The following is a 230,686-nucleotide window of genomic DNA, read 5'->3' on the forward strand; positions in this document are numbered from 1 at the left end:
GGCGGAATGGGTGGCGCTGCTCCCCGATCTTACCCCTTCGACCCGCTCGGTGCTGCGCAACCGCCGCGACCTGCCTGCCGAAGTGGAGCGGGCGCTGGCAAGCTTCGGTCCCGCCGACATGGTGTTGACCGACCAGAGCGCCGCGGATGCGAGCACCGCGCAGCCGGCGACCGCACTCGAGGCGCCAGCACAGCTTCCGGAGGCGGAACTGGCGCCCCTGCGGATGGCCGAGCCGGTTGAAGCTCCCATCGCCACCGTTCCGGAACCCGTGGTCGAGGCCCCGGCGGCAGTACCGGAAGGTCCGTTCCGCATCGCCGACGTCGTGGCGCGGATCAATGCCTACCAGCGCCAGGCCGACAGCAAGCCGCGTCGTCCGGCCGCGGTTCCGGGCATCGTCACCAGCTTCCGGTTCGAAACCGACAGCCGCGGCGTGCTCTCCCGCGTCGATGGCGTGGAGCGGGGGCCGCTGCTCGGCCTTTCGCTCGCCGGCGCCGGCGAAACCGGATTGGCGCAGATCGATGGCGTGCCCGGCGGTGCCCTTCGCCGTCGCGCGGCCTTTTCCAGCGCGCGGCTCCGGGTAGGCGGCAGCAGCGACGCGGCAGGCGACTGGCGCATCTCCGGCGTGCCGAGCTTTGATCCCGCATCGGGCCGGTTCATCGGCTACCGGGGCTCGGCACGGCGCCCGCGTTCGGACGAACGGGCGGAGCCCGCACCGACGCCCGCGCCTTCGACCGCCGACTCGCTCCGGCAGCTGGTGCACGAACTGCGCACCCCGGCGGGCGCGATCTCCAGCTTTGCCGAGATGATCGAGGCGCAGATGCTGGGCCCGGTCCCGCCCGTCTATCGCGGGCAAGCCGGCGTGATCCGCCAGCAGGCGCGGGATCTTCTCGGCGTCATCGACGATCTCGATCTCGCCGCCCGAATCGAAGAGGACGCCCTCGATCTGCGCCCCGGCACGGTGCCGCTCGCGCCGCTGCTTGCGGAGATCGCCGGCGAGCTGGCGCCGCTTGCGGAGCTGCGCGGCGCCTCCCTGTTGGTGGAGGGCATCGACACCGTCGTGCGCGGCGACCGTCGCGCGGTGGAGCGACTGCTGTCCCGGCTGCTGGCGACCTTGGTCTCGGCAGCACGATCCGGGGAGACGATCCGCGTGGAGACGCTTGCCGGCCCCGGCGAGGCGCCGGTGCTCGCCTTCGCCCGGCCCGCTGCACTGGACGCCTATCCCGGCGACGCGCTGCTTGCGATCGACGACGAGGGCGAGGATGCCGCCCTGCTGGGCACTGGGTTCGCGATGCGCCTCGTCCGCAACCTGGCCAAGGAGCTTGGCGGCGCGCTGTTGTTCGAGCCCGGTCAATTGATCCTGCGACTGCCGTCCGCGGACACCATCCCGCTGGGGCAGGCGCACGGCGGCTGATCGTGGAGGCGCCGATGGTCTTCCATCCGCCGGCGCCCGCTTCCGAGGCGCTGGTCCGGTGGCCGGATGCCTTCGGAACCCGCTTCACCCTTTTCGTCGATATCGAAGAGGAGTTCGACTGGTCTGCCGGGTTCCGCCGCGAGGGCTTCACCACCGGGGCCATGGCTGCGGTGCCCGAGGCGCACCGCCGCTTCTCCGAGCGGGGCATCGGTGTCGTCTATCTGGTGGACTATCCCATCGCGCGCGATCCAGCGGCAGTTGCGCTTCTGCAAGAGCCGCTCGCCGATGGCCGCTCGGAAATCGGTGCGCAGCTGCATCCCTGGGTGACGCCGCCGTTCGAGGAAAGGGTTAGCGTTTCCAACAGCTTCGCCGGCAATCTTGCGGAAGCGGTGGAGGCCGCCAAGCTCGACCGGCTGGGTCATACCATCAGCCGGGCATTCGGTCGACTGCCGCGCGCCTATCGCGCCGGGCGATATGGCCTAGGTCCGCATACGCTCCGTCTCCTTGCCGCCCGCGGCTATCGCGTGGACACGTCGATGCGCGCGAGGTTCGACTATTCCCGGGAAGGCGGCCCCAACTACAGCGACATCGGCAACGCGGCCTTCCGCACCGGCCCGCACGAGACGCTTCTCGAACTGCCGTTCACGACCGTGTTTACCGGCCGCGCACGCGGACGGGGGGGCGCCCTCCACAAGCGGCTCTCGTGGCTTCCCAAGGGCGGGGCACTCGCCGCGAAGCTGGGTCTCCTGAACCGTGTTCCGCTGACGCCGGAAGGGGTGTCCCGATCGGAGGCGTTGGAAGCAATCCGGGTTTCGGTGGGAGAGGGGCTGCGACTCCTGAACTTCGCCTTTCACTCGCCCTCGCTGGCGCCGGGGAACACCCCGTACGTCCGTGACGCGGCCGATCTCCAGCGCTTCTGGGCATGGTGGGAAGGCGTCCTGGACCTGCTCGATCGCTTGGGTGTCCGCCCCGCCACGCTCGACGAGGTGCTGCAGGCTGCATAGCCCGCTTGCAGGAAAGCCCCGGCCTCCGCTATCGCAGCCCCGCTGGGGGCCTGTAGCTCAATGGTTAGAGCTGGCCGCTCATAACGGCTAGGTTGCGGGTTCGAGTCCTGCCGGGCCCACCAGCGCCTCTCCCAGTGAACGGGACCCTCGATCCCAACGGCTCGACCAGGCTTGCCAGCGGCCCGTGGCCCGGGCCTGCGGCCGGGGCGGAACGCTGCGCTTCGGCCGCCGTTTGGAGGACGAGGAGATCGCCCATGAACGACACCGGACCCTTCGACCGGGATCACCCGCATGTAGATCCGCAGCGGACCGAGCCCAAGAACGCCTTTGATCGCAGCGACGGCGCTTCGGGGCAGGAGTACACGCCCGAGCGAGCGCTGGCGGAATATGGCGACAGTCCCGTTGCGCCCGTCCACCAGAGCGGCCTGCCGCAGGGCGACGCCGTTGCGCCCGAGGGGCAAGACCTCCCGCCCGACAATGGCAGCCGGGCCTGGATCAACCAGAAGACGGGCGAGGTGCACGGCAGCGGCGCAGGCGCTGGCGGCGGCAATCCGGGCGAGGACTATGACAGCGACCGCCAGGGCGGCTCCGGCTATCCGCTGACCGGATCCGAACAGGACGGGAAGGGGCAGGCTCCGGGCTGAGCCGACCAAGCCGGGTAAGATCGAGGCACAGCCCGCGCTCGAGCGTGCAGTCGACCAATGGCGCAGACATGGTCGGGGAGACAGGATTCGAACCTGCGACATCCTGCTCCCAAAGCAGGCGCGCTACCAGACTGCGCCACTCCCCGACGCCGGCTTGCCCTTAGGCTTACCCCCCGCACCGGGGCAAGCGGCAATATCGCTCGCGGCAAGATAAGGCAGAACGGGGCAAGACTGCGCGCTAGGAATCCCGGAATAGTCCCGCAGGGAACGAGACGCTCGCCGGAGGTTCGCCACCTTCCCCCGGACCAGGAGTAGCCGCAGCCCAGCGGGAGCGTGCATCCGTGACGGGCAGGCGCGCTGCCCCTCTCTCGCGCAGGCAAAAGAAAAGGGCGCCCCGTTGCCGGGACGCCCCTTCTAACCGGTCCGTCCGGATGAACCGGACGGGCGTCGGATCACATGGCGTTGGTTTCGCCCGCGTCCTCGACGTTGTCGGCTGCCTCGTGCAGGTTGTCAGCCTGGTTCTCGAGAGCGGCTTCCGAACCCTCGGTGGTGGCGTTGTCGGCCATGTCTTCCATGTTGTCGGCCATCATCTCGAGGTTGTCCGCCTGCGCGTCAGCCGCGTTTTCAGCCGGAGTGTTCGAACCGCAGGCCGTGAGCGACAGCAGGCCGGCGGCAGCAGCGACAAGAACGATCTTCTTCATTCGGGTGCTCCCAAGCAATCCAAAGTTCGCGGCCGGCCCGTCGCCGTCGCGAGGCTGCCGCAATAACGTTCGCGTCTGCGGCGTCAATCCCGCAAATTCATCCGCGTGTCATCATCGCGGCATTGTTGTGGCACTCAGTGGCCCGCAGCAGGGCGCGTGACTGCCCCGATTTCCTCCGGCGCATCCGCCACCACGGCCAGCATCGCCGTCCATGCAGCGACATTCTGCTGCAACTGCGCACGATCGATCTTGTCGAGCGTGTCGTCGGGCGTGTGGTGATAGTCGAAGTAGCGGGTGCCGTCCTGGCTGAGGTCCACGGCGGCAACGCCCTGGGCGAGCGTCGGCGCGATGTCGGTGCCGTCGCCGGCCACCGCATTGCCGCGGGTGATGCCGAGCGGCGCGAGTGCTGTCTGCAGCCGGTCGGCGACCGCGGTTGCGCTGGCAGGAAGGGCGGTGTCGAACTTCCACACCCTGTCGGCGCCGAAGTCCGATTCGGCTGCCAGCGCGTGCCGTTCGCCCGCGTGCGCCTTTGCATAGGCGATGCCGCCGAAGCCGCCGACTTCTTCCGCACCGAACCACACCACCCGGATCGTGCGCCGCGGCCGGCCGGCCGCCATGATGCGCTTGGCGGCGGCAGCCGTGATCGCGACGCCGCTCGCGTCGTCGATTGCGCCGGTGCCCAGGTCCCAGCTGTCGAGATGGCCGCCGATCAGGACCACGCCCGCCTTCGGGTCTCGGCCGGGTACCTCGGCGATGACGTTGCCGGACTCGCGCGTGCCGATCTGCCGCGGGGTGAGCAGCAGCTTCACGCGCACGGGCTTGCCGCGTTCGAGCACGCGCTCCAGCTGCTCCGCATCCGGAAGCGAGAGCGCGGCGGCCGGGATCGGCGCCACGCCTTCGGGGAAGTTGGTGACGCCGGTGTGCGGGTTGCGGTGATAGTCGGTGCCGATCGAGCGGATCAGGATCGCGGCCGCGCCCTTGCGGGAAGCGATCGCCGGGCCCGCGCGGCGGACCTGGCCGAACGGGCCGTAGCTCGATCCGTCCTGCGCCGCGTGCATCGCATGGCTGACGAAGACGATCTTCCCCGTGACGCTTGCGGCGGGTGCTGCTTCCAGGTCGGCGAGGGTCGGGAAATAGACCACTTCCCCTTCCACGCCGTCCGCCGGGGTCGCGCCCGAGTTGCCGAGGGCGGCGAGGTGGAGCTGCTGGGGGAAGGGGGCGACGATTGACGCCTTCTCCTCGCCGCGTACCCAGACCGGCATCTGATAGGGTTCGATGCGGACGTTGCTGAAGCCCAGCGCCTTGAGCTTGGCTACCGCCCAGGTGCGCGCCCGGGCTTCGTCGTCGGTGCCGGCGAGGCGCGGCCCGATCTCGGTGGTGAGCCCTTCGGTGATGTCCCAGGCGATCTCGTCCTTCAGCGCGGCGTCGCGCAGCTTCGCGACCTGGGCGGGGGACATCTGCGCCATCGCAGGCAGCGGCAGGGCGAGGGCGGCGAGCAGAAGGGCAGGCTTGAGCGGCATGGGCGTTCCGTCATGGGAGTGGCACGGGAAGCGGACGCCCCCCGCGGCCATGATGCGGCGCAGCCCGTTCGGGCGCAAGTCGCCCGCCCCCGCGTTGCCAATCGCGCCTCGCATCGCTATGTCCCGGTGCGAAAATCCCAGACCTGTAGACCCGCTTTTTTGGAGACCCCTGTGGCCGCCCAATACGCCTTCGTCATGAAGGACATGACGAAAACCTTCCCCGGCGCCCAGAAGCCGGTGCTGTCCAACATCAACCTGCAGTTTTACCAGGGCGCCAAGATCGGCATCGTTGGCCCGAACGGCGCCGGCAAGTCGACGCTGATGAAGATCATGGCCGGCGTCGACAAGGACTTCACCGGCGAAGCCTGGCCCGGCGAGAACATCACCGTCGGCTATCTGGAGCAGGAGCCCCAGCTCGATCCGAGCAAGACGGTGCTGGAGAACGTCAAGGACGGTGCGCGCGAAGTGGCCGACATGGTCGATCGCTTCAACGCGATCTCGGCCGAGATGGGCGACCCGAAGGACGACACCGACTTCGATGCCCTGATGGAAGAGATGGGCACGCTCCAGGAGAAGATCGACGCCGTCGACGGCTGGACGCTCGACAACCAGCTCGAGGTGGCGATGGAGGCCCTGCGCTGCCCGCCCTCCGATTGGCCGGTCGAGAACCTGTCCGGCGGTGAAAAGCGACGCATCGCGCTCACCCGCCTGCTGATCCAAAAGCCGTCGATCCTGCTGCTCGACGAGCCGACCAACCACCTCGACGCCGAAAGCGTCAAGTGGCTGGAAAACCACCTGAAGGAATATGCCGGCGCGGTGCTGATGATCACCCATGACCGCTACTTCCTGGACAACGTGGTCGGCTGGATCCTCGAAATCGACCGCGGCAAGTACTTCCCGTACGAGGGCAACTACTCGACCTACCTGGAGAAGAAGGCCAAGCGCCTGGAGCAGGAGGACCGTGAGGCGTCCGGTCGCCAGAAGGCGATCCAGGACGAGCTCGCCTGGATCCGGCAGGGCGCCAAGGGCCGCCAGACCAAGTCCAAGGCGCGTATCGCCAAGTTCGACCAGCTGGTCGCCAGCCAGGAAAGCCGCAAGCCGACCGGCGCCCAGATCGTCATCCAGGTGCCCGAGCGGCTGGGCGGCAAGGTGATCGAAGCCAAGGGCCTGACCAAGGCCTATGGCGACAAGCTGCTGTTCGAGAACCTGGACTTCTCGCTTCCCCCCGGCGGCATCGTCGGCGTGATCGGCCCGAACGGCGCCGGCAAGTCGACGCTGTTCAAGCTGCTGACCGGGCAGGAACAGCCGGATTCGGGCGAGATCGACATCGGCACCACCGTGCGCCTTGGCTATGTCGACCAAAGCCGCGATCACCTCGACCAGAAGAAGAACGTCTGGGAGGAGATCTCGGACGGGCTCGACTATGTGAAGGTCAACGGCCACGACATGTCCACGCGTGCCTATGTCGGCGCGTTCAACTTTAAGGGCCAGGACCAGCAGAAGAACGTCGGCAAGCTGTCGGGCGGTGAGCGCAACCGAGTCCACATCGCCAAGATGCTGAAGAAGGGCGGCAACGTGCTGCTGCTCGACGAACCGACCAACGACCTCGACGTGGAAACGCTGGGCGCGCTGGAAGAGGCGATCGAGAACTTCGCGGGCTGTGCCGTGGTCATCAGCCACGACCGCTTCTTCCTCGATCGTCTCGCGACCCACATCCTGGCGTTCGAGGGCAACAGTCACGTCGAATGGTTCGAAGGCAACTTCGAGGCCTATGAGGAAGACAAGCGCCGCCGCCTGGGCGATGCGGCCGATCGTCCGACCAGCCTGGCCTACAAGAAGCTGACGCGCTGATCGCGTCCTTCTGAACATTCGGGAGGGGCGGGCGGCCAGGTGCCACCCGCCCCTTTTGCTTGCCTGGCGGGCGCGGGCAGCGGGTCCCAAAGCCGGCGATCAGACGTTAGGGTGGCCTATGCGTTCGATTCTTGGCCTCGCTCTTGCCGCCCCGCTGTTCTTCCTCGCCACTCCCGCACTGCCGCAGGCGAAGCCGGCGCCGGGCACTATCCGCGTACGACTGGTGACTTCGGCCGGGCCGATCGTGCTCGCGCTGGACGGAAAACGCGCGCCGAAGACCACCGCAAACTTCCTGAAGTACGTCGACGATGGCCGGCTCGACGGCACCAAATTCTACCGTTCCGCGCCCCGCAAGAGCGATCCGAAGCACGGCTTCATCCAGGGCGGGGTGGGGACCGACGCGCGGCGGACCTTGAGCCCGGTCGTGCTGGAGCCCACCGACAAGACCGGCATCCGGCATCTCGACGGTGTCGTGTCGATGGCGCACGCCGCCGACCGGAATTCCGCCACGGGTAATTTCTCGATCATGGTGGGGCCGAACCCGTCGCTAGACGCACGCGGCAGCTATCGCGGCTATGCAGCTTTCGGCCGCGTGGTGAGCGGCATGGACATCGTCCGCAAGATTCTGGCGCTACCGACCTGCTGCGGACGCGAGGCGATGAAGGGGCAGATGATCGTCAAGCCCGTGCAGATCCTGCGAGCCCAGCGCCTCGACGGGGTTCCCAAGCCCACGGGGTTGAGCAAGCCCTGGCTGCTCAACATCCGCCGCTAGTCACCTGAATCTAAAGTTCGCCGCATAACGTACGGTCTGCGGCTTGGCAGAAGCGCTTTACGGAGGCGAGTATCTCGTCGGCGGACTTGGTCCATCGGTAGGGCTTCGGGTTCTCGTTGTGGCGCTCGATGAAGGCACGGATGTCCTGCTCGAGCTGATTGGTGGAGGTATGGACGCCGCGGCGCAGTTGCTTGCGGGTAAGTTCGGCAAACCAGCGCTCGACCTGGTTGATCCACGAAGCCGAAGTCGGCGTGAAATGCACATGATAGTGCGGCCTGCGGGCGAGCCAGGCCCGGACGAGCGCGGTTTTGTGGGTCGCGTAATTGTCCATGATGATGTGGACATCGAGATCGGGCGGCACCTGGGCGTCGATCTGCTTAAGGAAGTCCAGAAACTCGGCGGCGCGATGACGCTTGTAGCATTTGCCGATCACGAACCCCGAAGCGATGTCGAGCGCTGCGAACAGCGAGGTCGTGCCGTGACGGACGTAACTGTGAGTGCGCCGCTCGGGTACTCCTGGCATCATCGGCAGGACCGGCTGCTCTCGATCGAGCGCCTGGATCTGGCTCTTCTCGTCGACGCTGAGCACCAACGCGCGGTTAGGCGGGGAGAGATAGAGCCCGACAATGTCGCGGACCTTTTCCACGAACAGGGGATCGCTCGACAGCTTGAACGTCTCCGACCGATGCGGTTGCAGCCCAAAGGCCGACCAGATGCGCCGGATCGTCGTGTGGGAGAAGCCGGTCGCACCCGCCATCGAGCGTATCGACCAGTGGGTCGCGTCAGTTGGCGTGGAGCGGAGTGTGCGCTCGATCACGGCAGCAACCTGATCATCGTCGATCGTTCTCGGTCGTCCGGGCCGAGCCTCGTCCATCAGTCCCTCAACTCGGTCCTTCAGGAAGCGCCGTCGCCACTTACCGACTGTGTGCTCGTGCACGCCCAACTCAGCAGCGACAACCTTGCTCTGAATACCGTCCGCACAGCGAAGGATAATACGGCACCGCTCCGACATCGAGCGAGACACCCGCCGCCGGCGAACCTGCCGCTCCAGATAGTCCCGCTCCTCCGCCTCCAACACCAGAGGCATCGTCGGTCGGCCGCCCGCGTTCGCCATGCCAAGCTCCTCATCAGCGGAGCCAGCATACAATGCGACTTACTTCAGTTCCAGGTGACTAGAGCCGGTCAGGCAAAGCTGAGGCGGAGTTCGCTGCGCGGAAGCGTCGGGAAGCGGTCGTGGGGGATGGTCAGGTCCTGCGGCGGCAGACGGTACTCGGCGGCGAGGAGAAGCGGCACCAGCCGCCGTAGCAGCGCTAGGGTGATCCACTCGCCGGGGCAGCGGTGATCGTCCGCATGAGCGCCCGCGCCTTGCGGGATCAGGGCAAAGGCGCCGGGCTCGCGATCGAGGAAGCGTTCCGGACGGAACGCCTCCGGCGCCTCCCACAGCCGGGGATCGTGGTTGGTGGCGTGCAGCCCCAGCATCACCCAGTCGCCTTGGCCGAACTCGTGTTCGCGGAACCGGAAGGGCGTCCGGACGCGGCCGCCGATGACAGGGAAGAAGGGGTAGAAGCGCCGCACCTCCTGCGCGAATGCCTGAAGCCGCGCGGGCTCCCGATCTGCCACAAAGGCTGCCGCGCCGGGCTCCTGGTGGAGCGCCAGGGTGGCGAAGCAGAGGAAGCGCGCCACGGCGACCGTCGGCCGCACGATGTTGAGCAGTTCGACGCCCGCGGTGCGCAGGTCCAGCAGTCCGCCGTCGAGATCGCGAAAGCCGGCAAGGCGCGCGATCGGCGTGTCCTCTCCCACCGTCCGCGTGCCGTCGCGCACCTGCGTCACGACCGCACGCGCCCAGCGCTCGGCACGGCGGCGCAGCGCCAGGCCGCGCCACGCGCGCGTACCGACGCTGCCGGCACCGTCGATCATCGCCAGCATCTCGTGGGTGCGGCGGTCCAGCGCATCCCCTTCCAGCGGAACGCCCAGCCAGTCACAGGCGGCGCCGCACAGCAGGCGTCCGAACGCCTCGTGCATCCGCACCTCCTCCTGGTTGCGCCACTGCGGGAGTTCGGCATGCCAGCGGCGCTCGAACGCGTCCGCCAGCGCCTCGGCCGGATCACCGACCATCATCGACAGGAACAGCTGCTTGCGATGGCGGTGGGCCGCGCCGTCCAGGGTCTGGACGCTGCCCTTGTCCTGCAGCTGCCGCAGCGTCGTCTGCGGCATGGCACCGGCGCGGGTGAAGCTTTCCCCGTCGTAGAAGCGGCGCGCCGCCTCTTCGCCCATCATGCACACGACCGGGCGGAGCAGGATACGCGCGCGGAACACATCGGTCCCGAGCGCGCGACAGCGATTGCCGATCCAATCATATCCTTCGGAAAAGAACGCGCGGGTGCTGTCGAGCGAAGGGTCGTGGGGAAGCTGCATCCCGACAGAAGCGCCGGAGCCGCCGGAGCGTTCCCGGCTCAGCGCACCCGCTTCACGAACACGCCATTGTCCCGCCGCTCGACTTGGAAGTTCGGCACCTGCTCGATCAGGTCGGACAGGCGCGCAAAGCCGTAGTTGCGCGTATCGAAGCTGGAGCGGTTTCCGGCGCGCTGCCCCACTTCCGAAAGGCTGGCGAACTTCTGCGCGTCCTGCCGGGATTGGGCATAGGCATCCAGCAGCAGCTTCACGAGTGCGGCATCGACCTTGCGCTTCTGGTTTGCGGCCGCGGGCTCGGTGGCCGGCGGCTTTACTGCCGCGGTGCTGCTGGCCGCTGCCGGTTTGGCCGCGGTCCGCGTTCGCCCGATCGCGGGTGGCAGGATCAGTTCGGGCTCGGGCTCCGCCTCGCTCTGGAGTGCGCGGGCGCGCGACACGTCGATGAAGCGGGTGCAGGATTCGCGGAATCCCTCGGGCGTGCGGTCGGTGCCGAAGCCATACACCGGCACCCCCTCCTGGCGGATACGCTGGGCCAGCGGCATGAAGTCGCTGTCGGAAGACATAATGCCAAAGCCCGTGATGCGCCCGCGGAACAGCAGGTCCATCGCGTCGATCGTCATCTTCATGTCGGTCGCGTTCTTGCCCTTCGTGACGTCGAACTGCTGGAAGGGTTCGATGCCATAGCGCAGGGTCAGGTCGGCCCAGCCCTTCAGCGCGGGCTTGCGCCAGTTGCCGTAGATGCGCCGGACGTTGACCGTACCCAGCTCCGCCAGGATCGTGAGCACATAGTCCAGCGAGGCATGGGACGCGTTGTCCGCGTCGATCAGCAGCGCGACGTTGCCCGTAGGGGCGGTCGGGTGGGGCGGGGAGCGATCCATGGCCAATCCCTAGAGCAGCCGGCGGCGGTTGGCGATGCGGCGACCGAAAACGGGCCCCCGCCGATGGCGAGGGCCCGTCCGCGCGACGAATTCGCTAACGGAGTAATTCGTGAGGTTCAGGCGTCGGGCGCACGCTGGTTGCGACGCGCCTGGTCGTTATGGATCGCATCGTCCTTCTTGGGGCGGGTGATCGCCTCGGGATCGAGCGCCTCGGCCACCTCGTTCTGGCTCGCCACTTCGCGCTGCAGGTTGCCGCCGGCGCTACTTGCGGTGGCGGGCGTGTCTTCGGCCTGGGCCGCGTCGATCACGGCGTGGTCGTCGTGGATGCGGGCACTCTCGGTGCGCGGGTTTTCCATGGTTGCTCTCCTTCGCCGCTATCAATCGACGAAGGGGCAGGGGCGTTCCGTCAGCCCGCCGGATAGGCGATGGCGATCACCTCATATTCGCGCTCGCCGGCCGGCAGCATCACGCGGCGCAGGTCGCCCACCCCGGCGCCGCGCAAGGCCCGGGCGAGGGGGGCGTTCCAGCCGATCCGGCCGCTGCCCGCTTCCGCCTCGTCGTCGCCGACCAGGGTCAGCACGCGCTGGTTGTCGTCCTCGTCCGCGATGGTGAGCGTCGCGCCGAACCAGGCGCGGCTGCGGTCCGGCTGCTGCGCGGGGTCGACGACCTTCGCCGCCTTCATCCGCTTGGCCAGCCAGCCGAGCCGCCGATCGATCTCGCGCAATCGCTTGCGGCCATAGATATAGTCGCCGTTCTCCGACCGGTCGCCGTTGCCGGCGGCCCAGGAGATGGTCTCCACCAGCTTGGGCCGCTCGGTCGCGAACAGCGCGTCATATTCCGCCTTCAGCGCGGCATAGCCGGCCGGCGTGATGTAGTTTGGGCGATCCATCGGAAAGGAACTCAACCGGGCCGGTTCTTGCCCAGGTACCACGACAGGTTCGCCGGCCCGCGCGAGCGGGCGTGCTGCGGGTTCAGCAGGTCATAGACGACCGCATTCTCCAGCACGCGCTGCACATAGTTGCGGGTCTCGGTATAGGGGATCGATTCCACCCAATCGAGCGTGTCCACGGCACCCGTACGCGGATCGCCAAAGGCGCCGAGCCACTTGTTCACGTTGCCCGGCCCGGCATTGTACGCCGCCACCGCCAGCGGATAGCTGCCGCCGTAATAGTCGAGCATTCGCTGGAAATAGCTCGACCCCAGCTGGATGTTGTAGCCGGTGTCGCTGGTCAGCGAGCCGCTGTCGTAGCTCAGCCCCAGCTTGCTCGCCGCCTCGCGGGCGGTGCCCGGCATCAGCTGCATCAGCCCGCGCGCGCCGGCATGGCTTACCGCGGCGCGATCGAACTGGCTCTCCTGCCGCGCGATCGCGTGGATCATCGTGAAGTTGCTCTGCTGCGTCGCAGGCACCGGCACGGACGGATAGCCTGCCACCGTATAGTCGCTGTGGCCGTTCATCAGCGCGCTGCGCCCGACCATCACGCCCAGGTCCGGCCGGCCGATCTTCTTGGAAAGCTCGGCCGCGAGCGCATGATCGGTGTCGCTGGTCGCGGCATTGGCGATCTGGCGCACGAACAGCGTCTGGTCCTGGTACGCGCCGGTGCGGCCGAGATACTGCACCGCCTGCACCACTTCGCGGCCATAGAATGCCTGGCGCGTCGCCGGATCCGGGGCAACCGCTGCCGTCGCGGAGGGCGCCCGCAAGGGCCGGCCCAGCCGCTCGAGCGCAAGCTGGCCATAATAGACGTCGGACAGGGCCGCCGCGCTTTCGTACCAGCGGTTCGCGGTCGCCGTGTCACCCGCGGCTTCGGCTGCACGTGCCGCCCAGTAGAAGCCCTTGGCGCGCGTGGTGGGCGTACGCGATCCGTTGCCGTAGCGGCTGAACATGCCGACGGCGTCTGCCGGGCGGCCGAGGCTCTTGAGCGCGAGCCGTCCGGCAAGCCAGGCGAGGCTCGTATAGTCGTCGCGCTCGCCATAGGGTTTGTCCGACACGTCGGTACCGGCCGGATAGGCGTCGTCGATCTGGCGCGCGATGTCGAACGCCACCGCATATTGCCGGTCGTTCGCCGCGCCGCTCGCGTTCGCGAGCAGCACTTCGTACCATTTCTCCACATTGCCCGGCAGCGCGGATAGCGTGCGCGGCTGGGCCAGATAGGCGCGCGCGGCGGGGCTTTGCCCGGAATTGCGCAGCCAGGTCGCGCGATCCGCGATGAAGCCCGGATCGTTGCGATCGGCGCCCACCACCATGCCGCCCAGCATCGACGCGTCTGGCGCGTTCGTGCGGAAGGCGAGGCGGGCGCGGAACAGCGCCTGCTTGGCGGGCGAGACATAGGGCAGTTCGCGTGCGGCCACGGTGGTCGAATTCGCCCACAGCAGCCGGTCCACGCGCGCCTCGCGATCGGCCGGCGTCAGTGCGCTGGAGAAGCCGCTGATCAGGCGCGCTTCGTCGGAGGGCCGCAGGACGCCGCTGCGCCAGGCAGCACGTGCCGCCTCCCGTGCTGCGTCGGCGCGGCCCATCGCCATCAGCGCCTCGGCATTGCGGAGGCGACCGGCCGCGGTCAGCGGCGGAAACCGCTCGAAGAAGCGCACCGTGATCGACGGATCGCCCGCACCCGGCGCGGTTTCTGCTGCCGCGCGACGGCTCGTCTCGCCCGGCCAGCCCGGATGGGCGAGCAGGAAGCGCGCATAGTCGGTGAAGGGGAGGTTGTCCGACTGCTGCAGCCGCTTCCACTCGGCGAGCGGCGCCGCGATCGGATCGCTCGGCACCACCGGCTGCACCATCTGCGGGCTCGCCGGATACTGGCCGGGAAGCTGCTGCGGCACGGGCAGGGCCTGGCCGTAGAGGAACGAGGCGGCATGATGCTGGAGGGGGTCGGAGGCGACCGACGCGCCGGTCACGCCCGCCGCGAGCAACCCGCCCTTCAACATGTTCGAAAGCAAGGGGGTGAGCATGCTGGACATGATATGGAAGCCGGCCCTATGTCGCCAGCCAATTCTTCCCTTTTGTTGCTTGGAGCGTCCCTGCCCATGTTCTCCGGCTCGATCCCGGCCCTGGTCACCCCGTTCACGGACGGCGCGTTCGACGAGGCCGCCTTCCGCGCGCACATCGACTGGCAGATCGAGAGCGGCTCCACCGCCCTGGTGCCCTGCGGCACGACGGGGGAGGCGGCGACGATGACGATCGCGGAGCACAATCACGTGGTGCGCGTCTGCATCGATCAGGCCGCGTGCCGCGTGCCGGTGATCGCCGGTTGCGGATCGAACGACACGTCGGTGGCGCTGGAGCATGTGCGGGCGGCGAAGGGTGCGGGCGCGGCTGCGGCGCTGCTCGTGCCTCCCTATTACAATCGCCCCAACCAGGAGGGCGTGTTCCGCCATTTCGAGGTGCTGGCGCGCGACGGCGGGCTGCCGATCGTCCTCTACAATGTGCCGGGCCGCACCGTGACCGACATTGCCGTCGAGACGATGGCGCGAATCGTGACGGCCTTCCCGGATGTCGTCGTCGGGCTCAAGGATGCCACCGGCGCCATCCAGCGCGTCTCGGCGCAGCGTGCCGCCTGCGGCGCCGACTTCTGCCAGCTGTCGGGCAATGACGACATGGCGCTGGCGTTCATGGCGATGGGCGGACGCGGCTGCATCTCGGTCACCGCGAACGTGGCGCCGGCGTTGTGTGCGGAGTTCCAGGACGCGTGCCTGGCAGGGGATTATGGCCGTGCGCTCACGCTCCAGGACCAGCTCTATCCGCTGCACGCGGCGCTGTTCAGCGACGCGTCCCCGGGCCCGGTCAAGTACGCGCTCAATCGCCTGCGCCCCGGTTTCTCTGCCGAGATGCGCCTGCCGATGACGCCACCGTCCGAAGCGAGCCGCAAGGCGGTCGACGCGGCATTGGCGCACGCCGGGCTCATTCAATAACGTCAGGGGGCGGCACGACCCCGCTTCCGGATGCGCCGCCCGTAAGCTACTGTCACCAGCGGGAAAGACGGTCATGAGGACGTCTTCCCTTGGGGGGCTGTGGTGATGCTCAGAATGCAGCGCGCGACGGCCTATGCGGGGCGCATCGAAGCAGGTGAGCCCTTCGACACGCTCGACGACTGCGAAGACGCAATCCTGATCACCGAGGCGGCGCTTGCAGTGCCCGGCCCCCGCATCGTCTACGTCAATGCCGCGCTGGAGCGGCTGTGCGGCTATTCGCGCGAGGAGCTGCTGGGGAACACGCCCCGCTTGCTGCAGGGCTATGACACGGATCGGGAGGAACTGGCGCGGCTCCGGCGCGAGCTTGAGAGCCGGGGCCAGGCCGAAGGCGAAATCATGAACTATGACAAACGCCGCCAGGAGTATGTGCTCGGATGGACGATCGTACCCATCCGTGACGCCGCGGGAGCGGTGCGCGCCTGGCTATCGCTCCAGATCGACGTGCTTCGGGAGAGTGCGGGCATGCGGGCGCAAAGAACCGAAGCCTGAGCGGGCAGCCTATTCCGCCGCCTCGTCCACCCGCGGCGGCACCACTTCGATGCGGTCGCGGCCCAGCCGCTTGGCGCGGAACAGGGCCCGGTCCGCCTCTCCGATCAGTGTGTCCGTCGATCGCTCGTCGGCAGCGTTCCAGACGTCGATGCCGAACGACATGGTCACCGGCCCGAGCCGTTGCCCGCGGAATTCGATCGTCATCTCGCGCACGGCGCGTCGAAGCTCGTCCACGCGCCGGCAGATCAACTCCAGCGAGGCACCCGGGGCGATGACGGTGAACTCCTCGCCGCCATAGCGGCACACGATGTCGCCATGCCGGAAATGCGCCTGGATCTGACCGGCAACCTCGCGGAGCAGCGCATCGCCTGCCTCGTGGCCGTGGGTGTCGTTGAAGCGCTTGAAGTGATCGACGTCCGCCATGACGACCGCCAGCGGCGCGCCGGTCCGCTGGGCGCGCGCCGCCTCGATCTGCATCGCCTCTTCCAGGTACCGCCGGTTGAACAGGCGGGTGAGGGGGTCGCGGATAGATTGTTCGCGAAGGCGCGCACGCAGGTTCTCGTTCACCAGCGCGAGCGCCACATTCTCCATCAGCAGTTCGAGGCGGAAGCGGTCCTCCGGACTCGACAGCCCCTCCACGTAGATCAGGCCCAGGACCTCGCCGCCCGCAATGACCGGTTCGCACATCCGTTCGACGGGAACGCTTCCGCTGGCGTGCACACAGACGATGTCGGCTCCCGGCCGCGCAACCTCGTGCGACTGGCCGCGCCGCAGCGCCCAGCATTGGTCCGGCAGGAAGGTCTCCGGGTTCGCGTAGGGCTCACCCCAGGTCGAGATGCGGATGAGCAGGTTGTGCGAATGGTTGAGGACGTAGAGCGCGCCGGCCAGGTCCGGCAGGACCTGCGGCAGGAAACAGTCGAGCACGGTCGTGAGCTCGCCCTCGTCGCGGATCGCCTGCAGCCTCCGGGCCATCCCGCTCAGGAGCTCGATCGACTTCTGTCGCGTCTCCAGGGCCCGGCTTCGCTGGACCAGCTCGGCATTGGCACGGGCGAGCTGTGCCTCCGCCATGTTGGATTGCTCGATGGCGCTCGCCAGTTGCTCCGCCATGACATTGTGGGCGCGGGCGAGTTCGCGGAATTCGACACCGCCTGCCACTTTCGCGCGGGCATCCCGGTCCCCGCCACCGAAGCGGTTGACCGCATCGAGCAGGTTCTCGAGCGGCCGGGTCATCCCCGTGCGGATCTGCCAGCCCAGCAGCAGGATCAACAGCGCGAGCAGGGGGCAGCCGACGAACAGGAGCACGCGGACGAGTTCGTAGCTCTGGTTCGCCGCTTCCGTCCGCTGGAGGAGAAGGCGCCGCTCGTCGTCCCGCATGGCCATGGTGATGGCGTTGATCTGCTGCATCAGCGATCGGCCGCGCTCGCGCGAGACGGGGTTCGCCGCCTGCGTCGCCCCAACCCGCCGGCCGCGCTGCACCGCCCGCGTCATGACCAGGGCCTTGTCGGTCGCGAGGCTTCGCAACGCCTCGGCCCGCTGCAACTGCTGTGGATTGTCTTGAACGAGCTCGATCACGCTCTCGCGAAGCGTGGCTGCACGGGCGATGTTCTCATCGAAGTTCGCGAGGTACGAAGCATCATCGGCCAACAGATAGCCGCGAAGTCCGGATTCGGCCTGGCCGAGGTTGGCTTGCAGCGAATTCAGGCTGATGATGACCCGTTGCGAGTGCCCGACCCAGTCGAAGGCGGCGCGGGATTGGTAGCTGCTGTGAAGGAGAAGCCCGCCGAGCGACAGGGTGGCGATGGCGCAAAGGGCCATTACCGCATAGATGCGGGCGCTGAGGGAGGCGAGGATCTTCACGCGCGCACTCCGCTCGGTTGCAGCGGGTGTCGCTGCCGCATCCATTCCTCAAACCGGGGCGCTGGCATCGGACGGCCGAACAGATAGCCCTGGCCACTCCGGCAACCGCTGGTACGCACCAGCTCCCATTGCGCCTCGTTCTCGATGCCCTCGGCCAGCACGTCGAGGCCGAGCCCGGCGCCAAGCGTCGCGATGGCTGCCACGATCAGGGCGTCCGGCCCGTCCGCCGTGATGTCCTTCACGAAGCTGCGATCCACCTTCAGCCGGTTCAATGGGCAGGCCTTGAGCATGCTCAGTGCCGCATAGCCGGTGCCGAAATCATCGAACGCGACGCGGACCCCCTGCGCGTGCAACGCCATCAGCGCCTCGAGCGTGGCTGCGTCGTGGCGAAGCATGACCTTTTCGGTCACCTCCAGTTCCAGCGCGGTCGGGGCCAGTCCGGTCCGGTTGAGGATCGCGCGGACCTCGCCTGCCAGATCGCGACCGCGGAATTGAGCCTCGAACAGGTTGACGCTCATCCGAAACCGCGGCTCGCGCCGCCGCCACCCGACGGCCTGGGAGCAGGCGGTCTCCAGCACCCAGGTGCCGACATCCGCCGCCAGCGGCCCGTGCTCGATCTGGTCCAGGAACTCGCCCGGCACCAGCAATCCGCGCTCCGGGTGGTTCCAGCGGATCAGGGCCTCGGCACCGATGAGGCTTCCGTCCGCGAGATCCACCTGGGGCTGGTAGAACAGCTCGAACTCCCCCCGGGCCAGTGCCTGGGCCAGTGCCTCTCCGGCATCGCCTTCGTCCAGGGGCTCGTGCTTGAGGGCCTCTCCATAGACGCGCCGCGTCCGTTTTCCGTCCCGGCGGGCGTCCTGGAGCGCGGCGCCGGCGGCTGCCATCAGACATTCGGCGTTGTCGGCATGCTTGGGATAGCAGGCGATACCCACCTGGGCGCGGAGGCGGAGGCCCTGCTTGCCGATCTCGAACGGCGCGATCAACGATCCCAGGATGCGGTCCGCGACGACCAGCGCGGCGGAACGCGGCTCGCCCGGCTGCATCGGGCGCAGGACCGCAAACTCCTCTTCGTCCAGCCGCGTGACCGTGTCCCCTGGTGACACGCTGTCGAGGAGGCGGCGCGCAACCTTCTGCAGGGCGATGTCGCGGCTTCCCGGCGATGCCGTGGGCTCCAGCTGACGGAGCCCTGCCACGCCGACGCGTAGCAGATGGATCTGCTCGCCTCGCTCGAGGAATTCGGTGATCCGCTCCACCAGCACGGTTCGGGTCGGCAGGCCCGTAATGGGGTCCTGGTTCGAAGCATGCACGGCGAGGTCGTCGCTGCGCCGGCGCGACCCGATGTCCCGCACCACGACGTCGTATCCGGCGGCGCTTCCGCTGGAGGAGCTTGCGTGCACCAGCACCTCGACCGGGAACAACGCCCCGTTAGACCGCCGGGCATCCAGGTCCGTGGGCGTGTCGAGCAGCGATGCCAATCCCGCCCCGTCGCGGAGGGAGGGGAGGAAATCGACCAGCTGGGATCCTGTCGCTTCGGACGCGGCGACACCGAACAAGCGCGCTGCCGCCTCGTTCCAGAAGGTTACCCGGCCGCGTGCATCGGTACAGGCGACGGCCTCCGAAGAAGCGGCGGCGGCAGGACGAAAACGGGCCGGACCAGCGGCGCGCGCATGCGCCAGCCGCAGTTCCTCCATCCTCTCGGCGGCTCGAAGTCCCAACGCCCGCAGCGCCTGGCGATCCCGTGCCGAAAAGCCGCCGCGCGGACGCTGGTCGATCACGCACAAGGTGCCGACGATGTGGCCCGACGGGGCGCGAAGGGGGGCGCCTGCATAGAAGCGGACATAGGGTGGGCCGACCACGAGCGGGTTGTCGGTGAAGCGCGGGTCGAGCTTTGCATCGAGCACCACCAGCAGGTCGTCGCTTTCCAGTGCGTGCGAGCAGAAGGAAACGTCGCGCGGAGTGCCGCCCTGCTCCAGGCCCAGGCGGGCCACGAACAACTGGTCCGCTTCCCGCACCAGCGTGACAAGTGCGACGGGAGCCTCGAAGCGGCGCGCTGCTGCGCCTGCGATCTCCTGAAGGCGCGGATCCGCCTTTGGATCGCTCAGGCCATATTCTGCAACCGCAGCCAGCCGGGCGCCTTCGTCTGCACTAATCTTCGCTCGTCTCACACGCACACCTCACCAGGTGGCTGCGTCGTTAAACCGGAATAGTTAAAAACTGAGAACACCGTTCTAAAATGGGTCGACAGCACCCGGGTTCCTTCTGGCCCAAGTCCACACGGAGCCTCTACGGTGAAGAAATCGATCTGCCAGTGGCGAAACGGGGGCGCCGCCGCTATGCAATATGCTTCGTTAACTATCTTGCCGTAGGTGTCGAGCTGAACAAGGGGACAGCCATGCGGCAGGACGCGAAAACGCTGCTCGATCGTCTCGATCGGCATTATCTCGAATATCAGGACTTCACGGCGGTCGCCGAGGAGATCGAGCTGTGGCCGCTGTTTCAGACGCTGCTTCGCGATCCGCGGATCGTGGGAAACCGCGAGCAATCCGTGGCGGCGTCGGGCTCTGCTGCTGCGGATGGCACGCTGCCGCCCGCTCAGGAGGCGGCACCTGCCGCGCCCCGGTCTCCCTCCGCAGAGGCGGAAGCCCGCCCGACCGCCGGCCTGTTCGGCCGGTATGGGCGCGCCGCCGCACCTGCCCCCATGGTTCCCGAGCCGGCCCGTGAGCCGGATCTCCGCAACTTCCTCCATGATCTCGGGAAAGGCCGCGCATGACCATGATCCTGATGCGCTCGCCCAAGGGCGGCGTGGGCACCACCTTCCTGACCGCCCGGCTGGCGATCGCGCTTGCGGGGCGGGGGCATGACGTTTCTGCGGTGGACTGCACCACCCAGGAGGCGCTCAAGCTTTATTTCGGCCTGTCGCCCGCCCAGACGCTGGAGATGCTGGATGCCGAGGCGACGCCCGACGCGATTGCCGGCGTTGAGCTGTTCCAGGCCTATCCCGAGCAGAACGTGGAGCAAGTGGCGGACCAGCTGCTCGCCCGCTGCGCGAAGGGGAAGGTCTGCCTCGTGGACCTCGGTACGACGGGCGCGCAGCTGCGCGACCGTCTGCTGCCGCATGCCGCGCTGGAGATCTGCACGCTGGCGCCTTCACCGCTGGCGCTCGCTTCGCTGACGAAGGTCGATGCCCTGACCTCGGTTCTGTCGCTCACGCGCACGGCCTTCGTCCTCAACCAGATGGACGACCGCCGCCGCCTGTCGAACGACATCCACAAGCTGGTGCGCACGCTGCTGGGGGACCAGCTGCTCGGCACGGTGCGCCGCGATGAGGCGGTGATGGAGGCGCTGGCCGCCATGAAGCCGCTCGCCACCTTCGCCCCGGCCAGCGCGGCCCTGACGGATGTCGAACGGCTGACGGAGACGGTGATCGCACGCTGCGGCCTCACGCCGGCCGGACGCTTGCAGGACGCCGCCGCATGAGCCAAGGGGCGGCGATGACGGAGCCCGCCTCGCCGATGTCGCGCGTGGCGCGCGTGCTGATCGCGATACCCGTCCTGATGGCGGTCGTCGCGGTGCTTCTGATTCCGCTCGATTTCCGCACCCAATGGATCTTCGCGGGCACCACCATCATCGGCGCGCTGCTGATCGGGCGGAACAAGTCCCGTCGTGGCACCCTTGCGATCGCCGCGCTCTCGTTGCTGATGTCGACGCGCTACCTGATCTGGCGGACGACGACGACGCTGGAGTTCGACTCCATCCCCGAAATGCTGCTGGGCACCGGCCTCTACCTGGCCGAGCTCTATGCCTGGGTGATCCTGGTGCTCGGCTTCCTGCAGACCAGCTGGCCGCTTGACCGCCCGGTGATCGAGATCGAGGGGACGCCCGACACCTGGCCGATGGTCGATCTCTACATCCCGACCTACAACGAGAGCCTCGAGATCGTCCGCAACACCGCGTACGCGGCGATGGACATGGACTATCCGCGGGAACGCTTTCGCGTGTTCATCCTGGATGACGGGCGTCGCCCGGAGTTCCGGGCGATGGCCCGCCAGGTCGGCTGCGGCTATCTGACCCGCACGGACAATCTCCACGCCAAGGCGGGCAACATGAACGCCGCGCTCCGCAAGACGGAGGGCGAGCTGATCGCGATCTTCGACTGCGACCATGTGCCGACCCGCGCCTTTCTCCAGCTGACGGTCGGCTGGTTCCAGAAGGATCCGAAGCTGGCGTTGCTGCAGACGCCGCACCACTTCTATTCGCCCGATCCCGTGCAGCGGAACCTGGCGGGGGCAGGCGACATGCCGGGGGAGGGCGACCTCTTCTACGGCGCTGTCCAGCGCGGCAACGATCTTTGGAACGCGACCTTCTTTTGCGGCTCGTGCGCGATCATCCGCCGCGAGGCGCTGATGCAGACCAACGGCTTCGCCGGCGAGACGGTGACCGAGGATGCGCATACCGCGCTCAAGCTGCAGCGCATGGGCTGGAACACCGCCTACATCGCCGCGCGCCTGTCGGCCGGCCTGGCGACCGAGCGCCTGGTGCTGCACATCGGCCAGCGCATCCGCTGGGCGCGCGGCATGACGCAGATCATGCGCATCGACAATCCGCTGCTCGGGCGCGGCCTGAACTGGCAGCAGCGGCTTTGCTACGTCAACGCGATGCTGCACTTCCAGTTTCCGTTGCCGCGGATCGTGTTCCTGACGTCTCCGCTCGCCTATCTGCTTGCCGGCGCGAACATCATCCACGCCTCGGCCGGGCTGATCTTCGCCTATGCAGCACCGCACCTGTTCCTGGCGATGCAGTCGAGCGAACGCATCCAGGGCGGCGAGCGCCGTCCGTTCTGGGGCGAGATCTACGAGACGCTGCTCGCCTTCCACCTCGTCAAGCCGACGGTCTACACGCTGTTCCGCCCGCACGAGGGCAAGTTCAACGTGACGGACAAGGGCAGTCTGCTCGACCGGACCTATTTCGACTTCGCGACGGTCAAGCCGCACCTGATCACGATTGGCCTGCTGCTGTTCGGCATCGCCTTCGGCTTTGCGCGGCGGCTTCTGTTCCCCGGCGAGTTCGATGTGCAGCTCGACACGCTGTTCCTCAACACGGCCTGGGCGATGTTCAGCGTGATCATCCTGCTGGCGGCCGTGTCGGTGGCACGCGAGCGGCGCCAGACGCGCCAGCATATCCGCTTGCCGGTGAAGCTGCCGGTGACCGTGTACCTCGACGATGGCTATGTGCTCGACGGGACTACCAAGGACGTGTCGCTGGGCGGCCTGTCGCTCACGCTGCCCGAAGGCGTGACGCTGACGGGACGTACCGTGACCGACGTTGCCCTGCCGATGGGAGACGACATGCTGACACTGCCGGTGGAGACGATGCGAAGCCGTGGATCGAACGCCTTTCTCCGTTTCCCCGAGTTGTCGCCCGACCGGGTCCGCCTGCTGGTTCGGTCGGTGATGGGCCGCGCCGACGCCTGGCAGCCCGCGGGGCCGCACCCGACCGTTTCGGGCTTCCGTTCGCTCGCGCACATCATGGCGATCGGCATCGGCACGCTCGGCAACATCTTCCGCCGGGAGCCCAAGAACGTCGCGGCCGGCACCCCCGCGCCGATCAAGGCCGCTGCGGCCCTGGCACTCACCGTCTTCGGCGCGGCGATGCTGCGTCCCGACGTTGCCCACGCACAGGTGGCGCCGGAGACCGCTGGCGCCGCGGTCGCTCCGGCTGCCGATGGGACCGGTCGCCAGATCCGCCTGACGCTGCGCGACCTGCAGCAGCGCCAGCCGATCCGTCTGGGCAGCACCCATGGTGAGATCGGCATCCCGTTCGGCGTGCGCTCCGATGCGGTCGTCACTTCTGCGACGATGACGCTGACCTTCGCCTATTCGCCCGCGCTGCTCGGCGACCTCAGCCAGATGGTGGTGCTGGTCAATGGCGAGACGGTTCGCACCATTCCGCTGGTGCGGGAGACGGCAGGCGGCACCCAGCTGACCTTCCCGGTCGATCCGGCGCTGTTCCTGCCGGGGGACAATCGCCTGAACCTGCGGTTCCTGGGTCACTACGCCCGCGATTGCGAGGACCCGTTCCACAGCTCGCTTTGGGCGAACATCAGCAACACGCGCACCTATCTGGACCTTTCCGTCCAGCCGCTGCCGCTCAACCCCAATCTCTCCCGCTGGCCGGCGCCGTTCGTCGATCGCGCCGATCCGCGCGCGCTCAACCTGCCGTTCGTGTTCCTGAGCACGCCGACGGCCGGTGAACTGGAGGCCGCGTCCGCGCTCGCCTCCTGGTTCGGCAGCCTGGCGAGCTACCGCGGCTTCTCCTTCCCGCCGCGCTACAACCAGCTGCCGCGCGGCAACGCGGTGCTGTTCCTGACCAACGCGCGCCGGATGGGCAACTTCGGCGGCAACATCCAGGGGCCGTCCGCCTCCGTCGTCCGCAATCCGGCCGATCCCTCCGGCACGCTGCTGCTGGTGATGGGCCGCGACGACCGCGAGCTGAAGCAGGCGGCGGCGGCGCTGGCGCTCAGCCGCGGGCTCGCGGGTGGAACGAGCGCGTCCTTCGCGGGCGTCCGTATCCCGTCGATGCCGCGCTACAGCGCGCCGCGCTGGCTGCGCACGGATCGTCCGGTGGAACTCGGCGAGTTCACCCAGGCCTATGCGCTGCAGGGGCAGGGGCTGCCGCCCGGACCGCTCACGACGTCGTTCCGCGTCGCGCCCGATCTCTTCTTCTGGCCGCGTCAGGGTGGCGACCTGCGCCTGCACTACCGCTACCCGGGGGCGCCCTGGCTCGACCGGCGTGCCTCGCGGCTCGATATCTCGATCAACAACCAATATCTCGGCACGGAGCCGTTGCGTGGCGCGTCCTGGTGGCGGCGGTTGATGGGTGACGATGCGGCGGAGTCCTACACGTCCACCGCAGACATCGTGCTGCCCGACTACAACCTGTTCGGCCAGAACCAGCTGATCCTGGACTATAACCTGATCGTTGCCGACAAGAAGCGGTGCGAAGGCACGCTTCCGGACAATGTGCGGGTCAGCATCCTGCCGGACAGCACGATCGACCTTGGCCACGCCTATCACGCCATCCGCATGCCGGACCTCGCGACCTTCGCGGGCGCGGGCTATCCGTTCACCATCCGACCGGACCTGGGCGAGACGGTGGTCATGGTGGGTCCCAACCCGGCACCTGCGACGGTGGAAGCGCTGCTGGCGGTGATGGGTCGCCTGGGCGATTCCACCGGCGCCGCCGCGACCCAGGTGACGGTGGTGACCGACGGTTCGGCCGATCGCGCGACGGGCAAGAACGTGCTCATCGTCGGCGACATGAAGCTCGCAGCCGGCTCGCTCTTCGCGGACGCGCCCGTCCACTATGAGAACGGCCGCCTGCAGGTGCGCAAGCGGAACCCGATCATGCGCGCGGTCCAGTTCGTCTCCCCCGACAGCCGCGATGCGGAGGAAACGGTGGGAGAGGCGCTCTACAGCAGCGACAACTTCAGCGGCATCGTGAGCTTCCAGTCGCCGTTCGACAGCGACCGCACCGTGGTGGCGCTGCTGGCGACCGATCCGCTGAACCTGCCCCAGATGGTCGCGGGCCTGGCCGACGTGAAGATCAATGCGGCGGTCCAGGGCGATCTCTCGATCTTCACGGGCGACGACATGGCCAGCTTCGCGGTCGGCGATCGCTACTGGGTCGGTGCGCTGCCGCTCTGGATGAAGGCAGCCTATTGGACCAGCCAGCGTCCCTGGCTACTGGCGCTTTCCGGCATCCTGGCGGCGATCCTGTTGTCCTGGCCTGCCTATTTCCTGCTCAAGCGACAGGAGCGCAAGCGGCTCCAAGCGGTGGAAAAGTAATGCGAACCCGATCCTTGCAGTGGCTGCTGAGCGGCGCCGTCATCGTCACGATGGCTCCTCCCGTGGCGGCACAGGCGCAGGCGGATGCCGTGCCGGCACTGCTGCGCCAGGCGAAATACTGGGAAGGCCGCGGCCGCCGCGACTTGGCCGTCCAGGCGTACCGTCGCGTCCTCGCGATCGACCCCAACAATGCCACGGCAAAGCGCGGCATGGCGGGTCCGGCGTCGACGCCTGCGCCCGCACCGGCGCCGGCCAAGCCGGCTGCCGCCCGTCCGCAGCCCAAGCCCCAGCAGCCCGCGGCGCGGCCCGCACCTGCCGCTCCGGCTCCCGCGGCTCCTGCGGCGCCCCGCCGCCAGGCAGCGCCCGCGCCCTCCCGCGATCCCGGCGGCGATGCTCGCGCGGCCGGGTTCACCGCGCTCGACGACGGCAACCTCGAGCGCGCGGAAACGCTGTTCCGCAGCGCGCTCAAGCGCTCGCCGAACGATGGCGACGCGCTGGGTGGCCTCGGCCTGGTCGAGCTCCGGCGCGAACGCTTTGCGGAGGCGCGCGACCTGCTACAGCGCGCCTCGCGCCGCGGCACCGGCAACCGCTGGGCGGAGGCACTCCAGTCGGCGAGCTTCTTTGCGGATCTGCGTGCGGCGCAGGCCGACTTCGATGCGGGCCGCGTCGCAGAGGCGCAGGCAACGGCCGAGCGCCTGTCGCGCAGCGACAATCCCGCCGCGCAGACCGCAACGGAACTGCTTGCCCGCATCTACCAACAGCAGGGTCGCTATGCGGACGCCGCCAATCTCTACACCCAGGCCGCCCGCGCGAGCGGGGGCGCCCAGGTGGGTGCATTGCGGGTAAGCGCCATTCGTGCGCAGGCACAGGCGGAGGTGGCCGCCGGCCGTCCGGGTCAGGCGCAGCAGCTCTACGACCGCGCCATCTCGCTCGACCCGAACGACCCCTGGCTGCGCTACGACTATGCCCGGTTCCTGCGCGACCAGCGCCGGCCGATGGATGCGACCACGATCATCAGCCCGCTTGCGCAGTCGGCCGCGCCGGAGTCGCTCTATGCCGCGGCGCTATTCGCGCAGCAGTCCGGCCAGCTTGGCGCGGCCGAAACGCTGATGGCGCGCATCCCGGAAGGGTCGCGTACCGAGGAGATGAACGGCTTCGTGCTCGGCCTGCGCGCCGAAGCCGCCGTCACGCGCGCCCGGGCGTTGGGTGCGCAGGGGCAGCAGCAGGCCGCGCTGCAGTCGCTCCGCCAGATCGCCGACACGCCCAACCTGCCGGCGGCACAGACCGCGACCATCGCGACCGCGTTGTTCGAGCTTGGCGACACCCAGACCGCCTCCGTACTGGCGCAGCGTGCCGCCGGCATGCCCGTGGCCTCTGCCGAGGCCTATGATCCGATCGTCCGGGTCCTGGCCGCCACCGGCCAGGACATGGCGGCCGAGGAAGCGCTCTCGCGTGCGACCCAGCTCGCCGGCGGCACGGCGCAGGGGATGCAAACCGTGGCGACGCTGCGCTCCGCGGTGGCCGTCGCACGCGCCGACCGCCTGCGTCTCGCGGGCCAATATGCCCCGGCCTTCGACGTCCTGCAGCAGGCATGGGCCGCGACGCCCGGCGACACCGACGTGCTCGCCTCCCTGGGGCGGCTCTACCAGACCGGGGGGCTCAACGCTCAGGCGGCGCAGACCTATCGCATGATCCTGGCCAAGGACCCGAACAACCGGGACGCGCTGATCGGCTTTGCCGAGACCGCGTCGTCGGCCGGCGAGCACGGCGCCGCGCGCGAGGCGGCCCGGCAGGCGATCCGCGTCGCGCCCAGCGACTATCGCACCTATCTGGCGGCAGCGCGAATCGAGCAGGCCCGCGGAGACGACGGCGCCGCGCGGAAGTATCTCCAGCAGGCGCGCACCCTCTATGTGGGGCAGGCGGGCGCCGGCGGCGCCAACCCTTTCGCCGGCAATCCGTTCGCGCAGATGGCGCAGCCGGCGGTTGCGACCAATCCCTTTGCCCCCGTCGCCTCCGGCAGCAATCCGTTCGCCTTCGGCGCCGGCGGCGTACAGACCGCGTCTGCGGCGCCGATGGGGCTCGCGCCCGTCGGCGGGGCGCCCGTGTCGCCCTTCGCCACCTCGCCGCGGTCGGACGGCTACGCCGCCCCGTATCCGGCGGGCGGCGCTGCGGCGGCACCACAGGGCTGGATGCCCGGCGCTCCCGGTTCCCCCGGCTCGGCACCCCAGATGGCGGCGCAAGGCGGTGATCCGGTGCTCCAGGGGATCGAAGCCGACATGCGTCGGCTCGCCGCCAGCAGCGCACCGCGCGCGGACGTTACCACCGGCTTCCGCGACCGCTCGGGTGAAACCGGACTCAGCTCGCTCAAGGAGCTGAGCGGCACTGCCAAGCTGTCGACCGGCTTCGCCGGCGGGCGCGTCGGCGTACAGGCGCAGGCGGTCGTCCTCGACGCCGGTCGTCCCACCGGCTCCGGGCTCGCCCGCTTCGGACGCAACGGCACGGCCGAAGCGCAGGGCATCGTCGCCCAGCAGCCGTCGCAACTCACGCAGGCAGCGACCCAGCACGACGCGGGCGTCGCGGTTGCCGCCACCTATGAGGGCGATCTGGTGCAGGCAGACGTGGGCACCACCCCCCTTGGCTTCGCCAAGCATCATGTGGCGGGTGGGGTCGCGCTGACGCCGCGCTTCTCCGCCGAGGCGAGCGGCCGCGTCTGGGGCGAGCGGCGGCCGGTGACCGACAGCATCGTGTCCTATGCCGGCACGATCGATCCCGTGACGGGGGATTTCTGGGGCGCCGTGATGCGCACCGGGGGCGGTGCTTCGCTGTCCTGGGATCGCGACGGCACCGGCGCCTACGTCGACGGGGCCTGGCATCATTATGACGGCACCGAGGTTCGCGACAACCACTCGATCCAGTTCAACGCGGGCGGCTACACCCGCGCCTATCGCAATTCGCGCTCGTCGCTGACGATCGGGATCAATGCCAATTACCAGGCGTTCGGGAACAATCAGAACTACTTCAGCTATGGGCACGGCGGCTACTTCAGCCCGCAGAGCTTCTTCAGCGTGAGCTTCCCGGTGCGCTTCGCGATGAACACGAACGGCTTCGAGATCAGCGCCAACGCGGCGCCCGGCTATCAGAGCTACGAACAGGACGCGGCGCCGCTGTATCCGACCGATCCGGGCGCGCAGACGGTCCTGGACCAGCTGAAGGCCCAGAATACCGACGTCCGCGCGAGCTACGACAGCCTCAGCGATACCGGCTTCGGCCTCGCCGCAGGGGCGTCGGTCTACTACGGGCTCGCCGGCAGCACCCGCGTGGGTGGTGACATCAATGTTAACACTTTTGGCCAATACAACGAAGTGCGTACCTCGGTAGGTATCAAACAGACGTTGGGAGGCGACAAGTGAGCAAGCCGATGCTGATGCCTTGGCGGCTTGATCCGTCAGAAACCGGGCTTCAGCCGCCGGTCATGCTCGCGTGCCACATGGTGGACGAGGCGTGGGAGGTAGCGGAGCCCGAGCAGGCGCAGGCGTTCTTCCGTGCCATCGGCGCCCGCATCGCGCGTGCCTATCCGCTCGGCGAGGCGCAGTCCAACGACGAGATCTTTGCTGCCATGAACGCCTTCTGGGCCGAAAGCGGTTGGGGCCGGGTGGTGCTGCGCTTTGCCGAAGGGGGGCTGCAGATCCTCCATTCGGAGTTGCCGCCGGCGCCGCACGGCATGGATGACGGCCGCTGGCACGACACCGCGGTGGCCGTGCTCGCCGGCATCTACGACCATTGGCTCGGCCAGCTCGGCGGCAGCGCGAGCATCCGCACGCGCGTCCTCGGTTCCAGCGAACGGAGCGTGGAATTCTTCTATGGTGCTTGATCGACGCGCGCTGCTGCTCGGAGCCGGCAGCAGCTTCGTTGTCGCATGCTCCGGGCGCGCGGCGGACAATGGCCACGACACCGCCGGCAACGCAGCGGCACCGCGTAAGGTCTCGCCGGTGACAGGCGGCAACCCTGCCCTGATCCCGTCCCTCTGGACCGGCTTCAAGGGCAGCTTCGTGCAGCCGGACGGCCGCGTGATCGATACCGGCAACAACGGCGTCAGCCACACGGAAGGGCAGGGCTATGCGCTCGTCCTTTCCGCCACGGCAGGCGACCGCGACGCGTTCGACCGTATCCTCGCCTGGACGGAAAAGACGCTGACGCGCAGCAGCGACCCGCTCTATTCCTGGCGCTACGACCCCAATGCCGCCCAGCCCGTGGGCGATCCGAACAACGCCACCGACGGCGACATGCTGATCGCCTGGGGGCTGATGATCGGTGCAGACCGTTGGCGCGAGCGTTTCTTGGCGGAGCGGGCCGCGGCCATCCGCAACGCGCTGCACGACACCATGCTGCGGCAGGTCGGGAACGACCTCTTCTTGGTTCCTGGCGGCACCGGGTTCGAGCAGCAGGGCCGGTTGACGCTCAATCCTTCCTATTACGTGTGGCCCGCGCTCGAACGGTTCCGGGCGGCCGACGGCGACAAGAAGTGGGATGCCGTCATCAAGGGCGGGGAGGCGCTGATCGCCCGCGCGCGCTTCGGCCAGCATGCACTGCCCACCGACTGGGTGGACGTGACGCCGGACGGCAGCATGTCGCCGGCTGCGGGGCGTGATCCGCGCTTCGGCTTCGACGCGGTGCGCGTGCCGCTCTACCTCGCAATGGCGGGTCGCGGTGCCAAGGCGGACGCGACCGCGCGCTTCTGGCGCGGCTATGGCGCCGGGCCAATTCCCGCGTGGATCGATGTCCGCACCGGGCAGACCGCCCCCTTCGCCCTATCGAGCGGCGCGATGGTGGGCGTACGCCGCCTGCTCGGCCAGCCGCTGCCAGCGCCGACCCCGCAGGCCGATTACTACGCCAGCGTCCTGCAGGCACTCGCCTATCTCTGAGCCGTAGTACCTGCCGTCGTTCAGGACTTAGACCGGAACGACGGCGGTACGCTGCGCATGCTGATGCCCCTGCCGTAATCCCGAGTGGGCGCCAGCTTTTCCGTCCAGCAGAAAAGCTACGTTGGGATGTCTCCTGGCGAACCCCAGATCGGGTTCATGACCCAGGTTTCTGCAAGCGGCAGCGCGTACCGCTTCCCTTCGTTCGGCGTTCAAGTTCTCCTCGGCATGGTGGCGGGCGTTTTGCTCGGCTTGCTCGCACGCTCGATTCCGGGCGGGGACGCCAATTGGCTCGCGCAGACGCTGCACACGGTGGGGCAGAGTTTCGTCCAGCTCCTAAAGGCGCTGGTGCCGCCGCTGGTGTTCACCGCCATCGTCGGCTCGATCGCCGCGCTTCGCGAGCTGCGCAACGCCGCCCGGCTGGTGGTAGAGACGCTGGTCTGGTTCGCGATCACCGCGGGCATCGCGGTGACGATCGGGATCGTGCTGGGCATCGTGATCCAGCCGGGTCTCCATGCGGGCGTGGATCAGGCAGCGGCCGCGGTGCCGGCGACCACCGGCAGCTGGGTCGATTTCCTGAAGGGGCTGATCCCTGCGAACTTCCTCGGCATCGGCGCCACCACCACGCAGGCGGACGCGAAGCTTTCGACCACCCTGTCGTTCAACGTCCTGCAGATCATCGTCGCGGCGATCGCAGTGGGTGCGGCGGCAGTCCGGATCGGTGCGGCGGGCGAGCCGTTCCTGGCGTTCAACGCATCGGCGCTCCAGATCTTTCGGCGGCTGCTGCGCTGGGTGATCGCGCTGACGCCGATCGGCACCGCCGCGCTCATCGGCGATGCCGCGGTCCGCTACGGCTGGGGCACGCTGTCGAGCCTTGGGTCCTTCGCCGGTGCGATCTACCTCGGCCTCGCGCTCGTCCTGCTCGTGGTCTACCCGCTGCTGCTGGCGGCGCACGGGCTCAGCCCGCTGCGGTTCTTCGCGTCGGCCTGGCCGGCGATCCAGCTCGGCTTCGTCTCGCGCTCATCGGTGGGCACGCTGCCCCTGACCGAGGAAGTGACGGAGCGGTCGCTCGGCGTGCCGCGCGCCTACACGTCCTTCGCCGTCCCGCTTGCCGCGACGACCAAGATGGACGGGTGCGCGGCCATCTACCCGGCCGTCTCGGCAATTTTCGTCGCGCAATTCTTCGGCGTACCGCTCCACCTGGCGGACTATCTCCTGATCGTCTTCGTCTCGGTGCTCGGCTCTGCCGCCACGGCCGGCATGACGGGCGCGACCGTCATGCTGACGCTCACGCTCTCCACCCTTGGGCTGCCGCTCGATGGCGTGGGACTGCTGCTCGCGATCGATCCGATCCTGGACATGGGGCGCACCGCGGTGAATGTCGCCGGGCAGGCGCTGGTGCCGACGATCGTCGCCAAGCGCGCCGGCATGCTCGACCTGGCACGCTACCATGCCGGCGGCGCTGCGGACCTCCAGCGACAGGCGCTTTCCGCCTGACGGGCACATCGTTGGCCGCACGGCAAGGCCGTTCGGGCGCAGCTTGATTGTCTAGCTACATAGTAGGATTATCTTCGAACTCGCTGGCGGGCGTGATAGTCAAAGGGTTCTTCTCGGAACCAGGAGAAGCACGATGGCGAGTTCCTCTTCGAACGAAGCACTGCATCCGACGATCTTGACGGTGCCGGGCCTGAACGGATCGGGTCCCTCCCACTGGCAGACGCTGTGGGAGCGGCGCCGCCCCGATACGGTGCGCGTCGATCTCGGCATGTGGCACACCCCGCATCGCAACAGCTGGGTCACCAAGCTGGACCAGGCGATCCGCCGGGCGGAGGCGCCGGTGGTGCTGGCCGCGCACAGCCTGGGCTGCATTGCGGTCGCCTGGTGGGCGGAGCTTTCGCCGCAGTTGCCAGACGGGCCCGTCGTCGGCGCGCTGCTGGTGGCACCTGCGGACGTCGATCGGCCGGAGGCGCCTGCCGAGGTGAAGGGCTTTGCCACGACGCCGCGCCTGCGGCTGCCGTTTCCCTCGATCGTGGTCGCTTCCCGGGACGATCCATGGATCACCCTGGAGCGTGCGCGCGGCCTTGCCGCGGACTGGGGCAGCGAGTTCATCGATGCCGGAGAGCGCGGCCACCTGAACGCCGACAGCGGCCTGGGCGACTGGCGCGCCGGACAGGAACTGCTCGACGGCGTCCTCCTCGAAAGCTTCGAAGCGGGCGGGCACGGCACCGCCCCGACGGAAGCACGCAGCCTGGTCGCACGCGAGGTACGGCGCCGCGCGGGCTCCGGCGGCTTCGAGGCACACGGGGCGTGAGCTCGGCGTCAGGGAAATAATCAAGGCGGCGAGGGATCGCGACCGCCGCATAAAACAGGGAAGGGAGCTGCCTATGACCAGTCTGGCGATGTGGCGAGAGGATCTCTCCGTTATCACGCTTTCGGACCCGCAAGACCCGCTGCCTGCCTAGCGGAAGCTGGGATGGCCGGCCGAAGGGGCGCGGCATCTGAGCGGGGGCTTCGCGACACGGTCCGACCGGGCACGCTGGGCGGCCAAGCTGGACCGCGCCGTCACCGAGTCGGACCGGTCGGTGCTGCTGATCGCCAGCGGCCTCAGCTGCTTCGCCGTCGGCTGGTGGGCGAAACTGTCGCCCACCAACTATGCCGCCCGAGTGGCGGGCGCGCTGCTGTTCGCGCCGGGCGAAGCGCGGGAGGACCTGCGTGGCCGCTTCGCCGCGCCCCGGATCGCGATGCCCTTCTCCTCGCTGGTGATCGACGACGCAATCGACGAGAAGGATGCGGAGCTGCAGCGCATCGCTTCCGACTGGGGCAGCGGGCTCGTGCGCACCCGGGAACGGAGCGCACCCGCCGGCGGCTCCTGGCAGCAGGCACAACGCCTGTTCCGGCGTTTCACCACTGCGGTGGTCGAGCACGACGTGCAGCGCGCGCGGGCACTTCGCGGGCTCGGCGCGGGCGCGTAAACGGCCGGCATCCGCTTCCCAGTCTCTCCGGTAGCGCCTAGGATCTCCGAACCCGGCGGCTGGAGACCGGGACAGCGGAGGAGATGCCGATGCAATGGATGCTGCTCGCGGTGCAGGCGGCGACGCTGGGCGCCACCAACTATGCCGTGGACGCCCCGATGGCACCGCCCGCGGCCCCGGCCAGTTTCGCAGACGAATTCGCGGCCAAGAAGGTGGACCAAAGCATCTGGCGGTTCGACACCTCCCGCAACGCCGCCGGCTGGTACAACAACGAAAAGCAATATTACGCGGCCGACCGCCCGGAAAACACCCGCATCGAAGACGGCGTGCTCGTGATCGAGGCGCGGCGGGAGCCGCTCTCAAAGGCGACGTTCCCCGATTGGGGAGGACAGGCGTACAGCTCCGCCAAGCTGGTGACCCGCCAGACGCTCGGCTACGGCTTCTACGAGGTGCGTGCCAAGCTCCCCTGCGGCCGCGGCGCCTGGCCCGCAATCTGGATGGTTCCGGAGGATGCCTCCTGGCCCGCCGGTGGCGAGATCGACATCATGGAGATGGTCGGCTGGGACCCCAACGTCATCCATGCGACCCTGCACAGCGGCGCCTTCAACCATCGGCTCGGCACGCAGCGCGGCGCGCAGAAACGGGTCGCGACGGCCTGCACCGCCTTTCACAACTATCAGCTCGACTGGAGGCCAGACTCGATCACCATCGGCGTCGACGGCCGCGCCTATATGCGGGTTGCGAACGACCAGTCGGGCGGGGCAGCGGCATGGCCGTTCACCAGGCCCTATCCGCTGATCCTGAACCTTGCCGTAGGCGGCGACTGGGGCGGGGCGAAGGGCATCGACGACCGCAGCTTCCCGCAGCGCATGGCCGTCGACTATGTCCGCTACTGGAAGCACGGCAACTGATCGCACGGCGGCTGGACAGCGGCAGGACGGCGCCGCTATCGGCCCGGCGATGGGTATCATCGCAACGATCATGAACACGACCACCGGCCAGCCGATCCAGCGGATGAGCTTCGGCCGCATGCCAAAGCCATGGGCTTCCTTCACGCTGGAGACGGGCGAGCTCGTCACTGCGGACCGCGTCGAGGTGGGCAAGCCCGCGCCGGGCAAGGTCGTCGTGCCCGTCTCCGTCTGGGTTACGCCGAAGAAGTCCGGCTGAACGGCCGCGAGCGATACTGTACCCCGGCGAAGGCCGGGGCCCAGTCGGGCAGGCTTCTGAAAGGGGGCGCGACCCAACCTAGACCATCGCACCTGTGCCCCGGCCTTCGCCGGGGTACCAAGAAGAGTGAAGAGCGTTTACTTCGCCGCGTACCGGTCGGTCGCGCGGACGAGCTGGTCCAGGATCCCCGGCTCGCTCCACGCGTGCCCCGCTCCCTCGACCAGCCGGAAGTAGGCCTCCGGCCACGCCTGGTGCAGCGCCCAGGCGGTGCGCGGCGGGCAGACGATGTCGTAGCGCCCGTGCACGATCGTGCCCTGAATGCCGCGGAGCCGGTGCGCGTCCCGGATCAGCTGGTTCGGCTCCAGCCATCCGTGGTGCACGAAATAATGGTTCTCGATCCGCGCAAAGGCGAGGGCGAAGTGCGGGTCTTCAAACCCGGCGCTGAGGTCCGGGTCGGGTAGCAGCGTGATCGTCCGCCCTTCCCACAGGCTCCACGCCTTGGCCGCCTCGATCTGCGCCTCCGCATCGTCGCCCACCAGCCGCCGGCGGTACGCGCCCCGCGTGTCCCCGCGCTCGGCTTCCGGGATCGGCGCCTGGAACGCCTCCCAATAGTCCGGGAACACCTCCGACGCGCCGAACTGGTAGTACCAGTGCAGTTCGCGCTCGGTCAGCGTGAAGATGCCGCGCAGCACCAGCTCGCTCACCCGCTCCGGGTGTGTCTCGGCATAGGCAAGCGACAGGGTAGAGCCCCAGGAGCCGCCGAACACCAGCCAGCGCTCCACGCCGAAATGGCGGCGCAGCCGTTCGATGTCGGCGACCAGATGCCAGGTGGTGTTCGCCTCCAGCGACGCGTGGGGGGTGGAGCGTCCGCAGCCGCGCTGGTCGAACAGCAGCACGTCGTAGCGCGCCGGATCGAAAAGGCGCCGTACATCGGCGGAAATGCCGCCGCCGGGCCCGCCGTGCAGGAACACGGCGGGCTTCGCACCCGGCGTGCCGCACCGTTCGTAATAGATGCTGTGCCCGTCGCCGGCGTCGAGCATGCCCGTCTCGTAGGGTTCGATCGGCGGGTAGAGGCTGCGCAGCGGTTCGGTCATGCCCCGTTCTTGCAGTTGCGCGGCCGCGCCGTCCAGCGGCGTGCACATCGCACCGTCGAGTACCTTCCCTCGCGCGATGCGAGCGCCTATGTCCGGCCTCCCATGGCCCGACCCAGACCCGCCACCTTCGACAAGCGCAAGACCGTCGCCGAGAACCGGCGCGCACGCTTCGACTATTTCATCGAGACCACCTACGAGGCTGGCATCGCGCTCACCGGCACCGAGGTGAAGTCGCTGCGCTTCGGCGAGGGCTCGATCGCCGAAAGCTATGCCGAGGTGAAGGACGAGGAGGTCTGGCTGATCAACGCCAACATCCCCGAGTTCAGCCACGGCAACCGCTTCAACCATGAGCCGAAGCGCCCCCGCAAGCTGCTGCTCAACATGCGTGAGATCAACAAGATGCACGGCGCCGTCGCGCGCGAGGGCATGACGCTGGTCCCGCTGTCGATCTACTTCAACAGTCGCGGCCGCGCGAAGGTGGAGCTGGCGCTCGCCAAGGGCAAGAAGGCGCACGACAAGCGCGACACCATCAAGGAACGCGACTGGAAGCGCGAGCAGCAGCGCCTGCTGCGCGATCGCGGCTGACGCGCTTGCACGACAAGCAGCTCGGCGTCCGCATCCTGCGGTGGGCGGCGGCGAACATGCCGACGCGCGAGAGCATGGGCGAGAACCGCTGGCTCCGCCCGGTGGCCCATCGCGTGCTTGCCCCGGAGCTGTGGCGGTTCACCCGGCGTTCGGTGCCGCGCGGCGTCGCGCTCGGGATGGTGACCGGCATTCTGATCCCGATGGGCCAGATCCCGGCCTCCGCCGTGTTGGCGCTGCCGCTGCGGGCGAACATTCCGGCCGCGGCGCTCACCACCTTCTTCACCAATCCGATCACGACGCCGCCGCTGTGGGTGGCGGCCTATTGGGTCGGGGCCTGGCTGCTGCGGTTCGATGCGAAGGTGCCCGGGCAACCGCTTGCCACCCATGCGCAGGTCAATGTCGGCTGGCTCGACTGGTTGCTGGTCGATGCGGGCCCAGCGACGCTCGTCGGCCTGCTGTTCTTCTCCTTGCTGGGTGCGCTGGTCGGCTATTTCGGCAGCGCGTTCGGGTGGCGCTTGTGGATCGGGCGAAAGTGGCGCCGCCGCCATCGCCGCTCCGCACGGCACGAGGATACGTCTTTGAATTGACGGGCGATCCCCGCCCACTAAGACAGCCGCATTCCACCCAGTGTGAAGGACACATCATGCGGCGTTCGCTTCTGTTATCCTCTCTGCTTGCCGGCTCCGCGTTGCTCGGCGCGTGCGCCACGACCGGTGCCGCCGACCCCGCCGCCGTCGCCGAGCAGACGCAGGTCGTCGGCCAGGCTGCGACCGGGCCGGTCAGCGCCGCCAGCACAGGCAAGCCGCAGATCGGCACCTTCGGCTTCGACGAAGCCGGCATGGACCGCACGATCGCACCAGGGGACGACTTCTACGGCTTCGCGAACGGCACCTGGGAAAAGACCACGCCGATCCCTGCCGACAAGTCGAACTTCGGCATGTTCACGGTGTTGGAGGACCTGTCGCGCAGCCGCACCCGCGAGATCCTGGACGGCGTGCGCACCGACGCGAACTCCAAGATCGGCGTCGCCTATGCGACCTACCTCGATCAGGCGTCGATCGACGCCAAGGGTCTCGCCCCGATTCAGCCCTGGCTCGGCAAGATCAAGGCACTGTCCGGCAAGGCCGGCTATGCAGCGCTCGCGGCTGAGGCTTCGGTCAACGGTATCGAGGGACCGTTCGGCGGCTATGTCGGCCCGGACGACAAGCACCCGGACGTCTATGCGCTGAACCTCAGCCAGTCGGGCCTGGGCCTGCCGGACCGCGACTATTACCTCTCCACCGACGCCAAGATGGTCGAGACGCGCAACGCCTATGTCGCGCACGTCGCCAAGATGTTCACCCTGGCCGGTGAGCCCAATGCGCAGGCGCGCGCCGCCGCGATTCTCGCTTACGAGACCAGCATCGCCAAGGCGCACTGGACCCGCGTCGAAAGCCGCAACGCCGACAAGACCTACAACAAGCTGACGCTGGCGCAGCTTCAGAAGCAGGGGCCCGGATTCGACTTTCCGACCTATTTCAAGGGCATGGGGGCGACTGTTGACACGGTGATCGTGGCGCAGCCGAGCGCGGTGGCAGGCATCGCCAAGGCGATTGCTGCAGCTCCGGTCTCGGTCCTCAAGGACCAGATGCTGGTGCGCTCGCTCGATCAATATGCCGGAGTCCTGCCGAAGGCGTTCGACCAGGAGAGCTTCGCCTTCTACGGCACCACGCTGTCGGGCACGCCGGAGCAGCAGCAGCGCTGGGAACGCGCGGTTGACTTCACCAGCGACGCACTTGGGGACGAGGTCAGCCAGGTCTACGTCGCCAAGTATTTCCCGCCCGAGACCAAGGCCGCGGCCGATGCGCTGGTGCGCAACGTCACCGAGGCGATGGGCCGCCGGATCGACCAGCTCGAATGGATGGCGCCCGAGACGAAGCAGAAGGCGCGCGCCAAGCTCGCGGCCTTCACGCCCAAGATCGGCTATCCGGACAAGTGGAAGGATTATTCCAACCTCCAGATCCGCGCCGGTGATGCGCTCGGCAATGCGATCCGCGCCGCCAACTGGGCACATGCCGACAACTTCTCCAAGCTGGGTCGCCCGATCCAGAAGTGGGAGTGGTACATGACCCCGATGACGGTGAACGCCTATGCGAACCCCGTCATGAACGAGATCGTGTTCCCGGCCGCGATCCTGCAGCCGCCGTTCTTCGATCCCAATGCCGATCCGGCGGTGAACTATGGCGGCATCGGCGCCGTCATCGGCCACGAGATCAGCCATCACTTCGACGATCAGGGCCGCAAGTATGACGCGAACGGCAGCCTCACCGACTGGTGGACGCCGGAGGACGTGACGCGGTTCGAACAACGCACTGCAGCGCTCGTCCGCCAGTATGACGCCTATGAGCCGCTGCCGGGCCTGCACGTGAAGGGCGCGCTGACGCTGGGCGAGAACATCGCCGACCTCGCCGGCCTCACCGTCGCGTGGGACGCCTATCAGCACGCGCTGGGCGGCAAGCCTGCCGGCGTGGTGGACGGCTACACCGGCGAGCAGCGCTTCTACCTTGGCTGGGCGCAGGTGTGGCGGCGCAGCTACCGTGAGGCGAACCTTCGCCAGCGGCTGCTGACCGACCCGCACTCGCCGTCGCAGCAGCGCGCCTGGGTCGTGCGCAACCTCGATCCCTGGTATGAAGGCTTCAAGCCGGCACCCGGCAGCAAGCTGTACCTGGCACCGGACGCGCGCGTCCGCATCTGGTAATCCCGCCCCGGCGCGCGCCACGTCACCCGTGGCGCGCGCCGGCCTGCGGCCAGCCCGCTTGACGGTGCCTGGAAGGGCGCCCAACACGCCGCGATGGCACGCGTTTCCACCGCCACCGACGGCCCGGCCAAGGTCGACCGTCTCCCGTTCTTCGTTGCGCTCGGCATCGGCCTCGTCGCGGCGCTCCTCGTCCTCAAGATGGTCGGGGAGCCCGTGCTTGCGGCCGGCTTCCTTGCGGCAGCGCTGATCGTTCCGGCGGCGGTGTTCGCCTGGTACCGGTTCTCCAGTGTGCCCCCGGTCGAGGCACCGCCTGCTGACTGGGCGCTTGCGCACGCCCTTGCCGAAGCGAGCGAGGAGGCGCTCGCCGTCACCGATCGCGCAGGGCAGCTGGTATGCGCGAATGGGCGCTATGCCGAGCGGTTCGGCGGCTATCCGACCCCGCCAGGACTGCCGCTGGAGGAAGAGGGGGCGGCGCAGCTTGCAGCCGCCGGACGCGCCGCGTGGCGCGACGGTCGTGCCTCCGCGTGGATCCGCGCGGACGGCAATGTACTGGAAGCTCGCGATCGAGCGCGTCGGCGACGGGACACTGGTGTGGCGCTTTTTCGGTGGCGGCCGCGCGACCGCTTCCATCGAGGCGGAGCAGTGGCTGTCGGGCCCGCATGGTGATCGGCTGGGCGGGGCGGGCATCATGGCCGCACTGCTTGGCTCCGACGGTCGTATCCGTTCCGCCAACCGCGTCTTGCGCGCCCGCGCCCTCGGGCATGAAGAGGGCTCGATCGTCGGCCGCGACTTCGCCCGTTTCCTCACCACGGACGGTGAGGGGCGCATCCGTTTCGAACGCGAGGGCGCAGGCGGCAACCCGTTGCGGCTGCTCCAGGTGCCGTTCCTCCCCGACGAAGGGGCGCCGATGCTCGTCGTGCTGCTCGACGAGGAGGCGGCCGAGGCTGCCGCGCCGATCTCCGGCGGGGCGGCGGGGCATGTCCGCGCGCTGGTCTCGCTGCTTCCGGTCGGCATGGCGCTGGTCGATCGCGACGGGCGCTTCCTGCACATGAACCACGCTTTTGCGCGCGCGACCGGCGTCAATACCAACGCGCCGCCGCTCTACCCGGGCGATCTCGTGGTGCGGGAGGACAAGGGCGCGCTTGCCGATGCGATCCGCCGTTTTGCGGGCGGGGCGCAGCACGCCTCGGACATGGCGGTCCGGCTGATCAGCCACCCCGACGAGCCGATCGCGCTCACCATCGGGGGCGGGCGCGGCCTGGGCGACGCTGCGGTGTTGCTGACCCTCAAGGATACCGGCGAGGAATCGCGCCTGAAGCGCCAGGTCGCCCAGGCGACCAAGATGCAGGCGGTGGGCCAGCTGGCCGGCGGTGTCGCCCATGATTTCAACAACATATTGACCGCTATTATCGGTCATTGTGACCTGATGCTGATGCGCCATACCCCCGGCGACAGCGACTATGACGACATCCAGCAGATCCGCGCCAACTCCAATCGCGCGGCAAGCCTGACCCGCCAACTGCTCGCCTTCTCGCGCCAGCAGACGCTCCGGCCGCAGGTGCTGCAGCTTCCCGACGTGATCTCCGAAGTGTCGAACCTGTTGAAGCGCCTGCTGGGAGAGGCGGTCGAGCTGGTGGTGCGGCACGGTCGCAACCTCGGTCCCGTGCGCGCGGACCCGGGTCAGCTCGAGCAGGTGGTGGTGAACTTGGCGGTCAACGCCCGCGACGCCATGGTCGCCAAGAACCCCAACGGCCGCGGCCGCCTCGTGATCGAGACCCTGGCGATCGGCGCGGCCGAGGTGCGGGCGATGGAGAACGAGGTGCTTCCGGTCGGCGACTATACCGCCGTGCGCATCACCGATACGGGGACCGGCATCGCGCCGGACGTGCTGCCCAAGATCTTCGAACCTTTCTTCACCACCAAGGAGGTGGGCAAGGGCACCGGCCTCGGCCTTTCGACGGTCTATGGCATCATCAAGCAGTCGGGTGGCTACATCTTTGCCGAGTCGCAGGTCGGGCAGGGGACGTCCTTTACGATCTTTCTTCCCGTCCACTCGGCGCCTGCCATCGCCGCCCTGCCGCCGCCGGTGCAGCCGCGCCGTGAGCGACCCAGCGACATCTGGGGTACCGGCACGATCCTGCTGGTGGAGGATGAGGACATGGTCCGCTCGGTCGCCGAGCGCGCGCTGACGCGCCAGGGCTACAAGGTGCTGACGGCGGAGAATGGCGAAGCCGCGCTCGAGCTCCTGGCCGACCGGCCGCAGATCGACTTGCTCGTGTCCGACGTGGTGATGCCGGCGATGGACGGTCCGACCATGGCCCGGCACGTGCGGCGCATCTATCCCGACCTGCCGATCCTCTTCATGTCGGGCTATGCCGAGGAGCAGCTTCGCCGATCGATCGATCTCGGCAACGTCGCCTTTCTGCCGAAACCCTTCTCCGTTCAGCAGCTTGGCGAAGCTGCTCGTGACGTTCTGGCAACGAAATGAGGCTTGGCGTTCGTGCCGCCATCTGCTTAGACGCGCGGGCATGACAGCTCCCCAGCGTATCCTCATCGTCGAGGACGAGCCCCTGATCGCGATGATGCTCGAGGATTTCCTCGACATCCTCGGCAAGTCCGTCGCCGGCACCGCCGATTGCGTCAGCGATGCGCTGTCCCGGATCGAGGAGGGCGGCATCGATGCCGCGATCCTCGACGTCAATCTGCGCGGCGGTGAGAAGAGCTGGCCGATCGCGGACGCGCTCGCCGCTGCCGGCATCCCGTTCGTGCTTGCCACCGGCGGGTCCGGCGACGCGGTGGAGCCCACGCACCGCGACCGCCCGGTGTTGCCCAAGCCGTTCACCATGGACGGCGTGGAGAAGGCGCTTACCGAGCTCGGCTAAGCGCCGTTCTGTTTTTCCAGTTGTTGTACGTCCGGAGCGCTCCATCCACGGGCGTGACGCGGTGCGTCCGTCTCATGTGGTTCGCCTCTTGTTCTCACGGAACAAATGGAATACATGGCGAACAACGCGTTGAACGGCTCGCGCGGTTGCTCTAGCGATGGAGGCCACGAATGGCGGCAAACCTCAAGGTGATCGACAGCAAGATGGCAGCGACCAACGACAAGGCTGCGGGCGAGCGGCAGAAGGCGCTCGACGCAGCGCTCGCGCAGATCGACCGCGCGTTCGGCAAGGGTTCGGCGATGAAGCTGGGCCAGAAGGAAGCCATGCAGGTCGAGGCGATCTCGACCGGTTCGCTCGGCCTCGACATCGCGCTTGGCGTCGGCGGCCTGCCGCGCGGCCGTGTGATCGAGGTCTATGGTCCGGAAAGCTCGGGCAAGACCACGCTCGCGCTCCACGTGATTGCAGAGGCGCAGAAGAACGGCGGCACCGCCGCGTTCGTCGACGCCGAGCATGCGCTTGATCCCGTCTATGCCAAGAAGCTGGGCGTCAACATCGACGAACTGATCGTCTCGCAGCCGGATACCGGCGAGCAGGCGCTGGAGATCACCGACACGCTGGTGCGGTCGAACGCGATCGACGTGCTGGTGGTGGACTCGGTGGCGGCACTGGTGCCGCGCGCGGAGATCGAGGGCGAGATGGGCGACAGCCACGTCGGCCTCCAGGCCCGCCTGATGTCGCAGTCGTTGCGCAAGCTGACCGGCTCGATCAGCCGCTCGCGCTGCATGGTGATCTTCATCAACCAGCTGCGCATGAAGATCGGCGTGATGTACGGCAATCCGGAGACGACGACGGGCGGCAATGCGCTCAAGTTCTACGCGTCGGTCCGCCTGGACATCCGCCGCACCGGCCAGATCAAGGACCGCGAGGACATCATCGGCAACTCGACGCGGGTGAAGGTCGTCAAGAACAAGGTCGCCCCGCCGTTCAAGCAGGTCGAGTTCGACATCATGTACGGTGAGGGTATCTCCAAGATCGGCGAGATCCTCGACCTGGGCGTGAAGGCCGGATTGGTGGAAAAGGCCGGCGCCTGGTTCAGCTACGACTCGGTCCGCATCGGGCAGGGGCGCGAGAACGCCAAGACCTTCCTCAAGGAGAATGACGAACTCCGCGACCGCCTGGAGCGCGCGATCCGTGCGCGTACGGAAAAGGTCGCCGAGGAAATGATGACCGGCCCCGATGCCGAGGACGACGGCGACGATCTCTGATCGCCCGCTGATGCCCTGAGAAGAGGCCCGCTGGCTCCCGCCGGTGGGCCTTTTTTATGGCGGCACTCGGCCGCGGCCAGGATCTTCTCGTTGCCGGATGCTCGAGGGGCTCCCCTGCCAGCGTGACTTCACGCCGAAGTAGGAGAGTTCACCTACTTCGTACCCCCGCGGAGGCGGGGGCCGAGCTGCGATGGCTGCCGAACGTCGGCGTAGCCCTTCGCCTCACGGCGCCAGGTTGCGCGCGCCGTACCGCACGGACCACCGCGAGCCGCCGCATCGAACGCCCGACGCCGCCCGCCCTCCAAACTCCAGACGCGCCGCGACTTCCCTCGTGCAAGCGGCCCGGCAGAGCAGGGCGCTCGCTGCGTCAGTCGCTCATCTTGACCGGCTGGATCAGCCCCGACGCATCATAGCGGATCGGCTGGATCGCGACCCGGCGTTCCCCGGCATAGGGGCCATCGCCGGTTTGCCCTTCCCAACGGTGGTAGACGATTAGCCACTCGCCCGTTTTCGGATCCCGCACGAAACTGTGGTGCCCGGGGCCCTTGTACTTGGCATCGGCCGTCAGGATCGCGCCGCGATACTGCCACGGCCCGATCGGCGAGGATGCCGTCGCGTAATGGACGGAATAGTCCGAGCGGTTCCACCGGCCGTGGCTGTACGAAAGATAGTAGATGCCGTTCCGCTCGTGCACGAAGGCGCCCTCGGTGAAGTGCGGCGGCTGCTCGACCGGCACCTCGCGTGCGATCGTCACCATGTTCGGGGCTAGCTCGAACACCCGCAGCTTCGCACCGGCACTTCCCCCTGCATAGAGCAGCCGGCGTCCGGATTTCGGGTCGATGAACACGGTGGGGTCGATCGCCTCGAAGCCGTCGCCGCCCGTCAGCAGCGGCTTGCCGCTGTCAGTGCAGGGGCCGGCAGGGCTGGAGCAGACGGCCACGCCCAGTCGGCTCGGCGTCGGGTTCTGCGGGCCGATCGAATAGTAGAAATAGTAGCGGCCGCGATCGAGGACCATGTCGGGCGCCCAGAGGTAGTGCACCGGCGCGCCGTCCGCCTCGGTCCAGCGAATGTCCCTCAGCCGCAGCAGCGGGTCCTTCTTCCAGTTCCGCCGGTCCGTCGTGGACCAGGCCTGGAGGCCGTCCCCGCCAGTGGGATAGATCCACATCTTGCCTTCGGCCACCATGGCCGAGGGGTCGGCCCCCGCAAAGACCGACGGAACGTCCTGCGCCACACCCGCCGTGGCTGAGAGGAGCAGGGCGATCGCGGCGCCTGCAAGCGCGCTACGACAGTGGTGGGAAAGCATCCTGTACGTCATCCGCCCACTCTGCCGATGCAGCTGCTGGAAGCGCAAGGGTGTCCGAGACCACTGCCAGCCTCAGTTCGGCCCTTGCCCGGGCTCGCCTGCGGAAAGCGATGGCGCCTGCGGCGGCACGGGGCTGCTCGCCGCCTCGACCGCTTCGTCGTACCAGCCCGCCAAGTCGACCTTCATCTGGTGCAGCGCTTCCGGGTTCACATAGGTCATGTGCCCGGCGGGATAGTAGCGGAACGAGAGGTTCCCCTGCTGCGACCGCTCCAGCATCATGTGCCCCAGGTCGTTTTCGGTCCCGAAGAACGGCGTTGCCATGTCGTAGTACCCGTTCAGCGACAGCACTTTCAGATACGGGTTCGCGCGCATCGCCGCGCCCAGGTCCAGCGCCGTGTTGGGGTTGTTCTGCGCGCCAAAGCCGCGTCCCGGGGCCTTGTGCTGCCAGTTCCACGTCCAGCCGGCGGCCTCTCGGGCGCTCAGCCGGTAGGGCATCTCCGTCTTGTAGCCGAGCGTATGGGTCACGTAATCGTGGAAGGTCGCGATGAACGCGCCGCTGATCGCGTCCGATGAGGCATCGGTTTCCGGCCGTTCGCCGGCCGCGTCCGGATCAATCCCGGTGTAGCGGGAGTCGAACCGGCCGATGGTCTGCCGCCGGTCGCGCAGCAACTCCTTCTGGAAGCGCGCGAGGTCGACGCGGAGGTTTGCCTGCTTGATGAACGCTGGCGAGAGTCCGATCAGCTGGCTCATCTGCTCGGCGATCGCGTCTTCTTCCGCGGGCGAGATGGTCTGCCCCTTGGCCAGCGCCGCGGCATAGGGTCCGACCGCAAAGGCGCGTGCCTGGGCGACGGCCGTTGCCACGTCGGCAGGCGGGTTGGGCAGCTTGCGGTGGTACCAGGCGGTCGCTGCAAAGCTCGGAAGATAGTTCAGGTACAGCTGGTCGAGTCCCGGCTGGCGATAGCCGTAGTTCATGATCGAGGAGAGCAGCACCACGCCGTTCAGCGCCATGCCCCGATCCTGGAGTTGATAGGCGAGCGCCCCCGATCGCAACGTGCCGTAGCTTTCGCCGAACAGGAACTTGGGGCTGTTCCAGCGTCCGTTCTTCGTCACATAGCGCAGGATCGCCTTGGCGAACACGTCGGCATCCTCGTCGACACCGTAGAAAGCCTCGGGCTTCGCATCGCCGAGCGGCCGGGAATAGCCCGCGCCGATCGCGTCCAGAAACACCATGTCCGTCTTGTCGAGCAGCGTCTCGCCATTGGGCCCGAAATCATAAGGCGCCGGCTTGATGAACTCCGGGTTGGTGGTCTTCAGGCGAACGGGGGCGAAGGAGCCCATGTGCAGCCAGAAGGTCGGGCTGCCGGGGCCGCCGTTGTAGAAGAAGGTGATCGGGCGTCTGGTGCCGGGCTTGGTCCCGTCGAGCGTGTAGGCGGTGTAGAACATGCTGGCTGTCGGCTTGCCCTCGATGTCGCGCACGGTGAGCGTACCGGCGGTCGCCGTATAACCGAGCGACCGGCCGCCGACCGTCACCCGGCCCTTGGATCGTGCTTCCTGCTCCTCGACTGGTGGAATGGCCCAGCCTGCCTCGGCCTGCTCCTTCATCTTGTCCTTGTGATCCTCGGCCCCCGCGCGCCCGCGCTCCACTTTGGGCTCTGCAGCCCCCTGGGCAGTCGCTGCGGCGGAAGAGCAAAGCAGCAGGGCGACGAGAAACCTGACACCGATCGACATTCACAAACCCCCAGAAGAAAACATGAATTCGGCACCGGCGCCCAGCCGCCCACACGAGGCTGGCCGCGCCATCGGCAGGGTCAGTTCACCCGCCGTACCCGCATGGCAGGCTGACCCGCCACATTCGCCAGATAGCTGCCCATTGCCGCCCGGCGGATTGCGATCGCCATTCCCGGCTTCGGATCGCGCGCCAGGATGCGTCCGTCGATCTGCTGCCACCGCGCGCCATCGGCGAGCACCATGACCCACTTCCCATCCGGCGTCGTGCTGACGCCTTTGATGCTGGTGTCGATGCGGGCAGGCGGAGGGGGCGCTTGTTCCTGCTCGCGCACCGCGATCGCCGGGGCGGGAGCGCTGCGCCCGAATTGCGCCGCCTGCGCCTCCGCGATCCGGGTCCGGGTCGCCACCACCAGACCCCCCTTGTTCAGCAGCACCTCCACCTCTGCGGTGCGGGCGTCGAGGCAGCGCAGTCGCGCCGCCGCGTCGGTAATCGTGCGGCATTGGAGCAGGGCCTGCAGGGGGTCGACCCGACCCGGGTCGGCCTCGCGGGCGAAGGCAGCGGGAGAGGCGAGCACAAGTCCCAGCCCGAACGCCATTCCCAAAGCCGTATGTGCGGAAACCATGACCTAGATCCCTCGACGCGCGCCGAGGGCGACGCGCTGTTCCTGAACGTTGCATTTATGCGACAGTGTCGCGCCATTTTCTTTCATCGTGAAAGCAGTCTTGCAACTATTTTTGTGCAGTGCATCGTAAGCGGACGAACAAAAGTTCGAGAGGCATGATCCTGAAAGATTCGAGCCCGTCTGGCTCGGGGGCAACAGAAGGGGAACTGCATGAATCGCAATCGTGGACGCCGCCTGGCGCTGCGCGCCGGCGCCGCACCTTTGGTATTGATCGCCGCTACACTCGGCTTTCCTGCTTTCGCGCAGGATGCGCCTCAGGAAAGCACCTCAACCTCCCAGAATGTCGGCATCAGCGCCGTTCCAACCGGCAGCGGCGAGCCGAACCAGAGTCTTGACGAAAACCAGGGCACGATCGTTGTTACGGGATCGCGTATTGCACGTCGCGATCTGACTTCCGACAGCCCACTGGCAGTCGTTTCCCAGGAAGAATTCAAGCTTTCCGGCGCAGTGAACGTAGAAAGCGTCTTGAACACGTTGCCCCAGGTCATTCCGGGATCGACCGGATTCTCGAACAATCCAGGTGGCGGCGTCGCGACGCTTAACCTTCGCGGCTTGGGCAGTAACCGAAATCTGGTGCTCGTCAACGGCCGCCGCTACATGTTCTACGATACCTCGCAGGTCGTCGATCTCAACACGATCCCCGCATTCCTGATCGACGGCGTCGACGTCGTGACCGGCGGCGCCTCCGCCGTCTATGGTTCGGACGCGATCGCGGGCGTGGTGAACTTCCGCCTGCGCAACGACATCAACGGCGTCGAGGCAGGCAGCCAATACAGCATTACCGAGGAAGGCGACGGCCAGCGCTGGGATACCTATCTCGCGATGGGCACCGACTTTGACGAAGGTCGCGGCCACATCACCGCTTATGGCGAATATTATCAGCGCAAGGCGATCTTCCAGGGCGCCCGCGACTTCTCGGCCGTGGCGTTGGGCGACAGCGGCACCAGCCTGGTCCCGCTAGGCAGTTCCTCGGTACCGAACGGCCGATTTTACGTGAATCCATCGACGGTGTGCGTCGGCAGCGAGGACCCCAACTGCGTCGGCGGCACCAGCTTCACGCGCGGTGCCGGCTCGCTCTCGGCGAACAGCACGCTTGGCCAATATTACACTGGCCCCAATACGTCGCGCCCGTTCACGACCAACGACTATTACAACTATGCGCCGGACAACTACCTCCAGGTTCCGCAGGAGCGCTGGATGCTGGGGGCGTACGCCAACTACGAGGTGAACGACTGGTTCAATCCGTACATGGAGCTGTCGTTCGTCAACAACCGCGTCGCAAACGAATTGGCGGCGAGCCCGATCAGCGGCACCTTCAACATTGCCGTCGACAACCCGTTCCTGTCGGCGGCCGACGCAGCATCGCTCGCGGCGATCGACGCACAGGAGGCAGCAATCGACGCGGCGCTGATCGCGGCGGGCGGGGCAGGCCGCTACAACAATCCCGGTGTGGTTGGCGTGGGCCTTGCGTCGCGTACCAATGCGGTGTCCTCGCGTCAGGCGCTCGACGAGCGCAACGCGTTTCGGGTGCTGATCGGCAGCACCGGCGCGATCACCAGCGGCATCAAATATGACGCCTATTACAGCTATGCCCGTACCCGAAACTCGAACATCCAGTACGGCAACATCTCGCGTTCGGCATTCGCGGCCGAGCTGCTGGCAAACCGCCTGAACATCTTCGGCCCGAACCTGCTATCGGCCGAGGAAGTGGCGGCGATCTCGATCACCACGCAGAACACCGACATCTCCGAGCTTCAGGTCGCGCAGGCCTCGATCTCGGGCTCGCTGTTCGACTTCGGCCTGGGCGGCGGTTCGGTCGGCTTCGCGCTGGGCGGCGAGTATCGCTCGGTCGAAAGCCAGTTCATCCCGGACCAGGCGCTGTCGTCAGGGGACGTCGTCGGCTTCAACGGCGGCGATCCGACCGCGGGCGGCTACAACGTCAAGGAAGTGTTCGGCGAGCTCAGCGTGCCGCTGCTCGGCGGCCTGCCGTTTGCCGAGAAGCTCGAGCTGAACGGTGCGTTCCGCTATTCGGACTACTCGCTTGGCGGCGTCGGCGGCGTGTGGACCTACACCGGCGGTGCGCAATGGGCTCCGGTCCGCGACATCACCTTCCGTGCGCAATATTCGCGTGCGGTGCGCGCGCCGAACGTGTCCGAGCTGTTCGGTGGCCAATCCAATGGCTTCCCGGGCGCCACCGATCCGTGTGCGACCGCAGGAGCACAGAACGACGCGGCACTTGTCGCGATCTGCACCGCCACCGGCGTGCCGGCCAGCGCAATCGGTTCGGGTGCGTCGCTGCAGCCGAACCCGCAGATCGAAGGCCTGTTCGGCGGCAATCCGGACCTTCAGGAAGAAGTCACCGACACCTACACCGCTGGTGTGGTGCTCGCGCCGAGCTTCCTGCCCGGTCTTCACGTCACTGCCGATTATTTCAACATTAAGGTGGACAACGTCATCACCTCGCTGGGCGGTGGCGTCGGCGGCATTCTGAACCTTTGCTATAACGTCTTCCAGGACGTCAACAGCATCTACTGCCAGGCGATCTCGCGCAACGACGACGGCACCATCCAGAATCCGACCTTCGTCACGGCCGTCAACGCCAACGCGGCGAGCCTGAAGACCTCGGGTGTCGACCTTTCGGTCGACTACACTCAGACGCTCGGCTTCGGGATGTTCGGGGCGGAGAGCAAGCTCAACGCCTTCTTCCAGGGCACCTGGACGGAGAAGTATGAGTTCGCGCCTGTCGCCGGCCAGCAGGCATACACCTGCGCGGGCTATTTCGGCGTCAACTACTGCAGCGACCCCCAGGGGAACCCGCAGTCGAAGTACAAGTGGACGTCGCGCCTGTCGCTGATCGACGGCCCGGTGACGGCCAGCCTTCGCTGGCGCCATCTGTCGAGCGTCAAGGCAGATTCGCTCGTCAACGGCGATCCCGTGAGCGCGTCCGAGCTGGCGGTGCCGAAGCTCAAGGCCAAGGACTATCTCGACCTGGCCTTCTCGATTGACCTGACCGACACCTACAACTTCAGCTTTGGTGTCAACAACATCGGCAATGTGAAGCCGCAGCTGATCGGCAGCGATCAGCAGCAGGCGAACACCTATCCCGGCGTCTATGACGTGCTGGGTCGCGACTTCTACGCGGCGGTTCGCTTCCGCTTCTGACGCGGTCGCGCAATGGAGCAGAAAAGGTGTGGCCCGGGGGAAACCCCGGGCCATTTCCTTGTCCGGCCTAGAAGAACACGTCGAAGGCTACGGTCAGCCGCTCTCCGCTGGAAAACGGCCGGGTGCCGTGGAACAGATAGCTCGGGAATAGCACCAGTTGCCCCGGCTGCGGCTCGAACTCGGCGAGCGGCCCCAGCAGAAGGTTCGCCCCGTCCGGCGGGCGCCCGATCTCCAGCCACCCCTCGCGTGCGGCGCGATCGAGATCCCCCGGGACGCTCACATACAAGGCGGAGCTCAGCACGCCGCGCGGATGGATGTGGCTGACGTGAAAGCCCGCACCGCGCAATCGTACCGACCAGGATCCCGCCAAACGGGGAGGAGCCTCCCGCTGGCGGAGCAGCGGATGGCGCGGATCTGCCGGGGGAAGGGCGGCCATGTGGCTCGTGATCGCCTCCAGCAACAGCGCCTTCAGCCGGCGTAGCTGCGGCTCGGTCCGGGCAAGCAGGCGCCCGCGTGTCTGGGTCCCGCCGCGCAGCGACTGCCCCACCGGGTGCGCCCGGCTTCGATGCAGGTCCCGCAACAGGTCCGCTATTTGTGCCAGCTCGACCGCCTCGATGGCGAGTTGCCTGGGTGCATAGAGGCCGGGCTGCCCGCTCAGCCACTGGTGCCGCGGATCGTCGAGCAGCCGCCATGCGAGGTCGAGGAAGGCCCAGCCTGCCACGCTTCCGGCATCCGCCGCGACATGTCGCTCCAGCAGCCGGGCGGCGAACTGCGCGTCTCCCTGCGCCAATGCGCATCGCGCGCGCGGCATCAGCGTCTCTTCGGCGTCCGGCAGAGCATCAAGCACACGGTGCGCCCGATCCAGATCGCGCGCCTCGATCGCCAGATCGGCTTCCTCCAGCAGCCATTCCGCACGCTGCCCAAGCGTGCTTCGCGCCGCCTCCAGAGCTGCCAGCCCTTCCGCGTGCCGGCCCGCGCGATGCAGCAGGCGCCAGCGGGACTGGTGCAGCGCGACGCTCTGCGGAACCCGCGCGAGCGCCGCCTCGTGGCTCTCGGTCAGGCGATCGGCGAGCCCGGCTTCGGAACGCATGCGGGCAAGCTCCTCATGCGCTTCCACCCACTCCGGCACCCGGATCACTGCATCCTCCAGCAACGCCATCCCGCCCGGATCGCCGTCCGCCTCTAGGGCATTGGCCAGTCCCAGCAGCACGTCCGGCCCGGCCGCACCCGCCGCCGCGCAGTGACGAAACCGCGCCGCCGCATCCGCCTCCCCGCGTTCCAGGGCGACACGCGCGCGCCCTCGCAGGGCGGTCGGCCGCGCCGGCTCGAGCGACAGCGCCTGGTCGAATGCCGCCGCGGCTTCGTCGAGCCGGTCTTGGTCGCGAAGGACAGCGCCGCGAATACTGTGCGCGTTCGCCGCCCGCGGATCCAGGGCCAGCGCCGCATCCACATCGGCCAGCGCTTCGACCAGCTGCTTGCGTTGCTGCCGAAGCACCGCGCGGTTCACCAGCGCGTCGATGCGCGCCTTTCCCGAGCCCGCTGCCGCGACCGAATAATGCCGAAGCGCCGCCTCTACATCGCCCGTGTGCGCACAGAAGTTCGCGTAATTGTTGTTGATCTGCCCGTCCTGCGGCGCGCGCGCCAGCGCTTTCCGAAAGAGTTCGCCGGCGTCCGCAAGGCGCTCTTGCCGCCGCGCGACCAGGGCCATCAGATGAAAGGCTGCCGCCGGTGCGCTCTCCTGCGCGATCACCGGTTCCAGTTCCGCGCGCGCGCCGTTCAGATCGCCCGTCCGAAATGCCGATTCAGCGCGCGCAAGTCGCTGGAGAAATCTGCTGTCCATGGCGCATGGTTTAAGCTTTGCTCCCGCCTGTCCAGCAGGACTTCGCATGCGGACGGGCACAAGCGCTTGAATGTTCGGCTCCGACCACGGAAGGTGGCGGCATGCCCAATGAGCCCCTGCCGCTGTTCGACCTCAATCCCGCGCAAGATGTCGCGGCGCTTGCACGGGAGTTTGCCGGAACCGGCCGCCTGCAGGTGCGCGACCTGCTCACCCCTCGCTCGGCCGATGTGCTCGCCGACGTGATCCAGCGGCAGACGCCGTACGGTCTGGCCTATCGGGAGCCGGGATCGTCGCCGAAGTCGGTCCGCGCGGATGCGGTGCGTGCCATGCCACGGACCGAGCACGGGCGCCTCTGGCAATCGATCGGCACCGGGGTGGGGCAGGGGGACTATGGCTTCATCTACGGCCAGTATCCGATGCTGGACGCCTATCTGGGCAAGTGGGCGCCGGGACATCCGCTGGAACTGGTCCTCGAATATATCAACACGCCCGAATTCCTCGGCTTCGTGCGGGCGATCACCGGCATGCCGTCGCTCATCAAGGCGGATGCGCAGGCGACGCTCTTCGCGCCCAACAACTTCCTCGCGATGCACGACGACCGCGGCACCGGCGAGGAGGGGCGGCAGGTCGCCTATGTCCTCAGCCTCGCCCGGGAATGGCGCCCCGACTGGGGCGGCTATCTGCTGTTCTACGACGATGACGACGACGTGATCGCGGGCATGAAACCCCGCTTCAACTGCCTGAACCTCTTCCGCGTACCGCAGCGGCACAACGTCAGCTACGTGCCTCCCTTCGCCCCGGTCGGCCGCTATGCGATCACCGGCTGGTTCCGGGATCGGTGAGCGTGCTCGACGGGCTCCAGCTCAACCCCGCGATCGACTGGCCCGCGCTCGCGGCAGAGTTTGCCGCGCGGGGGCGCATCCGCATCCACGGCTTCCTCGCCGATCCGGTGCCAGCGCTGCTCCATGCAGAGTTGCGCCGGCGCGAGGACTGGCGCCAGCTGGTCAACAGCGGCGACAAGCTGTTCGAGCTCGATCGCGCCACCCGCGCCGCCATGTCTGCCGAGCAGACGCAGGCACTGGAGGCGGCGGTACAGGCCGGCGCCCGGTCCGGCTTCCAGTACCGCTACGAGACGCTTCGCCTGACCGATGGCGATGGCGGCGGCAGCCCGGGCGATCCGGATCTTTCCGCCTTCACCCGCTGGATGTCGGGCGGGGCCGCGCGGGACCGTCTTCGCCAGCTCACCGGCGTGGAGGCAATCGACTTCGCGGACGGGCAGGCGACCGCCTATGCGCCTGGAGATTTCCTGACCGGACATACCGACGAGGTCCCCGGCAAGCACCGTCATGCAGCCTATGTCTTCGGCCTGACGCCCCAATGGCGGACGGAGTGGGGCGGGCTGCTGCTCTTTCACGAGGAACGCGGCGCGGTCAGCGGCATGTCTCCGGGGTTCAACACGCTGGATGTCTTCGCCGTCCCCCAGCTTCACAGCGTCTCCCGCGTCGCGCCGGAGGCTGCGTACCGCCGCTATGCGATCACCGGCTGGCTGCGTTCCCGTCCGCCGCGCGCCTGACGTTCGTCCACTCCAGAAATCCGGGGAAGCTCCTCCATGCGCCTTCTTGCCTCTGCCGTGCTGCTGTCGCTCGTTCCGCTCGCCCCGACCCCGGCGCTCGCCCAGGCGAGCGTGCGCGCCGGCGCTGCCGACGCACGACTGCGGGCGCTCTATGAAAAGGAGTGGGCATGGCGGCAGAACGAGTTCGCCCGCGTCGCCGAGGACGACAGCTGGAGCGCGAGCGGCGATCATCTGCCGCATGTCGATGCCGCCACCCAGCAACGCCGGCTCACCTACTGGCAGGGGATCGCCCGAGAACTCGATGCGATTCCCGCCGCGGAGCTCTCGCCGGAGGAGCGGATCAACGCTGCCGTCTTCCGCACGACGCTGGAGGCGAACATCGCCAACCAGAAGTTCCGCAGCTGGGAAATGCCGCTCAACGCGGACAGCAATTTCTGGTCCGGCCTAGCAGCGCGCCAGCCCTATGCCCGTGCTGAGCAGTACCGGCGCTATCTCGGGCGCATGCGGGACATTCCACGCTACTTCGACGAGCAGGTCGCCAACATGCGGGCCGGCCTGAAGCGCGGCTTCAGCGTGCCGCGAGTGACGCTCGCCGGCCGCGATTTCTCGATCGCCGCCTATGCGGTGGCAGAGGTGGAGAAGAACCCCTTTTATGCGCCGTTCGCGACGATGCCGTCGAGCATCCCGGCGGCCGAGCAGGCAAAGCTGCGCGAAGAAGCGCGCGCGCTGATCGCCGGCCAGGTGGCGCCCGCCTATGCTCAACTGCTGCGCTTCTTCCGAAGCGAGTATCTGCCCAAAACCCGCACCACGCTGGCGGCAGAGGCGATGCCGGACGGCAAGGCCTTCTACCAGGCGCAGATCCGTGAATATACGACATTGGGCCTCACTGCCGAGCAAATCCACGCGTTGGGCCTGAAGGAAGTCGCGCGGATCAGCGCGGAGATGGAGAAGACCAAGGCGGCGGCCGGCTTCCAGGGCAGCATGGCCGAATTCCTGAAGTTCCTGCGCACCGATCCCCAGTTCTACGCACGCACGCCGGACGAGCTGCTGGGCGTTTCCGCCTATGCCGCGAAGCGGGTCGACGGCCAGCTGAAGAACACCATCGGCCGCTTGCCGCGCTACCGCTTCACCATCGTGCCGGTGCCGGACGCGATCGCGCCCTTCTACACCGCTGGCCGCGGCGGGCTGGAGGCGTGTTCGATGAACACCTACGACCTGCCGTCGCGCCCGCTCTACCAGATCCCGGCGCTGACGCTGCACGAATGCAACCCCGGGCACAGCCTGCAGGCGGCGATCTCGCTGGAGGGGCCGGACCGCCCCGCCTTTCGCCGCCAGACCTATTTCTCCGGCTATGGTGAAGGCTGGGGGCTCTACACCGAATGGCTCGGCACCGTCATGGGCATCTACCGCACGCCTTATGAGGATTTCGGCCGGCTTTCCTACGAGATGTGGCGCGCGTGCCGCCTGGTGATCGATACCGGCGTCCACCACCAGGGCTGGAGCCGTGAGCAGGCGATCGGCTACCTCGCGCAGCATACTGCCCTGTCGCAGCACGAGATCGAGACCGAGGTCGATCGCTACATCAGCTGGCCGGGCCAGGCGCTCGCCTACAAGCTTGGCGAGATGACGCTGCGCCGCAAGCGCGCCGACGCCGAGCGGCAGCTCGGCACCGCGTTCGACCAGCGCTGGTTCCACGACGTGGTGCTGGGGCTCGGCTCGGTGCCGCTGCCGGTGCTGGAGCAGGAGATCGACCGCTGGATCCAGAGTGGCGGCAAGAACCCGAACGCGCCCGCCGCCTAGCCCGCCAGGGCCTCCCGCTCGGTAGCGAGGTGAGCGAGGAACTGGTCGGTGCACGCCGACCATCCGTAGCGCCTGCCTTCGGATGCGCAGGCGTCGCGGTCTGCGGTGAGCGCGATGCGGATCGCGCGTGCCAGGTCCGGGTCCACTGCGCCGATCCGCCGGCCGCCCAGACCGCTGCCGTCCGGCCCCAGGATGTCGATCGGCCCTTCGACCGGGAAGGCGGCAACCGGCGTGCCGCAGGCCAGCGCCTCGATCATCACGAGGCCGAAGGTGTCGGTGCGGCTGGGGAAGACCAGCACGTCGGCCGCACGATAGGCCTCCGCAAGCGCCGCCCCGTGCAGCGTGCCGAGGAAGCGCGCTTCCGGATACCGCGTCGCCAGCATCGGCCGCGCCGGTCCGTCGCCGACCACCAGCTTGGTTCCCGGAAGGTCGAGCGCCAGGAAAGCCTCCAGGTTCTTCTCCACCGCGACGCGCCCGACATGCAGCATCACGGGTCCGGTCGTGCGGCGCAGCGCCGATCGGGGAGCGCCAGGGCGGAAGATCGCCGGGTCCACGCCGCGGGACCACGGCTTGGTATGGCGAATCCCCTGCGCCGCGAGCCGCGCGGACACGGACGGGGTGGCGGTCAGCACGGCGCTGGAGGGCTGGTGGAACCGCCGGAATGCGGGCCAGAAGCACCGCGCCGGCAGATGTGTCCGCAGCGCCAGATAGTCGGGGAAGTTGGTGTGGAACGAGGTGGTGAAGCGCTGGCCGCGATCGAGGCACCAGCGCCGCGCCGCCCAGCCGAGCGGCCCCTCGGTCGCGATGTGCACCGCCTGCGGGCGGAACTGCTCCAGCCGGTGCGCCACTGCCCAGGACTGGCCGAATGCCAGGCGGATCTCGCGATAGCCGGGGCACGCCCAGGTGACGAACCCGTCCGGGGTCACGGTCTCCACGGTATGACCGCGTCGGCGCAATTCGTCGATTGTGGCGGTAAGGGTGCGGACGACGCCGTTCACCTGCGGGGCCCACGCGTCGGTGACGATCGCGATCCTCATGCCGGGACCGCCAGGCCGGCGCGCGCCGCGGCAGCGACTGCCGCCTCGGCATGCCAGTCGATCAACTCCATGCGGCCGTCGGCGTGCTCCACCAGCGCGGTGCAGCTCTCCACCCAGTCGCCGTCGTTGTAATAGGTCACGTCGCCAATCCGACGGATCTCCGCGATGTGAATATGCCCGCAAACCACCCCGTCGACGCCGCGTTCGGCGGCGGCATGGGCGACCGTCTCCTCGAAGCGGGAGATGAAGCTCACAGCGTTCTTCACCCGGTTCTTGGCGTAGGCGGAGAGCGACCAATAGGGCAGGCCCATCCGCCTGCGGCCCGCGTTCCACAGCCGGTTCGCCTTCAGCAGCAGCGTGTAGGCATGGTCCCCCAGGAAGGCGAGCCAGCGCGCGTAGAGCACCACGCCATCGAACTGGTCACCGTGCAGCACCAGCAGGCGGCGGCCATCGGCGGTGGTGTGGATGTCCTCGTCCAGCAGTTCGACACCGCCGAACTCCAGCCCGACATAGTCGCGGAAAGCCTCGTCGTGGTTGCCCGGCAGGTAGACGACGCGCGTGCCGCGCCGGGCGAACTTCAGGATGGTGCGGACCACGTCATTGTGGCTGGCCGGCCAGTACCAGCCTTTGCGGATCTGCCAGCCGTCGACGATGTCGCCGACCAGGTAGAGCGTCTCGCACTCGACGGAGCGCAGGAACTCCACCAGCGCGCGTGCGCTGCTGCCGGGCGTGCCCAGATGGACGTCGGACACGAACACCGTCCGGAACGCCCGCCGTGGCGCCTCGGGCGTGTAGGACTCGGGTTCGGCGATCCATGCGGGAAGGGTCTTGAGGGCGGGGGCGAGTGCGGTGCGCGGCATGTGCGAACTCCCATCGTCGGGCCGAGGGGAGCTTTAGGGCAGACAGGCTACAGGCGCTTTGCAATCGGGTGACGCCGCTGTCATCGCCCGGTCACCTGCGTGTCACGGATGAAGTCAGCGCACGTGCCGCCGGGCCTGGATGCGAAAGGCGAGGTGCAGGACCGCGGCGGTCGCGCCCAACGTGCAGGCTCCCAGCCAGACGATCAGGCCATAGCCCCAGCCGAAAGCCAGTACCGCCAGTGCGGTGCCGAGCGCGATCCCGGCCCAGCCGGCGATCCGCAGGCGCCGGCTCGCTTGGCGCGGCAGCATGCGATGGAGCAGGGGGCCCTGGTGGCGCGGGAGGCCGTGCATCAGGGCGCTGAAGCTCAGCGCCGCGACCAGGAGGAGCAACAGGTGGATCATGCGAGTGCGAGCTCCTTTGCACGCGGCGCGCGAACACCGGTCGCCTTGGACGTGCTGCGGTGGACCTTGCGCGCGCTCCACCCGAGCGCCGCTGCGATGGCGAGCATCACCAGGTCGAAGCTCGGGAACAGCCAGTCGCCGGCGGCGATGCTCGCGATCGGATTGCGCGACGTGGTGACGGCGTTGACCACCGGAATGGCGGCATAGAGCACCGCACCGGCCGTCAGCACCTCTACCCAGGCGCGGCGGGCGGGGCGGGCGATCGCCCACACGAGCGACGCGCCCCAGACGATGAACATGCTGTGGATCTCCCACTCCGCGCGGCCATCCATCTGCACCGGCAGCAGGCGGTTCGCGAGGAAATAGGCCGCGATGCCCGCCATCAGCCCGCCGATCGTCGCGATGTTGAGGCGCTCCACGAGACGGAAGCCGAAATGCGGTCGGGCAGGGTCGGGCAGCTTCGCACGACGCTTCACCGTCCACAGCACCAGGCCGCTGCCGACCATGATCGTACCGCCAACGCCGGAGAGGAAGTAGAACCAGCGGAGGCCGATGTCGGCGAAGCGGCCGGCGTGAAGGCCGACCATCACGCTCTCGGTCGCCGCCGCGCCGCCCTGGTCCGGGCTCGCCGACACCAGCGTGCCGGTTTCGCCCGAAAAGGTGAGGGAGGGCCCGCGCGTGCCGATGCCGCTTCCCATCGCCCGGACCAGCGTCACGGTCGCGGTGGTGTCGCCCGGGTTGGCGACGGTGACCACGCCCACATCGGCGCCGTTCCAGCGGCGCTGCGCCTCCGCGAACATCGGCGCGATCGGTGCCATGGGCGCGGCGATTCCCGAGCGCTCGACCGGTGGGGCCTCTCCCCGCAACTGCTGATAGTAGCCGGTCGGCTCCGCATAGTTCGCGGCAATGCCCCAGGGCATGTACAGGACGGCGAGCGTCACCAGCCCGGTATAGGTGATCATCAGGTGGAACGGCAGCGCCATCACCGCCGTGACGTTGTGCGCGTCGAGCCAGCTGCGCTGCCCCTTGCCGAACCGCAGCAGGAAGAAATCGACGAAGATCTTCTTGTGGGTGATGATTCCCGAAAGAATGGCGACCAGCATGAACATCGCGGCGATGCCCACTAGGTAGCGCGCCCACAGCACCGGCATGTAGTGAAGGTCGAAGTGGAAGCGGTAGAGGAAGAAGCCGCCCCGCGTCTCGCGTGCGGCAACCTTGTTGCCCTCACCGTCGAGCACCGCCTGCGTGTCGCCGCGTCCGCGCCCGCCGCGCCCGCCGCGCTTGCCCGGCGCGCCCGCTTTTTCGCCGGGGACCCAGAACACCGTGGTCTCGGCACCGCGTGCGCTCGGGAGCGTGATGTACCAACTGCGCGCATCACCGGCATGCTCGCCCAACCAGCGCACCGCGCCCTGGGCGGATTGCACGGTGGATGGATGGCCACTCACCTCCGGCCGCATCCAGCGCGTGATCTCGTCCTGGAAATAGGCGGCCGTTCCCGTCGCGAACACCGCGAACAACAGCCAGCCGAACAGCAGCCCGGTCCAGGTGTGCAGCCAGGCCATGCACTGGCGGAACCCGTCCTTCACAGCCGGCCTCCCGACGCCAGCGAGAGCCAGAGCCCGCCTCCCAGCAGGACGGCGGCGGCGATTAGCCCCGCCCAGAGCTTCCAGGGAGAACGAATGGCAAAGGCGGTGAGCGCGATGACCGGAAAGATCACGAACGCCAGCAGCGTCGAGGCCATGGTCGCCTGCGCCGGCGCGATCGGCCAGGTCCGCGCGAGCAACCCCGTGGCCAGCGAGGTCACGACATAATTGCCCAGTGTCGCCGCCACGATGCGGGCGCTGAGCGCCAGCGACTGGCGGTGACCACCGTTGTGCTTGGCAGCGGCCGCGCTCACCGGCCGCTGTCCGGACCGAGGACGCTAGGGAATGCCGCCGCGAACGGGACAGGACGTACAGCCTGAAGGCAGCCGAAGGACACGATCACGGTAATTCCCCACTCCGCTATTGCGTGTGGTTCTCAATAAAGCGCCCGTCACAACTGTAAAGGCTCCGTGCGAGCCATTCGCAAGAATCCTTCGATACCGAGTGCCACCAGCATGGTGAGCCCCGTCAGCGGAAAGAGGATGCCGGCTACCGTCATCATGACGAGAAGCGCCCGGGCCGCGCGGCGGTCCGGGTGGCGGGGCGGGGCGGCAAGCGTTCCGGGCGCGCGCCGCTTCCACCACAGGATCGCGCCGGTGATCGACAGCAGCACCACGGCGATGCATCCGAACAGCATCAGCAGCCGGTTCGGCTCGCCATATTCCTCTCCCTTGTGCGTGGCGATGCCCCACTCGACGAGCTTTGCGCCTGCGCCGAAGCCGGGAAAGCGCGCGTCCTGCAGCACGCGGCCGCTGCCTGCGTCCAGATAGAGCGCGCGCCCGTCCTCCGCCCGGCGGATCGTCCGGGAGAAGAGATAGGGCTCACCCGGCGCTGCGGGCAGGCTCAGCACCCACGGCGCCGTCATGCCATGGCGGGCCGCCAGCGCCACCGCCCGGTCGATACCGATGTCGCCGTGGCTGCCATCTGGCATCGGCGCCTCCTGAAGCGACCAGGGCAGGGCCTCGGCCACGTCATGGCCCGCATGGGCGCCGTGGCCCGGCATCACGCTTGCCTGTGGCGGCTCGGGGCGGCCGAGCCCCTGGCTGGCGATCGTGCCGCGCAGCGCATTGCCCCAGGTGCCGGTCCACGGCATGCCGGTGATCGCCAGGAACAGCACCACTGCGCCAGCGACGATGCCGATCGCGGCGTGGAGATCGCGCCAGAACAGGCGTCCTGCCGGTGTCCCGCGCACGCGCAGGGCGGGGCTGCCGCCGCGCGGCCACCACAGGTACACGCCCGTCACCACCAGCAGGATCGCCCAGCCGCCCACCGCTTCGATCAGCGCGTTTCCGATGGGGCCGGTGAGGATCAGGCTGTGGAGATCGCGCACCGTCTGCAACGCGCCGCCCTTGCGCGTCAGCCCCAGCACGGTTCCGCGATAGGGATCCACCCACGCGGTCCGCTGCCTCCCCTCGGGCGTGGTCACCAGCATCCGCCAAGTTTCGGCCGGGCTGGCGGGCCGATCCACCTCCGCCACGACCCCGCCGGTTTCACGGCGCACCCGCTCCACGATGGTGCCAAGCGGAAGCGGCGCAGCCATGGGCTGCACCGTCACCAGATCGGGGTAGATCAGCCGCTCCAGCTCGGGCTTGTACAGGTACAAGGCGCCGGTGATCGCGAGCCAGCTGAGGAAGGGCAGCACCAGCAGCCCGGCATAGAAATGCCAGCGCCACACTGCGCGGTAGAGGCCGCCGGTCGCGGCTGCGGACGTCGCCACGCGCACCTCCCTCAGAACCGCAGCCGCACCGCGCCGTACAGCGCGCGCGGGTCCGCAGGGGCGTTGAGCAGCTGGGTGCCGTCCCACCACACATATTCATAGTGCTCGTTGCCCAGGTTCTTCACCTGTGCCGAAAGCTCGACCTGCGGCGTCACTTCGAACGCGACCTCGCCCGACACCACCACATAGGCGCCGTACCGGCCGCGATCGTTGTTGGCGGTAAGCTCGTACGAGGACTGGCCGTTGCCCCACAGCGAAAGGCGCCAGCGTGCGGCCGGGACGAGGTCCAACCCGCCCGAGAACAGGTTCTGCGGGACATGGTCGATCCAGTTCCCGGCCTGCGCCGGGGTGGCGGGATCGGGCGTCCGGATGCGGGCATGCTGATAGGAATAAGCGCCCCACAGGCTCACCCCGGGCACCGGGTTCAGGTTCAGCTGCACGTCGATCCCTTGCCGGCGCGTCTCGCCCAGATTGTCGAAGTCGCCGTTGGGATCGTTCAGCCGGCGCTTGATCTCGCCGGTCGCGGTCTGCCGCCACAGGGCGACGCGCCCCTCCAGCCAGCTGCCGCGGGCATATTTCACCCCCGCCTCCCAGCCGGTGTTGATCGAAGGGGCGAGATCGGTCGTCCGCGGCGGCACCTTATAGGCGCCCGATCCCGCGCCGATCTGGAAGGTGCGGCCATAGTTGGCATAGGCGGTCAGCCCGGCGAGCGGCGTCACGGCGACGCTGACCTTGGGCTGGCTGATGGTGCCATAGTCGTTGACGGGATAACGGGCGCCGGCGAGGCCGTCCTCAAGCGCGCCCGACACCCGATCCATCCGCCAGCCGGGCGTGATCTTCAGCCAAGCGGTTGGCTCGATCACTGCCTGGACATAGCCGCCATAGACGGTGAGGTCGAACGCCTGGTCCCGGGTCTGCCGCGTCGCGACCCGGCGCTCGGTCAGCCAGCGGCGGCTCTCGTTGTCCTGCACCTGCACGTCGCCGCCCGCTTCGATCTGGAGCCGATGCAGGAACGCCACCTGGGGACGATAGTGCAGCGTGAGCAGCCCGCCATATTGCGTCTCCGCCGTCAGCCGTCGCTGCTGCGGCACGCTGGCGGAAAAGCGTACGTAGCGGTCGTCGAACTGGGTGGTGACATAGGCCTTGGCAGTGAGGCTCAGCTCCGACGCGACATCCGCGTTGAGATGCAGGCTATACTCCCCCAGCCGCCGCTTGCCGCCGTCCGTCTCGGAGATCGCGTAGGAGGTGGAGCGGTTCTCGGCATTGTCCCTGCTCGTCAGGTAACCGGGCTCCTGCGCCTTCGCCGTGGAATAGCGCGCGATCGCGCCAATCCGCGCGTCGCCCAGATCGTAGAACCACTTGCCCGCCAGGTTCGCCCGGCGCAGGTCGGCATGCTCGCGAAAGCCGTCGGTCTGGCGATATCCGACGAAGTAGTTCTGGCTGAAGCCGCCGCGCTCGATGCCGGCGGAGACCTGACCTTCATAGGTCCCGAACGCCCCCGCCAGCGCCCGTGCGTCCAGGTAGGTGCCGCCGATCCGGGTCAGGATGTTGGCGTTGCCCGCGATGTTGTGGAGCCCATAACGCGGATCCGCAGTGCCGCGGACCAGTTCCACCGCGGCGATGTCCAGCGGCATCACCATGTCGATGAACACCATGCCGCCGTCGTTGGCGTTGCTGGGGATGCCGTCGATCAGCAGCTTGACCGCGTTGATCTCCCCCTCGCCATTGAAGCCGCGGATCGAGAAGCGGCCGGAGGTATTGCCCTGGTTGAAGTCGGTGAGCGTCACGCCGGGCAGGCGCGCGAACAGCTCCCATGTATTGTCCACGCTCTGGCGCTGGGCGAGATCGCCGCCCAGCACGTCGACGGAGGTGAGCACCTCGTCCCCGGAGCGGGGGAGGCGGGTGCCGGTGACGACGACGGATCCCACCGTCAGGCTGGTGTCGGCGACGGGCGAGACGGAGCGCTCCCGCGGGACGTCGCCGTCGCTCGATTGCGCCGCCGCGGGAGAGGCCGCGACGACGAACGCCGCGCATGCGGCGGTTCGAAACAAGGTCATGCAAATATCCTGATCCGGCGACCCCTTGGGGACGCCCTTGACGTGATGAGCGGATCAGGCGGTGGTGGGGGGGCCCCGCAGCGGCGGACGCAGGAACGGGCTCGCCGCGACGGGCACCCGCACGGGCAGCCGGAAGCCGGCCGCCAGGATGAAGAACAGCGCGATCGCCAGCAGCAGCGGATCGGTCGCGGCAAGCGCCGCCGTCGCGACCCCCGCGAACGCGCAAGGGGGCTGCTCCTTGACATCGTGCTGCTGGCCGTGTTGCTCCCCGCTGCCCGTCGTCGCGTGGCTGTCGTGGGCGCCATGGCCCGCCCCGTGCGCGGCCGCCGCGGGCAGGACCGCGCCATAGCCTGAGCACATCGCAAAGGTCGGAAGGCCGGCCGGGGAGGCCACCAGCATGTAGCCTGTCGGGATCAGCAGCCGCATCAACAGCGCCGCCGCGATCAGCCAGGCGGCCGACCGGCGATGGGCCAGGAGGTGGCGGCGAAGCGCGGTCACAGATCCGCTGTACCGGGAGGGTGCAGGCAAGTCACGCGCCGGGCTCTGCACCGGCCGCAGGGCCGCCGCATTGACCTGCCCCCAGGCTTGCGCGACGAGCGCGCGCAGAGTGGTGCCACGAAAGGATCATCCGTGCTCCGTAACGACACAGCCCCTGGGGAAGTTCAATCGCGCGCGTCGCGCCCGGGCGATCGCGGCTGGGTGGCGGACGCCATCGCCCGGCTGACGGCGGAGCAGCGACGTTCCGCGGACACGCACCTGATCGAAGTGCCGCTTTCGGCGGCGGCCGGCGGCGTGCGCCTGTACCTGAAGGACGAGTCGAGCCACCCGACCGGCAGCCTCAAGCACCGGCTCGCCCGCTCGCTGTTCCTCCACGCGCTGTGCAACGGCTGGATCGATGCGGGTACTACGGTGGTCGAGGCATCGTCAGGATCGACGGCGGTATCGGAAGCCTATTTCGCCCGATTGCTCGGGCTGCCGTTCGTGGCCGTGCTGCCGCACTCGACCTCGCCCGAGAAGATCGCGGCGATCGAGCATCTGGGCGGCCGCTGCCACAAGGTCGCCGACCCGCGCACCGTCTATGCCGAGGCGGAGCGGATCGCTGCCGAGACCGGCGGCCACTATCTCGACCAGTTCACCTATGCCGAGCGTGCGACCGACTGGCGGGGCAACAACAACATTGCCGAGTCGATCTTCGCACAGATGGCGCTGGAGGCGCATCCGATCCCTTCCTGGATCGTGTGCGGAGCTGGCACCGGCGGCACCTCCGCCACCATCGGCCGCTACCTGCGCTACCGCGGCCACGCGACCCGGCTGTGCGTCGCCGATCCGGAGGGTTCCGTCTTCCACCGCTACTTCGCCGATCGCAGCGTCACCGCTTGGGACGGGCCGATGACGCTGGTGGAGGGGATTGGCCGCCCACGGGTCGAGCCGTCGTTCGTGCCGAACGTCATCGACCGGATGATCGCCGTGCCCGACGCCGCAAGCTTCGGCGCCGCCCGCCAGCTCTCGGCCGTGCTCGGTCGGCGCTGCGGCCCGTCCACCGGCACCAACCTCATAGCCTGCCTGAAGCTGATCGAGGAGATGGCCGCGCGCGGGGAGCAGGGTTCCATCGTGACGCTGCTCTGCGATCCCGGCGAGCGCTACGCCTCCACCTGCTTCTCCGACGAATGGATGGCGAGCCGCGGCCTCGTCTGTCCCGACCAGGCGGCGCGGATTGCGCGCATGGTCGGGCAGGGCGAGCGTCAGGCCGGCGTTTGAGATTCCAAAACGCAGCGAAATTAAAGCGTTCGGCTGCATATTTCCGTGCTCCTGCGAAGGCAGGAGCCTAGGGTGCCGAGCAACACGCTCCGTTTTGCTTGGCCAAGTATCCCCGCCGGGGCGGGGATACAGAGTCAGCAGGCCGCTTCACCGGTCCGCGAAGTCACTTCCCCAGCGTCCGCCGGATCGCCTCCAGCGCCACCGGCCGCATTGCCGCATAGCCGGCTGGCGTCGGGTGCACTCCGTCGTTAGCGAACCCCGGCTTCATCGCGCCCTCGGCCGTTGCGAGCGCCGGGTGGTAATCGACATAGGTGAAGCCTTCGGCTGCCGCATAGCGCTTCAGCCATGCATTCATCTCCGCGATCTGCGGCGCCGGCCGCTTGTCGGGGCTCCATGGGAACGCGGCGGCAGGGGGGATCGAGGCCAGGATCACCTTGATGCCGTTGGCCCGCGCCAGTTCGGCCATGCCCTGGATGTTGCCCTGGACCATCGCCATGGTCGCGGCTCCGGTGTTGCCGGCGATGTCGTTGGTGCCGGCCATGATGTGCACCGCCTTGGGCTTCAGCGCGATCACATCCTCACGAAAGCGCACCAGCATCTGTGGCGTGGTCTGCCCCCCGATGCCGCGGTCGATGCGGCCCTCCTTGAAGAAATCGGGATCGCCCTTGATCCAGCCGTCGGTGATGCTGTCGCCCATGAAGACGACGCTGACCGGCTGCCCGCGGACCGCAGCATTGTCGCGGTGGTAGCGGCACAGCTGCGCCCAGTCCCGCGTTACCTGGTGCAGCTTGCGCATGTCGCGCCCCTCGGGATCGGTCTCCTCGGCACGGCTGGGGCAGGGGTCCGCGACAATCCCCACGGGATCGCCGGCATGGGGATCGCCGGGAAGCTTCACCTGGGCAGAGGCAGGTGCCGCCAGGAGAAGCGGCACCAAGAACAGACGGACAGCATGGTTCATCACGGGTCTCCGCAAGGATCAGTTCGGGCAGACGGCGCCGGCGGGGTCGGTCACCAGCCGGAGGTCGGCGACCGCGAAGCGCAGCGGCGCACTGCTGGTGACGGAGAAGACCTCGCCCACCTTGGCCACATTAGCCCCCTTGTCGCGGAAGCATTTGAGCGGCACCCGCACCGTCCGCCAGTCGGCGCCTGCCGCGCCGAACAGGGTGCGTGCGTCGATGCGGACGGCGCCGAAGCCTAGCGTCACCGGGCTCTTCGCCGGTGCTGCGACGCGATAGGTCACCTGCAGCAGCAGGTCGGCGTTGGTCTCGCGCGTCAGGTCGATCTCCGGCCCGGTGATCCGCACGGCCCCAGCCCCGTTCCAGCTGAACTGGCGCGCGCCTTCCTGGGTCTGCGGCCCGTCGACCGCCGCGACGGTCACGCCTGCATCGGCTGCCAGCTTGAACGGGGCAGGCACCTGGCCGCGCGCGAAGTAGAGGCTGGTGTTCCCGAGGCTTGCGTCCACGCCCGCGACTTCCGCCAGCCGCGGGACGGTTCCGCCGCGCGCGTAGGACAGGCCATAGCCGAACGGGAATAGCGGGTCATAGCCGGGGGCACCCTTGTTGAGGGTGAACTGCCCCGCGGTCTTCGGCCAGCTGAAGGCGAGCTTGCCTGCAAAGTCGCGGCGCGGCCGCCCGTCGCGGTCGCCCACCAGCACGTCGGCCACGCCTGCGCCCTCGGTGCCGGGGAACCAGGCGGCGACGAACGCATCCGACTGGTTGATCTCCGGATTGACCCACATCGGACGGCCGGAGAGAAAGACGGACACGGTCGGCACGCCCGCAGCCTTCAGCTTCTTCAGCAGGTCGAGCGCCTGCTTGTCGCCCGGCTGGAACTCCAGCGTGCGAACGTCGCCCCGCATCTCCGCATAGGGCATCTCGCCGAACACCACGATCGCGACGTCCGGCTTCTTCGTGAAGCTGCCGTTGGCGCTCAGCGTTGCGGTGCCGCCGCCGGCCTTCACCGCCTGGGCGATGCCGGCATAGATCGACTGGCCGTTCGGGAAGTCCGCATTGGTGTTGCCGTCGCCCTGCCAGCTCAGCGTCCAGCCGCCCGACTGGCGGCCGATGTCGTCGGCGGCGTCGCCTGCGACCAGGATGTTCGCGCTCGCCTTGATCGGCAGCACGCCGGTGTTCTTCAGCAGCACCAGGCTCTTGGCCACGGCCTCGCGGGCAACCGCCCGGTGCTCTGCCGATCCCAACACGTCGGCCCGCGTTTCATAGGGGCGCGCAGGATCGAACAGGCCCAGCTTCGCCTTCACCCGCAGGATGCGGCGCACGGCATCGTCGATGCGCGCCATCGGGATGCGGCCGTCCTTTGCCGCCGCGACGGTGGTCTCGAACAAGCCCTTCCAGCTGTCCGGCGCCATCGCCATGTCGAGCCCGGCGTTGAAGGTCGCCGGGCAGTCGGCGTTGGTGCAGCCCGGGATCTGGCCATGGCCGTTCCAGTCGCCGACGACGAAGCCGTCGAAGCTCATCCGGCCCTTCAGCACGTCCGTCAGCAGCGACTTGTTGCCGTGCATCTTGGCGCCGTTCCAGCTGCTGAACGAAGCCATCACCGTCATGGTGCCGGCGTTCACCGCCGCCGGGTAGCCGGCGTTGTGGATCCGGATCAGCGTGTCCTCATCGACCCGGGTGTCCCCCTGATCGATGCCGTCCTTGGTGCCGCCGTCACCCAGGAAATGCTTCACGCTCGCGGAGACATGGCCCTGCTGGATCAGCCCCTTGCCGCCGCCCGTCGCCTTCCCGCGCCCCTGCAACCCCTCGATCATCGCCCCGGCGTAGGAGCGGACCACGGCGGGATCCTCCGAATAGCCTTCGAACGCACGGCCCCAGCGATCGTCCTGCGGCACCGCCAGCGTCGGCCCGAACGCCCAGTCGAAGCCGGCGGCTGCCGTCTCGGCCGCCGTCGCCGCGCCGATCCGCCGGATCAGGTCAGGATCGCGCATCGCGCCCAGCGCGCTGTTGTGGGGAAAGATCGTCGCGCCCACGACATTATTGTTGCCGTGCACCGCGTCGATGCCGAACATCAGCGGGATCGGCACATGGCCGGGGCGCTTCTCCAGCGCGACCTTGTTGAACGCCTGGCTGGTCGCGACCCACTGCGCTGCCGGCGAGCGATCGGGGGCCCCCAGAGGCGGCGAGCTGCCGCCGGCCAGGATGCTCCCCAGCGGGTAGCGGCGCAGGTCCTCCGGCGTGATCGCGCTGGTATCGGCCTGGATCATCTGGCCGACCTTCTCCTCCAGCGACATGGAAGCCATCAGGTGGGTGACGAACGCTTCGGTGGACGGATCGACGAGGTCGGGGCTCTTGGCGGCGGGCCAGCGATCCGGGTGGGCGGTGCTCGCCTGCGGCCCGGGAGCGGGCTGGTTCGCCTGCTGTGCCGCCAGTGGAGTCGAGATGATCGCCGCACCGGCGAGCAGTCCACGCAGCGTCGAGACCCTGTTCATTTGCCTCTCCCTCCCTGTTGCCGTCTTCGGCACACCGGCGCGTTCTGTCCCGCTATTTGGGCTTAAAGTGCGCCATCTGAAAATCTTTGCGTTCAAGGCCCTTTGCGGGCTTGGCGGCGGCTGCCGCAGATGCTTCATCAGCCGCAACATGCCAGAGAGCAACAGGAAACCCAGGGCGCGGAGCGCTCGCCAGAGCGGTGCGCCGACGATTTCGGACGTCGCGGCGCGCGCCGGGGTTTCCACCATGACGGTATCGCGCGTCATCAACGGCGAAGGAAGTGTCCGGGACACCACTCGGGAGACGGTGGTTCAGGCGATCTCCGACCTGAACTATGCGCCCAACCGGGCGGCGCGCAGCCTGGCGGGGGCCGCGCAGCTTCGGATGGCGTTGCTCTACAGCAATCCCAGCGCGGCTTATCTCAGCGAGTTCCTGGTGGGGAGCCTCGACCAGGCCGGGCGCAGCGACATCCAGCTGGTGGTGGAGAAATGCGAAGGCGACGGCGACGAGCGCCGCGTCGTGCAGCGGCTCGTCGCTGGCATCGACGGCATCATCCTGCCCCCTCCGCTGTGCGATTCGCGCCCGGTGCTGGATTATCTGGCGGAAGAGGGCATCCCGACCGTGGTCGTGGCGACCGGCAAACCGCCGGAGGATGCCACTGCGGTCTCGATCGACGACCGCGCCGCCGCGCATGCGATGACGCGGCACCTGCTGTCGCTCGGCCATGCCCGCATCGGCTTCATCATCGGCAATCCGAACCAAACTGCCAGCGCCCTGCGGCTGGAGGGGTATCGCGCCGCGCTGGCGGAAGCGGGCATCCCGCACGATCCGGCACTCGAGGTGGCGGCGCTCTTCACCTACCGGTCCGGCCTCGACGCGGCCGAGATCCTGCTCGACCTGCAGGCCAGGCCGACGGCGATCTTCGCGAGCAACGACGACATGGCCGCAGCCACGGTCGCCGTGGCGCACCGCCGCGGGCTGGACGTGCCGGGTGACCTGACGGTCTGCGGGTTCGATGACAGTGCGCTTGCGACCACGATCTGGCCGGAGCTCACCACGATCCATCAGCCGATCGCCGACATGTCGCGCGCCGCAGTGGATCTGCTCGCCGAGCGAATCCGCGCTCGCCGCGCAGGAAACGAGGAACCGGCTCGCCGCCTCGTCCTCGACTACACTCTGATCCGGCGCCAGTCCGACGCCTCGCCCCGCAAGCGGCCGCGCGTCATGGTGCGCGCCGAGCGATAGCAAAAGGGGCCCGGACGCTTCGCATCCAGGCCCCCTCCGTTCCACCTGCTTGATGACGCGTCAGCGCCAGCCGGCATCGATGAAATAGTCATGGCCCGTGCACATCCGGGCGTCGTCGGACGCCAGGAACAGCACCAGGGCTGCCACGTCCGCGGGCTGGATGCGGCCGTTCAGGCACTGGCCCGCAATGATCTCGGCCTCGCCCTCGGGGGTGTACCAGCGCTCCTGCCGGGGCGTCTGGACGTTGCCGGGAACGATGGTGTTCACGCGGATGTTCTCACGACCCAGGTCACGGGCCAGGCTGCGCGTCAGCCCCTCGATCGCTGCCTTGGAGGTCTGGTAGAGTACCAGTTCGGGCAGCGCGAGGTGCCAGCTGATCGAACCGAAGTTCAGGATCACGCCGCCGCCGTTCTGCTTCATCGCCGGGGCCACCGCCTGCGCGGCGAAGAACTGGTGGCGCAGGTTCACCGCCAGCCGCTCGTCCCAATATTCCGGGGTGACCTGCTCCACCGTATGACGATCGTCATTGCCGGCATTGTTGATCAGGATGTCGACGCCCCCGAGCTCGGCTTCCATTTCCGCAAAGCAGGCGCGCAGCGCCGCGATATCGGTCAGGTCGCAGCGGAAGAAGCGCGGGGCATGCTCCGCGTCCTGAGAAAGGCGCGCGACCAGCTGCTGGCTCGCTTCCTGGGCGATGTCGACGAAGGCGACGCGTGCACCCTGGGCCACGAATGCTTCAATCAGCCCTTCGCCGATCCCCGAGCCGCCCCCGGTGACGATCACCCGCTTGTTCTTCAGGCTCGGGTAGATCGCCCGCCGTTCGGCCGTACTCGTTTGCTGCAACACGGAAATCCTTTTCAACTGATGTTCTGGCGGCGCTCAGCGGGCGAGCAGGCCGCGCTGCGCCAGGTTCTGCATCAGGGCACCGATGCCCTGGCTCCACGGCGCTGCCGCCTTGGAGGTGGTGACAGTGTTCACCAGCGCGCCCAGCCGGGCGCTCGCGATCGTCACCTGGTCGCCGACCTTGTGGGTGAAGCCCCGGCCCGGCGCGTCCCGGTCCTGTGTGGGCGCGAACAGCGTCCCCAGGAACAGCACCAGGCCGTCCGGATACTGGTGCTCGCTCATCGCCTGGGCGAGCAGCGTCTCGGGGTCGCGGCTGATCTCGCGCATCGTGCTGTAGCCGTCGAGCGTGTAGCCGTCGGTGCCCTCGATCCGCAGCGTCACTTCGGCCACGCGCACGTCGTCGATGCCGAAGCCGCCGTCGAACAGCCGGATGAACGGCCCGAGCGAGCAGGACGCATTGTTGTCCTTGGCCTTGCCGAGCAGCAGGGCCGATCGGCCCTCGAAATCGCGCAGGTTGACGTCGTTGCCGAGCGTCGCGCCGACGGCACGGCCGTTCGCGTCGGCCAGCAGCACGACCTCGGGCTCCGGGTTGTTCCAGGTCGAATCGGAACGGACGCCGACCTCGGCGCCCCAGCCGACGGTGGAAAGCACCGGCGCCTTTGTGAAGATCTCGGCATCCGGGCCGATCGCGACCTCCAGATACTGGGACCAGAGGCCGTCGGCGATCAGCGCATCCTTCAGCGCCGCAGCCTCGACCGAACCGGGCACTACCGAGCGGATGCTGCCGCCCAGCGCACTTTCCAGGCGCGTGCGAACTTCGGCGGCGCGCTCATGATCGCCCCGCGCCCCTTCTTCGATCACCCGCTCCAGCGCGGAAACCGCAAAGGTCACGCCCGCGGCCTTCACGCACTGCAGGTCGATGGGGCTCAGCAGCCGCACCGCGGCGTCGGCATCGGGCGAGAGGCCCAGCGTCTCCAGGTCGCCGATCGCCTCGCCGCCGGTTGCGTCCCTCACGCCCTGCGCAACCAGTGCGGACACGGTGGGAGCCACGCGCGCCATGTCGTGGACGATGCCGTTCTTGATTAGAACTGGGGAGGGGCCGTCGCCGCGATCGATGCGGCCAAGCAAGGTGGCGCTGCGCCAGTCAGCCGGCAGCGCGCCGAGAATCGAGTGCTGAGTTTCTGTCATGTCCTCTCCGTCCCTGTTAGCGGTATCGTTCACGGCGAAGCGGTCCGTCAAGTGAGCGATGGTGCCGATGCGTCATCCTCCGGCCCGGGCGCTCTGCCATATCCGCAGTTCGCCCCCTTGCGGGGCTTTCGTCGATGGCCCAGCTTTGCGCGATGAAATGGAAGCGTCTGCTGCCGTTGCTTCAGGGCGAGTTGGTCTATCCCGGGCGGGTGTCGCACCTCGTCCAGGCGCCCGACGCGAAACGGGAAACCGTTCGGATCGCGTCCGGCCTCCTGTCGGGCGTCGCGGCGGCGCACGGCCGGGCGTTCCTCGGCATTCCCTATGCGGCGCCGCCGGTGGGCGCGCTTCGCTGGCGTGCACCGCAGCCCATCGAGCCGTGGCAGGGTGAGCGGGATGCGACCCAAACCGGCTCGCCCGCGGTCCAGAGCGTCGGCCAGGGCCGGTTCGCGCCCGTCGCAGGCAGCGAGGACTGCCTGTATCTGAACGTCTATACACCGCCGGGAATGGCCCCGATCGGGGGCTGGCCGGTGATGGTGTTCCTTCACGGGGGCGCCTTTTCGCTCGGCGCCGCAGACAATTACGACCCCAGCCTGCTTGCGACGGAGCAGCAGGTGGTGGTGGTCGCGCCCAACTACCGGATGGGCGCCTTCGGCTTTCTCGCGCATCCCGCACTTGCTGCCGAGCAGCCGGACGGCGGCTCTGCCAACTTCGGACTGCTCGATCAGCAGGCGGCCCTTCGCTGGGTTCGCGACAACGTAGCCGCCTTCGGGGGAAACTCGGGAGAGGTGACGCTGTTCGGCGAATCCGCCGGGGCCTGGGGCACCTCCTACCAGATGCTTTCCCCGGGAGCTGCGGGGCTGTTCCACCGCGCCATCCTGCAAAGCGGCGTGGCGGTGGACCCGCTCTCCACCGTGGCAGCCGCAGAGGCCCAGGCGGACGGCGAGGTTTTCGCAGAGCGGCTCGACGCCGCAGGCCGGTATGCGCTGGACCGGCTGCGGGCGCTGCCTGCCGCCGACATCGCGCGCGCGGCCCCCATCCGGCGCGGCATCCTCGGCCCGGGGAGCTGGGGTCCGGTCTGGGGCGACGCGGTGATCCCCGAGGAGCCCGCGCGCGCCTTCGCGGAGGGGCGCTACCGGCCGGTTCCGGTGATCGTCGGCACCAACAGCGACGAGGGGCGGGTGTTCGGCCTCGGCATCCTCAGTCGCGCGGATTTCGAGGCGCGCGTGCGCGCGGACTGGGGCAGGGACGCCGATGCCGTGCTCGCCCGCTATCCGGCCGAGACTCGCAGCGAGGCGCAGCTTGCCTTCGCTTCCCTGATTACCGACGCACGTTTTGCGCATCCGGCGGATCGCATGCGACGGCTGCTTGCCGGCCGCGCGCCCGTCTACGGCTATCGGTTCGACGACGTCGAGGCGCCGTTCACCATCCCGCATCCCTGGGCGCCGATGCCGATGCGCGCCTATCATGCAGGCGAGATCGCCTATGTGTTCGGCACCCGCTGGGTACTCGCCAATCCCGCGCGCTTCACCCCTGCACAGGCCCGGCTTGCGCGGCGGATGCGCGATCTATGGGGCGCGTTCGCACGGGGCGAGGCACTGCCCGACTGGCCGCAGTTCACCCGCGCCGAGCCGGTCGTGCGCGTGTTCTCCCCGGACGGGGATCGCACGGAGACTGACTTCGCCACACGCTACCGCTGCGACTTTTGGGAGGCCCGCCTAGGCTGAGGTGGGCGCCATCACCCGGATCACGCCTGCGGCGATGCGGGCGGTCACCGGCGTCTTCGCCAGCACCTCGCCGTCGATCGAGATCGGCAACGGCGGATCGGTCGCGATCCGCAGTTCGCGGGCGTGGAAGGTGACGGTGTCATCGCGGCGGGAGTCGAGTCCCAGCACGGTCGCGCCCCAGTTGCGGAGCAGCCCGCGGCGCCCGTTGCGGGCCACCGCCTGGACGATGATCTCCCCGCTGTCGAGCCGCGCCTCCTCGATCAGCTCGACGCCGCCGTGAAACCGGCCGTTGGAGATGCGGACCTCCGTCGCCGACAGCCGCTTGGCATCCGCACCCTCGCCGATCACCAGTTCGAACGGGCGGAAGCGGACGAATTGCAACGTCGCCCAGGCGAGATAGCCGGCACGACCGAACCAGCGCTTGAGCTTGTGGGGGATGGTGCTGGCGATCTGGGGCGAGATGCCGATCGCCGCGCAATTGGCGAAATAATCGCCGTCGATCATTCCCAGGTCGATCCGGCGCGGCGTGCCGTTTCGCAGCACCTCCACCGCGCCTTCGATCTCGAGCGGAATACCCAGGGTGCGCGCGAAGCTGTTGGCGGTGCCGAGCGGCAGTACGCCCAGGATCGTGTCCGTGCCCACCAGATGGTCCACCAGGCTGCTGATCGTGCCGTCGCCGCCGCCCAGGATCAGCAGGTCCGGCTTTCGTGCCATCGCCTGGTCCACCGTCTCGTGCAGCCGCTTGGGATCCTCGACGGGATGCGGCGCCACTTCGAAGGGCAGGCCGGACAGGGCGGCACATGCCTGGTCGAATTGATCCTGCCCGGTGCGGGACTGCGTATTGACGACCAGCGCGGCCGAGCGGATCTTGTCCATGCACCCTCAACGCGCAAAGGGGCCGCCGGATGCACGCGGGGTTGCGTGGCCTGCGCTTGCGCACCGCCGGAGCTTGGCCCACACAGCGGGGCATGTCTATCGCCTCGTATCCCGCCCTTCGCCTTCGTCGTACCCGCGCCGCCGACTGGAGTCGCCGGCTGCATGCCGAAACGGTGCTGACGCCTGCCGACCTGATCTGGCCGCTGTTCATCACGGAAGGGGAAGGCGAGGAGCCGGTTGCCGCATTGCCCGGCGTGTCGCGCTGGTCGATGGCCGGGCTGGTCGAGCGGGCTCGCGAAGCGCGCGACCTCGGCATCCCCTGCCTCGCGCTGTTCCCGAACACGCCCGCCCATTTGCGCACCGATCTGGGCGAGGAATCCTATAACGCGAACAACCTGATGTGCCGCGCGATCGCGACCATCAAGGATGCGGTGCCCGAAGTCGGGCTGCTGACCGACGTCGCGCTCGACCCCTATACGACCCATGGCCATGACGGCCTGGTGGACGATCGCGGCTATGTGATGAACGATGCGACCGCCGAACAGCTGGTCCGCCAGGCACTGGCGCAGGCACGCGCCGGGGCGGACATCATCGCGCCCTCCGACATGATGGACGGCCGGATCGGCCTGATCCGCGAAGCGCTCGAGGGGGATGGCCACCACAACGTCCAGATCATGGCCTATGCCGCCAAATACGCCAGCGGCTTCTACGGGCCGTTCCGCGATGCGGTCGGCTCGCGCGGGCTGCTGAAGGGTGACAAGAAGACCTACCAGATGGACCCCGCCAACGCCGAAGAGGCCCTGCGGGAGGTTTCGCTGGATCTTTCCGAGGGTGCCGACAGCGTCATGGTGAAGCCGGGGCTGCCGTATCTCGACATCATCGTCCGCGTGAAGAGCAGCTTCGAAGTGCCTGTTTTCGCGTATCAAGTCTCGGGAGAATACGCGATGATCGAGGCAGCTGCCGCGGTTGGCGCGGGGGACCGCGACGCCCTGGTGCTGGAAACGCTGATGGCGTTCAAGCGCGCGGGCTGCACCGGCGTGCTGACCTATCATGCGGCGCATGCTGCCCGGTTGCTCGGCGCGTGATCTGAACCGCGTGCGTCTGCGTACCCGACGAGCCGTGACCGGCATGGACCTGTTGCGGAGGGGGCGGCGGTGACCCAGCCGGCGTTTCCGCGCCCCGGGCCTGCGCGCGCGCTCTTCGCGCTGACGATCCTGACGGGATCGTTCCTGCTGTTCCTGGTCCAGCCGATGGTCGCGCGCATGGCACTGCCGCGGCTTGGCGGCGCTCCGGCCGTCTGGAACTCGGCGATGCTGGTCTACCAGGCGCTGCTGCTTGGCGGCTACGCCTACGCGCACTGGCTGGCGCATCGCCGGCCCCGTACGCAGGCGCTGACCCACCTCTCGGTTCTGGCTCTCGCCGCCTTGTGGCTTCCGATCGGCCTATCGGCGATGCGCCTGCGGGCCGGCGCGGAGCCGGGGCTGTGGGTGCCGTGGCTGCTCGGCGCCTCGATCGGCCCGCTGTTCTTCGCGGTTTCGGCTCAGGCTCCGCTGATGCAGCGCTGGTACTCGACGGCAACCGGCGGGCGGGACCCCTATGCGCTCTACGCAGCCTCCAACGTGGGCAGCTTCGCCGGGTTGCTCGCCTATCCGCTGCTGGTCGAGCCCAAGCTGGCACTGGCCGGTCAGAGCTGGCTCTGGACGGGTGGCTACCTCTTCCTGGTCCTGCTAGTGCTCGCCTGCGCGCTGCTGCTGCCCCGCAGCGGCCCCGCTGCGCACCGCCCGCCGCTGACCAGCCCGGCCCCGACGCGAGGGCGCCTGTGGTGGTGGATCGCGCTCGCGTTCGTGCCCTCGGGGCTGATGATCGAGACGTCGAGCTATCTCACCACCGACATCGTCGCGGTGCCGCTGCTCTGGGTGCTGCCGCTCGGCCTCTACCTCCTGAGCTTCACCGTCGCCTTTGCTGCGCGGCGTGGCCTCGCCAATTTCCTCACCCGCTACGCACCAGTGGCGGTGCTGGTGTTCGGCACCATGGTGATCGCCGGCCACCACGGAAACGCGGCGGCCAACGCCGCCGTCGCGCTGCTGCTGCTGTTCGTGGTGTCGGTCGCCCTTCACAGCTGCATGTACGAGAATCGGCCCGCGCCGGAGCGGCTCACCGGCTTCTATCTCGCCATGTCCGTTGGCGGCGCGCTCGGCGGCGTGTTCGCCGGGCTGGTCGCACCCGTGCTGTTCGACTGGACCTATGAGTTCCCGCTGCTGATCCTGGCAGCGGGCGTGCTGGTGCCCCAGCACTTCCTGTTGCCGATCACCGCGCAGCTTTGGGGGGAAGGGCGTGCCCGGCGGCGGATCATCGCTGCCGCAATGCTGGCTGTGACCGCGTTCGCCGTCTGGCTCGGCCTCGACCATCAAGCCGGCTTGTCGGGCGGGGCTCGCCAGGGGGTCGTGTTCGTGGCGCTCGCCCTGCTCGGGCTGTTCGCGATCGGGGTGCGGCCGGTATTCGCTGGCGTGCTCGCCGGCGCGCTGTTCCTGTTCGGCGTCTACGACGCGCTGCGGCTCTCGGCGGTTCCGGGCGCTCGCACGCGGAGCTACTTCGGCGTCTACACCATCACCGAACGTCCCGAGGCGCGCGATCTCGCGCACGGCACGACCCTCCACGGCGTGCAGTTGCTCGGCAGCGAGGCGCGGCTGCGCCAGCCGACCACCTATTACGTCCCCGGCTCAGGCGTGGGGCAAGCGATGCGTGCGCTCCCGACGCTGTTCGGAAGCCATGCGCGCGTGGGCGTCGTCGGCCTCGGAACCGGCACGCTCGCCTGTTACGCGCGACCGGGCCAGCGCTGGCGCTTCTATGAGATCGACCCGGCGGTGGTGCGGATTGCCAGCGATCCGCGCCGCTTCAGCTTCCTCGACCGCTGCCTGCCCGGCGCCGACATCAAGCTCGGCGACGCGCGGCTCTCGCTCGCGGACGAGCGGAGCAGCGATCTCGACCTGCTGGTGCTCGATGCCTTCACCTCCGACGCGGTGCCGCTGCACCTCATGACGCGCGAGGCGTTCGAAACCTATGCCCGCGTGCTCGCGCCCGGCGGGCTGCTGCTGCTGCACACCTCCAACCGCTATCTCGCAATGGAACAGGTGGTTGCCGCGACCGTCGCTGGCACCGGCTGGAAGGCGGCTGCCTTCGACTATTTTCCGACGGACGACGAGGCAGGGCAGGAGGCGACCGCGTCGGAGTGGATCGTACTCGGCCGCGGCGACAGCTTCGGCCGCCTCGTGCGCTCGGATGCCGGGTGGCGTGCCCTCCGCCGCGAACCGGGCCTCGCGCCCTGGACCGACGACTATGCGTCGATCGTGCCGGTGCTGCGCGGCGTCACGATCGACGCGAACTAGTCTGGATCAGGCGAGCAGCGCCTCGATCGTGCGGACCCTCTGCACCTGCGCATCGGCGCGCTCGCGGCCGCTCTTCAACGCCGCGTCGAGGGCAGGATAGGCGGGCTCGCCCGCGGCGGCGCGATCGATCGCCAGCCGCTCCAGCTCCGCGATCGGCTGCTGGATCTCGCTGCGGGCGACGTCCACTTCCGCCAGCGCCGTCTGCGCGTCGAGCCAGCGCTCGCTGCCCTGCGCCGCGCCCCTTGCGGCACGCGCCAGCTGCTCGGCACGATCGGCTGCCTTGCGGAAGGCGGCGTCGGCCGCATCGACCGCGGAAGTCAGCTTCGCGATCTGTGCGTCCAGCGCGGGATCGGCGGTCGCGACCGGCACCGGACGCTCCGGCTCGGCGTCGCTTCGCTGCTCGATCGCGCGGGGCAGCAGCGAAGGGAATTCGCCGCGTTCCTTGGCGCAACCGGAGGCGAGGAGAAGGACGACGAGCGGAAGGACGGGGCTGCGCATGACGCGGGTCTAGGTCGTGCAGAAAAACTGCGCAACGGGCTTGCGTCCCCCAAAAGCCGCGCCTATTAGGCCACCTCCACCGGGCGCCCGTAGCTCAGCTGGATAGAGCATCAGACTACGAATCTGAGGGTCGGACGTTCGAATCGTTCCGGGCGCGCCAGTGGTTTCAATGACTTACCCCCTTCGTCTTGCAAGAGGCGGAGGGGGTAGTCGTTTCAGCCGAATGCCGAGCAATCTCCGAGCAATCCCGCTGTCGGGCGATTATCAATCTCCGGAGCTCGCTGCTCGAACGTCGCACGGCTGCGACTTGGGTACATTAGAACCTAGTCACCTGAATCTAAAGTTCGCCGCATAACGTACGGTCTGCGGCTTGGCAGAAGCGCTTTACGGAGGCGAGTATCTCGTCGGCGGACTTGGTCCATCGGTAGGGCTTCGGGTTCTCGTTGTGGCGCTCGATGAAGGCACGGATGTCCTGCTCGAGCTGATTGGTGGAGGTATGGACGCCGCGGCGCAGTTGCTTGCGGGTAAGTTCGGCAAACCAGCGCTCGACCTGGTTGATCCACGAAGCCGAAGTCGGCGTGAAATGCACATGATAGTGCGGCCTGCGGGCGAGCCAGGCCCGGACGAGCGCGGTTTTGTGGGTCGCGTAATTGTCCATGATGATGTGGACATCGAGATCGGGCGGCACCTGGGCGTCGATCTGCTTAAGGAAGTCCAGAAACTCGGCGGCGCGATGACGCTTGTAGCATTTGCCGATCACGAACCCCGAAGCGATGTCGAGCGCTGCGAACAGCGAGGTCGTGCCGTGACGGACGTAACTGTGAGTGCGCCGCTCGGGTACTCCTGGCATCATCGGCAGGACCGGCTGCTCTCGATCGAGCGCCTGGATCTGGCTCTTCTCGTCGACGCTGAGCACCAACGCGCGGTTAGGCGGGGAGAGATAGAGCCCGACAATGTCGCGGACCTTTTCCACGAACAGGGGATCGCTCGACAGCTTGAACGTCTCCGACCGATGCGGTTGCAGCCCAAAGGCCGACCAGATGCGCCGGATCGTCGTGTGGGAGAAGCCGGTCGCACCCGCCATCGAGCGTATCGACCAGTGGGTCGCGTCAGTTGGCGTGGAGCGGAGTGTGCGCTCGATCACGGCAGCAACCTGATCATCGTCGATCGTTCTCGGTCGTCCGGGCCGAGCCTCGTCCATCAGTCCCTCAACTCGGTCCTTCAGGAAGCGCCGTCGCCACTTACCGACTGTGTGCTCGTGCACGCCCAACTCAGCAGCGACAACCTTGCTCTGAATACCGTCCGCACAGCGAAGGATAATACGGCACCGCTCCGACATCGAGCGAGACACCCGCCGCCGGCGAACCTGCCGCTCCAGATAGTCCCGCTCCTCCGCCTCCAACACCAGAGGCATCGTCGGTCGGCCGCCCGCGTTCGCCATGCCAAGCTCCTCATCAGCGGAGCCAGCATACAATGCGACTTACTTCAGTTCCAGGTGACTAGATCGGGGCAGCCGTCCACTCCCCTTCATAGACGCAGGGCGACGCAGGCGCTGCGCCACGCCCTTGTAGGCAACCGGCCGCCGCAGCTTCTCAGGGATGAGCTGACGACGGCGAAGGACGAAGCGTGGCCGGAGACGATGTTGAGTCGCTGGGCCGGTCGGCAGGGAAAATCCGCCCTTTGGTCCAGCACATCGACGACTGCGAGCAGATCGTTGAGGTCGTCCGGCACCAGTCAATCGGTCCACGCGCTTCAAGGCTTGCCCGAGGATCTCGAGGTCGCGCCGGGTGAGCAGGCCCGACGATCGCCCCCCCTGGGCGCTGCTCAGCATCGGGGGATTTAGGTCGCCGTGAAGGAATGGAAGGCTTGCGCAAGATCCGCCGGCTGAACGGGCTTGGACAGCACGATGCCGGGTGGTGCGCACGGCTCGCACTGGTCTGGCGTGCCGGTGACGAAGATCACCCCGATCTCACCTAGTTCTTCAAGGATCCGGCTGACGGCGTGCGGACCGGTGCCTTGTGTCAGCATCACGTCGGATGTGATGACCGCGGGCGAGTGTGCCCGTGCGGCTGCGACGGCCTCTTCCTCCGAACTGGCGAAGTCGAACGACGTGGCGCCCTCGTCCTCCAGCAGCGTCTGCAGATACGTGGCGATCAACGGTTCGTCTTCGATGATGAGGACGTGGCACATACGCCTGAAACTCCGGTCACTGCTGGCACATGGTAACCGCGGTGACGCCATACGGGTCCGCCGACGCCTTGAAATCGGTGCGGATTTTCTCCGCAGAAGGTGTCGGTCGGCCGCCGTGGTCAGGAGCCATCGGGCACCAGGAGATTGCCGCCGGACGCATCCTTCTGCGTCACGTCCTCGCGAGGCACGTAGTTGATCACCCACTGTGGCTTGCCTTCGGGTGAAAGCTCGATGTCCGGGACGCCGATCGGGTCGTTTCCGGTCTCGACCCAGCCTGCTCCGAGGCAACGGTCGCAGGTGGCGCGCTTGCAGCGGAAGCTGACGAGATCGATCTCCGTGTTCCACTCGCCATGACCGAGGCAGATCGGACAGCGGGCGTCGAGCATGCCGTTGCGCGGTTTGAGCGGGATGATGTCGAAGGCGTGCGGACTGTCCGGACCGTCGCACACGACGATGTTGCTGGCGTGGGGCACCGTCTCGTCAACGCTCCGGCTCGACGCCGGGTCCCGGTGGCAGGCGACCCAGTCCCCAAGCTGCTGCCGTTCATGTCGGCTGACCCGTCTGCAAGCCGGCGATCCCGCCGGCAATCGTCGCCCGCCCGAACCTTCGGTATGGAGGGGCCCCTCATCCGGTCTCAAGTAGCCGGTTGAGGACGGATGACGTCGCAGGCCGAGCCCCGCTCATTTTCTGCGTCTACTCCTCGGCCGCGTCGGCCGCGTCGAAGGGCGCATCGATCCGGAACACCACTCCGTCAGGGGCGTAGCTGATCGCGGTCTCTCCCCGAAAGTAGGACCGGAGCGATCGCTCGATCATGACGGAGCCGAAGCCGCGTTTGGAAGGCACCGCGACGGGAGGGCCGCCGACCTCCCGCCAGACAAGGTGAAATCGCTGTTCGCCTGGGACAGCCCTCACTTCAAGCGACCAGTTGAGATGGACCAAACCCGTGTCGTTCGAGAGCGCGCCGTATTTGGTGGCGTTGGTCATCAGCTCATGGAGAACCAGCGTGAGCCCCAAGGCCACCTGCGGGTTGAAGCGGACTTCCGGACCATGGATCCGGACGCGATCGGCAAGGCCGGCATGGTTGGCGAGGGTCTCTCGTGCAAGCATGTGCAGGTCCGCCGAGCGCCACTCGGTGGCAGTCAGCATGTCCGTCGCCCGCGCGAGCGCCGCCAGCCGGAAGCTCAGTGCCTCGCCGGCGGCTTTGATGTCCGACGACTGGCGGAGCGTCTGCCCGGCGACCGCCTGCACGATCGCAAGCTGGTTCTTCAGCCGGTGGCCGAGCTCCTGGTTGACGAGCTGTAGTTGCTGCTCGTGTTCGGCCAGATCCGCATTCGCCGTCGCGAGGCTGGCGTTCGCTTCCGCAAGCTCGGCCGTCAGGCGCCCGGACCGCTGGAACGCCGCCCGCAGTTCCGCCGCCACCAGCGTGACGCCGATCATCACCGCCCCGTAGAGCAGCGTGGCGATCCATTGCGTGCCGGTCAGCAGCCAGGGAATGGATGCATCGACCAATGTCATGCCCGCTAGAAGGGCCGACAGGCCGGCCGCGTAGAGCCCGATTTTCCTTCCCATGAGCAGGGCGAGGAGCAGCACCACGGGAATGAAAAGCAGGTAGGGCAGCAAGCTGGTGACGAACAGCACGCGCAGCAGCGCCGTGCCGATCAGCAGCAGCGTGGTGACCGCATACCGCGCGGGCGCGGACGGCTGACGAAGAAGCGACCAGGTGAGAAGCCTGTCGAACGTCGGAGAACTCTGAAGCCTGTCCATCGCGCCACAAGGAGGAAGCGAGCCCCCCTTTGGCCCGAGCAGAACTTCCATAGCAGTGAGCAGCTGCGAAAGCGATGTTGTTCGATGAGTGTTCCGGCCGGAGCAGGGGCGCACGCGATCGCCGCAGACTCCTGCTTTGCCAGGCTCGCGTTTTTAGAAGCAAGCGTGTGGGGCGCCAAGCTGTTGAAGATTGCACAGAATTGAACGTAGCGCATAGGTAAGTGTTTGAGCCTTTGCCTTTGATCAACTCCTGACGATCTGGAGACGCCGTGAGACTATCCCGCGATGCCACGCCTGGCGAGGATGGCGGACCGGCTTCTGATCTGGAGGAGGCGCGGCTTGCAGAAGTGGCGGCCTACTGCCCGACCATGGGGCTTCCGGATGCCGAGTTCGACCATGTCGTGGAACTCGCGGTCGCCCTTTTCGGCGTCTCCGGCGCGATGATCTCCTTCGTGGAACGCAATGAGCAGTTCTTCGCGGCGCGGCGAGGCGTGGACGCGGCGCGGACTCCCCGAAGCCAGTCGTTCTGCGCGCATGCCTTGGACCGGATCTCACCGCTGGTCGTCGAGGATGCACTGCTTGATCCGCGCTTCGCGGACAATCCTCTGGTCCACGGCCCGCCGCACATCCGCTTCTATGCCGGCGCGCCTCTGCGGGTTTCCAGCGGCGCTGCGCTCGGCACGCTGTGCCTGATCAACACGGAGCCGCAAGGATTCGACGCGCATCAGCGCAGGCTTCTGGAAAGCCTGGCCGGAATTGTCGTGGATCGGCTGGAGCTCCGGCGAAGTCGGCACAATTCGGATACCAGCAGGCGGCATCTTGCCAAACTGGCCCACACCGATGCCCTGACAGGGCTGCCGAACCGGATGCGCTTCCACGAGCGTGCGCGCCAGGTGCTTTCCGAGCGTGGAGCGGGCGCGCTGCTGCTGTTCGACCTCGACGGCTTCAAGGACGTGAACGACGTCTTCGGACATGCGACCGGCGACCGCCTCCTCGCAGCCGTTGGCGAGCGCCTAAGCGGCCTCATCGAGGACGATCACCTGCTTGCCCGCCTGGGAGGGGACGAGTTCGTGATCCTGCTCGGCGGAGGCGGAGATGCCCGGCAGGCCTATCGGGTGGCGGAAAGCCTGAGATTGAGCTTCCAGCAGGGGTTCGTCGTGGACGGTCAGAACCTGCAGCTCGAGACCTGCATCGGCGTGGCGATGGCGCCGCATCACGGGGAGACCATCGAGACGCTGATGCGCCATGCCGATCTCGCCCTCTACCGTGCCAAGGCCGAAGGAGGCGGTGCGGTCGGATACTTCGAGCCGCATGTGCGCCACAAGGTGGAGGCGCGCAGGTCGCTCCAGTCGGAACTGACGTTGGCGTTCGAACGCAACGAGTTCGAGCTACACTATCAGCCGCAGGTGCGCCTGTCGGACCGGAAGGTCGTGGGAGCCGAGGCGCTGCTGCGGTGGCGTCATCCCGAGCGCGGACTCCTGCCGCCGGGTGTGTTCCTGGACACGCTCGAGACCATGCCGCTCTCGGCGCGTGTCGGCGACTGGGTGCTGCGGACAGCCATCGGGCAGGCGGCGCACTGGCTGAGCGCAGGAGCGCGGCTGCGGGTTGCCGCAAACCTGTCGCCGGCGCAGTTCCTGACCGGCTCGCTTCCGGACACCGTCGCTGCCGAGCTGGCGCGCCACAAGCTGCCTGCCAGTCTGCTCGAGCTGGAGATGACCGAGCGGATTGCGGTCAAGAACACCGCGGCAGTAGCCTCCATGCTGTCGGGCGTGCGGGGGCTGGGCGTCGGCGTGGCCCTGGACGACTTCGGCACCGGCTTCGCGTCTCTCAGCCTGCTCAAGGACCTGCCGGTCAGTCGTCTGAAGATCGACAGGAGCTTCACCAAGGATGCGGTGGCTGGGGGCCAGGACGCGGCACTCATCGAGGCCGTCCTCCAGCTAAGCCGAGCGTTCGACCTCGACGTGGTGGCGGAAGGCATCGAAACCGCCGAGCAGGCGCAGCTCCTGACGGACGCACGTTGCTCGGAAGGCCAGGGCTACTTCTTCGGACGCCCCATGCCGGCGAACGATCTGCTTGCGCTGATCGGCGGCGGTCGCGCCTGAGCCGATCGCGGGTCTGCAACGGAGGGCGCTGTGTTCGCCGCTCCGTCTCAACGGGGTGGACGAGCACGATCGGGCAGCGTTGACGGCGCCATCATGATCATACGCTTGGACCTGTTCGAAGCGATCGCGCGTGATCTGCTGGTCAAGTTCGCACGGGCGGCGCGACGAGATGGCGTGCCGCCTGCAGGATGGTGCGACTATGTCGCCACGATCGAGGTGTGCGACGCGCCGGTCGCCGACCCGCTGTCCGGGGGATTAGCAGCTGAAGCATCTTCTCCCTTCGGCGTCCTGACCTCATCGCCGCTGCGGCACATGTTGAAGCCGGCCGGCCTCAAGACCAGCGGCGTTCGTGTCGCGCGCTTGGGGGGGTGACATCCACGTCACCCCCGGGTGACGCCAGTGTCACCCGTAACAGAACACATATACTCTAATGATTTGCGGCCGGAGTGATCTCGGGGCAGCTTCAGTACACCGCATGGTCCAGGGCAACCGCCGCCGATGCGCCAAGGCTGTTCCGTTGATGGGGACCGGACGCGGGTTCGCCATGAGGCTGGACCTGCGGCTGCATCAATGTTGCGGTTGTCGCGCACGGTGAAGTACTGGGTCGCGCTGGATGGGACGCCTGCTCGTGCGACACGATCGCGGCTGCTTTTGCAAGCGCCTGTCGAGTGGTCGAGCGATAGCGACCAAGATCCTATCGGATCCGGCTGCGCACGTGATCAAGGAAGCTCTCCCAGAGATATTCGGCAGCCCCTCCGGATCCATCACGTTTCTGGTTGAGCTCGTCGACCGAGCGTTGGCGGCAGTGAATGCGAGGCCGGTCTTGGTCTCCGTCAGGGACAGCCATTCGTTCATGGAGTTCCGCGTGCTCGCGGCGCCATCATAGCTGAGACAGAGGGCGTCCTGGAAGAAGTCGCCGCCATGCCAAATTCCGACCTGGCCCACCCGTTTACCCTCGAGGTAGACGCTGGCCGCGAACGACCGGCTGTCGATGCGCTCGAAGTCCGTCTCGATGCGGGGATCGGACGACTTCAGCTCGGCGAGTCGGGCTTCGAAGAGTGCGGCCGTGGCTGAGAAACCGGAACGAATGAAGCGGTCCCGATCAAGATCGGTGGGCTTCGTCCGGAGCTGCAGCAGTCCGCCCGTGGTGCGGGACGGCGTCATCGGCGGACTGAAGGCCGCGGCTCCTTCCGCTTGCGGGGCAGAAGGGCGTTCAGCCCGACCTCCCGCCGCAGGATTCCGGAGCATGTCCCGGATCGCACCCGCCGCATTGTCGAAGGCCGCATCCCGGTCGAGCCAGCTCGTCACCGGAAGGCCGTCCTTGGGCAGGGCGACGAAGTGCGACAGCGTCTGCCCCTCTCCCACGGGCACACCCTTCCACTGGCACGGACGCAGGATGACCGCGACCACGCGCGCGGTACCGGCTCGCTGCCGCGCGAAGGCGCGCATCATCTCCTGCTCGTAGCAGTATTCCGAGTGGATGAAGTCCGACGAGACGAGCAGGAGCACAAGGTCGGATGCCGCCAGCGCGGCCTGCACGGTAGGATCGAGGTGCTCCCCGGGACGAAGCATCGCGTCCTGCCAGACGTCGATCAGGCCCTCGCGCCGAAGCGGTGCCAGATGCCGCACGAACTGGTCCTTCAACTCCGTGTCGGCGTGCGTGTATGAGATGAAACCCGTGGTCATGTGCTCGGCGTAACCTCGCGCCATGTCGAAATCCATGGCACATCTGGTTCGTTTTTTGCGTCCGATCGTCTGGACTTGCGCCGGACTGCTCCGCAGGATGCCATCAGGGGGAGAGTTCGATGGCCACCAATTCCATTCCGCAACCTGACGTCGAGACCACGTCGGTGTTTCAGAGCAACCTGCCGATCGCGGAGAAGCTCGACCGTGCGCGGATGGAGCTTCTCGACCTGTCCGCCCGCAACCGGCTGCTCAACATGCCGCGCTCGTCAAAGGGTGCACGGTCGATCGAGATTGTCGACGAGCGGAGTTCCGAGGTGTTCCGCCTCTTGGTGCGCGAAGGCAAGGTATTCACCTTCGTCGCCGGCAAGGCGGCCAGAAAGGGCGATGAACTCGAGACTCCCGATGTCGAGGCGGACGAGATCGTCGATCTCGCTCAGCCAGAGGACGACGTTGAGGACGATCGCGGCGTGTTCACTCGACATGCCGACACCCGGCTCCAGACCCGCTTGACGCCGAAGGGGCTACAGAAGCGCCTGCTCGAGCTCTATTTCGACGCACGCACGCTGGAGGAGGAGCAGGGCGTCAACATCCTGTACCTGACCTTGGGATCCCTGAGATGGATCGATCCCTCGAACGCGGCGAACGTCCGCTTCGCACCGCTGCTGCTCATACCCGTCTCGCTTGAACGCGGAAACGCTGGCGAGAAGTTCAAGCTGCGTGCACGACCCGAGGAATTTGCCTCCAACCTGTCGCTCGAGGCCTACCTCGACCGCGTTCACGGCATCCGTCTGCCGGCATTCGAGGCGAACGAGGGCCTGGATCCCATCGGCTACATGGACGAGGTCGCCGATGCCGTCGCGGCGAAATCCGACTGGACGGTGCAGCACGACGACATCGCGCTCGGGTTCTTCTCGTTTGCCAAGTTCCTGATGTACCGTGATCTCGACCCGGCGAACTGGCCGCAGGAGATGCGCATCAGCGAACGTCCGTTGATACGCGGACTGCTCGCAGACGGGTTCGACAGCGCCGAGGGAATGATCCCCGAGGATGCCAGGATTGATCCCTTCATTCCGCCAGCCGATATGCTGCACATCGTCGACAGCGACAGCAGCCAGGCGCTCGCGGTGCACGAGGTCCGTCGCGGGCGCGACATGGTGATCCAGGGTCCCCCCGGTACCGGCAAGAGCCAGACGATCGCGAACATCGTCGCCGCGGCGGTCGCCGACGGCAGGACGGTTCTCTTCGTCGCCGAGAAGATGGCGGCGCTCGAGGTCGTCAAGCGGCGGCTCGACGCCACGGGCGTGGGAGACGCATGTCTCGAACTGCACAGCAACAAGGCGAACAAGCGCGCTCTGCTCGACGAATTGCGCCGGACGTGGGAGCTCGGTGCGCCCAAGGGCGGCGACCCCGGGACCCTGCACGCGCGGTTGACCGAGGCGCGTGACCGCCTGAACGATCACGCCGTGCGGATGCACCGACCGCACCCCGACAACGGACTTACGCCGTATCAGGTCATCGGGCAGCTGGTCAGGCTCCGTCTCGATGGCGAACAGCCGAACGACGTCGCGCTGGAAGCGCCCGCGTCATGGTCCATGGATGCGTATGCGGAGCGGCACGCCGTCCTCTCCGAGCTCGTCGACAGGGTCGCAGCGATCGGGCGTCCGGACGATCATGTCTGGCGGGGCGTTAGGCTAGCGGGCGTCACTCCGATGGAGACCGAGCGCTTCCTCGCCCGCTTCGCGGCGTTGGCGCCGCGGCTGGACCGCCTGGAGGCCGATGCGACGGCGCTCGCCACCATGATGGAGCAGGAGCCGCCGACCGGTTCTGCCGCCATCGGCGACCTGATCCGGCTGGCTGCACGCCTGGAGGGAGCACCTACGCTCGCGCCCAATGCCCTCGGAACGACGGCGTGGGACGAGCGCTTTGCCGAGATCGTCTCGCTTCTCCACGAAGGTGAACGGCATGCGCTGCTGAGGGAGAAGCTGGCGCCGCACTTCGTCGACGCGGCATGGAAGACCGACGTGGAGGGTCAACGCGGTATGCTGGCGCGGCTGCCCACGTCCTTCTCGCCCGACGCCTTCCGGCGCCTTTCCGAACTGTCGGACAGGCTTCCCCGCTTGCGGGATGAGGCCGAGGGGCTCGCGCGGTCCATGGGGCGCGAGCCGCCGGGCACCTTCGTGGATGTCCGGCGCCTCCTGGCCATCGGCGAGCGGGTAGTGGCGGCTCCGGACGCCAGCCCAGAAGCCTTCGCGGCCGATCTATGGGACAGCGGGGTGGAGCGGGCCGCCGATCTGACGCAGACCGTCGAGCGTCTCGAAGGCGCTCGTGCGGTGATCGGGACGGGATTGTCCGACGCAGCCTGGTCGATGGATCTCGCGGCTACGCGTGCGACGCTCGCCTCCCACGGCACCGGCGTGTTCAGGTTCCTGAGCGGGGAGTGGCGCAAGGCGAACCGCCTCGTACGGACCGTCCTTTCAGACCCGAGCCAGCCGCTCGATTCGACGCTCGCCCAGCTCGACGCCCTCGCTCAGGGGCAGGCCGCCAAGCGCGTCATCGAGAACGACGAGGCCTTTGGACGTAGCGCGTTCGGTGGCGACTGGCGTGGCGACCGCAGTTCGTCGACGTCGCTCACTGCACTTGTCGAATGGATGCGGTCGCTGAAGGGGTTGGGTGCGGAACCGCGCATCGTAGCCGCCAACCGTCCGGATCGGGACGTGATCTCGGCCCGAATGATCCGCGTCGACGCGCTGCTGAATGAGGTTTCGCCGCTCGTCGAGCTCCTGTGGGACGAGCTTCCGTCCCGCGACCTGCTGTTCGGAGATGCACCCACGGCTATGCGCGCCGACACGTCGCCTCTGATCGATGTGATCGCGGACTTTCACCACGCAGATCGCGCGACGGCCGCCATCGCTGCCGAGGTCCCTGCGGATCTGTCGATCCGCCTGGCGGCGTTGCGCGACCTCGCGGAGGGCCAGCGACTGGCGACGGTGCTGTCGGTAGGCGCACCCTTGGGGGCCGAGGCCTTCGGCGGAGAGTGGCTTGGCGAGGCGTCGGACTGGGCGGCGCTTCGCACCGTTTCGACATGGATCGACGACAATCGCGACATTCGTCTGCTTGCCTCGCGGGTAGCGGATCGCACGACGTTGGCACGGGATGCCGGGGTCCTCGCACGAGACGACGCGGCCTCTGCGACCGATCTCGAACGCCTCTTGGGCGAACTTCGAATGGACGTGTCCGTCGGACTCGGGATGCCGGATGCGCGGGCCGCTTCCTTTACGTTGCTGCGTGAGCGCATCGGTGAGTGGTCGACGGGCGGTGAGCAGTTGTCGAATTGGGTCGCATACCGCGATCGCGCCGATCGGGCCCGTGCGCTGGGCTGCGGCGACGTCGTCGCCCGGCTGGAGGACGGCCGGCTCGGGACGGCTGCGGTCATCCCTGCGTTCGAGATGGCCTACTTCGAGGCCGTGCATGCGGATCTGGTCCGGCGGGACCCGGAACTCGGTCGCTTCGATGGTACGCTCCACGGTCGGCTCGCGCGCGAGTTCGCGGACCTCGACCGGCAGCGCATCGCGTCCGCCAGCGTCGAGGTGGTGCGCGCGCACCACGGTCGCGTCCCGTCGCGCGATGGCGGTGCCGTGGGGCCGCTCGGCACGTTGCGTGCCGAGATGCAGAAGAAGCGCGGGCACATGCCGATCCGCAGGCTGATGGAGAAGGCGGGACCCGCGGTGCAGGCCCTCAAGCCCGTCTTCATGATGAGCCCGCTGTCGGTGGCGCAGTTCCTGGCACCGGGCGCCTTCGAATTCGATCTGCTTGTCATGGACGAGGCGAGCCAGATCCAGCCGGTCGATGCGCTTGGCGCCGTCGCTCGCGCCAAGCAGGTGGTCGTGGTCGGCGATCCGAAGCAGCTGCCGCCTACCGCCTTCTTCTCGAAGATGACCGGGAACGGCGACGAGACGGACGACGACGATGGCGGCCGGGTGGGCGACATCGAGAGCATCCTCGGCCTGTTCACGGCCCGTGGCCTGCCGATGCGGATGCTGCGCTGGCATTACCGAAGCCGCCACCAGTCGCTGATCGCGGTCAGCAACCGGCAGTTCTACGAGAGCAAGCTCTTCATCGTCCCAAGCCCCTATACCGCGGAGGCGGGCATGGGCCTGCGCTTCCACCACATCCCGCATGGTCTGTTCGACGCAGGTGGCACCCGCACGAACCAGGTCGAGGCGAGGATCGTGGCCCAGGCCATCGTCGCGCATGCCCGCGAGCATCCGGAGCTGTCGCTCGGAGTCGCTGCATTCTCGGCGGCGCAGCGGCGCGCCATCCTGGATCAGCTGGAGGTGCTGCGCCGGGCGTTGCCGCCCGAGACCGAAGCGTTCTTCCAAGCGCATCATGCCGAGCCGTTCTTCGTCAAGAACCTGGAGAACGTGCAGGGCGACGAGCGGGACGTCATCCTCATCTCGGTGGGCTACGGGCCGACTACGCCGGGCGGACGGGTGCCGATGCGCTTTGGGCCGCTGGGATCGGAGGGGGGCGAACGCCGCCTGAACGTCCTGATCAGCCGCGCCAAGCAGCGGTGCGAGGTCTTTGCTTCGATGACCGACGAGGACATCGATCCGGACTTCGCTCAGACCCGCAAGGGCGTCTTCGCCTTCCGCCTCTTCCTGCACTTCGCCCGCACCGGCCGGATGACGATGGCCGAGAGCACGGGTCGCGACCACGACAGCGTGTTCGAGGAGCAGGTCGCAAAGGCGCTGCAGTCACGCGGCTACCAGGTTCACAGGCAGGTGGGCCTCGCCGGATTCTTCATCGATCTCGCCGTCGCGGACGCCGAGCGGCCGGGCAGGTATCTGCTCGGCATCGAATGCGACGGCGCGTCCTATCACGACGCCCGATCCGCGCGCGATCGCGATCGGCTTCGGCAGTCCGTGCTGGAGAGCCATGGCTGGACCATCCATCGCGTCTGGAGCACCGATTGGTTCCAGCGGCCGAACGAGCAGCTCGACCTGATCGTCGCCCGGATCGAAGCGGCCAAGGCGGAGCAGGATGCAGAGGCGAGCAAGCGCGACTTCCGGGCGGTGCCGCTGGAGATCCTCAGCGTCGAACGTGAGGATGGGACAGAGATCGGACTCGCCCGCGCGGACGAACCCGCGGGTTTCGCGCACTCGAACTTGTACGTGGAGGCGGTGCTGACCAGACCTCCCCATGCGGTGATGGAACTGCACGACGTGCCGACCGGGACGTTGGCAGCGCTGGTAGAGGAGGCGGTGCGCATCGAAGGACCAGTCCATATCGACGAGGTCGTGGAGCGCATCCGCTCGGCATGGGGCCTGAAGCGTGCGGGTGGCCGCATCCAGCAGGCGATCGCCGCTGCGGTACAAGCGGCGGTCGGAGCAGGTCGTGTGGAGCGTACAGGCTCGTTCCTATCCTTCGCCGGCGGCGCTGTGATCGTCCGTGAAAGGCGCGCGGCGGTCTCGTCGACGCTGCGTCGGGCCGATCGACTTCCGCCGGCGGAGATCGCGGTTGCGATCGTCGAAGTCGTGCGGGTCAACCTGGGCGCGACCCGCGATCAGATCCTGCAAGCGGTATCGAGGGCGTTCGGCATCAAAGCCACCAGTTCGGCGGTTCGCGGAGTTATCGAAGGCGAGATCGCCCGTGCTTCGTCGAGTGGTGAGCTTGTCATGCAGGGTGGGATGTTCGTCCTGGGACAGCAGGCGAACACACCTTCGTCAGCAAGCTGATCAAGGCGGCCTCCACGATCGTGACGTCGGTGAACACCTGCATTGGACCGTGAGTGCGAGTGCGTCGCTCCGCTCCGAGATTAGTAGTGGGCCCTCCCGTGGGCGGAGGATACCGGCCGGACAAGGCGGGAAGGTGAGCAGCGGCCCAGCGTCAGGCACGATCGCACTATCCGGCCGGACCGATCAGGGAATCGCGGAGTTGCACCATCTCTTCAAAGTAGCGGTCTCCTCCGGCGAAGTGCTCGGCGAAGGTGTCCCGAGGTTTGGGCGCGGGCTGCACCGGAGCGGGTTCGGGCGGGGTCCAGCCGGGCGGCGGGGGCGGTGGCGGCGGCGGTCCGAAGCACTCATACACTGTATGCCGATCTCTCGCGGCACGATCGGCGACGGCCTTCTCGTAGTCTTGCTTCAGCGGCGTGCCGTGCAGAGACCGGGCGAAGGCGCGGTCTCGATCGCCGCGGGCGGTGACATAGGCCTGCACTTCATCAGGTGCGCAGTGCGGGACGACGAACAACTGATATTCGTCTACCGCCTTGCGGAAGGCTGCACGTCCTTCCGACGATAAGGGCTGCCGCGCCGCTGCTTGCTGCGAAAGAAGCAGACATACTAACGCTGCCGTGACGCGAACTCTCATTCTGACCTCGTCCTTCGAAGGGACCACTTCGCCGCGGTGCGGCAAATGCGGTAATCGGCCCCACCGATTCGTGCCAAATCCGATGCGGCTGTCCGGACGCGATGCTGCCGTGGAAGACTACGACGCGTCCAGCGATGTCGCCGCTACGATCGTACGAAATTCGCCGACGATATCGGGATGTCGCGATTCTAAGTAGGCAGCGACATTGCCGTTGTCGATCAGCCGTCCGAGGTAGCGTGAGGCAAGGACGAGCTGCAGCACGTCGTCACCGAACGTCGCTTCGATACCGCGATAGTCCTGGCTCAGCTTCTCGAGTTCACGTTCCATTCTGGCCATCTGCTCGGTCGTGACGCCGGCTATGACCTTGGGCCGGTCGGGCTTGACCAGATCGTCCTGCCGGGTCGCTGCGAGTATTGCCTTGGCGTAGCTGAGGGTGAAGTTGTTCATTGACGCCATCAGCTCGGCCGTCTCCACCTGCCGATAGTCCTTCATTCGGCGCAAGGTATCGAAAATCTGTGGATTCACCGATCGGTCCTTGAGTATCTCGACCGCATCGGCAGCTATTCCATCCAGCATGTTGCGCCGACTGTGAAGGGCGGTGACAAACCAGGCCACAGGACCGCCGGCGCAGTGCCGTCGGGGGCGGAGTAAAATCCGGCCAGTTGGTAAGCTGCTCCCTTTGCGGAGCGGCGGGGATGTTTGTCGTGGAGAGCTACGCAGCGGTCAGACGGTTTGTATTTGTCGAGGGGCATAGTCGCCGGGAAGCGGCGGAGGTGTTCGGGCTGAACCGGGATACGGTACGCAAGATGTGCCTGTATTCGGCGCCTCCTGGATACCGCCGGACGAAACCTCCGACCAAGCCGAAGCTCGGGACGCTGCTACCGGTTATCGACGCAATCCTGGCAGCCGACCGCGAGGCGCCGGGCAAGCAGCAGCACACGGCCAAGCGGATCTTTGAGCGGCTGCGCGACGAGCATGGCTATACGGGCGGCTACACGATGGTGAAGGACCATGTGCGGCTGTGCAGGGCCCGCGGGCGCGAGACCTTCGTGCCGCTGGCGCACCCGCCGGGGCATGCACAGGTCGACTTTGGCGAGGCGGTCGCGGTCGTCGGCGGGGAGCGGATGAAGATCCACTATTTCTGCATGTCGCTGCCGCAGTCGGATGCCTGCTTCTTCAAGGCGTATCCGCGCGAGACGACCGAGGCGTTTCTTGACGGGCACGTGTCGGCATTCGCGTTCTTCGGGGGCGTGCCGCTGTCCATCCTCTACGACAACACAACCATCGCCGTGGCAAAGATCTGCGGCGATGGAACGCGCGAGCGCACACGCGCCTTCACCGAGTTGGTCAGCCACTACCTGTTTCAGGACCGTTTTGCGCGTCCAGCGCGAGGCAACGACAAAGGCAAGGTCGAGGGGCTGGTGAAGTTTGCGCGCAACAACTTCATGGTGCCCGTGCCGGTCGCTGCCAATTTCGATGTCCTGAACGCCAGGTTCGAGGAGTCCTGCCGTACGCGCCAGGGCGAGCATGCCGGTCAGCACGCGCAGACCATTGCCGAGCGGCTGGCGGCAGACGTATCGGCATTGCGCACGCTGCCGTCCGTACCACTGGAGCCATGCGAGAAACGCGCGGCGCGCGTGTCGTCGACCGCGATGGTGCGCTACCGGACCAACGACTATTCGGTGCCGACCGCGTACGGCTACCGCGACGTGATGGTGAAGGGGTTCGTCGACGAGGTCGTCATCATATGCGCGGGCGAAGAGATTGCCCGGCACGCGCGTTGCTACGACGAAGGCGTATTCGTCTCCAACCCACTGCACTATCTCGCGCTCATCGAGACCAAGCCCGGTGCGCTCGACCAGGCGGCAGCCCTTCAGGACTGGAACCTGCCGGACATCTTCCAGCATCTGCGCCACCTGCTCGAGGCCCGGATGGGCAACAAGGGTAAACGCGAGTTCATCCAGGTGCTGCGGCTGCTCGAGGCGATGCCGCTTCCCATCGTCACGGATGCCGTGACCGAGGCAGTCCAGTTGGGCGCACCTGGTTTTGACGCGGTAAAACTCATCGCGCTGGCGCGTATCGAGCGCCGTCCGCCGCGCCTGGATTTAGCGGCGTATCCGCACGTGCCCAAGATGGACGTCAAAACGACGTGCGCGGCCGACTATGCGGTGCTGGCAGCATGACGGACAAGGACGCCATGCCGGTGGGCACGACCGCAGGTACGCCACAGGTGCTGCTCGCCCATCATCTCAAACAACTCAAACTGCCAACCGTTCTGCGCGAGTACGAAAAGGTCGCGCGCGAATGCGCGCAAGGCGGGGTCGACCACACGCGCTACCTGTTGCGGCTTATCGAGTTGGAGCTCATCGACCGCGAGCGCCGGACCATCGAGCGACGGATCCGCGCAGCCCGTTTCCCGGCTGTGAAGAGCTTCGACACCTTCGAGTTCACCGCCATCCCCAGCCTGAACAAGATGATGGTGGTCGAGCTCGCACGGTGCGAATATATCCTGCGCCGCGAGAACGTCATTGCGCTCGGCAACAGCGGGACAGGCAAGACGCATGTAGCCCTCGCGCTCGGCCTGGCGGCTTGCCAGAAGGGCTTCACAGTCGCCTTCACTACCGCGGCCTCGCTGGTGAACCAGTTGATGGAGGCGCGAGACGAGCGACGGCTGCTCAAGCTCCAACGCGAGATGGCGGCCGTGAAGCTGCTCGTCGTCGATGAACTCGGCTACGTCCCGTTGTCCCCGACCGGCGCCGAACTGCTCTTCGAGGTGCTGTCGCAGCGCTACGAGCGCGGCTCGACCATCATCACCTCCAACCTGCCGTTCGAGGACTGGACGCAGGTGCTCGCCTCCGAGCGGCTGACCGGCGCACTGCTCGACCGGCTCACCCACCATGCCACCATCCTGACCATGAACGGCGACAGCTATCGCCTCAAGCAGTCCACCGGACGCAAACGTCGCGGGGCGGAGCAAAACCAGGCCAGTGCCCTGTCCGACCCGGACACCGGTGAGATATTATCTTCCTGACCATCAGGCCGAGGACGGCAACGATATGAAAAGGGCCCCGATCGGGGCCCTTTTCATATCGTCAGCGCGCGCCTCAAGTGGCCTGCTTTTACTCCGCCCCGCTGGCCTGGTTTTGCTCCGCCGTTGACACACTCACGCCGATTCGGTCGCGTGATGGCCAAAAGAGGCAGCGCGTGACACCGATCAGGCGCACGCGCTGCTCCTTTTCCCCAGCCCGTTGGCGCGGAGGCCGCCGTGACGATCAGCGGGTGCACATCGGCGCAAGCGCAACCAAGTTCGCGTTATGAGGATCAATTCGGCTCGCTGGACCGGGTGTCTGCGATCTGCTGCGAGGGATCGACTTGCATGCCGTCCGCAGTACGATCCGGTCGAGGCGGATAGGAAGGGGGCGGAGTTGCATGCAGGACGGAAGCGCGATCTTCGTGGATTTCGACAACGTGTTCTCCGCGTTGTGGGCCATCGACGGTGGCTTGGCCATACGCTTCGCTACAGACCCCGCGAACTGGCTGAAGGGCCTGGCGGAGACGGATCGGGGTGAGGAAGGACGCCGATGGCTCGTGGCACGCTGCTACATGAATCCGTCGGGTTGGGTCAGTGCGCCGGGAGAGCAGAACGATCGGATCTGGTTCTACAGGTTCCGGGCCGATTTCGTGAAGGCGGGCTTCGAAGTGCTGGACTGCCCGACGCTGACGCGCGGCGCGAAGAACGCGGCAGACATCCGCATCGTCATCGACGCGCTGGATCTCCTCGACCATCGCACCCGCTTCGGGGAGTTCGTGTTCGTTTCCGGCGATTCCGACTTCACGCCGTTGCTGTATCGGCTGCGCTCCGAGGATCGCAGGACGATGATCGTCGCGCCGGGCCGCCTCTCATCCGCTTACGCAGCCGTCGCCGATCAGGCCTTGGGGTTCGACAGGATTGGCACCCTGCTCGGCGGTACGGGGTGCGAACTGCCCGATGCTACGTACGTCGGGCCGGCAGAGGTGGAGACGGACGCCTCTGCCGACGAGCAGGCCTTCGCGGCGCTGGTACGTCGCCGCTACGAGGAGGCGCGTGCGCCGCTGAACCTTTCCACTCTTTCCAGCGAGGTGGTTCGCGGCCTACCGGGCGCGAAGTCCAGCGACTGGTTCGGCAACGGCACTTTCCGGAAGGCGCTCGACCGCTTGTCCCTGCCGAACGTGCGCTTTGCACAGCACCATCTGTGGGATGAACGCAGGCACCAACCACCCACCCTGCCATCGGTCGTCGACGCGGCCGATCCGGCAACGAATGGCACGTGAAGCCGATGTCCTTGGATCGCTTCTCGCACATCAAGGATCCGGGTCCGTCCCGGCGAGGCCGCAGATCAGGATTCAGGCTTGGGCCGACGCAGCCGTGGCATGAGGAACATGGATGGTTGTGGCGTCAATGCGAACTCGTCATGCCACTCGAACGAGGAAGCGCTGACTCGATCGGTCGGAACCAGGATGCCGCTCGAATCCTTGCGCCGTCCTCGGATCGTCAGTTCACCGCTGTCTCGCAGCAATGCCAAGCGATCGTCGAGCATGCTGGTGACGATCGGCGTATCGTTCGCTTGCCCGACGAACAGATCACGTCTGGTGACGGATCGACCATCCGCTGTGAGGGCGTGGATGAGACGGGGGATCTGCTCGAGCAGTCTGCCTTCCGACCTCTTCTTGGCGTCGTCGTCGAACACGTAGGCGAACTCACCTTGCCGTACGTCCACGAGCGGATCGTATCCGAGCGCGTTCAGCGCTGGGCCGCCGAAATGCTCCATCGTGTTCTGCTCCGCCCAGTAGACCTTGCCCATCTCCTCGCGTGCCGTGTGGTGCTTGGACAGATGCAGCAGCCAATAGTCACGGTGGGATTCGGGAGGGTGGATGTAGAACGGCGAGTAGAAGGCTGCACCGGTGTGGGCTTGGATGTGGCGGTACAGCGTGTTCTGGATGAGACTCTTCCATCCCGGCTTGCCGCGGTCCCGGATCATCTCCTGCACGTCGCCGCGCCCGAGCTCGATCGCTGCCAGTGCGCGGACGGACGACTTCTCGTGCATCAGGTTGATGAGGGCGTCCACCATGAAGGTCAGTATCACTTCAGGGTTGGCGAGTTCTCCCATGATCGGCCTGATGGTGGCGAGCTTGACCGCGCTCCAGCCGTACTGATCGACGAAGAAGAGGGAGCGGTGCGAGGTACCCCGCCGCCGAATGCGCTCTATGACATCGGGAGCGGCATTCTCGAACGTACCGCTGAAGAGGATGATGTCCTTGCCGATGCGGTCGCCGTACCCTCTCTGCTTCAGCAGCTCCTCCAGGAAGGCAAGGTGATCCGGATCCTGATCGATGAAGACGAAGTCGCACTTGATGGTGAAGCCCTTGGCCCGCGCCTCGGCGAGCTTCGCCTGGGCGTTGTCGACGACGGCGAGCATGCGCAGCGGAGAGCCGTCCGCCTCCACACCGTCGAGATTGTAGAGGCCCCCGCCACAGAAGCCGTCGACGATCGTGAGCGTCAGGTTGGTCTGCGAATGATGGCGGGTGAGCGTGTCGATGTAGCGACCAAGATAGCGTTCGTAGATGTTGTGCTTGGCGACGCTGTGTCGCCCGAGATCGGGCAATGGGTGCCCCGCACGCCAGTGGTACTGCGCATTCTGTTCGTCCCCGCTCTTCCTGCGGGGGCGGGCGACTTCACCCAGGTCTAGAAACGGGAGTGAGGGCGGCAGCGGAACTGACAACTTGTTGTTCTCCGGCGGCCCGACGCTTCGCCCGGGTCCGGAACAGAATGAAAACCATCGGGCGTCCTTTGTCCAGTACCCTGCCGGTCGCCGTGCATTCGAGGCTTCCGACCGACTTGCTTGTTGCGTCGCGACTCGGCATATGCCATCGTTCCCGCAATGTTCCGTGGAGGATGTTGTGGCGGACGGCAGTGCAATCGAATGGACGGATGCGACGTGGAATCCCGTGACGGGTTGCACGAAGATCACGTCCGGTTGCGACAACTGCTACGCCGCCCGCTTCTCTGAGCGGTTCAGGGGAGTCCCCGGTCACCCGTTCGAAAGCGGTTTCGACCTGACGCTTCGTCCCGAGCGGCTTCGGCAGCCGCTGTCTTGGCGACGGCCGCGCATGATCTTCGTGAATTCCATGAGCGACCTCTTCCACAAGGAGGTTCCCGTCGCCTTCGTGAACCAGGTGTTCGATACGATGGAGCAGGCGGATTGGCACGTGTTCCAGGTGCTGACCAAACGCAGTTCCCTGATGCGCGACTACCTTCAGCAGCGGTATGCCGATCGTTCGCCGCCGGCGAACGTGTGGCTCGGCGTGTCGGTCGAGGCGGCAGCGGCGAAGTCCAGGATCGAACATCTGCGACAGGCGCCCGCGGCCGTGCGCTTCCTGTCGATCGAGCCGCTCATCGCGCAAGTCGGCGCGATGGACCTGACCGGCATCCACTGGGTCATTGCGGGCGGTGAGAGCGGTCCTGGCGCCCGTCCGATGCACATCGATTGGGCACGCGAGGTGAGGAACGAGTGCTCGCGGCAGGGCGTCGCGTTCTTCTTCAAGCAATGGGGGGGCCTGCGGCCAAAGACGGGTGGTCGCGAGCTGGACGGCAGAGAGTGGAACGAGATGCCGCGGCGGACTGCCGCCTGAAACGCGCCTGACTGCTCGATAGTGCTCACACTGTGCCGATGACGCACGATGCTGACGCCGGACCGGGGAGGAACTTCTCCTGGTCGTCCAGCGCGCCTGAACACGTCGCTTGTTGACTTGCTTCATGCCCGCTCGAGTTCGACGGCGGTTGCGGGTTGATGCCGATCCGACATAGAACAAACCGAGAAAACGGTTGCTTGGAGAGTCGTAACGTGTCCATCGCCCTTACTGCGTCGTCCAGACGCTACCTCGCCGCTCTGGCTGATGAACTCGACATCAGTGATACCCGCTACGAGCAGGCCGAGCAGAGCTACATGTCGCTTGGACGATGGCTGAACCGCCCGGACTCGACGATAAGCCACTACGATCCGGTGGTGTACGTGCAGGGGTCGTTCGGACTGGGTACGGTGATCAAGCCGCTGAGCGACGCGGAGGAGTACGACGTCGATTCCGTATGTGAACTAAAGCTACTGGCGAAGACGCAGAAGACGCAGCAGCAGCTGAAGACGATGCTCGGCGTGGAGATCGAGGCCTATCGACGGTCGAAGGGCATGCTGAAGCCGCTGCACGAGGGCCGGCGTTGCTGGACCCTCAATTATGCCGACGGTGCACAATTCCACATGGACGTCGTGCCGGCACTCCCGAACGGCACTTCCGCCAGGAAACTTCTCGAGGCTTATCGACTCGAAACCCGATGGACGGGAACCGCGATCGGCATCACCGACAACGAGCGGCACGACTACCGTCACATCACCGAGGACTGGCCGCGATCAAACCCCAAAGGGTATCTGGAATGGTTCAGGTCACGGATTATCGTGGTGCTGAACGAGCGGAAGCGGGTTCTCGCGAAATCCTTGAACGCCAGCGTTGAGAAGATCCCGGACTACAAGGTTCGCACTCCCCTCCAGGCTTCGATCATGATCCTGAAGAGGCATCGCGACATCATGTTCGAGAATGATGGGATCAACTGCTGCCCAATCTCGATCATCATCACGACCCTGGCGGCTCATGCCTATGGTGGACAGGAGGACGTCGGCGACGCCCTGCTGGCCATTCTGACCGGCATGGAGGCGTACATCCTGCGCGATCGGAACGGGCGGGCGCTGATCCCGAACCCGACCGATCCGATGGAGAACTTCGCGGACAAATGGGCGGAGCATCCAGAGCGTGAACGCGCATTCTTCAAGTGGCTTCGTCAGGCCCAAGCTGATTATGCCCGAGTGGCGGGGCTGGAGAGCGGCGCCCTGATCACGGAAACCCTTTCGCCGCAGATGGGTACCGCGCTGGCGAAGCGGGCTGAGACCCGGTTCCGCGGGGGATCGAGTTCGCTCCTGAGAGGCGCCACGGCAGCGGCTGCAAGTTCGTCGCCGTCCTTCGGCTCCGTTCCTCGGATACCAAGCAAGCCGAAGGGCTTCGCGTGATCTGGTGGCTCTCGCAGCCGAGCCGTGCTCGCAGCGAGCGACTTGCGATCGCCGAGTTGGAGGAGCGCTACGGTTGGCTGTCGGGGGTGAAGTGGGAAGTCAGAGAGGAGGCGCGCCTCGCAGCAGACTTCGAGATCGAACATCTCGGACAAGCGGTTGCCATGACGATCACCTTTCCCAGCTTCTTCCCCGACGTTCCGCCTCAGGTACGCCCGCGTGAGGAGATCTGGCTTTCGGGCCATCAGTATGGCGTCGGCGGCGAGCTCTGCCTGGAATACCGTCCGGATAATTGGGAACCCACGTACACCGGCGCGATGATGATCGAGAGCGCTCACCGGCTGTTGATCGGTGAGACGCCTTCAGAGGGCGTTGTGGCGGAAGTGGATACGGCCCACCGGGTCACGACCGCGCAGGAGATACGCAACGCCAAGTACCGGTTTATGCTGCCCGCCGCAGCCCGCGACGGGCTGAACGGTCTGCCCTTGTTCGCTCCGGTCCCATTCGAAATGTCGGAGCGCTACGAGGCCGGACATTGGCTCGCCGTGCCTCGCCGTTTCGGCGAGGAGAAGGCGCCACTCTGGTCATGCGATTCCGACACTCCCAGGAACCGTCGGCGCATGGGTTTCGCGTTCAGGCTTCCGGATGGCTTCCGAGACACGATCCGGTCGAGCTATGATTTCCTGGAGGCGCTTGGGAGCGTCGCAGGGTACGAAGCGCTTGCGGCGATATTAGCATCGTCGCCAGAGGAGGCGGCCTTCCTCATCGAATGCGGCGGTGACGTGCACGTCATGTCGTTGGCGCCGGGCGACGGGAAGCGGCCCATGTACCAATACCGTCTGGTCAATCTTCCTGATGCGGAGCGAAGGCTGGCGAACGAGTACCACCGTTTGGCCGGAGCATCCGTCGCGATAGTCGGTTGCGGTTCGGTGGGTTCCAAGATCGGCGCTTCGCTGGCACGCGCCGGCGTCGGCCGCTTCGTACTCGTCGACGGGGACATCCTGTATCCGGGCAATCTGGTCCGCAACGATCTGGACTGGGGGTCGGTCGGCCTCAACAAGCCGGATGCTGTTTCCAAGAGGATCCGGGACATCAGGCCTTCAACCGTCGTGGAGACGCGGCGTGTCCTGCTGGGAGGGCAGGAGAGTTCTGCCGCCACCGACGCCGCTCTGGTAGCCGTCGGCAAGTGCGACGTGATCATCGACGCGACGGCCGAAGGGCAGATCTTCAATCTCTGTGGCGCAGTCGCTCGGAACGAACGGAAGATCATGGTCTGGGGAGAAGTCTTCGCCGGCGGGATCGGCGGATTGGTAATGCGGCTGCGTCCCGACGTTGACCCGGTGCCGCATGCAGCGCGCCGGCAGATCATGGATTGGTGCACGGATCACGGCCGGCCGCCGCCGCAAGGCGATCAAGTCCAGTATGGACTGGCGTTGAACGAAGGCTCTTCGCCGTTGATCGCGGACGATGCCGATGTAGGCCTCGTGGCCGGTCACATGGCGCGCTACGCCATCGACTCGCTGTTGCGCCCCGAGAGCGTGTTCCCGCAGTCTGCGTACGCCATCGGTTTTCAGCGCGATTGGATCTTCGATGGCCCCTTCGACACGTGGCCGATCGAGTTACGTCCTGAGGGATGCTGGGGTCCTCAGAAGGACGACGACCTAAGCGGCGAACTGGCAGCCTTGGCAGCGGAGTTGTTTCCCGATGCTCAGACCGACCGGGCGGCATGAGGCTGTTCCTGCGTGAGGAAGTTCGACGGGGGCTGCATCGCGCGGTGAGCGCGGCTGGTCGCCTCGAGATCGGCGGAGTCCTCATGGCCGAGCAGATCGCTCCAGGATCCTTCCACGTCGTGGAGTTCACCACGGACGGGCGCACGGGCAGTTCGGCGCATTTCGTCCGCTCGGTTGATAATCATCGGGCGGCGCTGAAGGACTTCTTCCAGCGGACGGCATCCGATTTCGGACGCTTCAACTATCTCGGCGAGTGGCACTCGCATCCGAACCACCAACCGGTTCCGAGCACTGAGGATGTGTTCTCGATGGAGAGCTTGGTCTCCGGCGAACGCGACATCCCATTCGCGGTCCTGCTGATCGTTCAAGCCGGACGCCGGACGCTCGCCTGCACCGCGACCCTCTTCGAAAGGGACGGAGAACCTCGCCCGGTCGCAATATCTGACGTGCCCTTCACCGCGACAGGAGAGTAGCAATGTCGAAGACGAGCATACCACCCAGGATCGCTGCCGCGCTCTGGGCGCGCGCCGGCGGCAGATGCGAGTATCGCGGATGCAACGAGGATCTCGTCGGCGACCTGATCTCGAACAAGAGGAACGCCCTGTTCGGCTTCATCGCCCACATCGTTGCCGACAGCCGCGATGGCCCCAGAGGTGATCCCGTCCTGTCACCGAAGCTGGCGAAGGACATCGCCAACCTGATGCTGCTGTGCGGTAAGCACCACAAGATCGTCGATGTGGATGGCGTGGACGAACACCCGGTCGATGTCCTGTTGGCGATGAAGGATGCCCACGAGACCCGTATCGCTATCAACACCGGAATCGCAGAGGAGTACGGGTCCCATGTGCTCCGTTTCGGGGCGACTATCGGGAATCACGAGGCGCTGGTCTCCACCCAGGCGATCTTCGCGGCGATGCCTCCAGACCGTCATCCCGCGTCGAGCCAGACCATCGATCTGGAGATGCTCAACCAGGCGTTCAGGGATGACGAACCAGAGTATTGGGAACTGCAGCGCCGCAATCTGGACCGATTGTTCGCCGAGAAGGTCGGCGGCAGGATCGAGCGTCAGGAAATCAGGCATCTGAGCGTCTTCGCGCTCGCACCCCAGCCTCTCTTGATTGAGCTGGGGCGCCTGTTGAACGAGATCGTGCCTATCACCGTCCATAACCGGCATCGCGAACCCGCCACATGGAACTGGCAGCGTGATCGCCCACCTCTCGAGTACATTGTCTCCCGACCCCCGAAGGGCGCGTGCGGGAAGGTTGCCTTGAAACTGGCCGTGAGCGCCACGGTAAATGACGATCGATTGAAGAGCGTATTGGGAGAAGACGCGGCGATCTGGTCCGTCACGATCGCCACGCCTGGCAACGATGTCGTGCGTCGGCCCGAGGATCTGTCGGCATTCAGGACGACTCTTCGTTTGCTCTACGACGAGGTCAAGGCAAGGCACGGTGAGAGTGCCGTCATCAACGTTTTTCCGGCTCTACCTGCATCGCTAGCGGTAGAGACAGGGCGTGTATGGATGCCAAAGGCGGATCTCCCGCTGCTGATTCACGATCAGCAGCGGGAACGCGGATTCATACCGACTATCTCGATCGGAGCCGCTCGACATTCAAGCGGAAGGTCGCAATCCTAGTCACCTGGAACTGAAGTAAGTCGCATTGTATGCTGGCTCCGCTGATGAGGAGCTTGGCATGGCGAACGCGGGCGGCCGACCGACGATGCCTCTGGTGTTGGAGGCGGAGGAGCGGGACTATCTGGAGCGGCAGGTTCGCCGGCGGCGGGTGTCTCGCTCGATGTCGGAGCGGTGCCGTATTATCCTTCGCTGTGCGGACGGTATTCAGAGCAAGGTTGTCGCTGCTGAGTTGGGCGTGCACGAGCACACAGTCGGTAAGTGGCGACGGCGCTTCCTGAAGGACCGAGTTGAGGGACTGATGGACGAGGCTCGGCCCGGACGACCGAGAACGATCGACGATGATCAGGTTGCTGCCGTGATCGAGCGCACACTCCGCTCCACGCCAACTGACGCGACCCACTGGTCGATACGCTCGATGGCGGGTGCGACCGGCTTCTCCCACACGACGATCCGGCGCATCTGGTCGGCCTTTGGGCTGCAACCGCATCGGTCGGAGACGTTCAAGCTGTCGAGCGATCCCCTGTTCGTGGAAAAGGTCCGCGACATTGTCGGGCTCTATCTCTCCCCGCCTAACCGCGCGTTGGTGCTCAGCGTCGACGAGAAGAGCCAGATCCAGGCGCTCGATCGAGAGCAGCCGGTCCTGCCGATGATGCCAGGAGTACCCGAGCGGCGCACTCACAGTTACGTCCGTCACGGCACGACCTCGCTGTTCGCAGCGCTCGACATCGCTTCGGGGTTCGTGATCGGCAAATGCTACAAGCGTCATCGCGCCGCCGAGTTTCTGGACTTCCTTAAGCAGATCGACGCCCAGGTGCCGCCCGATCTCGATGTCCACATCATCATGGACAATTACGCGACCCACAAAACCGCGCTCGTCCGGGCCTGGCTCGCCCGCAGGCCGCACTATCATGTGCATTTCACGCCGACTTCGGCTTCGTGGATCAACCAGGTCGAGCGCTGGTTTGCCGAACTTACCCGCAAGCAACTGCGCCGCGGCGTCCATACCTCCACCAATCAGCTCGAGCAGGACATCCGTGCCTTCATCGAGCGCCACAACGAGAACCCGAAGCCCTACCGATGGACCAAGTCCGCCGACGAGATACTCGCCTCCGTAAAGCGCTTCTGCCAAGCCGCAGACCGTACGTTATGCGGCGAACTTTAGATTCAGGTGACTAGATTCGTGATCGAAGAACTCCCAGGCACCGCCGTCAACGGTTCGAGTCAGTTCGCGTTGGCCTGAACTGTGGCGCGCCGTCGGCGAACTAACGGCGCTGCGGCTTTCGCGGCGAGCGGTGCGTTCTCCCGCTCGTACAGGGCCATCAGATGTTCGACGCGGTGTCGATCCGACGCGAACGCCTCGCGGCGATACGCCTTGTCGACGGCTGCATCGAGTCGCCTGTGAGCCGACTTCAACTCCGGGGGCATGCCCAGCGGATCGTACAGGTGGGCAAGCGACGACGCTGGCTGCCAGCGCGCACGCTCATCGAGAACTGCAGTGGCGAGATTGGCGATGGTTGATGCCTGGTTGTCGTCGAGACGCGGCATGGGGAACGTGTTGTAGACGATGTCGATAGAGTAGCGCGGGTCGCTCTTCATCCGTCCGCCGATGAACTTGAGCCAAGCATTGTGCATGCGGGAGGTCAGCAGCCCGAACAGCACGGGGGTCGCATCCGGCACGATCCTCACGAGGCTGCTTGGCACGGTGGGAGGCTCGGCCCAGCCGATGGGGATGTATTCCCGGCGCTCGGAACTGGTCTCCGGCACAACGAGGAACGGCGTGGTCGGGCGAACGGTGACGTGGAAGCGGGTCGGGTACTGAGCCAGCTTCGCCCCGTCCGTGCTGCCTTCCTTGATACGCCGCTTGTTCTTACCTTCGATAAGACCGAGGCGGAAGTCGCGAACCTGGGAGATCACGTGTCGCACGTGCGGAAGCGATGCCAGCTCGTTGGGTGACAGGTTCTGGACCGAAAGCAGCCAACGCTCCTCGCCGTTGATGAACTCGTGACTGCCGATGAACGGCACGAACATGCCCTTCGAGGCAGGTTCGAGTTGCTCGAACCGGCGACGCTCCTCCGTCGTGAAGATGTAGAAGCCGCCACCCACCTGTATAGGCGCGTCCATTGACATGGAGAGCCCCGCGGCCGGGTCCGGTCGCGGGGCTCTCTGTCCACTAAAGGGCGGGATCAGGCAGGTAAGGGAATAGGTGGTGCGTTCGTCGTGTCGTCTTCGAGCGACGCCGCCATCACCATCAGCATCCTGTGCGTCAGCCTGTCGGCCGTGTCGCCCATCAGGAGTTCCGCCCAGTTCGCCCAGCGGTCGAGACGGAGCCCCAGCCATTCGTAAAAAGCATCGCGCTGTTCCTCGGTATTGAAGGTCAACGACCAGACCATCTGCATCATGGGAATGGCGCCGTTACCACGGCGGAATAGCACGACCGCCGGTCTGATGCCGATCTGCTTCCTGAAGAACGCGCGATCCCACTTCGCGGCCGCCTGCTCCAGTCGCGCCAGCCGTGCCTCGCGTTCCTCGGGCCCGAGCCCGAGTTCGCCCAGCTGTCGGATGGTCGCCACGCTGGGACGGGTGCTGCCGACGCTGGCGGGACGGGTAGCCGCCAGCATCTGGAGCACGGACATGCCGAATGCCATCGGCTTGTCGAAACCGCTCTTGCTGGCGCGGACGAACCCCTCGGCCCGCAGCCAGTGGACGTACCACCATGCGAAGTCGGTGTTGCCGCGGAACAGGTCGGTCGCCCGCTCCTGGTCGTGCAGGTCGCGACGCATCATGGCCGCGAGCACGGCATGCATCATCTCCAGGCGGGCGTCCGGCACTCGGCCATACTCCAGCTCGCCCTTGAGGTGCCCGACCCAGAAGGCTTCGCGGATGGTGGCCCATTCCATGCCGGTGTCGTCGTCGACGAACACCGGCGCAGCGTTGTGCCTCGGCTCGAGGCGGAGGTGGCTGCCCCAGGGCAGCTCATGATCATCGTTCCTCGGCATGGCGCTCAACCTCCCACCCGGCGGGGATCGTAGGCGGACACTGACGGCTGTTCCGACTGGACGGTTGTGTGGTCCACCCCATCTGCGATAGCCAGGAGCTGCGCTGCGAGACGGACGCATTCGCGGTAGACGAACGCCTCGTCGCGGTAGACCCGTTCGTTGACGCCGGCGGGCACGTCACGTCCCTGCAGGGGATTGCTGCCTCCCGGGATCACGTCACCGGCCTGGTCGCACGAGAAACCCAGCCACCACGCGTCATCGTGCTCCTTCCCTTCCTTGGTGAGTGGCCGCTGGGAATGAGAGGGGCGAGTGTCCACGTCTGTGACATGGCAGACGCTGGTCGATTCCGGCTCGTACTTCTGGCAGGCCGCCGCATAGTTGACTCCGCCGTGGGCACGGAGGTCGAGGCCGACGAGCGCGCCGGGCGTGACGCCGAACAGCGGATGGTCGGGACCTACGCCAACGAAACCCTCCCAGCACCCTGTCGAGCCCGAGCGCTTGATGATGCACCCGAGACCGCTCATGCGGTCAGTCCACGCGATCTTGTCCGCCTCGCCGTCCCACGGGCCACGGCTGCTGGGATGGACGGTGGGCACGTGAAACACGGCCTCGACCGGTACCAAGTCGGTGCCGCCATGCATGGGCCGGGTCACGTTGCGGGTGGGCTTGATGGCGGGCAGGTTCGTACCGCTGGTGTTCTTCTTCCTGGGCATGTTCGTATTCCTCATCGGCCCGGCATCGTTGCGCGGGCATGTCGTCGTTCTGGATGAATGGCGGTCCTGCCGCCTGGTCCGGGGCTCGGCGGCCCGCGTGCTCCTCCGAAGGCAAGGCGGTGGCGTCCGCCGACGGGAACGTGCCCGCCGACGTGGTAGGTGTCGGTCATGATGATGGTCTCCGGCGGGCGGCTCAGGCGTGGAGCAGCACCCACTCCTCGTTGAAGTCCTTGGCACCGCCATGCGGGAACAGTTCGCCGGTCTGGATTCCCTTGCGGCCGAGGGCCTCGCGCGCTGCCGCTACTGCCGCGCGGCCGGACTCGTCGGCGTCACCGCAGACCGTGACGTGCCAGATGCCGCGGGGCATCTCGACGTGCTGGAGGTTGGCGTCGCCGAATGCGGACCAGACGGTGGCGCCTGGAAACATCAGCCTGAGCGACAACGCGTCCTCGACCGCGCTCGCGAGCATGATCTTCGGCATGACGGGACCGAGACGCAGGGCTGTACCGCGCACGCGACCAAGGCTGAGCCTCGGCGAACCTCCACGCATCTTGCGACCCTCACGATCGAGGTAGGTACGCTGGATGCCGACGATCCTGCCGTCCGCGTCCTGGGCCCCAGCGATCATCGCCGAATGGCGCGGACCCGGGCTGCCGTCATCGTTCCAGTAGCGGGGGGTCCTCCCGAACCGAATGGTGCTCGGAACGGAGTACCCGATGGCCCTGCTCAGGAGGTAGGTTTCCGCCACCGTGCCGTCGACCGGCCCGGCCGTGCGCCACTCGTCGCGGGCGCGGGCGCGGTTGGCCGCCTTGGCGGCGGCGTCCGCCTTTCCGTCCGCGATCGTGACGGGCCGGGTCTCCGCCCCCGCCAGTGCCTTGCACGCTTCGGGAAAATCCACCTTCCTGAGGCGGGAGAACAGGTCGATGGTGTCGCCGTGCGCCGCACAGCCGTGGCAGAAGTACACGCCCTTGCTATCGTTCAGGAAGAAGCTGGCGGTGTTCTCGTCGTGGAAGGGGCAGAGACCCCTCATCTCGGTACCGACCTGGACGAGGTCAGTGGCTTCTGCCGCCACCTCGGCGATGGACACCTCCGCCTTCAGCTTCCCGGTGTCGATCGACCCGTCCGGTCTGACGTACCTGGCGGGCAGACCCGCGGTCCAAGCATTCGCTCTCATGTCATGATCCTTCTCGACTGCGCGTCATTCGCGACGCTCCCGGTGGATCGGCGGCCAAATTTCTTCGGCCATCCGCTTCCACCGTTCTTTCCTCGATCCACGGCAGCGCCGATCAGGCGTTGCCGGACTGCCCGGTTTGCGTTCCTCCGCGGGCTGGAACCGTGGTGGCGTCGATGATGACGACGCCGTTCGCGCTGCTGCCGACCGTCAACTTGCCCCGCGCCCTCTCTGGCGTGTCGTGTCCCGCAGGATGCTGCACCAGGTCTCGAGCGCCATGGCGGCGATCTCTGCCCTGACGCGGGGCGGCTGCACGCCGCGGTCGTACCGACCGAGCGCCGTTGCGGTCTCCGCCGGCGAACGGCCGGCGGCGCTGAGGGCCCGTTCGCCGGCGACCCTGATGCCGTGGAAGTTCCAGCCCTCTATCTCAATCGCGTCGGACACGGTGTCGGCGAGGTAATCCTGCAGCCGGTCCAGCCGGACGTATCTGGCCTCGAGGCGCTTCCCACGCCCGGCGGTTACCGCCTGACCTTTGCCCGACGCCGAGCCCGCCACTCGGAGAATGGTCGCCCTTGCGTCGCCGGGAAGAACGAGGATGCGGTTCCTGCCGCCCCGGGCCGGGATTTCGACGAACCCGGTTGCCCACTCGATCTTCTCGAGATCGATCGCGACGGCTTCCCACGGCAGGCACAGCGCCAGGATCGATACCTCCAGTACGGTGCCGTACGGCCCTCCGGCACTGCGGGCGGCGGCCAGCAGGCGCCTGACTGCCGTGATCGACGGCACGATTGGACTGCTTCCCGCCATCAGCCTGCTCGCCCCGGGCGGAACGGGGGCAACCCACTGCGACGGATGGGAGCGCGTGTCCCTCCGTCAATCAGCGCGAAGGGCGAGGGCGGCATCAGCCCGAGCCTGTACGACCACCAATCAGCTGCGGCGCGCTGATCGAAGAGCATCTGGGCTCGATCGATATCCGTGACGTGTCTGATGCCGAACCCCGCCTGCGCCATCGCGACATGATGGGCGATGCCATCGTCCGCCATGTTGGCGAACACGCTCTCGCGCAGCAGGCGGAATGACCACGCGAACGTGATCGGTTCCTCTTTGTCGGACGCTAGCAGCTCCCTGGCGTAGTCTTCCGTGTCCTTGTCGGCGGTGATGCCGCGCCCGAAACCGTCGTCCAGCAGCGGACCGTCATGACGATCGTAGAGCGCTGCAGCGATGGTCATCGCGGCATCGTGACCGAGCGCGACTTCGGCGATGAAGCCGGAGGGATCCTTGACGCGCAGCAGGCCCTGGTTCCTGTCGATCATCTCGATGGGGGCGCTGGCGATGGCGGCGGCGCTGCACGGGATCAGCGCCATGATCGCGGCCAGCTGGGCTGGCGGTTCTTGGCTGCGCGACGCGGTGCGCTGCAGCGCCGCGATTTGTTCGTTGTCGAGTAGGCACACGCGGGCGTGCGCCTCCTTGGAGACGTTCGGCATGTCCGGTCCTTTTTGATGGATCGGGGCGGACCGTGGTCCGCCCCCGCAGATCAGTTCGCGGCCCAGTGCTCGCTGGTGCTCGCCACGCGGTTCATCGCCTTGAAGCGGTTGAGGTCGCGGATGCTGTAACGGACCGAGCGTCCGATCTTATGATAGTGGCAGCCGCCACCATATACGCGTTGCTTGCGCAGCGTGCCCGGCTTCTGACCCAGGACGATGGCCGCCTCATGAGTGTCGACGAGGCGATCCTCGTCAAAGTAGTCGGCAACTTCCGACATGATGGTTCTCCGTCGCTGACCGACCGGAATTGATCGGCGACGAACCAGATATCGGCGTTCGAAAAGGAACGCGAAGCAGTCTGCGGACTAAATGACCCGAAACGCTGAAGATCCGTGGAGCTTCCGTGGAGCTTCCACCAAGGTTTGTTCAACCTGGACGTCGCTTTCCGAACCGGGCTCTCTTTCCGTCATCAGCGGCGATCGCGCGGGCTTTGGCTTCTTGGTAGCAGCGACCCAAAGCCCTTGCGCCGAAGACATCTTCTACCGCAGCTTCGAAGTCCTGGTTTTTGGCATTCTCGTAGTCGCCCGAGTCCATGAGGGAGATCAGGTAACGGGCGACCGCTTCCTTATCGATCTGACCACGATCGACTTGACGTTTGATGGTCCAAGGGGGGAGATCGTCCAAGGCAACGATTTGCACGTATGATCGACGTGCTGCTTCGATCAGCGCTCGATCCAGACCGATGCGCGAGACGAAGATGAGATGGTCGGGCTGGGCGTCTGCATCGAACGGCCGGGATAGGTTCAACGAGCAGGAAGCCACGCGCCGAATAGCTTGATCCGGATCGAGATCCCACCATTTTCGACCCGAGATCTCGACGGTTTCAGCTCCGCCGCCGAACGGACGCGCATGGCACTTGATCACTTCCTCGGCGGCTAGGCGGCAGAACACCGGAGTTATCCCGGCGATTGCTCGCCTCGCTCCGATACCGGTTTCCCAGTAGTCGGATCCAGCATCTATGATCCGCTCCCATTCGTCCCAGCTGATGACGTCCGGCTCGAGGATGCCGATCGACCAGTCGTCGGCGTGTGCACGCATGAGTGCGTCGAGCCGACGATGCACGGAGTAAATGGGGCGGCCGTCCTCCGTAAAGGCTTCCTCCGCAGGCACGATTTGTCCTGCGGGCTTGTTTCCCGCCTGAGAGAGGAAGAACTCAAGCCCGTCGGGATATGGTGCGCACACGTGGCGCGCCAACTTGTCCAGCACACCGGAAAGCATCTCCTTCATGGAGATATATTCGGTCGCGTGGCGCGCATGACGCGACCAGTCGAGCGAGGTCATCCATTCGTTGTGCAAGTCGCTACGACGCATCAGTCCCCCAAGACATGACGATAGCGGGACTGTTGCGGTGATCGCAACGGTCCCGCGTCGGAGTCGGGTGTCAGGCGGCTTTCTGGACGCCGACGTAGATGATGTCGGGGTTCTCGGGATCGATGGCGCGCCAGGCGGCATCGGTGAGGTGAGAGGGGAGGGACATGCCTGCGACCTCCTCGCACGCCGCACGGACGTGGTCGGGCCAGGGGTTTCGCAGGATGACGCCATCGTCGGCGGCCTGAACGGGGCCGAGCAGAAGCCACTCATCGCGGATGCCAGTGACCGGCTGGCCGCGATAGAACTTCGGCGCGATCAGCGACCCGTCTGCTGCCAGCATGCCTTCGGCAGGGTCCGGCACGCCTTCGTGCGCCGGTTCGTCGAAGTTGGCGAGGACCATCGGTTCGCCCGGCGCGATCTCGACGAGATCCCTGTCGAGCCGACGCACGCAGAGGTGCGACCATTCACCGCCGGTGGGGAGCTCGATCGTCCAGCACCACTCGATCATCGCGCCATGACGGCAGCCGAGCCAGGGATCGTCTATCTCGCCTTCAGGGGGGCGCTTGCCGTCACGATGGGCCCCATCGTGATCGAACCAGGTGCAGTCGGATGGGGACCAGACGATGCAGTAGCTCGCCTTGGACCAGCTCGCCTTCTTTTCGAAGGCGGCGATCACCGCTCTGCGGCCCTGAGCGGTGACGGCCCCTGTCCCGTCGAGAAAGCCGGGGCCGTGGAAGACGTAATGGCGGATCGCGACGTGCGACTGTGCCGGTTCGTTCGTGACGGACATGGCCCACCGCCGGTTCTGCCTGACGCCCCGGGTGATCACGTGCGGGTATTCACGGTATCCCGCGAGGGCGTCGGCCGTTTTCATCACAGTTCTCCTATTCGAAAGTGAATGGAGACGATGACGAACCTTCTCAATCCTTCCTCCGCCTGTTCCGCTTGCGATCTCCCGCAGACGCTTCGGCGCCCTTCTGATCGGCGCGCTTCGGCCAGCCCGCGCGGAAATCAGCCAAGCGCGTCACGCGCTCGGTCGGCGCCATCGGCGGGAGTTCGCGTCCGCCCGGCCAGGCCTTTGCGCCGGCCAGCTGCTGATCCACGTGATCGTTCCAGCGCTGCACCATGTCGCCGGCCTCCTGCACGAGCTGGGTGAGGATGTAGGTCGCGTCGAGCTCGTCACCATTGGTGTGGAGCAGCATCGCGTTGATGGTGTCCCGACTGAAGGAGAAGGGTGCTTCGGCGAGATCGGACGCGGGGATCTTCCTCGTGTCATGGATCGTGAAGTGCGAGAAGCGCTTCGAGGTGCCGTCACGCTGGTTGGCGAGCTCCATGCGGCGGTGGATAAGCGAGTCGAGCACGTCCTTCACCTGCGATCCCATCTCGACGGGTGCCGTGCCGTTCAGGGTGAATACCGGGCCGGTGCGCTTCGTGGGATCCGGCTGCTGACGAGCGATGATGTCGTACACCTGGTTCGGCAGCAGGATCAGGTGCGGTTTGCCGCTCTTGTTGCGCTCCGGCGGCAGGCGCCACTGGCGCTTGTCCATGTCGAGCTCCTCCCACGGCAGTTCGGCGATCTCCTCCTTCCGCTTGCCGAGCCGGATCAGCACCTCGACGACGTCGCCACGGGGATCACCGAGATCCCTCGCGGCTTCCAGCAGCCGCAGCCACTCCCAGTCGGTCAGGCGCCTGTCCCGCTTACCGGTCTTCGGAACGTCGAACACGTGGCCAGGCGTACGCAGGAACGCCGAGCGGTACACCCCGTCGTTGATGAGCGTCTTGAGACAGACCAGCCCCGAACGGACCATGGAGGGGCCCCGGGCGAACAGTTCCGCCTTGTATTTGTCCACGTCACTCGTGGTGAGCTTGTCGAGCCTCTTGTCGCCCAAGTGGGCCAACAGGTCGCGGCGGAAGACGGCGATCTGGCTAGCGCTCATGGGATCGTTGCCGGTACGTCGACGAGACACGTAATCCTCAAAGTAGGCGCTGATCAGCAGACCAACCTCAGCCGCAGCGGCGGCCGTCTCCGCCTTGCGCTTCGCGATGGGATCGCTGCCGGTCCGGACCTCGTGCGCGAGGGTCGAGGCGAACGTGCGTGCGCTTTCGACCGTGAACTCGCCGAGGGTGCCGAGCGTCGTACGTTGAGAGCGGCCACCCTTGAACCTATACTGGTAGACGAAGGTCGGGGTCCCTTCGCTCGTCTTATAGACGCCGAACCCCCTCACTTCGGTGTCCCACACGAACTTCTTGGTGCCGGACGCGGGGGAGTTGACGATCGGTTTGATCGTCGAAAGGCTGATACGCTTCTTGGTCAAGGTGAGCTCCTGAGTAACCGTGGAGCAATCTTGATGGCGGTACTCGGGGGTGCTTTCGACCACAGTGGTCTACAAGTGAAAATATACTAAGTCGCTGCTCTAGAACGATAATCTACCTACCGGAACGCCGGTCTACACCAGCGCCTCTTATCCCGATGAGGACGTTAGACAAGACTTCTTCCTACGAATCTGAGGGTCGGACGTTCGAATCGTTCCGGGCGCGCCATCGAAAGTCCTGCCAGGCATCAGCCCGGCAGGGCTTTTGTGTATCTGGCCGAAAGCGTCAGCCCTGTGCCAGCGCCTTGAGCGGCGTGCCCGTGTCGGCCAGGGCCGCGGGGTCCGCGATCGTTCCGGCCACCACCAGCATCCGGCCTTGCACATAGTCCCGCGTCGCGTTCACGCAGTCCAGCGCCACCACCCGCCCTTCGCGCAAATAGACCAGCGAGAAGCTGCGCGACGCCGGCTCCCCGCGCACGACCAGCGCGTCATGACCCGCGGACAGCCCGACCGTCTGCAGCTTCAGGTCATACTGGTTCGACCAGAACCACGGAACGGCATGATAGGGCGCGGGGTCGTCGAGGATCGCGCGCACCGCGGTGGTTGCCATGTCGTTCGCGTTCTGCACGGACTCGAGCCGGATGGGCAGCCCGTCGACAAAGGCGTTGGCGTGAAGCGCGCAGTCGCCGATCGCATAGATATGGGGCAGCGAAGTGCGGCAGTGCGCGTCGACCGCCACGCCATTGCCGCCCTCCGCGCCGGCTGCCAGCAGCGGATCCACCGCGGGGACGATGCCGATTCCGACGATCACCATCTCCGCCGGCAGTATCTCTCCGTCCGCCAGCCGCACGCCGGCCGCGCGGCCGTCCCGTTCCTCGATGCAGGCGACACGCACGCCCAGCCGGACGTCCACGCCATGGGCACGATGTTCCGCCTCGTAGAAGCGCGACAGCGGCTCCCCCGCGACGCGCGCGAGGACCCGGTCCTGCGCCTCCAGCACGGTCACCTGCTTACCGAGCTTCGACAGCACCGCCGCCGCTTCCAACCCAATATAGCCGCCGCCGATCACCACCACCTTCGCGGTCGTCGGCAGTTCGTGGATCAGCCGATCCACATCCGCGCGGCTGCGCACCGAGTGCACGCCGCCTAGGTCATGGCCGGTGCAGCTCAGCGACCGGGCATGGCCGCCCGCCGCCCAAATGAGCGTGCCATAGTGGATCGTCGTGCCATCGTCGCACGCAACGCTGCGCGCAGCCGGATCGACCGCCGTCACCCGCCGCCCGGTACGCATCGTCACCGCGCGTTCTTCCCAGAAGGCGGGCGGGCGGATCAGCAGCCGCTCGAACGGCTTTTCGCCGGCGAGATATTCCTTCGAGAGCGGGGGCCGCTCATAGGGCAGTTCCGGCTCCTCGCCGACGATGGCGATGGTGCCGGCGAACTTGCGCTGGCGCAGTGCGATCGCCGCCTGCGCCCCTCCGTGTCCGGCCCCCACGATCAGGATATCGAAGCGGTCGGTCACGGCAGAATTCTCCGGCTGGGTGCGAAGGCCGCCCTATAGCCCGGCCGACGCACTTTGGGAGGGGGCGGGCGCCCGCCGTCAGCCGGCGGTCGCTGCCACCGCGATCGCCCCCAGCGGACCCGCCAGGGCACCCAGTGCCGGTGCCACGATATACGGCCCGTCGGCGGGAAGCTGCATATAGCCGCCCAGGCTCTCCAGCAGCGCGGCTTCGATGCGGGCGTGGAGGTGCGGCTGTCCGGACAGCACGCCCCCGCCGATCGCGATGCGCAACGGCCCGGTCGTGCAGACGAGGTCGTGGCACATCAGCGTCAGCGCGGAGACGATCGGCTCCCACACCGGGTCGTCGCTCGCGACCTCGGCCACTGGCCGTCCACCCAGCCGCGCGACCAGCGCGGTGCCGGAGGCGAGCCCCTCGATGCAGTCCGGATGATAGCGGCAGACGCTCTTCAGCGTATCGGACGGCAGCCGCGGCACGCGCAGATGGCCGATCTCGCTGTGGCTGATGCCGCGCGTGGGGCGGCCATGCACGACCAGCCCGACCCCGACCCCGGTTCCCACCGTCACATAGGCGAAGTCCTCGAGGCCCTGGGCGCAGCCCCAGCGAATCTCCGCAAGCGCGGCGCCGTTGACGTCCGTGTCGAACGCCACCGGCACGCCGAAGGGGGCGGACAAGGTGCCCAGCACATCGGCGCCCGGCCAACCGGTCTTGTTCGTCGCCAGCACCTGACCATAGGTCGGCGAGAGCGGATTGATGTCGATCGGGCCGAAGGACGCGATGCCGATGGCGCGGAACCCGTGCGTCGCGTGCCACTCGGCCAGGATGGCGAGGATCGCGGGCAGTGTCTCCATCGGAAGCGTCGTCGGCACCGTACGCTGATCCAGGATCGCATCCGGCCCATGGGCGATCGTGCAGATGCACTTGGTGCCGCCAAGCTCGATCCCCACCAGCGGAAGCGCCGGGGCGGTGGGCGTGTCGGTCATCATGCGTCGGCGTTCCCTTGCTGTGTCATTCTGGGATGAGATGGTTGGCGCGCTGCCGCCATCAGGGTCAGCCGAAACATGGTTGATCTCTCCCCTTGCTGCCGTCGTTCCCCGTGACGTGCCACGGCGCCTACGCTGTCGTCCGAATTAGTACATCAAATATCTTAACTCAACGAGTCACGCCGGCGGCGACAATGAAGCTGTCCCAAGCCTTTGTCTTCTGAAAGGTTGTATCCCGCGCCGGGTGCGGCATTAATGCCATGTTATCGATCACAGCCGGCAGACCGGCGAGCAGGAGAGGCAGATGCGTCCAGGGGCGGTCCGGTGTCGGCATTGGGTCCAAACTACCGGCCGGAAAGAGGATCCGTTTGCATGATGGAGAACTCGCCTGGTGCCCGTCTGTCCGGAACCAACCTCGAGCGGGCTGCCGATCATAACCAGCGGGTGACGCTGCACGCGATCCGCGTCGGCGGCTCGCTGACGCGCGTGGACCTCGCCGGGATCACCGGGCTTACGCCGCCGGCCATTGCCAACATCACGCGGCGCCTGCTGCAGGATGGCCTGATTGAGGAAGCGGGCCAGCGGCGTGGCGGCCGCGGGCAGCCGCCGACGAAGCTCGTGGTCCGGCGCGATGCCTGTTATGCGATCGGCATCAACATCGACCGGGATCACATCACCATCGTGCTGGTCGACTTCTCCGGACGAATCCTCGCCCGGGTGTCGGAGGAAGTCGCGTTCGCGCTCCCTGATCACGTCCGCTCCCTCTATGTCCGCTCGATCGAGCGGATGCTGCAATCGGCCGACGTGCCCTCGTCCAAGCTGGTCGGCATCGGCGTGGCCGTGCCGGACGACCTGGAGCTGGTTGCGCTACCGGGGCGGCCTCCGGAATACGACGCCTGGAACGGCATCGACATGGCGTCGCTGTTCGCAGAGCCGTTCGACCTCCCGGTCTTTGTCGAGAATGATGCGGCGGCTGCGGCGAGCGGAGAGATGCAGCTGGGCCTTGGCCAGAAGTACAACAGCTTCTTCTACGTGCTGCTTTCGTCGGGGCTCGGCGGGGGTTTCGTGGTGGATGGGGCTTATGTCCGCGGCGCCAATGGGCGCAGTGGCGAACTCGGCTTCATGCTGGCACCGGACGGGAACGGCGGGCGTGAGACAGTGCAGACCCTGGTCTCCCTGTCAGGCCTGTCGCGGCATCTGGAGGCCGCCGGCTTCAGCCTGACGGACATCATGCACCGCACCGAGCTTGCGCCCGAGGTGCAGGCCTGTGTCGACGCGTGGATCGAGGCTGCGGCACGACGGCTGTGCACGCCGATGGCGGCGATCTGCTGCCTCATCAATCCGGCGACGGTGCTGGTAGGAGGGCGGCTCCCGACCGCCCTGGTGGAGCAGCTGGCAAGCCGGGTGAACGCCCTGATGGAGGATCAGGCCGACGTGCTTCCGGCCATCGCGCCGGTAGCGCGCGCCGCCCTTTCCGAGGACGCGCCTGCGGTCGGGGCGGCGGTGCTGCCGTTCAGTCACTTCCTGCTGCCCAAGCCCGGCGCCTTGTGGAAGACGCCGGCCCTGGTCGGGGGAGAGGCGGCGGCGGCGCTTTAGTCGCCAGCCGCCGCCGAACCCGGCACGTAGATCAGCGAGGGCGCCTCGGCCACGAACCGGTCGAGCACGCCGTCCGCGACCTTGATCGCTCCCTGCGGGCGCGTGGTGCCGGGGATCGTCTGCAACTTCTCCGCCTGGGCGGCGAGCGCCCGTGCCTGGGCGAAGAAGCCGCCCGCGCGCGGGCTGCCCTGGTTCGCGGCCGAAAGCCCGCTCGTGGTCGCCTGGAGCGAACGCCCCCACAGCTGGAGCGCATCGAGCCACGGCTGGCTCTGCGCGACGAATCCTTGGTCCGCCACACCGGCCCGGATCGTGTCGGAGGCGGTGGCAAGAGCGTCCGCCGTCGTCTTCAACCGCTCCAGAGCCGCCTCACGTGCAGGCGCATTGCCGCTGGTGATCGCATCGGTCACTTCGTCCAGCGTCGCCTTCAGTCGGGGCGCGGAGGGCTGCCAGGGCTGGCTGCCGAAGGTGGGGGCCAGGTGCTGCGCGTCGAAGAACACCATCAGCGCCTCGGTGGTGGCGGCATCGCCCGACGCCAGCATCCGTGCCGCCGCCTTCCAGGCCCGATCCGCATCATAGCCCCGGTCGTTCCACGCGAACGCGGCGCTGCCGAACACCGCGACGCGGCTCGGCGCCTCCTGGTTCATCGGGTTTGCCAGGATCCCGCTCAACTCGCCCGAAAGCCCCGCCTCGCGCCGCGCATAGGGTGCCATCAGCAGGCGTCCGGTGGATTCGCCATAATCGTTGACCGGATAATTGTCCCACAGCAGCGTCTTGCGGCCGAACGCCTTGGTTGCCGCCTTGGCGTCGCCGATGGAGATCGCCGGCGGCACCACGTCGGTGCCCGTCCACTGCACGAACACGGCAGGATCGACCTCCCGCAGCGCCGCCTTGTAGGGCGATTCGGTCGTGTTGAAATATTCCGTGGGCACGATCATCAGTTCGGCCTGGTCGCCGTCCTTGGTCTTCAGCCAGCGGTAGATGGTGTTCGACAGGTTCGCCTGCGCCAGGCCCGCCGCACGCTGGCCCGGCTCGCCCAGCGCCGCGCGATCCTCGTCGCAGTTCCACTTGGTATATTCGATGTCGTCGAACGCGATGTAGAAGGACCGCACGCCCATGGAGCGGAACACCTCGAACTTGCGCTGGAGCGCCTGCACGTCGGACGGCCGCGAGTAGCAGATCGAGGGACCCGGCGAGATCGCATAGGTGAAGCGGACGTGGTGACGCCGCGCCTGATCGATCAGCGTCTTCAGCGCGTCGAGCGTCGCCTGCGGATAGGCATCCCGCCACTTGTCGCGCGCGAAGGGGTCGTCCTTGGGGCTGTAGACGTACGTGTTCGCCTTCACGCTGCCCAGGAAGTCGAGATGCCGGGCGCGGTCCTCCATCGACCAGGGCGCGCCATAGAAGCCCTCGATCGTGCCCCGGATCGCCATCGCGGGGCGGTCGGCGATGGATACCGCCGGCATGGTCCCACGCGCGGTCAGCTGTCGCAGCGTCTGCGCCGCATAGTAGAGGCCGCCCGCGTCCTGCCCGGCGAGCACGACCAGCGTGCCGTCCCCGTGCGCATCGCTCAGCAAGGCATAGCCCTCGCGCTGATCCGGCAGCGTGCCGCCAAGGCGCGAGATGGCCGTGCGGACGGGAGCCGAACGGGCCGTGCCGATCACCACGACGGTGCCGCCCGATTTCGCCGGGAGGGCGCGGGCGGTTCCGACCTTCTCCACACCGGCAGCGGCCAGTGCGCTGCGGACCAGCGTCAGCGTTTCCGCATCCGCCGTATCCGCGCCCACGATCGTCGCTTCCTTGCCAAGCTCCAGCGCTGCGCCCGTCAGGCGCATCGAAACCGGCTGCGGGAAAACCGCAGGAAGCGTCCCTTGGGGCGCAGCCGATGCGGCAGCCGGAAGCAGCGCGGCGGCTGCGGTGGCGAGGAAGATCGATCGGGGGAGGCGGGTCTGAGGCACTTTGGTCTCCGAATGGTCACCAAAAGGTCTCAGATCATGCCGCCCCTGTCTAGGGGGCGGGTGCCTCCAGCGCGCGCCTTTGCTCTTCCCCCTGTTCCGGGCCGCCCTCGGCCCGAAGCTTTGCCGCGGCGGCGCTGCGAACCAGCACCGCCGTCGACAGGAGGATCGAGGAGACGAGACCGCCGATCGCGAGCAACCCGGCCGGCGTCACCTCCACCGTCGCGCGCAGTCCCCGGCGCCGGCCCAGCTTCACGAACACGGCCGCGCGCTGGGGGCTGTTCGCCAGTGCCTGCGGCGCGGCGGGCGGGTTGCTCTCCACGATCATGACTCCGCGCTTTCCTGGAAATCGAACAGCGCGCGGTATTGGCGCGGCTGCGAGCGGAGATACTGGTTGGCGGCGCGCACCCGCGTCCCCAGGTGCGCGGCTGCATGCCACGGCCAGCGCGGATCGTAGAGGATGGTGCGGGCAAGGCCGACGAAGTCCGCGTCGCCGGTGCCCACGATTGCCTCGGCCTGTTCGAAATCGGTGATCAGCCCGACCGCCACGACCTGGAGACCGGTCGCCTGCTTCACTGCCCGGGCGAGCGGCACCTGATAGTTCGGACCCACCGGGATCTGCTGGCGCGGATCGAGGCCGCCGCTCGACACATGGATCAGCCCGCAGCCGCGCGCCTCCAGCGCCTTGGCAAAGGCGATCGTCTGCTCCGCGTCCCAGCCGCCCTCGACCCAGTCGGTGCCGGACACCCGCACCGTCACCGGCTTGTCCGCCGGGAAAGCGGCGCGCACTGCGTCATAGACTTCCAGCGGGAACCGCATGCGGTTCTCCAGGCTGCCGCCGTAGTCGTCGGTGCGCTGGTTGGAGAGCGGCGACAGGAACTGGTGCAGCAGATAGCCGTGCGCCGCGTGGATCTGGATCGCGTCGATCCCCAGCCGGTCGGCGCGCCGCGCGGCATCGGCAAAGGCGTCGCGCACCCGGTCCATGCCGGCGCGATCGAGCGCGGTCGGCGCATTCTCATGCGTCTCGAACGGGAGGGCCGAGGCGGAGACGGTCTGCCAACCATTCGCATCGTCCGGCGGCAGCTGCGCACCGCCCTTCCACGGCACCTCCGTCGATGCCTTGCGGCCGGCGTGGGCGAGCTGGATTGCGATCGGCATCGACGAGTGACGGCGGATGCTCTCCAGCGTGCGCGCCATCGCCGCCTCCGTCGCGTCGTCCCACAGGCCGACGTCGGCATAGGTGATGCGTCCTTCCGGCACGACGGCGGTCGCCTCGATCGTGAGCAGCCCGGCGCCGGACAGCGCCAGCTGCCCCAGGTGGATCTGGTGCCAGTCGGTCATGCAACCGTCGACCGCGCAATATTGGCACATCGGCGCGATGACGATGCGGTTGTCCATCTTCAGCGAACCCAGGGTCGCCGGCTTGAAAAGGGCTGGGGTGGTCATGGGAACTCCGTCAGGCGTCGGGAAAGTCGGTGGCGAGGCTGATGTCGCGATAGCGTTCGATCTCGGCGAGCCGCTCCTTGAGCCGCGCGATTACGGCGTCGTGGCCGAAGCGGCCGAGCACCAGGTGGCGCGGCGGGTCGGGCTGCTCGGAAAGGGCGATCATCGCGTCGGCGGCGCGGGCCGGGTCACCGGCCTGTGTGCCGCTCACCCCGCGGGTATCGTCCATCCGCTTGCCGGCGGTTTCCGCATAGTCGGCGATGCGGCTGGGCGTCTGGCGCAGCGAGCGGCCGGCCCAGTCGGTACGGAACGGCCCTGGCTCGATGCAGGTCACGTGGATGCCGAGCGGTGCGACCTCGGCCCGCAGCGTATCGGACCAGCCTTCGACCGCATGCTTGGACGCGGCATAATAGCCCGAGGCCGGAAAGCCGATCAGCCCCGCGACCGAGGTGATGTTGAGGATGCGGCCGCTGCGCTGCGCGCGCAGGATCGGCAGCACGGCGCGGGTGAGCGCGAACAGGCCAAAGACGTTGGCATCGAACTGGGCGCGGATCTCCGCCTCTTCGCCCTCCTCGATGCTGCTCTGATAGCCATAGCCGGCGTTGTTCACGAGCACGTCGATGCGCCCGAACTTGTCCTCCGCGGCGTTCACTGCGGTTGCGATTTGGGCCGCGTCGGTGACGTCCAGAGCCAAGGCCAGTGCGCGATCCTCGCGGTCTTCGACCAGATCGGCCACGCTGTCGCGGTTGCGTGCCGTTACTACCGCTCGCCAGCCGCGCTCGAGCACGCGGGTTGCGAGTTCGCGACCGAAGCCGGTGGAACAGCCGGTGATGAACCAGACGGGGGAGGATGGGGGCATGTGGGCGTCCGCGTCGGGGAGGGGACCCGGTAGGTAGGCACCAGCGCCCGTACCGCAACCGGCACCCCACGAACCGCGCGCGCAAAAAAAGGGCCCGTGCTCGAAAGAGCACGGGCCCAGTTCATGGGAACTTGAATTCCGGATGGACGGGATCAGAAGTTGATCGTCGCTCCGACCGCGATCTGGCGACCCAGAATGTCGTAGCGCGAGGAGATCGTGTTGTTCCGGAACAGGCCCGTTACGTCGCGCGAGTTCGGGAACACCGGCGGCGACTTGTCGAGGAGGTTGTTCGCAGCCACCCGCCACGAGAACTGCTCATTCACGCGGAACGCCAGCGCCAGGTCGAAGTAGCTGATCGCCTTGACCTCATAGAAGGTCGTGCGGGTCGCGCCGGGCGTCCAGCCGAGGTTCGTGTCGCCGGAGTTGGACACGTTCGTCAGCGGGCCCAGGTAGCGCCAGTTGAGCGACGCGCTGAACACACCGTCGTCGGTGGTGTAGGTGCCGCGCAGGTTGTGCGTCCACTTCGGGATGAACTGGCCGCAGCCGGCGCCACCATAATAGCCCACGCAGTTGCGCTTGTTGAGCGTCGGCGCGTCCTGTGCGCCCAGCAGCGTGGTCAGCGAGCCCGAGAAGTCGAAGTCGAGCTTGCCGGCCGAACCCATGCGCAGCGCATACTGGCCCTGAAAGTCCCAGCCGTACGACTTGCTCTTGTAGTAGTTGGTGGTGCCCCTGCGAACATAGCCGCTCTGCGCGTTGGTGTTGGTCGGGCTGAAGAGGGTGCCATCCGCGTTGCGCACGAACATCGAGCAGAAGAAGTCGTTGCCGCTCGACAGGCATCCGTCGCGGAAGAAGTCGTAGTTATTGTAGCCGATCGAGTCGTCGAGATCGATCATGTAGCGGTCGACTGACACGGTCAGGCCGGGCAGGAACCGCGGCTTCAGCACGATGCCGAACGTCTTGGTATAGGCCGTTTCCGGATCGACGGTGAAGCCGCCGCTGCGCGTGGTGCAGCCGACATCCGTCGGGCAGAGCAGCGTCTCGCTGCCGTAGAGATTGTCGGCCAAACCGGTGGCGGCGCAGACTTCACGCGACGCCTGCGGGGCACCAAAGATCGGCTCCCGCTGGCCGGTCGTCGGGTTGGTCGTGTAACCGGTGATCGTCGGCGCGCAGAAGTCGTTGAACGCCTGCGGATCAATGCGCTCGTAGTTGCTGTCGCTCGCCTGGAACGCCTCGACCACGGTCGGTGCCCGCTGCGCGCGGTTCATGGATGCGCGCAAGGTGATGTCCGGGATCGGCGCCCAGATCGCTTCCGCCTTCCAGGTGGTGAACGCCTTGGGGTTGGTGCTGTACTTCGACACGCGGAACGCCCCGTTGAGCTGCAGCAGGTCTGCGAACGGCTTGTTCTCGGCAATCGGCACCTGGACTTCGACGTTCCCTTCCCAGACATTCTGCGAAAGGTTCTGGTCGGTGAAGCTGCGCTGCGCGCGCCAGACATCGTCGGCGGTGGAGTCGAGCTGATCCTCGCGATACTCGGCGCCGAACGCAATCGCCACGCCCTGCTCGGCCCACGGGCTAGTGATGCCGTGCTGGCCCAGATCGCCCTGAATGGTCGCGATGGCATTGTAGAGCGTGTTGACCGTCTTCTGGGTGCCGTATCCGCCGACCATCAGATAATCGAACAGCGCCTGGTTGTTGACCGGCGAGTTCGCGGCGAACGGGTTGAAGGGCAGGCAGCCGTCGCTTGTGTTTTTGCAGGTGACCGTGCCGTTGTTGCTGACCACGTCGAGCGCGTTGTTGACGCGATCGAAGTTCGGCATGCCCCAGGTCGTGTTCAACTGGTTGCGCGCGTACACGCCGCCGACGTCGTAGCTCCAACCCTCAGCGATCGCACCGCGCACACCCCCGCTGATGCGAAGACCCTTGTTCAGATAGGTGTCACTGATCGGGGCCACGCCGTTGGCGCGATACCGCAGATCGACCGGGGTCGTCGCGGACGTACCGGCGGCGCCACCGCAGAAGATCTGCGCCTGCGCGGGCGACATATACGGGTTGTCGCAACGTACGGTGTACTTGAGCGGGACGCCGGCATCATCGGCACCGTAGTTCGAGGGCGCCAAAATGCGCGCCGGGTACGGGTTGGACGACTTGTCTCGGAACCACATCGTGCTCGCGTAGACTTCCGCTGCGGGCGAGATTTCGAAAGACGCGAAGCCGCCTGCATTCCACCGCTTGTTTGCGCGCTGGAGAGCGGTGCCGTCGTACAGATTGGCCGCATAGGTTTCGGAGTACGGCAGCAGCGTACCCGAACCGTTCGGGTTGTTCACATAGGTGCTGCCGGCGTTCGCGCCTGCGCCCGGCGAAAGGTAGCCGAAGGGCGTATAGGCCGAGGTGGCGCAGCCGAGCGCGCCATCCTTCACTGGCTGCGTGAGCTCGCAGGCTGCGAACTCGCGGTCCGTCATCTGCACCATCTCGGCTTCGCGGTAGTTGACGTAGCCGGAGATATGGAAGCGATCGTCGAACAGCTTCTTGCCGGCCGTGATCGAAACGTCGGTGCGGCCGCCGTCAAAGGCATTGCCGCGTGCCGGCTGCGCGAAGTTGTAGCCGTTGGCGACCTCGGTCGCCAGGCCCGGCTTGTTGTTGTGCGCGTAGAAGTTGTAGTTGCCGTTGATCTGCACGCCTTCGAAGTCATCGTCGAGGACGAAGTTCACGACGCCCGCGATCGCGTCCGAACCATAGACGGCCGATGCGCCGCCGGTCAGAACGTCGACGCGCTTGATCAGCGAGGTCGGGATCATGTTCGCGTCGAGGCCGTTCACCGTGCCCAGGCGCTTGCCGTCGACCAGGACGAGCGTGCGCTCGAAGCCCAGGTTGCGCAACTTGATGCGCTGGCGGCCGTCGGAGTCCGCGTAGTTCTGCTGGCTGTCGGGGGCGACCTGCGGGATGCGGTTGAGCACTTCCTCGATGTTCACCGCCGCCTGCGCACGGATGGACTCCGAGGTGACCGAGGTGATCGGCGCTGCTGCGGTGACGTTCGGGCGGCTGATGCGCGAGCCGGTGACGACGATGGCGCCGCCGCTGTCGGCAGGGGCCTCTTCATTCGCCTGGGGCGCTTCGAGCGCAGAGTCGGTCGCAACCGGGCCACCGGTGACATTGGCTTCCTGAGCCATCGCCGGCATCGCTGCAACGCCCGCGATACAGGTGGATGCCAGCAACAAACGCGTCATCGTCTTCATCAATCGTCCCTTTAGTTCTTTGCGCCCGCCGGCCCTTTGAGGCTCTGTGCGGCGTGGATGCTGGTCCTGCCTGAGGTGTCGGTAACGGCGTAGGTGAAGCCCGGCAGGTGCGCGAAGGCGCCGACCTGGCCCTTGGCGTCGATCGCCAGGAACGCGACCTGCGCGTCCCGGACGGCCTCGCCGCGAAGCTTTGCAATGTGCTGCACGGCCTCGCGGCAGGCAGCGTGCGGGGTCATGCCCATCCGCATCGAGCTGGTGATCCGGGCGGTGCCGGCGATGCGGGTGACTTCCTCGCCCACGCCCGTCGCGGTCGCGGCACCAACGCCCGGCTCGACCATCAGCCCGCAGCCGGCCTGCGGGGAATCACCGACACGGCCGCGCAGCTTGAACGCCATGCCCGATGTCGTGCACGCGCCCGCCAGCCGCCCGTCGGGGCCGCAGGCGACGATGCCGATGGTGTCGTGGTCGAGTGCGGAGCCGCGCTGGTTCTCGATGTTGGCGACCGGCTGGTACTTGGCGGTCTTCAGCCAGTCGCGCCACGCCGCCTCGGCTTCCGGCGTCAGCAGCTTGGTGCGCTCGAAGCCCTCGGCAACCGCGAACTGGCGCGCGCCTTCGCCCACCAGCATCGTGTGCGGCGTCTTCTCCATCACGCGCCGCGCGACCGAGATCGGGTGGAGAATGTCTTCCAGCGCCGCAACCGCGCCGACATGCCCCCGGTCATCCATGATGATGGCGTCGAGGGTTACGTGCCCGTCGCGGTCCGGATAGCCGCCATAGCCGACCGAATGGTTGGTGGGGTCCGCCTCCGGCACCTGCGCCCCGGCCTCGACCGCGTCGATCAGCGTGCCGCCGGACTTGAAACGGGCGAAGGCGGCTGCGTTCGCCGCGGCACCGAAATCCCAGGTGGAGACGATCAGGGCGCGGCTGGCGGGCGCTGCCCGCGCCACCGAGGCGGACGCCATGCCCACAAGACCGATAGCAAGCGTATCCCTGCGTGAAACGATCACGACATGGCCTCCCCGATGCCCCGACCGCGTTCTGATCTCGGTCGGCCCATATGAGCGCTACCATCTTTGGTACCGCTGATCTGAAACAAACCTGTCATAGGCGACATATCAATACAATACCAAAAACGTTAAAGGTTCTAATCGTCCGGCGCTTGAGGCGGCAGGTATTGGACACAAGAGAAAGGCCGCGGACTCAGCGTCCGCGGCCTTTGCGAAGTAGGATTGTGGCAGCGCTACTGCGTTGCAGTAAATCCGCCGATCCCGGCGACCGCCAGGCGCGGCGTGGGCAGCGCCGTCTCCGCGAAGCGCAAGCGCAGGAAGCGGGCAGTGCGCGGCGCGGCGAAGGTGATGCGCTGGGTGGAGAGCGCATAGGCGATGTTGCTGAACTCGCCGGTGGCCGCCGGCTGCCATTGCTTGCCGTCGACGCTGGTCTCCGCGACGTAGCCCCGCGGCGGCGCCGCATTGGTCATCACGTGGCGCGACGGGGTCAGGCTGAAGCCCGCGAGCAGCACCGTCTCGGGCAACGCCACGGTGACGCCGGCAGGTTTCCCAGCGCCCGGCGCCGGCTGCGCCCAGATGGTGCCGGCATCATTGTCGAGCAGCTTCTCCGCTCCCGGTGCGCTCGCCTCGACGATCTTCCAGCCTGCCGTGTCGAGCACGGTGGGGTCGGAAGAAACGATCGCCGGCACGTCCACGGGCGCCACGGACCGGAACAGCGCGAATTCGCTGATCGCAGGAGCCACCGGCGCCTCCAGGATGCGCAGCCGCACGCGCCGGGCGGCGATCGGTTTCTCCAACCGCACGATCCGCTGGGCGGAGATGCACGCATGCTCGGCCAAGGTCTGCCAGCGTCCATCCACCTCCGCGTCGATCGCAAAGCGCGTCACCCTGACCCCCAGCGGCAGATACTCGCGCAGCCGGATCACGTCGAAGCTGTGGCCCGGCGGCAGGTCCAGCGTCAGGCTGGGCGTGGTGACGCCATCGGGCACCGACCAGTAGCTCTCGCGGTCGCCGTCGAGCACCCGCGCCGGCTCGAACCCGCGGCCGCGGCTGTGGCTGGCGCTCGCCACCGCGTCCTTGGCGAGATCCTGCGCAAAGGTCGCGCGGATCGCATCGCCGAACGACTTCAGGATCTTCATGTCCTGGTCGGCGATGCGCCCACGGCGGTCGGGTGGGATGTTGAGGTTCAGATTGGTCCCGCGGCCCACGGACTCATCGTACAGCCGGATCAGCCGCTCCGGGCTCTTCACCTTGGAGTCCTCGTCCGCGTGGTAGAACCAGCCCGGGCGGATCGACACGTCGGTCTCCGCCGGCCACCACAGCTCTGCCCCGCGAACTCCACTGTTGCCGTCCTTCTGGTCATACGGCTTGTTCGGCATGGTCGGCCAGCAGGGATCGCCGGCTACGCCATCCTCGTTGCCCACCCAGCGGATGTCGGCGCCCAGCGGATCGAAGGTGCAGGCATTGGGCTGCAGCTTGTGAACCAGCGCGATGATCGAGGGCCAGTTGTAATAGCGCGGCGCGTCGATCTTCCGCGCCTCGCGCGCGCCGCCGTAATAGCCGTCGCCGCCGTTGGCGCCGTCGAACCACACCTCGAACAGCTCGCCATAGCGCGTGCACAGCTCGGTCAGCTGCGCGCGATAATAGGTGATGTATTCCGGCCGGCCGTACTGCGCGTGGTTCCGGTCCCAGGGCGACAGATAGAGGCCGAAGGGAAGATTGGCGCGGCGACAGGCATCCGCCATCTCGCGCACGATGTCACCCTTGCCGTCCTTGTACGGGCTGTTGCGGATGCAATGCTCGGTCAGATTCGTCGGCCACAGGCAGAAGCCGTCATGGTGCTTGGCCGTCAGGATCAGTCCGCGCAGATCCGCCGCCTTGGCCGCGGCGACGATCTGGTCCGCGTCGAAGTCGCTGGGGTTGAACAGCTTCGGGCTCTCGTCGCCGAAGCCCCATTCCTTATCGGTGTAGGTGTTGATCGAGAAATGGACGAAGGCATAGGCCTCGCGACCGTGCCAGCGCCATTGGCGGGGCGAGGGGACGGCACCCCAGGGCTGCGGGGCCCGCGGCTTGGTTGCGGCACGGGCAGCGCCGGCGGGAAGGGTGCCTGCCACCAGGGTGGTGGCGAGCAGCGTACGCCGCGAAACATCGGTCATGGGATACTCCGAAGGGGCAGGTCAGGCAGGCGTGCTGCCGTAGGAGGGCGGACGGTCGGCCGGCGCCCGGCCGAAATCGCGGTTGGGCGTTCCGCTCATGGTGAAGCGCAGGGTGCCGCCCTTTGCGAGTTCGCGGTGCGCGATCCAGCTGCGGGTCCAGGGGCGCCCGTTCCAGGTCACTGCCGCCACATACGGCGTGTCCGGTCGGTTGCCCGGTGCCTCGACCACCAGTTTGCGGTTGACACCCAGCTTCACCTCGGCGCGCTCGAACAGCGGCGATCCGAACACATAGGCCGCCTCGACCGGATCTACCGGATAGAAGCCGAGCGCGCTCATCACGAACCAGGCGCTCATCTGCCCGCAATCGTCGTTGCCGATGACGCCGTCCGGATCGTCCTTGTACATTTCGGTGAGGAGCCGCCGCACCATCGCCTGCGTCTTCCAAGGCGCGCCCGTGTAGGCATAGAGATAGGCCACGTGGTGGCTCGGCTCGTTGCCGTGCGCATATTGCCCGACCAGACCCGAGATGTCGGGCGGCGCATTGTCCGGCAGCGTCGAGGGTGCCGAAAACAGCGCGTCGAGCTTCGCCTCGAACGCCGCCTCGCCGCCGAAGTGCGCGATCTGGCCATAGATGTCGTGCTGGTTCAGGAAGGTCGCCTGCCAGCCGTTCGCCTCGGTATAGTCGCGATACTCCTCCACCTTGTGCCCGATCTGGATCGGATCGTAGGGGGTGATCCAGCTGCCGTTCGCCAGCCGTGCCCGCGCGAAGCGGATCTTGGGATCGAGCACGTTGCGGTAGTTCAAACTGCGCTTGCGCAGGGCCGCCGCGTCCTCGTGCGCGCCCGCCGCCTCGGCCAAGTGCGCCATCGCCCAGTCGTCATAGGCATATTCCTGGGTGCGGCTGACGGACTCGTCCACGCGGTCGGCAGGCAGATAGCCGAGCTTCGCATAATCGCCGCGCGCGCGGGTGCTGGCCACGTCGGGCGTCGTCGGGTCGAACGCACGCCTGCGGATCGCCGGCCATGCGGCGGCATAGTCGGCCGGGATGCCCTTGGCATGCGCCTCCGCCAGCACCGCGACCGCGTGCCAGCCGATCATGGTGCCGGTCTCGACGCCCTGGAGCGGCCACACCGGCGGCCCGAAGGGGCTCTCGATGCTCTGGCGCAGCAGGTCGTGGGTGAACTCGGTCGCACGCTCGGGCGCGATCAGGGTCAGCAGCGGGTGCAGCGTGCGATAGGTGTCCCACAAGGAATAGGTGCTGTAGGCGCGCTCCTTGGCTGGAAGCTGGTGCACCTTCCGGTCCAGCCCCATGTAGCGCCCGTCGACGTCCGAGAAGAGCGTCGGCGCCAGCTGCGCATGATAGATGGCGCTCGCCAGGATCGTTCGCTGCTCCGGGGTGCCGCCGGACACGCGCACCGTGCCGAGCGCCTTGTCCCACGCCTTGGTGGCCGCGCGGCGATGCGCGTCGAAATTCCAGCCGCGGCCCTCGGCCTCCAGGTTCGCACGCGCGCCCGCCACGTCGACGCCCGACAGGCCGCACTTGGTCAGGATCGGTGCGGCGCCGGCATCGTCATAGTGGAGCACCAGCTTGAGCTTGTCGCCCGATACGGTGCGGGTGCCGTCCGGCTGCGGCTTGTCGTCGACATAGAAGGTCACGCGGTCGGGCGCCCGCGACAGCTTCAGCGCGAAGTGGATCTTGCGTCCCTTGGCCCAGCGGTAGACCGAGCGGCTGCCGGTGATGGTGCCATCGCCGGCGATCGAGAGCGTCGCGTCGCGCACCAGCCGGTAGGTTGGCGGCTGCACCGGCGGCATGTGCCAGAAGTCGAGCAGCACATGGCCCGGCCCTTGCGGGAAGCGGTGGCGCTGCCAGCCGGTCCGCTCGGTCGCGGTCAGTTCCGAAAGAACGCCGCTTTCGAGCCGCACGCGGTAGTAGCCGGGTTCCGCATGCTCCTCGGAGAAGCGCTGGCGATAGCCCTTGTCCGGATCCTCGCGCGGTCCGGGAACGAGCTCGACCGCTCCACGGCTCGGCACCACCAGCACGTCCATCAGATCGCCGATGCCGGTGCCGGAGAGGTGGGTGTGCGAGAAGCCCATGATCGAGGTGTCGGTGCGGTGATAGCCCGAGCATCCCTCCCACCGCGTGTTGTCCGTATCGGGGCCGACCTGGACCATGCCGAACGGTGTCGTCGGTCCCGGATAGGTGTGGCCGTCGCCGCCGGTTCCGACGAAGAGGTCCGGCGGCGCCTTCTCGACCCCGCGCGCCAAGGCGGAGCCGGGCAGGCCCGCCGCAGCGGCGGCAATGCCGGAGGTGGCGAGCAGGGTGCGGCGAGTAATGGCGATCATGTCAAAATGTCTCGGCAAGCAGCTTCGGGCGACGGTCGGCCAGGGTGACGAGCAGTTCGCCGAACAGCCCGTTTGCCCAGGCGAACCAATCGCGGGTGAACTTCGTGGGATCGTCCTGGTCGAAGGCCTCGTGGATGAAGCCGCTGCCGCCATCGGTGTCGCGCAGCATCTTCAGGCAGCTGCGGATCGTCGCGTCATCCTGGGCGACGAACGCGCGCTGGATCAGCGACATCGGCCAGATCTGGCCCAGGCCGACATGCGGTCCGCCGATCCCTTCTGCCGCGCGCCCACGCGACCAATAAGGGTTCGCATCGCTCCACGCGGCGTCGGCGGTACGGCGGAACAGCGGATCGCTCGCCGGCATGCAGCCGAGATAGGCGAGGCTGGAGAGCGACGGCACATTGGCGTCGTCCATGAAGATGGCATTCCCATAGCCGTCGACCTCGAACGCCCACACCTCGCGCCCGTCGCGCAGGCGCATCTTGCCGTACGCGTGAAGCGCCGCCTCGACCTCTGCTGCCAGAGCGACGGCCTCCTGCGCCAGCGCGGTATCGCGCCGCGCCTCGTTCGCGACCACCGCCAGCTCGCGCAGCGCGGTCACCGCGAACCAGTTGGCCGGGATCAGGAAGGGATAGACGCAGGCATCGTCCGACGGCCGGAAGCCGCAGTGGATCAGCCCCACCGACTTGGACGGCGGCCCCCAGCCGTCGAGCATCAGCGTCTCGGTCGTACGGTTGCTCACCCGCTGGAAGCGATAGGGGCCGCGATTGGTCTTGCGCTGCTGCTCACGGAAGGTGCGGACGCTCGCACGCGCCGCCTCCGCCCATTGCGCGTCGAACGGCGTCGCGTCGCGGGTCGCCTGCCAATAACCGTGCGCCAGCCGCATCGCGTAGCACAGCGAGTCGATCTCCCACTTCCGCTCGGCGACGCCCGGCTTCATCTCGGTCTGGTCGGTCAGCGCCCAGCTGAGCTCGGTCTTGCCGTTCGGATCCTCCAGGAACGCGTTGGCGTACGGGTCGATCAGGATGCAGCGCGCCTGCCGGTGGATCAGCCCCTGGAACAGCGTGCGCAGCTTGGGGTCCTGCTTCACCAGATGCAGGTATGGCTTCACCTGCGCGGCGGAGTCCCGCAGCCACAGTGCGTCGATGTCCCCGGTGATGACGAAGCTGTCCGGCTTGCCGTCGACGGTGCCCATCTTCACGGTCGTGTCGAGCGTGTTGGGATAGCAGTTGGCGAACATCCAGCGCAGCTTCGGATCGGCGATCTTGGCCGAAACCCGCGCGATCTCGCGCTCCACCGCCTTGCTGGTGAAGCGGCGCGTTGCGAGTGCCGGCCGCTTGCTGGCAAGGGTTGGCGTTGCCGCACGGGCAAAGGCCGGCGTGGCGGCGATTGCGACGCCTGCGCCAAGGACGGTACGACGATCGATCACTTGGCAAGCTCCCGAGCGTCGCCCGTCAGGGTGAAGTCTGTCCAGGCGCCGACGCCGTCACCCGGCTGGCCGCCGCCGACGTACAGGCGATAGGCGCCCGGCTGGACGGTACGCGTGCCATCGCGCGCGACCGTGCTGAGGCTGCGTGGATCAAGCTCGAAGCGCACCGTCTCGGTCTTGCCCGGCTTCAGCGACACGCGCTGGAACGCAACCAGCTGGCGCTGGAGCACCGGGGTGGTGAGCCCGCCACCCTTACCGGCGGCTGGCGGCACGAGATAGGCCTGCACCACCTCGTCGCCGGGGCGCTTGCCGTCGTTGCGCACCACCACGCTGACGGACACGTTGGCCGTCGTATCACCCGCCTTCGCCACCGGCGTGCCGTAGCCGAAGCGGGTATAGCTCAGGCCATGGCCGAAGCCCCACAGCGGTTTGCCCGTGAAGAAGCGATAGGTGCGCTCCTTCATGCCATAATCGGTGAACGCCGGCAGGTCGCTGACCTGGCGGTAGAAGGTGACGGGCAGGCGCCCCGACGGATTGTTGAGCCCGGCCAGCGTCTCGGCGATCGCGGTGCCGCCCGACTGGCCGGGATACCACGCGGCCAGGATCGCATCGGCCATGTCCGGATCGACGGAGACGGCGCTGCCGCTGGTCAGCACCACCACGACCGGCTTGCCCGTCTCCCGCAGCGCCGCGAGCAGCCTCTGCTGCGCGAAGGGCAGGGCGATGTCGGTGCGGTCACCGCCGACGAAGCCGGGCACGCTTACCTGCAGCGCCTCGCCCTCGAGGTCGGGCGACAGGCCGAGCACCGCGACCACGACGTCCGCATCCCTTGCCGTGGCGACTGCCTCGGCGAGCAGCGGCTCCGCCGGCGGCAGCCACATCAGGCGAACGCCCTCGTCCTCGCTCTGATGGTCAAGCTCCAGGCGGATGTCGACGGCGCGACCGTCGCTGGTGAACGGCACCTCGACCCGGCCCTTCGCGATCTCGCCTGCGGTCAGCTGCTTGCCATCGACCCACAGCCGCACGGCGTCGTGCGACTTGCAATATTTCCAGCAGGCCGGCGCATCGATGGCGAGCCGGTACGTGCCCGGACCCGGCGGCACCAGCTGCCCGGTCCAGCGCACCGCAAACCCCTCGGGCGAAAGCTGGGGCAGCGGGGCTGAGCGCGTATAGTCGAAGTCGATGCGGCGATCCTGCCGTACCGCAACCGGCGCCCCGGTCACCGTGCGGCTGGCGAAATACTCGCCCCGCAGGCCCGGCTTGCCATCGGCCCGCAGCGCCGTCTCCGGCACCACCACCGGCGCACCGTCGGCCAGCACCGAGCCCTGCGCATAGCGGACATTGCCCGCCCCGAACTGCTCGCGGATGCCGTCGAGCGGGGTGACCGGCTGACCTGCCGTGCCGTGATAATTCCCCTGCAGTACGCCGAGGTCGTCGGCATTGGTGCCCACCACCGCGATGCGGCTGCCCGCCTTCAACGGCAGGCGATCGGGATCGTTCTTCAGCAGCACAATCGCCTCGCGCGCCGCTTCCAGCGCCAGCTTGCCATGCGCCGGCGCGCCCAGCGCGGACGGCTTGATCTTCGACCAGGGACTTCCGGCGCCGAACGCGATGCCGAGTGCGCGCCGAGCCTCCAGCGAGCGGATCAGCGCAGTGTCGACTTCCGCCTCGGTCACCAGGCCCTTGGCCACCGCTTCGGGCAGTGCGGAGAAGGTCGTGCCGCAGTTCAGGTCGGTGCCGCCCTTGATCGCCGCTGCCGAGGCCGATGCCGCGTCCAGTCGATAGTGGTGGAAGAGGTGGATGTTCGCCGCCGCGTCGCAATCGGTGACGGTGAAGCCGCGGAAGCCCCAGTCGTTGCGCAACCGCTCGTTCATCAGCGACGGAAGCGCACAGGCCGGGGTGCCCGAAATGGAGTTGTAGGCGCACATCAGCGACTGCGCCTTGCCCTCGGTGATCGCCATGCGGAACGCCGGCAGATAGGTGGACTCCAGGTCCTGCGGGCTCACGTCCACGTCGAAGCTGTCGCGCCCGGCCTCCGGCCCGCTGTGCACCGCGAAGTGCTTCGGCGTGCCGATCACCTTGGGGTGCGCGGCGTCCGGCCCCTGCAATCCCTGGATGAAGGCGACGCCGAGCTTGCCCGTCAGGTGCGGGTCCTCGCCATAGGTCTCCTGGCCACGGCCCCAGCGGGGATCGCGGAAGATGTTGATGTTGGGCGACCAGATCGTCAGCCCTTCATAGATACGGCGGTCGGCGTCGACGGGCTTGCGGTTGAAGCTCGCCCGCGCCTCGGTCGCCACCACGTCGCCGACGTCGTGCAGCAGCTCGACGTCCCAGGTCGCGGCCATGCCGATCGCCTGCGGGAACACGGTCGCGACGCCGTTGCGCGCCAGGCCGTGCAGGCCCTCGTTCCACCAGTCATAGGCGGGCAGTTCGGCCTTCGGATCGGCCGGTGCGCTGCTCTGGAGCTGCGCCGCCTTTTCCTCGATCGACATCTGCGACACCGTGGCCACGACCGGATCGGCAGGCGCCTCGACGCCAGCGAGAAGCAGGGGAAGGAAGATCATGGCTGGGCACTCAGCGTACGAAGGGTGAGGGCGCGCGCAAGCGCACGGGCGGAGGCGTCGGACGCGACCTCGATGGTCACGCTCTCGCCTGGCAGGAGGTCGAAGCCGTCGTCGCTCGGCTGCGCGGCCACCGCGCCGAAATCGAGCATCACCGCGCGCGCAAGATTCTTGGCGGTGATCGTCACGCGCTTGCCTTCCCAGCGGGCGGAGAGGCCCGGCGCCGGATAGCTCATGTCCTTGGGCAGCATTCGCTCGAAGACCTGGCGTGACGCGGTCTTGCCGTCGACCACCAGTTCGGCGACCGCAAAGCTGGCGTTGGGCGCGGCGCTGCCGAACAGATCTGCGTCAGCGAAGCTCGCGATGTCGACGGCGGAAAGCGGGGCGAGGGTGGTCGTGCCGCCCTTGTCGCCCAGCGGCCGGCCGGCCATGTCGAAGCTGCGCACCCGCCATTCGGCCGCGATCGGCTGCACTGCGTCGGACACCAGCGCGATCCGCGTCTTGCCGCCGCGGTTCTCCGCGACGATCGCCTGCGGCGCAAAGAAGCGCCGCGCGGCATAGTTCAGCAGCTTCCACCGGCCGTGATAGTCGATGCTCGCCCAGGAGATCGAAGGCCAGGTGTCGTTCATCTGCCAGTAGAGCGAGCCCATGTTGGTCGGGCGGCAGGCGCGATGGTGGCGGGCGGCCATGTCGATCGCCTGCGCCTGGTTGACTTGGGTCAGGTACACCGTGTCGGCGAAGTCCTTGGCCGGGCGCAGCCGCTGGTCGAGGTACATCTTCAGCCGCTCGTTGCCTTCGCCGGCCAGGAACTTCTGGTGGCCCTTCAGCACCGGGCTGTCGAGCGCGAGCGGTCCGTTGCCGGCGAACTCGCGGATCGTCGCCATGTCCGGCATCGCCTGGAAGCCGTATTCGGACATGAAGCGCGTGCAGCTGTCGAGGTAGTTCTCGACCGGCTTGGAGCCCGACCACACGTCCCAGAAGTGGCGGTCGCCCGCCGCGTCGGTGTCGACCGGACCTTCATAGTTGGTCGACGGCGATCCCGGCCAATAGGGCGTGCCGGGCGAGCGGGTGAGCACCGCGTCGCGCAGCACCTGGTTGAACAGCACGGCCATGCCCGCGCCGATCCGCTCCTGCTCGTCGGCACCGATGCGCTTCTTGAACGCCTTGCGGTCGGACCAGTTCTCCCAGCCCGACAGCACCTCGTTGCCACCCGACCAGGCGATGACGGAGGGATGCGCCTGAAGGCGGGCGACCTGCTGCTCGGCCTCGACCTGCACGTTCTCGCGGAACTCGGCATCCGGCGGTGTCACGGCTCCGCCGAACATGAAGTCCTGCCAGATCATGATGCCCATCTCGTCCGCCATCGCGTAGAAGGCGTCGTCGAGATAATAGCCGCCGCCCCAGATGCGCAGCATGTTCATGTTGGCGTCCACCGCCCCCTGCAGGATGTGCCGCATCTGTGCGGCCGGCACCCGGCTCGGGAAGTTGTCGAACGGGATCACGTTCGCGCCCTTGGCAAAGATCGGGATGCCGTTGACCTGGAAGCCGAAGCCGCCGTCCTTGGTCAGCAGCTCCACCGTGCGCAGGCCGATCCGCCGCTCAGTCCGGTCCGTCTCGGCGCCGCCTTCGACCAGCGCAGCCTGCACGCGATAGAGCGGCTGCGCGCCATAGCCGACCGGCTGCCAGCGCTGGGGACTGGCGATGGTCAGCGGCACGGTGATGCGGTTCTCGCCGGCCGCGACCTGCACCGTCCGCTCGACGCCCTGGGTCTGCCCGTCCGGACCGACCACATTGGTGCGCAGCGTCACGCTGCCGGCGGTATCCGCCATCAGCGTATAGCGCGCCGTCAGCTGCGCTTCGGCATCGTTGATCGCTTCCTGGTCGACCTGAATCGTCTCGATGCGCACATCGTCCCAGGCTTCCAGCCGCACCGGGCGCCACACGCCGATGTTGATGATCCGGGGGCCCCAGTCCCAGCTATAATGGTACTTGGGCTTGCGGATGTAGGGCGAGCTTTGCTTGCCCTTGGGCTCGTCGCCGAACGCGGAGTCATATTCGCCCGGAAGCGGATTGGCTTCCTTGAGCACCATCGGCTGAAGCGTGCGCACCGGGGAGGCGATCGACACCAGTAGTTCGTTGCGCCCGACCTTGAGCGCCGGCTTGGCATCCACCCGCCACTGCCGATGCGCGTTGGCCGTCGCGAGCAGCTGCTGTCCGTTCACCGACACCGTCGCGAAGGTATCCAGCCCGTCGAACACCAGGTCGAGGTGATCGCGCTGGAGCATCTCCGGTGTCACGTCGATGACGCGGCGGAACTGCCAGTTCGTGAGCCCCGCCCACTGGATCTTGTCCTCGTTCAGGCCCTGGAACGGGTCCGGCACGCGCTTGGCGGCGATCAGGTCCTGCTGGACGCTGCCGGGCACCTGTGCGCGGAACCACTTGGCCTCCGGAGGATGCTGGCCGGCGGCGGTCGCATCCGTCGGATCGATACGGACCTGCCACTCGCCGTCGAGGGAGACGCTGGTACGCGGCGCGCCCCAGGCCGGCAGTGCGGCGAACAACAGGGGCAGGGCGAACCAACGCTTCATCGTGCGGTCTCCGTCAGCGTCGCCCGTTCGACGGCATAAAGGGGATCGGAAATCGGGGAGGTGAACTGGAAGCAGAGGTCGCGATCGCCCTCCAGCTTGGGGAGCGTGCCCGTGACGCGGAAGCGCGCGGGCGCGGTCGCGGGGTCGGGCAGCGGGAAGGTGCCGAGCGGCATCGGCTTGGCCGCCTTGTCGTCGCCGCTCACCGGGCAGCCCGCCGTGACGATCAGCTCGCCGTGCGGGGTGACGTTGTAGTGGCGGCGGACCTTGCCCGTGTCATGCGCCAGGCCGAAGTTGCGCGGCAGCCGCGCGACTTCGATCGTGAAGCCGCTCGCGACATCGACCGGCGCCGCCGGATAGACGCTGCACGTGTCAAAGACGTTGACGTTGTAGGCCGGGCCATTTGCCGTCGCATCGGCGGTGAGCGGCAGTCGGAGCCACAGCGCCCCGCTCGGGCATCCGGTCAGCTCGGAAGAGGTCCGCGTGAGGAGGGCCGCGCGGCTGGTGTCGAAGCTGCGCGCCGCCGCCGTCGCGTTGCCGGCGGCGTCGAAGGCCGCGGCGCGGATGGTCACGCCCGGCGTCAGGCTCAGCGGTGCCTTATAGACCTTCGATCGCGCGGTCGGCGCCTTGCCGTCTAGCGTGTAGCGGATCGTGCCATGCGGCGCCTGGGTGCTCAGCGCGACCGTCGCGCTGTTCGCCCGCAGCGCCTCGCCGCGGCTGCCCTGCACCTTGAAGTCGACGGCGAAGGCGCTGTCCGCCACCTCCAGGCCCGAACGCTTCCAGCGCGCGATCTGCGGTCCGACGCGCTCCAGGAAGCCGCCGAAGTCGCGCTTGCCCTTGGGCGACCAGTTGATCTCCGCCAGCGCCGCCGCGCGCGGGAACAGCGCGTGCTGCACCTGATAGGGCGTCACCAGATACTCGCTCCAGGCATTGGCCTGTGCGCCCAGCACATGCTTGGCCTTGTCGCCGGCAATCCCCGCCGGCATCGGATCGTAGCGGTACACGCTCTCGAGCGACTGGATGATGATGCGGCCCGGCGGCTCGTCGCCCCGGTCGCTCTGCAGGCTGTCGAAATAGAGGGTAGGCGCCGGCGAGAGCACCACGTCATGGCCGAGGTTCGCCGCCTGGATCGCGCCCTTCTCGCCGCGCCACGACATCACCGAGGCCGACGCCGGCACGCCGCCTTCCAAGATCTCGTCCCAGCCGATCAGCCGCCGGCCCCTGCTTGCCAGATACGTGCCGAACTGCTCGATCAGCCAGCTCTGCAACTGGTTCTCGCTCTTCAGGCCCAGCGCCTTGATCTGCGCCTGCACCTCGGGGGAACGCTCCCACTGGTCCTTGACCGCCTCGTCGCCGCCCAGGTGGATGTAGGTGCCGGGGAAGACGGCCATTAGCTCGTCCAGCACGTTCTTCACGAACTCTACGCCCTTAGGGCCGGGGTTCAGGAGATAGGGGTTGATGCCCCAGTCCGGCGACACCTCGGGCCGATCGCCCAGCACGCCGAGTTCGGGATAGGCCGCAACCAGCGCCTGCGCATGACCCGGAAGGTCGATTTCCGGCACGATGGTGATGCCGCGCTCCGCCGCATAGGCGACCAGCTGCTTGAGTTCGTCTTGGGTATAGAAGCCGCCGACCTTCGCCCCCGGCGCCCCGCCCGACGAAGGTGGGGTGCGCCAGGCGCCGACCTCGGTCAGCTTGGGATAGCGCTTCACCTCGAAGCGCCATCCCTGGTCGTCCGTCAGGTGGAGGTGCAGCGTGTTGAGCTTCACCGAAGCCATCTGGTCGACGATGGTGCGGATGGCCTCCAGCGTGATGAAGTGCCGCGTGGTGTCGATCATCAAGCCGCGCCAGGCAAAGCGGGGCGCGTCCTCGATCGTGACGGCATCGACCTTCACCGGCTTGCCGAACGCGCGGTCGGGGCTCAGCAACTGCGCGAGCGTCATCGCGCCATAGAGAAGGCCGCGGTCGCCCGATGCGGCGATGCGGATGCCGCTGGCGCTCACCGTCAGTCGGTACGCCTCTTCTCCCGCGATCGCCGGCTCGCGCACCAGCGCAATCGGGGCCTCGCCGCTCGTCTGCGAAAGTGCCAGGCCGCGTTCGGTGCGGACATGCGCGATCAGCATCCGCGCCGCGGCCTCGGCTGCGGTGTCGCCGGAAGGCGTGGCGATCGCAGCGCCATCACGAACGGTGAAGCTGGCGCTGCCGGAAACGACCGAAGCCGGCAGGGGTACCAGCGGCAGCGGACCCGCCAGGGCCGGCGTGGCCGTGCCGAGAAGCAGAAGTACGGTGAGCACCTGCCGCCCGGATCGAGCGAAACCTGCTGCCATTGGATTCTCCCCCGTTAGATCGGACGTTCCGCGCCCTGGTCTTGTAACTGTGTAACCAATATAAGTCCTACGGCGCAACAGCGCTGTTCCAGCACGGCTGAATGCCGTCGATGGGAGGGACCCGTGCCGGCAATACCATTGCAGGACCGGGCCGGTTGCTCCCCGCTTCCGCTTACGATAGCTCTTCGCCGGCGCGGCGCGAACGGGTGCCGCTGGGGGGAGTGTAAGAATGGCCTTTTCGGATCAGGTGGGACGGTTTCGGGACGACAATCCGTCGCCGCTGTACCTGCAACTTCAACAATTGATCCGGGACGGCATCAGCAAGCAACTGCTCGCCCAGGGCGATGCGATCCCGCCGGAGCGCGACCTCGCGACCGAATACAGCGTGTCCCGCATCACCGTCCGCAAGGCGATCGAGGGTCTCGTCGAAGAAGGGCTGCTCACGCGCCGGCGCGGCGCCGGCACCTTCGTCGCCGGCCGCGTCGAAAAGAGCTTCTCCAAGCTCTCCTCCTTCTCGGAGGATATGGCCGCGCGCGGCCGCACCGCCAGCAGCAGCTGGATCTCGCGTGCCGCCGGCATCGTAAATCCCGAAGAGGCGCTGGCGCTCGGTCTTTCGCCCGGTGCGCCGGTGCTGCGCTTCAACCGCCTGCGATTTGCAGACGAGGTGCCGATGGCGTTGGAATATTCCACCATCGCGGGATATTGCCTGCCCTCGGTCGAGGCGGTGGGCGACTCCCTCTATGCGGCGCTGGACGCCGCCGGCAACCGGCCCGTGCGCGCGCTTCAGCGGCTGCGTGCCGTCCCCTTCGGCGCGGAGCAGGCGCGGATGCTGGAGGTCGATGCCGGTGCGCCCGGGCTGCTGATCGAGCGCCACGGCTTCCTGCGCGACGGTCGCGCGGCGGAATTCACCCGTTCCTACTATCGCGGCGACGCCTATGACTTCGTGGCGGAACTAAGCGACCTCTGAAGGTCGTCCGCCGTTCGTGACCCGTGCGGCCTTCGCGCCGCCATCCGGAGGATTTTGCATGCACCGACGCCAGCTTCTGGCGGGGGGCGCAGGGCTCGGTGCCCTGATCGCCACCCATCCGCAGCGCGCCTTGGCGGCGCCCGCCAAGCGGCTCGGCCACGACGGCTTCCCGATGCCGCAGCCCGCCCGCACGCTGCCGCAGCCGCTGCTGGTGCAGGATCCGTCACGCACCTTGCTCGAACGCGGCTGGCGCTTTCACGAGGGCGATGTGGTCCCGCCGATGCCGGACACCCACAACGCCACCTACCTGAGCGTGAAGGCCGGGAACGCGCTCGGCGCCGCCGCCATGACCTTCGACGATTCCGATTGGAAGGCGGTGCGGCTGCCGCACGACTGGGCGGCTGCCCAGCCGTTCCTGGAGACCGCCAACGTATCGCAGGGCTACCGCCCGCGCGGCATCGCCTGGTACCGCCGTACGCTCCAGCTCGACCCCGCGGACCGCGGCAAGACCATCGAGCTGCACTTCGACGGCATTGCCACCAACGCCACCATCTGGGTCAACGGCAGCACGGTCGCGCACAACTGGTCGGGCTACAACAGCGTCCACATCGACCTGACGCCCTTCGCCCGCTTTGGCGACGAGACCAACGTCATCGCGATCCGCGTCGATGCGAACGCGATGGAAGGCTGGTGGTACGAGGGTGCGGGCCTCTATCGCCACGCCTGGCTGGTGCGCCGCGCACCGGTCGCGATCGTAACCGACGGCGTCCACTGCGATCCTCGCAAGGGAGAGGACGGCCGATGGCAGGTGCCCGTCACGGCGACGCTCGCGAACACGGGCCGCGATCCGGCGAGTGTCACCGTCGAGGCGTTGCTGCTCGACCCTGATGGAAAGACCGTCGCCAGCGGGCGCGCCGACGCAAGCGTGCCGGTGCTCCAGCAGGCCGAAGCGACGCTGAAGCTCGACGCGGGCAACTCCCAACTATGGTCGGTCGAGACGCCGACGCTCTACACCGTCGTCACGCGCGTGCTGCGCGACGGCTCTCCGGTGGACGAGCGCCGCACGCCGGTGGGCTTTCGCACCATCCGCTTTGATGCCGACCGCGGCTTCTTCCTCAACGACCAGCCGGTCAAGCTGAAGGGCGTCTGCTTGCACCAGGACCATGCCGGCGTCGGCGTGGCCGTGCCGGATGCGCTGATCGCCTGGCGTCTCGAGCGGCTGAAGGCAATGGGCTGCAACGCCATCCGCTGCACCCACAATGCCCCCAATGCCGAGCTGCTCGATCTGTGCGACCGCATGGGCTTCCTCGTCATGGACGAGAACCGGCACTTCAATCCTGCGCCCGATTACATGGAGCAGCTCGAATGGCTGGTGCGGCGCGACCGCAATCACCCGAGCGTGATCCTGTGGTCGGTCTTCAACGAAGAGCCGATGCAGGGCACGGAAGCGGGCGTGGAGATGGTGCGCCGCATGGCGGCGACCGTCCATCGCCTCGACGGCGCCCGGCCCGTCACCGCCGCGATGAACGGCTCCTTCTACGATCCGGTCAACGTCTCGACGGTCGTTGATGTGATGGGCTTCAACTATTATCAGGCGGACTATGATCGCTTCCACCAGCTGAACCCCACCAAGCCGATCACCAGCTCGGAAGACACCAGCGCGTTCGAGACGCGCGGCGCCTATGAGAGCATCCCCGCCGGTCACGTCATCACCTCTTATGACGAGGAGGCTGCGAGCTGGGGCGGCACCCACCGCGACACCTGGCGAGAGATCGCCAAGCGCCCGTTCGTCGCGGGCGGGTTCGTCTGGACCGGCTTCGACTATCATGGCGAGCCGACGCCTTATGACTGGCCGACCATCGCCAGCTTCTTCGGCATCCTCGACCTGTGCGGCTTCCCGAAAACCGCCTTCGACATCCACCGCGCCCACTGGATCGACGACGAGGCGGTGGTCGGCATCGCGCCTCACTGGACCTGGCCGGGCAGGGAGGGCCAGACGATCCCAGTCTTCGTCAGCAGCAACGCCGAAACCGTGCTGTTGCGCCTGAACGGCCGCGACCTGGGCGTGCAGAAGGTGGACCGCATCATGGGCAACGAATGGCAGGTCCCGTACCAGCCCGGCCGGATCGAGGCGCTGGCGATGCGGGGCGGCAAGGTGGTGGCGACCGCCGTCCACGAGACCGCCGGCGCACCCGTCGCTCTGCGGCTCACGCCCGCGCGCACGGTCATGGCGGGGGATGGCGAGGATGTGCAGCCGATCACCGTCGATGCGATCGATGCCCGCGGCCGCCACGTGCCGACCGTCAACCAAATGGCGCAGTTCACCGTTGAGGGTGCCGAGATCATCGGCGTCGGCAACGGCGATCCCAACAGCCACGAGCCCGAGCATGGCGACCGCCGCTCGCTGTTCAACGGTCTCGCGCAGCTGATCGTGCGGGCAGCACCGGGCAAGGGGACCATCACCCTTAGCGCCACGGCGGACGGGCTCAAGCCGGCGCGCCTGACGATCAGCCGACTCGCAACCCAGGCGCCGCCGCAGGTGCCGGTCACCCCGCCGACGATGACGATCGGCGAGTGGCGTCGCTCGCCCGCGATGGCCGAGCGACCCGACCCCGCGATCGCGCCGCCGGACGGGGACAACAACAGCTGGGCCTTCGTCCGCAGTGGCACGCCCACGCGACCCGAGGCGAGCGCCGGCTGGCGCGTCTATCGCGCAGCCTTCCGCCCGTGGAAGCGAGTGGGGGCAGAGGGCGGCACGATCCGCTTCGACAGCATCGGCGGCACCGCCGAGCTCTGGCTCGACGGCCAGAAGCTCGCAACCAAGGCAAGTGCCGCGCCCGGCCCGCTGGTGGCGGACATCCCCGCCGGCACCGGCCCACGCCGCGTCGCCCTGCTGGTCTCCGCCCCCGCCAACAGCCCCTCGGGCATCCTGGGCAAGGTGACGGTCACCACCCGCTAAGCGACCATCGCGCGCTTTCCCTCCCACGTGCCCCGGCGGAGGCCGGGGCCCAGTTGGGATAGCCTCAGCGATCTACGCAGGACGCGCACAAGCGCACTTACAGCTGGTGCGTCTGAAGACCCTGGGCTCCTGCCTTCGCAGGAGCACGGAGGGGGCGGACCGGCACCCGATCTTCGACGGCTACAAAAGGGGCGGCCCCGCAATCGCGGCGCCGCCCCGTAGATCGGTTCCACGAACCTCAGCGCGCGAGCAGCACGTCCAGCTTGCCCGGCGCAACCACCAGGTGCGCGACGCCTTCCGCTGGCAGCGCGACCGCGCGCACGCCAAGCGCCGCCAGCGCCGCCTGCTCCGCGCCGCCGTTCTCGGCCAGCTCCACCCGGATGCGGTTGCCGTGCACACTGACCGCGCAGACGTTCTCCACGCCGCCTAGCGCGGCGACCAGCGCAGGCGCCAGCCGCGCGTCGCCGGCCTCGGCGACTGCCGCCTCGGTGGGTGCAAGCGCGATCGGCATCGCCAGCGCGTCGCGGATCTCGACCGCGACCACGTCCGCGATCGGCCCCAGCACGACCTGCACCGCCTTGTCCGACGGCCGGATCACGCCCCGCGCGCCCAGCGCCTTCAGCGCAGGCTCGTCCACCTTCGCCTGATCCACGACGATCAGCCGCAGCCGCGTCGTGCAGGCGCCGACCTCGCGGAGATTGGCGGCACCGCCCAGCGCCTGCGCGAACGCAGCGCCCCGTCCGCCTGCGGCGACCGGCGCAATCGCTGCGGCGCCCGGCACTTCCGGCTCCCGGCCCGGCGTCTTCAGGTCGAAGCGGCGGATCACGAAGCTGAAGATGCCGTAGTAGAGGGCGAAATAGACCAGCCCCACCGGGATCAGCATCAGCGGCCGGGTCGATTTGCCGTAGTTCAGCGCATAATCGAAGAAGCCGGCCGAAAAGCCGAAGCCCAGCTTCACGCCCACCACGTCCATCAGCGCCATCGACAGGCCGGTCAGCACCGCGTGCACCGCGTAGAGCACCGGCGCCAGGAACATGAAGCTGAACTCGATCGGCTCGGTCACCCCCGTCAGCATCGAGGTTAGCGCCAGGCTGAACAACATGCCGCCCACCGCCTTGCGCCGCTCCGGCAGTGCCGTGCGATACATGGCGAGGCACGCCGCCGGCAGGCCGAACATCATGACCGGGAAGAAGCCGGCCATGAAGCTGCCCGCAGTGGGGTCGCCGGCAAAGAAGCGCCGCAGGTCGCCGTTCGCGCCCTCGAAATCGCCCAGCACGAACCAGAAGACGTTGTTCAGGATGTGGTGCAGCCCGGTCACCAGCAGCAGCCGGTTGAAAAGGCCGAAGAGGAACAGGCCCACGCCGCCGGCATTGGCGATGCCGTGGCCCATGGTGTCGATACCGCTGCTCAGCGCCTGGAAGCTCGTGCCGACGATCACCGCCAGCACCAGCCCCGCAACCCCGCTCACGATCGGCACGAACCGCCGACCGCCGAAAAAGGCGAGATACTCGGGCAGCTTGATGCCCGAAAACCGATTGTAGAAGATCCCGCCGACGAGGCCGGAGAGAATGCCGATCGGCACGTCGAGCCGCGCGATCGCCTTGGCCTTCCAGGCCGCGCTCGCGATCTCGGCGGTGGCCGCGTCCATGCCCTGGGTCGCGTCGCCTGACACGATCAGCAGCACCTTGGCCGCCTCGGTCGCCACCAGGAAGCAGACGATGCCGGCGAGACACGCCGCGCCATTGCCGTCCCGGGCATAGCCGGTGGCGACCCCGATCGCGAACAGCAGGCCCAGGTGCGAGAACAGCGCATCGCCGGCCGCGCTCAGGAACGCGATGCCGAGCAAGTCGGGCTGCCCCAGGCGGAGCAGCAGCCCCGCCACCGGCAGCACCGCGATCGGCAGCATCAGTGCGCGGCCGAGCGGCTGCAGCGCTTCCAGGATCGACTTCATGCGCGGAACTCCCGGGCGAGGATGCGGACTTCGGCTGCCGATCCGCACTGGAGCGCGGCAGCGGCATGGGCGCGGCACGCGTCCATGGACAGGCTGGCGACCAGCGCCTTGATTTCGGGTACCAGCGCCGCGGTGGCGGACAGTTCGGTGACGCCCAACCCTACCAGGATCGGCACGGCGAGCAGGTCGGAGGCGAGGCCGCCGCATACGCCGGTCCAGCGATCGTGGCGTGCCGCGCCGCGGCAGGTCTCGGCAATCATGCGCAGCACGGCCGGATGCAGGCCGTCGATCGCGCCTGCGACCGCCGGGTTCCCGCGGTCCATTGCCAGCGCATATTGGGTGAGGTCGTTGGTGCCGACCGACAGGAAATCCGCCTCCCGCGCGAGCAGGTCGGCGGTGACCGCCGCGGCCGGAGTCTCGATCATCACGCCGACGCTGACCGGGTCGGCGATGCCCAGTTCGGCGCGCACCCGGTCGACCACCTCGCGCACCCGCCGCAGTTCGTCGATCGACGCGATCATCGGCACCATGATCCGGCACTGGCCGATCGGCTGCACGCGCAGGATCGCGCGGATCTGGTCTTCCAGCAGCTGCGGATGGGCAAAGCCGACGCGGATGCCGCGCAGCCCCAGCGCCGGGTTTTCCTCCGCCGGGATCGGCAGATAGGGCGCAGGCTTGTCGCCGCCGATGTCGAGCAGCCGCACGATCAGCGAGCGGCCACCCAGCGCGTCGGCGATCGCCTGGTATTCGGCCGTCTGCTCGGCGAGGGAGGGCGCGGTCTCGCGCTCCAGGAACAGGAATTCGGTTCGCAGCAGGCCGCAGCCCTCGGCACCGTTCGCGACCGCCACTTCGGCATCGGCGCGCGAGCCAAGGTTCGCGAACACCTCGATGCGCTCACCGCCGGCCATGTGGCAGGGCGCGGCGGCGTTCGCCTGCGCCTCCAGGCGCCGCGCGTGCCGCTCGGCCACCAGCGCGTGCGCCTTCGCCAGCGTGTCTGCGTCCGGCCCGATCTGGAGCGAGGCCGCATCGGCGTCCAGGATCAGCATCGATCCCTCGGCAATCTCGTGCAGCGCCGGGCCCATCGCGACCAGCGCAGGCAATCCCATGCTTGCTGCCAGGATGGCGACGTGGGACGTCGGCCCGCCCTTCTCGACGCAGAAGCCGACGACATTCGCGGGATCGAGCGCCATCAACTGGGACGGCAGCAGATCCTCGGCCAGCAGGATCGTGTCGGGCGGGAAGGCGATCGGCGCGTCTTCGACCCCCATCAGAAGCGACAGGATGCGGCGTTCCAGGTCGCGCATGTCGTCCGCGCGCTCCGCCAGATGCGCGTCGCCGGTCGCGCGCAGTGCTTCTGCCTGCGGCCGGATCGAGGTGCGCCACGCCTGGCCGGCGCTGGCACCCGCCGTGATCGCAGCGGCTGCGGCACGGCGCAGGTCCTCGTCCTCCAGCATCGCACGATGTGCGGCCAGGATCGAGCGGCGCGCGCCGGAAGCCGTCGCCGCCTCGGCCTCCAGCCGCCGTCCGAGCGTGCGCAGCGCTTGGTCGAGCCGTGCCTGCTCCTCCTCAGCGCCGACGCCGACCGGGTCGATCTCGATCTCGGCGAGGTGGAGCGTGCGGGCATGACCGATCGCGAGCCCCGGCGAAGCGGTCACGCCCGCGAGCCTGCCGTCGCTGGAGATGACCGACGCCGGGGCAGGGGTCACTGCCGGCTGCGGCGACGCCGCAGGTGCCTGCTGCGGGTCCGCAGCCTCGCCCATGCCGCTTGCGATCAGGGTTACGATCGCGTCCACCGCCGCTTCCGCATCAGCGCCGTGCGCCTCGATCCGGACGAGGTCGCCTAGTCGTGCGCCGAGCGTCAGCAGCGCGACGGGGCTGCGCGCATTGGCGCTACGCTCGCCCTTGATCACCGAGAGTTCCGCGGAGAAGCGGACCGCCGTCTCGCGAATGCGGGCTGCCGGCCGTGCATGGATGCCATGCGCCAGCGGCAGTTGCAGTTCGCGCGCCACCACCTCGCCCTCATAGACGGCCGGCGCTTCTGCTGCGGAGGCTTGCTGCGGGACGAGGGCGAAGATCGGATCCCCGACCGCGACCGGCCCCTCTGCCTCCCCGAGCGGGGACACGGCGTATCGATCGCTGTCGAGCAGCAGCACCGGCGTGATCACCGATGGTGCGCCCTGGACCAGCAGGTCCAGGTCGAAGCGGATCAGCGGGTCGCCCCGGCGCACGCGGTCCCCGGCGGCGACCAGCGGTGTGAAGCCGCGCCCCTCGAGGGCGACCGTATCGACGCCGACATGGATCAGCACCTCGGCGCCTTCGGCCGCTGCGATCGTCACGGCATGGCCGGTCGGCTGCAAGGCGCGAATGGTCCCGTCGCAGGGAGCGTGCACCGTGTCGCCGGTGGGATCGATTCCCACGCCCGCGCCCAGCATGCCCTGCGCAAACACGGGATCCGGTATTTCCGCCAGCGCGCAGCGCCAGCCCTGCATCGGCGCGTGAAGGACGATGGAGCCCCCGGCCTGTTCGTCGATCATCTCGGTCGGCGTGGTCGTGCTCAGGGCGTCCTCCAAGGGGTCAGGCGATGGGTGCGCCGGCGATCCACGTGCCTGCCGGCTGCAGGTCGTGGGTGAGGCAGACCCAGTCCGCGCGCAGCCCGGGCGCGAGCGCGCCGCGATCGTGCGAGAGGCCCAGGAACGCCGCAGGGGCGGTGGCGGACATGACCGCGGCTTCCTCCGGGGTCACCCCGACACGGTCCACGACGTGGCGGAACGCCCCGGCCATGTCCAGCGCGGAGCCGGCCAGCGTCCCGTCCGCGCCCAGGCAGCAGCCGTTCTCGACTCGGATGGTCTGGCCGTGCAGCACGAAGCTGTCGACGTTCGCGCCGACGCACGACATCGCATCCGTCACCAGCAGGAAGCGGTCGCGCGGATGCGCGCGCATGGCGATGCGCAGCGCCGCATCGTGGACGTGGAAGCCGTCCGCGATGATGCCGCAATAGACGTTCTGATCGTCCAGCGCCGCACCGACGACGCCGGGCTCGCGGTGCTTGAGCGGCGACATCGCGTTGTAGAGGTGGGTGACCCCGGTCATGCCGGCGGCGAACGCCGCGGCGACGGTGTCGTGGTCGGCGTCGCTGTGGCCGACGCTCAGGATCACGCCCGCCGCGGCCAGGCGGCGGATGTCCTCGTGCGACACCATCTCGGGTGCCAGCGTCAGCAGCACCTTCCCCAGGCGGCGGCGGGTGAGCAGTTCTATCAGTGCGTCGTCCAGCCGCCGGAACTTCTCCGGGTCGTGGATGCCCTTGCGGGCGGCGTTGATGATCGGGCCTTCGATGTGGACGCCCACGCACCCCGGCACGCCGGCCGCGATCGCTTCCTCGGTCGCGTCCAGGGCGCGGGCGATCGCCTCGGGCACGTCGCTGATCAGCGTCGGCAGGAAGCCCGTGGTGCCGAACGGCGCATGGCCGCGGCCGATCGCATCGATACCCTCGACGGTCGGCGCGTCGTTGAACAGCACGCCGCCGCCACCATTCACCTGCACGTCGATGAAACCCGGCACGATCCAGCCGCCCGCCAGGTCGATCTCGCGCTCCGCCGCCGGCGCCGTCGCGTCGATTGCGGCAATCCTTCCCCCTGTCAGGGTGAAGGTCGCGCCATCGAGGGTGCCGGCCGCCGTCACGACGCGGCCGTTGGCGAAGCGGATCGTGCTCATCGCGTTTCCGTAACCTTGCGCAGGTGCTGCGGGCGATCCGGGTCGAAGCCGCGGGCCACCGCCAGCGCGTTCGTCATCAGGTAGAAACTCTGCACCATCAGGATCGGCTCCACCGCGGGATGGCCTGCGATCGCGGGAAGCGTCGCCGCTTCCCCGGCCCGGGCATCGGCCAGGCAGACGCGCGCGTCCCGGCCGGCGAACTCGACCGCTGCCTCACGCACGCTGTCGCCCGCGGCATCCGAGGTGGCGAAGCCCAGCACCGGGAAGTCCTTGCCGACGATCGCCATGGGCCCGTGCCGCACCTCCGCGGCGCTGAACGCCTCGGCATGAAGGCCGCAGGTTTCCTTGAACTTGAGCGCCGCTTCCTGGGCGATGCCCAGGCTGTAGCCGCGGCCGATCACGAACAGGTTCCGCGCGTCCACCAGCGCGTCCTTGGCCGCACTCCAGTTGAGGTCGCGCGCCTGTTCCAGGCCGGCGGGCAGCGCCGCCAGCGCGTCGCGCAGCGCCGCGTCCTGGCTCCAAGCCGCGACGATCGCAGCGAGCCCGGCGAGCGAGGCGATATAGGACTTGGTCGCCGCGACCGACGTCTCGGGTCCGGCCTTGAGGCCGATCAGCGTGTCGGCCAGGCCTGCAAGCGGTGAGCCTTCGTCGTTGACCAGTGCCACCACATGCGCGCCCGCCGCCTTCTGCGCCCGCACCGTCTCCAGCAGGTCGGGGCTGCGCCCGCTCTGCGAGATGGCGATGCACAGGAAGTCGCCCGGCGCGACCGGCGCGGTGAAGATGCTCGCCACCGATGGCGCTGCCGAGGATACGGGCACCCCGACCAGCGTCTCGATCAGATACTTGCCATAGGTGGCGGCGTGGTCGGACGATCCGCGCGCGCACGTCACCACCACCTTCGGCGGATTCGCGCGCAAGGTCTCGCCTAGTGCCGCCAATGTCGATGCATTGTCGCCCAGCAGGCGGCGGACCGCATCCGCGGCTTCGCGCGCTTCGCTTGCCATCAGGGTGGCGCGCGCGTCCACCATCGTTGCCCCTTGTTCCATGCCGCGGACGATAAGTTACAGATTGGTACTGTTCAAGGTCCTATCGTAGCGGAGAGAAAATCTCCTTGAGACGGCGTACCCGCTCCGGGTCGGTCCGCAGCCGTGGCCCCGTCTGGAACCCGAAGCGGCGCTCGATCTCCCCGGCATCCTTGCCTGGGCTGCGGCAGGAGGCGTGGAGCTCGCGGACCCCCGTTGCCAGGATCGCCGGCGCGCACGCCGCATCGATGCCGCTGCCCGGCAGGATGCCGACGCGGCCGTCCGCCTGGCGATGAAGTTCGGCCAGCATCGGCAACGCGTCGACGGCGCGCGGCTCCCCACCCGAGGTGAGGATGCGATCGAACCCGAGTTCCACCGCTGACTCCAATGCGGCGGGGAGGTCCGGGCAGAGGTCAAAGGCGCGATGCAGCGTCAGCGAAAGCCGCTGGCCGCGTGCTTCGCCGGCTGCGCGTGCGTGCGCCACCAGCTCGACGAGCAAGGGGATGTCGAGCCGCCGGTCCGGCGCGCTTGCGCCGATCACCACGCCCGCCAGGCCCGCCTGCGCGGCAAGGCTGATGTCCTCCGCGATCAGCGCCGCTTCCGCCGCGGTGTAGCAGAAGTCGCCGTCGCGCGGGCGGGCCAGCAGGTGCACGGGGATGGGTGCCTCCGCCGCCAGCCGGACCAGCGAGGCGGGCGGGGTCAGCCCACCGACCGACAACGCCGCACACAGCTCGATGCGATCGGCTCCGCCCGCGACGGCGGCCTCGATGCCTGCGCGTTCGTCGATGCAGACTTCCAGCATGCCCATCAGCGCTTCGCCGTGCTCATCGAATAGGGCCGGGCGCTTGCCGCCTTGCCCCAGCTGCGGTTCGGCGTCGCCTGCATCACGAAGCGGAGCTCGCCGCCGGCCATGATCTCGTCGTGGCGCAGATAGGTACGCGGCAGCGGCTTCCCGTTCAGCAGCACGTTGCCGACGTAGAGGTTGGCATTGCTCAGCCCCTTCGTGACGACGGTGAAGCGCTTGCCGTTCGGCAGGTTGAGCGCGGCGCGGTCCACGAACGGTCGCCCGATCACATATTCCAGGCTGCCGGGCGTCACGGGATAGAAGCCGAGGCCGGTGAACATCAGCCATGCCGACATCTGCCCCAGGTCGTCGTTGCCTGACAGGCCGTCCGGCGTCGGCTTGTACTGGCTATCGACGATCTGCTTCAGCCGCGCCTGCGTCCGCCACGGCTGGCCGGCATGGGCGTAGAGATAGGCGACGTGATGGCTCGGCTCGTTGCCGTGAATGTACTGGCCGATCAGTCCGGCGATGTCCTCGGCATGGCTGTAGTCGAGCTTGGAGTTGTCATACTCGAACATCGCATCGAGCTTGGCGACCGTCTTGGCATCGCCGCCAAGGGCGCGGAACAGCGCCGCCTGGTCCTGCGGTACGAACCAGCTGTACTGCCAGGCGTTGCCTTCGGTATAGTCGGACCCATAGTTGATCGCGGTGGGATCGAAGGGCGTGCGGAACGCGCCGTCGCTCTTGCGCGCGCGGACGAAGCCGGTCTTCGGATCGAAGCTGTTCCGCCAGTTGCCGGCGCGCGCATAGAAGCGCTTTGCCACGTCCGTGCGACCCAGCTTCTCGGCCATTCGCGCGATGGTCCAGTCGTCGTAGGCGTATTCGACCGTCTTGGACGCCGCCTCCGGCTCGCGGTCGATCGCGACATAGCCGAGCTTCTGGTAGTCGCCTAGGCCGCCATAGGGCGCATAGGTCGCGCTCGCGACCATCGCGTCCAGCGCCTCGTTCGCATCGAAGCCGCCGATGCCCTTCATGTACGCATCCGCGATCACCGGCACCGCGTGATAGCCAATCATCGTCCAGGTCTCGCGCCCGTGGAACTGCCACACCGGCAGGATACCGTCCGGGCTCGCCTTCCGGCTGGCGATCAGCGAGCGCACCATGTCGCTGTTGGCCTGCTCCGGCGCGACCAGGGTCAGCAGCGGATGCTCGGCCCGGAACGTGTCCCACAGCGAGAAGGTCGAGCGGAAGGTGAAGCCGTCCGCCCGGTGCACCGCATTGTCCGGCCCGCGATAGCGCCCGTCGACGTCGCCCGCGACCGACGGGGCAATCAGCGTGTGATAGAGCGCGGTATAGAGGTTGCGGCGCATCGGGGCAGGGGCGTCGATCTCGACTGCCGACAGCGCCTTCTCCCACGCCCCGCGCGTGGCGCTGCGCACCGCATCGAACCCGCCGCTCTCGCTGTCGAGGTTGGCGATCGCACCCGCCTCGTCCACCGACGAGATCGCGACCTTCACCTCGAGCGGTGCATCCAGGTTGCCGAAGTCGAGCCGCCCGACCAGCGCCTGGCCGCTCCGCTCCGCCAGCGCGTCGCTGCCGCGGCCCGGTGCCTGGAAGCCCTTGTACTTCACGTCCTTCTCGGTGCTGACAAAGGCATGGCTCTTCACCGGTGCCGAGAAGCGCATCGCGAAATAGAGCTGGCGCCCGGCCGCCCAGCCGCGCGTCGTGCGGGAGCCCGTCACTGTGCCGTCCGGCCGCATCCGCAGCGACGACCAAAGGATCTTGCCCGGGTAATTGTAGAGGGAGCTGCGCAGGTCGAGCAGCAGGTGCGCCGCCTTGTCCGCGCCAAAGGTATAGCGATGGACGCCCACGCGCGTCCCCGCCGTCATCTCCGCCCGCACGCCGGGATCGGTCAGCGTCACCGCATAATAGCCGGGCTGCGCCACCTCGTCCGCGTGGCTGAACCGCGAGCGATAGCCGGAGCCCGGCTGCTTGGGATCGCCCGGCTCCAGCGGCACCGTATCGCCTGCGGCCGGCATCACCAGGAAATCGCCCAGGTCCGAATGGCCCGCGCCCGAAAAGTGCGTTTGCGAGAAGCCCTGGATCGTCGGATCGTCGTAGCGATAGCCCGCGGCATGGCCGTAGCACTCGCGGATCTCGCAACCCGTGTCGGTGTCCGGGCTCAGCTGCACCATCCCGAACGGCGCCACCGCGCCGGGAAAAGTGTGGCCTTCGCCGCCCGTGCCGATCCGGGGATCGACGTCGTCATAGCCGTTGGCGAGCAGCATGGGCATTGCCAGCGCAAGCGCGGCAACGGAGGCGAAGCGGGTGCGGAGCCTGTTCATGACGCGAGTGTAACCAGCGCGAAGCTGGACGGAAGAGCCCGCGACGAAGATTCCACAATTCGTTTGCCGAATTACTCGGCGCGACGGCTCGCGTTCCAGTTCGGCGTCTGCTCTTGGCGCAGCTTCCGCACGAAGAAGTCGAACTGGCGCCGCTGGACATAGTCGATCGGCCCGGTCGACCGCCCGACACTGTGCTCCTCGTTCGGAACCACCAGCAGCTCGAAGTCCTTCCCCGCGCGGATCAGCGCGTCGGCGACCTGCATGGTCGAAGCTGGATCGACGTTGCTGTCCTGCTCGCCGACGATCATCAGCAGCTCGCCCTGGAGCTTTCCGGCATGGTCGGCGCCGGAGGCTGCCGCGTAGCTCTCGTCCACCGGCCAGCCGAGCCACTGTTCGTTCCAGCTGATCTTGTCCATGCGGTTGTCGTAGCAGCCGGCATAGGCGACCCCCGCCTTGTAGAAGTCGGGATGGAACAGCAGTGCGTTCAACGTGCTCTGGCCCCCGGCCGAGGCGCCGTAGATGCCGACGCGGCTGATGTCGTAGGAAGGATCCTTCGCCGCCAGCGCCTTGTGCCACAGGATGCGATCGGGAAAGCCGGAGTCCGCCAGGTTCTTCCACGCAACGTCGTGGAACGCCTTGGAGCGGTTGGCGGTGCCCATGCCGTCGATCTGCACCACGATGAAGCCGAGGTCCGCCTGCGCTTGCATGCCGATCACCTTGTCGCCGCCCGAATGATAGCCGAACGGCCAGAACGCCTTGGGCACGAAGCTGTCGTGCGGCCCGGCGTAGATGTTCTCGATCACCGGATAGCGCTTGGTGGGATCATAGTCGCGTGGGCGCACGATCAGGCCCCAGATGTCGGTCTTGCCGTCGCGGCCCTTGGCAACGAACGGCTCGGGCGGGCGGAAGCCGGCGGCGGTGAGGCGGCTGATGTCGCCACGTTCCAGCGTCGCGATCAGCCGACCGTCGCGCGCGTCGTGCAGCTCGGAGACGTTGGGCAGGTCCACCCGCGAATAGGTGTCGACGTAGCGCGTCATGTCGGGCGAGAACCGCACCTCGTGGGTCGCATCGGCGGTGGTCAGCGCCACCAGATTGCGGCCGTCGAAGTCCACTCGGAAATAGTGCTTATAATACGGGTCCTTGCCCGGATGCATGCCGCTCGCCGCGAACCAGATCTGGCGCGTGGCATCGTCGACGTGGACCACCTCGCGCACGACCCAATTGCCGCGCGTGACCTGGTTCTTCACCCGGCCGGTGCGGCCGTCGATGACATAGAGGTGGTTCCAGCCATCCCGTTCCGACGTCCACAGGATCTCCTGGCCAAGCCCGCCGACGTCATGGCTGAACCGCCGATCCCAGTAGAAGAAGGTCTTGGCATCCTCCGTCACCGCCGCATGGGCCGCGCCGGTCTCGGCATCGATAGAGATCACGCGTGCCTGCTGGTGGCCGCGGCGCAGATACTCGAGCGCAAAGCTGCGGCCGTCCTTGCGCCATTCGACGTCGGAGAGTTGATAGGGGTTGGGGAACAGCGTGTCCGGCACCTCGATCCGCCGCCGCGCCGCGACGTCGAACAGCACCGGCCGCTCCTGGTCCACCGCGTCGCCGGGCTTGGGGTAGAGCTGTGTCCGCACCTGCGGCTGGAGCGAGTCCGGCGGCGCCGCGGCCACACGCGTGACCTGCCGCTGGTATCCCGGCCGCACCCGATAGGCGACGAGCCGCCGCGAGTCCGGCGACCAGCGGATCGTCTCGGGATCGTAGAAGTCGCCCGGCGTCCCGTCCGTGCTGAGGGCCACCGCATTGCTACCGTCGGCGCTGCGCACCACGACGTTATCGTCCACCACCAGTGCCTCATACTGCCCATCGGGCGAGCGGCGCGGGTAGTTGTCGGCAGGGACGCTCAGGTCGCGCACCACGCCGAAGCCGCGCGGTCGGCCGCGATCCTCCGCTTCCTGCTTTCCGCAGCGGTAGGTGGCCAGGTCGCACTGCCACGGCTCATAGCCGATCGCGAAGCGGATCGTCGCGCCCTCCCCGAAGGCAAAGCTTTCGAACGGCAGTCGCAGCGGGTCGACCTTGCTGCCCGTCGCCTGCCCGAGCGCGGCCGCCAGCCGCGCCGCATCGAACGACGGCGTCTTGGCAAGCGTCTGCGCATCCACGGTCACGAAGGCGAAGCCGCCCTCCACCGTCTTCCGATAGGCGAAGCGGCGCCCGTCCTCGCTCCAGGAGGCTTCCCCCGCCACATCGCGGGTTAGGAACATCCAATCCTGGCGCAGGTCGATCGAGCGTTCGAACGCCGCGCGATCGGGTGCGCCCGCCAGCGCCGGCACTGGCATGGCAACGAGCGCGGCAAGGGCGGCGCCGGCGAGCAGCTTGGAAAGGATCATGTCAGTTCCCGGAGGCTTCGGGGCGGATCTCGAACGTGAAGCTGCGCGGCTCGAGCGGGATGCGGTATTTCACATGCGGCCGGCCATCGAGGTTCCAGCCGGTATCGCCGCCGACGCCCGTCTGTACCGCGTCGATCAACAGCGTACCGTTGCCATGCACCCGAATGTCCGAGCTGTGCGCCTCACCAACCGGCTTCATCTCCAGATCGGAATAGGGGAACGCCAGCGCATTGACCGACAGTGGCTGCGCGCCGGTCGCTCGTACGCCACCGGCCTTGCCCGACAGCGCCACCCAGCGCACGTCCTGCTTGGCGCCGGTTTCCTGCGGCCGGATATAGTCGTGATATTGTTCAGCGAGCGTGCCGGAATGCACGGCGATCAGTCCACCGGTCTTGCGATCGGAATAGGTCTCCTGCGGCCCGCGCCCATACCATTGCACCTGGTCCAGCGCCGGAGGCGTCGCAAAGGCAAGGCCGATGCGAAGCGGATCGGGCAGGTCGTCGCGCAGCGGCACGAAGCGCGCCTCCACCCGCACCGCGCCGTCCTTCGCCATGCGATAGCGCGTCTCGAACCGCACCGCGCCCGCGCCGATGTTGTAGCTGACGGCGATCGCGTCCCCCTCGATCCGGGCGGACGTCAGCGTCCGCTTCTCGGAGAACAGCTTCCACATCGCATGCGTCTTGGGAATGCCGGTGCCGATATCGTTGTCGGTCGGTGCCCGCCAGAAGTTCGGCGCACCACCCGTCAGCAGCTCGCGCCCGTTCGCCGCATAGCGCCCGAGCAAGCCAGTCTTTGCATCCACCTCCAGCACCGCACCGGCTGCAGCCAACTGCAGCGTGCCCCCGCGCGCCACCGGCTTCACGCTCGTACCCGCAAAGGCGGGCAGGGGGCTCGACGGACCCTCCAGCGCGAACTGCTCCCACGCCATCACCGTGCCTTCCGGCACCATCGGCACCGTGCCCGCGCCGGCATGGGCGCGCAGCACCACGCGATATTCGGCGTCCGCCTTGGTCCGCGGCGGCAGCCCGATCTCCATCGGCGTACGCGCCCCGGCCGGGGTCGCCCGCGCCGTCGCGTCACCGCGTGCCACGGCAACGCCGTTCTCCAGCAGTTCCCAGTCGAAGTGGAAGCCCTCCAGCCCGATGTGGTCGTGGCGGTTCACCAGCGTGAAGCGGCCGGCGCGTGCGTCCACCGCCTCGAATGCGATCGGGGCATAGACCTTCGCGACCTCGAAATACTCCGGGTCCGGGGTGCGATCCGCCTGGATCACCCCGTCGCCGATCGTGCTGTCGTCGCCGATCGGGCTGGGGCCATAGTCGAACCCCTGCGCCCAATAGTCGCGCCCGTTCTTGTCCTTGCGCAGCATCGACTGGTCGACCCAGTCCCACAGGAAACCGCCCTGCAGCTTCTTGTGGGCGCGGATCACGTCCCAATAGTCCTGAAGATTGCCCAGGCTGTTGCCCATCGCATGCCCGTATTCGCACTGGATCATCGGCTGGGTGAATTCCGGCGAGGTCGCATAGTCGACCATCTTCTCGATGTCGTCGTACATCGGCGCATAGACGTCGACGTAAGCGTTGGGGTCGTGCCGCCAGATCAGCGTGCCCCAGCCGAGATAGTTGAGCAGCCGGCTCGGATCGCGCCGCTTGGCCCAGCGCCCCGCCGCCTCGAAATTCGGCCCAATACCCGCTTCGTTGCCGAGCGACCAGAAGACGACCGAGGGGTGGTTCTTGTCGCGCTCCACCATGCGCTGCACCCGGTCGAGGTGGGCGGCTGCCCATTCCGGCTTGAAGCCCAGCTGGTGCTTGGAGCGATCGGGGCTGGAATTGCCCATCGCCATATAGGTGTGGCTCTCGATATTGGCCTCGTCCATCACGTAGAGACCGTATTCGTCGGTGAGCGCATACCAGCGCGGATCGTTGGGATAGTGTGAGTTGCGCACCGCGTTAACGTTGGCGCGCTTCATCAACTCGATGTCCTTGCGCATGCTCTCCTCGGACAGCACGCGGAAGGTGTGGGGATCATGCTCGTGGCGATTGACGCCGCGGATCATCACCCGCTTGCCGTTCACCCGCACTTCGTTGTCGACGATCTCGATCGTGCGAAAGCCGATGCGCTGCCGCGTCGCCTCGATCACTTCGCCCCTGGCGTCGAGCAGTTCCACCACCAGCGTGTAGAGATCCGGCCGCTCCGCCGACCAAGTGCGGATGCCGGGCAGAGTGGCCTGCACCCGCGCGGTCCGGTTCGCGCCGGTCACGCCGACCTCCCGGGTCAGCAGCGCCGTCTCGCCGTCGAGGACCGTCGCCCGTACCCGCGCCGGAGCCTTCTTGCCCGCAAGCTCCACGGACAAGTCGAGCGATCCGTCGCGATAGTTGTTGGTCAGCCCCGCGCGCGCCTCGAAATCGCGGATGCGGGTTTTTGGCGCCGCGTACAGCGTGACGCTCCGCTCGATGCCGCTCAGCCGCCAGAAGTCCTGGTCTTCGAGATAGCTGCCATCGGCATAGCGATAGAGTTCGATCGCGACGACGTTGCGCCCCTGGCGCAGGTGCGGCGTCACGTTGAACTCGGACGGGAGCTTGGAGTCCTCGCTGTAGCCGACGCGCTGGCCGTTGACCCACACGTAATAGGCCGCACCCGCCGCCCCGATCGTCAGGAACACGTCGCGGTCGGCCCAGTCGGCGCCGACCTCGAACTCGCGGCGATAGGAGCCGACCTCGTTCATGTCGTGCCGCACCCACGGCTGGTTCGCCCCGAACGGATAGCCCGCTCCGCTGAAAAGCGGCTGGCCATAGCCCAGCGCCTGGAGGATGCCGGGCACCTTCACCGTCTTCCACCCAGACACGTCATAGTCGGGGCGGTAGAAATCCTTGGGCCGCGCCTCGGGATTGGGCGAAAAGGCGAACTGCCACTCGCCGTCGAGCGACCGGTGATAGCGCGACTGCTCGGGCTTGTCGGCGAGTGCTTCCGCCCGCGTGGAGTAGCCGCGGAAGGTCGCGTGCGCCGCTTCCTTGCCGATCTGGAAGACCCCGGGCTGCTCCCACTCCGGGCGCGCGGGGTCGGCGGCCGCAGCGGGCCCGGCATGGGCGGAAACCGCCGCCAGGGCGGCCACCGCCAGCGTTGCAAGAAGCGCGGTGCGGCGGCGGGCTGAGGTCACGGTCGTTCCTTTGCGATGCACGTCATGCACGCAGAGGCGATCCGCTGCGGACCGCCTCTGCCGTTTGCTGGTGCGGCAGGCTCTCCATCGAAGATCCTGCCGCATGCGTCTTAGAAGTTGGCGCTGATCCCCATGAACAGCGTCCGCCCGGCGACGTCGTACACACCCGGGTAGGTGTTGCCGTTGCCGAACGAGTACAGGTTGCCCTGCGCCAGCACCGGCGGATCCTTGTCCAGCAGGTTGTTGATGCCGGCGCGGAAGACCACGCCTTCCTGCACCTTCACCGTGCCGGCCAGGTCGAAGTAGCTGTACGCCTTGATGCGGCGGTTCAACTCCGAATAGCCGCCGCTCGTCAGGAACGGATCGTCGGTGTTGGTGCTGAGCTTGGTGGAGCCGATGTAGCGCCAGTTGAGCGACACGGTGCCGATCTTCTCGGCATCGGTCCACGTCAGGCGGGCCTGGTGGCGCCATTCCGGGGAAGGCTGGCCGCAGGTCGGCCCGAACAGGCCCTTGCAGTCATAGGAGCCGAGGCCCGGGAGCGGCTCGTTGACCAGCTCGTTCAGCCAGGTGCCGGTGAGGTCCAGGTTGAACGTACCGGCGTTTTCCGTCGGCACGCTGTAGCTGCCTACCACGTCGATGCCGGAGGTCTTGAGCGACCCCGTGTTGAGGTTCGTGGAGACGACATAGCCCTCGCGGCCGAACAGGACGCCGGTGCGCGGGTCGCGATGGAAGAGGCCGCAGAAATACGGATCCGCGGTCGAGAAGCACTGGCTGATCGCGAGCGAGGTCGGGACCGAGCTGATGTAGTCCTTCACCTTGATGTTGAAATAGTCCACCGACAGCGAGAAGCGCGGCAGGAAGCGCGGCGTCAGCACCGTACCGACGGTAAAGGTGTCGCCCTTTTCCGGCTTCAGGTTCGGGTTGCCGCCGCCCAGCGCGCTGCACGTCTCGGACGGGCATTCCAAGATCTTGCCGTACTGCTCCGGCGTCACGCCGCTGGCGAGGCACTGCTCGAGCGTCGCGTCGGGCCTCGTGCCCGAGCAGGGATCCTGCGCGGAGACGTTGCCGACCTGCTGGCCCGCATAGAGTTCGCTGATGTTCGGCGCCCGGATCGCGCGGTTGTAGCTGCCGCGGAAGCGGATGTCGGAGACCGGCGCATATTCGACCTCGAACTTATAGGTCGAGATCTTCTTGGCCTGGCTGCTGTAGTCCGAAAGGCGATAGCCCGCGTTCAGCGTGAGCGACTTGGCGAACGGCAGGTCCTGCAGGACCGGCACCTCGATTTCGCCGTAGATCTCGCTGACGTTGAACTTGCCCTGCGACTCCGTCGTCCCCTTCGACTGCGCGACCTCGTCGGCCTCGAACTTCAGGGTCTCGCGGCGATGCTCGACGCCGATCACCACGCCGATGCCCTGGCTCGCCCAGGGGCTGGTGATGCCATAGCTGGTCAGGTCGGCGCTGACGTTGCCGCTGTAGACCTGCTCGGTGTCCAGGCCCCGGGTGTAGGTCGGGACATAGATATAGTCGAACGCCTCCTGCGAGATCGCGCCATAGGCGAACACGTCGAGGGGCACGCAGTTCGGGTCCGTCCCGTCGATGACCGAGGTGCAGGTGGGGGTGCCGTTGACGTCCACCACCTGCAGCCCGCGGTTCGCACGGCGGGCGTCGATGTCGTTCTGGTAGTTCTCCCGGAACAGCACGCGGGAATAGAGCGCGTTCACGTCATAGCGGATGCCCTCTGCGATCTGCCCGCGCACGCCGCCGGTGATGCGATAGTCGGTGTGGCGCAGGTCGTCGCGACGCGGACGCGCGAGGCCGGCGACCGGGCGATAGCCGATGAACAGGTCCTGCGTCTCCGACGTGCCATAGGCCGAACCGCACAGGATCTGTCCCTGCTGCGCACTCATCAGCGGGTTGTCGCAGTTGATGGTGTAGGTATCACCCTGCCACAGCGCGGAGGGCGCCACCTGCGAATAGCTGCGGTCGTCCATGAACATGCCGCTGGCATAGATCTCGGCCGCCGGGCTGATCTCGAAATGCGCGAAGCCGCCGGCGGTGTAGCGCTCGTCCGAGCGCTGGAAGTAGTTCAGCGGCGCGGTGTTGTAGCGATACGCCGGGCCATAGGTGTCCCAGGTCTTCCGGCCGTCCTTGGTGTTGACATAGGTGGTGCCGAAGCCCGGGCCCGACAGCGGGTTGAACAGGCCGTATTGGTTGTTCGACGATCCGCCGCACACCAGACCGGTCGAGTCCGCGTTCGGGTCGAACGCGCAGGCGGAGACGTCGCGGTCGGACTGCAGGATCGGCTTGACGTTGCGATAGCCGAAATAGGCGGTGATGTTGCCGCGCCCGTCGGCGAAGTCCTTGCCCGCCGCCAGGTTCACGTCCAGGCGCTGGCCGTCCAGCACGTTGCGGTTCGCGCGGTCGTAGCCGGCGTCCTGCACGATCTGGCGGGCGGCATCGTTGTTGTTGTCGTGGAAGGCGAAGCCATACTGCACGTCCGCGCGGACGCCGTTCAGGTCCCGCTTCAGGATGAAGTTGACCACGCCCGAGATCGCGTCGGAGCCATAGACGGCCGAAGCGCCGCCCGTGACCACGTCGACGCGCTCGACCAGCAGCGAGGGGATGAGGTTGAGGTCGGTCGCCTGCACCGGCAGCAGGCGCTGACCGTCGACCAGCACCAGGTTGCGGTTGCTGCCGAGGTTGCGGAGGTTGACGCGCGCCGTGCCGTCCGAACCGTTGGAGACGTTCTCGTTCGCGTCCGCAGTCACCTGGGGCAGCCGGTTCAGGACGTTCTCGACATTGGTCGCTCCCTGAAGCCGGATCTCCTGCGCCCCCACCACGGTGAGCGGGCTGTTGCTGGTCAGGTCGGGGCGCTGGATGCGCGTGCCGGTGACGGTGATGGAGCCGCTGTCCGACTCCGCCGCGGAGGGAGGGGCTACGTCCTCGATCGTCGGCCCGGTGCTTTGTGCCGCTGCCTGGCCGCCGGCGGTAAGTGCGGCCGCAACGGCGATCGTCGACGCATATCGCCGGAAATCGCGGTGGCGCATCGTGTTTCTCCCCTTTGAAAAATCCCTCGGGCGGAGAGAACACTAATCGAATACGAAATGTCAAATACGTTATACGATTCTGACATCACCCTGCACGGTTGGTGTCGGAGTGTTGCTTCGACGTTACGGTTTCAGGGCACAGCGGCCTGACCGCGCGCTCGCCGAATGCCGTTGGCTGTCATTTCGGTGTCATCGACGTGCCACGGGACTGTCTTTCGACGTGCCTAGGGAGCCGGCGGCCGCCGCGACGTCTGCGCCGGCCGCTTCCTGGGGGACTATCGCGTGCGAAACGCTCGAACTGCCCGCGCCATGTTGCGCACGGCTCTGCTTGCATCCACCCTGGCGCTTGGCGTCGCCGTTCCGGCCGCCGCGCGGGAGGTAACCGGAACCGTCGTCGACGCCAGCGGCACCCGCAGCCTGAGCGGCGCCGAACTCCGCATCGTCGAGCTCAACCGCGTCGTCGAGGCGAACCGCGACGGCCGCTTCCGCTTCGTGGACGTGGCGCCGGGCGAATACACCATCGTCGCACGCTACATCGGCGCGGCCGACGAGACCCGTCACGTGACGGTGGTGGACGCCAGCGATCTGGTCGCCGATTTTGCTCTCGCGCCCGCCGGTGCGGCTGCGGACGACGCCGGCAGCATCCTGGTCGTCGGCCTCGCCGCCAACCAGGCCAGTGCCCTGTCGCAGAAGCGCTCCGCCGACGGCGTCGAAAGCGTGCTGTCGCGCGACGCCATCGGCCAGAACCCGGACCAGAACGTGGCAGAGGCGCTGCGCCGCGTTCCCGGCATCTCGGTGCAGGACGATCAGGGCGAGGGCCGCTTCGTGGTCGTCCGCGGCCTTGCGCCCGAGCTCAACAACGTCTCGATCAACGGCGCCCGCATCCCCTCTCCCGAGGCCGAGAACCGCGCGCTGGCGCTCGACACCATCCCCTCGGAACTGGTCGGCTCGATCGAGGTCAAGAAGACGCTCACCCCCGACATGGACGCCGACACCATCGGCGGCTCGATCGAGGTCAAGACCACCAGCGCCTTCGATCGCAAGAAGGACCTGCTGAGCTTCAGCTTCGAAGAGTCCTACAACGACCTGCGCGACCGCGCCTCGCCGAAGGGCTCGGTGGACTTCTCCAAGCGCATCACCCCCGATTTCGGCATCTCCGGCGGCGCGTCCTACTATCGTCGCCGCTTCGGAACCGATGGCGTGGAGGCGTCCGACTGGACGCGCAGCGATGCCGGCATCGCCTATCCGGAAGAGGTCGACTATCGCGCCTATGACGTGACGCGCACGCGCATGGCAGGATCCCTCTCGCTCGACTGGCGCCCGGCCGCCAGCACCACCCTCTACGCGCGCGGCATCGTCAGCTCCTTCCGCGACGACGAGCTGCGTAGCCGCCTGCGCTTCACCTTCGGGGGTGAGCCGGTCAGCGGCGACGCAGGCAGCGCCAGCTTCCTCTCCGGTGCAGGCTCGGACAACCGCATCCGCGTCCGCCGCGAGATGAAGGACCGCACCGAGATCCAGAACGTCTATTCCGGCACGGTCGGCGGCAAGACCGAGGCGGGTCTCTGGACGATCGACTACTCGGGCAGCTATTCCTATTCCGAGGAAAGCGAGCCCAACCGCCAGGACACGATCTTCGACCGCCGCTTCCAGGCAGGCGCCAGCCAGCTCGGCGTGACGCTGTCCGGGCTCGACACGCAGACGCCCGAATACAGCGTGAGCGACCAGGGCCGCTTCACGGACGGAAGCGATCCCATGAGCGCCATCGAGACGACGGATGGCCTCAGCACCGACGACGAATGGGCCGCGCGCCTGGACGTCGCCCGCGACATCCCGCTCGCCTCCGGCACGCTGCAGGTGAAGGCGGGCTTCAAGGGCCGTTTCCGCACCAAGCAGTACGACCTCGACTTCAACAGCTATGACGAGCTGACCGATGGCGACTTCCCGACGCTCTCCGGCCTCTCGCGCTCGATCGGCAGCAAGGGGCTGGTCGACATGAACCCCGCCGTCGATCCGCTGGCCGTGCGCGGCTGGTTCCAGGCGAACCGGGATCGCCTGGTCCGGAACGACGACGACAGCATCCTCTCCAGCCTGTCGGCAAGCTATGCCGTCGATGAGGACATCTACGCTGGTTACGGCCAGCTCCGCTACGACAGCGGCGCGCTCCGGGCGGTCGGTGGCGTCCGCATGGAGCACACCGAGAACAAGATGCGCGGCTATGCGATCGATACGGACACGGTGGAAGCCACCCCCGTCACCTTCGACCGCAGCTACACCAACTGGATGCCCAGCCTGAACCTGCGCTTCGAGCCCACCACGAAGCTGGTGCTGCGGGCGGCGGTGACCCGCAGCCTGGTGCGCCCCAACGTTTCCGATCTCGCGCCGCGTTTCTCCTACAATGCCACGGACGGCGAGGGCGAATTCGGAAACCCAGAGCTCAAGCCCTATCGCTCCTGGAACTTCGACGCATCGGCCGAATATTATTTCGCCGACAACGCGCTCGCCGAGGTCGCGGTGTTCCACAAGCGGGTGTCGGACTTCATCTTCCAGTCGCGGATCGACGACTACGACTTCGGCGGCGTCGTGATCGACGAGGCAACCGTCCCCTTGAACGGCGACACCGCCAAGGTCTCGGGCGTCGAGCTCAACCTCCAGGCAGCGCTGAACTTCCTGCCGTCGCCGCTCGACGGGCTGCTGGTCGGCGGCAACTATACCTATGTCGATACCAGTGCGACGCTCTACGGTCGCGAGCTGACGCTGCCGGGCAGCTCCAAGCACATCTGGAACGCCTTCGTCGGCTATGACAAGGGTCCGCTCCAGCTGCGGGCCAGCGGCACCTATCGCGGCCGCTACCTCGACGAGGTCACCGCCGATGGCGACGGCGACATCTATGTCGATCATCGCCTGCTGTTCGACGTGGGCGCCAAGCTGCGGGTCGCGCCGGGCGTCCAGCTCACTGCCGACTTCGTCAACATCGGCACCGAGCCGTTCGATCGCTACTATTCGGGCACCGATGCCGGCGGTCGCCGCATCGCCCAGCACGAGGAATATGGCTGGACGGGCAAGTTCGGCTTCAAGATCACGATGTGAGCGGCAGGAAGGGACCGGAAATGACCCAGTATCTGGCAGGCGCTGCGCTCGCGATCCTCGCGCTCGCGCAGTCCGCCGTGGCCCAACCCGCGCCGGACGCACCGCCTGCGGGCGCGCTCAAGCTCGATCGCGTCGTGCTGCTGATGCGGCACGGCGTGCGCCCTTCGACCAAGTTCCCGGCGACGCCGGTCGGCACCACTCGCGATCCGTGGCCGGCCTGGTCGACGGCCGCGGGCGACCTCACCCCGCACGGCGCAGAGGCGATCCGTCGCCTCGGCGCCTATGACCGCGCGCTGTTCGCGCAGCAGGGCTTGCTGCCCGCATCCGGCTGCGCTGCCCCGGGCACGGTCGTCGCCTGGGCCAGTTCCGCTTCTCGCGCGATCAAGACCGGCAAGGCGTTTCTGGAAACGCTCCAGCCCGGCTGCGCGGTTCCGCTCGACCATCCCGTGAACGAGGACGACGACGCCGTCTTCCATCCGCTCGACGGCAGCATGAAGATCGACGGCCAAAAGGCACTGGCCTCCGCCCAGGCGCTGCTGCCGCCGGGGGGCATCGCGGGGGAAGTCGCACGCAACGCCGATGCCTTCGCCGTGCTGGAGCGCGTCATCGGCTGCTGCCCGGGTGAAGCGTGCGGGACGACTGCCGCGAAGCACCAGCCGGCCTGCACGAGCCGCCGTGAGACCCGGCTGGTGGCGGAGCAGGGCGATAAGCCCGACCTCGACGGCGCGCTCGGCTTTGCCTCCACCGCCGGCCAGACGATCCTGCTCCAGTATCTGGAGGGGATGCCGATGCGCTCCGTCGGCTGGGGACGTGCGTCCAAGCGCGACATCCAGACGATGCTGCGCTTCCACCCGGTCAAGTTCCGCTACGAGACCCGCCCGGCCTATGTCGCGGAGCGCGTGGCGGCGCCGATCGCGCGCCGGATCGGAATGGCGCTGAACCAGGGCGATGCGCGGGTGACGCTGCTGTTCGGCCATGACAGCAACCTGGCGGCGCTGGGCGGCTTCTACGACCTTCACTGGACGATGGCCGATTATCCGGCGGACGACATCGCGCCGGGCGGGGCAATCGGGTTTGAACGCTGGAGCGACGCGGCCGGCAACGGCTTCGTCCGCGCGTTCGTGCAGGCGCAGACGATGGATCAGGTCCGCAACCTCACCCAGCTTGGCAAGCGCAACGCGCCGGACCGTCGCTACATCGCCATTCCGGGCTGCGCCGCCGCGCAAACGCCGTGCTCGCTCGCGACCTTCAACCGCATCACCGCCGCCAAGCTCGCGAGCCCGGCGGAGCGCTGATCGAGCGGATCAGCCGGCGACGCGCGCCTGGTTCGGAAGCCAGGCGCGCAGCCGCTCGATCGCTTCCTCCACCAGCGGCGTCGCCACGGCGAAGCTGAAGCGCACGAACCGGCGGCCTCGCACCGGATCGAAGTCGACTCCGGGGGCGGTCGCGATGCCGGTGTCCGTCAGCATCCGCTTGCAGAAGCCAATGCTGTCGTCCGTCAGGTGCGCGACCGAGGCGTAGATGTAGAAGGCGCCGTCCGGTGGCGCGATCTCGCCGAGGCCAAGCTCGGGCAGCGCGTCCAGCAGCAGCGCGCGGTTGCGGCGATAGGTCCCGACATGCCCCTCCAGTTCCTCCGGCGCGTCGAAGGCGGCGAGCGCGGCATGCTGGCTCAGCGACGGCGGCGTCAGGAACAAATTGCCCATCCGCTTGCGCGCTTCCTCGACCAGGTCGGCCGGCGCCACCATCCAGCCGAGCCGCCATCCGGCCATGCTGAAGTATTTCGAGAAGCTGTTGAGGATGATCGCGTCCTCGGAGTGGCGCAGCATCGTGTCCGCCGCCATGCCATAGCTCAGCCCGTGGTAGATCTCGTCCGAGAGGATGCGGATCCCGCGCGCCCGGCACAGCTCGGCGATGCCGGCGAGTTCATCGCTTGGGATGATCGTGCCGGTCGGATTGGCGGGGCTCGCCAGGATCAGCCCCTTGGGAGCGGGGTCGAGCACCCCCAGTGCCTCGCGCGACATCTGGAAGCGCACCTCCTCGCCGCAGTCGATCTCGACCGGCTGCATGTGCAGCGCGCGCAGCGTGTTGCGATAGGCGACATAGCCCGGCCGCGCCGTCGCCACCCGGTCGCCCGGCTCGAAGGCGGTGGCGAGCGCCAGCACCAGGGCCGGCGACGCGCCGCAGGTCAGAAGGATGCGTTCCGCCGCGACCTCTACGCCATAGCGCTCGCCATAATGCCGGGCGATCCGCGCCTTCAGCGCCGGGCTCTCCCAGTACCCCATCGCATCGTTGTCGAGCACCTGGTGCGCAGCCGCGATCGCGGTGCTCGGTGCGCCGGTGGAGGGCTGGCCGAACTCCATGTGGATGATCGACCGCCCCTCCTGCTTGAGCCGGTGGGCAAGCTGGCTGATGGCGATGGCATGAAAGGGTTCGACGGTGCTGCGCATCCGCGCCCCATTCCACGACACCGCACCGCGCGCCAGCCCCTCGAGCAACCGAGTACCCCGGCGAAGGCGGGGGCCCAGTGGCAACATCCTCGCAACAGGACGCCCGCTCTCCACCTCCGTGCTCCTGCCTGCGCAGGAGCACGAGACTAGCCGACCTGTGCTTCGACCAGCGCCTTGAGCGCCTCCCCGAACCGCGCGATGCTCGCCTCACTGAACCCGGCGATGTTGATGCGCCCGGACGCCGCCATGTAGATCGCATGGTGCTCGCGCAGCCACGCCACCTGGCTGCGGGTGAGGGGCAGGGTTGCGAACATGCCTTTGCCGCGCGCGATCGGCGCCAGGTCGATGCTCCCGATCGTGCCGAGCGCGCTGACACCCTGGCGCAGCGTCACCAGCCGCTCCCGCATCGCATCCAGCTCCGCGCGCCACTCGGCGGTAAGCGCCGCATCCTCCAGCACGATCCGCGCGACGGCCGCGCCATGGTCCGGCGGCATCGACCAGTTGGCCCGCGCCAGCGCCAAGAGGTTGGAATAGAGGATCGCACTCGCCTCTGCGTCCGGCGCCACCGTCCACAGCGCGCCCGTGCGCTCGCGATAGAGCGCGAAGTTCTTGTCGCACGAATAGGCAAGCAGCCCGTGCCGGCAGCGCGCCAGCACCGCGCGCGCACCCGCCGCGTCGACGTCCCAGCCGTCGCCCAGCCCCTGATAGGCCAGGTCCACGAACGGCACGAGCCCGCGCACTTCCACCCGCTCGGCGATCTCCGCCCACAGCGCCGCATCCGGGTCGATACCGGTCGGGTTATGGCAGCAGCCGTGCAGCAGCACCGCGTCGCCGGGCGCAGCCTTGTCCAGCGCCGCAAGCAGCGCCGCCCCGTCCAGCGTCTGGCTCGCCACGTCGAACGCGTCGAACGCCTCCGGCGTCAGCCCCGCCGCGGCAAAGATCGGCGCGTGGTTCGGCCAGCTCGGCGTTGCGATCCAGATGCGCGAGACGCCCGCACGGGCGAGCAGCTCCGCGCCCAGCCGCAGCGCGCCGGTTCCCCCCGGCGTCTGAATGCCCGCAAGCCGCTCGGCTGGGACGGCATCGCCCAGCACCAGCGGCGCGAGTGCGGCGACGAAGCCCGCATCGCCCTCCGGCCCCAGGTAGGACTTGCTGTCCTGCGTCGCGAGCAGCCGTTCCTCCGCCTTCTTCACCGCGCGCATCACCGGCGTGCCGCCCGCAGCGTCGCGGAACACGCCCACGCCCAGGTCCAGCTTGAACGGCCGCGGGTCGTCGCGGTAGGCGCCGATCAGCGCCAGCAACGGATCGGCAGGCAGGAGCGAAAGCTGTTCGAAGGCCATGATCTCTTCCGAATGGAGCAACGCGTCACGATTGTCGCGTCGGACAAGCGGCGACGGTTAGCCCCGCGGCGGCCCCCGGCGCAATCGCCTTGCAGCCATCCGCAGCCCCCGGCGTTGGGCAGCCCAGCAGGAGGCACTGGATGATCACCGTTCACCATCTCGAGAATAGCCGATCGCAGCGCGTGCTCTGGCTCCTGGAGGAGCTCGGGCTCCCCTATGCCGTGCAACGCTATGAGCGGGACAAGGCGACGATGCTCGCGCCCCCGGAGCTGCGCCGGGTCCATCCGCTCGGCAAGTCGCCGGTGATCCAGGACGCGGCCGGCGCGGGCGGCAGCCCGGCGGTGATCGCGGAAACCGGGGCGATCGTCGAATATCTGGTCGAAAAGGCGGATGGCCGGCTCGGCGCGCCCGCGCATCGCGAGTCCGCGCTGCGCTACCGCCACTTCCTCCACTATGCGGAAGGGTCGCTGATGCCGCCCCTGCTGGTGAAGCTGGTGCTCGGCCGCGTGCCGGTGTTCGGCAGGGCGGCGCAGCGCCGCATCCAGCCGATGATCGACGTCCACCTCGATTTCATCGAGGCCGAACTCTCCCGGCGCGACTGGTTCGCGGGCGACGAGTTCACCGCCGCCGACATCATGATGAGCTTTCCGCTGGAGGCGGCGCGCAACCGGGCGGGTCTCGACGAGTCCCGCCCGGCCACGATCGACTGGCTGGAGCGCATCCACGCCCGCCCGGCCTATGGCGCAGCGCTGGCGAAGGGCGGGCCCTACGCCTACGCCTGAGTGGCCTCAGCCGATGTGCCGGAAGCTGTCCGGGGCATCGGCGCGCGGCGTGCCGGAGGGCGCTTGCGGCGGCTCGATCTCCGCAGGCTCCGGCGCGTCCAGGCCGCCCTCCCACTTAGCGATCACGGTCGCCGCGATCGCATTGCCGATCACGTTGGTTGCCGTCCGGCCCATGTCCAGGAAGTGATCGACCGCCAGGATCAGCAGCAGGCCGGCTTCCGGGATCTTGAACATCGACAGCGTGGCCGCGATCACCACCAGGCTCGCGCGCGGTACGCCGGCGATGCCCTTGGACGTGACCATCAGCACCAGCAGCATGGTGATCTGCTGCCCCAGCGACAGCTCCACGCCATAGGCCTGCGCGATGAAGATCGACGCGAACGTCATGTACATCATCGAGCCGTCGAGATTGAACGAATAGCCCAGCGGCAGCACGAAGCTGGCGATGCGCGGCGGCACGCCAAACCGGTCGAGCGCCTCCAGCGTGCGCGGGAAGGCCGCTTCCGAAGAGGCGGTGGAGAAGCCGACCAGGATCGGCTCGCGCAGGTAGCGGATCAGCTGGCCGATCCGAGGGCCGATCATCAGGAAGGCGACGCCGAACAGCAGCAGCCACAGCGAGGCGAGGCCCGCAAAGACGCTGGCCATGAAATAGGCGAGCTGCCCGATCACGCTCGGGCCCTGCTCGGCAAGCGTCCCGGCGACCGCTGCGAACACGGCGATCGGTGCGAATCGCATCACATAGTCGGTGATCTGCAGCATCACCGACACCAGCGCCTCCAGCGCGCGGGTTAGGGGGGCTGCCTTTTCACCGACGGCCGTCATCGCGACGCCCACGAACACAGAGAAGACGACAATCTGGAGGATCTCGTTGGTCGCCATCGCCTCGACCATCGAGGCCGGCACGATGTGGCTGATGAAGTCCTTGAGGTTGAACGACGCCTTCGCCAGCCCGGCGGAAGCATCTGCCGGCGGCATCGGCAGCCCCAGGCCGACGCCCGGCTGCAAGAGGTTCACCAGGATCAGGCCGACCGTCAGCGACAACAGGCTCGCCCCCACGAACCATGCGAACGCACGCAGGCCGACCCGGCCGAGCGCGCTCGTGTCGCCCATGTGGGTGATGCCCACCACCAGGGTCGAGAACACCAGCGGCGCAATGATCATCTTGATCAGCCGCAGGAACAGCGCCGTCACGATCGAGAAATAGCCGGCGATGTCCTTCAACTGTGCCGTGCCGGCGCCGCCCGCATCATCCAGGGACGCGTTCAGCACCCAGCCGACGACAAGGCCCGCGACCAGACCGAAGAGAATATAGGCGGTAAGCCGCTTGGCCATTCAGAAAAACCCCCGGGGAAGAAGGCCGGCAACCAAGGGGAATGCAACGCCCGGGTCAAGCCGATTGTCCGCGGCGCGGTGACGCTCCCGCCCTTTTTTCGCAGCCTCAGGAACCTTTGGCAAAAGAACGCAACAGGCGCCCGTGCGGATCGCTTGGCAAGGTCGCGGCTTGCTTCTAATCAGCGCGCATGATCTCGACCAACGATGTTCGCCGCTCGTTCCTCGACTATTTCGAGAAGGAGGGGCATGCGCGCGTGCCGTCTGCGCCGCTGGTGCCGCAGAACGACCCGACGCTGATGTTCGTGAACGCCGGCATGGTGCCGTTCAAGAACGTCTTCACCGGGCTGGAGACACGCCCCTACAGCACCGCGACATCGTCGCAGAAGTGCGTGCGTGCCGGCGGCAAGCACAACGACCTCGACAACGTCGGCTACACCGCGCGCCACCACACCTTCTTCGAGATGCTCGGCAACTTCTCGTTCGGCGACTATTTCAAGGATCGCGCGATCGAGCTCGCCTGGAACCTGATCACCCGCGAATGGGGGATCGCCAAGGACCGGCTGCTCGTCACCGTCTACCACACCGACGACCAGGCGGCCGAGCTCTGGAAGAAGATCGCCGGCCTTTCCGACGATCGCATCATCCGCATCGCCACCAAGGACAATTTCTGGGCGATGGGCGACGACGGTCCCTGCGGCCCCTGCTCGGAAATCTTCTTCGATCACGGCGACCACATCGCCGGTGGCCCGCCGGGATCGCCGGACGAGGACGGCGACCGCTTCGTCGAGATCTGGAACCTCGTCTTCATGCAGTATCTGCAGGCGGGGAACGAGATCATCGGCGAGCTGCCGCGCCCGTCGATCGACACCGGCATGGGCCTGGAGCGCGTCGCCGCCGTGCTGCAGGGCGTTCATGACAACTACGACACCGACACCTTCCGCGCGCTGATCGACGAATCGGGTGCGCTCACCGGCGCGGCCACCGACGGCCCGATGCAGGCGAGCCACCGCATCATCGCCGACCATCTGCGCGCCTCGGGCTTCCTGGTCGCGGACGGCGTGCTGCCCGCCAACGAAGGCCGTGGCTATGTGCTCCGCCGCATCATGCGCCGCGCGATGCGCCATGCGCACCTGCTCGGCGCCAAGCAGCCGCTGATGCACCGGATGGTGCCGTCGCTGGTGGCCGAGATGGGCGCCGCCTATCCGGACCTCGTCCGCGCGCAGCCGCTGATCGAGGCGACGCTGCTTCAGGAGGAGACCCGCTTCCGCCAGACGCTCGACAAGGGCCTGCGCTTGCTCGACGAGGCGACCGCCGGCATGGCAAAGGGCGATACGCTCGCGGGCGAGACCGCGTTCAAGCTCTACGACACCTTCGGCTTCCCCTACGACCTGACGGAGGATGCGCTGCGAAGTCAGGGTCTGGGCGTCGATCGCGCCGGCTTCGAAACTGCGATGGCCGAGCAGAAGCGCGCCGCCCGCGCCGCCTGGAAGGGCTCCGGCGCCAAGGCCTCCGACGAGGTCTGGTTCGACATCGTCGAGGAAAGCGGCGCAACCGAATTCACCGGCTATGCAGTCGCCGAAGGGCAGGGCGAAGTGATCGCGCTGGTCCGCGACGGCGCTCGCGTCGACCGGGCCGAGGCCGGCGAGGAGGTGTTCGTCGTCACCAACCAGACGCCTTTCTATGCGGAAAGCGGCGGTCAGGTCGGCGACAGCGGCACGATCGACACCGACAAGGGCCTGTCGGCCACCGTGCTCGACACGTCCAAGCAGCTCGGCAAGCTCCACGTCCACCGCACGCGCATCAACGCCGGCACGCTGGCGGTCGGCGACAGCGTGCACCTGGCGATCGACACCGCACGTCGTGGCCAGATCCGCGCCAACCACTCCGCCACCCATCTGCTGCACGAGGCTCTGCGCGAGCAGCTCGGCACCCACGTCGCACAGAAGGGCAGCCTGGTGGCGCCCGAGCGGCTGCGCTTCGACTTCTCGCAGCCGACGCCGATCTCCCCCGCCGACATCGCCGAGGTGGAGGCGCAGGTGAATGCGCAGGTGCGCGGCAACGGCACCGTCACGACGCGCCTGATGACGCCCGACGACGCCATCGCCATGGGCGCGATGGCGCTGTTCGGCGAGAAGTACGGCGACGAGGTCCGCGTCGTCTCGATGGGCGAAGATGCCGAGGGCACCTATTCGATCGAGTTGTGCGGCGGCACGCACGTCAACGCGCTGGGCGAGATCGGCGTGTTCAAAATCGTCGGCGAGGGCGCCGTGTCGAGCGGCGTCCGCCGCATCGAGGCGTTGACGGGCGAGGCCGCACGCCAGTGGCTCGCCGGCCGCGACGAAAAGCTGCGCGAAGCCGCTGCCCTGCTCAAGGCAACCCCGGACGAGGTGCCCGGTCGCGTCGCGACGCTGGTCGAGGAACGCCGTCGCCTCGAGCGCGAGCTTGCCGAGGCCAAGAAGGCGCTGGCCCTTGGCGGCGGTGCCGGTGCGGCACCCGCGGGTCCGGAAACGGTCGGCGGCGTGGCCTTCGTCGGCCAGGTGCTCGACGGCCTTGAGGCAAAGGCGCTGCGCGGCGCAGTGGATGAAGCCAAGCAGCGCATCGGCTCCGGCGTCGTCGCGCTGGTCGCGGTAAACGACGGCCGCGCCTCGGTCGCAGTCGGCGTCACCGCCGATCTGGTCGGCACCCACAGTGCCGTCGACCTGGTCAAGGCAGCGGTCGCGGCGCTCGGCGGCCAAGGCGGCGGCGGCCGTCCCGACATGGCCCAGGGCGGCGGTCCGGACGGCGACAAGGGCGCCGAAGCGGTTGCCGCAGTCCGTGCAGCACTGGAGCCGGTTGCGGCCTGAACGGGCAGGGGCGGACCAATCTCCGCCCCTGTATTCCTAAGGGCGAAGCCGTACCCCGGCGAAGGCCGGGGCCCAGAGCCACGCGCGTTGCCGCTTCAACGTCTTAGCCGGTTTCCTGAAGCGGAACGGCAATAAGAGTGGCTGCTAAGTTTCTGTAAGATAACGGAAAACCGCCGGGTCCTTGCGCTCGGCAAAGACCGCCGAGCTATCCCGCAACCTCGCTCCGCCGCGTGCGCCGCAAGCGGGGCTCGCGCTCCAGCCCGGCGCCCTCGCGGATCTCGCGACGCAGTTCGTCGCGCTTCTCGTGGATGGAGGCGATCACGGGTCCCATCGCCACCCCCATCTCGACCAGCACCGCCTCCGATAGCTGAAGCGAGCTTTCCAGCGTCTCCGGCACCGCTTCGGTCACCCCCGCCGCATAGAGTTCGGCCGCATGCGCCGCATCGCGCGCGCGCGCGACGATGGTGAGGTTCGGGACCCACCCGCGCACCCGCCGCGCGATCCGCACCGTCAGCACGGGCTCGTCCATCGTCAGGATCAGCGCCGTTGCGCGTCCGAGGTTCAGGCGATCGACGAGCTCCGGCCGAACCACGTCGCCGAAGATCACGGGGTATCCCTGCCGCCGCGCCGCTGCCACCGTGTCGATATTCGATTCCACCGCGATGAACGGCTTGTCGTGCGCACGCAGCATGTCCGCGACCATGCGCCCAACCCGACCGAAGCCGATGATGACGGCGCCCGGCCCCTCCGCGCTCGGCTGCGGTTCCTCGACGCCGCTCCCCAGGTCGATCTTGCGCGCCGCACGTTTGCCGATCATCGCGAGCAGCGGCGTGATCGTCAGGCCGATCGCCGTCACCGTCTGCCAGAAGGCGGCGGTGGAGGGCTGGATCAGATGCGCCTGTGCCGCTGTCGCCAGCACGATCAGCGTCGTCTCCGACGGGCTGGCCATCAGCAGGCTGGTCTCGGCGGCGACGCCGCGGCGCAGACGCGCGACCCGCAGCATCGCGCCGGTGATCAGCGCCTTCACCAGCACCACGCCGCCCACGGCCGCTGCCAGCGACAGCCAATTCTCGGCGATCGACCGCAGGTCCAGGCTCATGCCGACCGTGATCAGGAACACGCCCAGCGCTAGCCCCTTGAAGGGCGCGGTGATCACCTCGACCTCGGTGTGATATTCGGTCTCGGCGATCAGCAGGCCGGCGAGCAGTGCGCCGACGATCGGCGACAAGCCCGCGGCGGTCGTCACCATGCTGGCCACGATCACCACCAGCAGGCTCGCCGACAGGAACAGCTCCGGGCTCTTCGTTCGCGCCGCCTGAGCGAACAACCGCGGCAGGATAAGCCGCCCGCCCACGAACAGCGCGGCGATCGCCACCGTTCCCCAGATCAGCGTGTTGGCGAGACCACCCCAGCCGGCATCCTGCGCATTGGGTGCGAGGGCGCCGAGCGCGAAGATGATCGGCACCAGCGCCAGATCCTCGAACAACAGCATCGAAAAGGCGGTGCGCCCGACCAGGCTGGTCGTGCCCGCCATCGGCAGCACCAGCGCGGTCGACGACAACGCCAGCGCCAGCCCGAGCCCCATCGCGCCCGGAAGCCCCTGGCCGAGCAGGAACAGCGCGCCGGCGATCGCAGCCCCCGACACCAGCAGCTCCGACGCGCCCAGCCCGAACACCTGGCTGCGCATCGCCCACAGGCGCCGGAACGACAGCTCCAGTCCGATCGAGAACAGCAGCAACACGATGCCGAATTCGGCAAAGGGGTCGATCGAGTGTCTGTCCGTGATGGTGACGTGGAACAGCCACGGAAACCGGTCCACCAGCGCGCCCAGTCCGGCGGGGCCAACCAGCACGCCCACCAGGATGAAGCCGATCACCGGGTTGACGCGGAACCGGGCAAACGCCGGGATCACGAGCCCGGCGGCCCCCAGGATCACGAGGGAGTCGCTGAACGGCGTCGAATCGATCGGGAGTGGCATGGCGCCTTTGTTGCGGATGGCGACCCGTCTGCCAACGCCGCGAAGCGCGGCGGGCGCGGTTTACCGCATCCTCAGCAAAAAGGGGCCGGCGGATCGCTCCGCCGGCCCCTCGTTGTTACGCGCTTCGGCGAAGATCAGGCGCCGATCGCGCCCATCTTGCTCTCCAGGTTCACGCGGACCTGCTCGAAGAACTGCTCGGTGGTCATCCAGGGCTGGTCCGGGCCGATCAGGATCGCGAGATCCTTGGTCATGTGGCCGTTCTCCACGGTCTCGATGCAGACGCGCTCCAGCGTCTCGGCGAACTGGGTCACCTCCGGCGTGCCGTCGAACTTGCCGCGGTACTTGAGGCCGCCGGTCCACGCGAAGATCGACGCGATCGGGTTGGTCGAGGTCGCCTTGCCCTGCTCGTGCTGGCGATAGTGGCGCGTGACGGTGCCGTGCGCCGCCTCCGCCTCGATCGTCTTGCCGTCCGGCGTCATCAGCACCGAGGTCATCAGGCCCAGCGAGCCGAAGCCCTGCGCCACCTGGTCCGACTGCACGTCGCCGTCATAGTTCTTGCAGGCCCAGACGAACTCGCCGTTCCACTTCAGCGCGGAGGCGACCATGTCGTCGATCAGGCGGTGCTGGTAGATGATGCCGGCCGCCTGGAACTGGTCGGCGAACTCGGTCGCGAACACCTCTTCGAAGATGTCCTTGAAGCGGCCGTCATAGGCCTTGAGGATGGTGTTCTTGGTCGACAGGTACAGCGGCCAGCCGCGCCCCAGGCTGTAGTTCATGCTGGCGCGGGCGAAGTCGCGGATCGACTCGTCCAGGTTGTACATGCCCATCGCGACGCCCGCTGCCGGGAAGTCGAACACCTCGTGCTCGATAACCTCGCCGTCGACGCCCTCGAACTTCATGGTCAGCTTGCCCGCACCCGGCACCTTGAAGTCGGTCGCCTTGTACTGGTCGCCGAACGCGTGGCGGCCGACGACGATCGGGTGGGTCCAGCCCGGGATCAGCCGCGGCACGTTCTGGATCACGATGGGCTCGCGGAAGATCACGCCGCCCAGGATGTTGCGGATCGTGCCGTTGGGCGAACGCCACATCTTCTTGAGGCCGAATTCCTCGACGCGCGCCTCGTCCGGGGTGATCGTCGCGCACTTCACGCCGACGCCGTACTTCTGGATCGCCTTGGCCGAATCGATCGTGATCTGGTCGTCGGTCTCGTCGCGCTTCTGGATGCCCAGGTCGTAATATTCGAGGTCGATGTCGAGGTACGGGAGGATCAGCCGCTCGCGGATCCATGCCCAGATGATGCGGGTCATCTCGTCGCCGTCGATCTCCACGACGGGCGTCTTCACCTTGATCTTGGCCATGATCTCGCTTTCCGTGTTGGCTGGATGGGTTGCCGTGCGTCCTAGGAGCAACCCGGGCGGCGATCAACCGGGGAGCCGGCCGGGGGAGGGCGCGTCGACCAAGCGCGCGTGTTGTCAGGCGAACGGGGCGCGGGTACACCCGCGTGCATGGCATCCTTGGAAAAACCGCCGATCGTGACGACGACGGTGAAATGGCGCTGGCCCTCGGTTCACCCCGAGGGGCGCAAATATGTAGCGATCTCCGCCATTGTTGCGGCGATCTTCCTCTTCTTCGTCTGGGACGAGCTCGGCTTCGCGCTGGTCGGCTTCACCATCTGGGTGGCCGCCTTCTTCCGCGACCCCATCCGGGTGACGCCCCAGGGCGCCGACCTGATCGTGGCGCCGGCCGACGGTCTCGTGACGATGATTGAGCGCGTACCGCTGCCGCCCGAACTGCGTGGCCCCAACGGCCTCGGCGAAGAGCCGCTGGTCCGCGTCTCGATCTTCATGAGCGTGTTCGACGTCCACATCAATCGCTCGCCGATCGCTGGCACCGTCCGCCAGGTCGTCTACATCTCGGGCAAGTTCCTGAACGCCGACCTCAACAAGGCGAGCGACGAGAACGAGCGCCAGCACATCGTGGTCGAGGACATGTACGGCCGCCGCATCGGCTTCACCCAGATCGCGGGCCTCGTCGCCCGCCGCATCGTCGGCTTCGTGAAGCCGGGCGACATCATCGCCGCCGGCCAGCGCGTCGGCCTGATCCGCTTCGGCAGCCGCGTCGACGTGTTCCTGCCCGACGGCATCGAGCCGCAGGTGATCCTCGGCCAGCGCAGCATCGCAGGGGAAACCATCCTCGGCCGCCCGGCAGTGCCGGCACCCGCCGGCGTCGCGCAGTAAGGCGGCCGCGATGCGTCGTCCTCGTCCCACGCGCGGCATTCCGCTGCGCGCCGTCGCCCCTAACGCGGTCACCGCGCTGGCCCTGTGCTCCGGCCTCACCGGCATTCGCTTTGCGATCGCGGGCGATTGGGAGCGTGCGATCATCATGATCCTGGTCGCGGGCGTGCTGGACGGGATCGACGGCCGCATCGCGCGCCTGGTCCACGGGCAGAGCCGCTTCGGGGCCGAACTCGATTCGCTCTCCGACGCGATCTCCTTCGGCGTCTCGCCCGCGCTGATCCTCTATCTCTGGTCGCTGGTGGCGGCGCCGCGGATCGGATGGATCTGCGCCCTCGTCTATGCAGTCTTCTGTGCGCTCCGGCTCGCCCGCTTCAACGCCCAGATCGACGTCGTGGAGCAGCCGCACAAGTCCGCCGGCTTTCTCACCGGCATTCCCGCACCCGCGGGTGCGGGCCTTGCCATGCTGCCCATCTACATCTGGCTCTGGTCGGGGGAGGCGGTGTTCCGCTCCCCCTGGATTGTCGCGCCCTGGGTGGCGTTCATCGCCTTCCTGATGGTGTCCAGCCTGGCGACCTACAGCTGGTCGTCGCTGAAGCTCCGGCGCAACATCCGGTTCGAGGCGATCGTGGTGGTAGTGATCGTCGCGGCAGCGCTGGTTTCGGCGCCTTGGCAGACGCTGACGGTAGTCTGCGTCGGCTACCTCGCCACGCTGCCCTTCAGCATCCGCTCCTACCGCCGGGTCAAGCGGCTGCGCGAAGGGTCCGCGCCGTCGCCCGCTGCCGGATAAGGTTGCGGCGCGAGGACAGCCGCACCGCCGGCAGGCGCTCCATCGGAACCTCGGGACCATGGCGCAGCAGGCGGGCGATCCGCTGCCACTGCGGCGCCACGGTTGCAACGATGGTCGAGATCGCCACCGCAAGGGTGAGGGCGAAGAGCAGTGAAGCAAACAGACTGGCCATGAAAAACCTCCGAACGCTTGCCGGAACACGGTAACGCTTCTTTAAGACACAAGAAGCGCTCGCCGCTTTGGTTCCGAAATCCTGTTGTGAACATGGTATGTTCCACATCCGTTCCACCTGTCAACGCTTGATCTGAAGCGGCGGCTGGGCTAAGCGCGCCGCCTCAACCCCGCATGGGAAGCGCACATACCGGTGTTCCGGGCCTTGAAGGTCCTCGAATTCCTGCTTCCCAGAGGCTCAACCGGAAGGAGTTATCCCTATGGCGGCACCTGTCGTCTCCATGCAGCAGCTGCTCGAATCGGGCGCGCACTTCGGTCACCAGACCCACCGCTGGAACCCGAAGATGAAGCCGTATATTTTCGGCGACCGTAACGGTGTTCACATCCTCGACCTGTCGCAGACCGTGCCGCTCTTCGCACGCGCGCTCGAGTTCGTGTCGTCGACCGTCGCCGCCGGCGGCAAGGTGCTGTTCGTCGGCACCAAGCGCCAGGCGCAGGAGCCGATCGCCGACGCCGCACGCAAGTCGGGCCAGCACTTCGTCAACCACCGCTGGCTGGGCGGCATGCTCACCAACTGGAAGACGATCAGCAACTCGATCAAGCGCCTCAAGACGCTCGAGGAGCAGCTGTCGGGCGACACGCACGGCCTCACCAAGAAGGAAGTGCTGCAGCTCACCCGTGAGCGCGACAAGCTCGAGCTGTCGCTGGGCGGCATCCGCGACCTGGGCGGCATTCCGGACATCATGTTCGTGATCGACGCCAACAAGGAAGAGCTGGCGATCAAGGAAGCCAACAAGCTCGGCATCCCGGTCGTCGCGATCCTCGACTCGAACGTCTCGCCGGAAGGCATCGCCTTCCCGGTGCCGGCGAACGACGACGCGAGCCGCGCGATCCGCCTGTATTGCGAAGCCATTGCGATCGCCGCGACCCGTGGCGGCCAGCAGCAGATGCAGCAGGCCGACTTCGACGTCGGTGCGATGGACGAGCCGCCGGTCGAGGAGGCGCTGGGCGCCGACCAGACCGTTGCTGCCGAGGGCGAGCAGCAGATCAACGCCTGATCGGCGCGGATCGAACGACTTCCGGGCGGGGTGGGGCAGGTGCCTCGCCCCGCCCGTAGCTTTAGCTGAGATACAAGGAACCAGGACATGGCAGAGATCACCGCCGCCGCCGTCAAGGAACTGCGCGAGCGTTCGGGCGCGGGCATGATGGATTGCAAAAAGGCGCTGGCCGAGAGCGGCGGCGACATGGAAGCGGCCGTCGATTGGCTGCGTACCAAGGGCCTTGCTGCCGCCGCCAAGAAGTCCAGCCGCACCGCGGCCGAGGGCTTGGTCGGCGTCGCGGTTGCCGGCACCATCGGTGCTGCGGTCGAGGTCAACTCGGAAACCGACTTCGTCGCGAAGAACGAGCAGTTCCAGAACTTCGTCCGTGAAGTGACCCAGGTCGCGCTGTCGGTCGGCGACGATGTCGAGGCGATCAAGGCCGCGGCGATGCCGTCGGGCACCACCGTGGGCGACGTCCTCACCCACAACATCGCCACCATCGGCGAGAACCAGTCGCTCCGCCGCGCCAAGCGCCTCGAAGTGACCAGCGGTGCGATCGTCCCGTACGTCCACAACGCGACCTCGGCCGGCCTCGGCAAGATCGGCGTGCTCGTCGCGCTCGAATCGACCGCTCCGGACGAAGTGCTCCAGAAGCTCGGCAAGGACTTGGCGATGCACATCGCCGCGGCCTTCCCGCTGGCGCTGTCGGTCGACGCCCTCGACCCGGAAGTCGTCGAGCGCGAAGCTGCGGTTCTGCGTGAGAAGAACGCCGAAAAGATCGTCGGCAAGAGCGCCGAAGTGGCCGAGAAGATTCTCAACGGCCCGATCGAGAAGTTCAAGAAGGAGAACGCGCTCCTGACCCAGGCATTCGTCATGGACGGCAAGACGCCGGTTCAGGACGTGATCGCCAAGGCGGGCAAGGACGCCGGCGCCACCATCGTGCTGAAGGACTACGTCCGCTTCCAGCTCGGCGAGGGCATCGAGAAGGAAGAGAGCGACTTCGCGGCAGAGGTTGCGGCAACCGCCGGCCTCACCAAGTAAGTGTCGCTTTTCTCGCGATTTCTTCGGGCGGGCGCGGCTACCTTCGGGTGGTCGCGCCCGTCCTCGTATTCACGGGATCTGCACGGCATCTGCGCTTGGCATCGCAGCCGCTGCCGCCTAAGGTCCGCGCCATTCCCGAACCCCGTACGTACAAGGTGTCATGACCCTGCCTCGCTTCGATCGCATCCTTTTGAAACTCTCGGGCGAGGTCCTGATGGGGCCGGGTCAGTTCGGCATCGATCCCGCCACCTGCGATCGCGTTGCGCGGGAAGTGAAGGCTGCTCGAGACGAGGGGCATGAACTCTGCCTCGTCGTCGGTGGCGGCAACATCTTCCGCGGCCTCGCCGGTGCCGCCCAGGGCTTCGACCGCGCCAGCGCCGATTACATGGGCATGCTGGCGACCGTGATGAACGCGCTCGCCATGCAGAACGCGCTGGAGCGGATCGGTGTCGAGACGCGCGTCCAGTCGGCGATCCCGATGGCATCGGTGTGCGAGCCGTACATCCGCCGTCGCGCGGTCCGCCACATGGAGAAGGGGCGGGTCGTGATCTTCGCCGCCGGCACCGGCAGCCCGTTCTTCACGACCGACACGACCGCCGCGCTCCGCGCCGCCGAAATGAACTGCAGTGCGCTGTTCAAGGGTACCAGCGTCGACGGCGTCTACGATGCCGATCCGAAGAAGGTGCCCACTGCCAAGCGCTACGACACGCTGAGCTTCGGGCGGGTGCTCGCGGACGACCTCAAGGTGATGGACGCGAGCGCCGTCGCGTTGTGCCGCGACAACGACATTCCCATCGTCGTGTTCAACATTCGCGACGAGGGCAATCTGGCAGCCGTGCTGCGCGGTCAGGGCACCGCCACCGTCGTCCAGAACCAGACCAACGCTTAAAAGAAGAACAGGAGCCTGATTCATGGCCGCATATAGCAAGGCCGACCTCGAACGCCGCATGGCCGGCGCGGTCGAGGCGCTGAAGGGCGATCTGGGCGGTCTCCGGACCGGCCGCGCCTCCGTCTCGCTGCTCGATCCGGTGACGGTCGAGGTCTATGGCGCACACATGCCGCTCAACCAGGTCGCGACCGTGTCTGCGCCTGAGCCGCGCATGCTCTCCGTCCAGGTGTGGGACAAGACCAACGTCGGTCCGGCCGACAAGGCGATTCGCTCCGCCGGCCTCGGCCTCAACCCGATCGTCGACGGCCAGACGCTGCGCCTGCCGATCCCCGACCTGACGGAAGAGCGTCGCAAGGAACTTGCGAAGCTCGCCGGCCAATATGCTGAAAAGGCACGTATTGCGGTTCGCAATGTGCGTCGCGACGGCATGGACAGCCTGAAGGCCGACGAGAAGAAGGGCCTGATGTCCGAGGACGAGCGCAAGCGCCACGAGACCGAGGTGCAGAAGCTCACCGACGCGACCATCGCCGATCTCGACGCGGCCGCCGCGGCCAAGGAAAAGGAAATCCTGGGCAAGTGAGGTCGCTTGCGGCTTCGGTTCCGGCGTCGGGTGGGACGGGTGCTGCAGTGCCGCGCCACGTCGCGATCATCATGGACGGGAACGGCCGCTGGGCGAAGGCTCGGCGGCTGCCGCGGATCGCCGGCCACCGCCAGGGAGCCGAGGCGGTGCGCCGTGTCGCCCGCGCCGCGCGCGAACTCGGGATCGAGGCGCTCACCCTCTACGCCTTCTCGTCCGAGAACTGGCGCCGGCCGGAGGAAGAGGTCAGCGATCTCATGGGCCTGCTGCGCCATTTCCTGCGCAGTGAGATCGACGAACTCGCACGCGAGAACGTCCGGCTGCAGGTCATCGGCGACTGGCGCCGTCTCTCGCCCGATCTCGTCCGGCTGATCGAGGACGCGATCGCGCGCACGGCCCGCAACACCGGCTGCCAGCTCGCGATCGCGCTCAACTATGGGGCCCAGGCGGAGATCGCCGCCGCCGCCCGCCAGCTCGCCGCCCGCGTGCGCGATGGCGAAATGGCCGTCGAGGCGATCGACGAGGCGGCGATCGAGGAGGCGCTCACCACCCGCGAGCTGCCGCCGCTCGATCTCCTGATCCGCACGTCGGGCGAAGTGCGGCTTTCGAACTTCCTGCTGTGGCAGGCCGCCTATGCCGAGCTGCTGTTCGTCGATACGCTCTGGCCCGACTTCGGCGCCGATGCGCTCGCCGACGCGGTCGCCCAGTTCGGCCGCCGTCACCGCCGCTTCGGTGGTCTGTGAGCGAACCTTCGGCGCCCCCGCGGCGTTCTGATCTGGGCGTCCGCGCGGTCGCGGGCGTCGCCATGATCGGCGTCGCCGGCCTCGCGCTCTACGCGGGCGGCTTCCTCTTCTGGCTGCTGGTGGCCGTCGCGGCGCTGTTCATGATGGCGGAGTGGGCGGACCTCCACCGCACCGCCTATGCGGACAAGCGCCTCGCGCAGTTCGCGCTCTTCGTGCCCGTCGCGATCATGGCGCCGCTCGCCGCCGGACCCGGGTTCCTCGCCCTCGGCCTGATCGTGGGTGCCGCCTTCTTCACGGTCATCATCACGCGCCGCCCGGGCCTCGCCCACGGCATCGTCTATGTGGGGCTTCCGGTCCTGGCGCTGCTGCTGCTGCGGAACCAGGAACACGGCGTGCTGCTCAGCCTCTGGGCGATGGCCCTGGTCTGGGCCTGCGACATCGGCGCCTATTTCGCCGGGCGCTCGATCGGCGGCCCGAAGCTCGCGCCCACCATCAGCCCCAACAAGACTTGGGCCGGCCTCATCGGCGGCGTGCTCGCGGCGAGCGTCTTCGGCGCGGTGCTCCAGCCGCTCGGCCTTCCGCTCCACCTGGTGCTCGCGACGCCGCTCCTCGCCGTGCTGGCGCAGATGGGCGACCTGTACGAGAGCCAGCTCAAGCGTCGCGCCGGCGTCAAGGACTCGGGCAACATCCTCCCTGGCCACGGCGGCGTGCTGGACCGGCTCGACGGCCTCGTGCCCGTCGCACCCGCCGCCGCGCTGATGGTCGAGCTTGCGAAGATCACATGGTGAAGCGCGTTTCCATCCTGGGCGCGACGGGGTCGATTGGCACCTCGACGCTGGACCTGATCGTCCGCGCGCCCGACCAGTTCGAGGTGCTGGCCCTCACGGCCAACCGCGACGTGAAGAAGCTGGCCGAGGCCGCGATCCGCACCCGCGCCCGCCGCGCCGTGGTCGCCGATCCAGAGTGCCTCGACGCGCTGCGCGACGCGCTCGCCGGCAGCGATACCGAGGCGGCGGCAGGCCCGGATGCCGTGGCCGAAGCGGCCGCGATGGGCGCCGACTGGACCATGGCGGCGATCGTCGGCACCGCCGGCCTTCGCCCGGTCATGGCCGCGCTCCAGACCGGCGCGACCGTCGCGCTCGCCAACAAGGAGGCGCTGGTCTCCGCCGGTGCCGTCGCGACCGCCGCTGCCCGCGCCCATGGCGCGACGCTGCTGCCGGTCGACTCCGAGCACAACGCCGTTTTCCAGTGCTTCGATTTCGCAGCACCCGAGCGGGTGCGCCGCATCGTGCTCACCGCCAGCGGCGGTCCGTTCCGCGAGACCAGCCTGGAGGCGATGCGCGCGATCACCCCCGCCCAAGCGGTCGCCCACCCGAACTGGTCGATGGGCGCCAAGATCTCGGTCGATTCCGCCACCATGATGAACAAGGGGCTGGAGCTGATCGAGGCGTTCCACCTCTTCCCGGTTTCCGCCGAGCAGCTCGACGTCATCGTCCATCGGCAGTCGGTGGTGCATTCGATGGTGGAGTATGTCGACGGCTCCGTGCTCGCGCAGATGGGCACGCCCGATATGCGCACCCCAATCGCGCACACGCTCGCCTGGCCCGATCGCATGGCGACGCCCTGCGCTCCGCTCGATCTCGCCGCGATCGGCCGCCTCGATTTCGAGCCTGCCGACCCCGTCCGCTTCCCCGCGCTCTCGCTCGCGCGCGCCGCGCTTCAGGCAGGCGGCGCCCGCCCGGCGATCCTGAACGCCGCCAACGAAGTCGCGGTCGCGGCATTCCTTGCCGGCAAGATCGGGTTCCTCGAAATTGCCGCAATCGTGGACGATACCCTGGAGCGCTATGATCCGGAGGCCCCGGCCACGCTCGACGCGGTGCTCGCCGTCGACGGGGAGGCCCGAAGGCTGGCGGGAGAGCGTGTGAAGGACTGCGTCGCTTGATCGAAGGCCCGGGCTTCCTGCTGAGTGTGCTCGCCTTTCTGCTGGCGCTCGGCCCGCTCGTATTCGTCCATGAACTCGGCCACTATCTCGCCGGCCGACGGTTCGGGGTGAAGGTGGAGGCGTTCTCGGTCGGCTTCGGGCGTGAGATCGGCGGCTTCACCGACCGGCACGGCACCCGCTGGAAGTTCGGATGGCTCCCGCTCGGCGGCTATGTCCGCTTTGCCGGCGACATGAACCCGGCCAGCCAGCCGTCCGCGGAATGGCTCTCGCTGCCCGCCGCCGAGCGCAGCGGCACGTTCCAGGCCAAGCCCTTGTGGCAGCGCGCGATCATCGTCGCGGCAGGCCCGATCATCAACTTCCTGGTCGCGATCCTGATCCTGGCCGGCTTCGCGCTCGCCTATGGCGAGAGCCGCACCCCGCCGACGATCGGCCTCGTCGGGCCGAACAGCGCTGCCGCCGCCGCCGGTCTCCGGCCGGGCGACCGCATCCTGTCGATAGGTGGGCGCAGCGTCGACACCTTCGACGACGTCGCGCGCTACACCCGCATTCGCCCCGGCGAGGCGAGCACCATCCAGCTGGTTCGCGAAGGTCAGGTGCAGACGGTTCCGGTCACGCTTGGCACCACGACCGAGAGGGACCGCTTCGGCAACGTCTTCCGGCTCGGGCAGCTCGGCATCGGCCCGGCGGGGCGCGTGATCGAGCCCGTGGGCGTGCTGGAGGCGCCGGTGGTGGCCGTCCGCCAGACCGGCCAGATGGTCGGCATGATGGTCGACACGCTGTGGCAGATCGTCAGCGGGCGTCGGCCGGTGTCGGAGCTCGGCGGCCCGATCAGCATCGCGCGCGCTTCCGGCGAGCAGCTGGTGCTCGGGCCTCAGGCGTTCGTGTTCCTGGTGGCGCTGATCTCGATTAACTTGGGGTTCATCAACCTCTTGCCAGTTCCCATGCTGGATGGCGGCCATCTTCTCTTCTACGCCATCGAGGCGGTTCGCCGCCGGCCCACCGATCCGCGGGTCGTGGAATGGGCTTTCCGTGGCGGCGTGATGGCGATCCTGGCATTGATGGTTCTGGTGACGGCGAACGATCTTGGTTCGCTCGGTCTTTGGCGGGGTTTGTCCGGCTTGATCGGGTGAGCGGGTTAGGGCAGGGCGGACGCGATCCGCATGCCGTGTGTGTTGTACGGCTTACCGACTGGGGTGGGATGTGACGAAGGTTTCCAACTACGGCGTGCGCGCGACCGTGCTGATGGCAGGAACGATGCTGTCGGGTGTGGCGATGGCGCAGACGACGCCGACCGCCCCCGCTGCGCAGGCGCAGCAGGCTGCTCCTGCGGCGACCCCTCCGGTGGTCGTTTCGGCTCCGGTCCGCAACATCCGGTCGCTCACCGTGCGCGGTTCGCAGCGCATCGAGCCGGACACGGTGCTGTCCTATACGAAGCTGCGCGTGGGCCAGCCCTACACCACCGAGAGCCTTGACCAGGCGATCGTCGACCTGCTCGCGTCCGATCTGCTCGCCGACGCGCAGATCGAGGGCGTCGAGACCGGCGACATCGTCGTCGTCGTGCGCGAGAACCCGATCATCAACCGCGTGGTGCTGGAGGGCAACAAGCGGCTGAAGGACGACAAGATCGTCAAGGAGATCAAGCTCGCGCCGCGGCAGATCTTCACCCGCACCGCGGTGCGTGCCGACGTGGCGCGCATCGTCGAGCTGTATCGCCGCCAGGGCCGCTTCGCCGCCTCGGTCGAGCCGCAGATGGTCATGCTCGACCAGAACCGCGTCGACGTGGTGTTCGAGATCAACGAGGGACCGAAGAGCAAGGTCCGCCAGATCAACATCATCGGCAACGACCAATATTCGGATTCCGATCTCCGCAAGGAGATGTACACGAAGCAGGCGCGTACCTTCCGGATCTTCAGCTCGAACACCAGCTATGACCAGGACCGGCTCGCCGCCGATCAGCAGAAGCTGCGCCAGTTCTACCTGACCGAGGGCTATGCCGATTTCCGCGTGATCTCGGCCGTGGCGGAGCTCACGCCCGACAAGCGCGACTTCATCATCACCTATGTGGTGGAGGAAGGGCCGCGCTATAAGTTCGGCGACGTGAAGGTCGACAGCGCGATCCGCGACTTCGACGGCGAAAAGCTCGCCGCGACGCTGCCGATGAAGAAGGGCGACTGGTACAACGCCAAGCTGGTCGAGGACTCGATCGACAGCCTCAGCCAGTATGCCGGGCTCTACGGCTACGCCTTCACTGACGTTCGCCCGGAATTCCAGCGCGATCGCGAAGCGCTGACGATGGGGATCAACTTCTTCCTCGCCGAGGCGAACCGCACCTACGTCGAGCGGGTGGAGATCACCGGCAACACGCAGACCCAGGACAAGGTGATCCGCCGCGAAATGCGCGTGGCCGAGGGCGACGCCTTCAACGCCTTCATGGTGAAGCGCTCGCAGGACCGCATCAACTCGCTGGGCTATTTCCAGGACAAGTTCGAGATCAAGCAGGAGCAGGGCTCGACCCCTGACCGCATCATTCTTGCGGCGAACGTCGAGGAGCGCTCGACCGGTGAGCTCTCGCTCTCGGCCGGTTTCTCGAGCCTCGAAAAGTTCATCCTGCAGGCGTCGATCCGGCAGAACAACTTCCGCGGCAAGGGGCAGACGCTCTCGGCCAGCGCCAGCTATTCGAGCTACTCGAAGTCGATCGAGCTGGGCTTCACCGAGCCGTATCTGTTCGACAAGAACATCGCGCTCGGCGGCACGCTGTTCCGGCGCGACTACAACTCGTTCAACTATTACGGCAGCGGTCGCGATCGCAACGACCTCTACTCGCAGCTCTCGACCGGCGGCACGCTCGTCGCTGGTGTCCCGCTCACCGAATATTGGCAGCTCTCGGGCCGCTACACGCTGCAGCAGGACAAGGTCACGCTCGACGAGGACACCTACTACACCAACGGTGAGTGCGATCCGCTCAAGGCGGGCCGCTACCTCTGCGATGCGATCGGCAACCGCCTGACCTCCTCGATCGGCCTCTCGCTGATCTATGACAGCCTCAACAGCCGCCTGCGTCCGAGCCGCGGTTCGCGGGTCGTCCTCGGCGCCGACTTCGCCGGCCTGGGCGGCGATGTCCGCTACATCCGCGGCCGCTTCGACGGCGACAAATATTGGAACCTCGGGGGCTGGGTGCTGTCGGCAGGGCTCGAGGGCGGCTATATCCACGCCCTTCAGGACAGCCCGGGGCCGGGGATCGATCCGGTTCGCATCACCGACCGCTTCTACCTCGGCGAACCGCAGTTCCGCGGCTTCGACATCCGCGGCGTGGGCCCGCGCATCCGCCGTACCTATATGACGGGCGACGCGGCCTCGGGTACGCAGGCGCTCACCACCGACAACAGCTACGACGATCCGCTGGGCGGCAAGGCCTATTACCTGGGCAAGCTCGAGCTCGAGCCGCCGCTCGGGTCGGGCATTTCCGAGCTCGGCCTGCGCCCGTCGGTCTTCGTCCAGATCGGCTCGCTGTTCAGCCTGACGCGTCCGCGTCCGACGGCCGAGTTCGAACAGGCGACCGACGCCAGCGGGAACCCCATGTTCAACAAGGACGGCTCGCCGTCGCTGCTGCCCCGCGTCGATCCGATCCGGACCGATACCGGCCAGGCGCTGTACCTCAACAGCTTCACCAACTCGAGCGGCAGCACCTCGACTCGCCTCACCACCTGTACGACCGGCTATTCCGCCACCTATGGCGGCACCTGCGTCGGCGGTGAGACGAACGTCGCGGCGGTCAACACGGTCGCGCCGTTCCTTGAGGAATATTACGGCGATACCTGGAAGCCGCGTCTGTCGGTTGGTATCGGCGTCAACTGGAACTCGCCGTTCGGGCCGCTGCGGATTGACGTGGCCAAGGCGTTGCTCAAGCAAAAGGGCGACGACACCAAGCTCATTACCTTCAACGTAGGGACTCAATTCTGATGCGTAGCTTCTCCAAGGCGGCGCTCGCCGCACTCGTCACCGTTTCCGCTACTTCGGTCGCGGCGCCTGCGTTCGCGCAGGTGCAGGGCCTCGGCGTCGTCGACCTGCAGGAGGCGGTGCGCCGCTCCAACGCGTTCACGACCGCGATGACCCAGATCCAGACGACCTACAAGGCGCAGATCGATCAGGCGAACACCCGCCGCACCGCGATCCAGAACGAGCTGAAGCCGCAGGTCGATGCGTTCGAGGCGGCCCGTCGCGCGCCTAACGCGAACCAGCAGGCGCTCCAGACCCAGTACCAGGGTATCCAGCAGCGCGAGCAGACCGCACAGCAGGAACTGGGCCGCATCCTTCAGCCGGTCCAGCTCGCCCAGGCCTATGTCAACGAGCAGATCGTCCGTCAGCTCGAGCCGGCGCTCGATCGCGTGATGGCAGCGCGCCGCCTGTCGGTGATCCTGCCTCCCGACGCGACCGTGAAGTCGCTGCCGGCGGCACAGGTCACCAACGACGTGATCGCCGAGCTGAACCGCTCGGTCCCCAGCGTCCAGATCACCCCGCCGGCCGGTTGGCAGCCGGGTGGCCAGCAGGGGGCTCCGGGTGCAGCCGCACCGGCTCCGGCGCCCGCCACCGGCACGAAGCCGAAGGGTCGCTGATCGTGGCGGCAGACGGTGTCATGACCCAGCCGTACGACATCAAGCGAGTCATGGCGGCGCTGCCGCACCGCTACCCCATGCTGCTGGTCGACCGGGTCGAGGAACTCGTGCTCGACCAGCGCATCACGGCGATCAAGGCCGTCTCGATGAACGAGGAGTTCTTCCAGGGACACTTCCCCGGACGGCCGATCATGCCGGGCGTGCTCCAGGTGGAGGCGCTCGCGCAGGCTGCCGGCGTGCTCGCGGTCGAAAGCCTGGGCCTCGCCGGCTCGGGCAAGCTCGTCTACTTCATGTCGATCGACGGCGTGAAGTTCCGCAAGCCGGTGGAGCCGGGCGTGCTGCTGAAGCTCGAGGTCGAGTTCGTCCAGAAGCGCTCGCGCGTCTGCAAGTTCGCGGGCAAGGCGCTGCTGGACGGCGAAGTCGCGACCGAATGCGAGTTCACCGCCATGATCGCGGACCCGCCCAAGGCGTGATCTTGGACTAACTTTCGACTAACTTTCCGCCTCTCGGGCGGCCTGCCGCTTGCGGTGGGCCGCCCTTGCGTGTAGGGCGCGCCCTTCGTTCCGGCTGGTCGGAAACCAGCCATTCACAGGAGCTTGATCATGAAGAAAGACATCCATCCCGACTATCACACCATCAAGGTGCAGATGACCGACGGGACCGTGTTCGAGACCCGCTCCACCTGGGGCAAGGAAGGCGACACGATGCAGCTCGACATCGATCCGCTGGCGCACCCGGCCTGGACCGGTGGCAACCAGCGCCTGCTGGACGCGGGCGGCCAGGTCGCGCGCTTCAACAAGCGCTTCGGCGGCCTCACGCTCGGCAAGAAGTAAGCCCGGGCGGGGCTCGCCCCGCGACGGCTTGCCGCACGAGATACGACGCCCGTCGGCTTGGAGCCGGCGGGCGTTCGTGTGTCCGGGGGAGGCAGGCTTCTGGCTGCCCGCCTAGAAGCGGAAGCTGATCCAGCCTCCCAGGAAGTCGGAGTCGGTGTAGCCGGCCCGCGTAAGGACCGGGCCTGCCGCAAGATGCTCGTAGCGTCCCGTCAGGGAGACGCGCGGCGACAGGCTGTAGATCGCCTGCAATCGAGCGACGTCGCCGACCTTGTGCCCGCCGACCAGCTCGGTGCCGGCAAAGGCAGTGCCGTTGGCCCGGTACACGGCGTCCGCTGCGGAGTCGCGCCAGCTCAGCTGGTACTCCGCCGTCACCCGCAGCTTCTTGAGCGGGGTGAAGGTGACGTTGGGCGCCAGTGCCACCAGGTTGGTCGGCGTCAGCGCCAGCTGGTAGCTGTAGTAGATGTTGTTGCCGAAGGGGGCGATGGCGTTGCGCAGCTTCCCCGCGTCATAGGCGCCGCCGCCGGTCGCATAATCGACGTGGAAGCCGACCCGTGGCGCGGTGCTCCCGCTCCCGATGCGGTAGGTCTGCGCAAGGAGCAGCTGCCACGCGTCGATGTTCCGGTTGCCGAAGCTGCCGCCTTGGTGGTTGACCGTCCAGTCGAGCGTCACCGGACCCGCCTCGCCCCACAGGTGCGCGCCCTGATAATGGCGCTCCTCGCGAGCCGTTACGCCTCCCCAAGAAGCATTGTCGTCGCGCAGCCGCCAGATAAACGGGTCCAGGTACAGCTTGGCGCCCTCTGCCACCGGCGGCAGCACGATCCCAAGGGTGATTCCCGAGAAGCGCTGCCGTCGTCCACGCGATCGTCGCCGGTGCCCTCGGTGCCCAGGCTGGTGAACTTGAAGTCGAACACGTCGGCGCGTACCCGCCGCCCCCGCACCCAGGCGCGGGCGCCGTTCAGGACGAAGCGGATGGTGTTGTTGTCGCGCTGCGAGGTGAGGAGGTTGGGGCCGTCGGTGAACTCCTGCCGGCCGTAGCGCACGCCCACCGCAGCGCCCGCGACTCGGGCATTCCCTTCGACGAACGCCTGCTGCACGACCAGATCGTTGCGAAGGTTCGCCGCCACCGTCCCCAGGTTGCGTCCGTCGAGCCCGCCGTGGGCGATCTCTCCATAGGCGCGGAAATGCGGCCCCACGTGCAGATCGGCGCCCGCGACGATGCGGTTGATGTCCTGGCGTTGCGCGTCGGCTTCGCGAAGACCCGGGTTGGTCGTCTCGTTGACCCGAAGCCGCAGTTCGCCCGACAGGGTCAGGTACACATCGCCGTTGCTGTCGATCGGCAGGCACTTCAGCCGGTCCAGGGGATCATCGCGCTTTGCCGGATCGCAAAGGCTGCGCCAATTCTCCGCCCAGCGAGACAGGTTATAGCCTTCGCTCGTGGCGCCTTCGCCCGTCGCCGCGGAAGGATAGCTGTCCGCTACCGGGGTCGCCGGGGTCGGGCTCGGACGCGTTTCCTTGGGCGCCGGGCTCGTCTGCGCCTTGGCACCTGCGGGAAGAAGTGCCGCGACCGACGCAGCGCCAACGGCGTACCGCAACAGGCTACTCATGAACCGCTCCCCGCCGTTACGCTGCAGGGATGGTGGCGGGATCGACCTCGTCGACGCGCGGCATTTCGCCACGCATCGCCGCATCGAACCGCTCCCGGTCGAGCGCACCTTCCCAACGCGATACCACCACCGTCGCGACCGCGTTGCCGATGAAGTTCGTCAGGCTGCGGCACTCGCTCATGAAGCGGTCGACGCCCAGGATCAGCGCCATGCCGGCGACGGGCACCGAAGGCACGATCGAGAGCGTCGCTGCAAGCGTGATGAACCCCGCGCCCGTCACGCCGGCCGCGCCCTTGGAAGACAACATCGCGACGCCCAGGAGCAGCAGCTGCTCGCCCAGCGACAGGTGCACGCCCGTCGCCTGCGCGATGAAGAGCGCAGCGAGCGTCATGTAGATGTTGGTGCCGTCCAGGTTGAACGAATAGCCGGTCGGCACCACCAGCCCGACGACCGACTTCGGGCAGCCGGCGCGCTCCATCTTCTCGATCAGGGCGGGCAGGGCGCTTTCGGACGACGAGGTGCCCAGGACGAGCAGTAGCTCGGTCTTGAGATAGCCGATCAACCGCAGGATCGAGAACCCGCACAGGCGGGCAACGATGCCCAGCACCCCCAGCACGAACAGCAACGAGGTGAGGTAGAAGGTCGCCACCAGCATCGCGAGGTTCGCAAGCGTGCCGAGGCCATAGGCGCCGATGGTGAAGGCCATCGCGCCGAATGCGCCGATGGGCGCCGCCTTCATGACGATCGACACGAGCTTGAAGACGACGACCGACACCTGGTTCACCAGGTCGGTGATCCCCTTGCCGCGATCTCCGACGAGCGCGAGGCTCACCCCGAACAGGATCGAGACGAACAGGACCTGGAGGATGTTGTCCTGCACCATCGCGGAGAAGATGGTGTCCGGGATCATCGCCATCAGGAAGCCGATGAGCGACGTCTCATGCGCCTTGGCGGCGTAGCCAGCGACTTTGGAGGGATCGAGGGTGGCGGGATCGATGTTGAGCCCCGCGCCCGGCTGCACGACGTTCGCCACGACCAGGCCGACGATCAGCGCCATGGTGGAGAAGAACAGGAAGTAGGCGAATGCCTTGGCGGCGACTCGCGCCACTGAGCCGAGGTCGCGCATGCCCGCGATCCCCGACACGATGGTCAGGAAGATCACCGGTGCGATGATCATCTTCACCAGCTTGATGAAGGCGTCGCCCAGCGGCTTCAACGCGGCACCGGCCTCCGGGACGAAGTGGCCCAGCATGACGCCTGCGAAGATCGCCGCCAGCACCTGCACGTACAGGTGCGCGTACCACGGACTGCGCGAGACCGGCTGTTCACCGGGGGCGGGGGAGGGCAACATCATGAACCTTTCATCTTCTTCCTGCAGTCCCACCCGCAGGCGGTCGAGAGGCCAGGCCGGATGAACGTTCCGGCAGTCCTTCACAACAGCGATAATCTTTATCGGTGAATGGCCGAACATTGCTGATGCCGACCCGTTCCCACCTCTCGCTGATCTCTCCATCCCGCAGCGCGCTTGAGCAGGCGCCACTTCCCCGGCTAGGCACGGCTTCCTCTTGTTACAGGTGAGCACATGCCCGGTGGACTGGTTGCCCTTCTCGACGATGTTGCTGGCCTCACCAAACTGGCTGCGGCGTCGCTGGACGACGTCGGTGCCGCAGCCGGAAAGGCGGGATCCAAGGCCTTGGGCGTGGTGGTCGACGATGCCGCGGTCACCCCGCGCTATGTCACCGGCCTGACGCCCCAACGCGAACTGCCGATCATCGGCAAGATCGCCCTTGGCTCGGTGCGGAACAAGCTGCTGATCCTGCTGCCTGCGGCACTGCTGCTGAGCGCCTTCGCCCCTTGGGCGATTACGCCGTTGCTCATGCTGGGGGGCGCTTTCCTCTGCTTCGAAGGCGCAGAGAAGGTGCTTGGTGCGATCAAGGGCGAGCATCATGATGCGGCGCCCGTCGAGGAAGGCTTCGTCGATGCCAGCGCGCTCGAGAAGGCGAAGGTCGGCGATGCGGTTCGGACCGATCTGATCCTGTCTGCGGAGATCATGGCGATCGCGCTTGCCGACGTGGCGGAGTCCTCGATCCTCACCCAGGCGCTGGTTCTGGTGGTGGTCGGCCTCGCGATCACGGTCGGCGTCTATGGCGTCGTGGCTCTGATCGTGAAGCTGGACGACATCGGGCTGCACCTGGCCCAGCGGTCTTCATCCGGCGTGCGCGCGCTTGGACGCGGCATGGTCAAGAGCATGCCCGTCATCATGCGGGTCCTGTCCGTCGTCGGAACCGCGGCGATGCTGTGGGTCGGCGGCGGCATCCTGTTGCACGGAGCCGAGGTGCTCGGCTTCGCGGCTCCGGCGGAGTTCGTCCACCATCTCGCCGAAGCCGTCCATCACGCGGTGCCGCTTGGCGGCGTCGTGGCATGGTTTCTGACGGCGTTGTTGTCGGGCGTGCTGGGTGTGGCCGTTGGCGCGATCATCGCCACCGCGGTCCACAAAATCCGCCACTGAGAACGACCCGGGAAGCCGCGCCCGTTTAGGGCGCGGCAGCCGTGGGGGCGGACCAGCCGAGGCCGAGCGACTTCTGGAGCGCGACATAGTCGGTGGTGAGGCCGGCGGTGGCGACGGACAGCTGCTGCTCGGCGGCGACCCGTTGGCGCTCCACGTCGAGCGTGTCGATCAGCGTAGCGGTGCCTGCGCGGAAACGCTGCTGCATTAGCGTCGAGGCACGGTCTGCCGATGCCTTTGCCCGCACCAGGCTGACGAGCGTCTGCCGCCGCGCACCGAAGCGGGCAAGCGCGTCTTCCGCATCGCGAAGCGCGCCGAGCACCGCCTGGCGATAGCTTGCCTCCGCCTCGTCGCGCTCGCCCTCAGCCTGTTCGACGCGAGCGCGTCCCCGGCCGAAATCCAGCAGGTTCCACTGGAGCATCGGGCTCGCGAGGGTGAGCAGATTGTCCGGATCGACGACGTCGGCGATGGAGGTGCCGCCTAGGCCGAGCATGCCCTGAAGGTTCAGGCTCGGGAAGCGTGCTGCCTCCGCGACCCCCACCCGCGCGGTGCGCGATGCAAGCTGGCGCTCCGCAGCGCGAATGTCGGGGCGGCGTTGAAGCAGCGACGCCGGGTCGCCCACCGCAACCTGTGCCGGCACCAGCGGGATGGGGGCAGGAGCCTTCAAGGCATCGTCCAGCGCGCCCGGAGCCTCGCCGACCAGAACGGCGAGGGCGTTCAGGTAGCTCGCCACTTCCGCGTTGAGCGGCACGAGTTCGGCATCGGTGTTCTCGACCTGAAGGCGGAGGCGCTCGACGTCGAGTGCCGAAACGGTGCCGCGGGCGTAGCGCTCTTCGGTCAGGCCGAGGATCCGGCGCTGCATCTCGGAGGAGCGCTGGGACAGCGCAACGCGCGCCTGGCGGTCCCGCAGCGCGACATAGGCCTGCGCCACCTCGGCGGTAAGCTGCACCTGAGCATCCGCCAGATTTGCTTCGGCACCCTCCGCGGCCGCGCGCGCCGCTTCTACCGTGCGGCGCCGGCGGCCGAACAGATCGATTTCCCAGCTCGCGTCGAATCCCAGATTGAAGAAGTCCACGCCGATGCTGTCGCCGTCGGCAATGCCTTCGCCCGCGCCCGCGTCGGGGGTTTCGCCGTCGCCGGAGCCGTCGGTCAGCGAACCCAGGTCGATACCGGGGAGCTCTGCATGCAGGTAGCTGCCGCTGGCGTTGGCGCTCGGCAGGCGGTTTGCGCGCTCAAGGCGCAGTGCGCCACGAGCCTGACGGACGCGGGCCTGGGCGACGGCGATGGACGGATTGGCTGCAAGCGCGCGCTGCTCGAGCGCATCGAGCTGCGGATCCCGAAGGGCCGTCCACCAGTTCGCGACGCCGGGCACGGCCGCCGCCTGCACCGCGTTCGTCGCCCGGACGAACCCTGCACCGGGAGCGCGCGACGGCGTGACGGGCGGGCCTGCGTAATCGGGCCCCATGGTGCAGGCGGCGAGCGACAGGGGAAGGACGAGAAGGGGCAGAGTGCGCATGAGCGAGCCTCTAGTGACCAGCGGCAAGGGAGACGCCCTTGGGAAGCGGGCGGAGGAACAGGACCAGCGGCATGACGAACAGAATGCCGACGGCAAGCAGCCAGAACAGGTCATTGTACGTCATGACCAGTGCGTCGCGCTGGATCGTCTGGGCGACCGTGCGCAGGGCGGCGTCGGGACTGCCCAGCGCCTGGCCCAAGCCGGCGAGGTAGCTTTGCACATCGACCGAGTTGGCGTTGAACGTCTCCTCGATGCGGCGCATGTGAAGCCAGTTCCGCTGATCCTGGAGGGTCGCGATGGCGGCGAGCGCCAGCGAGCCGCCGATGTTGCGCGCGGCGTTGAAGATGCCCGCGGCGTCGCCTGCATATTGCGGGCTCACCGAGGAGACCGCGGCTTGGTTCAGGAACAGGAAGCCGAGGATGGTACCCACGCCCCGCAGCAACTGCGAGTCGACGAACGCGCTTCCGGTGGACTCTGCGGTGAGTGCTGTGTCGATCCAGCAGCTGGCCGCCAGGATCGCCAGACCGGCGCCTACTGCGATCCGAATGTCGATGTGCCGGATCATGAAGGGCGTGAACGGCATCAGGATCATGCTGGGGATACCCGACAGCAGCACGATCTTCCCTGACTGGAGGGCATTATAGTCGGCGATCGCCGCCAGGAACTGGGGGATCACGTAGGACGTCCCGTAGATCACCATCCCGATGACGACGCCCATCAGGGCTACGCTGCCGAACTGGCGATCCAGCAGGAGGCGCAACCGGATCACCGGCCGCTGGGCGAGGAACTGGCCAGCGAACAGGAGGACGAAGCCGAGGATTGAGACGGCCGTCAGCTGGAGGATCTCGCTGGACTGGAACCACTGCTCCCGCTGTCCTTCCTCCAGCACGACGGTGAGCCCGCCGAGCCCCAGGGCCAGGCCGATGATCCCGAGCCAATCGGCCCGGAGCAGGTCGGCGAGGTGCGCCTTCTGATGCGGAAGGCCGATCAGCAGCAGCGTCACGAGCAAGACGCCCACCGGCAGGTTCAGGAAGAAGGCGTAGTGCCAGCTGATGCTTTCGGTCAGCCAGCCACCGATCAGTGGCCCGAGCACCGGACCCAGGATGGCGGTGACACCGAACATCGCGGTGCCGATCGGCTGCTGGTGGGGCGGAAGCCGCGTGGCGATGATGGTCATCGCCGTAGGGATGAGCGCGCCACCGGTGATGCCCTGGCCGGCGCGGCCGATGATCATCATGGTCAGGTTGGTGGAGATGCCGCACAGCATGGAGAAAGCGGTGAACAGCACCGCCGCGAGGAGCAGCAGCGTCCGTAGCCCCAGCACCCGCTCCAGCCAGGCGGACAGCGGAATGATGATGATCTCCGCCACCAGATAGGAGGTCGCGATCCAGGTTCCCTCGGTCCCGCTGGCGCCGATCTCCCCTTGAATGGTCGGAAGCGCCGAGTTGACGATGGAGATGTCCAGGGTCGCCATAAGCGCGCCAAGGCTGCCGGCGAGCACCGCCAGCCACGCAGCGGCGTCCGCCTTTGCCGGGGTGCCTCCGGCGGCGGCGGCAGCTTTAGTCATGGCCCCGCTGCTCGTTGTAGCGTTCCTGCTCCTGCTTGATCCGGTCCCGCGCGTCACGCGCAGAGCGGGTGTCGACGGTGGGGCTCACGGACATGCCGGGAACCAGCAGTTTCAACGTCTCGGGACCGGCATCGATCGTGATACGGACCGGCACGCGCTGAACGATCTTGGTGAAGTTGCCCGTGGCGTTCTGCGGCGGCAGCACCGAGAACTGCGCTCCGGTACCGGGGGACACGCTCTCGACGCGGCCGTGGATCTCGACCCCGGGGAGCGCATCAACCTCAAGCTTCACGGGCTGACCGACGCGCATTAGGCCGAGCTGCGTCTCCTTGAAGTTTGCCTCCACATAGAGTTGCGTCGTGGGCACGATCGACATGGTTCGGGTGGCAGGCTGCAGATACTGGCCGACCCGCACGGTCTTGTCGCCGATCCGGCCGTCGATGCTGGCGCGGATCAACGTCGATCCCACGTCGCCCTGCGCGCTTTCGAGCTGCGCACGCGCGGCATTCCCCTGCGACAGCGCCTGGGCGACTTGGGCGTTCAGCGTGCCGACGCGACGGCGTGCACTGCTCAGGGCCGCTTCGGCGCTGGCGAGCTGCGCGTTGGCCTGCCGCGCTTCGTTCTCCAACTGCGCCAGGCGTTCGCGGCTTTCCGCCCCGCTCGCCGCAAGCGGCCGATATCGCGCGACCTCGGCATTGGCGAAGCCGGCGCGGGTACGAGCGGCAGCAACTTCCGCTTGGGCACGCTCGATCGCGGCGTCCTGCTCGCGGATTTGGGCGCGGACACCCTCCGCATTGGCTTCGGCCACGTCGATCTGCGCCTGGAACTGCTGAGCGCGTGCCCGATAATCGCCGGGATCGATCTGGAGCAGCGGCTGACCAGCACGGACCTGCTGGTTATCGGCGACGAACACCCGCTCCACATAACCCGCGACCTTGGGTGAGACGATCACGGCATCGGCCTGGATATAGGCGTCATCCGTGCTCTGCATGAAGCGGCCGACACTGCGATACTGGATGAACCACAGCAGCCCGCCCACCAGTACGATCCCGAGGATAATGATCAGGATGATGCGGATCATGCGCTTCTTGCGGGGAGATGGAGGACTGCTCTCGTTCTGCTCGTCCTCACGGCCCGCGTCTTGCGGCGCATCGGTCGGCTGCTCGTGTCGGTCGGCCATATACCTGCCCTGGCTATCCTAAACTGACGCGGGGACCTGCTCGCTGTTGCAGCGCAAAGCAAGCCTCTTTATGGAGGGCCCTCACAACGTGCCCGACACGGACAGCCTCGTCAGCGACTTCGGTCGCTTGTTCCTCCGCTTGCGGCGGATCGCCGACGCGCACCTGGCAGAGCAGGGCGTTTCCCTCGCGCGGATGAAGCTGCTGATGTACCTCCGGTGCGAACACAACAGCGCGCGTGCCGCCGACATCGCCAACGTTTTCGGGCAATCGCCGCGTACCGTCAGCGAGGCGATCGCCGCGCTGGAACGGGATGGACTGGTTCGACGCACCCCGGATTTGGCCGATGGTCGCGTGAAGCGCGTTTCCCTGACGACCGCTGGAGAGGCTGCTATCGCGGCGGCAGAACCGCTGAGATCGCACCTAGACCAGGCGATCTTCGGGGCCTTGGACGCGGAGGAGAGATCCCAATTCCGGCGTGCGCTCGCAAAGCTCGATCGGGTAGCGGATGCACTGGAGGCGCAGGGCGGCTTGGACGAACGCCCCGGACCCGCAAAGGCAGCGCCGAAGGCTTAGGCCGCGGCGTTCAGCTGCCGCAGGAGCTGGAACGGGTTGAACGGCTTGGTCAGGTACAGGCTGCGCTCGGGCAGTTCCGAAGCGCTGGGGCGTAATGCTCCTGAGGCGATTACCAGGGACACCGGCGGGTATCGCTCGCGAACATGGTGGGCAAGGCGCAGGCCGTCCATCGACCCCGGCATCTGAATGTCGGTGAGCACGATCGAAATGGAGGGATCTTCGTCAAGAACCGCGATCGCCTCATCGGCGTCGCCAGCCTCAAGGACGCGGTAACCGGAGGCTTCGAACAGATCGGCCAGTTCGAGCCGGAAAAGCACTTCATCCTCTACGATGAGGATCGTTCGTGGATTGATCGGCGCGCGCTGCCCCATCAGTCCGCCCGATCCGTCGCAATCGCGTCGGCAAGCGGCGCATCGAGCGTGAGAGCAACGCCCTCGGGCAAAAAGTCCAGCGTCACATGGGCTCGGAAATAGGCCTTCAGCGATCGCTCGATCATTACAGAACCAAAACCTCTTCGGGGAGGAGGCGTGACATTCGGCCCTCCCGTTTCACGCCAAGTCAGCAGCAAACGCGGATGGTCGGGGATCGGTCCGTCCGCAATCCACCATTTCAGCGCCACTTCGCCGGTTTCGTTTGAAAGTGCCCCATATTTGATCGCATTCGTGGTGAGTTCGTGGATCGCGAGCGCGAGTGCCAAGGCAGCCCGCGGATTGACCGCGACACTCGGACCATCGACCTTGATCCGACGGCTGAGCGCGCCATGCGGCCTCAGCACCGTCGCGACCAGGGCGTGGAGCTCCGCGGTCTGCCAGGAGGTCGCGGTCAGGATATCCGTCGCACGTCCCAGGGCCACCAGGCGGGCACTCACTGCTTCTCCCGCGTCCTCGAGCGTCTCGGCCTGCCGGATCGACTGGGCGGCGATCGCCTGGACCATGGTCAGGACGTTCTTGAGCCGGTGGCTCAACTCGTTGTTGAGCAGACGCTGCTGGAACCGCGCCCGCTCGATTTCACTGAAGTCCCGCATCACGGCACCATAGCCGATCAGACTGCCGTCCTGTTCCTGGACGCGAAAGCCGAGGTAGTGGACCGGGATGCGTTCACCGGTGCGGAAATGACGCAGGTTCATTTCTCCGCTCCAGCTGCCCGCGTCCCGGATCGCTGGAAGAACCTCTTCCACCAGTCGCTCGACGTCCGCCGGCCAGATGTAGTCGAGCATCCGGGTCTCGCCCACCGTTTCGGGCGAGAGGCCGACCATGTCGCAACCGGCTGGGTTCAGGAATTCCACCCGCTGGTCGAGCGACGCGACGCCGATGAAGTCGGCACTGTTCTCCACCACCCGTGCCAGCCGGTTACGTTCGCGCTCGCTCGCACGCTTGGCGGTGATGTCGCGCGCGACCAGCAGCACCTGGCCGCTCGAGTTTCCGTCCTGCAGAATCGGGCGGACCGAAACATCCCACCAGCGCAGCGAACCGTCCCCGATCCGTGCCGGGGCAGCAAAGTTGGTCTCATGACCTTCGGAGGCGGCGGCGATCGCCCCAGAAGCGCGATTGCCGTCCAGCTCCTGCCAAAGCATCCGCCATGGTGTGCCGTGGACGTCCGCATCCTCGCTCAACCCCAGGGCTCGGCGGCCGTTCTCCGTTACGAAGAGGACGTTGGCCTCGCGGTCGAGCACCACGATGCAGTCGCCCGAGCTGGAAAGAACACCGGAAAGAAAGGCTTCGCGCGCGGCGAGCTCGTCGCGTGCGAACTGCGCCTCCTGCATCAGGTGATTAACCCGCGCGAAGGAAGCGCGCAGTTCGGACGCAAGAAGTACGATGCCGACCCCCACAACCAGGAAGGCGCCGGAGGCGATCCACTGAAGCGGATTGAGGCCCAGGAAGCCGCTCGGCCCCGCGATCGACCATCCTGCCAGGACCGCCGAAAGGAGGGTTGCGTACAAGCCGACGTTGCGGCCGAAGGCCAGCGCCAGCAGCAGGATCGCCGGCATGAACAAGAGCCACGGCAGCAGCACGGTGACGAAAAGCACCCGCACCAACGTCACCAGCACGATCGCTGCGGTAGCAATTGCGAACTGCACCACCGGCGGCAGCGGGCGCCGGATCGAGAAGAAGAGAAACTGCTCGAAGAATCGGGTCAGCTTGGAAGGCGGCATAGACGGCAGCATGGTTCCGCGTGGAGGACGATCCTGCCACCGTGTTGCTCCCCTAGCGCAACGGGACGCCGGATGCGAGCCCTCGGGATCGTTTCTTACCCGTTCCTAGTTATTTAGCTCCTCGGACCCGGCTGGAGCGCGGGTGATCTTCAGCGCTTCAGGAAGGTGTAGCGCGCGGGTTGGAACGGCGAGGCTGATGCCTGCTTTCTCAAGCCGCTCCATGATGGCGAGCAAGAGGTCCTGCTTGATGTGGATCGCCTCCACGGCATCGAGCACCGCGATGTAGGAGAAGACCTCCACGTTGACCGAACTCTCGCCGAACGCCGCCAGATTGGCGCGTGCGCCGTCCTGGTCGATCTGGGCATGCTCCTTCAGCACCCCTTCGATGATCGCGATGGCTTCGCGGAGCTTGTCGGCCGAGATGCCGTATTCGAGGGCGATCACCGGCGCGAAGAGATAGCGGTCGCGCGTCGCGAAGTTCTCGATCTGGAGCGAGGCGAAATTGCCGTTGGGGATCGTCACCACCGTGCGATCATTGGTGCGGATGCGCGTGGAACGCATGCCGACGTCTTCGACCGTGCCGAGCACATCGCCGACCTTGCAGAAGTCTCCGACCTGGACGGGCCGGTCGACGATCACGGTGACGCTGCCCACTAAATTCTCGATCGTCTTCTGCGCGCCCAGGGCGAGGGCGATACCGCCGATCCCGAGGGCGGCGATGCCGGTGGTCACGTCGATGCCGAGCGTGTCCAGAATGGCGACGATCGCGAGCGCGAGGAGCAGCACCTTTGCCGAGCGGCGCAGAAGGGTGATGACGGAAACCGCCTGCCGCCGTTGCGAGCGCTGCATCCGCGCGATGATCAACCGGCTGATGGCGTCGACGAAGCGCAGGGCGAACCACGCAAGCGCCACCCAGGCAATGATGCCGGCGTATCGCAGCAGCGTCTGTCGGGCGACGATCGAGACGGGGAGCGAGTCTGCGTAGACGTAGAAGCCCACGACCGCGAGAAAGAGGCTGAGCGGCGGAAGGGCCGCGTGCGAGAAGCGGAACGTGGGGCTCTGCTCGCGATCCCGAACCACACGGCCGATGCCGAGCAGGATGAGACTGGCAAGAAGACGAAGGCCGACGAAGCTGATGGCGGCAAGCCCCAGCAGCAGCCCCCAGTCGACGAGCGGCGCGCCGGCGACGCTCGTGTCGGTGATGCTCTCCGTCTGAGCGGGGGCCGCGGGCTCCGGAGCGTGTGCGCGCAGCACCTTGATGGTCTGGGTGGAGATCCGCCAGAGTTGCTGACCTTCCCCCACATCTCCGCGGACAAGGAGGATAGGCTCCTCTTTCTCCCCGAACTTGAGCGTGCCGACCTGCTCTTGTTCAGGAGCCAGCGTATCGTCGATACGGCCCGTGGCTTCGTTCGAGAGCACGGCGAAGGGGAGCAGCGACCCACCGCTGTCGAGCGCTGACTGGAGGCGCCGCGCCAGATCAGAGGCAGCAGCGGCCGCACGCGGCGTCTTGGGAGGCGCCAATTCGAAGTAGTTGGCTGCGCGGGCGTAGTCCTGCTCGCCGAGCGCCTTCACCAGCCCGGTCACTGCCGATCGCGGCGTCTCGCGCCCATAGGTGTCGGCGAGCACTGCGGGCGTCGTGGTGTTGCCGGCGGTCTCCTGCGCCTGGGCGGGCGCGCACACCACCATGGTCAACAGCAGGGCGGCCAGGAGCCTCTTGATCACCAGCATTCACAAACCTTCTTCGTCAACTCGCCGGAAGCTCTAGGCGCCCTCGGCCTGATTGCCACGAAGCCGCGCGGACAAACGCGTTCAAAGGAGCCATTCAATCGGCAGCTTGGCGGCAGCGGCAAGGGCGAGGCGCGGGATCAGCCGCATGCCAGGCTCCTGATGATGCACGCGCCGCTCGCCTCCGTTCTCCTCGATCCAGATGAGTTCGCCGTCCGGTCCGATCCGCACCTCGTAGGCGAGGTGTGCCACCTGATCGGCGAACACATCCGCCACCTGTGCGGCGAGGACGGGGCTCTCGATGATGAAGCCGAGTTCGGTGTTCAAAGCGACCGAGCGCGGGTCCAGGTTGAACGAACCGATGAACAGGCGCTCGCGATCGACGGTGAACGTCTTTGCGTGCAGCGTCGACGCGCCCGAGCGGAGCGCTGCGGTGGAGCCGGTCCCGGAGCCCCGAAAATTGCTGGCGACACCCAGCCGGACGCCGCGACGGCGCTCCCGGCGCCGCGGCGCCGCGCGTGCTTCCCGCCGCATTTCGAACAAGCGAACGCCCGCCTGCAGCAGCCGTTTGCGGTACGGCGCATAGCCAGCATGAACGATGCCCACGTCGGTCGCCTCATAGGCGTTGGTAAGCACCGATACGGCCACGCCTTCCCGCGCAAGCTTGCCGAAGGTGCGACACCCGCGGCGGCCAGGTACGAAGTAGCTGGAGATGAGACCGAGCTCGCTCTTTGCGGTCTCGAGCGCGGCGCTCAGCTTCTCGCTCAGGAGAGCCCGTTCGTGCACGCTGCCGAGAGCCTTGGCGGGATCGTCGCTGAGCATCCGGACCTCCGCCCACTCCAGCGCAAGGCGACCCTCCACCAGCTGGTGCACGAGCGGCAGGTCGCGTAGCGCCTGGACATAGCGTTTTGCCGAAGGATCACGCTCGACGATCGACGCACGCTTGCGCAGGCGCCGTCGCTGATCCTTGCGCACGCCCGGAAGGATCCGGGCCGCGGGGTAGGAGGAGCCGCAGCACCAGTAGCGGTCAAAATCGTCGGAAACCTCCGCGACGATCGGACCGATCGCCAGTGCGTCCAGATCGGCGAACAAGCCGCCATCGGCCGCGCCGAAATACTCGTCGCCGATGTTGCGCCCGCCGACGATGGTGACGCTGTTATCGGCGGTGAAGCTCTTGTTGTGCATCCGCCGGTTGAGCCGGGGGAACTCGGTTATGTAGCCAATCGGCTTCGGCCAGCGGATCCGGAACGGGTTGAACAGCCGGACCTCGATGTTGGGATGTGCGTCGAGCGCCGCCAGCACTGCGTCGAGCCCCGAAATGCCGTTGTCGTCCAGAAGCAGTCGAACCCGCACCCCGCGTTCTGCCGCGGCATGGACCGCTTCCAGCAGCAGCGTTCCCGAGCGATCACCGTGCCAGATGTAATATTGCAGATCGAGGCTGCGCTCGGCCGCCCGGGCGAGGGCGACACGCGCGGCAAAGGCTTCTCGCGCATCGGCGAGCAGTTTGATCCCGGACGCACCCGGATGACTTGCGCTCTCTTTCGCCGCGCCGCGGGCCAGCGCGGTGTCGGCAACATCGGCGATGATCCGCGCGCTCGAGTTTTTCGGATTGGGCGGGAGGCGATTGATCCACCAAAGCAAGCCCAGACCTATGGCGCCTGCTCCGATCGATCTCGCCCAACTGGCCTTCACTGCACCGGCGCTCCCGTTTCGTAGACCGGCCGGTGCCGGGCTGATGGTCGCTTAACGGTTACGGACGCGAGACGATCCGTCAGAGAGCTTCGCACGCCTCGGCGATGGCGGCGTAGATGCGGTCGAGGTCGGCGTCTTCGATGCAGTAAGGCGGCATCACGTAGACCGTGTTGCCCAGCGGCCTGAGAAGCAGATCCCTGTCCCGGAAATGGGCGAGCAGGCGTGGACCGAGCGCGGACAAGTAGCCGTCCTCTCCCGCGATCTCGAGCGCCGTGATGGTGCCGCTTCGCCGGCAACCCCGAACATTGCGGATGCCCGACAGCGCGTCGAGCCGAGCCTGTTGACGCTTCCCCAGCGACGCGATTCGCTCGGCCACCGGTTCTTCCGCCCAGATCGCCAGATTGGCACGAGCCGCCGCGCAGGCGATCGGATTGGCGGTGTAGCTGGAAGAGTGGAAGAACATCTTCGCGCGATCCGGGCCATAGTGCGCCTGGAAGATCGGCTCGGTGGCCATGGTGACGGCAAGGGGAATGGCGCCCCCGGTCAGCCCTTTCGACAGGCAGAGGATGTCGGGCACCACGCCGGCCTGCTCGCACGCAAGCAATGTTCCGGTCCGCCCCCAGCCCGTCATCACCTCGTCCGCCACGAACAGCACGCCGTGTCGCGTACAGATGGCGCGCATCTCCCGGAGCGTGGAAGGGGCGTAGAAGTGCATGCCGCCAGCGCCCAGCACCAACGGCTCGACGATGAACGCCGCCGCCCCGGCGGCACAGGCCTGTTCCAGGGCGTCGAGACTTGCCTGCTCGCCACCGGGCACGGGGAAGGGGATCGTGCCCACATCGAACAGCAGCGGCTCATAGGCGCTGTTGAACACGCCACGCGCGCCCACCGACATCGCCCCGATGGTATCGCCGTGGTAGCCATGTTCGAGGACGAGGATCCGATGCCGGGCCGGGTCGTGTTCTCGCCAGTAGCCGAGCGCCATCTTGAGCGCGACCTCGACGCTCGTGGAGCCCGAGTCCGAGAAGAATACCCGGGTCAGTTCGCGTGGCATGATGTCGCGCAGGCCCTGGGCCACTGCCTCCGCCGGTTCGTGCGTCCATCCGGCGAAGATGATCTGGTCGAGTTTCTCCGCCTGCTCACGGATCGCGGCAACGATCCGTGGATGGGAATGGCCGTGCGTCGTGACCCACCAGGAGGAGATTGCATCCACGATGCGGCGGCCATCGGCGGTATGAAGCGCCGCCCCTTCTGCACGGGTCACCAGCGGGATAGGCTCGCCGAGCCCATGCTGGGTGAAGGGGTGCCACACGGCCGAGGTCGTCACCGGAAGATCTCCAGATCGAAGTTGCTGTGGAAGGCGGCTTCCAGCGTTTCCCCATTCAGCGGATCCAGCCGGGGAAGGCGGCCGAGGCGGCGCACCTTACCGATCTCGGCCACGATGGCTTCGCTGTCCTCGACCGGCTCCCCGATGAAGGCGACACCCAGGATCGGTACGCCGCGTGCCCGCAGGGCTTCGATCGACAAGAGGCTGTGATTGATGGTGCCGAGGCCCGTGCGGGCGACCAGCACGACCGGCTGGTTCCAGCGGGCGAAGACATCGGCGAACAGCATGGTTCGCGTGACCGGGACAAGCACGCCGCCCGCACCTTCGACGACGAGCGCATCGTCGCCCGCCGGCAGTGCGAGCCTGTCCACCTCGATCGACACTCCGTCGATTTCCGCGGCGAGATGCGGGGAGCAGGGGGTGGCAAGCCGGTAGGCCTCGGGAAGGATGTGCGTCCTAGGCACGCCCAGCGTTTTGACTCGGGCGGCATCGGTGCCGTCCACCAGTCCCGACTGGACGGGTTTCCAATAGCGTGCGCCAAGCGCCGCAGCGAGGCCGGCGGCGAAGACGGTCTTGCCGATGTCGGTGTCGGTACCCGTGACGATGATGGTCTTGCTCATGGCACGACCTCCTGCAGCAGCGCGGCCAGCCGGTCCACATCCTCGGTCGTGACATTGAGGGTGAGGGAGACGCGCAGGCGCGAAGTACCGCGCGGCACCGTCGGTGGGCGGATGCCGCGCACGTCGAAACCATCGGCTTGCAACGCTTCGGCTGCCCGCATGGTGGCGGCATCGTCGCCGATCACCAGAGGGAGGATCTGCGAGCCGGTCGGCTGGACGCCCGCGGGTGCAAGTGCACGTTCCGCGTAGCGCACCAGGTCGTGCAGCCGCTCGCGTCGCTTCGGCTCATCGGCGAGGATATGCAGGCTCTCCCGAACCGCCCGCGCCATAAGGGGGGAGGGGGCCGTGGAGAAGATGAACCCGCGGCCGCGATTGATCAGAAAGTCGCGTACGATCCTCGGCCCGCAGACGAGCGCGCCTTCGCACCCCATCGCCTTCCCGCAAGTGCGCAGCGTGACGACGTTGTCGCGACCTTCCAGGTCTTCGGCAAGACCGCGCCCGACAGCACCGAACACGCCGGTCGCATGCGCCTCGTCGATCAGCAGGATCGCATCCTGCGCGTCCGCCAGCGTCGCGAGCGCCGCCAGCGGCGCCCGGTCACCGTCCATGCTGTAGAGGCTCTCCACCGCGATCCAAGGCGTCCCGGTTCCGCCGCCCTTGCGCCATTCGCGGATGGCCGCCTCTATGGCATCGACCTGGTTGTGTTCGGCCGCGACGCAGGTGGCGCGGCCGAGCCGCATTCCCTCATGCGCGCTCGCGTGTACCAGCGCATCGTAGACGACCAGGTCGCCGCGCTGCGGAAGGGTCGCGAACAGCGCCGCGTTGGCGGCAAAGCCGCTAGCAAAGTAGAGGGCGGCTTCGCTGCCGAAGAAGGCGGCCGCCTCGGCCTCCAGCGCTTCGTGCTCGTCGGAGTTGCCGCGAAGGAGCCGCGACCCACCCGAACCGACTGCTACGCCCTCGGCGAGCGCGGCCGCGACAGCATTCCGCAGGCGAGGCGCGGACGCGAGCGCGAGATAATCGTTGGAGGCGAAGTCGGTGCCCTGACGGGGCAGGAGCCGGCGGATACGATGCTGGTCCGCCAGCTGCGCCAGATCGGCGCGATGGGCTGCAAAGCTCGGCATGGCGGGGGTGTAGCGGCATCGTCTCGCGATGCCACCCCCGCCATGCCGGATGCGCTTAGTGGTTGTCGCGCGGCAGACCCATGGTCTGCGCGATGCGCTGGTACTTCTCGGCACCCTCCAGAATCGCGCCGGTGTTCATCTGGCCGACCACCGAACGCTGGATTTCCTGCCATGGCGTCTGCGAAGCCGGATACTGGTACCCGCCCTCCGCCTCGAGCTTGCGACGACGCTCCGCGAGTTCCTCGTCCGAGATCAGCACGTCGGCCGTACCCTTGTTGAGGTCGATGCGGACGCGGTCACCGGTCTGGATGAGGGCCAGGCCGCCCATCGCCGCCGCCTCGGGCGAGGCGTTCAGGATCGACGGGCTACCGCTGGTGCCCGACTGGCGACCATCGCCGATGCACGGCAGGGCGTGGATGCCCTCGCGGATCAGGTACGCCGGCGGACGCATGTTCACGACCTCGGCCGCACCCGGATAGCCGATCGGGCCGGCGCCGCGCATGAACATCAGCGTCTCCGCCGTGATGTTCACGGACGGATCGTCGATGCGGTGGTGATAGTCCTCCGGCCCGTCGAACACGACCGCCGGACCTTCGAAGGCGTTCGGATCGTTCGGGTTCGAGAGATAGCGCTCGCGGAACTCCTCGCTGATGACGCTGGTCTTCATGATCGCCGCGTCGAACAGGTTGCCCGACAGGACGATGAAGCCGGCTTCTTCCTTCAGCGGCTGGTTGAACGGGCGAATGACCTTTTCGTCCTCGATCTCGACGCCACGGCAGTTCTCGCCGATCGTCTTGCCGTTCACGGTCATGACGTCCTCATGGATCAGGCCCTGATCCATCAGCTGCGAGACCACTGCCGGCACACCACCTGCGCGATAATAATCCTCGCCCAGATATTCGCCCGCTGGCTGCAGGTTCACGAGCAGCGGCACCTTGTGGCCGTGCTCCTGCCAATCGCGGATGTCGAGCTCGACGCCCATGTGGCGGGCGAGCGCAGCCAGGTGGATCGGCGCGTTGGTCGAGCCGCCGATCGCTGAGTTCACGACGATCGCGTTCAAAAACGCCTCGCGCGTCATGACGTCGGACGGCTTCAGGTCCTCGGCCACCATCTCGACGATGCGCTTGCCGGTCTCGTACGCCACTTCCTGACGATCGCGATACGGCGCCGGGATCGCGGCCGAGCCCGGAAGCTGCATGCCGAGCGCCTCGGCGAGCGAGTTCATCGTCGTCGCGGTGCCCATGGTGTTGCAGTAGCCCGTCGACGGTGCCGACGACGCGACCAGCTTGATGAAGCCCGCGTTGTCGATCTCGCCGGCAGCGAGCATCTGGCGCGCCTTCCACACGATGGTGCCCGAACCGGTGCGCTCGCCCTTGTGCCAGCCGTTGAGCATCGGGCCGACCGACAGCGCGATCGCCGGGATGTTCACGGTCGCCGCCGCCATCAGGCAGGCAGGCGTCGTCTTGTCGCAGCCGATCGTCAGCACGACGGCGTCGAGCGGATAGCCGTACAGCACCTCGACCAGCGCCATGTACGCAAGGTTGCGGTCAAGCCCGGCGGTTGGACGCTTGCCGGTTTCCTGGATCGGGTGGACCGGGAACTCGAGCGCGATGCCGCCGGCCTCGCGAATGCCTTCGCGAAGGCGTTCCGCTAGCACCAGGTGGTGGCGGTTGCAGGGCGAGAGGTCGCTGCCGGTCTGGGCGATGCCGATGATCGGCTTGCCCGACTGGAGCTCGGCCTGGCTGAGGCCGAAGTTCATGTACCGCTCGATGTAGAGCGCGGTCATGTCGATATTCTCGGGATTATCGAACCAGGCGCGCGAGCGAAGCTTGTTGGTCGGGGTGGCGGTCATGGGAGGTGTCCGGTCAGCGAGTCGTGGAAAGGCGATAGATCATGACATGCCGATACGGCTTGCCGGGATCCACTCGGGCGGAAACAAAGTCGGGGTGATTGGGCGCGTCCGGAAACTTTTGCGGCTCCAGGGCGATCCCATCCCCCATGCGATACAGGTGACCCTTCTTGCCCAAATAGGTGCCGTCAAGGAAGTTGCCCGTGTAGAACTGGACCCCGGGCTCGGTGGTCAGCACTTCGAGCACGCGACCCGACTGCGGGTCCTCCAGGCGGGCGGCGAGCTCGGGCTTGGCAGTCAGCCCCTTGTCGAGGGCGAAGTTGTGGTCGTAGCCCTGGCCGTAGCGGATCTGCTGGTCATGGCCGTCCCGGATGCCGTCGGCCACCACGCGCGGGCTGCGGAAGTCGAACACCGTACCCGCGACCGGGCGACGCTCGCCGGTGGGGATCAGCTTGGCATCCACGGGCGTATAGGTCGCCGCCGGAACGGTCAGGCGGTGCCCGGTCGCACCCATCGGCGACCCTTCCCCCGCCAGGTTGAAGATGGCGTGATTGGTCATGTTGACGATGGTCGTCTTGCTGGTCTTGCCCTCGAAGGCGATCGTCAGCGAACCCTTGTCATCCAGCGAATAGGTGACGGTCACGTCGAACTGGCCGGGATAGCCGGAATCGCCGTCCGGGCTGCGATGCGCCAGCACGACGCTCGCCACCGGCCCGTTCTTCACGGAAACGACGCGCCAGACCTGCTTGTCGAACCCCTTGCCGCCGCCGTGCAGCGAGTTCGCCGCCTCGTTGAGCGGCAGCTGGAACTTCTTGCCATCCAGCGTGAACGTGCCGCCGGCGATGCGGTTGGCGTAACGGCCCACGGTGACCCCGAAATAGTTCGGATGATCGACATAGTCGGCGAGATCGTCGTAGCCGAGCACCACGTCCGCCTTGTTGCCGTCGCGGTCCGGTGCGATCAGCGACTGCAGCGTCGCACCATAGGTCAGCACGCGCGCGGAGACGCCGTTGGCGCCCACGAGCGTGATCGCTTCAACTGCAGTGCCGTCCTTCAGCGTTCCGGCCGCGGAACGCTGCACCTCCGCCGCGGATGCCGTCCCCGCCGTCAGCGCTGTCGAGGCCGCCGCCACCAGCGCCAGAACAACTCCATCGCTGCCCACCTTCCGCATCGTCCTATCCTTGTGTATCGACGCCGTTGACGCGCCTTTCGGGGCTATATAGTCGGACAAAATTCACCAGGGCAAGCCGCGCAGCAGATGCTGGCGAACAGCGCGACCGCTTCGGCTTCCACACAGGAGACAGGATGCATGGCGTTGCCGCCAACTTCTTCCGTCGCTTCGACAGGTGCGCACCACGCGCCCGGTGGAAGCTACAAGCCCGCGCTGACGCTGCTTGCCAGCCTCTTCTTCATGTGGGGCTTCATCACCGTCATCAACAATACCCTCCTGCCGCATCTCAGGAGCGTGTTCGAACTCGATTACACGCAGACCACGCTGATCGAATCGGTCTGGTTCATCGCGTATTTCGTGGCCTCCATCCCTTCGGCGAAGCTGATCGAGCGGATCGGCTATCAGAAGTCGATCGTTACCGGTCTGGTCATCATGGCAGCCGGTGCGCTGCTGATGGTGCCGGCAGCGCGACTGCCTTCCTATGGCGTCGTGCTCACCGCGCTGTTCATCATCGCCAGCGGGATCACGCTGCTCCAGGTGGCGGCGAACCCGTATGTTGCGGTCATTGGCCCGCCGGAGACCGGGTCGTCGCGCCTGAACCTGGTGCAGGCGTTCAATTCGCTCGGCACTACGCTTGCGCCGCTGTTCGCGGGCTACCTGATCCTGGGCCGTTCGAAGGGCGGCACGGCAGAAGCCGGCGTGACGCTCACGGCAGCTGAGCGCTATGCCGATGCGCAGTCGGTGATCCTGCCGTATCTGATCGTCGCGGCGGTGCTGGTGGTGCTTGCCGTGGTCATCGCGCGCTTCCCGCTTCCCGCGATTGGCCAGGCTACCCAGCGCGTCTCGCGCGAGGAGCGGCGCGGCATGTCGCTTTGGAAGCACCGGAACCTCGTCTGGGGTGTCCCGGCGATCTTCATCTACCTGATCGCGGAAATCGGCGTCGCCAACCTGTTCATCAACTTCGTCTCGCAGCCGGACATCGCGGCGATCACGCACGAGCAGGCATCGCGCTATCTGGCGCTGCTGTGGGGCGGCATGATGGTCGGCCGCTTCGTCGGCAGCTTCGTCATGCAGAAGGTGCCCGCCGACAAGGTTCTGGCGTTCTTCGCGGTCGGCGCGTTCATCGTGATGCTGCTTGCGACCTTCACCAGCGGCCATGCGGCGATGTGGTCGCTGATCGCGGTGGGCCTGTTCCACTCGATCATGTTCCCGACGATCTTCACGCTGGGCATCAAGGGCCTGGGTCCGCTCACCGAAGAAGGCTCGGGCCTGCTCATCATGGCGATCGCTGGGGGTGCGCTGGTGGTGGTGCAGGGCTGGCTGGCGGATACAGTCGGGCTGCAGACCTCGTTCCTGCTGACCGCCGCTTGCGAACTCTACATCCTGTTCTACGCGCTGTGGGGCTCCAAGCCGACGCACGCGCTGCCGGAGCGCGAGGTGATCGGGTAATCTCGCCGGCAAGGCACGACGAGGGCGTCTCCGCTACTGCGGGGGCGCCCTTTTCGTATCACTCCATGGCGTGGCGCGTGTCCTCGAGCGCCAGGTCGACCAGTGCGCGCATCGCCGCACCGGCTGCCTCCGCATCGCCCGCCGCAATGCCGTCGTAGACGCGGATGTGGTCCGGCAGGGGATCGCGGGGCAGGGCGCGGGAGCGTTGCTTGAACTGGGTGGTCCAGTTCACCGCCGCGCCGATGCTGGCGCTCAGGACGACCAGCGCGTCGTTCCGCGTGGCGCGGAGGATCGCGTCGTGGAAATCGCGATCTGCGGCCAGCCCAGCTTCCGTCGCCAGCGTGTGCCGCCGCATGGCCGCCAGCGCGTCTTTCATCGCCTTCAGGTCGGCGCGGTCGCGCCGTTCGGCCGCCAGGCGTGCAGCTGCGGGCTCGACGATCGCCCGCAGTTCGAACAGGCTGCGGATGAACTGGATGTCCGGACTGCCTGCGAAAGCCCAGGCGACGACATCCGGATCCAGGAGGTTCCAGCGGTTGCGCGGCAGAACGCGGGTGCCCGCCTTGGGGCGGCTCTCTACCAGCCCCTTTGCCGTCAGCACCTGCACCGCCTCGCGATAGGCGCTGCGGGAAACGTCCAGCGCCTCCGAGAAGGCGATCTCCCCCGAAAGGGTGTCGCCCGGCGCATATTCGCCTGAGACGATCGCTAGGCCCAGCTTGTGGGCGATCGCGCCGCGCAGCCGGCGCCCGGTGCCTCGCGGCTGTCGCGTCGGCGTCGTTGCACTCTCCGGCGCATCAGCCTCGCCCTTCGCTTTGGTCATCCCTATCTCCCCCGCTAAGGCTGTGGTCGCGTTTTGAATGCCGAACGAACGATTGCCAAGCCGGCACCGCTTTAATATGTCCGAGTAAATAAGGAGCCACCCCATGACCAACGACACCGCAACCCTCAACCGGGCGAGTGACGCCGGCTTTCGTTCGATCTCGGCCGACACGGGCGAACCCTTTGGAGAGCCGTTTGCCGTTCATGGTCCGGCCGACGTGGACGCCGCATGCGCCGCGGCGGAAGCAGCGTTCGACGCGTATCGCTCCACGGACCGTGAGACGCGCGCCGCGTTCCTGGAAAAGATCGGCGAAGAGATCCTGGCGATCGGCGACGAACTGATTGAAACGGCGATGCGCGAGAGCGGCCTGCCGCGCGCGCGCCTGGAGGGTGAGCGCGGCCGTACCGTCGGCCAGCTCAAGATGTTCGCCGGTGTCGTCCGCAAGGGTGGCTGGCTTGGCCTGCGCATCGATCCGGCGCTTCCGGAGCGTCAGCCGCTGCCGCGTCCGGATCTGCGCCTGCGCATGATCCCGCTCGGCCCGGTCGCGGTGTTCGGTGCCTCGAACTTCCCGCTCGCGTTCTCGACTGCTGGTGGCGACACCGCCTCGGCGCTCGCCGCCGGTTGCCCGGTCGTTGTGAAGGGCCACCCGGCGCATCCGGCGACGGGCGCGCTGGTCGCAGAGGCTATCCGTCGCGCGGTCGCCGCCTCCGGCCTGCCGGAAGGCGTGTTCTCGCACCTGGTCGGCCCCGGTAACGAACTCGGGTCGCAGCTGGTGCAGGACCCGCGCATCACCGCAGTGGGCTTCACCGGCTCGCGTGGCGGTGGCCTGGCGCTGATGAAGCTTGCACAGGCGCGCGAAGTGCCGATCCCGGTCTATGCCGAGATGTCGAGCATCAACCCCGTTCTGCTGATGCCGGAAGCGCTCAAGGCGCGCGGCGCGGCACTGGGTACGGCCTTCGTCGGCTCGCTGACAATGGGCGCGGGTCAGTTCTGCACGAACCCGGGCCTGTTGCTCGCGATCGAAGGCGAGGGGCTGGATGCATTCGTCGAAGCGGCGAAGACCGCGCTCGTCGAGGCAGGCGCCAGCACCATGCTGACGCCGGGCATCCACAAAGCGTATTCGGAGAGCGTCGAGAACCTTGCGTCGCATGCGCAGGTCGAGACGGTCGCGCGTGGCAAGGTGGGCGAGGGCGTGACCCAGGGTCAGGCCGCGTTCTTCTCGACCACGGCGGAGGCATTCCTGGCCGACAAGGCGCTGGGGCATGAGGTGTTCGGCGCCTCGTCGATCCTGGTACGTTGCCGCAACGAGGAAGAGCTGCGCCAGGTGCTCGTGGCCGCCGAGGGACAGCTCACCGCCACGCTGCACATGGACGCGGGCGACGCGGAGCTTGCGGCGCGCATGGTGCCGGTGCTGGAGCGCAAGGCAGGCCGTATCCTCGCCAACGGTTGGCCGACGGGCGTCGAAGTGACGCACGCGATGGTCCATGGCGGTCCGTTCCCGTCGACCTCCGACGGTCGCACGACCTCGGTCGGTAGCCTGGCGATCGACCGCTTCCTGCGGCCGGTGTCGTACCAGAACCTGCTGCCGGAGCTGCTGCCCGCAGATCTTCGCGACGGGGCGCAGGCAGGCCTGCCGCGTCTGATCGACGGCCAGCTCCACAACGATTGATCAATCCCGGCGACCGCAAACGCGGCGTTCAACTGGGGAGGAATTAGGATGACGTTGCGTTTGTTGCAGCATCGGGCGCCGGACGGCACGCGATCGGTGATCGCGGCCCAGGGCGACCGGGCGGCATTCGTGCCGGGGGTCGATAGTGTGCGGGCGCTCGCAGCCCGCGCCATCGCCGATGGCACCAGCCTGGCGGATGCGGTCGCCGCATGCGGGGAGGGGGCTACCGTCGACCTCGCCGCGGAGTTTGAGGCCGGTCACCTGATCGCGCCGGTCGACCATGAGGATCCGGCGCACGTCGTGATGACGGGCACCGGCCTCACGCACCTCGGCTCGGCCGAAGGGCGCGACAAGATGCACCGCGAGGCGGCCGCCGTCGAAAAGCAGACGGACTCCATGCGGATGTTCCTGGAAGGCGTCGAGGGCGGCAAGCCCGCAGCAGGCCAGGTCGGCCAGCAGCCGGAGTGGTTCTACAAGGGCGACGGATCCCAGCTGGTCGCCCCGGGCGCTCCGCTGTCGATGCCCGCCTTCGCCCAGGACGGCGGCGAAGAGCCGGAGCTTGCCGGCATCTACCTGATCGGTCCGGACGGTACGCCGTTCCGCTTGGGTCTCTGCCTCGCCAACGAGTTCAGCGACCATGTGACCGAGCGTCATAACTACCTGTGGCTCGCGCACTCGAAGCTGCGCCAGGCGTCGCTTGGGCCGGAGATTGTCGTCGGCACGCCGCCGTCGGACGTGCGCGGCAGCAGCCGCATCCTTCGCGACGGTGAGGTCCTTTGGGAAAAGCCGTTCCTGTCGGGTGAGGACAACATGTCCCACAGCCTGGCAAACCTGGAGGCGCATCACTTCAAATACGCGCTGTTCCGTCGTCCCGGCGACATCCACATCCACTTCTTCGGGACGGCCACGCTGTCGTTCACCGACGGCGTGAAGACGGAAACCGGCGACGTGTTCGAGATCGAAGCGGCGCCGTTCACGCTGCCGCTGCGAAACCCGCTCGCCCGCGACGCCGAGGCGCCGGTGACCGTTCGCGCACTCTGATCCAGCCTGCCCGGCCTCCGCGCCATCGCGGGGCCGGGCAGCCACTGCCGATCGCCCAAAGGGCTTGCAGTCCGGGCGGTCAGCAGCGACGAGGGATGCAGCCCGCGCGGTATCGGTCGCGCCCTTGCACAGGATCCTTCAATGGTCGTCACGGACATCGCAACCCGCACGTACGACCATAATTTTCGGCTCGACCCGATCGTCCGCAGCCTGCTCGACACGGACTTCTACAAGCTGCTGATGCTGCAGATGATCCGGCACGTGCATCCGGACGTCGACGCGACCTTTTCCGTAATCAATCGCACCCACTCGGTGCGCCTCGCGGAGGTGATCGACGAAGGGGAGCTGCGCGCGCAGCTAGACCATGCTCGCACCATTCGCTTCGCGAAGAAGGAGTTGATCTGGCTCGCGGGCAACAGCTTCTACGGCACGGCACGGATGTTCAGCCCGGATTTCATCCGCTGGCTGGCCGATTTCCAGCTGCCGCCCTATGTGCTGGAAAAGCACGACGGCCAGTATGCCCTGCATTTCGAAGGCCCTTGGACCCACACCACGATGTGGGAGATCCCGGCGCTGACCATCATCAACGAACTCCGCGCCCGAGCCGCCATGCGCGACAAGGGGCGGTTCGCCCTCGACGTGCTCTATGCTCGCGCCAAGGCGAAGCTCTGGCAGAAGGTCGAGCGGCTGCGCGCGCTCCCCGACCTAGTTCTTTCCGACTTCGGAACCCGCCGTCGCCATGGCTTTCTTTGGCAACGCTGGTGCGTCGACGCTCTCAAGGAGGGACTCGGCGACCGGTTCATCGGTACGTCCAACGTGTTGCTGGCGATGGATGCCGACCTGGAGGCGATCGGAACCAACGCGCACGAGCTTCCCATGGTGGAGGCAGCCTTGTCAGACAGCAATGCGGAACTCGCCGGAGCGCCCTACCGCGTCCTTGAGCAATGGCGGCAGCATTATGGGGGCAACCTGCTGGTGGCCCTGCCGGACGCGTTCGGAACGACCGCGTTTCTGGCGAACGCACCTGCCTGGGTAGCGGACTGGACAGGCTTCCGCCCCGACAGCGCGCCTCCGATCGCGGCCGGGGAGCAGATCATCTCGTGGTGGCAACGCCACGGCGTCGATCCGCGCAGCAAGTTGCTGATCTTCTCGGACGGCATGGACGTGGACACGATCGAGCAGGTGTATGGCCACTTTCACGGCCGCGTGCGGATGAGCTTTGGCTGGGGCACCAACCTCACCAACGACTTCCGGGATTGCGATCCCGATGGCGCCCACGGGCTCGAGCCGATCTCGCTTGTGTGCAAGGTCACGCGAGTAAACGGGCGCCCCGCGGTGAAGCTCTCCGACAATCCCGAGAAGGCGACCGGGGAACCGGACGAAATCGCGCGCTACCTGCGCGTATTCGGCGGGGCGGACCGCGTCGCAAGCGCGGTGGAGGTCTAGGCTCGGGCGCTGAGCCGTCCGCGTGCCGGACCCTCGGTGGAGGGAGCCGGCACGCGTGGCATCCTATTGCGCTTGCACCGTCTTCGAAGGCGCGATCTGGCCCGACGGCCCTTCTTTGCTCATCTGCTTCGCGTGGTGGATGTTGTATCCCACGAAGATAATCGCCCAGATCGCCGCGATGATCAGCAGGATGATCGCGAGGCGCCGGAGGGGCGGTCCTTTTCGAGGATCGGGCGGCACGGGCATGATGAAGTCCTTCGGATCGGTAGGCGCAGGGGCGAGGCTTAGTGGCTGGCGTCCTCGCCGGCGGCGCGCAGATCGACAAAGGTGCGCATCACCTTCGGGATACCGCCGATCACGAACGAAGCCATCGACTGCTCTTCAGCCAGCGACTGCTCGAGCAGCGCGGTGACGCTGCCGAAACCGCCGTCTTCGGCCAGGGTGATCAGGCCGGTGTAGCTTGCGATTTCGAAGTTCTCGAACGCGAAGTTCGCAAAGCTGTTCTTGATGATCTCGTCGCCAGCCACCGTATGGCTGAGCGCTGCCAGGTTGCCCGAAATGCTGAGACCCAGATCCTTGAGGCTGGAATGGCTTTCTCCGAGATCGGCAAGGATTTGCTCGACGCGGGAGATCTGCTGCTCGGTCTCGGCCCGGTGGCTGCGCAGCCGGGCTTCGATCTCGGGATAATGCGCGAGACGATCGAGCTGACGGTCGATCAGCGCCAGAGCCTGATGCTCGACTGCGTGCACGTCGCGCAGGCCGGTGATGAACAGCGGACGGATGATCTCATTGACAGTTGCCATGGGCGTCTCCTCTCGGTTGCGCCTTCAAAGCGCGCGGGAGGAAGGAGAGGTTCCCTGGACCTGGGGCGAGTATGGTGCCGGGGAGCGTCGGAGCCCAGCAACGCGGACGATGGCGTCAGGCGCGGGCGAGAAGCGGAAGTGGCCGGGCGAACTCGATCCGGTTCCGACCCAAGGCCTTGGCCGAATAGAGCGCGCGGTCCGCGGCAGAAAGCAGGCTGGGCAGGTCCGAGCCATCGGCGCCCAGTTCCGCCAGCCCGACGCTCACGGTTGCACGGATGTTGCCGCTCTCGCCGTGGACGGTGCCGGCAAAGCGTCGCGCTACCGCTTCGCCGATCTCGCTTGCCCGACTGCCGTTCTGTCCGGGCAGCAGCGCCGCAAATTCCTCGCCGCCCAACCGCACCAGCAGGGTCCTGCTCCCGATCGTTTCCTGCGCGATCGCGGCAAAGGACTTGAGGACCTCGTCCCCGGCAGCGTGACCATATCGATCATTGATGGACTTGAAGTGGTCCAGGTCAAAGGCGAGCAGCGAGGCGCACGTGCTTTCGGTCAGTATGGCGGCCCCGTCCTCGAAGAAGCGCTGCCGGTTGCCGAGCCCCGTGAGGAAGTCGGTGCGCGAAATCGCAAGGAGCTTGCCCTGCGCCTCTTCGCGGACGAGCGCCAGCAGCGCCATGGGCATCGCCATCGAGTAGAGCACGCCCTCGTACAGGGTCGCTTCCGCCAGCGACGGTAGGATGTCGTCGCCATAGATGCCTGTCAGCACCGGAAGGACGAGCGCTCGGAACGCGTAGAAGAGACCATGTCCTCCTGCGATCGCGACGGGGATTGGCAGCGATCGGAGCGACCGCAGCGTGTGGCTGCGCGCGAGCCGGCATGCGGTCAGCCCGCAAACCAGGGCAATCGGCAGCGCGGAGCAATAGTTCCAGAAGATCGATCGGGCGCCCGAACCGACGCTTGCCCATGCGACAGCGACGAACAGCAGAAGCGCCACGGACTTGCGCGCGTAGCGATGCCCGTCCAGTCGCCCTACGCCGTTCAGGACCAGCAGATATCCCGACAGGATGACGAGGTTGCTGAGCGCCCACCCTGTAGCACCCGGGAGATGGGTTCGCCCGATCGCGAGCCCGCACCCGACCGCCAGAACCGCGTACCCCGCAGCCCAGGTGCCGAGTTCGGCAGACCGCTCCACCCGAGCCTGTCGCTCCCAAAGGGTCATCCCCGCGCCGACGAGCAACGTGCCGATCGCCAGACCGTAAAGGGTGAGAAGGTCCAATTGCATCTCGATACAGCCCCCTAAAGGCTGCAATAGCGCAATCGAGATGAAATTTCCACGCTCGTGGAACCGGATGGCCGCTGCCGCGTTTCCCGCGCCCTCCAGATTGTTGCCGCCGTACATCGTGGCGGAGAGGGTGTCCGCTGAGATCGAGCAGAAACCTCAGTCTGTGGACGGCTTCACCACAGAGCCACTCTCGTAGCATCGTGTGCGAGGCGCAGGTGAACACGCCGAGCATCTTGAGATCGGTCTCGCAATTGTACAGCGACTCGTCGCTCGTCGCCGCTCATTTCGTCGGCAAGCGCGCAATCGACCGATGTCGCCATCGCCGTAGAGAAATCCCTCGATGCTGCGCTTGTCATCGCGCGTTGTGATTCCGCGTGCAAGGCCGGAGGGAAGCTGCCGGTGCGGAAGGGGCACGCCGTTTCCGCACCGCACTAGGCTTACATCGTCATGGTCAGGCTCGCCTGGAAGATGCGGCCGGTCTTCAGATAGCCGCCCGCGCGATCGGCCGAGATGTAGCGCGTCGAGGCGCCCACCGTGTTGTAGTAGGTCGGCTCGTTGGTGATGTTGCGTGCTGCCAGTCCCAGCTCGATCTTGCTGGTCATGGCGAAGGCGACGCCAAGGTTCAGCTCGTTGAGCCCCTGGGTATAGGTGTCGGGCTGGGTGTCCTCGACATTGTACAGCCGCTTGCCGGTGTGGTTGTACCAGAGGTTCGCGCGCACCGGGCCCTGCTCGTAGAAGAGCTCGGCATTGGCGATCAGGTGCGGCGCCTCGGGCAGGCGGCTGGTGCGGATTTCGTCCTCGCCCAGCTGATAGGTGACTTCGGTGTCCTGCACGGTCACGTTGCCGCCGATGCCGAAACCGCCCATCCAATCTGCGGGCGCCCAGTCGTTCAGTGCGAAGCGGAACGAGGCCTCGATGCCCTTCGCCGAGCCACCCAGGCCGTTGTACGGCTGATAGTAGATCACCCCGTCGACCGCGCCGGATCCGGTGCGGGTCGCCGTCGGCACGATGACGTTCTTCAGGTCCTTGTAATAGGCGGCAATCTGGAACCAGCGGTTGCGCTCGGTGCGATATTCGACCCCCAGGTCGAAGTTCCAGGCGGATACCGGCTTCAGGTCCGGGTTGGGACGGGTCACCGAGATCAGCTCGTCGGTGATCGCGTCGCGCTCCTCGGTGGTCGGGCCTGCAAGCTGGTTGAAGGCGGGGCGGCTGTAGCTGCTGCGCGCCGTACCGCGAACCGTCCAGCCGCCAGGGGCGCGCCACACCGCCAGGACCGACGGGTCGAGATGGTCGTACTTGCGCCCCGCCTCGATGAAGCGCGCGTCGCTGTCGGCTTCGGTATTGGACCAGAAGCTGGCCGTGTAGCGATTATCTTCCCAGCGGATGCCCGGCATGACCTCGATCGTGCCTGCGTTCTCGGTTTCGAAGCGGAGCGTCGCGGTCGCGAACACGGCCTTGCGCGTTTCCTCGCCCGACAGGCGCCCGCGGTTGAGGATGTCCTCGCTCAGTCCGTCGATGTCGACATAGCGCGACACCTGTTCCTCGATCGCCTCGCGGCTGATCAGCTTGATCGGGCGGGGGGTCTGGTGCCCCATGAAGCTGTCGAGCGTCTCGCCTGGAAACTGGGCGAGCGGCAGGCCGGGCACCGTGCCGCTGTAGAGGTCAGTCTGGAAGCGATAGCGCAGCGATCCGTCGTCGATCGTCAGGCCCTTGCGATCGGCGCGTTCCCACAGGCCGCCCGCCTTGACCAGCGCCAGCACGCCGTCGCCGCGCCAGTCTATCTCGCCCTTGAAGGTCAGCTTCTCTTCCGAAAGGAAGCTGCGATTGGTCTGCACATAATATTGCTGCGGCCGTTCCAGGCTGCCGACATAGGCGGCGGCATCTGGCGACAGGATCGCGCGCGGCCAGTTGCGATCGGACAGGTCGATCAACAGCCCTTCGCGCGCCACGCCGGTCTGGCCGGGCGTGCCGATGTACGAGATGCCGCGAAACGCCGCCGTGTGCGACCGCGGCTGGTCGAGCCGACCATCGGCATAGGATCCGCTCAACCCGATGCTGACGCGCTCGCCCTTCCAGCGGCCGCCTAGCTGGGTGGAGACCAGTTCCTGCTCCACGTCCTCGACGCGGAAGTAGTGCGCCGGGTTGATGCCCATCGGCCGGTAGATGCCGGTGTCGTCATAGCCGCCGGGATTGGGATTGGTCTGGCCGCTGACCAGCTCATTGCGCAGGCCCGTCTGGTTCTGCGTGTTGGTGTTGTTGTAGCGGGCGTAGTTGACGCGCGCGAACAGGTCGAGGGCTTCGGTGCGGTAGTCCAGCGAGCCGCTGGCGCCGTAGCGCTCGATCTCGTTGTTGAAGAAGTTCCACTGGATGCCGTCGGCGGTCACCGAGTCCGGGTTCTCGCGCGGGGTCTCGCCTTTTACCGTCGCCTTGTACGGGTTCTGGAGCGCGACCGATTCCGCTGCACTCGCGCGGCGCTCGTAATAGCCGGCGACGTAGACGCCGAACTGCCCAGCGCTGCCGAAGCGCTTGGCCATGTCGAGGCCGACGGCGCCGCCCATGCCCGCCTGTCCCTGATCGAGTGCCAGGTCCGCGGCCTGCGCCAGCACACGGGCGCGCACAAAGGAACTGCCGAAGTCGAACGCGGTCGGGGTGCGCAGGTCGATGTTGCCTGCAATCGAATCCGCGTCCTTGTCGGCGCCCGGGGTCTTGTCGACGACGATGCCGCCGATCGCGAAAGGCGAGAACAGGTTGAGCGAGATCGCGCGGGTATTGCCGCCCGAGGTCTGGGGCAGGCGTAGCCCGTCGAGCGTATAGGCGTTGAAGCCGGTTTCGAACCCGCGGATTGAGACGAACTGCGCCTCGCCGGTGGCCGATCCGTTGCGCGCCTGGTCGACGCTGACCGAGACGCCCGGAAGCTGCTTGGCCAGATCGGCGATGTTGGTTTGGGATCGCAACGAGACGTCGCCGGTCTGCACCACGTCGATCGTGCCGACCGCGTCCTCCTCTTCCTGCACCAGCCGGCGGTCGGCCGCGCCCAGTACGACAATGTCGTTGTCGGTACGCTGCACCTCGGCGTCCACGTCTGCGGCAGGGTCCGGTGCCCCGGCATAGGCGATGGAGGATGCCGAAAGCATCAGGGCAAGCAGCAGCGGCCGCCCGAGCGGGCGGAGGGAAGGCTTTGTCATGGGATCTCCCAGGGATTGCGTCTGTCGAATGCAGATGTGGGCGACCTAAGTCCGCTACGTTACCGATCAGGGACCAATATATGTCGTCGGCGTGTCATCTCTGCGGGTTCGCGGAGCGATCAGAGCGTAATCGAGAGGACATACTGCGGACCTAACGAGACGCTTCTTTTCCAGATCGCACAGGTTTGCTCATGAAACTCGGGTCCATGCTGCTGTCGGCCGTTGCCGCTGCCGTTTCTTGCGTGCCGGCGGCGGCGCAGGAACGGCCGGACCTGCAGCTGGAGAAGGTGGTGATGGTGGTCCGGCACGGGCTCCGCGCGCCGCTGGCGGACGAGGCGCCGGTCGGCACGATGGCGCGCCAGCCCTGGCCCGAGTGGCAGGTGCGCGAAAGCTATCTGACCGAGCGCGGTTACACGGGCATGCGGCTGCTGGGTGCTTATGATCGCGAAGCCTATGCCGCGCGCGGGCTGTTCGGCGCGGCAGGGTGCCCGGTACCCGGCGCCGTGCGGATCCGGTCCAGCACCGCCCAGCGTGCGATCCAATCGGGGAAGGCCCTGGCCGAAGGGTTTGCGCCGGGGTGCGGCCTCACCGTTGAGCATGGCGCGCCCGGCGATCGCGACCCGATCTTCGATCCGCGGGGCGCGGGCATGGTCACCTATGACGGTGCGGCGGCAGTGGCCGCGATCGACCGGCACACCGGCGGTATTCAGGCATTGGCCGAGCGGCACCGCGCGGCGTTCCGCACGCTGGAAGAGATCCTGGGCTGCCGGGGCAAGGGGATTGCGCGTCCGTGCGACATCCTGGCCGAAGAATCGGTGCTGAAGCCGGCGGCGGACCCTGCGTCGTTCGACTTTGGCGGGCCGATCCGGACGGCATCGGGGACCGCCCAGGTGTTTCTGCTCGAATATGCCGAGGGCTTCGACCCGGCGCGCGTGGGCTGGGGGCGTGCGACGCCGGAAAAGATCGAGCAGATCGGTGCGCTGCACTCGCTGCTGTTCGACGTCCATGTCCGCGCACCCTATCTGGCCGGGCGGCAGAGTGCGGTGCTCGGCCGGCGCATCCTGTCCTCCCTTCAGGACCCGAGCGGGGCGAAGCTGGATCTGGTGGTTGGTCACGACAACAACCTGAACGCGATGGCCGCGGTGCTGGGCGTGACGTTCAAGGTCGATGGCTATGCCGAGAACGACGCAACCGTGGGCGGGGCACTGGTATTCGAGTTGCTGCGCAATCCCGGCAGTGCCGAGCGTTATGTGCGGGTGGCCTATCAGTCCCAGACGCTGGAGCAGCTGCGCAGCCTGGAGCCGCTGTCGATCGCGACGCCGCCCAGTTACAAGACCCTGGCGATCGCCGAATGCGCGGGTGGCTTCCAGGGCATGTGCACGCTGCAGCAGTTCGACGCGCTGGTGCGGGGCAGGCTGGCGCCGCTCGATGGTCCAGCGCGCTCTCGGTAGCGCCAGATGCGGTCGGCTGAACCGCGTCGCGCTGCGCTGCGGACACCGCGTTCAGGGATCAGCCGCTAATCCGACTCGCTGGCCGTGAGCGCGCGTTCCAGTGCGTCAGCAAGTTCGCTGGCCCGGTATGGTTTCGTCAGCGTCGGGACTTCCGCATATCCTTCGGCGCCTTCCGCGTGGCCGTAGCCGGTCGCAAAAATGAAGGGGATCTTGCGCTCGCGCAGGGTCTCGGCAACCGGGTACGATCGGCCACCGTGGAGATTGATGTCCAGCACCGCCACGTCGAACCGTTCGGTCCGGGCAAGTTCCAGCGCCGTGTCGAGACGCATGGCGGGCCCTACCACCTCGGCCCCCCGTTCGATCAGCAGGTCTTCAAGGTTCATGGCGACCAGCATCTCGTCTTCCACCACGAGCACACGCTTGCCGGTGAGTGTCATTCCTGCCCTTCCATGTTCGGCAGGGGAGCCTCGATCTCGCAGACCACCCCTGTTGGCGGATAGCGCAAACGCACTATCCCGCCGATTTCCGCTGCCAGCCCGCGTTCGATCAAGCGTGAACCGAAGCCCCGGCCTGACGGTGGCGTAACCGACGGGCCACCCTGTTCCTCCCAGCACAGGTGAAAGACGGGTGGCTCACCTTGCTCGACGCTGCAGTCGATCCGGGCGCGCCCGCCTTCTTGCGAAAGCGCACCATATTTGGCGGCATTGGTGCACAGCTCATGCAGCGCAAGCGCCAGACTGACGGACGCCTTGGACCCGATGCGAAGGTCGGGTCCCGCATAGTCGAAGCGGTTGGCCCCGCCGAAAGGCCGAAGCGCATTTTCGATGATCTGCCGGAGCGGCGCAGACGCCCAGCTCTCCCGTGTCAGGAGATTATGGGCGTCCGACAGGGCCAACAACCTGCCCTCGAACGCGCGCCTCGCGTGATCGGGAACGCGCTCATCCCTGAACGATTGCACTGCAAGCGACTGCACGACCGCCAGCGTGTTCTTCACGCGGTGGTTGAGTTCGTTCACAAGCAGTTCGCGGTGCCTTTCGGCCTCCTTGCGCTCCGTGACGTCGGAGAAGGACACCGCGATGCCGCCGCCCTCCTTGGGAGCCGTTCGTATCTCGACGAATCGATCCGGCCTCAGCACCGACCGCATTTCCTGCCGGCTCCCGACCCGGTCGATCATGGTGCGACGAAGGACATCCTCGAACGGCGTACCGGCCACTTCGGGGAAAACGTTCCACATGACGCGGCCAAGCACCTCGTCGCGGGACCGATCGAAATGGCGTTCGGCGGCACGGTTGAACAGGATCAGCCGCCAGTCCGCATCGATGGCGTAGAAGCCGTCGGACACAGCCTCCAGGACCGTTCGCATTCGGCGCTCGTTGTCGGCGAGCAGACGCGCCTGCTCCCGCGTGGCGCTCACGTCCTGAACCAGGCTGTAAAAGCCCTCTGTTTGCCCGTCGGACGTCAGCTGGGGCAGGTATTCGGCCTGTACGATACGGCGCACCCCATCGGGAAAGATCAACTCCTGCTCGAAGGAGAGGTGCTCGCCCGCCAGCACGCCGTCGATGTTCGCTCTCCCTTGGGCGAGCGTTTCCGGGTCCACAACGTCGAACACCGACTGTCCGATCACGTTCTCGCGCCGCCGGTCAAACCACTGCTCGAAGGTCCGGTTCACGAACCGGTACCGCAGATCCTTGTCGACATGCGTGATGAGCACGGGCAGCGCGTCCGCCAGCATCCGCAACTGCTCTTCACTGTCGGCAAGTGCGGCCTTGGCCTGGCTGGTCGCGAGCTTCGCCTCGAGCACGCGTTCGCGGGATGCTGCTTCGCCACGAAGGTCCGCCAGCCGGATCGCCCCGGCCACACGCGCGCGCAGTTCCTGGGCGTTGAAGGGCTTCACGATATGATCGTCCGCCCCGGCCTCCAGGCTTTCCACCCTGGCCTCTTCACCGGCGCGTGCGGACAGGAAAATGATCGGGACGGCGGCCGTGGCCGGGTCCGCCCGCAGCTCCCGAAGGAGCGCGAACCCGTCCAGGCCGGGCATCATGATGTCCGACAGGACGAGATCGGGTGCCATCCGCTTTGCCGCTGCCAGGGCTTCCGTGCCGTTCGCGACCGCCGTCACCTCATAGTCGTCGCGCAACAGGCGCTCGACATAGGCGCGCATGTCCGCGTTGTCGTCGGCCAGAAGAAGATGCGGCCGCGCGTCGGGCAGGGGCGTCCGGGACGCTGCCGCCTCTCCGGGCAGCCAACGAAGCGCTTCTTCGACATAGGCGTCTGCGCGGGTGGAACCGGTGGCTGAAGCCGCTGTGTCGCCGATGGTGCGGCCATAGGGCAGGGTCACCCTGAAGGTCGCGCCGCGGCCCGGCCCCTCGCTCTTGGCCGATATCGTGCCACCGTGGAGTTGGACCAGCTTCTGGACCAAAGCCAGGCCGATCCCCGATCCTTCATGGCTGCGCGCGTTCTGGCCCTCGATCCGGTGGAACCGCTCGAATAGCCGGGGCAGCTCCTCCGCCGCGACGCCCTCGCCGGTATCCGTCACGGTGAGTTCGACCCCATCGTCCAAGGCGGCCAGCCGAACCCGGACCGATCCTTGATGCGTGAACTTAAAGGCGTTGGACAACAGGTTGAGCACGATCGTCTCGTACATGCTGCGGTCGACCGCCACGGGGCGAGGAAGGGGCTGAACGTCGACGGTGAAGTCCAAGCCAGCCTTCTCCATCGCGGATCGGAAGTTGGAGGACAGATCGGCGGTCAGCGCCGCAAGGTCGACGAGCTCGAAGCTCGCTTCGGCCCGATCGGCTTCTACCCTCGAGAAATCGAGAAGCGCATTGACCAGCCTGAGCAGACGTAGCGCATTGCGATGCGCCATCTCCAGCTCGCCGCGATGCGCAGGCAGGCGGTCAGGGCTGTCGGCCAGAGCGTCCTCCAGCGGCCCGAGCAACAGGGTGAGGGGCGTCCGGAACTCGTGCGACACGTTGGAGAAGAAGGCGGTCTTCGCCCGATCCAGTTCAGCCAACTCCTCGGCGCGCCGACGCTCGTCCTCGCGGGCGCGCGCGTTGCGCATGGCGACCGAAACCTGGCCGGCCAGCAGCTCGAAGAACGAGCGATAGCCTTCATCCAGCGAGCGGTTCGGGGATACGCCCGCAATGATCACGCCCAGCGCCGTTCCCTGCACGCCGGTGATCGGGAGGACAAGGGCACAGCGGACGGGATCGGCATAGGGTCCGCCGACCAGCGGGACCAGGGTCTGCACATCGTCGACCGGCGTCACCTGGCCGCGCAATGCCGCGGCGACGGGCCACACGGCACCCGCCCCCTGATGCATGCGGGGCGGTGCGGCCACGCTGTGCTCCGGGATGCCGACTGCCGCAGTCCGGATCAGTTCGTCACCCTCGCAGAGGTAGATGGCGGCGAAGGGCACGTCGAGCGGATGTTCGGCCATGGTCTCGACGAGGTCGCGGGCGGCCTCGGCGGGTTCGCGCGCTTCACCGGCCCTCGCACCGAGTTCTCTCAACAGGCGCAGCCGTCGTTCGCTCACCAACTGCTCGGTCACCTCCGAACACACGGCCAGCATACCGACGATGTTGCCGTCGTCATCTTCGGCCGGCGCATGGCTGACCGAGAAGTACGCCTCTTCGCGATAGCCGGAACGATGCATCTCCAGCGGCAGCGCCGCCGTCCAGTTCGCCAGGCCCGTCCTCATCACCCGGTCGATCATGGGCCCCAGCGTGTCCCAGGCCTCGGCAAGGGTAATCCGGATATCGTTGCCGAGCCCCGCCGGATGCCGGTCGCCAATCAGCTTGGAATAGGCATCATTGTAGATCTGGGTGAACGCGTCTCCCCAGGTGAGAACCATGGGATATTGGGACGACAAAAGGGTACGCACCGTCGAACGAAGGCTCTGCGGCCAGCGCTCGACCGGGCCCAGCGGCGTGCCCGACCAATCGATGACGCGGCCAAGCGCGCGGATCTCACCAGGGCCGGCAAACAGTTCTTCCGCGGAGCGGGATCGAAGCGGGACAGGATCAGACAAGCTATCGCAACCTTCGCGGTACATCGGCATCGTTGCTTTAGCGGCAAGCCGGTGAGGCCGCTACAGCGGCTCGAGAACGCGCCGTGGCGGCTGCTCACCTGGAGGCGAGTGCGCGCCTCGCGAGCCGTTCGGGAGCAGCAAGCTTGACCTGCAGTCGGGCCCGATTGCTTTCAAAACTTCATGTCGAACCAGAGGCCGTAGAGCATCAACGCTGCTCCGAGTGACCAGAAGGCCGTTCCGACCTTCTTGAGCTGGGGGGCGCCGCTGATCACGACGCTCACAGGAAAACGGTGCAGGTTGGCAGCGTTGAAGCGCCTGTGAAAGGCGCCTTGCACATCGACCATCTTGTGGACGGCGACGTTCATGATGTTGAGCATCGCGACGACGTTGATCGTGAGTAGCACCTGGAACAGGATCGTTGTGAACGCGTGAGACCGGTGCATGTCGAAGTTCTTCAGCGTCCAGCCTATCAGCACGAGGAGGGCCATCCCGCCGAAGATGGCGCCGAGTGTGAAGGGCGGTGACAAACCAGGCCACAGGACCGCCGGCGCAGTGCCGTCGGGGGCGGAGTAAAATCCGGCCAGTTGGTAAGCTGCTCCCTTTGCGGAGCGGCGGGGATGTTTGTCGTGGAGAGCTACGCAGCGGTCAGACGGTTTGTATTTGTCGAGGGGCATAGTCGCCGGGAAGCGGCGGAGGTGTTCGGGCTGAACCGGGATACGGTACGCAAGATGTGCCTGTATTCGGCGCCTCCTGGATACCGCCGGACGAAACCTCCGACCAAGCCGAAGCTCGGGACGCTGCTACCGGTTATCGACGCAATCCTGGCAGCCGACCGCGAGGCGCCGGGCAAGCAGCAGCACACGGCCAAGCGGATCTTTGAGCGGCTGCGCGACGAGCATGGCTATACGGGCGGCTACACGATGGTGAAGGACCATGTGCGGCTGTGCAGGGCCCGCGGGCGCGAGACCTTCGTGCCGCTGGCGCACCCGCCGGGGCATGCACAGGTCGACTTTGGCGAGGCGGTCGCGGTCGTCGGCGGGGAGCGGATGAAGATCCACTATTTCTGCATGTCGCTGCCGCAGTCGGATGCCTGCTTCTTCAAGGCGTATCCGCGCGAGACGACCGAGGCGTTTCTTGACGGGCACGTGTCGGCATTCGCGTTCTTCGGGGGCGTGCCGCTGTCCATCCTCTACGACAACACAACCATCGCCGTGGCAAAGATCTGCGGCGATGGAACGCGCGAGCGCACACGCGCCTTCACCGAGTTGGTCAGCCACTACCTGTTTCAGGACCGTTTTGCGCGTCCAGCGCGAGGCAACGACAAAGGCAAGGTCGAGGGGCTGGTGAAGTTTGCGCGCAACAACTTCATGGTGCCCGTGCCGGTCGCTGCCAATTTCGATGTCCTGAACGCCAGGTTCGAGGAGTCCTGCCGTACGCGCCAGGGCGAGCATGCCGGTCAGCACGCGCAGACCATTGCCGAGCGGCTGGCGGCAGACGTATCGGCATTGCGCACGCTGCCGTCCGTACCACTGGAGCCATGCGAGAAACGCGCGGCGCGCGTGTCGTCGACCGCGATGGTGCGCTACCGGACCAACGACTATTCGGTGCCGACCGCGTACGGCTACCGCGACGTGATGGTGAAGGGGTTCGTCGACGAGGTCGTCATCATATGCGCGGGCGAAGAGATTGCCCGGCACGCGCGTTGCTACGACGAAGGCGTATTCGTCTCCAACCCACTGCACTATCTCGCGCTCATCGAGACCAAGCCCGGTGCGCTCGACCAGGCGGCAGCCCTTCAGGACTGGAACCTGCCGGACATCTTCCAGCATCTGCGCCACCTGCTCGAGGCCCGGATGGGCAACAAGGGTAAACGCGAGTTCATCCAGGTGCTGCGGCTGCTCGAGGCGATGCCGCTTCCCATCGTCACGGATGCCGTGACCGAGGCAGTCCAGTTGGGCGCACCTGGTTTTGACGCGGTAAAACTCATCGCGCTGGCGCGTATCGAGCGCCGTCCGCCGCGCCTGGATTTAGCGGCGTATCCGCACGTGCCCAAGATGGACGTCAAAACGACGTGCGCGGCCGACTATGCGGTGCTGGCAGCATGACGGACAAGGACGCCATGCCGGTGGGCACGACCGCAGGTACGCCACAGGTGCTGCTCGCCCATCATCTCAAACAACTCAAACTGCCAACCGTTCTGCGCGAGTACGAAAAGGTCGCGCGCGAATGCGCGCAAGGCGGGGTCGACCACACGCGCTACCTGTTGCGGCTTATCGAGTTGGAGCTCATCGACCGCGAGCGCCGGACCATCGAGCGACGGATCCGCGCAGCCCGTTTCCCGGCTGTGAAGAGCTTCGACACCTTCGAGTTCACCGCCATCCCCAGCCTGAACAAGATGATGGTGGTCGAGCTCGCACGGTGCGAATATATCCTGCGCCGCGAGAACGTCATTGCGCTCGGCAACAGCGGGACAGGCAAGACGCATGTAGCCCTCGCGCTCGGCCTGGCGGCTTGCCAGAAGGGCTTCACAGTCGCCTTCACTACCGCGGCCTCGCTGGTGAACCAGTTGATGGAGGCGCG

At 67.4% G+C, this 230,686-nt stretch carries 171 protein-coding genes, 3 tRNA genes and 2 pseudogenes (2 of these 176 cut by a window edge); 77 read left to right on the forward strand and 99 right to left on the reverse strand.

The window, feature by feature from the left end:
* The 4 genes from EDF69_RS09365 to EDF69_RS09380 form a co-directional block, all read left to right on the forward strand.
* Positions 1-1,411, forward strand: partial view of a histidine kinase dimerization/phospho-acceptor domain-containing protein gene (locus tag EDF69_RS09365; protein WP_204991354.1) — the 3' portion only. Its footprint begins 332 nt before the window's first position; 1,411 of the gene's 1,743 nt are visible here — the last part of the coding sequence; its start codon lies beyond the left edge, outside the window; it ends in the stop codon at positions 1,409-1,411.
* 14 nt (positions 1,412-1,425) lie between these two features.
* Positions 1,426-2,415, forward strand: a complete 990-nt coding sequence (locus tag EDF69_RS09370) for a polysaccharide deacetylase family protein (RefSeq protein ID WP_132883524.1) — start codon at positions 1,426-1,428, stop codon at positions 2,413-2,415.
* A gap of 46 nt (positions 2,416-2,461) precedes the next feature.
* A tRNA-Ile gene (locus EDF69_RS09375) sits at positions 2,462-2,537 on the forward strand.
* Between the two features lie 132 nt (positions 2,538-2,669).
* Positions 2,670-3,059, forward strand: a complete 390-nt coding sequence (locus tag EDF69_RS09380; RefSeq protein ID WP_132883523.1) for a hypothetical protein — start codon at positions 2,670-2,672, stop codon at positions 3,057-3,059.
* 69 nt (positions 3,060-3,128) lie between these two features.
* Here the strand turns inward: EDF69_RS09380 and EDF69_RS09385 are convergent.
* The 3 genes from EDF69_RS09385 to EDF69_RS09395 form a co-directional block, all read right to left on the reverse strand.
* Positions 3,129-3,205, reverse strand: a tRNA-Pro gene (locus tag EDF69_RS09385).
* Positions 3,206-3,511: 306 nt separating this feature from the next.
* On the reverse strand, positions 3,512-3,760 hold the full coding sequence (locus tag EDF69_RS09390) for a hypothetical protein (RefSeq protein ID WP_125962314.1): 249 nt from the start codon (positions 3,758-3,760) through the stop codon (positions 3,512-3,514).
* 134 nt (positions 3,761-3,894) lie between these two features.
* Positions 3,895-5,280, reverse strand: a complete 1,386-nt coding sequence (locus tag EDF69_RS09395; protein ID WP_132883610.1) for a M20/M25/M40 family metallo-hydrolase — start codon at positions 5,278-5,280, stop codon at positions 3,895-3,897.
* Between the two features lie 171 nt (positions 5,281-5,451).
* Between EDF69_RS09395 and ettA the strand changes: the two genes are divergently transcribed.
* A complete protein-coding gene (ettA, locus tag EDF69_RS09400) occupies positions 5,452-7,131 on the forward strand; it encodes an energy-dependent translational throttle protein EttA (protein WP_132883522.1) in 1,680 nt (559 codons plus the stop codon).
* Positions 7,132-7,249: 118 nt separating this feature from the next.
* Positions 7,250-7,903: a peptidylprolyl isomerase gene (locus EDF69_RS09405; RefSeq protein WP_132883521.1), complete on the forward strand. Its 654-nt coding sequence runs from the start codon at positions 7,250-7,252 to the stop codon at positions 7,901-7,903.
* A 10-nt stretch (positions 7,904-7,913) separates the two neighbouring features.
* On the opposite strand, the gene EDF69_RS09410 is transcribed toward EDF69_RS09405, so the two are convergent.
* The 6 genes from EDF69_RS09410 to EDF69_RS09435 all read right to left on the reverse strand — a co-directional run bounded on the left by EDF69_RS09410 (position 7,914) and on the right by EDF69_RS09435 (position 14,148).
* Positions 7,914-9,017 carry an IS630 family transposase gene (locus tag EDF69_RS09410; RefSeq protein ID WP_132884640.1) on the reverse strand — a complete coding sequence of 368 codons (1,104 nt, stop codon included), beginning with the start codon at positions 9,015-9,017 and terminating at the stop codon, positions 7,914-7,916.
* 68 nt (positions 9,018-9,085) lie between these two features.
* Positions 9,086-10,318, reverse strand: a complete 1,233-nt coding sequence (locus tag EDF69_RS09415) for a cytochrome P450 (RefSeq protein ID WP_132884208.1) — start codon at positions 10,316-10,318, stop codon at positions 9,086-9,088.
* A gap of 38 nt (positions 10,319-10,356) precedes the next feature.
* A complete protein-coding gene (locus EDF69_RS09420; RefSeq protein WP_132884209.1) occupies positions 10,357-11,190 on the reverse strand; it encodes an NYN domain-containing protein in 834 nt (277 codons plus the stop codon).
* 116 nt (positions 11,191-11,306) lie between these two features.
* Complete coding sequence (locus EDF69_RS09425; protein WP_132884210.1) at positions 11,307-11,546, reverse strand: hypothetical protein; 240 nt, start codon at positions 11,544-11,546, stop codon at positions 11,307-11,309.
* 50 nt (positions 11,547-11,596) lie between these two features.
* Positions 11,597-12,079, reverse strand: coding sequence for a transcription elongation factor GreB (greB, locus tag EDF69_RS09430; RefSeq protein ID WP_132884211.1), 483 nt, complete (start codon positions 12,077-12,079; stop codon positions 11,597-11,599).
* Positions 12,080-12,090: 11 nt separating this feature from the next.
* Positions 12,091-14,148, reverse strand: coding sequence for a lytic transglycosylase domain-containing protein (locus tag EDF69_RS09435; RefSeq protein ID WP_132884212.1), 2,058 nt, complete (start codon positions 14,146-14,148; stop codon positions 12,091-12,093).
* A gap of 66 nt (positions 14,149-14,214) precedes the next feature.
* Here EDF69_RS09435 and dapA point away from each other — a divergent pair, with 66 nt between their 5' ends.
* Positions 14,215-15,099 (forward strand): 4-hydroxy-tetrahydrodipicolinate synthase, encoded by an 885-nt coding sequence (dapA, locus tag EDF69_RS09440; protein ID WP_132884213.1) that lies wholly within the window; start codon positions 14,215-14,217, stop codon positions 15,097-15,099.
* Between the two features lie 114 nt (positions 15,100-15,213).
* Complete coding sequence (locus tag EDF69_RS09445; RefSeq protein ID WP_204991355.1) at positions 15,214-15,648, forward strand: PAS domain-containing protein; 435 nt, start codon at positions 15,214-15,216, stop codon at positions 15,646-15,648.
* Positions 15,649-15,657: 9 nt separating this feature from the next.
* On the opposite strand, the gene EDF69_RS09450 is transcribed toward EDF69_RS09445, so the two are convergent.
* Together EDF69_RS09450 and EDF69_RS09455 are read right to left on the reverse strand one after the other, a co-directional pair.
* Entirely contained in the window at positions 15,658-17,505 is a 1,848-nt protein-coding gene (locus EDF69_RS09450) for a diguanylate cyclase (RefSeq protein WP_165890071.1), read from the reverse strand.
* A complete protein-coding gene (locus EDF69_RS09455; RefSeq protein ID WP_165890072.1) occupies positions 17,502-19,670 on the reverse strand; it encodes an EAL domain-containing protein in 2,169 nt (722 codons plus the stop codon). The genes EDF69_RS09450 and EDF69_RS09455 overlap by 4 nt, the downstream gene beginning before the upstream one ends.
* Positions 19,671-19,897: 227 nt before the next feature.
* On the opposite strand from EDF69_RS09455, the gene EDF69_RS09460 reads away from it, so the two are divergent.
* From EDF69_RS09460 to EDF69_RS09510, 11 genes are all read left to right on the forward strand, one after another.
* Entirely contained in the window at positions 19,898-20,275 is a 378-nt protein-coding gene (locus EDF69_RS09460) for a hypothetical protein (RefSeq protein ID WP_132884217.1), read from the forward strand.
* Positions 20,272-20,982: a cellulose synthase operon protein YhjQ/BcsQ gene (locus tag EDF69_RS09465; RefSeq protein ID WP_132884218.1), complete on the forward strand. Its 711-nt coding sequence runs from the start codon at positions 20,272-20,274 to the stop codon at positions 20,980-20,982. The genes EDF69_RS09460 and EDF69_RS09465 overlap by 4 nt, the downstream gene beginning before the upstream one ends.
* A 14-nt stretch (positions 20,983-20,996) precedes the next feature.
* Positions 20,997-25,349: a UDP-forming cellulose synthase catalytic subunit gene (gene bcsA / locus EDF69_RS09470; RefSeq protein ID WP_132884219.1), complete on the forward strand. Its 4,353-nt coding sequence runs from the start codon at positions 20,997-20,999 to the stop codon at positions 25,347-25,349.
* 50 nt (positions 25,350-25,399) lie between these two features.
* Complete coding sequence (locus tag EDF69_RS09475; RefSeq protein WP_132884249.1) at positions 25,400-28,759, forward strand: cellulose biosynthesis protein BcsC; 3,360 nt, start codon at positions 25,400-25,402, stop codon at positions 28,757-28,759.
* Positions 28,756-29,220, forward strand: coding sequence for a cellulose biosynthesis protein BcsD (gene bcsD / locus EDF69_RS09480; protein ID WP_125962094.1), 465 nt, complete (start codon positions 28,756-28,758; stop codon positions 29,218-29,220). Before EDF69_RS09475 ends, bcsD begins: the two co-directional genes overlap by 4 nt.
* Complete coding sequence (locus EDF69_RS09485; RefSeq protein ID WP_132884220.1) at positions 29,210-30,271, forward strand: glycosyl hydrolase family 8; 1,062 nt, start codon at positions 29,210-29,212, stop codon at positions 30,269-30,271. Before bcsD ends, EDF69_RS09485 begins: the two co-directional genes overlap by 11 nt.
* A gap of 156 nt (positions 30,272-30,427) precedes the next feature.
* Entirely contained in the window at positions 30,428-31,765 is a 1,338-nt protein-coding gene (locus EDF69_RS09490; RefSeq protein ID WP_132884221.1) for a dicarboxylate/amino acid:cation symporter, read from the forward strand.
* A gap of 133 nt (positions 31,766-31,898) precedes the next feature.
* Positions 31,899-32,579 (forward strand): RBBP9/YdeN family alpha/beta hydrolase, encoded by a 681-nt coding sequence (locus EDF69_RS09495; RefSeq protein ID WP_132884222.1) that lies wholly within the window; start codon positions 31,899-31,901, stop codon positions 32,577-32,579.
* A gap of 187 nt (positions 32,580-32,766) precedes the next feature.
* Complete coding sequence (locus tag EDF69_RS09500) at positions 32,767-33,240, forward strand: alpha/beta hydrolase (RefSeq protein ID WP_274611249.1); 474 nt, start codon at positions 32,767-32,769, stop codon at positions 33,238-33,240.
* Between the two features lie 89 nt (positions 33,241-33,329).
* A complete protein-coding gene (locus tag EDF69_RS09505; protein WP_239555406.1) occupies positions 33,330-34,151 on the forward strand; it encodes a glycoside hydrolase family 16 protein in 822 nt (273 codons plus the stop codon).
* Positions 34,152-34,200: 49 nt separating this feature from the next.
* A complete protein-coding gene (locus tag EDF69_RS09510; RefSeq protein ID WP_125962088.1) occupies positions 34,201-34,407 on the forward strand; it encodes a hypothetical protein in 207 nt (68 codons plus the stop codon).
* Between the two features lie 137 nt (positions 34,408-34,544).
* Here EDF69_RS09510 and pip read toward each other — a convergent pair whose 3' ends face one another.
* Positions 34,545-35,501: a prolyl aminopeptidase gene (pip, locus tag EDF69_RS09515; protein WP_132884225.1), complete on the reverse strand. Its 957-nt coding sequence runs from the start codon at positions 35,499-35,501 to the stop codon at positions 34,545-34,547.
* Positions 35,502-35,603: 102 nt separating this feature from the next.
* Here pip and smpB point away from each other — a divergent pair, with 102 nt between their 5' ends.
* The 6 genes and pseudogenes from smpB to recA all read left to right on the forward strand — a co-directional run bounded on the left by smpB (position 35,604) and on the right by recA (position 42,970).
* Complete coding sequence (gene smpB, locus EDF69_RS09520; protein WP_132884226.1) at positions 35,604-36,086, forward strand: SsrA-binding protein SmpB; 483 nt, start codon at positions 35,604-35,606, stop codon at positions 36,084-36,086.
* A 5-nt stretch (positions 36,087-36,091) separates the two neighbouring features.
* Positions 36,092-36,673 (forward strand): DUF2062 domain-containing protein, encoded by a 582-nt coding sequence (locus EDF69_RS09525; protein WP_425336620.1) that lies wholly within the window; start codon positions 36,092-36,094, stop codon positions 36,671-36,673.
* A gap of 56 nt (positions 36,674-36,729) precedes the next feature.
* A complete protein-coding gene (locus tag EDF69_RS09530; protein WP_132884227.1) occupies positions 36,730-38,823 on the forward strand; it encodes a M13 family metallopeptidase in 2,094 nt (697 codons plus the stop codon).
* A gap of 93 nt (positions 38,824-38,916) precedes the next feature.
* Positions 38,917-41,311: pseudogene (locus EDF69_RS09535) on the forward strand (response regulator).
* A gap of 40 nt (positions 41,312-41,351) precedes the next feature.
* A complete protein-coding gene (locus EDF69_RS09540; protein ID WP_125962084.1) occupies positions 41,352-41,705 on the forward strand; it encodes a response regulator in 354 nt (117 codons plus the stop codon).
* A gap of 170 nt (positions 41,706-41,875) precedes the next feature.
* Complete coding sequence (recA, locus tag EDF69_RS09545; protein WP_204991356.1) at positions 41,876-42,970, forward strand: recombinase RecA; 1,095 nt, start codon at positions 41,876-41,878, stop codon at positions 42,968-42,970.
* Positions 42,971-43,337: 367 nt separating this feature from the next.
* Here the strand turns inward: recA and EDF69_RS09550 are convergent, their stop codons facing one another.
* The 3 genes from EDF69_RS09550 to EDF69_RS09560 all read right to left on the reverse strand — a co-directional run bounded on the left by EDF69_RS09550 (position 43,338) and on the right by EDF69_RS09560 (position 46,624).
* The gene (locus EDF69_RS09550; RefSeq protein WP_239555408.1) at positions 43,338-44,285 is read right to left on the reverse strand and encodes a family 43 glycosylhydrolase; all 948 of its coding nucleotides are present in this window, start codon (positions 44,283-44,285) and stop codon (positions 43,338-43,340) included.
* Positions 44,286-44,345: 60 nt separating this feature from the next.
* The gene (locus EDF69_RS09555; protein ID WP_132884228.1) at positions 44,346-46,001 is read right to left on the reverse strand and encodes a S10 family peptidase; all 1,656 of its coding nucleotides are present in this window, start codon (positions 45,999-46,001) and stop codon (positions 44,346-44,348) included.
* 80 nt (positions 46,002-46,081) lie between these two features.
* Positions 46,082-46,624: a hypothetical protein gene (locus EDF69_RS09560; protein ID WP_132884229.1), complete on the reverse strand. Its 543-nt coding sequence runs from the start codon at positions 46,622-46,624 to the stop codon at positions 46,082-46,084.
* A 210-nt stretch (positions 46,625-46,834) separates the two neighbouring features.
* On the opposite strand from EDF69_RS09560, the gene EDF69_RS09565 reads away from it, so the two are divergent.
* Positions 46,835-49,846, forward strand: coding sequence for a TonB-dependent receptor domain-containing protein (locus EDF69_RS09565; protein WP_132884230.1), 3,012 nt, complete (start codon positions 46,835-46,837; stop codon positions 49,844-49,846).
* A 67-nt stretch (positions 49,847-49,913) separates the two neighbouring features.
* Here the strand turns inward: EDF69_RS09565 and EDF69_RS09570 are convergent, their stop codons facing one another.
* Positions 49,914-51,686: a putative 2OG-Fe(II) oxygenase gene (locus tag EDF69_RS09570; RefSeq protein WP_165890073.1), complete on the reverse strand. Its 1,773-nt coding sequence runs from the start codon at positions 51,684-51,686 to the stop codon at positions 49,914-49,916.
* A 101-nt stretch (positions 51,687-51,787) separates the two neighbouring features.
* Between EDF69_RS09570 and EDF69_RS09575 the strand changes: the two genes are divergently transcribed.
* Genes EDF69_RS09575 through EDF69_RS09585 form a run of 3 tightly spaced genes read left to right on the forward strand, consistent with a single transcriptional unit; the run spans position 51,788 to position 55,059 of the window.
* On the forward strand, positions 51,788-52,528 hold the full coding sequence (locus EDF69_RS09575) for a 2OG-Fe(II) oxygenase (protein WP_132884232.1): 741 nt from the start codon (positions 51,788-51,790) through the stop codon (positions 52,526-52,528).
* A complete protein-coding gene (locus EDF69_RS19895; protein ID WP_339538155.1) occupies positions 52,525-53,259 on the forward strand; it encodes a 2OG-Fe(II) oxygenase in 735 nt (244 codons plus the stop codon). Before EDF69_RS09575 ends, EDF69_RS19895 begins: the two co-directional genes overlap by 4 nt.
* 36 nt (positions 53,260-53,295) lie before the next feature.
* Positions 53,296-55,059 (forward strand): DUF885 domain-containing protein, encoded by a 1,764-nt coding sequence (locus EDF69_RS09585; protein ID WP_132884233.1) that lies wholly within the window; start codon positions 53,296-53,298, stop codon positions 55,057-55,059.
* Here the strand turns inward: EDF69_RS09585 and EDF69_RS09590 are convergent.
* From EDF69_RS09590 to EDF69_RS09625, 8 genes are all read right to left on the reverse strand, one after another.
* Positions 55,056-56,096, reverse strand: coding sequence for a glycosyltransferase family 4 protein (locus EDF69_RS09590; protein WP_132884234.1), 1,041 nt, complete (start codon positions 56,094-56,096; stop codon positions 55,056-55,058). The genes EDF69_RS09585 and EDF69_RS09590 overlap by 4 nt on opposite strands.
* Positions 56,093-56,956 carry a UDP-2,3-diacylglucosamine diphosphatase gene (locus EDF69_RS09595; protein ID WP_132884235.1) on the reverse strand — a complete coding sequence of 288 codons (864 nt, stop codon included), beginning with the start codon at positions 56,954-56,956 and terminating at the stop codon, positions 56,093-56,095. Before EDF69_RS09595 ends, EDF69_RS09590 begins: the two co-directional genes overlap by 4 nt.
* Before the next feature lie 114 nt (positions 56,957-57,070).
* Positions 57,071-57,358, reverse strand: coding sequence for a DUF3325 domain-containing protein (locus EDF69_RS09600; RefSeq protein WP_125962073.1), 288 nt, complete (start codon positions 57,356-57,358; stop codon positions 57,071-57,073).
* The gene (locus EDF69_RS09605) at positions 57,355-58,944 is read right to left on the reverse strand and encodes a PepSY domain-containing protein (protein WP_132884236.1); all 1,590 of its coding nucleotides are present in this window, start codon (positions 58,942-58,944) and stop codon (positions 57,355-57,357) included. Before EDF69_RS09605 ends, EDF69_RS09600 begins: the two co-directional genes overlap by 4 nt.
* Positions 58,941-59,255, reverse strand: coding sequence for a DUF3649 domain-containing protein (locus tag EDF69_RS09610; protein WP_125962071.1), 315 nt, complete (start codon positions 59,253-59,255; stop codon positions 58,941-58,943). The genes EDF69_RS09605 and EDF69_RS09610 overlap by 4 nt, the downstream gene beginning before the upstream one ends.
* Before the next feature lie 137 nt (positions 59,256-59,392).
* The gene (locus EDF69_RS09615; protein WP_339538162.1) at positions 59,393-60,718 is read right to left on the reverse strand and encodes a PepSY-associated TM helix domain-containing protein; all 1,326 of its coding nucleotides are present in this window, start codon (positions 60,716-60,718) and stop codon (positions 59,393-59,395) included.
* Positions 60,719-60,729: 11 nt separating this feature from the next.
* Positions 60,730-62,775 carry a TonB-dependent receptor gene (locus EDF69_RS09620; RefSeq protein ID WP_132884237.1) on the reverse strand — a complete coding sequence of 682 codons (2,046 nt, stop codon included), beginning with the start codon at positions 62,773-62,775 and terminating at the stop codon, positions 60,730-60,732.
* Positions 62,776-62,829: 54 nt separating this feature from the next.
* Positions 62,830-63,273: a hypothetical protein gene (locus tag EDF69_RS09625; RefSeq protein ID WP_132884238.1), complete on the reverse strand. Its 444-nt coding sequence runs from the start codon at positions 63,271-63,273 to the stop codon at positions 62,830-62,832.
* A gap of 132 nt (positions 63,274-63,405) precedes the next feature.
* Between EDF69_RS09625 and EDF69_RS09630 the strand changes: the two genes are divergently transcribed.
* Positions 63,406-64,533, forward strand: a complete 1,128-nt coding sequence (locus tag EDF69_RS09630; RefSeq protein ID WP_339538165.1) for a PLP-dependent cysteine synthase family protein — start codon at positions 63,406-63,408, stop codon at positions 64,531-64,533.
* 163 nt (positions 64,534-64,696) lie between these two features.
* On the opposite strand, the gene EDF69_RS09635 is transcribed toward EDF69_RS09630, so the two are convergent.
* Positions 64,697-65,491 (reverse strand): SGNH/GDSL hydrolase family protein, encoded by a 795-nt coding sequence (locus EDF69_RS09635; protein ID WP_132884240.1) that lies wholly within the window; start codon positions 65,489-65,491, stop codon positions 64,697-64,699.
* Between the two features lie 18 nt (positions 65,492-65,509).
* Positions 65,510-67,978, reverse strand: a complete 2,469-nt coding sequence (locus EDF69_RS09640) for a glycoside hydrolase family 3 protein (RefSeq protein WP_132884241.1) — start codon at positions 67,976-67,978, stop codon at positions 65,510-65,512.
* A gap of 148 nt (positions 67,979-68,126) precedes the next feature.
* On the opposite strand from EDF69_RS09640, the gene EDF69_RS09645 reads away from it, so the two are divergent.
* Positions 68,127-69,221, forward strand: coding sequence for a LacI family DNA-binding transcriptional regulator (locus EDF69_RS09645; protein WP_132884255.1), 1,095 nt, complete (start codon positions 68,127-68,129; stop codon positions 69,219-69,221).
* 60 nt (positions 69,222-69,281) lie between these two features.
* On the opposite strand, the gene EDF69_RS09650 is transcribed toward EDF69_RS09645, so the two are convergent.
* Complete coding sequence (locus EDF69_RS09650) at positions 69,282-70,067, reverse strand: SDR family oxidoreductase (protein WP_132884242.1); 786 nt, start codon at positions 70,065-70,067, stop codon at positions 69,282-69,284.
* Between the two features lie 33 nt (positions 70,068-70,100).
* Positions 70,101-71,252, reverse strand: a complete 1,152-nt coding sequence (locus EDF69_RS09655) for a fumarylacetoacetate hydrolase family protein (protein WP_132884243.1) — start codon at positions 71,250-71,252, stop codon at positions 70,101-70,103.
* A gap of 152 nt (positions 71,253-71,404) precedes the next feature.
* Between EDF69_RS09655 and EDF69_RS09660 the strand changes: the two genes are divergently transcribed.
* Positions 71,405-72,976, forward strand: a complete 1,572-nt coding sequence (locus EDF69_RS09660) for a carboxylesterase/lipase family protein (RefSeq protein WP_132884244.1) — start codon at positions 71,405-71,407, stop codon at positions 72,974-72,976.
* Here EDF69_RS09660 and EDF69_RS09665 read toward each other — a convergent pair.
* A complete protein-coding gene (locus EDF69_RS09665; protein WP_132884245.1) occupies positions 72,968-73,852 on the reverse strand; it encodes a diacylglycerol/lipid kinase family protein in 885 nt (294 codons plus the stop codon). The genes EDF69_RS09660 and EDF69_RS09665 overlap by 9 nt on opposite strands.
* Before the next feature lie 92 nt (positions 73,853-73,944).
* Here EDF69_RS09665 and hemB point away from each other — a divergent pair, with 92 nt between their 5' ends.
* Together hemB and EDF69_RS09675 are read left to right on the forward strand one after the other, a co-directional pair.
* Entirely contained in the window at positions 73,945-74,937 is a 993-nt protein-coding gene (hemB, locus tag EDF69_RS09670; RefSeq protein ID WP_132884246.1) for a porphobilinogen synthase, read from the forward strand.
* A 69-nt stretch (positions 74,938-75,006) separates the two neighbouring features.
* Entirely contained in the window at positions 75,007-77,238 is a 2,232-nt protein-coding gene (locus EDF69_RS09675) for a fused MFS/spermidine synthase (RefSeq protein WP_132884247.1), read from the forward strand.
* A 6-nt stretch (positions 77,239-77,244) separates the two neighbouring features.
* Here the strand turns inward: EDF69_RS09675 and EDF69_RS09680 are convergent, their stop codons facing one another.
* A complete protein-coding gene (locus EDF69_RS09680) occupies positions 77,245-77,736 on the reverse strand; it encodes a hypothetical protein (RefSeq protein ID WP_132884248.1) in 492 nt (163 codons plus the stop codon).
* Between the two features lie 83 nt (positions 77,737-77,819).
* Here EDF69_RS09680 and EDF69_RS09685 point away from each other — a divergent pair.
* Positions 77,820-77,896, forward strand: a tRNA-Arg gene (locus EDF69_RS09685).
* Positions 77,897-78,073: 177 nt separating this feature from the next.
* Here the strand turns inward: EDF69_RS09685 and EDF69_RS09690 are convergent.
* From EDF69_RS09690 to EDF69_RS09705, 4 genes are all read right to left on the reverse strand, one after another.
* Positions 78,074-79,177, reverse strand: a complete 1,104-nt coding sequence (locus EDF69_RS09690) for an IS630 family transposase (RefSeq protein WP_132884640.1) — start codon at positions 79,175-79,177, stop codon at positions 78,074-78,076.
* 398 nt (positions 79,178-79,575) lie between these two features.
* Positions 79,576-79,926, reverse strand: coding sequence for a response regulator (locus EDF69_RS09695; RefSeq protein WP_132884565.1), 351 nt, complete (start codon positions 79,924-79,926; stop codon positions 79,576-79,578).
* A gap of 119 nt (positions 79,927-80,045) precedes the next feature.
* Positions 80,046-80,399 carry a hypothetical protein gene (locus tag EDF69_RS09700; RefSeq protein WP_132884566.1) on the reverse strand — a complete coding sequence of 118 codons (354 nt, stop codon included), beginning with the start codon at positions 80,397-80,399 and terminating at the stop codon, positions 80,046-80,048.
* 220 nt (positions 80,400-80,619) lie between these two features.
* The gene (locus EDF69_RS09705) at positions 80,620-81,741 is read right to left on the reverse strand and encodes a sensor histidine kinase (RefSeq protein WP_239555412.1); all 1,122 of its coding nucleotides are present in this window, start codon (positions 81,739-81,741) and stop codon (positions 80,620-80,622) included.
* A 218-nt stretch (positions 81,742-81,959) separates the two neighbouring features.
* Between EDF69_RS09705 and EDF69_RS09710 the strand changes: the two genes are divergently transcribed.
* Both EDF69_RS09710 and EDF69_RS09715 read left to right on the forward strand, forming a co-directional pair.
* Positions 81,960-83,792, forward strand: a complete 1,833-nt coding sequence (locus EDF69_RS09710) for an EAL domain-containing protein (protein WP_132884568.1) — start codon at positions 81,960-81,962, stop codon at positions 83,790-83,792.
* Positions 83,793-83,897: 105 nt separating this feature from the next.
* Positions 83,898-84,164: a hypothetical protein gene (locus EDF69_RS09715; protein ID WP_132884569.1), complete on the forward strand. Its 267-nt coding sequence runs from the start codon at positions 83,898-83,900 to the stop codon at positions 84,162-84,164.
* 195 nt (positions 84,165-84,359) lie between these two features.
* Here the strand turns inward: EDF69_RS09715 and EDF69_RS09720 are convergent, their stop codons facing one another.
* Positions 84,360-85,514, reverse strand: coding sequence for a toll/interleukin-1 receptor domain-containing protein (locus EDF69_RS09720; protein ID WP_132884570.1), 1,155 nt, complete (start codon positions 85,512-85,514; stop codon positions 84,360-84,362).
* 83 nt (positions 85,515-85,597) lie between these two features.
* Here EDF69_RS09720 and EDF69_RS09725 point away from each other — a divergent pair, with 83 nt between their 5' ends.
* Positions 85,598-91,213, forward strand: a complete 5,616-nt coding sequence (locus EDF69_RS09725) for a DUF3320 domain-containing protein (RefSeq protein WP_132884571.1) — start codon at positions 85,598-85,600, stop codon at positions 91,211-91,213.
* 166 nt (positions 91,214-91,379) lie between these two features.
* On the opposite strand, the gene EDF69_RS09730 is transcribed toward EDF69_RS09725, so the two are convergent.
* Both EDF69_RS09730 and EDF69_RS09735 read right to left on the reverse strand, forming a co-directional pair.
* Positions 91,380-91,844, reverse strand: a complete 465-nt coding sequence (locus EDF69_RS09730) for a hypothetical protein (protein WP_132884572.1) — start codon at positions 91,842-91,844, stop codon at positions 91,380-91,382.
* 117 nt (positions 91,845-91,961) lie between these two features.
* On the reverse strand, positions 91,962-92,459 hold the full coding sequence (locus EDF69_RS09735) for a plasmid partitioning protein RepB C-terminal domain-containing protein (protein WP_204991357.1): 498 nt from the start codon (positions 92,457-92,459) through the stop codon (positions 91,962-91,964).
* 80 nt (positions 92,460-92,539) lie between these two features.
* Here EDF69_RS09735 and istA (EDF69_RS09740) point away from each other — a divergent pair, with 80 nt between their 5' ends.
* The 3 genes from istA (EDF69_RS09740) (at position 92,540) to EDF69_RS09750 (ending at position 96,155) form a co-directional block, all read left to right on the forward strand.
* Positions 92,540-94,027 (forward strand): IS21 family transposase, encoded by a 1,488-nt coding sequence (gene istA / locus EDF69_RS09740; protein WP_132884630.1) that lies wholly within the window; start codon positions 92,540-92,542, stop codon positions 94,025-94,027.
* Between the two features lie 14 nt (positions 94,028-94,041).
* Positions 94,042-94,875, forward strand: a complete 834-nt coding sequence (gene istB, locus EDF69_RS09745) for an IS21-like element helper ATPase IstB (RefSeq protein WP_204991410.1) — start codon at positions 94,042-94,044, stop codon at positions 94,873-94,875.
* A 398-nt stretch (positions 94,876-95,273) separates the two neighbouring features.
* Entirely contained in the window at positions 95,274-96,155 is an 882-nt protein-coding gene (locus tag EDF69_RS09750; RefSeq protein WP_132884599.1) for an NYN domain-containing protein, read from the forward strand.
* Between the two features lie 65 nt (positions 96,156-96,220).
* Here EDF69_RS09750 and EDF69_RS09755 read toward each other — a convergent pair whose 3' ends face one another.
* On the reverse strand, positions 96,221-97,486 hold the full coding sequence (locus tag EDF69_RS09755; RefSeq protein ID WP_132884600.1) for a three-Cys-motif partner protein TcmP: 1,266 nt from the start codon (positions 97,484-97,486) through the stop codon (positions 96,221-96,223).
* Between the two features lie 118 nt (positions 97,487-97,604).
* Between EDF69_RS09755 and EDF69_RS09760 the strand changes: the two genes are divergently transcribed.
* From EDF69_RS09760 to EDF69_RS09785, 6 genes are all read left to right on the forward strand, one after another.
* Positions 97,605-98,513 (forward strand): DUF5131 family protein, encoded by a 909-nt coding sequence (locus tag EDF69_RS09760; RefSeq protein ID WP_239555414.1) that lies wholly within the window; start codon positions 97,605-97,607, stop codon positions 98,511-98,513.
* 212 nt (positions 98,514-98,725) lie between these two features.
* Positions 98,726-99,934 carry an SMODS domain-containing nucleotidyltransferase gene (locus tag EDF69_RS09765; RefSeq protein ID WP_132884601.1) on the forward strand — a complete coding sequence of 403 codons (1,209 nt, stop codon included), beginning with the start codon at positions 98,726-98,728 and terminating at the stop codon, positions 99,932-99,934.
* Positions 99,931-101,661, forward strand: coding sequence for a ThiF family adenylyltransferase (locus EDF69_RS19900; RefSeq protein ID WP_132884602.1), 1,731 nt, complete (start codon positions 99,931-99,933; stop codon positions 101,659-101,661). Before EDF69_RS09765 ends, EDF69_RS19900 begins: the two co-directional genes overlap by 4 nt.
* Positions 101,658-102,134 (forward strand): Mov34/MPN/PAD-1 family protein, encoded by a 477-nt coding sequence (locus tag EDF69_RS09775; protein WP_132884603.1) that lies wholly within the window; start codon positions 101,658-101,660, stop codon positions 102,132-102,134. Before EDF69_RS19900 ends, EDF69_RS09775 begins: the two co-directional genes overlap by 4 nt.
* A 2-nt stretch (positions 102,135-102,136) precedes the next feature.
* On the forward strand, positions 102,137-103,297 hold the full coding sequence (locus tag EDF69_RS09780; RefSeq protein ID WP_132884604.1) for an SAVED domain-containing protein: 1,161 nt from the start codon (positions 102,137-102,139) through the stop codon (positions 103,295-103,297).
* A 58-nt stretch (positions 103,298-103,355) separates the two neighbouring features.
* Positions 103,356-104,459 carry an IS630 family transposase gene (locus EDF69_RS09785; RefSeq protein WP_132884640.1) on the forward strand — a complete coding sequence of 368 codons (1,104 nt, stop codon included), beginning with the start codon at positions 103,356-103,358 and terminating at the stop codon, positions 104,457-104,459.
* A 59-nt stretch (positions 104,460-104,518) separates the two neighbouring features.
* On the opposite strand, the gene EDF69_RS09790 is transcribed toward EDF69_RS09785, so the two are convergent.
* From EDF69_RS09790 to EDF69_RS09845, 12 genes are all read right to left on the reverse strand, one after another.
* Positions 104,519-105,424 (reverse strand): type IIL restriction-modification enzyme MmeI, encoded by a 906-nt coding sequence (locus EDF69_RS09790; RefSeq protein WP_132883718.1) that lies wholly within the window; start codon positions 105,422-105,424, stop codon positions 104,519-104,521.
* A gap of 56 nt (positions 105,425-105,480) precedes the next feature.
* Positions 105,481-106,293 (reverse strand): hypothetical protein, encoded by an 813-nt coding sequence (locus EDF69_RS09795; RefSeq protein ID WP_132883719.1) that lies wholly within the window; start codon positions 106,291-106,293, stop codon positions 105,481-105,483.
* Positions 106,294-106,298: 5 nt separating this feature from the next.
* Positions 106,299-107,006 (reverse strand): hypothetical protein, encoded by a 708-nt coding sequence (locus EDF69_RS09800; protein WP_132883720.1) that lies wholly within the window; start codon positions 107,004-107,006, stop codon positions 106,299-106,301.
* A gap of 193 nt (positions 107,007-107,199) precedes the next feature.
* Complete coding sequence (locus tag EDF69_RS09805) at positions 107,200-108,180, reverse strand: DUF7146 domain-containing protein (protein ID WP_132883721.1); 981 nt, start codon at positions 108,178-108,180, stop codon at positions 107,200-107,202.
* 207 nt (positions 108,181-108,387) lie between these two features.
* On the reverse strand, positions 108,388-108,963 hold the full coding sequence (locus EDF69_RS09810) for a hypothetical protein (protein WP_132883722.1): 576 nt from the start codon (positions 108,961-108,963) through the stop codon (positions 108,388-108,390).
* Between the two features lie 20 nt (positions 108,964-108,983).
* A complete protein-coding gene (locus tag EDF69_RS09815) occupies positions 108,984-109,661 on the reverse strand; it encodes a hypothetical protein (protein ID WP_132883723.1) in 678 nt (225 codons plus the stop codon).
* 50 nt (positions 109,662-109,711) lie between these two features.
* Positions 109,712-109,939: a hypothetical protein gene (locus EDF69_RS09820; RefSeq protein WP_132883724.1), complete on the reverse strand. Its 228-nt coding sequence runs from the start codon at positions 109,937-109,939 to the stop codon at positions 109,712-109,714.
* Positions 109,940-110,087: 148 nt separating this feature from the next.
* Positions 110,088-111,032, reverse strand: coding sequence for a hypothetical protein (locus EDF69_RS09825; protein WP_132883725.1), 945 nt, complete (start codon positions 111,030-111,032; stop codon positions 110,088-110,090).
* Between the two features lie 70 nt (positions 111,033-111,102).
* Positions 111,103-111,906, reverse strand: coding sequence for a hypothetical protein (locus tag EDF69_RS09830; RefSeq protein ID WP_132883726.1), 804 nt, complete (start codon positions 111,904-111,906; stop codon positions 111,103-111,105).
* A gap of 46 nt (positions 111,907-111,952) precedes the next feature.
* The gene (locus EDF69_RS09835) at positions 111,953-113,410 is read right to left on the reverse strand and encodes an integrase arm-type DNA-binding domain-containing protein (RefSeq protein WP_132883727.1); all 1,458 of its coding nucleotides are present in this window, start codon (positions 113,408-113,410) and stop codon (positions 111,953-111,955) included.
* A 220-nt stretch (positions 113,411-113,630) separates the two neighbouring features.
* Positions 113,631-114,863, reverse strand: coding sequence for an FAD-dependent oxidoreductase (locus EDF69_RS09840; protein WP_132883728.1), 1,233 nt, complete (start codon positions 114,861-114,863; stop codon positions 113,631-113,633).
* Positions 114,864-114,941: 78 nt separating this feature from the next.
* Positions 114,942-115,844, reverse strand: a complete 903-nt coding sequence (locus tag EDF69_RS09845) for an ROK family protein (protein WP_132883792.1) — start codon at positions 115,842-115,844, stop codon at positions 114,942-114,944.
* Between the two features lie 372 nt (positions 115,845-116,216).
* On the opposite strand from EDF69_RS09845, the gene EDF69_RS09850 reads away from it, so the two are divergent.
* On the forward strand, positions 116,217-117,440 hold the full coding sequence (locus tag EDF69_RS09850) for an ROK family transcriptional regulator (RefSeq protein ID WP_132883729.1): 1,224 nt from the start codon (positions 116,217-116,219) through the stop codon (positions 117,438-117,440).
* On the opposite strand, the gene EDF69_RS09855 is transcribed toward EDF69_RS09850, so the two are convergent.
* The 12 genes from EDF69_RS09855 to EDF69_RS09910 form a co-directional block, all read right to left on the reverse strand.
* Entirely contained in the window at positions 117,437-119,395 is a 1,959-nt protein-coding gene (locus EDF69_RS09855; protein WP_132883730.1) for a beta-N-acetylglucosaminidase domain-containing protein, read from the reverse strand. The genes EDF69_RS09850 and EDF69_RS09855 overlap by 4 nt on opposite strands.
* A 49-nt stretch (positions 119,396-119,444) precedes the next feature.
* On the reverse strand, positions 119,445-119,720 hold the full coding sequence (locus EDF69_RS09860) for a hypothetical protein (RefSeq protein WP_165890035.1): 276 nt from the start codon (positions 119,718-119,720) through the stop codon (positions 119,445-119,447).
* The gene (locus tag EDF69_RS09865; RefSeq protein ID WP_132883732.1) at positions 119,717-120,838 is read right to left on the reverse strand and encodes an NADH:flavin oxidoreductase/NADH oxidase; all 1,122 of its coding nucleotides are present in this window, start codon (positions 120,836-120,838) and stop codon (positions 119,717-119,719) included. The genes EDF69_RS09860 and EDF69_RS09865 overlap by 4 nt, the downstream gene beginning before the upstream one ends.
* Before the next feature lie 10 nt (positions 120,839-120,848).
* Positions 120,849-121,694 carry an oxidoreductase gene (locus EDF69_RS09870; protein WP_132883733.1) on the reverse strand — a complete coding sequence of 282 codons (846 nt, stop codon included), beginning with the start codon at positions 121,692-121,694 and terminating at the stop codon, positions 120,849-120,851.
* A gap of 152 nt (positions 121,695-121,846) precedes the next feature.
* The gene (locus tag EDF69_RS09875; protein ID WP_239555416.1) at positions 121,847-124,927 is read right to left on the reverse strand and encodes a TonB-dependent receptor domain-containing protein; all 3,081 of its coding nucleotides are present in this window, start codon (positions 124,925-124,927) and stop codon (positions 121,847-121,849) included.
* Between the two features lie 11 nt (positions 124,928-124,938).
* The gene (locus EDF69_RS09880) at positions 124,939-125,889 is read right to left on the reverse strand and encodes a N(4)-(beta-N-acetylglucosaminyl)-L-asparaginase (RefSeq protein ID WP_132883734.1); all 951 of its coding nucleotides are present in this window, start codon (positions 125,887-125,889) and stop codon (positions 124,939-124,941) included.
* A gap of 278 nt (positions 125,890-126,167) precedes the next feature.
* Positions 126,168-128,090, reverse strand: a complete 1,923-nt coding sequence (locus EDF69_RS09885; protein ID WP_132883735.1) for an alpha-L-fucosidase — start codon at positions 128,088-128,090, stop codon at positions 126,168-126,170.
* Positions 128,091-128,111: 21 nt separating this feature from the next.
* Positions 128,112-130,433, reverse strand: coding sequence for a GH92 family glycosyl hydrolase (locus tag EDF69_RS09890; RefSeq protein ID WP_132883736.1), 2,322 nt, complete (start codon positions 130,431-130,433; stop codon positions 128,112-128,114).
* 1 nt (position 130,434) lies between these two features.
* On the reverse strand, positions 130,435-131,862 hold the full coding sequence (locus EDF69_RS09895; protein ID WP_132883737.1) for a glycoside hydrolase family 125 protein: 1,428 nt from the start codon (positions 131,860-131,862) through the stop codon (positions 130,435-130,437).
* On the reverse strand, positions 131,859-134,426 hold the full coding sequence (locus EDF69_RS09900) for a glycoside hydrolase family 3 C-terminal domain-containing protein (RefSeq protein WP_132883738.1): 2,568 nt from the start codon (positions 134,424-134,426) through the stop codon (positions 131,859-131,861). Before EDF69_RS09900 ends, EDF69_RS09895 begins: the two co-directional genes overlap by 4 nt.
* On the reverse strand, positions 134,423-137,011 hold the full coding sequence (locus EDF69_RS09905; RefSeq protein WP_132883739.1) for a beta-mannosidase: 2,589 nt from the start codon (positions 137,009-137,011) through the stop codon (positions 134,423-134,425). The genes EDF69_RS09900 and EDF69_RS09905 overlap by 4 nt, the downstream gene beginning before the upstream one ends.
* Positions 137,008-139,335, reverse strand: a complete 2,328-nt coding sequence (locus tag EDF69_RS09910; protein WP_132883740.1) for a beta-N-acetylhexosaminidase — start codon at positions 139,333-139,335, stop codon at positions 137,008-137,010. Before EDF69_RS09910 ends, EDF69_RS09905 begins: the two co-directional genes overlap by 4 nt.
* Positions 139,336-139,564: 229 nt before the next feature.
* On the opposite strand from EDF69_RS09910, the gene EDF69_RS09915 reads away from it, so the two are divergent.
* Positions 139,565-140,302, forward strand: a complete 738-nt coding sequence (locus EDF69_RS09915) for a GntR family transcriptional regulator (RefSeq protein WP_132883741.1) — start codon at positions 139,565-139,567, stop codon at positions 140,300-140,302.
* A 58-nt stretch (positions 140,303-140,360) separates the two neighbouring features.
* Positions 140,361-143,261: a beta-galactosidase GalA gene (galA, locus tag EDF69_RS09920; protein WP_132883742.1), complete on the forward strand. Its 2,901-nt coding sequence runs from the start codon at positions 140,361-140,363 to the stop codon at positions 143,259-143,261.
* A gap of 238 nt (positions 143,262-143,499) precedes the next feature.
* Here galA and nagE read toward each other — a convergent pair whose 3' ends face one another.
* From nagE to EDF69_RS09965, 9 genes are all read right to left on the reverse strand, one after another.
* On the reverse strand, positions 143,500-145,212 hold the full coding sequence (gene nagE / locus EDF69_RS09925; RefSeq protein ID WP_132883743.1) for an N-acetylglucosamine-specific PTS transporter subunit IIBC: 1,713 nt from the start codon (positions 145,210-145,212) through the stop codon (positions 143,500-143,502).
* Positions 145,209-147,701 (reverse strand): phosphoenolpyruvate--protein phosphotransferase, encoded by a 2,493-nt coding sequence (ptsP, locus tag EDF69_RS09930; protein WP_132883794.1) that lies wholly within the window; start codon positions 147,699-147,701, stop codon positions 145,209-145,211. Before ptsP ends, nagE begins: the two co-directional genes overlap by 4 nt.
* Positions 147,702-147,786: 85 nt before the next feature.
* Positions 147,787-148,923, reverse strand: coding sequence for an N-acetylglucosamine-6-phosphate deacetylase (gene nagA, locus EDF69_RS09935; RefSeq protein ID WP_132883744.1), 1,137 nt, complete (start codon positions 148,921-148,923; stop codon positions 147,787-147,789).
* The gene (locus EDF69_RS09940; protein ID WP_132883745.1) at positions 148,920-149,969 is read right to left on the reverse strand and encodes an SIS domain-containing protein; all 1,050 of its coding nucleotides are present in this window, start codon (positions 149,967-149,969) and stop codon (positions 148,920-148,922) included. The genes nagA and EDF69_RS09940 overlap by 4 nt, the downstream gene beginning before the upstream one ends.
* Positions 149,970-150,009: 40 nt before the next feature.
* Entirely contained in the window at positions 150,010-150,753 is a 744-nt protein-coding gene (locus EDF69_RS09945; RefSeq protein ID WP_239555418.1) for a copper homeostasis protein CutC, read from the reverse strand.
* Positions 150,753-153,074: a GH92 family glycosyl hydrolase gene (locus tag EDF69_RS09950; protein WP_132883746.1), complete on the reverse strand. Its 2,322-nt coding sequence runs from the start codon at positions 153,072-153,074 to the stop codon at positions 150,753-150,755. The genes EDF69_RS09945 and EDF69_RS09950 overlap by 1 nt, the downstream gene beginning before the upstream one ends.
* 71 nt (positions 153,075-153,145) lie before the next feature.
* Positions 153,146-155,455, reverse strand: coding sequence for a S9 family peptidase (locus tag EDF69_RS09955; protein WP_132883747.1), 2,310 nt, complete (start codon positions 155,453-155,455; stop codon positions 153,146-153,148).
* Position 155,456: 1 nt separating this feature from the next.
* Positions 155,457-158,609, reverse strand: coding sequence for a glycoside hydrolase family 2 TIM barrel-domain containing protein (locus EDF69_RS09960; RefSeq protein ID WP_339538198.1), 3,153 nt, complete (start codon positions 158,607-158,609; stop codon positions 155,457-155,459).
* 110 nt (positions 158,610-158,719) lie between these two features.
* Positions 158,720-161,656 carry a TonB-dependent receptor domain-containing protein gene (locus EDF69_RS09965; protein WP_132883749.1) on the reverse strand — a complete coding sequence of 979 codons (2,937 nt, stop codon included), beginning with the start codon at positions 161,654-161,656 and terminating at the stop codon, positions 158,720-158,722.
* A gap of 309 nt (positions 161,657-161,965) precedes the next feature.
* Between EDF69_RS09965 and EDF69_RS09970 the strand changes: the two genes are divergently transcribed.
* Together EDF69_RS09970 and EDF69_RS09975 are read left to right on the forward strand one after the other, a co-directional pair.
* Complete coding sequence (locus EDF69_RS09970) at positions 161,966-164,743, forward strand: TonB-dependent receptor (RefSeq protein WP_132883750.1); 2,778 nt, start codon at positions 161,966-161,968, stop codon at positions 164,741-164,743.
* A 20-nt stretch (positions 164,744-164,763) separates the two neighbouring features.
* Positions 164,764-166,038 (forward strand): histidine-type phosphatase, encoded by a 1,275-nt coding sequence (locus EDF69_RS09975; protein ID WP_132883751.1) that lies wholly within the window; start codon positions 164,764-164,766, stop codon positions 166,036-166,038.
* Positions 166,039-166,047: 9 nt separating this feature from the next.
* Here the strand turns inward: EDF69_RS09975 and EDF69_RS09980 are convergent, their stop codons facing one another.
* Together EDF69_RS09980 and EDF69_RS09985 are read right to left on the reverse strand one after the other, a co-directional pair.
* Positions 166,048-167,190, reverse strand: a complete 1,143-nt coding sequence (locus tag EDF69_RS09980; protein ID WP_132883752.1) for an aminotransferase class I/II-fold pyridoxal phosphate-dependent enzyme — start codon at positions 167,188-167,190, stop codon at positions 166,048-166,050.
* Positions 167,191-167,336: 146 nt separating this feature from the next.
* Positions 167,337-168,527 (reverse strand): amino acid aminotransferase, encoded by a 1,191-nt coding sequence (locus EDF69_RS09985; protein ID WP_132883753.1) that lies wholly within the window; start codon positions 168,525-168,527, stop codon positions 167,337-167,339.
* Between the two features lie 140 nt (positions 168,528-168,667).
* On the opposite strand from EDF69_RS09985, the gene EDF69_RS09990 reads away from it, so the two are divergent.
* Entirely contained in the window at positions 168,668-169,309 is a 642-nt protein-coding gene (locus tag EDF69_RS09990; RefSeq protein WP_132883754.1) for a glutathione S-transferase family protein, read from the forward strand.
* A 6-nt stretch (positions 169,310-169,315) separates the two neighbouring features.
* Here EDF69_RS09990 and EDF69_RS09995 read toward each other — a convergent pair whose 3' ends face one another.
* Positions 169,316-170,641: a dicarboxylate/amino acid:cation symporter gene (locus tag EDF69_RS09995; RefSeq protein WP_132883755.1), complete on the reverse strand. Its 1,326-nt coding sequence runs from the start codon at positions 170,639-170,641 to the stop codon at positions 169,316-169,318.
* A gap of 188 nt (positions 170,642-170,829) precedes the next feature.
* Between EDF69_RS09995 and alaS the strand changes: the two genes are divergently transcribed.
* The gene (gene alaS, locus EDF69_RS10000; RefSeq protein WP_132883756.1) at positions 170,830-173,484 is read left to right on the forward strand and encodes an alanine--tRNA ligase; all 2,655 of its coding nucleotides are present in this window, start codon (positions 170,830-170,832) and stop codon (positions 173,482-173,484) included.
* A 205-nt stretch (positions 173,485-173,689) separates the two neighbouring features.
* Here alaS and EDF69_RS10005 read toward each other — a convergent pair whose 3' ends face one another.
* Entirely contained in the window at positions 173,690-175,462 is a 1,773-nt protein-coding gene (locus tag EDF69_RS10005; RefSeq protein ID WP_132883757.1) for a cation:proton antiporter domain-containing protein, read from the reverse strand.
* Positions 175,463-175,596: 134 nt separating this feature from the next.
* Entirely contained in the window at positions 175,597-176,820 is a 1,224-nt protein-coding gene (locus EDF69_RS10010; RefSeq protein ID WP_132883758.1) for an NADP-dependent isocitrate dehydrogenase, read from the reverse strand.
* 147 nt (positions 176,821-176,967) lie between these two features.
* Here EDF69_RS10010 and EDF69_RS10015 point away from each other — a divergent pair, with 147 nt between their 5' ends.
* Entirely contained in the window at positions 176,968-177,699 is a 732-nt protein-coding gene (locus EDF69_RS10015; RefSeq protein ID WP_132883759.1) for a phosphatidylserine decarboxylase, read from the forward strand.
* Positions 177,700-177,709: 10 nt separating this feature from the next.
* Positions 177,710-178,486, forward strand: a complete 777-nt coding sequence (locus tag EDF69_RS10020) for a CDP-alcohol phosphatidyltransferase family protein (RefSeq protein WP_132883760.1) — start codon at positions 177,710-177,712, stop codon at positions 178,484-178,486.
* On the opposite strand, the gene EDF69_RS10025 is transcribed toward EDF69_RS10020, so the two are convergent.
* On the reverse strand, positions 178,440-178,658 hold the full coding sequence (locus EDF69_RS10025) for a hypothetical protein (RefSeq protein WP_132883761.1): 219 nt from the start codon (positions 178,656-178,658) through the stop codon (positions 178,440-178,442). The genes EDF69_RS10020 and EDF69_RS10025 overlap by 47 nt on opposite strands.
* A 259-nt stretch (positions 178,659-178,917) precedes the next feature.
* Here EDF69_RS10025 and rpsB point away from each other — a divergent pair, with 259 nt between their 5' ends.
* The 12 genes from rpsB to rpmE all read left to right on the forward strand — a co-directional run bounded on the left by rpsB (position 178,918) and on the right by rpmE (position 190,335).
* The gene (rpsB, locus tag EDF69_RS10030; protein ID WP_132883762.1) at positions 178,918-179,715 is read left to right on the forward strand and encodes a 30S ribosomal protein S2; all 798 of its coding nucleotides are present in this window, start codon (positions 178,918-178,920) and stop codon (positions 179,713-179,715) included.
* An 87-nt stretch (positions 179,716-179,802) separates the two neighbouring features.
* Entirely contained in the window at positions 179,803-180,738 is a 936-nt protein-coding gene (gene tsf / locus EDF69_RS10035) for a translation elongation factor Ts (RefSeq protein WP_132883763.1), read from the forward strand.
* 160 nt (positions 180,739-180,898) lie between these two features.
* Positions 180,899-181,627: a UMP kinase gene (pyrH, locus tag EDF69_RS10040; RefSeq protein WP_132883764.1), complete on the forward strand. Its 729-nt coding sequence runs from the start codon at positions 180,899-180,901 to the stop codon at positions 181,625-181,627.
* 22 nt (positions 181,628-181,649) lie between these two features.
* A complete protein-coding gene (gene frr, locus EDF69_RS10045; protein ID WP_125959688.1) occupies positions 181,650-182,207 on the forward strand; it encodes a ribosome recycling factor in 558 nt (185 codons plus the stop codon).
* On the forward strand, positions 182,204-182,947 hold the full coding sequence (locus tag EDF69_RS10050; protein WP_165890036.1) for an isoprenyl transferase: 744 nt from the start codon (positions 182,204-182,206) through the stop codon (positions 182,945-182,947). The genes frr and EDF69_RS10050 overlap by 4 nt, the downstream gene beginning before the upstream one ends.
* Positions 182,944-183,735 carry a phosphatidate cytidylyltransferase gene (locus EDF69_RS10055; protein WP_132883765.1) on the forward strand — a complete coding sequence of 264 codons (792 nt, stop codon included), beginning with the start codon at positions 182,944-182,946 and terminating at the stop codon, positions 183,733-183,735. Before EDF69_RS10050 ends, EDF69_RS10055 begins: the two co-directional genes overlap by 4 nt.
* Positions 183,729-184,889 carry a 1-deoxy-D-xylulose-5-phosphate reductoisomerase gene (locus EDF69_RS10060; RefSeq protein WP_204991358.1) on the forward strand — a complete coding sequence of 387 codons (1,161 nt, stop codon included), beginning with the start codon at positions 183,729-183,731 and terminating at the stop codon, positions 184,887-184,889. The genes EDF69_RS10055 and EDF69_RS10060 overlap by 7 nt, the downstream gene beginning before the upstream one ends.
* Positions 184,886-186,019 (forward strand): M50 family metallopeptidase, encoded by a 1,134-nt coding sequence (locus tag EDF69_RS10065; protein WP_125959685.1) that lies wholly within the window; start codon positions 184,886-184,888, stop codon positions 186,017-186,019. Before EDF69_RS10060 ends, EDF69_RS10065 begins: the two co-directional genes overlap by 4 nt.
* 112 nt (positions 186,020-186,131) lie before the next feature.
* The gene (bamA, locus tag EDF69_RS10070; protein ID WP_132883798.1) at positions 186,132-188,849 is read left to right on the forward strand and encodes an outer membrane protein assembly factor BamA; all 2,718 of its coding nucleotides are present in this window, start codon (positions 186,132-186,134) and stop codon (positions 188,847-188,849) included.
* On the forward strand, positions 188,849-189,502 hold the full coding sequence (locus EDF69_RS10075; protein WP_132883766.1) for an OmpH family outer membrane protein: 654 nt from the start codon (positions 188,849-188,851) through the stop codon (positions 189,500-189,502). The genes bamA and EDF69_RS10075 overlap by 1 nt, the downstream gene beginning before the upstream one ends.
* Positions 189,503-189,522: 20 nt before the next feature.
* Positions 189,523-189,975, forward strand: a complete 453-nt coding sequence (gene fabZ, locus EDF69_RS10080; RefSeq protein WP_132883799.1) for a 3-hydroxyacyl-ACP dehydratase FabZ — start codon at positions 189,523-189,525, stop codon at positions 189,973-189,975.
* A gap of 129 nt (positions 189,976-190,104) precedes the next feature.
* On the forward strand, positions 190,105-190,335 hold the full coding sequence (gene rpmE, locus EDF69_RS10085; RefSeq protein WP_125959682.1) for a 50S ribosomal protein L31: 231 nt from the start codon (positions 190,105-190,107) through the stop codon (positions 190,333-190,335).
* A gap of 111 nt (positions 190,336-190,446) precedes the next feature.
* Here the strand turns inward: rpmE and EDF69_RS10090 are convergent.
* Together EDF69_RS10090 and EDF69_RS10095 are read right to left on the reverse strand one after the other, a co-directional pair.
* A pseudogene (locus EDF69_RS10090) lies at positions 190,447-191,939 on the reverse strand (alginate export family protein).
* Between the two features lie 16 nt (positions 191,940-191,955).
* Positions 191,956-193,293: a dicarboxylate/amino acid:cation symporter gene (locus tag EDF69_RS10095; protein ID WP_132883767.1), complete on the reverse strand. Its 1,338-nt coding sequence runs from the start codon at positions 193,291-193,293 to the stop codon at positions 191,956-191,958.
* A 228-nt stretch (positions 193,294-193,521) separates the two neighbouring features.
* Here EDF69_RS10095 and EDF69_RS10100 point away from each other — a divergent pair, with 228 nt between their 5' ends.
* Positions 193,522-194,448, forward strand: coding sequence for a DUF808 domain-containing protein (locus EDF69_RS10100; RefSeq protein WP_132883768.1), 927 nt, complete (start codon positions 193,522-193,524; stop codon positions 194,446-194,448).
* Between the two features lie 25 nt (positions 194,449-194,473).
* Here the strand turns inward: EDF69_RS10100 and EDF69_RS10105 are convergent, their stop codons facing one another.
* From EDF69_RS10105 to EDF69_RS10115, 3 genes are read right to left on the reverse strand one after another with little or no spacing between them, the layout of a single operon-like run.
* A complete protein-coding gene (locus EDF69_RS10105; protein ID WP_132883769.1) occupies positions 194,474-195,961 on the reverse strand; it encodes an efflux transporter outer membrane subunit in 1,488 nt (495 codons plus the stop codon).
* Positions 195,962-195,971: 10 nt separating this feature from the next.
* Positions 195,972-197,528 carry an MDR family MFS transporter gene (locus EDF69_RS10110; RefSeq protein ID WP_132883770.1) on the reverse strand — a complete coding sequence of 519 codons (1,557 nt, stop codon included), beginning with the start codon at positions 197,526-197,528 and terminating at the stop codon, positions 195,972-195,974.
* Positions 197,521-198,708, reverse strand: a complete 1,188-nt coding sequence (locus EDF69_RS10115; protein ID WP_132883771.1) for an HlyD family secretion protein — start codon at positions 198,706-198,708, stop codon at positions 197,521-197,523. Before EDF69_RS10115 ends, EDF69_RS10110 begins: the two co-directional genes overlap by 8 nt.
* A gap of 88 nt (positions 198,709-198,796) precedes the next feature.
* Between EDF69_RS10115 and EDF69_RS10120 the strand changes: the two genes are divergently transcribed.
* Positions 198,797-199,282: a MarR family transcriptional regulator gene (locus tag EDF69_RS10120; protein WP_165890037.1), complete on the forward strand. Its 486-nt coding sequence runs from the start codon at positions 198,797-198,799 to the stop codon at positions 199,280-199,282.
* Here the strand turns inward: EDF69_RS10120 and EDF69_RS10125 are convergent.
* The 9 genes from EDF69_RS10125 to EDF69_RS10165 all read right to left on the reverse strand — a co-directional run bounded on the left by EDF69_RS10125 (position 199,279) and on the right by EDF69_RS10165 (position 210,939).
* Positions 199,279-199,653, reverse strand: a complete 375-nt coding sequence (locus EDF69_RS10125) for a response regulator (RefSeq protein WP_132883773.1) — start codon at positions 199,651-199,653, stop codon at positions 199,279-199,281. The two genes, EDF69_RS10120 and EDF69_RS10125, sit on opposite strands and share 4 nt — an antisense overlap.
* Positions 199,653-201,434, reverse strand: a complete 1,782-nt coding sequence (locus EDF69_RS10130; RefSeq protein ID WP_165890038.1) for a PAS domain S-box protein — start codon at positions 201,432-201,434, stop codon at positions 199,653-199,655. Before EDF69_RS10130 ends, EDF69_RS10125 begins: the two co-directional genes overlap by 1 nt.
* Before the next feature lie 105 nt (positions 201,435-201,539).
* Positions 201,540-203,156, reverse strand: coding sequence for a mechanosensitive ion channel family protein (locus EDF69_RS10135; RefSeq protein ID WP_339538219.1), 1,617 nt, complete (start codon positions 203,154-203,156; stop codon positions 201,540-201,542).
* An 87-nt stretch (positions 203,157-203,243) separates the two neighbouring features.
* A complete protein-coding gene (locus EDF69_RS10140; RefSeq protein ID WP_239555420.1) occupies positions 203,244-204,800 on the reverse strand; it encodes a phospholipase D family protein in 1,557 nt (518 codons plus the stop codon).
* Positions 204,801-204,930: 130 nt separating this feature from the next.
* Positions 204,931-206,178 (reverse strand): adenosylmethionine--8-amino-7-oxononanoate transaminase, encoded by a 1,248-nt coding sequence (locus EDF69_RS10145; protein ID WP_132883776.1) that lies wholly within the window; start codon positions 206,176-206,178, stop codon positions 204,931-204,933.
* Positions 206,175-206,798: a dethiobiotin synthase gene (gene bioD, locus EDF69_RS10150; protein WP_132883777.1), complete on the reverse strand. Its 624-nt coding sequence runs from the start codon at positions 206,796-206,798 to the stop codon at positions 206,175-206,177. The genes EDF69_RS10145 and bioD overlap by 4 nt, the downstream gene beginning before the upstream one ends.
* A complete protein-coding gene (locus EDF69_RS10155) occupies positions 206,795-207,919 on the reverse strand; it encodes an 8-amino-7-oxononanoate synthase (protein WP_132883778.1) in 1,125 nt (374 codons plus the stop codon). The genes bioD and EDF69_RS10155 overlap by 4 nt, the downstream gene beginning before the upstream one ends.
* Positions 207,920-207,974: 55 nt before the next feature.
* Positions 207,975-209,771, reverse strand: coding sequence for an IlvD/Edd family dehydratase (locus EDF69_RS10160; protein WP_125959669.1), 1,797 nt, complete (start codon positions 209,769-209,771; stop codon positions 207,975-207,977).
* Between the two features lie 13 nt (positions 209,772-209,784).
* Complete coding sequence (locus tag EDF69_RS10165) at positions 209,785-210,939, reverse strand: aldose epimerase family protein (protein ID WP_132883779.1); 1,155 nt, start codon at positions 210,937-210,939, stop codon at positions 209,785-209,787.
* A gap of 138 nt (positions 210,940-211,077) precedes the next feature.
* Here EDF69_RS10165 and EDF69_RS10170 point away from each other — a divergent pair, with 138 nt between their 5' ends.
* Positions 211,078-212,388, forward strand: coding sequence for a sugar MFS transporter (locus EDF69_RS10170; protein WP_132883780.1), 1,311 nt, complete (start codon positions 211,078-211,080; stop codon positions 212,386-212,388).
* 58 nt (positions 212,389-212,446) lie between these two features.
* Here EDF69_RS10170 and EDF69_RS10175 read toward each other — a convergent pair whose 3' ends face one another.
* The gene (locus EDF69_RS10175; RefSeq protein WP_132883781.1) at positions 212,447-213,205 is read right to left on the reverse strand and encodes a FadR/GntR family transcriptional regulator; all 759 of its coding nucleotides are present in this window, start codon (positions 213,203-213,205) and stop codon (positions 212,447-212,449) included.
* Positions 213,206-213,308: 103 nt separating this feature from the next.
* Here EDF69_RS10175 and EDF69_RS10180 point away from each other — a divergent pair, with 103 nt between their 5' ends.
* From EDF69_RS10180 to pncB, 3 genes are all read left to right on the forward strand, one after another.
* Complete coding sequence (locus EDF69_RS10180; protein WP_132883782.1) at positions 213,309-214,874, forward strand: aldehyde dehydrogenase (NADP(+)); 1,566 nt, start codon at positions 213,309-213,311, stop codon at positions 214,872-214,874.
* Between the two features lie 48 nt (positions 214,875-214,922).
* On the forward strand, positions 214,923-215,915 hold the full coding sequence (gene araD1 / locus EDF69_RS10185) for an AraD1 family protein (protein WP_132883783.1): 993 nt from the start codon (positions 214,923-214,925) through the stop codon (positions 215,913-215,915).
* Positions 215,916-216,056: 141 nt separating this feature from the next.
* Entirely contained in the window at positions 216,057-217,361 is a 1,305-nt protein-coding gene (pncB, locus tag EDF69_RS10190; RefSeq protein ID WP_132883784.1) for a nicotinate phosphoribosyltransferase, read from the forward strand.
* Positions 217,362-217,424: 63 nt separating this feature from the next.
* On the opposite strand, the gene EDF69_RS10195 is transcribed toward pncB, so the two are convergent.
* The 4 genes from EDF69_RS10195 to EDF69_RS10210 form a co-directional block, all read right to left on the reverse strand.
* On the reverse strand, positions 217,425-217,607 hold the full coding sequence (locus tag EDF69_RS10195; RefSeq protein WP_132883785.1) for a hypothetical protein: 183 nt from the start codon (positions 217,605-217,607) through the stop codon (positions 217,425-217,427).
* Between the two features lie 38 nt (positions 217,608-217,645).
* Positions 217,646-218,164, reverse strand: a complete 519-nt coding sequence (locus EDF69_RS10200; RefSeq protein ID WP_132883786.1) for a ferritin-like domain-containing protein — start codon at positions 218,162-218,164, stop codon at positions 217,646-217,648.
* Between the two features lie 115 nt (positions 218,165-218,279).
* Positions 218,280-219,557, reverse strand: a complete 1,278-nt coding sequence (locus EDF69_RS10205) for a GGDEF domain-containing protein (RefSeq protein ID WP_239555423.1) — start codon at positions 219,555-219,557, stop codon at positions 218,280-218,282.
* Positions 219,558-219,877: 320 nt separating this feature from the next.
* On the reverse strand, positions 219,878-222,625 hold the full coding sequence (locus EDF69_RS10210; RefSeq protein WP_132883788.1) for a TonB-dependent receptor: 2,748 nt from the start codon (positions 222,623-222,625) through the stop codon (positions 219,878-219,880).
* 191 nt (positions 222,626-222,816) lie between these two features.
* Here EDF69_RS10210 and EDF69_RS10215 point away from each other — a divergent pair, with 191 nt between their 5' ends.
* A complete protein-coding gene (locus tag EDF69_RS10215; protein ID WP_132883789.1) occupies positions 222,817-224,076 on the forward strand; it encodes a histidine-type phosphatase in 1,260 nt (419 codons plus the stop codon).
* A gap of 65 nt (positions 224,077-224,141) precedes the next feature.
* Here EDF69_RS10215 and EDF69_RS10220 read toward each other — a convergent pair whose 3' ends face one another.
* From EDF69_RS10220 to EDF69_RS10230, 3 genes are all read right to left on the reverse strand, one after another.
* Positions 224,142-224,513: a response regulator gene (locus tag EDF69_RS10220; protein ID WP_132883790.1), complete on the reverse strand. Its 372-nt coding sequence runs from the start codon at positions 224,511-224,513 to the stop codon at positions 224,142-224,144.
* Complete coding sequence (locus tag EDF69_RS10225; protein ID WP_425336673.1) at positions 224,510-227,731, reverse strand: PAS domain-containing protein; 3,222 nt, start codon at positions 227,729-227,731, stop codon at positions 224,510-224,512. Before EDF69_RS10225 ends, EDF69_RS10220 begins: the two co-directional genes overlap by 4 nt.
* A gap of 545 nt (positions 227,732-228,276) precedes the next feature.
* Entirely contained in the window at positions 228,277-228,594 is a 318-nt protein-coding gene (locus EDF69_RS10230; protein ID WP_204991361.1) for a hypothetical protein, read from the reverse strand.
* A 129-nt stretch (positions 228,595-228,723) separates the two neighbouring features.
* Between EDF69_RS10230 and istA (EDF69_RS10235) the strand changes: the two genes are divergently transcribed.
* Both istA (EDF69_RS10235) and istB (EDF69_RS10240) read left to right on the forward strand, forming a co-directional pair.
* Complete coding sequence (gene istA / locus EDF69_RS10235) at positions 228,724-230,211, forward strand: IS21 family transposase (protein WP_132884630.1); 1,488 nt, start codon at positions 228,724-228,726, stop codon at positions 230,209-230,211.
* A gap of 14 nt (positions 230,212-230,225) precedes the next feature.
* Positions 230,226-230,686 carry the 5' portion of an IS21-like element helper ATPase IstB gene (gene istB, locus EDF69_RS10240; protein ID WP_204991410.1) on the forward strand. 373 nt of this gene lie beyond the right edge of the window, so 461 of the gene's 834 nt are visible here — the first part of the coding sequence; it begins with the start codon at positions 230,226-230,228; the stop codon falls past the right edge of the window.

Origin of the sequence: Sphingomonas sp. JUb134 (genome assembly GCF_004341505.2) — a bacterium.
Lineage (GTDB): Bacteria > Pseudomonadota > Alphaproteobacteria > Sphingomonadales > Sphingomonadaceae > Sphingomonas.

Excerpts from the sequence above, each read along its gene's own strand:
- EDF69_RS09720 (WP_132884570.1), bottom strand. The coding sequence starts at position 85,514 with ATGGATTTCGACATGGCGCGAGGTTACGCCGAGCACATGACCACGGGT.
- EDF69_RS10210 (WP_132883788.1), bottom strand. The coding sequence starts at position 222,625 with ATGACAAAGCCTTCCCTCCGCCCGCTCGGGCGGCCGCTGCTGCTTGCC.
- galA (WP_132883742.1), top strand. The coding sequence starts at position 140,361 with ATGCACCGACGCCAGCTTCTGGCGGGGGGCGCAGGGCTCGGTGCCCTG.
- EDF69_RS09775 (WP_132884603.1), top strand. The coding sequence starts at position 101,658 with ATGAGGCTGTTCCTGCGTGAGGAAGTTCGACGGGGGCTGCATCGCGCG.
- recA (WP_204991356.1), top strand. The coding sequence starts at position 41,876 with ATGGCGGCAAACCTCAAGGTGATCGACAGCAAGATGGCAGCGACCAAC.
- EDF69_RS09695 (WP_132884565.1), bottom strand. The coding sequence starts at position 79,926 with ATGTGCCACGTCCTCATCATCGAAGACGAACCGTTGATCGCCACGTAT.
- EDF69_RS09420 (WP_132884209.1), bottom strand. The coding sequence starts at position 11,190 with ATGGATCGCTCCCCGCCCCACCCGACCGCCCCTACGGGCAACGTCGCG.
- EDF69_RS09910 (WP_132883740.1), bottom strand. The coding sequence starts at position 139,335 with ATGGCAGCAGGTTTCGCTCGATCCGGGCGGCAGGTGCTCACCGTACTT.
- EDF69_RS09405 (WP_132883521.1), top strand. The coding sequence starts at position 7,250 with ATGCGTTCGATTCTTGGCCTCGCTCTTGCCGCCCCGCTGTTCTTCCTC.
- EDF69_RS09915 (WP_132883741.1), top strand. The coding sequence starts at position 139,565 with ATGGCCTTTTCGGATCAGGTGGGACGGTTTCGGGACGACAATCCGTCG.
- EDF69_RS09880 (WP_132883734.1), bottom strand. The coding sequence starts at position 125,889 with ATGGCGTCCGCCTCGGTGGCGCGGGCAGCGCCCGCCAGCCGCGCCCTG.
- bioD (WP_132883777.1), bottom strand. The coding sequence starts at position 206,798 with ATGAGCAAGACCATCATCGTCACGGGTACCGACACCGACATCGGCAAG.
- EDF69_RS09495 (WP_132884222.1), top strand. The coding sequence starts at position 31,899 with ATGGCGAGTTCCTCTTCGAACGAAGCACTGCATCCGACGATCTTGACG.
- EDF69_RS10125 (WP_132883773.1), bottom strand. The coding sequence starts at position 199,653 with ATGGGGCAGCGCGCGCCGATCAATCCACGAACGATCCTCATCGTAGAG.
- EDF69_RS09660 (WP_132884244.1), top strand. The coding sequence starts at position 71,405 with ATGAAATGGAAGCGTCTGCTGCCGTTGCTTCAGGGCGAGTTGGTCTAT.
- frr (WP_125959688.1), top strand. The coding sequence starts at position 181,650 with ATGGCCGCATATAGCAAGGCCGACCTCGAACGCCGCATGGCCGGCGCG.
- EDF69_RS09510 (WP_125962088.1), top strand. The coding sequence starts at position 34,201 with ATGGGTATCATCGCAACGATCATGAACACGACCACCGGCCAGCCGATC.
- EDF69_RS10160 (WP_125959669.1), bottom strand. The coding sequence starts at position 209,771 with ATGACCGCCACCCCGACCAACAAGCTTCGCTCGCGCGCCTGGTTCGAT.
- bamA (WP_132883798.1), top strand. The coding sequence starts at position 186,132 with ATGGCAGGAACGATGCTGTCGGGTGTGGCGATGGCGCAGACGACGCCG.
- EDF69_RS09530 (WP_132884227.1), top strand. The coding sequence starts at position 36,730 with ATGCGGCGTTCGCTTCTGTTATCCTCTCTGCTTGCCGGCTCCGCGTTG.
- istB (WP_204991410.1), top strand. The coding sequence starts at position 94,042 with ATGCCGGTGGGCACGACCGCAGGTACGCCACAGGTGCTGCTCGCCCAT.
- EDF69_RS10025 (WP_132883761.1), bottom strand. The coding sequence starts at position 178,658 with ATGGCCAGTCTGTTTGCTTCACTGCTCTTCGCCCTCACCCTTGCGGTG.
- ptsP (WP_132883794.1), bottom strand. The coding sequence starts at position 147,701 with ATGCAGGGCTGGCGCTGCGCGCTGGCGGAAATACCGGATCCCGTGTTT.
- EDF69_RS09885 (WP_132883735.1), bottom strand. The coding sequence starts at position 128,090 with ATGACCGATGTTTCGCGGCGTACGCTGCTCGCCACCACCCTGGTGGCA.
- EDF69_RS10010 (WP_132883758.1), bottom strand. The coding sequence starts at position 176,820 with ATGGCCAAGATCAAGGTGAAGACGCCCGTCGTGGAGATCGACGGCGAC.
- greB (WP_132884211.1), bottom strand. The coding sequence starts at position 12,079 with ATGGATCGCCCAAACTACATCACGCCGGCCGGCTATGCCGCGCTGAAG.
- EDF69_RS09970 (WP_132883750.1), top strand. The coding sequence starts at position 161,966 with ATGTTGCGCACGGCTCTGCTTGCATCCACCCTGGCGCTTGGCGTCGCC.
- EDF69_RS09635 (WP_132884240.1), bottom strand. The coding sequence starts at position 65,491 with ATGAACCATGCTGTCCGTCTGTTCTTGGTGCCGCTTCTCCTGGCGGCA.
- EDF69_RS09555 (WP_132884228.1), bottom strand. The coding sequence starts at position 46,001 with ATGTCGATCGGTGTCAGGTTTCTCGTCGCCCTGCTGCTTTGCTCTTCC.
- EDF69_RS10115 (WP_132883771.1), bottom strand. The coding sequence starts at position 198,708 with ATGGCCGACCGACACGAGCAGCCGACCGATGCGCCGCAAGACGCGGGC.
- EDF69_RS09390 (WP_125962314.1), bottom strand. The coding sequence starts at position 3,760 with ATGAAGAAGATCGTTCTTGTCGCTGCTGCCGCCGGCCTGCTGTCGCTC.
- EDF69_RS09485 (WP_132884220.1), top strand. The coding sequence starts at position 29,210 with ATGGTGCTTGATCGACGCGCGCTGCTGCTCGGAGCCGGCAGCAGCTTC.
- EDF69_RS10170 (WP_132883780.1), top strand. The coding sequence starts at position 211,078 with ATGGCGTTGCCGCCAACTTCTTCCGTCGCTTCGACAGGTGCGCACCAC.
- EDF69_RS09595 (WP_132884235.1), bottom strand. The coding sequence starts at position 56,956 with ATGCCGCGCACCGCACTCGCCCCCGCCCTCAAGACCCTTCCCGCATGG.
- alaS (WP_132883756.1), top strand. The coding sequence starts at position 170,830 with ATGATCTCGACCAACGATGTTCGCCGCTCGTTCCTCGACTATTTCGAG.
- EDF69_RS10205 (WP_239555423.1), bottom strand. The coding sequence starts at position 219,557 with ATGTACGGCGGCAACAATCTGGAGGGCGCGGGAAACGCGGCAGCGGCC.
- EDF69_RS09645 (WP_132884255.1), top strand. The coding sequence starts at position 68,127 with ATGCCAGAGAGCAACAGGAAACCCAGGGCGCGGAGCGCTCGCCAGAGC.
- EDF69_RS09950 (WP_132883746.1), bottom strand. The coding sequence starts at position 153,074 with ATGAACAGGCTCCGCACCCGCTTCGCCTCCGTTGCCGCGCTTGCGCTG.
- EDF69_RS09565 (WP_132884230.1), top strand. The coding sequence starts at position 46,835 with ATGAATCGCAATCGTGGACGCCGCCTGGCGCTGCGCGCCGGCGCCGCA.
- EDF69_RS09680 (WP_132884248.1), bottom strand. The coding sequence starts at position 77,736 with ATGCGCAGCCCCGTCCTTCCGCTCGTCGTCCTTCTCCTCGCCTCCGGT.
- EDF69_RS09725 (WP_132884571.1), top strand. The coding sequence starts at position 85,598 with ATGGCCACCAATTCCATTCCGCAACCTGACGTCGAGACCACGTCGGTG.
- EDF69_RS09955 (WP_132883747.1), bottom strand. The coding sequence starts at position 155,455 with ATGATCCTTTCCAAGCTGCTCGCCGGCGCCGCCCTTGCCGCGCTCGTT.
- EDF69_RS09540 (WP_125962084.1), top strand. The coding sequence starts at position 41,352 with ATGACAGCTCCCCAGCGTATCCTCATCGTCGAGGACGAGCCCCTGATC.
- EDF69_RS10110 (WP_132883770.1), bottom strand. The coding sequence starts at position 197,528 with ATGACTAAAGCTGCCGCCGCCGCCGGAGGCACCCCGGCAAAGGCGGAC.
- EDF69_RS09990 (WP_132883754.1), top strand. The coding sequence starts at position 168,668 with ATGATCACCGTTCACCATCTCGAGAATAGCCGATCGCAGCGCGTGCTC.
- istA (WP_132884630.1), top strand. The coding sequence starts at position 228,724 with ATGTTTGTCGTGGAGAGCTACGCAGCGGTCAGACGGTTTGTATTTGTC.
- fabZ (WP_132883799.1), top strand. The coding sequence starts at position 189,523 with ATGACCCAGCCGTACGACATCAAGCGAGTCATGGCGGCGCTGCCGCAC.
- EDF69_RS10220 (WP_132883790.1), bottom strand. The coding sequence starts at position 224,513 with ATGACACTCACCGGCAAGCGTGTGCTCGTGGTGGAAGACGAGATGCTG.
- EDF69_RS09620 (WP_132884237.1), bottom strand. The coding sequence starts at position 62,775 with ATGACCTTGTTTCGAACCGCCGCATGCGCGGCGTTCGTCGTCGCGGCC.
- EDF69_RS09380 (WP_132883523.1), top strand. The coding sequence starts at position 2,670 with ATGAACGACACCGGACCCTTCGACCGGGATCACCCGCATGTAGATCCG.
- hemB (WP_132884246.1), top strand. The coding sequence starts at position 73,945 with ATGTCTATCGCCTCGTATCCCGCCCTTCGCCTTCGTCGTACCCGCGCC.
- EDF69_RS09475 (WP_132884249.1), top strand. The coding sequence starts at position 25,400 with ATGGCTCCTCCCGTGGCGGCACAGGCGCAGGCGGATGCCGTGCCGGCA.
- pip (WP_132884225.1), bottom strand. The coding sequence starts at position 35,501 with ATGACCGAACCGCTGCGCAGCCTCTACCCGCCGATCGAACCCTACGAG.
- EDF69_RS09790 (WP_132883718.1), bottom strand. The coding sequence starts at position 105,424 with ATGTCAATGGACGCGCCTATACAGGTGGGTGGCGGCTTCTACATCTTC.
- EDF69_RS09705 (WP_239555412.1), bottom strand. The coding sequence starts at position 81,741 with ATGGAAGTTCTGCTCGGGCCAAAGGGGGGCTCGCTTCCTCCTTGTGGC.
- EDF69_RS09570 (WP_165890073.1), bottom strand. The coding sequence starts at position 51,686 with ATGGACAGCAGATTTCTCCAGCGACTTGCGCGCGCTGAATCGGCATTT.
- EDF69_RS09465 (WP_132884218.1), top strand. The coding sequence starts at position 20,272 with ATGACCATGATCCTGATGCGCTCGCCCAAGGGCGGCGTGGGCACCACC.
- EDF69_RS09940 (WP_132883745.1), bottom strand. The coding sequence starts at position 149,969 with ATGGAACAAGGGGCAACGATGGTGGACGCGCGCGCCACCCTGATGGCA.
- EDF69_RS09830 (WP_132883726.1), bottom strand. The coding sequence starts at position 111,906 with ATGAAAACGGCCGACGCCCTCGCGGGATACCGTGAATACCCGCACGTG.
- EDF69_RS09665 (WP_132884245.1), bottom strand. The coding sequence starts at position 73,852 with ATGGACAAGATCCGCTCGGCCGCGCTGGTCGTCAATACGCAGTCCCGC.
- EDF69_RS09585 (WP_132884233.1), top strand. The coding sequence starts at position 53,296 with ATGCGCCTTCTTGCCTCTGCCGTGCTGCTGTCGCTCGTTCCGCTCGCC.
- EDF69_RS10230 (WP_204991361.1), bottom strand. The coding sequence starts at position 228,594 with ATGGCCCTCCTCGTGCTGATAGGCTGGACGCTGAAGAACTTCGACATG.
- EDF69_RS10130 (WP_165890038.1), bottom strand. The coding sequence starts at position 201,434 with ATGCCGCCTTCCAAGCTGACCCGATTCTTCGAGCAGTTTCTCTTCTTC.
- EDF69_RS09850 (WP_132883729.1), top strand. The coding sequence starts at position 116,217 with ATGATGGAGAACTCGCCTGGTGCCCGTCTGTCCGGAACCAACCTCGAG.
- EDF69_RS09505 (WP_239555406.1), top strand. The coding sequence starts at position 33,330 with ATGCAATGGATGCTGCTCGCGGTGCAGGCGGCGACGCTGGGCGCCACC.
- EDF69_RS09460 (WP_132884217.1), top strand. The coding sequence starts at position 19,898 with ATGCGGCAGGACGCGAAAACGCTGCTCGATCGTCTCGATCGGCATTAT.
- EDF69_RS09410 (WP_132884640.1), bottom strand. The coding sequence starts at position 9,017 with ATGGCGAACGCGGGCGGCCGACCGACGATGCCTCTGGTGTTGGAGGCG.
- rpmE (WP_125959682.1), top strand. The coding sequence starts at position 190,105 with ATGAAGAAAGACATCCATCCCGACTATCACACCATCAAGGTGCAGATG.
- EDF69_RS09445 (WP_204991355.1), top strand. The coding sequence starts at position 15,214 with ATGCAGCGCGCGACGGCCTATGCGGGGCGCATCGAAGCAGGTGAGCCC.
- pncB (WP_132883784.1), top strand. The coding sequence starts at position 216,057 with ATGGTCGTCACGGACATCGCAACCCGCACGTACGACCATAATTTTCGG.
- nagE (WP_132883743.1), bottom strand. The coding sequence starts at position 145,212 with ATGAAGTCGATCCTGGAAGCGCTGCAGCCGCTCGGCCGCGCACTGATG.
- EDF69_RS09550 (WP_239555408.1), bottom strand. The coding sequence starts at position 44,285 with ATGACGTACAGGATGCTTTCCCACCACTGTCGTAGCGCGCTTGCAGGC.
- EDF69_RS10105 (WP_132883769.1), bottom strand. The coding sequence starts at position 195,961 with ATGCGCACTCTGCCCCTTCTCGTCCTTCCCCTGTCGCTCGCCGCCTGC.
- EDF69_RS09890 (WP_132883736.1), bottom strand. The coding sequence starts at position 130,433 with ATGATCGCCATTACTCGCCGCACCCTGCTCGCCACCTCCGGCATTGCC.
- EDF69_RS09985 (WP_132883753.1), bottom strand. The coding sequence starts at position 168,527 with ATGGCCTTCGAACAGCTTTCGCTCCTGCCTGCCGATCCGTTGCTGGCG.
- dapA (WP_132884213.1), top strand. The coding sequence starts at position 14,215 with ATGTTCTCCGGCTCGATCCCGGCCCTGGTCACCCCGTTCACGGACGGC.
- EDF69_RS09655 (WP_132884243.1), bottom strand. The coding sequence starts at position 71,252 with ATGACAGAAACTCAGCACTCGATTCTCGGCGCGCTGCCGGCTGACTGG.
- EDF69_RS09800 (WP_132883720.1), bottom strand. The coding sequence starts at position 107,006 with ATGCCCAGGAAGAAGAACACCAGCGGTACGAACCTGCCCGCCATCAAG.
- EDF69_RS10095 (WP_132883767.1), bottom strand. The coding sequence starts at position 193,293 with ATGATGTTGCCCTCCCCCGCCCCCGGTGAACAGCCGGTCTCGCGCAGT.
- EDF69_RS09875 (WP_239555416.1), bottom strand. The coding sequence starts at position 124,927 with ATGAAGACGATGACGCGTTTGTTGCTGGCATCCACCTGTATCGCGGGC.
- EDF69_RS10195 (WP_132883785.1), bottom strand. The coding sequence starts at position 217,607 with ATGCCCGTGCCGCCCGATCCTCGAAAAGGACCGCCCCTCCGGCGCCTC.
- tsf (WP_132883763.1), top strand. The coding sequence starts at position 179,803 with ATGGCAGAGATCACCGCCGCCGCCGTCAAGGAACTGCGCGAGCGTTCG.
- EDF69_RS09870 (WP_132883733.1), bottom strand. The coding sequence starts at position 121,694 with ATGCCCCCATCCTCCCCCGTCTGGTTCATCACCGGCTGTTCCACCGGC.
- EDF69_RS09795 (WP_132883719.1), bottom strand. The coding sequence starts at position 106,293 with ATGCCGAGGAACGATGATCATGAGCTGCCCTGGGGCAGCCACCTCCGC.
- EDF69_RS09690 (WP_132884640.1), bottom strand. The coding sequence starts at position 79,177 with ATGGCGAACGCGGGCGGCCGACCGACGATGCCTCTGGTGTTGGAGGCG.
- EDF69_RS09370 (WP_132883524.1), top strand. The coding sequence starts at position 1,426 with ATGGTCTTCCATCCGCCGGCGCCCGCTTCCGAGGCGCTGGTCCGGTGG.
- EDF69_RS10225 (WP_425336673.1), bottom strand. The coding sequence starts at position 227,731 with ATGCATCGTTCCGGCTATCGCGAAGAGGCGTACTTCTCGGTCAGCCAT.
- EDF69_RS09780 (WP_132884604.1), top strand. The coding sequence starts at position 102,137 with ATGTCGAAGACGAGCATACCACCCAGGATCGCTGCCGCGCTCTGGGCG.
- rpsB (WP_132883762.1), top strand. The coding sequence starts at position 178,918 with ATGGCGGCACCTGTCGTCTCCATGCAGCAGCTGCTCGAATCGGGCGCG.
- EDF69_RS09900 (WP_132883738.1), bottom strand. The coding sequence starts at position 134,426 with ATGATCTTCCTTCCCCTGCTTCTCGCTGGCGTCGAGGCGCCTGCCGAT.
- EDF69_RS10175 (WP_132883781.1), bottom strand. The coding sequence starts at position 213,205 with ATGACCAAAGCGAAGGGCGAGGCTGATGCGCCGGAGAGTGCAACGACG.
- EDF69_RS09825 (WP_132883725.1), bottom strand. The coding sequence starts at position 111,032 with ATGCGTCGTAGCGACTTGCACAACGAATGGATGACCTCGCTCGACTGG.
- EDF69_RS09435 (WP_132884212.1), bottom strand. The coding sequence starts at position 14,148 with ATGTCCAGCATGCTCACCCCCTTGCTTTCGAACATGTTGAAGGGCGGG.
- EDF69_RS09415 (WP_132884208.1), bottom strand. The coding sequence starts at position 10,318 with ATGCAGCTTCCCCACGACCCTTCGCTCGACAGCACCCGCGCGTTCTTT.
- EDF69_RS09395 (WP_132883610.1), bottom strand. The coding sequence starts at position 5,280 with ATGCCGCTCAAGCCTGCCCTTCTGCTCGCCGCCCTCGCCCTGCCGCTG.
- EDF69_RS10155 (WP_132883778.1), bottom strand. The coding sequence starts at position 207,919 with ATGCCGAGCTTTGCAGCCCATCGCGCCGATCTGGCGCAGCTGGCGGAC.
- smpB (WP_132884226.1), top strand. The coding sequence starts at position 35,604 with ATGGCCCGACCCAGACCCGCCACCTTCGACAAGCGCAAGACCGTCGCC.
- EDF69_RS09820 (WP_132883724.1), bottom strand. The coding sequence starts at position 109,939 with ATGTCGGAAGTTGCCGACTACTTTGACGAGGATCGCCTCGTCGACACT.
- EDF69_RS10075 (WP_132883766.1), top strand. The coding sequence starts at position 188,849 with ATGCGTAGCTTCTCCAAGGCGGCGCTCGCCGCACTCGTCACCGTTTCC.
- EDF69_RS09860 (WP_165890035.1), bottom strand. The coding sequence starts at position 119,720 with ATGATCGTGGAGAGCAACCCGCCCGCCGCGCCGCAGGCACTGGCGAAC.
- EDF69_RS09560 (WP_132884229.1), bottom strand. The coding sequence starts at position 46,624 with ATGGTTTCCGCACATACGGCTTTGGGAATGGCGTTCGGGCTGGGACTT.
- nagA (WP_132883744.1), bottom strand. The coding sequence starts at position 148,923 with ATGAGCACGATCCGCTTCGCCAACGGCCGCGTCGTGACGGCGGCCGGC.
- EDF69_RS09805 (WP_132883721.1), bottom strand. The coding sequence starts at position 108,180 with ATGAGAGCGAATGCTTGGACCGCGGGTCTGCCCGCCAGGTACGTCAGA.
- EDF69_RS10200 (WP_132883786.1), bottom strand. The coding sequence starts at position 218,164 with ATGGCAACTGTCAATGAGATCATCCGTCCGCTGTTCATCACCGGCCTG.
- EDF69_RS10215 (WP_132883789.1), top strand. The coding sequence starts at position 222,817 with ATGAAACTCGGGTCCATGCTGCTGTCGGCCGTTGCCGCTGCCGTTTCT.
- EDF69_RS09575 (WP_132884232.1), top strand. The coding sequence starts at position 51,788 with ATGCCCAATGAGCCCCTGCCGCTGTTCGACCTCAATCCCGCGCAAGAT.
- EDF69_RS10100 (WP_132883768.1), top strand. The coding sequence starts at position 193,522 with ATGCCCGGTGGACTGGTTGCCCTTCTCGACGATGTTGCTGGCCTCACC.
- EDF69_RS09945 (WP_239555418.1), bottom strand. The coding sequence starts at position 150,753 with ATGGGCATGCTGGAAGTCTGCATCGACGAACGCGCAGGCATCGAGGCC.
- EDF69_RS10165 (WP_132883779.1), bottom strand. The coding sequence starts at position 210,939 with ATGCGGAAGGTGGGCAGCGATGGAGTTGTTCTGGCGCTGGTGGCGGCG.
- EDF69_RS09785 (WP_132884640.1), top strand. The coding sequence starts at position 103,356 with ATGGCGAACGCGGGCGGCCGACCGACGATGCCTCTGGTGTTGGAGGCG.
- EDF69_RS09865 (WP_132883732.1), bottom strand. The coding sequence starts at position 120,838 with ATGACCACCCCAGCCCTTTTCAAGCCGGCGACCCTGGGTTCGCTGAAG.
- EDF69_RS10005 (WP_132883757.1), bottom strand. The coding sequence starts at position 175,462 with ATGCCACTCCCGATCGATTCGACGCCGTTCAGCGACTCCCTCGTGATC.
- EDF69_RS09600 (WP_125962073.1), bottom strand. The coding sequence starts at position 57,358 with ATGATCCACCTGTTGCTCCTCCTGGTCGCGGCGCTGAGCTTCAGCGCC.
- istA (WP_132884630.1), top strand. The coding sequence starts at position 92,540 with ATGTTTGTCGTGGAGAGCTACGCAGCGGTCAGACGGTTTGTATTTGTC.
- EDF69_RS09730 (WP_132884572.1), bottom strand. The coding sequence starts at position 91,844 with ATGAGAGTTCGCGTCACGGCAGCGTTAGTATGTCTGCTTCTTTCGCAG.
- EDF69_RS09995 (WP_132883755.1), bottom strand. The coding sequence starts at position 170,641 with ATGGCCAAGCGGCTTACCGCCTATATTCTCTTCGGTCTGGTCGCGGGC.
- EDF69_RS09845 (WP_132883792.1), bottom strand. The coding sequence starts at position 115,844 with ATGACCGACACGCCCACCGCCCCGGCGCTTCCGCTGGTGGGGATCGAG.
- EDF69_RS09750 (WP_132884599.1), top strand. The coding sequence starts at position 95,274 with ATGCAGGACGGAAGCGCGATCTTCGTGGATTTCGACAACGTGTTCTCC.
- EDF69_RS10060 (WP_204991358.1), top strand. The coding sequence starts at position 183,729 with ATGGTGAAGCGCGTTTCCATCCTGGGCGCGACGGGGTCGATTGGCACC.
- EDF69_RS09640 (WP_132884241.1), bottom strand. The coding sequence starts at position 67,978 with ATGAACAGGGTCTCGACGCTGCGTGGACTGCTCGCCGGTGCGGCGATC.
- EDF69_RS09815 (WP_132883723.1), bottom strand. The coding sequence starts at position 109,661 with ATGCCGAACGTCTCCAAGGAGGCGCACGCCCGCGTGTGCCTACTCGAC.
- EDF69_RS09975 (WP_132883751.1), top strand. The coding sequence starts at position 164,764 with ATGACCCAGTATCTGGCAGGCGCTGCGCTCGCGATCCTCGCGCTCGCG.
- bcsA (WP_132884219.1), top strand. The coding sequence starts at position 20,997 with ATGACGGAGCCCGCCTCGCCGATGTCGCGCGTGGCGCGCGTGCTGATC.
- EDF69_RS09965 (WP_132883749.1), bottom strand. The coding sequence starts at position 161,656 with ATGCGCCACCGCGATTTCCGGCGATATGCGTCGACGATCGCCGTTGCG.
- pyrH (WP_132883764.1), top strand. The coding sequence starts at position 180,899 with ATGACCCTGCCTCGCTTCGATCGCATCCTTTTGAAACTCTCGGGCGAG.
- araD1 (WP_132883783.1), top strand. The coding sequence starts at position 214,923 with ATGACGTTGCGTTTGTTGCAGCATCGGGCGCCGGACGGCACGCGATCG.
- EDF69_RS09905 (WP_132883739.1), bottom strand. The coding sequence starts at position 137,011 with ATGAAGCGTTGGTTCGCCCTGCCCCTGTTGTTCGCCGCACTGCCGGCC.
- EDF69_RS09490 (WP_132884221.1), top strand. The coding sequence starts at position 30,428 with ATGACCCAGGTTTCTGCAAGCGGCAGCGCGTACCGCTTCCCTTCGTTC.
- EDF69_RS09425 (WP_132884210.1), bottom strand. The coding sequence starts at position 11,546 with ATGGAAAACCCGCGCACCGAGAGTGCCCGCATCCACGACGACCACGCC.
- EDF69_RS09590 (WP_132884234.1), bottom strand. The coding sequence starts at position 56,096 with ATGAGGATCGCGATCGTCACCGACGCGTGGGCCCCGCAGGTGAACGGC.
- EDF69_RS10020 (WP_132883760.1), top strand. The coding sequence starts at position 177,710 with ATGCGTCGTCCTCGTCCCACGCGCGGCATTCCGCTGCGCGCCGTCGCC.
- EDF69_RS09980 (WP_132883752.1), bottom strand. The coding sequence starts at position 167,190 with ATGCGCAGCACCGTCGAACCCTTTCATGCCATCGCCATCAGCCAGCTT.
- EDF69_RS10180 (WP_132883782.1), top strand. The coding sequence starts at position 213,309 with ATGACCAACGACACCGCAACCCTCAACCGGGCGAGTGACGCCGGCTTT.
- EDF69_RS10015 (WP_132883759.1), top strand. The coding sequence starts at position 176,968 with ATGGCATCCTTGGAAAAACCGCCGATCGTGACGACGACGGTGAAATGG.